Genomic DNA, 230,686 nt, shown 5'->3' with positions numbered 1-230,686 from the left:
TGTGCGGCCTGCCGTGGCTCGAACTCTCCCCGCATCCGCTCTACCTCCCGTCGAAGGGGTTGCCGCCGGTGGGCTCGGGTCTCGCGCCCGGCATCGGGCTGCGCGGCCGGTTGCGGGACGCCGCGATGCGCGCGGCGACCGCCACCTCCATCCGCAAGGGGGAGCGGCAGCGTGCCCTCGCCCGCACGACCGTCGGGCTGCCCGCCGACGACCCGGGCCCCGACGCGCGGCTCGTCGCCACGCTGCCCGGTCTCGAGGTGCCGCGGCCGGACTGGCCCGCCGACGCCCACCTCGTCGGCCCGCTGATCTGGGAACCCACCGACGACCGCTTCACCGAGCCACCCGGTGACGACCCGCTCGTCGTGCTCGCCCCCTCGACCGCCCGGACCGGGGCCTCGGACATGGTCGCCGTGGCCCTCGAGGCGCTGTCGGAACCCGTGCTCGGGCGGCGCGTCCGGGTCGTCGTGTCGGGTCTCCATCGCCCGTCCGACGAGGACCTGGCGCGGTTCGGCGCCGACGACCGGATCGTTGCGGGCCTCGGTCGCCAGGACGGGATCCTGGCCGGTGCCGACGTGCTGGTCTGCGGTTCGGGGCACGGCATCCTCGCCAAGGCGATGGTCGCCGGGGTACCCGTGGTCGCCGTCCCCGGCGGCGGCGACCAGTGGGAACTCGCCAACCGTGTCCGACGCGCCGGAGCGGGGTGCTGTGTGCGTCCGCTCACCGTCTCCGAGGTCGCCGGCGCGGTACTCGCGGTGCTCGACGACCCGGCTATCGGACGGCGCGCGCGGGAGATCGGCGACAGTGTCGTCGACACCGTCGACCCGGTCGCGGTCACGCGGAGGGTGCGGGCCGAACGGGTTAGGGTGGGGCAATGCGCCTGACCGAGTTCAACGAACTGATGACCACCGAATTCGGTGTGGCCAAGGCGGATTCGATCCTCGTCGACCACGTTCTGATGGAGTTCGGCGGCCGCACCGGGGCCCAGGCGATCGAGGACGGCGTCGACCCCCGCGACGTCTGGGTGGCGATCTGCCGCGACTTCGACGTGCCGCGCAGCCGCTGGTGACACGCCGCGCGTGTCATGCTTGCGATCGAACACGTGTTCGTTCATGCTGAAGGCCAGACGGAACCGCGCGGTCGCCCGCTGCGTCTGAAGTATCGGCGGCGCGTCTGGGAGAAGTCGGTGGGGTCCACCAGATTGTCGGACCCCCTCGATACCTTTCAGGCATGAACGCCCGGACCACACCGACCACCCGCCGGAAAACCGGCTCACAACCGAGGAGAACTCCCATGGCAGCTGCGCCCCAGGACCGTGAGAAGGCCCTCGATCTGGCCCTCGCCCAGATCGACAAGAACTTCGGCAAGGGGTCGGTGATGCGGCTCGGCGAGGAGACCCGCCAGCCGATCGAGGTCATCCCGACCGGGTCCATCGCCCTCGACGTCGCCCTCGGTATCGGCGGCCTGCCCCGCGGCCGCGTGGTGGAGATCTACGGTCCGGAGTCCTCGGGTAAGACCACCGTCGCGCTGCACGCCGTCGCGAACGCGCAGGCGCAGGGCGGCATCGCGGCGTTCATCGACGCCGAGCACGCACTCGATCCCGACTACGCCGCGAAGCTCGGTGTGGACACCGACGCCCTCCTCGTGTCGCAGCCCGACACCGGTGAGCAGGCTCTCGAGATCGCCGACATGCTGATCCGTTCGGGCGCACTGGACATCCTGGTCGTCGACTCGGTCGCCGCGCTCGTGCCCAAGGCCGAGATCGAGGGCGAGATGGGCGACAGCCACGTGGGTCTGCAGGCCCGCTTGATGAGCCAGGCGCTGCGTAAGATGACCTCGGCCCTCAACCAGTCGAAGACCACCGCGATCTTCATCAACCAGCTGCGCGAGAAGATCGGCGTGATGTTCGGCTCGCCCGAGACCACCACGGGCGGCAAGGCCCTGAAGTTCTATTCGTCGGTGCGTCTGGATGTCCGCCGCATCGAGACCCTCAAGGACGGCACCGAGGCGGTCGGCAACCGCACCCGCGTCAAGGTCGTCAAGAACAAGGTCGCCCCGCCGTTCAAGCAGGCCGAGTTCGACATCCTCTACGGTCACGGCATCTCCAAGGAGGGCTCGCTGATCGACATGGGCGTCGCCGAGGGCTTCATCCGCAAGTCGGGTTCGTGGTTCACCTACGAGGGCGATCAGCTGGGCCAGGGCAAGGAGAACGCCCGCAAGTTCCTGATCGAGAACACCGACATCCGCGACGAGATCGAGAAGAAGATCAAGGAGAAGCTGGGCATCGGCCCGACCGTCGACGCCGACGACATCGCACCGGCGCCGGTCGAGTTCTAGCCAGAAGTTCTCCAGGACGGACAGTGAACGAAGCACCGGACCCCGGGCAGACGAAGCGACGGCGGGATGCAGATCCCGACCGCAAGGGACCCAGCGCATGGGACTCCGCGCTCCGCCTGCTCGGGGTCCGCGCGCGTTCCCGGCAGGAGATGCGGGAACGGTTGACGCGCAAGGGATTCGATGCCGACACCGTCGACGAGGTGATGGCTCGGCTCGACCGGCACCAGCTGCTCGACGACGCCGACTTCGCCGCCGAGTGGGTGCGGTCACGCCATCAGAACTCCGGCAAGGGGCGGGTGGCGCTCAAGCACGAGCTGCGCAACAAGGGCATCGCCGAGTCGATCATCACCGACGCCCTGAGCGACATCGACCCCGACGACGAACGTGAGATCGCCGCGCAGCTCGTCGCGCGCAAGCTCACCCCGACGGTCGTCGAACGGATAGCCGGCGACCGCGCCGAACGGGACAAGACGATGCGACGTCTCGTCGGGTTCCTCGTCCGGCGCGGTTACCCGCAGTCGATGGCGTTCGACGTCGTGGGGGAGGCGCTTATGGGTTTCCAGGGCAGCTGAACGCCTCGCCGGTTGAGTCGTTCCAGTCCGAACGCCTACAGAACTCCCGATACGGTAGTTGTCCGTGCCAGGCCCGTAGAGTCCTGCGACCTGGGAGACCGTCAGCGAGTGGGGTGGCTGTCACGGCTGAGTCATAGCGCCTTGGGGAGCCTGATGATGTCGTAGCTCTCACCGTTGCCGCGAGAGTCACCATCAGTGAGGGCGACATACTCGATCTGAGCAGCCTTGGGGACCTCGTAGAGGAACCACACCTCGTCGGAGAAGCCCGGCTGCAGTTCGTCGTTCCGCTCTTCGCGGTCGAAGTTCTGCTGGATTGCGTAGTTTTCGTGGATGGTGTTAAAGAGACGATCCTGCTGATCGCTGAGAACAACTGCGGCGATGTACAGCCTGTTCTCGGGAGTTCTTCCGATGTTCTCCACATTCGCATGGAGAAGGATGAACTTGGCGTTTGGCTTGGGCGACACGGAGACGTAACCGCTCGATCCATCGCTGGCATCGTACTTGGTGATGGTGGCGGGGCTCTCGGCGCTGATCAGAGTGAACTTCACGTCTCCGTTGGTGATGGGCTGGTTGAGCCCGTACACAGCCGACGCCGACGTTGTCGTGGTGGTCGTGGTGTTGTTTCCGTACACCGCTTCGGAGTTGGTGGCATCTGCGACATTGCTGGATGACCTGGACGACGTGTCTTCCTTTACCACGGCTGCGGTGACCAGAGAGGCCACCAGACCGGTGATTGCGACCAGCGCGAAGGTGAAGAGCGCCAGAACTGGCAACGACATGGTCACCTTCGTCTTCTGACCAGCCTGCTGTGGAGGATTCTGATGTGGGTTCGGGGGGAAGGAGCCTCCGGGAGGAAACTGACCCTCAGGATTGGGGGTGTTGATGGTCATCTCTTCATCGTAATTCGGACAAATCGTTACCTTGGCTGGGCGTCAGAGAAGGTTCTCCGATGCGGCCAGCTCGGCCTTCTCCGGATCGGCAGGCGCGGCCGACGACCGGCTGCCCTGACGCAGGCGCCGCTCGACGTAGGTCGCCAGCTTCGACAACCCGAAGTTGATGCAGATCATGATCGCCGCGACCACGATGAGCGCCGGGATGTAGTTGCCGTACCGCGACGCCGACAGCAGGCCGCTGCGCACGACCTCCGCGTAGCCGATGATGTAGCCGAGCGCGGAGTCCTTGAGCGCCACCACCATCTGCGAGATCAGTGCCGGCATCATCGCCGTGATCGCCTGCGGCAGCAACACGATGCGCATCATCTGTGACTTCCGCAGACCCAGTGACAACGACGCCTCGGTCTGGCCCTTCGGCAGCGAGTTGATCCCCGACCGCAGGATCTCGGCCATGACGGAACCGTTGTAGAGCGTCAGGCCGGTGACGACGGCGGCGAACGCCAGCATCGACGACGGGAAGATGCCGTACACGGCGAACAGGAACCAGGTGAACACCATCAGGATGAGCACCGGGATCGCGCGGAACACCTCGACGAAGAAGCCGGAGACCGCTCGCAGCCATAGGTGCTCGGACAACCGGCCGATGCCGAGGAGCGCGCCGAGCACCAGCGACAGCACGATCGAGACCGCGGCCGCCGCGAGCGTGCGCCACAGGCCCGGCAGGATGTAGCCCGTCCAGGTCGACCAGGTGACGAACGGACTCCACTTCTCGGCGGTGAACTGCTCGTTGGAGGCGAGCACCGCGATCACATAGACCAGGGCCGCCACCAGCAGTCCGATGAAGACGACCGCCGTGACCCGGTTGCGGGCCCGCGCCCGGGGGCCGGGGGCGTCGTAGAGAACGGTTGATTCGGCGCTCATCGCTTCACCGCCAGTCGCTTGGCGAGGTAGCCGAACACGGCTCCCTCGGCGAGGGTGATGATCATGAAGCCCACGGCGATCACGCCGAAGATCACGAACAGTTGGTCGGAGAACGTCTCGATCTCGGTCTTCATCAGGGCCGCCGCCTCGGCGACACCGATGACCGACGCGATCGTGGTGTTCTTCGTCAGCGCGATCAGCACACTGCCCAGCGGCCCGATCACCGAGCGGATGGCCTGCGGCAGCACGATGATCCCGAACACCTGGGTGAAGGACATGCCCAGCGACCGCGCCGCCTCGGCCTGACCCAGCGGGACGGTGTTGAAACCGGACCGCAGTGTCTCGCACACGAAGGTGGACGTGTAGAGCACGAACGCGAGGACCGCGAGCCAGAAGTTGTTCGACTTGATCGTGGGCGCGAAGGTCAGGCCCAGGTTCTGGTAGAGGCCGATCGCGCAGAACAGCACGACGAGGGTCAGCGGGGTGTTTCGCACGACGTTCACGTAGACGTTCGCGAAACCGCGCATGATCGGGACGGGGGAGACCCGCATCGCCGCGAGGACGGTGCCCCAGACCAGTGAGCCGATCGCGGAGTAGAAGGTCAGCTGGATGGTCACCCAGAAGGCAGGCCACAGCTGCGGCCCCATGCTGTCCCACAGAGAGGCGTCATTCATCGATCTCTCCTCTCACTTGAGCCCGGCCGGGCACGGCTTCGACGGTGAATCGAGGAAGTCGAGGTCGCCGGGAACGGGTAGGTACGGGAATTTCGAGTCGGGTTCGTCGGCGCGCGCGATGATCTCGTCGACGTAGGCGTTGCCGAGGTTGTCTCGCAGGGCCTTGTTCCAGGCGGACTCGCCGCCGCCGACGGGGGTCAGCATCTCGTCGAGCGCCTTGTTGATCGCCTCGACGGCCTGCTGGTCGCCGAGTGCCACACCGACGCCGTAGCGCTCGGTGGAGAACGGGCTGCCCGCGGTCTTCAGTGCGTCCTTGACGCACGCGTCCTTCAGATAGGTCATCGTGACGAGCTTGAACTCGCCCTTCCAGAAGTTGGAGTACCCGGCGAGGATCGCCTCGTCGGTGGTCAGGGCGTCGACCTTGCCGCGGCGCAGCGCCTCCACACACGCCGAGTACGAGTCGTACTCCTGCAGTTGGACGGTGGGCAGCTGGGCCTTGACGTTCTGCGCCGACGTCGATCCGGTGACCGAGCAGAGCTTCTTGCCGTTGTCGAGATCCTCGAGCCTGGTGATCGAGTTGTCGTCCGCGCGGACCATCAGGCCCTGGTACGTCTGCAGGTAGGGGCCTCCGAAGGAGACCTTCTTCGCGCGGGCGGAGGTGATGGAGTAGGTGGCGGCGATCAGGTCGACCTCGCCGTTGTCGATCATCGCCTCACGACGCGCCGACGGGGTCTCGCGCCAGGTGACCTCCGGGTGGTCGACGCCGAGCTCGTCGGCGATGTGGTTGACCACGTAGCGGGCGACCGTGGCGTCGAAGCCGGTGACGTTGCCGTCGGGCTCGTACAGGCCGAGGCCCGGCTGGTCGAACTTGACGCCGAGGATCACCTTGCCGTCGCGGATCGAGTCGAGCAGGTTGCGCGGTTCGGTGCTGCCGCAGCCCGACAGCAGGCCGGCCAGCAGCGCGCCGACGGCGACGACCACGGCCGCGGTGTATGTCGTTCTCGTCTGTCCTCGTCCGCGCATCAGTGCCCCAGGATCTTGCCGAGGAAGTCACGTGCCCGCTCCGACTTCGGGGCGGTGAAGAAGGTGTCGGGGTCGGAGTCCTCGACGATCGCGCCGTCGGCCATGAAGATCACCCGGTCGGCGGCCTTGCGGGCGAAGCCCATCTCGTGGGTGACCACGAGCATGGTCATGCCCTCCTTCGCGAGGGCCACCATGACGTCGAGGACCTCGTTGACCATCTCCGGGTCGAGGGCCGAGGTCGGCTCGTCGAACAGCATGATCTTCGGGTCCATCGCCAGCGAGCGGGCGATGGCGACGCGCTGCTGCTGACCGCCGGACAGCTGAGCCGGGTACTTGTCCTTCTGGCTGGCGATGCCGACGCGCTCGAGGAGTTCGAGCGCTCGCGCTGTGGCCTCGGCCTTGGACTTCTTGCGCACCTTGATCGGTGCGAGGGTCACGTTCTCCAGGATCGTCTTGTGGGAGAACAGGTTGAAGGACTGGAACACCATGCCCACGTCGGCGCGAAGGCGCGCGAGATCCTTGCCCTCCGAGGGGAGCAGCTCACCCTGGATGCGGATCTCACCCTCGTCGATGGGTTCGAGGCGGTTGATCGTGCGGCACAGTGTGGACTTGCCCGACCCGGACGGGCCCAGGACGACCACGACCTGTCCGGCCGGGACCTCGAAGTCGATGTCCTTGAGAACGTGCAGCGAGCCGAAGTGCTTCTGCACCCCGCGCATCGAGATCATCGGTCCGGACCGGGGGTCCGCGGACTTGCTCGGTGAAACGGTCATTCTGGCACCCTAGCGAAATTTCGTGCCGCTTCGTGGTGTGGGTCACCTCGGTGCGTCGCGGGAGGTCGGAGCGGTCGGAGGCCGTGTGCGGACGGCGGTGGTGGGGGACGGCTCGCCCGTCACGGCGATTTGCATCGGCCCCGTACCCTGGGAGGAGTGAGTATCGAGTTGTCGGATCGGCCTGACGAGGCCGCATCGACCCTGCAACCCCGCAGCTATCAGGTCCGGACCTACGGCTGCCAGATGAACGTCCACGACTCCGAGCGCATCGCCGGATTGCTCGAGGACGCGGGTTACGTGCGGGCCGACGACGACGCGGACGCCGATCTCGTGGTGTTCAACACCTGCGCCATCCGTGAGAACGCCGACAACAAGCTCTACGGCAACCTCTCGCATCTCGCGCCGGTCAAGTCGCGCCGGCCCGGCATGCAGATCGCCGTCGGGGGCTGCCTCGCGCAGAAGGACAAGGACGCCGTCATCTCGAAGGCCCCCTGGGTCGACGTCGTGTTCGGCACCCACAACATCGGGTCGCTGCCGGCGCTGCTCGAGCGCGCCCGGCACAACTCCGAGGCCCAGGTCGAGATCCTCGACTCGCTGGAGCGCTTCCCGTCGACGCTGCCCGCCAAGCGCGAGTCGGCCTACTCCGGCTGGGTGTCGGTGTCGGTCGGCTGCAACAACACCTGCACGTTCTGCATCGTCCCCTCGCTGCGCGGCAAAGAGGTCGACCGCCGCCCCGGTGACGTGCTCGCCGAGGTGCAGGCCCTCGTCGACCAGGGTGTCCTCGAGGTGACCCTGCTGGGGCAGAACGTCAACGCCTACGGCATGTCGTTCGCCGATCCCGACCAGCCGCGCAACCGCGGCGCGTTCGCCGAGCTCCTGCGCGCCTGCGGCGACATCGACGGTCTCGAACGCGTCCGGTTCACCTCGCCGCATCCGGCGGAGTTCACCGACGACGTGATCGAGGCGATGGCACAGACGCCGAACGTGTGCCCGCAACTGCACATGCCGCTGCAGTCCGGTTCGGACCGCATCCTGCGCGCGATGCGTCGCAGCTACCGGCAGACCAAGTTCCTCGGCATCCTCGACAAGGTCCGGGCGGCCATGCCGCACGCGGCGATCACCACCGACATCATCGTCGGTTTCCCGGGGGAGACCGAGGAGGACTTCCAGGCCACCCTCGAGGTCGTCGAGCGCGCCCGGTTCTCGTCGGCGTTCACCTTTCAGTACTCGCCGCGTCCCGGCACGCCGGCCGCAACGATGCCCGACCAGGTGCCACCGGACGTCGTCGGTGAGCGCTACCAGCGGCTCATCGCGTTGCAGGAGAAGATCTGCCTCGCGGAGAACCAGAAACTGATCGGCAACGAGGTGGAGCTGCTCGTCGTCGCCGACGAGGGGCGCAAGTCCGCCAAGACCCAGCGCATGACGGGCCGCGCCCGCGACGGTCGCCTCGTGCACTTCACGCCCGGCGATGCCGCGGGGTCGATCCGTCCGGGCGACGTCGTGCACACCGTGCTCACCGACGCCGCACCGCACCACCTGATCGCCGACGCCGGAGTGCGGTCGCATCGCCGCACCCGCGCCGGTGACGCCTTCGAGCAGAGCCGCACCCCGACGACCCCGCCGGTCGGCGTGGGCCTCGGTCTGCCGAAGATCGGTGCGCCGGCACCCGCGCCGGCCGAGTCCGGCTGTGGCTCGTGCGGCTAGCGCACGCCGAAAACCCTGGTCTCACACGATGAATCGAGGCGATGACATGTCCGAGAACCCGGACCCCACCACTCCCGGCGCCGCCGACGTGGACGCGTTCCAGGCCTACGAACGCGATCTGCGGAAGGCCGAGCGCAAGGTCGCCGGCGAGATCGACCCGGGCGCCCGCGCACTGGTCGTCGCCGTCGCCGTCCTGGTGGCGATGGTGTCGCTGGTGCTGCCGCACACGGGCTCGGCGACCGGGCTCGACGTGCTCGCCTACACCACGGAGGCGCAGGCCGAGCGCGTCACCATCGTCTCCCGCATCTTCGTGTACCTGGTGACCTTCTTCGGCATCGTCGCGTCGATGCTGGCGCTATTGACCCGACGCTGGGTGCTCGCGTGGGTCGCCCTGTGCGGCTGCGCGATCGCCTGCGTCGCCGGGATGCTCGCCTGGTGGTCCCGCAACACCCCGGGCGTGGGCGGCGTCGAGCCGCCGTCGGGCGTCGGGGTCGGCCTGGTCCTGGGCTGGATCGCGGTGTTCGTGCTGACGTTCCACTGGTCGCGCGTGGTGTGGGCGCGGTCGTCCTACCAACTCGCGATGGAGGCCGAACGGCGTCGCCAGGCCGCCGAGCAGGAGGCCTATGCCACCGCGCTCTACAAGAAGAACCCCGACGCCCAGGCCTGATCTCGGGCACTGAGCGCCGGGGTCTCGGCGGTCTCTTCTCTCAGCGGTCGGAGATGGCGCTCTGCGCCGCCTCCGCCCACTCGCGCCACTGCGCAGCCTGCTCACGCAGCTTCGCCGCGTCGCGGTCCTTGCCCCGCTCGGCGGCCTTGCGCGCCTGCTCCTCGAGCTGTTCGGCCCGCTCGACGAACTGGGCGGCACGCGCCTGCGCCTCCGGGTCGGTTCGCTGCCACTGCGCCTCCTCGGCGTCGCGAATACGCTTCTCGAGGGCCCGGGCCCGCGACTCGAGCGAGTGCATCTGATCGCGCGGCACCTTCCCGATCTCGTCCCACCGGTCGCGGAACGCCCGGAACTCGCGGCGCGCACCCTCGAGATCGGCGTCGGGATCGATCGCCTTCTCGGCCGCCTCGAGGAGTTCGAGCTTCGCCTTCGCGTTCGCCTGGTACTCGGCGTCACGCTCCGACGTGGCGGCGTTGCGGGCACTGAAGAACACGTCCTGGGCGGCCTTGAACCGCTGCCACAGCGCCTCGTCGGTGTCGCGGGGAGCACGGCCGGCGGCCTTCCACTCCTGTAGCAACTCCCGGAATCGTGCGGAGGTGGGACCCCAGTCGGTCGAGGAGGACAGCTCCTCGGCCTGCTTGATCAGCGCCTCCTTGCGCTCCTTCGCACCGGCCCGTTCACGATCGAGTTCGGCGAAGTGCGCCCCACGACGCCGGTTGAAGGCGTCCCGGGCCTTGGCATAGCGCTTCCACAGGGCGTCGTCGGTCTTGCGGTCGACACCCTTGATCGTCTTCCACTCCTCGAGGATCTCGCGGAGACGATCGCCGGCGTGCTTCCAGTTGGTCGCCTCGGCGCCGATCTTCTCGGCCTCCGCGGCCAGCTCCTCCTTGCGGGCGATCGCCGCGGTACGGGCCTTCTCGCGCTCGGCCTTGATGGACTCGGCGACCTCGTCGGCGCTGCCGACGATGGCCTCCAGCCGGCGCTGCAGGGCGGCGACGTCGCCGATGACGTGCGCGTTGGGGAGTTCCTCGAGCAGGTGTCTGGCCGCGGCCTGCGCCTTGCGGGGATCGCCGGACCGCGCGGTCAGGCGCTCCTCGAGGACCTCGACCTCGGTCGCGAGATCGTCGAAGCGCCGCGCGAAGTGGGCGAGGCCCTCCTCGATGGTGCCGGCCTGCCAGGAACCGATCTCGCGTTCACCCTCGGCGGTCTTCAGCCACACGACACCCGACTCGTCGATGCGTCCCCACCGGTGTGGGTCGCCCGCGCTGATGTGGGGGACGACGGGTTCGTGCGCGCCCGGCCGCGGGCCGGGCTTCGGGCGGGGCCCGGGCTTCGGGCGGGGCTTGCTGGTGCCGACCGGCTCGGTGCCCTGGGTAGCCGGTGACGGGTCGATCGGGTTGGTCATGTGCGTGTCCTGCCGCTCATTGGTGCCGCGCGTCACGGCTGCCGGTCGCTTGGTCGAGTCTCGCGGGGGCATCGTATCGTCCCGCGATCGCCGACAGTACGGATCCATTCAAGCAGTTCAGGCGTGTGCGTGTGGCGTGCGCGCCGAGTCGGCGGGTCGGCGTCGCGGGCGGTCGACTAGCGTCGTGGTGTGCTTGCGGTCGTCGTCTTCGTGCCGAGTGCTCCGTTGCTGGTACCCGAGTTGGCCGGTCCGGGCGCGTTCGACACCGAGCCCGTGCGGACGGCGGTCGACGACGCGGCCGGTGACGGACGCGCCGCCGGGGTCGACCGTTGGGTTCTCGTGGGGGCGTCGGACGAGCCGGTGGCGGGGGTCGTCCGGGAGTCCGGTTCGGGCGGGTTCGGTCGCTTCGGGGTGGACGTGCGTGTGCATCTGAGTGACGACGCCGGTCCGCGCATGAGCCTGGCCGCGCTCATCGGCGCCTGGGTGCGCGAACGGGCGGGCCTGGGGCCGGCGGAGCCGTTCACCGTCGGTCGCGAGACGGCCCCCGCGGAGTGTGCCGCGCTCGGGGCCGAACTCGGGCGGCGGCTGCGCGACTCCCACGACCGGGCGGGTCTGCTCGTCGTGGGCGACGGCTCGTTCGCGCTGACCCCGAAGTCGCCCGGCGGTGCGCGCCGCGACTCCGCAGTCGCTCTCAACGATTCGATCGTCGCCGCGATCGACGACGCGGACACCCGGGCACTCGCCGCCCTCGACCCGGCGGCGTGTGCGGCCGAAGGAGTCGGCGGACGGGTGGCGTGGCAGGTCGCCGCCGCGGCCGTCGACCAACAGGACAGCACCGTGGTCGCCAAGACCCGCTACGCCGACGCGCCGTTCGGCGTGGGGTATGTCGTGGCCACCTGGACCCTCGACGACCGGTCATGAGCGGTGCCCGACCCCGCCCGATCGCTGTCGTCGGACCGACGGCCAGCGGCAAGTCCGAGCTGGCCCTCGACCTCGCGGAGCGTCTCGGCGGCGAGATCGTCAACATCGACGCGATGCAGCAGTACCGCGGCATGGACATCGGCACCGCGAAGCTGCCGGTGGCAGAACGCCGCGGTATCCCGCACCACCAGATCGACGTCCTCGACGTCACCGAGATCGCAACCGTCGCCCGCTATCAGCGGGCCGCGACCGCCGATGTCGAACGGCTGCTCGACGCCGGGCGCGTGCCCGTCATCGTCGGCGGCTCGATGATGTACATACAGGGCCTGCTGGACAACTGGCGGTTCCCGGCCACCGACCCGCAGGTCCGCGCCCGCTACGAGGCGATGCTGGCGAAGCGGGGAGTGGCGGCGATGCACGAGCTGCTCGCGGGTGTCGACCCGGCCGCCGCGTCGACGATCCTGCCCACCGACGGCCGCCGCATCGTGCGCGCGCTCGAGGTGGTCGAACTCACCGGACAACCGTTCGCGGCGTCGCAGCCGAAGATCGGCGAACCCCGGTGGGGCACGGTCATCCTCGCGCTCGACCGGGACACCGCCGAACTCGACGAGCGGATCCGGCTGCGGACCCGCCTGATGTTCTCCACCGGTCTCGTCGACGAGGTGAAAGCACTGTGCGACAAAGGATTGCGCGAGGGGCGCACCGCGTCGCAGGCGATCGGCTACAAGCAGGTGCTCGCCGCGCTCGACGGCGAGTACGACCTCGCGCAGGCCGAGGAACTCACCTTCATCGGCACCCGCCGCTACGTGCGCCGGCAGCGGTCGTGGTTCCGGCGCGACCACCGTGCGATCTGGCTCGATGCCGCCGCCGAGGACCTGGCCGACCGTGCACTCGAAGCGGTGCGGGTCGCAAAGTAGTCTGGACGGTGTGACTTCGGATTCGGCAGGCCTGCGGTTCGTCAAGGGACACGGCACCCAGAACGATTTCGTCGTGCTCTCGGACCCGGCCGCGGAGCTGGATCTCGAGGCGACCTTCGTCGCCGCGCTCTGCGATCGGCAGCGCGGCATCGGCGCCGACGGGCTGCTGCGCGTGGCCCGTTCCGGCGCTCTCGTCGAGAGCGGCGTCCTCGACGCCCTGCCCGAGGGCGTGACCCCCGACGACTGGTTCATGGACTACCGCAACGCCGACGGCTCGATCGCCGAGATGTGCGGCAACGGCGTCCGCGTCTTCGCGCACTACGTCCGTTCCCGGGGACTCGTCGACGCCGACACGTTCACCGTGGGCTCCCGCGCCGGGGCGCGCCCGGTGACCATCCACTCCTTCGACGACACGAGCGCCGAGGTGACCGTCGAGATGGGCGTCGCGCGTCTGGAGGGAGGTTCGGTGGTGCGCATCGGCGGCGACGCGTACAAGGGAGCCAAGGTCGACGTCGGCAACCCGCATCTGGCATGTGTGGTCGACGGCCTCACCCCCGAGGGCCTCGCCGCGGTCGATTTCTCTGCGGGCGTAATCATCGATCACGGGGACTTCCCGCAGGGTGCCAACGTCGAGCTGCTCACGCCGCCGGCGGAGGACACCGACGGCGGCCTGTACGCCCGGATGCGGGTGTTCGAACGAGGCGTGGGGGAGACCCGCAGCTGCGGAACGGGCCTGGTCGCGGCCACGCGCGCAGCCCTGGAAGCCCGCGGGCAGGCCACCGGCGAGCTGCGCATCGGGATTCCCGGCGGCGAGGTCACCGTGGCCATCCGCGAGGACGGATCGACGCTGCGCGGGCCGTCGAAGCTCGTCGCCGACGGGGTCCTGCGGGCCGGCTGGGACCGCTGAGCTCGATATTCAGGTGCTCACCGCACACCGGGCGTGAGACCATGGATTCCGTATGACCGAATCATCAGCACAGATCCTCTCCGACTCCGACCTCGACGACCGTCCCGGTGACATCCACCGCGATGACGACCCGACCGTCGGTGAACTCCAACTCTCCGAGCGCGCCTCACTGCAGCGCGTCGCCGGACTCTCCACCGAACTCACCGACGTCACCGAGGTCGAGTACCGGCAGCTCCGCCTCGAGAAGGTGGTCCTGGTCGGGGTCTGGACCGAGGGCACCGCGGCGTCGGCGAAGGCGAACATGGCCGAGCTCGCGGCCCTCGCCGAGACCGCCGGCTCCCAGGTCCTCGACGCGGTGATCCAGCGCCGGTCGAAACCCGATCCCGCGACCTACATCGGATCCGGCAAGGCCGACGAGCTGCGTGAGATCGTGCTCTCCAGCGGCGCCGACACCGTCATCTGCGACGGTGAGCTCACGCCTGCGCAGCTGACCGCGCTGGAGAAGGTCGTCAAGGTCAAGGTGATCGACCGGACCGCGCTGATCCTCGACATCTTCGCCCAGCACGCCTCGTCCCGGGAGGGCAAGGCGCAGGTCTCGCTCGCGCAGATGGAGTACATGCTCCCGCGCCTGCGCGGCTGGGGCGAATCGATGTCCCGGCAGGCCGGCGGCCGCGCCGGCAGCAACGGCGGTGTGGGCCTTCGCGGACCCGGCGAGACGAAGATCGAGACCGACCGCCGCCGCATCCGCGAACGGATGGCCAAGCTGCGCCGCGAGATCCGCGACATGAAGAAGGCCCGCACCACCAAGCGGGCAGCGCGCAACCGGTCGACGATCCCGTCGATCACGGTCGCCGGCTACACCAACGCGGGCAAGTCGAGCCTGGTGAACGCGATGACCGGCGCCGGTGTGCTCGTCCAGGACGCGCTGTTCGCGACCCTGGATCCCACCACGCGCCGCGCGACCCTCGACGACGGCCGCGCGGTGGTCTTCACCGACACCGTCGGGTTCGTGCGGCACCTGCCGACCCAGCTGGTCGAGGCGTTCCGCTCGACCCTCGAGGAGGTCGTCGACGCCGACCTGCTGCTGCACGTGGTCGACGGTTCCGACCCGTTCCCGATGGACCAGATCTCCGCGGTCCGTCAGGTCGTCAACGAGATCGTCGCCGAGGAGGGCGTCGAGCCGCCGCCGGAACTGCTGGTGATCAACAAGATCGACGCGATCGACGGCAACCGGCTCACCGAGGTGCGCGGCGCGGTCGGCGCCGACGCGGTGTTCGTCTCGGCCCGTACCGGCGAGGGCCTGCCCGAGCTGTTCGACCGCATCCGCGAATTCGTCGGACGCAGCGACGTGGAACTAACGATCTGCGTGCCGTTCTCGCGCGGGGACCTCGTCTCCCGCGTGCACTCCGAGGGTGAGGTGCTGGACTCCGAGCACACCGAGACCGGAACCACGATGACGGTCCGGGTCCCCGCGTCGCTGGCGGGTGAGCTGGCCCCGTTGCGGGTCTAGCCTCCGTCCTCAGTCCGCGTCGAGATCGGTCTCGATGAGCTCGACGACCTTGTCGAGCGCGGCCTGATCGTCGGCGGTCACCACGACCCTGGTGCCCTTCTCGGCGCCGAGGGTCATGATCATCAGCGCAGAGCCCGCATCGACCGGCTCGGAGCCCTCGAGGGCGAGGGTCACGGTGCTACCGGTGCCGGTGACGGCCTCGGCGATGATCGTGGCCGGACGCGCGTGCAGACCGATCGCGGACGCGACGGTGGCGATGGTGCTGGGCATGGTGCCTCCTGTATGGGGTCGTTCTGTGCGGGGTCTTTGTGTGGGTCGTTGTACGGTCGTGTCGTCGGGGTTCTGTGGGGGCTGTTCGTGGCGGATCGTTCGGTGCGGATCGTTCGGTGCGGATCGTCCGGCGCGGATCGTCCGGCGCGGACCGGGCGCGCGGGTCGACCTTCAGACTGCCAGGGCCTGCACGTCGGCCCGGGTGAGCTCACGGGTCCGGCCGAACTGCTTCGCCGCGATCACCACGATCGCGCTGAGCAGGGTTCCGGCGGCCAGGGCGACGAGGAACAGCACCCAGTTGTTCATGGCGAAGAAGACGAAGATGCCGCCGTGCGGGGCGCGCAACTCCACACCGAAGGCCATGATGAGCGCACCGGAGAGCGCGCCACCGGCCATCATCGACGGGATGACCCGGAACGGGTCGACCGCGGCGAACGGGATGGCGCCCTCGGAGATGAACGACGCGCCGAGGAGCCAGGCGGCCTTGCCGTTCTCGCGCTCGGGCTCGGTGAACAGGCCCGGTCGCAGCACCGTGGCCAGTGCCAGTGCGAGCGGCGGGACCATACCGGCGCACATGACCGCGGCCATGATCTGGAACTGCGCGGGACCTGCGGTCGCGGCGTCGGCGATACCGGCGGTGGCGAACAGGTAGGCGGTCTTGTTGACCGGCCCGCCCAGGTCGAAGCACATCATCAGGCCGAGCACGATGCCCAACACGATCGCCGACCCACCGGACATCGACTCCAGCCCGGAGTTCATCTGCTCGGTCAGCCACGCAAGAGGCTTGCCGAGCACCATGTAGAGCAGACCGCCGACGACGATGCTGCCGAACAGCGGGATCACCACAACCGGCATCAGCCCTCGCGACCATTGCGGTACCGGCAATCGCGAGATCCACAGGCACACCGCGCCGGCGATGAGACCGCCGATCAGCGCGCCGATGAAGCTCGCGCCGACCGCCAGGGACACGATGCCCGCGACGAAACCCGGAGCGATACCGGGCCGGTCGGCGATGGCGAACGAGATGTACCCGGCGAGGACCGGGACCGCCAGACCCATCACCCCCGAGCCGATCGCGAAGCTCACCGCGCCGAGGTACTGCAGGAGACCGCCGGACGGCAGATCCCAGAGGCTGTTGTTGAGCGCGATGTAGGCCGCGTCGTCGAGTGAACCACCGGCGTCGAGCGTGGTGTTGGCGATCTCGTAGCCGGCCAGCAGGAAGCCGAGGGCGATCAGCAGACCTCCGGCCGCGACGAACGGGATCATGTAGCTGACACCGGTCATCAGCGCCTGCCGGGTTCGGGCCGCGAGACCCGTGCCGCCGGCCGTGGCGGGCGCATCCACCCCCGACACTTCACCGCCCCCCTCGACGACGCGTGCCGCGTTCGGATTCCTTGCCGCTGCAACGGCTTCCGCGATCATGGCGTCGGGCTCGTTGATCGCCCGCTTCACGCCGGAGGAGATGACCGGCTTGCCGTGGAAGCGGCCGCGATCCTTCACCCCGATGTCGGTGGCGAAGATGATCGCGTCCGCGGCGTCGATCTGCGCCGGGTCGAACGGCGTGGTCGCCGACGATCCCTGCGTCTCGACAGCGAGTTCGACGCCCGCGCGCTCGGCCGCGTACTTGAGCGCGTCGGCCGCCATGTAGGTGTGCGCGATCCCGGTGGGACATGCGGTGATCGCGAGGAGGCGCGGCCTGGTGGCCTCCTCGGGCGCCGCGGCGGACACCGTCGGCGTGGGAGACTCCTCCGGAGCCCTCGCGGGGGTCTTCTCCGGGGTCTTCTGCAGGGCCTCGTCGGGCGCCTTGTCCGGGGTGGTCTTCTTCGACGCGCCGGGATCGGTCGCCTCGGTCACCAGCTCGATGACCCGTTCGGCCGTCTCCGCCTCCCGCAGTGCTGCGACGAACTCCGGCCGCACCAGCGCACGGGCCAGCGAACTCAGCAGCTTCATGTGCTCGGCGGCGCCGCCCTCGGGTGCCGCGATGAGGAAGACGAGATCGGCGGGGCCGTCGGGGGCGCCGAAGTCGACCTTCCGGGACAGCCTCGCCATCGCGAGACCCGCCGCTGTCACCGACGCGGTGCGCGCATGCGGGATCGCGATGCCGCCGGGAAGCCCGGTGGCGGACTTGGCCTCCCGCTCGAGCGCCGCGCGGGCCAGGTCGGCAGGGTCGGTCGTCCGCCCGGCCGCGCCGAGCGCATCGCTGAGGGCGGTGATGACGGCGGCGGGATCGGCGCCGGCGTCGACGTCGAGACTCACCGTCTGCGCGGTGATGATTCGCTCGGTCATGACATGTCCTTCGCGGGGGATGGGGTGGGGCTGCAGAACTCGGTCACGGTGACCCCGGCCGGGTTCAGCTGGTCGGGCGTCGGGGATGCGGTGCCGGCGAGTGCGGCGGCCGCCGACCCGTAGGCGACGGCGTGACGCAGGCAGTCGGGCGCCGGCGCTCCGGATGATTGTGCGATGAGGTATCCGGCGAGCGAGGAGTCCCCGGCACCGACCGTGCTGCGCGGCGTGACCGGCGGCGGGGTGGCGATCCAGGTGCCGGCCCGGGTGACCAGTACGGCGCCACGGGCGCCGAGGGTGGCCAGGACGTTCCCGCCGATCTGCTCGACCAGTGTCGACGCGGCATCCACCACGGGCCCGAGATCATTGCGCGACAACGCCGCTCGGAACACGGCCGGATCGGTGCCGGTGAGCTCGGCGAGTTCGTCCTCGTTCGGCTTGATCAGGTCGAGTCGGCCGGCGGCCGCGGCGCGCAACGGTTCGCCGGAGGTGTCGACGGCGACGCGGCACCCTGCGGTCATCAGCGCGTCGGCGATGCGGCGATACCAGTCGTGCGGCACGCCCGGTGGCAGTGAACCGCAGAGGGTGACCCAGGCCGCGCCCTCGGCGTGGGTTCGGATCAGCGTGGTGAGCTCGTCGAGCTGTTCCGGCGTGAGCGGTACACCGGGGGCGTTCACCTTGGTGGTCGTGCCGTCGGACTCGGCGATGGTGACGTTCGAACGCACCTCGTCGTCGACGGAAACCGCGTCGTATGGGAGCCCGAGGTCGTCGAGGGCGGCGAGCAGCGGGTCGCCGGGACGCGCGGGGAGTAGCGCACGGGTCGCCAGCCCCGCCGTCGCGACGGTGCGGGACACATTGACTCCCTTGCCGCCCGGCTGCGCCCGGACGACTCCCGCGCGCTGGACCTCGCCGCGACGCAGGGGCCCGCCGAGCTCGAGAGTGCGGTCGAGGCTCGGATTGGCGGTGACGGTCAGGATCACGCGATCACGACCTCGACGCCGCGTGCGGACAGCGCGGCCGAGAACTGCGGGTCGATCCCGGAATCTGTGACGAGGACGTCGATGTCGTCGACGGTCGCGAACCCGGAGAGCTCCTCGCGGCCCATCTTCGAGCTGTCGGCGAGCACGATGACCCGCTGTGCCGCGGCGACCATCGCGGACTTCACCGCCGCCTCGTCGGGGTCCGGAGTGGATAGTCCGTGCGCTTCGGTGAGGCCGTTGGTGCCGACGAACGCGGTGGTGATCCGCATCCGGGACAGTGCGGCCACGGTCTGCGCGCCCACGGTCGCCTGGGTCAGGCCGCGCACGCGGCCCCCGAGTGCGTGCAGGCCGTCGACGTGGCGGGCGGCGAGCAGGCCGGCGATGGGCAGGCTGTTGGTGATGAGGGTCAGTGTGCGATCGCGGGGCAGTGCCTCGGCCGCGCGATAGGTCGTGGTGCCGGCGTCGAACAGGACCGATCCGCCGTCGGGTGGGAGAAAGGACATCGCGGCACGACCGATCGCGGCCTTCTCCTCGGTCTGGGCGGTCTCCCGCTCGGCGACGCCGAGTTCTGCGACGACACGCATCACCTCGGGGCGGACGGCCCCGCCGTGCACGCGCTGCACGTGTCCCGCCTTCTCGAGAACCGCGAGGTCGCGACGAACGGTCTCGCTGGTCACATCGAACTTCGCGGCGAGCTCGGCCACCGATGCCCGGCCCGCGACGCGAACCTCGTCGGCGATGGCCTGTTGTCTCTCCTCGGCGTACACGCTGCTCCGATCTGATGTGGGATCGTGTTGGTTTCGGTGTTGATGTGATTCTGTTTACGCTTGTTTGTGTTGACAAGTCAAGGCGTTTTTGTAAGCGTGGTCACATGACGCAGACGCTGACAGGCACCCCGGTCGTCGGTGGCGTGGCCTACGGCCCCGCGCTCTGGCCGGGGGTGCGGCCCGATCACTCCGCCGAGGCGCTCGGTTCGACCAGCGAGGTGCCGGAGGATCGTCGAGCGGACGAGGTCAAACGGTTCGCCCGCGCCGCAGCTGTCGTGGCCGCACGCCTGCGTGACCGGGCGTCACAGAACACCGGCGCGGCCGCCGAGGTGCTCGCCGCGACGGCAGCGCTCGCAGAGGACCGCGGCTGGGTCGGTGCGGCGACGAAGCTCGTCGAGAAGGGGGTGAGCGCACCGGCGGCGGCCGCGGCCGCAACCGAACAGTTCGCCGCGGTGTTCAGCAGGATGGGCGGCCTGATGGCCGAACGCGTCACCGACCTCAACGACGTCCGCGACCGCGTCGTCGCCGAACTTCTCGGCCTGCCGGAGCCCGGCGTCCCGACGCCGGACGTCCCGTCGGTGCTGCTCGCCGATGATCTCGCGCCCGCCGACACCGCGGGTCTCGACCCCGCCACGACCATCGCGCTGGTGACCCGTCTCGGCGGCCCCACCAGTCACACCGCGATCATCGCGCGCCAGCTCGGGATCCCGTGTGTCGTCGCCGTGCCCGGACTCGGCGCGATCGACGTGGGCACACCGGTTCTCGTCGACGGGACCGCGGGAGAGGTCGTCGTCGCCCCCGACGCCGCGGAGGCGCAGGAGAGGGTCACGGCACATCGACGTCGCGCCGCGCGGATCGCGGGCTGGACCGGACCCGGCCGCACCGCCGACGGCGTCGAGGTCGCCGTCCTGGCCAACGTCGCAGACGGCGCGTCGGCCCGCGCCGCGACGGCGCATCCCGTCGAAGGGGTGGGCCTGTTCCGCACCGAACTAGCCTTTCTCGGACGCGCCGACGAGCCGTCGGTCGACGACCAGGCCGCCATCTACCGCGAGGTCTTCGACGCGTTCGCCGGCCGGAAGGTGGTCGTGCGCACCCTCGACGCAGGCTCGGACAAGCCGCTGCGGTTCGTCGACCACCCGGACGAGGCCAACCCGGCCCTCGGTGTGCGCGGTGATCGGATCGCGTTGGCGCACCCGGAGATCCGTGAACGCCAGCTCGACGCGATAGCACAGGCGGCGCGGGAGACCGGGAGCCGGCCGTGGGTGATGGCGCCGATGATCGCCTCGCCGGCCGAGGCCGCGGCCTTCGCGGCGCGGGTACGCGCGCGCGACCTCGTCGCCGGGGTCATGGTCGAGGTGCCCGCCGCGGCGATCCTCGCGCCCGCGATCCTCGCCGAGGTCGACTTCGTGTCGATCGGCACCAATGACCTCACGCAGTACACGATGGCCGCCGACCGGATGTCGGCCGACCTCTCCGCCCTCACCGACCCGTGGCAACCCGCGGTACTGCACCTCGTCGCGGCGGTCGCGAAAGCCGGTCGCGCCCTGGGTAAACCGGTGGGCGTCTGCGGCGAGGCGGCGGCCGACCCGGCTCTGGCGTGCGTCCTGGTGGGTCTCGGCGTCACCTCGCTGTCGAGTGCCCCGGCCGCGTCCGCGGCCGTCGGCGCCGCACTCGGCGAGGTCACTCTCACCGCATGTGAGAACGCGGCGGCCGCTGCGCTGGCCACCACCGATCCGGCTGCGGCCCGCGCGGCGGCCGCCGCGGTGCTCGGAAGTGAACCCGAGGGTGTCAGATCCGCCGGATGACGGTGACGACCTTGCCCAGGATGACGGCGTCGTCACCGGGGATCGGGTCGAACAACTCGTTGTGCGGCATCAGCCACACATGACCCTTCTGGCGCTTGAACGTCTTGACCGTGGCCTCGCCGTCGATCATCGCGGCCACGATGTCGCCGTTGTCGGCCACGTTCTGCTGACGGACCACGACCCAGTCGCCATCGCAGATCGCCGCGTCGATCATCGACTCGCCGACGACCTTCAGCAGGAACAGCGAGCCCTCGCCGACGAGCTCACGGGGGAGTGGGAACACGTCCTCGACGGCCTCCTCGGCGAGGATCGGGCCGCCGGCGGCGATCCGGCCGAGGACCGGCACGAAGGTGGGCTCGGGGAGCGGCTCGCCGGTCGGCGACGTCGGCGTCGGCGGCTCGTTCGGGGCGATGTTCACCGCGCGCGGGCGGTTGGCGTCGCGCTTGAGGAGCCCCTTGCGCTCGAGGGTGCGCAGCTGATGCGCCACCGACGAGGTGGACGTGAGGCCGACCGCGTCGCCGATCTCCCGGATGCTCGGTGGGTAGCCACGCTCGCGCACCGACTTGCGGATCACCTCGAGCACACCCCGCTGCCGCGGCGTGAGGGAGGCCTCTGCCGCCGCGATGTCCTCGGGGCGGACGGGGTCGTCGGCGCCCCGCGGTGGAGTGCGCTTTCCGCCGTCGTCGCTCATGGTCGGGTTCCTCTCGATTCCGAACGTGCTGGTAGATGGCTTGACCGAGGTCGAGCGTAGCCCACGAAACCGACAGCATCAAACATTTGTTCGACGTGTCGCGAGACATTGTCGGGGGCGCGTGGTAGAAATCGAACATCAGTTCATCGAACAGATGATCGATGTTCGAACACCGGCGTTCGGGCTCGAACATCGCGTTCGACCGACCAACCGGAGGGCACCATGCGCACCGCGACTCTCATCGACCCGAGGCGTGTCGACCCGAGGCGTGTCGACCCCGTGCGGATCGCTCCTGATCGTCAGTCCGTCCCGCCCCGGCGGGCGAATCCCCATCGCCGTCCGGGCGACAACCGGCCCGTCGACAACCGTCCGCTGCCTGAGTCGGCGGCGTACGGCCCGCGGATCTCCTCGACCCGCTGCGCGTCGCCGGTCGGCACCCGCGGTCGGGGGCCCCTCGCCGCGCCCCGCGTCGAGGTCGCCCCGGCATCCACGATCCGGCGTCGCCGCCGCACCGCGGCGGCGATCCTCGCCGGCGTGGGCCTTGCCCTTTCGGTGTGGGTCCTGTCGGTCGTCGGCCAGAACTACGCCGCCTCGGTCACCCCGCCGACGGTGGGCACCGAGGTCGTCCACGTCCGCTCGGGTGACTCGCTGAACACCATCGCCGCCCGCGTCGCGCCCGACCTGCCCCGCGAGGCCGTCGTCGAGGACATCGTCCGACTGAACGACCTGCCGTCGACTGGTCTGCGGGTCGGTCAGCCACTCCTGGCCCCCAGGTACTCATAGGCCCGGCGGTATCCTCGATGTCACTGGGATCGGCCGAGACACGGCCCGGCGCGGCGACCGTCCGTGCGGAGAGATCCCGCGACCCGCGTGAGGATACGATGCGCTGCCCCTTCTGCAAGAACGACGACACCAAGGTCATCGACTCACGTGTCGCTGACGAGGGACAGGCCATTCGCCGGCGTCGCTCCTGCGTCGCATGCGGTCGCCGCTTCTCGACCGTGGAGAGCGCGGTGCTCGCCGTCGTCAAGCGCAACGGCGTCACCGAGCCGTTCAGCCGCGAGAAGGTCATGCGCGGAGTGCGGCGCGCCTGCCAGGGACGCGACGTCGCCGAGGACGCACTGGCACAACTCGCGCAGCAGGTCGAGGACACGGTCCGTGCCAGCGGTTCGGCCGAGATCCCCAGCAACGAGGTCGGCCTCGCGATCCTCGGTCCCCTCCGCGATCTCGACGAGGTCGCCTACCTTCGCTTCGCCTCGGTGTACCGGTCCTTCGACTCGATCGAGGACTTCCAGCGCGAGATCGACGAGCTGCGCGCGGCCAAGGCGGTCGGCGAGGCCGCCAGGGAATCAGCCGAGTCGGTCCAGAGTTCGTAGGACCCGCTTCTCCGACACCGGGTAGGCGGTGCCGAGTCGCTCGGCGAACAATCCCACCCGGAGCTCCTCCACGAGCCACTGGGCCTCCTCGTTGACGAGGTCCCGACGATGCTCGGGGACCTGCGCGAGCCGCTGCGCCCAGCGTTCGGTGACGCGGTCCACCACGGCCACACCCGCCTGATCACGCGCCGCGGCCGCCGGCAGCGCCTCGAGACGCGCCTGCGCCGCCGCCAGATAGCGCGGCACGTGCTGCAGATGCCTGCGCGGGGTGGCGACCACAAACCCGTCGAACACCAGATTGTCGAGTTGTTCGGCGACGTCGTCGGCCGCGACCGAACCGGCATGCCGGTCGATCGCCGCCCGCACTGGCGCGACATGACGCAGGATCTCCACCGCCAGATCGAAATATGCGGGCGCCGCCTCGGCGATGCGGGGTCGGACACGCTCGGCGAGCGCCCGGAATGCCTCCGGTGAACGGACTCCGGTGATCGTGGCGGCATCGAGCTCCTCGACGGTGTCCCGGATCGAGCGTCGCGTGCAATCGGCGAGCAGCGCGTCGAGGTCGGGATACGGGCTCTGGCTGAGCGCGAGCCGGTCGGTGGCCGCCAGCGACCCGGCGATACGGCGCTGCAACGGCGGGACGGCGAGGTCGAGCAGCGCGACGATTCCCCTGCGCAGCAACCGCTCCCGCGTCTGCTCGGATGCGGCATCCACCACGACGACACCGCGGGAACGGCCGGTGTCGTCGGTGACGGCGTCGATGGCCGGGTACCGGGTGAGTTTCTGCCCGGCGACGTCGACGGTCCGCGCCACCGGCAACGTGCCGATGCCGTCGGCGGTCCATTCGCGGTAGAGCGTCTTCTTCACCGTCTTGGGGGCGGCGGACCTGGTCGAGCGTTGCAGTTCGGCGAGCGAATCGGACCGGGCGACGATGGTCCCGCGGGCGTCGACGACGGCGAAATGCATGCGCAGATGGGTCGGGATGCGGTCGGTGTCGAAATCGGCCGGGGTGACCGCCATCCCGGTGATCGCCGACAGCTCGCGCGCCAGCCCGACGACGAGTGGTTCGCTGCGCGGCGTGAGGCGGCCGAGCGCGAGGTCGGCGAACTGCTGCGCCGGCGACATCGACTTGCGCAGCCGCTTGGGCAGCGATTTCACCAGTGCCGTCGCCAGCTCCGACCGCATGCCGGGCACCGACCAGTCGAATCCGGCAGGCCGGATGTGGGGGAGCAGGGCCTGCGGGATGACGACGGTGACGCCGTCGTCGGGCGCGCCCGGCTCGAAGCGGTAGCGCAGCTCGAGGCGCGTGTCACCCTGTTGCCATGCGCCCGGGTAGTCGGTGGGTGCGACCGCGGTGGTCGACGCCACGTCCTCCGGGGTGAGGTCGAGTAGCGCGGGGTTCTTACGACGGGCCTTCTTCCACCAGGTGTCGAAGTGGCGGGTGGAGGTGACCTCGGGGCCGATGCGCTTGTCGTAGAACTCGAAGAGCTGGTCCTCGGTGATGACGAGGCCGCGGGTGCGGGTGCGGTTCTCGATGTCCGACGCGGCTTCGAGGAGGGCGCGGTTGCGTTGGAAGAACGGATGATTCGTCTTCCAGTCGCCCTCGACGAGCGCGTGCCGGATGAACAGCTCGCGCGCGACCACCGGGTCGACCGGGCCGTAGTCGACGCGCCGGCGCGCGACGAGCGTCACCCCGTAGAGTGTGACGCGTTCGTACGCCATCGCGGCGCCGCGCTTGGAAGACCAGTGGGGTTCGCTGTAGGTGCGTTTGACCAGGTCGCCGGCGAGCTTCTCGGCCCACAGCGGATCGATCCCGGCCACGGTGTGCGCGAACAGCCGTGACGTCTCGAGGATCTCGGCGGCCATGATGAACGCCGGCGGCTTCTTCGACAGCGGCGAGGCCGGGAAGATCATCAGCGTCGTGTTGCGCGGGCCGGTGTACTCGCGACCCTCGGTGTTGCGGGCCGCGATGTTCGACAGCAGGCCCGACAAGATGGCGCGATGCACGGCGTCGGGATCGACCTCTCCGAGTTCGTCGCCGGGCCGGCCGACCTGCCAGTCGAGATCCCTGACGATGTCGGTCAGCTGGCGGTGCAGGTCCTGCCACTCCCGGAGGCGCAGGTAGTGCAGGAACTCGCGCTCGCAGAGCTTGCGGAACTGGTTGTTGGACAGTTCTCTCCGCTTCTCGCCGAGGTAGCGCCACAATTCGATGTAGCTCAGGAAGTCCGACGCCGGGACGTCGAAGCGGCGGTGCAGGGCGTCGGCGGCCTCGCGATGATCGGCGGGACGCTCGCGCGGGTCGGGCAGGCTCATCGCCGACGCGATGACGAGAAGATGGTCGAGACAACCGTTCTCGCGTCCCTCGATGAGCATGCGGGCGATGCGCGGATCGACCGGGATGCGCGACATCGTGCGGCCGATCGCGGTGAGGCGTGGGGGAGCGCCATCGCGGCCCGGGGTGATGGCACCGAGTTCGGTCAGCACCGCCATGCCGTCGCGGATGGCGCGTTCGTCGGGCGCCTGCACGAACGGGAAGTCCGCGATCTCACCGAGCCTCAGCGCGGTCATCTGCAGGATGACGGCGGCGAGGTTGGTGCGCAGGATCTCCGGGTCGGTGAAGGCCGGGCGCGACTCGAAATCGGCCTCGCTGTAGAGCCGGATGCACACACCGGGCGCCACGCGGCCGCATCGGCCGGCTCGCTGGCGGGCGCTGGCCTGCGAGATCGGTTCGATGGGAAGGCGGTTGACCTTGGTGCGCATCGAATACCGGCTGATGCGCGCGGTCCCGGTGTCGATGACGTAGCGGATGCCGGGCACGGTGACCGACGTCTCGGCGACGTTGGTGGCCAGCACGATCCGCCGTCCGTCCGACGGTGCGAACACCTTCTGCTGGTCGGCGATCGACAGGCGCGCATACAGCGGCACGATCTCGGCGCCGCCCCGGCGACCGCCCATCGTGCGGCGCTTGAGGGCGTCGGCGGTCTCGCGGATGTCGCGTTCGGTGGGCAGGAACACCAGGATGTCGCCGCGCTCGTGCGCCCACAGCTCGTCGATGGCGGCGTCGATGCCCTGGATCTGGTCGAGGTCGGCGTGCTCGCCGCCGCCGTCGTCGTCGCCCGCGTCGGGGCGTTCGGACAGGCTGAGCGGCCGGTAGCGGATCTCCACCGGGTAGGTGCGCCCGGACACCTCGATGACCGGCACCGAACTCTCCGGCGTGCTGAAATGCCGTGCGAACCGGGCGGGTTCGATGGTCGCCGAGGTGATGATCACCTTGAGGTCCGGGCGCTGCGGCAGCAGGCGGCGCAGGTAGCCGAGGATGAAGTCGATGTTCAGGCTGCGCTCGTGCGCCTCGTCGATGATGAGGGTGTCGTAACGGCGCAGCATCGGGTCGGTGGCGATCTCGCGCAGCAGGATGCCGTCGGTCATGACGCGCACGAGTGTGTCGGCGCCGGACCGGTCGGTGAACCGCACCGAATAGCCGACCGCGTCACCGAGTTCGGTCCCGGTCTCGTCGGCGATGCGCTTGGCCACCGAGCTGGCCGCGATGCGGCGGGGCTGGGTGTGGCCGATGGTGCCGAGGATGCCGCGGCCGAGTTCGAGGCAGATCTTGGGCAGCTGGGTGGTCTTGCCGGAACCGGTCTCGCCGGCCACGACCACGACCTGGTGGTCGCGGATGGCCTCGGCGATCTCCTCACGGGCCGCCGAGACCGGCAGCTCGTCGGGGAAGCGCAGCTCGGGCACCGTCGCCCGCCGCCGCGCCACGCGCTGCTGCGCCTTGAACACGTCGTCGACGAGCCGCGCCCACTTCTCCTGTTCGGGGTCGCGGCCGAGCTGGTCGACACGGCGCCGCAGGCGGTGCGCGTCGGCGATCCCCACCTCGCGCAGCGACCGCAGCACCTCCGAACGGGACGGCGAGAGATCTGGGGAATGAACCGGCATGATGTTCCCAGGATATGGGGCGCTCCGCGCACCTCCCACCTCGCCCGGCATCATGATGGGCATGTCTGACACTGTGGGTGCACTCTGGCACGGCTTCGCCGACATGGGGGCGGTGACCGCCAACGGCCGCTTCGTCGTGACCAGGGGCGAGGGAACCCGGATCTACGACGGCGACGGCAACGAATACCTCGACGCGACCGCCGGCCTGTGGTTCACCAACGTCGGTCACGGACGCACCGAGATCGCCGAGGCGGTGGCGCGTCAGCTGTCGTCGATCGCGCACTACTCGAACTTCGGGGACATCGCCTCCGACGTGACGGTGCAGCTCGCCGGCGAGCTCGCCGAGATCGCACCCGTGCCCGGCTCGAAGATCTTCTTCACCTCCGGCGGCAGCGACTCGATCGACACCGCGGTCAAGCTGGCGCGGCGGTTCTGGATGGAGCAGGGCAAGCCGGGCAAGCGGATCGTCGTCAGCCGGACCAAGGCCTACCACGGCATGCACGCGGCGGGTACGTCGCTGGCGGGCATCCCGCTCAACCACGACGGTTACGGCGAACTGATGCACGACGTGCAGAACGTCGACTGGGACGACGCCAAGAGCCTGCTGGGACTCGTCGAGCGGGTCGGCGCCGACAACATCGCCGCGTTCTTCTGCGAGCCGATCATCGGCGCCGGTGGCATCTACCTGCCGCCGGAGGGTTACCTCGCCGAGGTCCGTGCGATCTGCCGCGACCACGACATCCTGTTCGTCGCCGACGAGGTGGTCACCGGATTCGGCCGCATCGGCGGCCAGGCGTGGTTCGCCTCGTCGCGCTTCGACCTGCAGCCGGACATGATCACCACCGCCAAGGGCCTCACGTCCGGCTATGTGCCGATGGGCGCGGTGTTCGTCGCGCCGCGAGTCGCCGAGCCGTTCTTCGACGGCGGAGTGTGGTTCCGCCACGGCTACACCTACGGCGGTCACGCCGGCGCCGCGGCCGCGGCCCTCGCCAACCTGGAGATCATCCGCCGAGAGGGGTTGCTCGCGGAGGCGACGCGCCTCGAGGCCGACCTGGCGACCGCGCTCGCGCCGCTGGCCGAGCTGGACTCGGTCGCCGAGGTGCGCACCGGTCTCGGCGCGGTGACCGCGGTGCAGCTCGCCGACCCGGCGACCGCCCCCGCGATGGTGCTGCGGCTGCGCGAGCACGGGGTGAGCACCCGAGCCGCCGGCCAGGGCGCACTGCAGGTCTCGCCGGCGTTCGTCATGACCACCGAGGAGACGCGCGAGCTCGCCGACCGGATGCGTGCGGCCCTGAGTTGAACCGGCCCTGAGTTGAACCGGCCCTGAGCTGAACCGGATCCGGGCCGAACCCGGGAACGGCTGAATTCATCGACAACGAAGCCCGGCTCCTGCGGGGAGCCGGGCTTCGTCGTCTGTGATGCGCTGTGCCGCGACGCGCCGATCAGGCGTTCGCGAGCACCTCGGTGGTGGCGACGGCCTGGGCGACGCCGGCCACGATCGAGGCGACCTTGAGGGCCTCGAGGATGGCCTCACGCTCGACGCCGGCCTCACGCAGGGTGTTTTCGTGAGCAGCGACGCAGTGGCCGCAGCCGTTGATCGACGACACGGCGAACGACCACAGCTCGAAGAGAGCCTTGTCCACGCCCGGGTTGCCGATGATGTTCATCCGCAGGCCCGGACGCAGGTCGTCGTACTTGCCGTCGAGGAAGCCGCGACCACGGTAGAACACGTTGTTCATGCCCATGATCGACGCAGCGCCGAGTGCGGCGTTGTAGGCCTCGGCCGACAGGGTGTCGGCGGCTTCGTCGGCGATCTCGCTGAGCACCTTGGCGTTCTTGGTGGCGGCAGCGGTCGACAGCAGGGTGCCCCACAGCTGCTCCTCGTTCAGCGCGGTGGTGCGGCTGATCGAGCCGAGGTTGAGCTTGAGGTCCTTCGCGTACTCGGGAAGGGCTTCCTTCAGGTTGTCGATGCTCATCGGGTCTCCTCTCAGACGCCGGCCGACATGAGCTCGCCGGCGTTGATGGTCGGGTCGCCCTTCTTCCAGTTGCAGGCGCAGAGCTCGTCGGACTGCAGGGCGTCGAGGACGCGCAGGACCTCGTCGACGTTGCGGCCCACCGAGCCGGCGGTGACCGACACGAACTGGATCTCGTTGTTCGGGTCGACGATGAAGGTGGCGCGATCGGCGACACCGTCGGCGTTCAGGACGCCGCAGGCGGTGGCGAGCTCACGCTTGATGTCGCTCAGCATCGGGAAGGGGAGGGTCTTGAGGTCCTCGTGCTGTGCACGCCACTGGAAGTGGACGAACTCGTTGTCCACCGATGCGCCGAGGACGACGGCGTCGCGGTCCTCGAACTCGTCGTTCAGCTTGCCGAAAGTGGCGATCTCGGTCGGGCACACGAAGGTGAAGTCCTTCGGCCAGAAGAAGACGATGCGCCACTTGCCCGGGTGATCGTCCGAGGTGACGGTGGTGAAGTAGTCGTCGGGCTGCTGGGCGTTGACCTTGCTGAGGTCGCCGCCGATGACGGCGGTGAGGTTGTATGCGGGGAACTGGTCACCGATGGTGAGCAGGGCCATGTATCGCTCCTTCAGCTGTGTTGTGTACCTGGGTTGCACGCGAAATGGTTTCGCGGCGTACCCGTACCATCGTGCCGGATTCGGGCCGAAAACGAAACGTGATGATTAGCACTACACTGATAACCATGCCCGATAAAACCTATCAGCCCACCCTCGCCGGTCTGCGCGCCTTCGTGGCCCTCGCGCAACGGCGACACTTCGGGGCTGCGGCGGCCGACCTCGGCGTCAGCCAACCCTCTCTGTCACAGGCCATCTCCGCGCTGGAGAACGGGCTGGGCGTCGCGCTGGTGGAACGTACGACCCGCCGGGTCCACCTGACCCCCGACGGCGCCGAACTCCTGCCCCGGGCGATCGCCGCGGTCGAGGCGGTCGACGAGTTCACCGCGGCCGCGGCCGGGACCGGGGACCCGCTGCACGGGTCGATCCGGTTGGGCGTCATCCCGACGGTCGCGCCCTACGTGCTGCCGACCGTGCTGCGCGGACTCTCGGAGAAGCTGCCGGACCTGCGGCCGCGCGTCGTCGAGGAACAGACCGCGCGGCTCGTCGAGCAGTTGCGCGGCGGCACCCTCGACGTCGCGCTGCTTGCGCTCCCGCTCGACGAGCCCGGCATCGTCGAGGTCCCGCTCTACCGTGAGGATTTCGTGCTCGCGCTCCCGGCGGGGCATCAGCTGGCCGGCCGGAAGCGGCTCGACCCCAGCGCGCTCGCCGACCTGCCGCTGCTGCTGCTCGACGAGGGCCACTGCCTGCGCGACCAAGCGCTCGAGGTGTGTGCGCTGGCCGGGGTCCGCCCCGACCTCGGGCAGACCCGGGCGGCGTCGCTGACCACCGCGGTGCACTGCGTCGTCGGCGGGCTCGGGGTGACCCTCATCCCGCAGACGGCGGTCGCCTCGGAGACCGCGTCGGGCGACCTGGCGATCGCGACGTTCGCCTCGCCGCGACCGGGACGCCGGATCGGGCTGGTGTTCCGCGGTTCCGCACGGCACGAGTCGGCCTACCGGGAACTCGCGGGGCTCATCGGCGAGCTGGTGGCAGCGACCGGGGCGGTGCAGCCGATCTAGGTCGGCAGGGGTCTACCCGGTCGCCTCGGCCTGCGTCAGGGCCTCCCACTCGTCGACGAGGCTCGAGTCGACCTCGCGCACCATGGTGCCGAGATCGGTGACGATCCGCTCGATCTCCGGCGTCACGGCGCTCGTCGGAACACCCTGGCGCAGAACGCGGTAGCAGTCGGACAGGTACCGCAGTACCACTCCCTCGCTGCGGGCCAGGCCGTAGGCGGAGATCAGTTCGGTGAAGGTCATCGCCTTCTCGAGCATCTCGCGCAGCACCGACTTGGGGGACGGCGGGAACGACGACACCCACGGGTGGCCGCGCCGGTAGATGTCGAAGGCGGCGAAGATCTCGTCGCGCAGCGGTTGCGGCCAGGTGATCTCCTCCAGCCGAGCCATCCGCTCCTCGTACTCGATGCCGTCGGCCTTCATCTCGGCGATCGCCGCGTCGCGCGCGGCCTTGCGCTGCGCGATCAGCAGCGGCCGCGGATCCTCGAGCGTCGATTCCAGGATCGACACGACATCCAGCGCGTACGTGGGGGATTCGGGGTCGAGGATCTCGAACGCGGCCAGCGCGAACGCCGACAGCGGGTTGGTGAGCGCGAAGTTCTCCGGCATGTCGACGCTGAGCGCGATGTGCCGGCCGGTCTCGTCGGGGGTGTCGAGCTGGACCACGATCCCGGCATCGCGCAGACCGCGGTACAGCTCGATGGTGTGCTTGATGTGCCGCAGCTGCCGATCCCGCGGCTCGTGGTTGTCCTCGAGCAGATGTCGCACCGCGGCGAAGCAGTCCCCGGGGCGGGACAGGACCTCGAGCAGCATCGCGGTGGTCATCTGGAAGTGGGAGCGCAACGGTTCGTCCGGTGCGTCGACGAGCTGGGTGAACGTCTTCTCACCCCACGAGACGAATCCCTCGGGAGGCTTGCGCCGCACGATCTTCCGGAGCTTCTTCGGGTCGTCGCCGGCCTTGGCGACGGCGCGAGCGTTCTCCACGTCGTGCTCGGGGGCCTGGGCGACCACGTAACCGACGGTGTCGAAGCCGGCGCGTCCGGCGCGCCCGGCGATCTGGTGGAACTCGCGGGCCCGCAGGCGGCGCACCCGCCGGCCGTCGTACTTGCTCAGCGCTGCGAACAGCACAGTCCGGATCGGCACGTTGATGCCCACCCCGAGGGTGTCGGTGCCGGCGATCACCTTCAGCAGGCCCTGCTGCGCGAGGCGTTCGACGAGACGGCGGTAGCGGGGGAGCATCCCGGCGTGGTGGACACCGATGCCCGAGCGCAGCAGCTTGCTCAGGGTGTTGCCGAATCCGGTGGAGAACCGGAAGTCGCCGATGGCCTCGGCGATCGCCGCCTTCTCCTCCTTGGAGCAGATCTTCACGCTCAGGAGCGCCTGGGCGCGTTCGACGGCCGCGGCCTGGGTGAAGTGCACGACGTACACCGGCGCGCGACCGCGTTCCACGAGGTCGGCGATCGTCTCGTGGATCGGCGTCATCGCGTAGTCGTACTCGAGCGGCACCGGGCGCTGGGCGCCGGTGATCTCCACCGTCTGCCGGCCGGTCCGGCGGGTGAGGTCGTCGACGAAGAACGACACGTCGCCGAGCGTCGCCGACATCAGCAGGAACTGGGTTCTCGGCAGCTCGATGAGCGGGACCTGCCACGCCCATCCGCGGTCGGGGTCGCCGTAGTAGTGGAACTCGTCGGCGACGAGGGTTCCGATGTCGCTGTCCGGGCCGTCGGCGAGTGCCAGGTTGGCCACGATCTCGGCGGTCGCGCAGACGATCGGGGCATCGGGGTTCACCGAGGCGTCGCCGGTCAGCAGGCCGACCTGGTCGGCGCCGAACATGCCGCACAGCTCGAAGAACTTCTCGCTCACGAGCGCCTTGATCGGGGCCGTGTAGAAGGCCCGCTCACCGCGGCAGCGGGCGAAGTACAGCGCGCCGGCGGCCACGAGCGACTTCCCCGAGCCGGTCGGGGTGGCCAGGATCACGTGGCTGCCGGCGAGCAGCTCGAGCAGCGATTCCTCCTGGTGCTCGTAGAGTTCGATGCCGCGCCGCGTCCACCAGCCGGTGTACCGCTCGAGTGCCAGGTCCTCGTCGTCGACGGGAACGAGCCCGGTCGAGGTCGTGGTGGTCAGATCGGCGATTGGGGTCCCTCGTCTCCGGGTTCGGGGCCGTTGCGGTCGTCGGCGGGGCGGTCATCAGGCCGGTTCCCGGGATCGAAACCGCCCAGGCCGTTCTCGCCGCCACCGGCGGTGTGTTCGGCCAGGAAGCGTTCGAGCTCGGCGCCGAGCTCCTCGCCGCTCGGCAGCGACTCCTCGGCGGCGAGCAGCGAGGCACGTTCCTCGGCCGCCTGGGTGTAGGCGTCGTACTGGTTCTCCAGGGCGACGACGACCTGCTCGACCTCCGCGTTCCCCTTGACCTCGAGGTCGACCTGCGCGCGGACCTTCTCCGCCGCGGCCTCCAGCGCGGCGAGTGGCAGCTCGAGCCCGGTGAGCTCGGAGACCGCGCCGAGCAGCCGCGCCGACGCGGCCGGGTAGTTGGTCTGCGCCAGGTAGTGGGGGACGTGGACCGACAGGCCCGACGCCCGATAACCGGCCTGACCCATCCGCAGTTCCAGCAGCATCGATGCGCTGGCCGGCAGCTTCATCGCCGATCCCCAGCGCGGCAGGTCGCCGAGCGAGTCGGGATCGGTGCCGTGCGCGGTGATCGACGGCGGACGCGTGTGCGGCACCGCCATCGGGATCGCGTTGAGTCCGATCACATCGGTGACGCCGAAGCGATCCGACAACTTGCGCACCGCGTCGACGAACTGCTCCCAGCGCAGATCGGGCTCGGCGCCGGCGAGCAGCAGGAATCCGCGCCCCGCGGTGTCGCGGATCGCGTGCAGGGTCAGCGACGGCATGTCGACGTCGGTGAAGGTCTCGCCGCTGAAGGTGATGGTCGGGCGGCGCGACCGGTAGTCCATCAGCTCATCGGACGAGAAGGTCGCCACCAGTTCGGACTCGAGGCTCTGGCGCAGGTGGGCGGCCGAGAGCGCGACCGCGTGGCCGGCGTCGGCGAAGCCCTCCAGGGCATGGATCAACACCGGGCCGGTGCCATCGGTGCGGCTCACCTGCGGAGCGGGAAAGGCGAGCTCGTACAGCGCGCCGTCGCGCGCCGGATTCTCGTCCACGTCGTCCCTCCTCATACGTTTCATGCACATCGACGTCGGTTGCCGGACGTCGCCGATCACATCGTCTGTCCCATTGTCTCGCACCGTCGGCGCGGTCGAGCACGGGTGGGTGTTCGTGTCGGTTCAACGAGCGCGGGCGCCAGGTGATTCCCCGGCCCGGACGGCGCGATTTCGTCGCAGACCGATTCGGTGTGGTGTGTCAACGGCGTGGTCGTCCGATCGCGATGGCACAGTAGTGCGTTGTGACCCCGGCAACCGCTCACCGCCCCGCATCCGCCGCGCGCCGCGCGCCCGTGCTCCTGCTGGCCGCCGCCTGCGCCGTCCTCGCCGGCGGGGTGCTGTCGGCGTGCTCGGTCATCGGCGACGCGCAGCCGGCCGACGCCGACCTGTCGTCGCGGTCGGTGCAGGCATCGGACTTCCCGTCCGGGTCCGGCAGCCGAATCCCGCCGCAGGCGGTCGAGAACGCGCTCGCCGACATCACCGGCGCCGCGGTGGCCGCGCAGGCGGACGACACGGGCTTCGACCCGGCCGACTGTGCCCCCGCATCGGTGCCGGCCGACGGGGCGGTGGCGTTCCTGGGCCATGGCAGCGTGGATCGCTCCACGCTGACGACGGTCGTCGCCCACGTCGACACCCCGCTGTCGGAGGTGGTCGATCAGGCGCGGCGCTGCGCCGACTTCACGCGCACCACGTTCGGGGCCTCGTCGACCGTCACCACCGAGGTCCTGCCCGCGCCCCCGGCGCCCGACGGGGTCGAGACCGCGACAATCGAGCGCACCATCGTCACCGGCGGCGGCGCCCCCGTCACGACCAGCACCCTCACCCTGATCGGGGAACGCGACGGAATCCGCGTCTACGCCGAATACCGTTGGCCCGGAGACGCTCCCGTATCGCCGGAGGACTCGGCAGCGCTCGACGAGCTCTTCACCAAGGCACTCGCCGCCGCCTTCGGCTGAGCCTGGCCGGCCGGCGCGGCATCTGCTGGATGTCGCGTGCATCTGTGGATCACTCGGATCGATTGTCCACAGCACTCGCCGCGCACCGTCGAGGGGACGCGGACGCGCCGATGCTTCTCGGCATGTCCGCACATCCCGTTTCCCCGTCCCCGATGCGCCGTCCGCTGGATCCGACGACGCTGCTCACCGCCGTACCCGCGCTGATCGGTTTCCTGCCGGAGCGATCCATCGTCGTGGTCGCCTTCCACGCCGACCGCAGCCCCTCCGCGACGATGCGTCACGACCTGCTGCTCGACGAGCGCGGTGCGCCGAGTCCCGAGTTGTCCGGCCTCTTCGCCGACCTCGCCGCCATCACCGTCTCGTACGGCGTCGAGGAGGTCGTCGTGGCCATCGCCGACGACCGGCACCCGCTGGACGGCCTCGTCTACCGGCAGGTGCTGTCCATCGCCGACCGGGAGTTCTCCGCGATCGGAGGTGTCGCCGCGGGGTTCGCGGTCGCCGACTTCCACGAGGGCGCCGAGTGGACCACGATCTGGTGCCCGGACGACCAGGCGTGGGCGGTGGACATGTCCGGCCCGCGCAGCGGGGCACTGGAGGACCCGCTCACGTCGCCGAGCGCGGTCGAGGCGGCCGTCCGGTCCGGCCGGCACATCCTCGCGCGACGGTCGCAGATCCGCGCCATGCTCGAGCCGCGGCCCGGTGAGTGCAGTGCGCAGCGACCGGACCTGTGGTGCGGCGGCTGCGCGGCAGGCGACGGGACCGGGATAGGGGTCGGTCCCGCGTCGCAGACCCAGATGCTCGAGCTCGTCCTCGAGGCGGTGGTCGCCGCCGGTCCGCCGGTGGAATGCCGTCGGCTCGCCGACCTCGACCGCGCGCTCGGTGACCCCGATGTCCGCGACGCGCTGCTCGGGCTGGCGGTCACCGACCTGCGGGACCGTGCCGAAGTGCTCTGGCGAGAGCTTGCCCGGCGCCTCGCCGGGCGCGGACGGGCCGCTGCCGCGACACTGCTGGCGCACCTGCACTACGTGGGTGGGGAGGGCGCCTACGCCGGCACCGCCCTCGACGTCGCCCTCGACTCCGACCCCGGCTACACCGTGGCCCTCGCCCTCGACCAGTGCCTGCGTTCGGGCATGCGGCCCGCGAAACTGTCGGAGCTCACCGGCGTCGCATACGACACCGCCGCTCGCCTGGGTGTCCGGCTTCCGCCGGTCACCCGGCAAGCGGCGGGGTGATCGTCCAGTGGGGTCGGGCCTTACGGTGCCAGACGTTTTTCGGTGTCAGACCTTCTCGACGACCTTCTCGACGAACACCGAGTGCGCCATGTCGGGCGACAGCTCGAGGCCCTCATGGCCCGGGGTGTTGATCGTGATCGTGCCGGCCTGGTTGGTGACGGACACACGGGCGTTCGGCACCACGCCGGCCTCGCGCAGCTGCGCGATCAGCGAGGGGTCGGACTGCACGTGCTCCGACAGTCGGCGCACGATGACCGCGACGGTGTCGCCGGGCGGCAGCTCGGCCACGCGCAGCGCGCCGTCCTCGGCCTGGGGAATCTCGACGCCGAGCAGGTCCAGGCCCGGGATCGGATTGCCGTACGGCGAGGTGGTCGGGTAGTCGAGGACCGCAAGGAGGCGCCGCTCGACGTTCTCGCTCATCACGTGCTCCCAGCGGCAGGCCTCCTCGTGGACCTGATCCCAGGGCATGCCGATGACGTCGACGAGCAGGCGCTCGGCCAGCCGGTGCTTGCGCATCACCGCGATCGCCAGCGAGCGGCCGCGTTCGGTGAGTTCGAGATGGCGGTCGCCCGCCACGCGGAGGAGTCCGTCGCGCTCCATGCGGGCGACGGTCTGGGACACGGTGGGACCGCTCTGGTCCAGGCGCTCGGCGATGCGAGCGCGCAGCGGCACGATTCCTTCCTCTTCGAGGTCGTAGATCGTCCGCAGGTACATCTCGGTGGTGTCAACCAGATCGTTCACTGTGCCCAATCCCTTTCGTCTCCGCCCAGATTACCCTGCGCACCCCGGGTGACCTCGATGTCCGAACGCCCGTGCCGCGTCCCTCATTCCCCCGACGGTACCGATGTGTGCCGGAAGCGACACGAATGACCCCGCTGCGAGCTGAACCACTAGCCTGAAGAGGTGAGCGACACATCAACGGCCGTCATCTGGAGTGAGGACTTCCTCTCGTACCGATGGGCCCACACGCACCCGATGAACCCGGTGCGACTCGCGTTGACGATGACCCTCGCCCAGAGTCTCGGCGTCCTCGACGGTGTCGAGACGATCCCGCCGAAGGCCATCGACGACGACGCCCTGACGGTCGTGCACACCCGCGACTACATCGACGCGGTGCGTGCCGTCGGCTCCGGCACCGCGTCGCTGTCCGGTCCACTGCTCGCGCGACTGTTCGGTCTCGGCGACGCCGACAACCCGGTCTTCGCCGGCATGCACGAGGCTGCGCGCCTGCTCGTCGGAGGCACGCTCACCGCGGCGCAGACCGTCGCGACCGGGGCCGCGACCCGCGCGGTCAACATCGGCGGCGGCATGCACCACGCGATGAAGGCCCGCGCGGCGGGATTCTGCATCTACAACGACTGCGCCATCGCGATCAAGTACCTCCTGGACAGCGGGTTCGACCGCATCGCCTACATCGACGTCGACGCCCATCACGGCGACGGCGTCCAGGTCGAGTTCGCGGCCGACCCGCGGGTGATGACCATCTCGCTGCACCAGCACCCGGCGACCCTGTGGCCGGGCACCGGCTGGCCGACCGAGATCGGCGACGGCGACGCGCAGGGCACCGCGGTGAACCTGGCGCTGATGCCCAACACCGAGGATCGGCTGTGGCTGAGGGCTTTCCATGCGGTCGTGCCGTCGCTCATCGCGGACTTCAAACCGCAGATCATCATCAGCCAGTGCGGCGCCGACAGCCACCGCGCCGACCCGCTCACCGATCTCGCGCTCACCGTCGAGGGGCAGCGCGCGGCGATGATCGCGATGCGTGATCTTGCCGACACGTTCTGCGAGGGACGCTGGATCGCGGTCGGTGGCGGCGGCTACGGCGTCGTCAACGTCGTGCCGCGCAGCTGGACGCACCTGCTCGGCGTCGCGCTCGGCCGGGAGATCGACGTGACCACCGAGATCGACGAATCCTGGTGTGCCACAGCCGAACAGATCGCCGCCCAGGTGCACACCGATTACGCGCGACCGCCGGAGCGGGTGATGGGCGACGGCGGCGACATCGACTTCCAGCCCTGGGACGGGGACGCCGGGCAGGAGCCGCCGGAGGGCGTCAGCGCGAGTTCGCAGCGCCAGACCGATCGTGCGATCCTGGCGACGCGCCGTGCGGTGTACCCTCTGCACGGTCTCGACCCGGAGGATCCACGTGACTGATCAGGACGCCCCGTCTACGTCAGAAGTCAAGGCCGACAAGCCCGAACCGCGCGAGGCCTGGGACTACCCGCGGCACTGGATCGCGGACGTGCTGGCGGCCGACGGGGGAGTGGTCCACCTGCGTCCGATCGTCCCCGACGACGCCGAGCGGCTCGTCGAATTCCACTCCAAGCTCTCCGAACGCACCCGCTACATGCGGTATTTCGGTCCGACGCCCACGCTGCCGCCACGCGAGGTGGCACGCATGACGACCGTCGACCACAAGACTCGGGTCGCGATCGTCGCGGTGCTCGGCGGCGAGATCATCGGGATGGGCATCTACGAGGGCCTCGCCTCCGAGGGCAAGCCGGAGTCCGCCGAGGTCGCGTTCGTCATCGCCGACGAACACCAGGGGCGCGGCCTCGGCCCGATCCTGCTCGAACACCTCGCCGGCGCCGCCGCCGAGAACGGTTTCACCCGCTTCGAGGCCGAGGTCCTCAGCGAGAACCCCAACATGGTCGCGGTGTTCCGCGACGCCGGCTACCAGCTGTCCCGCAGCTTCGACGGCTCGACGGTCCACGTCGAGTTCACCATCGACCCCACCGAGGCGCTGCTGAGCGTGCGAAACGCCCGCGAGCGGGCGTCGGAGGCCCGCAGCGTCGCCAACCTCCTGCGGCCGACGTCGGTCGCGGTGATCGGCGCGTCCACCGACCCGAAGAAGGTCGGCAATGCGTTGCTGGCCAACATCATCGCGGGCGGCTTCACCGGGCCGGTGTTCCCGGTCAACGGTCCCGCCCGGGTCGAGGAGGACGACAAACAGCAGTCGCGACGCGTCGGCGCGTCCTCCGTAGCGGTGTCCCCGCGCCAGCGCCGGGTGCGGCCGCGCCCGCCGTCGGTGCGCGGCATCCGCGCCTACGAGACCGTGCGCGACATCCCCGATCCGGTCGACCTCGCGGTCGTCGCCGTGCCGGCCTCACGGGTCGACGACGTCCTCGACGACTGCCTGGTCAAGGGCGTGCGCACCCTGGTGGTGGTCTCGTCGGGCTTCGGCGACTCCGGTGAGCAGGAGGGTCTGGAGAACGAGCGGCGGCTCGTCGCCCAGGTGCGCGAACACGGCATGCGCCTGGTCGGACCGAACGCGCTCGGCGTGGCCAACAACGATCCGGAGATCGCGCTCAACGCCACTCTCGCCCCGCACATCCCGGCGGCCGGGCGCGTCGGCTTCTTCTGCCAGTCCGGCGCCCTCGGCATCGCGATCCTCGACACCGCCGCACGGCGCCAGATCGGTCTGTCGACCTTCGTCTCGGCCGGCAACCGCGCCGACGTCTCCGGCAATGACGTCCTGCAGTACTGGGACAGCGACGCGTCCACCGACGTGATCCTGCTCTACCTGGAGAGCTTCGGTAACCCGCGCAAGTTCTCCCGCATCTCGCGGCGCGTCTCCCGGTCCAAGCCGATCATCGCGGTGAAGTCGGGCAAGGGTGCGATGAGCCCGGTCCGCAAGGCGCGCTCGGCCGCCAACTTCGACGACGAGATCGCGCGCATGATGCTCGAGCAATCCGGCGTCATCCAGGTCGAGACGATCCCCGAACTCTTCGACTGCGCGGCGCTGTTCGCCTACCAGCCGTTGCCGCGCGGCCCGCGGGTACGCATCATCGGCAACTCGTCGGTGCTCGGCAGCCTCGCCGCCGACACCGCGCGCAGCGGCGGACTCGAGGTGGTCGACACCATCGACCTCGGCGCGGGTGCGACCGAGGAACAGTTCGAGGACGCGGTGTCGGCGGCCATGTGCGATCCCGGCGTCGACTCGATCGTCGTCGTCTTCGTCCCGCCGGTGGCCGTCGACGCCGACTGGCATGCGCGAGCCCTCATGGCCGCGGCCAACACCCCCGATGCCGACGGGGCCAAGCCGATCGTCACGACCTTCCTGGCCGTCGACGGCATCCCGCCGGGCCTGACGAAGCCGGGGCCGAACGGAATGCCCGAGCGCGGGTCGATCCCGTCGTATGCGAGCCCCGAACGCGCCGCGACCTCGCTCGCGCGGGCCTGGCAGTACGCGAAGTGGCGGATGCGCCCCGAATCCGAGATCCACCGGCCCGAGGGCACCGACCCGGAGGCCGCGCGCATGTTCGTCCGGGAGGCGATGGCCGCCCCGGACGACCAGGTCGCGGGCGTCGTGTCGAACGAAGCGCCGACCCCGGAGCGGCAACTGTCCGCGGTCGACTCGGCGAAACTGTTGCGCTGGTACGGGATCGAGGTGGTGCCGTTCCGCGAGGTCACCACGATGCACGAGGCGTCGGCCGCGGCCCGCGATCTCGGTTTCCCGGTCGCGGTGAAGGCCACCTCGTCGAAGTGGCGGGGACGTCTCGACCGGGAGGGTGCGCGCCTCGACCTGCCCGACGCGACCGCCGTGGTCAACGCGTTCGCCGAACTGCGCGAGCTCACCGGCGACGAGGTGCTGCATGTGCAGCGGATGGCGCCCAAGGGCGTCGGCACGGTCATCCGGGTCCGAGACGACCAGTCATTCGGTTCGGTGATCTCGTTCGGGCTGTCGGGTCGGACCTTCGAGCTGCTCGGCGACCACGGCTACCGCGCCATCCCGCTCGCCGAACTCGACGCCCGCGAACTCATCGACGAACCGCGGTCGTCACCATTGCTGACGGGGTACCGCGGTGAGGCGCCGGCCGACAAGGAGGCCCTCGTCGACCTGCTGCTGCGGATCTCGACGCTCGTCGACGACATCCCCGAGGTGCGCGAGGTGGTGTGCGACCCGATCCTGGCCTCCGTCGACGGGGCGTCGGTGCTCAACGCGCAGATACGCGTCGGCCCGGTGCCCGACAGACGGGACACCGGGCCGAGACGGCTCGCCTAGAGGCCGGCGGCGATCAGCTCGCGTAGGCGCGGAGGCGCTCGGCGCGGTCGCCGTTGCGCAGTTTGCCCATGACCTCGCGCTCGATCTGGCGGACACGCTCGCGCGACAGGCCGAACATGCGGCCGATCTGGTCGAGGGTGCGCGGCTGGCCGTCGTCGAGGCCGTAGCGCATCCGGATGACCTGCTGCTCGCGCTCGTCGAGGGTCGCGAGCACAGCGCGGATGTCGGAGTGCAGGAGACCGGCGATGACGGCGTTCTCCGCGGAGGTGGCCTCGGCGTCCTCGATGAAGTCGCCGAGCGGGGCCTCCTCGTCGTTGCCGACCGGCATGTCGAGGCTCACCGGGTCACGGCTGTGGTCGAGCAGATCGGCGATCTTCTCGGCCGGGATGCCCGACTCGTTGGCCAGTTCCTCGTCGGTCGCCTCACGACCGAGCTGCTGGTGCAGTTCACGCTTGATACGGGCCAACTTGTTGACCTGCTCGACGAGGTGGACGGGGAGGCGGATGGTGCGGCTCTGGTCGGCCATGCCACGGGTGATCGCCTGGCGGATCCACCAGGTCGCGTAGGTCGAGAACTTGAAGCCCTTGGCGTAGTCGAACTTCTCCATCGCGCGGATCAGACCCAGGTTGCCCTCCTGGATGAGGTCCAGGAGCGGCATGCCGCGACCGGTGTAGCGCTTGGCCAGCGAGACCACGAGACGCAGGTTCGCCTCGAGCAGGTGGGCACGAGCCGCCTCACCCTCGCGGACGATGATCTGCAGGTCGCGCTTCTTGGCGGCGGAGAGACGCTTCTTGGTCTCGAGGAGGTGCTTGGCATAGAGACCGGCCTCGATCTGCTTCGCGAGCTCCACCTCCTGCTCGGCGTTGAGGAGTGCGGTGCGGCCGATCCCGTTCAGGTAGACGCGGACGAGATCCGCGGCAGGAGACTGGGCATCGAGGTCCTGCTCCGTCATCGCCGGGCGGGTGCCGGTCTCGGACGGCTCGGCGAAGGTGGTGGTGGTCGGGGTCGAACGTGCAACTGTCGAGCGTGACATGCGGCCTCCTGACTTGAGTGCGTTCACTGGGTCCAACGTCCACGTACGGGCGATAGTTCCCGGAAGTGATACGTCGCAAACCCGACGGAGGCTGGGTGTGACGCGGATGACCTGCGCAGACACTGCGGACCGAGCCCGCGGTTACTGAGAAGTTGCTGAGATGTTGTCCGGGCGGGAACGCGGGGGACGTCCGGAACCCACCGGGTCGGGGCGGCGGCGCCGAAGGTCAGTGGTCGTCGGCGCGGGGGTCGACGACGTGGCCGTCGATGATGCGGCTCGCGGCCGGGCCGTGGGAGTCGGTGTCGGCGTCGGCCGAGTCGGTGGTTCCGGTGTCGGGGCTCGGATCGTCGTCCGCCCGGATCAGCTGCCCGTCGGTGCGGGACAGGCCGAGCGGACCGAGGACGTCGTGGTCGGCGCCGTACAGGTAGTTGGGGTGCTCGCCGCGCTTGCGGGGTGGGCGGTCGTTGGCGATGAGGACCGCCATCCACGGCAGCGGGATGGAGATCGCGACGATCGCGAGGGCGAGCATCCCGGAACCGGTCGCGCTGTAGACGATCCCGGCGATGAGCAGCGCCGGCACGCGGAACGCCATCATGATCAGGTATTTGCGGACGCGGGCGCGATGCTGCGCCTCCAGCGAGTCCCTGGCGTCGGTGATCAGGAAGGTCTCGGGGGAGAGATCGTCCTGGTCCGCGCGGCCCCAGCGACCCCGGTGATCGTCGGTGTCGTGCGGTTGACGGCCGTTCGCGTCCATGGAATCCCCTTGTTCGAACACCGTCTCCACTGTCCCACTTTCGTTCGGCGAATGCACTCCCGGTTCCCCGGTGACGCACAATAGAGCAATGGCAACTGAAACCATCGAACGCCCCGATCTCGACGAGCTGACCGACACCGAGACCGACGAACGGCCCGACGCCGACGCGACCGATCGGGATGACGACGACCGTCCCAAGTTCTTCCACTACGTGAAGAAGGACAAGATCGCCGAGAGCGCGGTGATGGGCACCCATGTGGTGGCGCTCTGCGGGGAGACCTTCCCGGTCACTCGGGCGGCCAAGCCCGGCTCCCCGGTGTGCCCGAAGTGCAAGAAGATCTACAGCAAGCTGCGCAAGTAGTCGTCGCGTTGCCCGGCGTCGGGGACCGATCAGTCGCCGCCCCGCCCGCGCCCGCGTTCGCGGGGCGAGCGGCGGATCGGTCCCGACGACAGGCGATCCGGGATCGTGCGCAGCTGGTCGGTGAACTCGGAGGTCTGCGAGTTCACCCAGTGCCGGACCTGGACGGTCGGGGACAGCTTCGCGGGCCAGAACTGCTGCACCGCGGCGTTGAACTCGGCGCCTGCGACGATCCCGAACCCGAGTGAGTAGGTGAACAGCAGGAACGCGATCGGCGTCGCCAACGCGCCGTAGGACACGCCCGCCTCGGTGACCTTCGTCAAGTAGAAGCGCAGCACGTAGCTGGCGGCCCAGAAGAAGACGCCCGCGACGATCGCACCGCCGATCAGCCGGTGCCACGGGAGCGGATTGGGCAGCGCCATGTGATACAGCGTGGTCAGCACGAGTATCAGCAGCACCGACACGAACGGGAAGTAGCCGTAGTTGATCAGGGTCGTGACGAACGATCCCCACGACTCCGGCACGATGCGCCGCAGATAGTTCGGTCCCAGCGCCACCAGCGGCAGCAGGAACACGCTCACGCTCAGGAACGCGATGTACAGGAACAGCGCGAAGAACCGCTGCCACACCGGGTGCCGGACCTCGTGCTGGTCGTGGGCCTTGACGATCGAGGCGATGAAACACGACATCGCCGATGACCCGGCCCACAGCGACAGGACGAAGCCCACCGACATCAGGCCGATCCGGCCGCGTCCCAGCACGCTGTCCACGGTCGGGGTGATGAGGTCGTCGACGACCGTCTCGGTGAAGGTGCGTTCGGCGAACCCGATGATCCGGTCGTAGACGACGTCGACGGTGTCCGGACCGAACCAGCCCGACACGTAGCCCACCGACCCCAGCAGACCCAGCAGCAGCGGCGGCAGCGACAACGCCTGCCAGAACGCCGCCTGGGCGGCCCAGCCGACGATGCCGTCGTCGAAGGACTTGACGATGGTCCGCCAGATCACGCGATGGATGTTCGGGAGGATCGGCGGCCCCGGTTCGACGGCCGGTTCATCCCCGGTCGGTTCGGTCCCGGGCCCGTCGCCGGTCTGTTCGGTCCGGGTCTGCCCGTGTTCGTCCGGGACCGGATCGTCGATGCCCTCGTGGGTGTCGGCCGGCGGGCGCGACGTCCTCTCGAGGGGAGCCCGCTCGGGAGCCGGGGTGTCGGCGGTCCCGGTGAGATCGAGGTCCGCGGACAACGGCGCAGGCCGGCGTGGGCGGGCCGGGCGGGGGCGTGCTGAGATCGGTTCTGTCACCGCACTCGACGGGCGCACCCCGGCAGGTGACGGCGGACGCGCTCCAGCCACCGACGACCCCTCGTCGTCGGCCAGTGGGACCGGATTCCTCTTGCGCGTTGTGATGAGTTCAATATCCCCGATGGCGCGCCCACGCGGGTAGCCGGGTCACCAGGTGTGTCGTTCGGTCCACGCACACGGCGTCGCGACGGGATGCCATCCGGGCGGGTGTCGTGATGAGGGTCCGGGCGGGCTCCGGCGGTAAGATCGCCACGTCCCCTTCCGGCTGCGGGTACCGCACGCGAGGGGACGTTTCATGCCCGGCAGGGAACCGAACGCCGTCAGGAGCAGCACACACGTGACGTCAGCCGAACCCTCGACCAGCACCGGCCCCGCCAAGCCCAACCTCCAGTCCCTCCGCGCCTGGCAGCGGCGCGCCCTGACCAAGTACCTGACGCGCAAGCCGAAGGACTTCCTCGCGGTCGCGACCCCCGGCGCCGGCAAGACGACCTTCGGTCTGCGGGTGGCCCGGGAACTCCTCGACGACCGCACCGTCGACGCGATCACCGTCGTCGCACCGACCGAACACCTCAAGCACCAGTGGGCGGAGGCCGCGGCCCGCGTCGGCATCGCCCTCGACAGCAACTTCTCCAACTCGACCGGCGCGACCAGCTCGGACTTCCAGGGCGTGTGCCTCACCTACGCGCAGGTGGCCGCGCACCCGTCCAAGCACCGCGTCCGGACCGAGAACCGGCGCACATTGGTCATCCTCGACGAGATCCACCACGGCGGTGACGCCAAGAGCTGGGGCGACGCGATTCGCGAGGCGTTCAGCGACGCCGAACGCCGCCTGCTGCTGACCGGTACGCCGTTCCGCTCCGACGACTCGCCGATCCCGTTCGTCACCTACGAACCCGAACCCGGCGGGCACATGCGGTCCAAGGCCGACCACACCTACGGCTACGCCGACGCGCTCAAGGACGGCGTCGTGCGGCCGGTGGTCTTCCTCGCCTATTCGGGTGAGGCGAGTTGGCGGACCAGCGCCGGCGAGGAGTTCACCGCGCGCCTCGGCGAGCCGATGTCGGCCGAGCAGACCGCCCGCGCCTGGCGCACCGCGCTCGACCCGCACGGCGACTGGATCCCTGCGGTCCTCACCGCCGCGCACACCCGCCTCGGCCAGTTGCGTGCCAGCGGCATGCCAGACGCCGGCGGCCTCGTCATCGCCACCGACCAGTCCACCGCGCGCGACTACGCGGAGTTGCTCGAGGCGATCACCGGCAAGAAGCCGACGCTCGTGCTCTCCGACGACCCCAAGTCGTCGTCGCGCATCGCCGAGTTCTCCGAGTCCACCGACGAGTGGATGATCGCGGTCCGCATGGTGTCCGAGGGCGTCGACGTCCCGCGCCTGGCGGTCGGGGTGTATGCCACCAGCTCGTCGACCCCGCTGTTCTTCGCGCAGGCGATCGGTCGCTTCGTGCGATCACGGCGTCCCGGTGAGACCGCGAGTGTCTTCCTGCCGTCGGTGCCGGTGCTGCTCGACCTCGCCAGCCAGATGGAGGCGCAACGCGACCACGTCCTCGGCAAGCCGCACCGCGAGAGCAACGGCCTCGACGACCAGCTGCTCATCGACGCGAACAAGCAGAAGGACGAGCCGGGGGAGGACGAGCCCGCATTCCAGTCGCTGCACGCGGACGCCGAGCTCGACCAGGTCATCTTCGACGGCGCGTCGTTCGGCACCTCCACCTTCACCGGCAGCGACGAGGAGTCCGACTACCTGGGCCTGCCCGGCCTGCTCGACGCCGACCAGGTCCGCGCGCTGCTGCAGAAGCGCCAGGCCGAGCAGGTGGCGGCCCGCTCGGCGAAGGCGGCGGCCGCCCGGGAACCGGAGGAGCAGCGGCCGGCCGCCCGCAAGCCGGAGTCCACCGGCGAGAACCTGCACGCGCTGCGCAAGGAGCTCAACACCCTCGTCGCCATGCATCATCACCGCACGGGCAAGCCGCACGGACTCGTGCACAACGAGCTGCGCAGCCGCTGCGGCGGGCCGCCGACCGCGATGGCCACCGCCGAACAGCTCAAGGAGCGCATCGCCGCCCTGCGTGAGTGGCGCTGAACGCGCTGCGTGGGTGCGCGGACCCGAGACCCCGTCGAACACAGCGAAACCCGGCCGGAGCGATCCGGCCGGGTTTCGCTGCGTTACGTCGTCTGGGCTCGCCCGTCAGGCCATGACGAGGTTGTCAGACCAGTTCACCTTCGGACTCGATGACGGTGGCGCTGAGCTCCACCAACCGAGCCTCGTGCTCGTTGAAGTGATGGCGGCAGAAGAGGAGCTCGCCGCCCTTGGGCATAACGGCACGCACCTTGGCGGCCGCGCCGCAGCGGTCACACCGATCGGCAGCGGTCAGCGGCATGTAGATCGGGGCTGTGGTGGTGGCGATGTCAGTCATTGTTCCTCCGTCCCGGTCGGGCGCCGAAACCGGTCGCCGTCCCTTCGAGCCGACACATCCGGGCGATGCGTCAACCTCACTCTGTCAGACGATTCGGGTGTTCGTATTGTTCCAGCAGGTGCCTCCGGTGTGTCGTCACTCACCGTTTACAACCCGCAACACACCGAAAACGTCTGTGATGAAAGCGAGCGGCCCAGCTCACAGCTCCGGGCCGCTGAACTCGTGTACCCCGGAGCACTCACCGCCAAACCGCGTGGGTGGCCGGCCACGGATCGGTGTTCGTGCAGCCCTTGACAGCACGTCCAGAACACGGCTCAATCGGCGGATGACGACCGACCGCGCCGTCCTGGCGCATCTCATCACCGCCGACGACTGGGCCGCGAACCGTGAGCAGACCCACCTGCGGCCACCGTCCCTCGACGAGTGCGGATTCGTCCATCTCTCCACACCGGAGCAGGTGCACCTGCCGGCGAACCGCCTGTTCGCCGGCAGGTGCGACCTCCTGCTGCTGATCTGCGACCCGGATCGGCTCGGCGCCGAGATCCGCTGGGAGCCCGGCGTTCCGACCGACCCCGCGTCCATGCTGTTCCCGCATCTGTACGGGCCGCTGCCGGTCGACGCCGTCATCGAGGTCCGTGAATACCCGCCCGGGCCCGACAACGCATTCGCCCCCGTCACCAGGTGACGGGGGCGGCCGGCGGAAATCCTAGTCCAGGTAGTCCCGGAGCACCTGCGACCGCGACGGGTGACGCAGCTTCGACATGGTCTTCGACTCGATCTGACGGATGCGCTCACGCGTCACGCCGTAGACCTGACCGATTTCGTCGAGAGTGCGCGGCTGGCCGTCGGTGAGGCCGAAGCGCAGTCGCACGACACCGGCCTCGCGCTCGGACAGCGTCTCGAGCACCGACTGCAACTGGTCCTGCAGCAGGGTGAAGCTCACCGCGTCGACCGCGACGACGGCCTCGGAGTCCTCGATGAAATCGCCGAGCTGGCTGTCGCCCTCGTCGCCGATGGTCTGATCGAGCGAGATCGGCTCCCGGGCGTACTGCTGGATCTCCAGCACCTTCTCCGGGGTGATGTCCATCTCCTTGGCGAGCTCTTCCGGAGTCGGCTCGCGGCCGAGGTCCTGGAGGAGTTCACGCTGGATGCGGCCGAGCTTGTTGATGACCTCGACCATGTGGACCGGGATGCGGATCGTGCGGGCCTGGTCGGCCATCGCGCGGGTGATCGCCTGGCGGATCCACCACGTCGCGTAGGTCGAGAACTTGTAACCCTTTGTGTAGTCGAACTTCTCGACGGCGCGGATCAGACCGAGGTTGCCCTCCTGGATCAGGTCCAGGAACGCCATGCCGCGACCGGTGTAGCGCTTGGCCAGCGAGACCACGAGACGGAGGTTCGCCTCCAGCAGGTGGTTCTTGGCGCGGTTGCCGTCACGGGAGATCCAGTTGAGGTCGCGCTTCTGCGCGGTGCTGATCTTCTCTCCCGACTCCATGATGCGGCGCAGCCGCTCGGTGGCATACAGGCCGGCCTCGATGCGCTTGGCGAGCTCGACCTCCTCCTCGGCGTTGAGCAGCGCGACCTTGCCGATCTGCTTGAGGTAGGCGCGCACGCTGTCGGCCGACGCGGTGAGCTCGGCGTCCTTGCGGGCCTGACGCAGGGCCTCGGATTCCTCCTCGTCCCACACGAAGTCGCCCGACTTGGTGTCGGCCTTCTCGCTCTTGCCCTTGCCCGCGCCCTCGGCGTCGTCGGACTCCTCGTCCTCGTCCTCGGAGTCCGCCGCGTCGGTGTCGTCCTCGTCGTCGACGTCGATGTCGTCGATCTCCACGTCCTCGAGATCGGTGTCGGGGACGTCGATGTCGTCGATCGAGTCGACGTCGTCGGCCTCGAGGTTCGGGTCCTCGGCGCCGGCGGGGGAGGTCGCCTTCTTGGCCGCCTTCTTCGCAGGAGCCTTCTTGGCGGCCTTCTTGGCCGCCTTCTTGGCGGGCGCCTTACGGGCAGCGGTCTTCTTCGCGGCCTTCTTGGCGGTCCGCTTGACCGGGGTTTCGGTAGAGGCGGCGGTCGACTCCGTCGATTCGGCCTCGGCGTCCCCCTGGTGGGTCTTGGTGGCTGCCACGTACAACCTTTCGAAACTTCTCTGCGGTGGTGTCTTCTGTCAGTGTCGCGGCGTCGGCATCTCCTCCGGCGTCGTGCGCCGGTCGGCGTCGTCGCTGTGACACGTGACACGGCAGCACGGGCTGCCGTGGACAAGGGCTTGGTTTCGGCTCAGCTGACCGGTGACGACCATTGTAACGACATCGGGCCGGCAGGTGTGACAAAGCCCTGGTCAATCGGCGGGGTGGCCCTGGAACCGGGGACAGGGCACGGACCGGCGGCGGGCCCTAAGGGCTTCAGGACCGGCGGCGGGCCCTAAGGGCTTCAGGACCGGCGGCGGGCCCCAGGGCTTCAGGGCCGGCGGCGGGCCTCAGGCCTTCAGCCCCTGCGCGACGGCCATCGCGGCCCCGACGATGCCCGCGGTGTTGCGCAGCGCGGCGGGCACGACCGGGGTTTCGTTGGTGAGCAGCGGAATCCACTTGTCGGCCTTGCGGCTGATGCCGCCGCCGGCGATGAACAGTTTCGGCCAGAACAGCGCCTCATACGCCCGGAGCACGTCGGAGACCTTCTCGGCCCACTTCTCGTAGGACCAGCCCTTCTCCTCCTTGACGCGCGACGACGCCTGGTGCTCGGCCTCCTTCTTGCCCACCTGCATGTGCCCGAGCTCGGTGTTGGGCACGAGGTTGCCGTTGATCATGATCGCCGAGCCGATGCCGGTGCCGAACGTCAGCAGCATCACCACGCCGTCGACGCCCTTGCCCGCGCCGTAGGCGTCCTCGGCCATGCCGGCGGCGTCGGCGTCGTTGAGCACCGCCACCTTGCGGCCGCCGAGGTGGCTGCTGAACAGCTCGTAGACGTCGGTGCCGATCCAGGCCTTGTCGATGTTCGCGGCGGTCCGCATGATGCCGTCGGTGACCACGCCGGGCAGGGTGACGCCCACCGGCCCCTCCCAGCCGAAGTGCGCGACGACCTCGGCGACGCCTCCGGCCACGGACTCCGGGGTCGCCGGTTGCGGGGTGAGCACCTTGAACCGCTCGCCGACCAGCTCGCCGGTGTCGAGATCGACGATGCCGCCCTTGATCCCGGAGCCGCCGACGTCGACGCCGAAGCCCAGGTTGGTGGGAACGGGCGAGCCTGCGCTGGTGGGAGTGTCGGTCATGTCGTGAATTCCCCTTCCGGGACGGTGGTGATCGTCCATCAGGCTATCGGCGCGCCGGGGCGAGCGCGCACCTTCTCCGGTGTCCCGGCCCGGAACCGCGCGTGCGAGCGAGATGCGCGCGACATCACCGGTGACACGGCCGCGGCGCGCGTGTGCTGACATTGAGGACGTGGAGCAGACGATTCCGGTGGACGAACTGGCCGCCCTCGCGGTGGACGTGGCACAGGAGGCGGCCGCCCACGTGCGACGCCGCCGACCCGAATTGTTCGGCACGACACCGGCGGTGGACCCGGTCTCGACCAAGTCGACGGAGACCGATCCGGTCACCCTCGCCGACACCGAGACCGAACGCCTCATCCGGCAACGGCTGCGCGAGGCCCGGCCCGACGACGACATCCTCGGCGAGGAGGACGGCGGCTCGCGGGCCGTCCCGTCCGGGGTGCGGTGGGTGGTCGACCCGATCGACGGGACGGTCAACTTCATGTACGGCGTGCCCGCCTACGCGGTCTCCGTCGCCGCCCAGGTCGACGGGGAGTCGGTTGCGGGCGCCGTCGTGGACGTCGCCCGCGGGATCATCTACGGCGCGACCCGCGGTGGTGGGGCCTGGATGTCCGGCGCCGACGGCGCGCGCACGCCACTGCGCTGCAACCCCGTCGAGCGCACCGAACTCGCGCTCGTCGCAACGGGGTTCGGCTACGCCGCAGGTCGTCGCCGGGCGCAGGGACGGATCGTCGCAGACCTGCTGCCGAGGGTGCGCGACATCCGCCGGATCGGCGCGGCGGCGCTGGACCTGTGCATGGTCGCCGCGGGCGCGGTGGACGCGCACTACGAGCACGGACTGAGTCCCTGGGACTGGGCGGCCGGTGGTCTCATCGCCGCCGAGGCGGGCGCCGTGGTCATCACCCCGCCGCCGGACTCACGTGCCGACGAGGGGCACGTCACGGTCGCCGTGGCGCCGGGGATCGCCGAGGGGTTCCTGGCGCTGCTGGACGAGTTGGGTGCGCGCGAACCCCTGACCGGGGACTGATCCGCGGGGTCAGCAGGGGGCGTCGTGGACGGCCTTCACCAGCACCGGATCGGCGCCGGTCTCCGGGTTGGTCGGGTCGGCCGACCGCAGTGCCTCGAGCGCGGCCTGCGCGTCCTGTGAGAGCTCGCCGGCGGAGTGGTGGACTCCGAGGGCGATGTCGACCTGGGTGCCGCGACGGCCGTCGTCGATCAGCTCGGCGCAGGGGAGCGCCAGCCATGCCGCGGCGGCGGCGGCGCGCCCGGCCGGACCGAACCGGATCTGGCCGACGCAGTCGAGGTCCTGATCGGGGTAGACGGTGTCGTCGGCGAACGGGGTGTCCGGAGCCGGCGTGAAGCCGTGGGCGGCGAGATCCTCCGACACCGACCGGGCCGCGCCGCGCTCGCCGGATGCATTGAGGACCCGGACCTGGAACGACGACAGCGGGGCGGGCGCGACGTCGAGCATCTCGTCGCGCGGCACGCGGGTGAGCGCCGGGGCGGGGGGCGGCGGAGCGGCGCCGTCGGCGACGGTCTCGGTCGCCGACGGCGGGGTCGGCTGGTTGCACGAGACGGGCACCGAATCCTCGCCGTCGGAGGTCAGCACGATCGACCACACGATCACGCCGAGCACCGCCAGGACCGCGACGGTCGCCAGCACCGGGGCGTACCGGCGGCGCTTGTAGGGGCGGCCCTCCTCGTCGGTCGGGTAGCCGGTCGTGATTTTCGAGACCACCTGGACTGACTCCTCACGCGATGGGAACCGGGCATTCGGACGTGCCGACGCGGTGTGTCCGCGGTCGATCCGCCGATCACTCTAGATGGTCGGCCGGCGGGGACGGGCGAGCCTCGCCGGGTGGCGGGAGCCGGGACGGACGATCGGCCCCGGACCGGCGCAAAACGGCAGAATACGGACGGATTCGCGGTGGTGCATTGACGATTGAGGGGGTGTGGTCTATTCTTCGGGCGCCCGCGCTTCCAGCCTCGGGGTGAAGCCGATATCGAACCGTGACCGAAGTCACACAATACGCCGGTTTACCGGGAACGAATCCCGCCTAATTCGACGTTGTCAGTGACCCACCGGCAAGACAATCCCGGCGGAGTCGTGCGCAACCCTGGGTCACGGCCACAAGCCGCGGCCGAGAGCGCCCCCTCACACCGCAAACAAGAAGGCACACAATGGCTACTGATTACGACGCGCCACGACGTACGGAAACCGAGGACCTCAGCGAGGACTCTCTCGAGGAGTTGAAGGCCCGCCGCAGTGAGGCGCAGTCCGCGGCGGTCGACGTCGACGAATCCGACACCGCCGAGTCGTTCGAGCTCCCGGGCGCGGACCTCTCCGGCGAGGAACTGTCGGTGCGGGTCATCCCCAAGCAGGACGACGAATTCACCTGCAGCAGCTGTTTTCTCGTCTACCACCGCAGCCGGCTGGCCGAGGAGAACGGCAACCAGATGATCTGCGTCGACTGCGCCTGATCCGCAGACGATACATCCTCAGCGACAAAAGGGGCCGCGCCGACCGGGCGCGGCCCTTTCGTCTTCTGGGGGAGACCCGGCCGGAGCTGCGGGTCCCGGGCGAGCGTGACCGGCCGCGCCGCCTGTACCTTCGGCGACTGTCTACGCCTTCGGGTCGGGCCGGTCGGCGGCGGCATCGGGGACCCCGAGGGCGGCGAGGACCTTGTCGGGATGGCGCGTCGACACCAGCCAGTAGGGCGTCGGGTCGTCGGGGTCGTCGAGGACCAGCAGCACCATCGTCTTCACCCAGAACCGGTGCACGAGGTAGGCGGCCGGGTCGAGTTGTCGGCCGAGTGCGGCCGATTTCGCGGTCGCCGGGATCGTGGCGCCGCGGGCGATGACCGAGCGGGGGAGTCGGGCGCGGTGCGCTTGCAGCTCGCCGTCGGCGGTCACCCGCACGCGGGTGCGGCTCATCGAGGAGAGCAGCAGGACGCAGATGATCGCGGTCGCGACATAGCCGATGATGCTCCACTTGCTGCCGTGTGCCGACAGCTGGATCTCGTAGCCGACGACGCCGGTGACGATCACGGCGACCGGCCACCACCACCACGGGACGTGGAGTCGCTCGTCGTACAGGTCGGCGCCGCCGGTGCTGTCTGAATGAGGTCCGCTCACTCGCGTCAGCGTAGTCTGCGTGCGTGACCACAGATCTTCCCCCTCTGCCGCCCATCGCGGTGCGTCGTCTCGACCCCGATCTGCCGTTGCCCACCCGCGCCCATCCCGGTGACGCGGGTGTCGATCTGTGCTCGGCGATCGACCTCGAACTCCCCGCGGGTCGCCGCCAGCTCGTCGGCACCGGCATCGCGATCGCCCTGCCGTACGGCACCGTCGGCCTCATCCATCCGCGCTCCGGACTCGCCGCCCGCGCGGGCCTGTCGATCGTCAACACCCCGGGAACCATCGACGCCGGATACCGCGGCGAGATCAAGGTGTGCCTGATCAATCTCGACCCCGAGCAGTCGATCACCATCTCGCGCGGGGACCGGATCGCGCAGCTGATCATCCAGCGCGTCGAGCTCCCGGAATTCGTGGAGGTCGACGAGCTCGACGAGACGAGCCGCGGCGAAGGCGGCTACGGGTCGAGCGGCGGACACGCCATCCTGGGTTGAGCTCGCCAAGCGGATCTCGCCGCACCACCGTGGATTAATGTGCATGTCGTGAAGCCGGCGACGAGGAGTAGGCGATGACGAAGAACACGTCCGACGAACTGCGGGTCGGCCAGGCCCTGGGTCCCTACGACATCGACGCCCTCGCGACCCATCCGCGTGAGCTGGAGAACTCCCACCTCGACCTGGGCTCGGTGCTCGTGCCGGTCGTCGAGGGCGGTCAGGTGACCGTCGAGATGTCCGAGGACCACCAGCCGCAGAACGTCTATCTCGTCACCCCGATCGGCCGGATCTCGGTGAGCGCCTTCGCCGCGCCCAAGACGCCGGGCCTGTGGCGCGAGGTGGTGCGCGAACTCGCGGAGTCGCTGCGCGACAGCGGCGCCGCCACCAGCGTCGAGGACGGTCACTGGGGCCGCGAGGTGGTCGCCGAGGCCGACGGCGCGACCCATCGTTTCATCGGCGTCGACGGTCCGCGCTGGCTGGTGCGCTGCGTCGGCAGCGGCCCCAGCGAGAGTGCCGACGACCTCGCGCGGCTGAGCCGCGCCGTGCTCGCCGAGACCGTGGTGCGCCGCGGTTCCGAGCCGTACCCGCCCCGCGATCCGCTGCCCATCGTGCTGCCGCCGGTGCTCGCCGATCAGGTCGCCGCCGCCCAGCAGCAGATGTTCGACGACGCGGAGGCGCGGGCCGCCGCGCAGCAGCAGGTCCAGCCCGTCCCCGAATCCGCCCGGGCGCCGCAGTCGGAGCCGGTCGCGGGCGGCGCCCTCGACCAGGTCGCCCATGCCCGTGTGTACGGCGAGAACTCCTACACCGACGGGTCCGGCTCCGCCGGACACACCGATCCGTCCCTCGCCGCCGATCCCGACCCGGAGGAGGAGCCGCCGCTGCCTCCCTCGGAGGGATCGGCCATGCAGCGGTTCTTCCGGCGCCGCTGAGGCTCCGGGCCGGCCGGGTCTTCGGCTGAGTCGGTCGGATGGGGAGCCGTCAGGTCGCGGTAGACCGCCAGACAACTGTCGCCGAGGAGCGCGGGGTTGCGTCCCCACGCCTCGAGGGTGACCTCGACGAGCCCCGCCCGCGGCGCCGCGTCCCGCCAGGCGCGGGCGACGTCGATCGGGTGGATCGGGTCGTCGGCGGCTGCGACGAGCGCGAGCGGGACGTCGAGCGCCGCGATCCGTGCGGGGGTCGGCGCCTCGTACGATGCCGCGTCGCGCAGCTGGGCGACCAGCGCGGGGTACAGGCGGCGCCACGACCGCGACAACTCCTCGGCCAGCCAGTCCGGGCTGGTGGCCGCCATCGTCGCGACCGTCGCGTCCAGGCCGTCGGTGTCCAGGGCGTCGGCGGTGAACCGCGCACTCGCGGCGGCCGGCGCCGAGGCCGCGTCGCCGCTCCATGCGGGCAGCGCCGCGAACACCCCGGCACAGCGTCGTCCGCCCGCGTCGAGGGCCCAGTCCAGTGCGATCGCCGCGCCGATCGACACCCCGCCGACGAGGATGCGTCCGTGCTGTTCCGCGGCGCGTTCCAGACCCGCCCGGTGCCCGGCGATCAGTGCCGGGGTGGGTTCCAGCGCGACCAGCTCGGTGCCCAGCGCGACCGCGGCGGGACCGAATGCGCGCGTGACGTGATCGGCATCGGATCCGGTGCCCGGGATGACGACGAGAGCGGCGGCGACGGGCGGGCGTTTCCTCCTTGGCGGAGCGTCGATGGTCGGCACCCGAAGATCATGCCTTAGGGTGGCTCCCCGGACTGCGGCCAGAGCCCAGTCGTCACGTTGTCACCGGACGACGCCGGGTCTACGCTGGCGGACAGCCACCGATCATATGTTCGGTGGCATCGGCACCGCCCGCGCTGCGCACGGTGCCGGACGAAACACATTGGGAGGTTGGGATGCCCACAGCCGGCTATCTCAAGCGACTGACCCGTCGGCTGACCGAGGACCTCGGGGACGTCGACGCCGAGCGCATCGCCGAGGAGTCCAAGGCGACGGGCGCTCAGCGCGCATCGGACTGCACGCGAGGTGACGAGGTCACCATGCACGGCGAGTTGCGCGCGGTCGAGACCTGTTCGCGCACCGCCAAGGCCGGCGTGAAGGCGGAGTTCTTCGACGGCACCGACATCGTGCTGTTGAAGTGGCTCGGTCGCAACCGCATCGCCGGGCTCGAACCCGGCCGCAGGCTGACCGTCCGGGGGCGCGTCGCCGTCCAGGACGGCCACAAGGTGATCTACAACCCCTACTACGAACTGCAGGGCACCGACGAGTGACCCCTGATCCCGCGCCCGAGACCGGATCATCCCGGACCGGAGCGTCCGAGACCGGAGCGTCCGAGACCGGATCGCAGGCGCCCGCGCCGACGGTGCTCGAGCAGATGGGCGGCGTCTCCGGGCTGATCTACTCAACCGTCCCGGTGGTGGTGTTCGTGCCCGTCAACTCCTTCTTCGGACTGCGGGCCGCCATCATCGCCGCCCTCGCCGTGGCGGCGGGCATCTTCGCGATCCGGCTGTGGCGCCGTGAACCGCTCACACCGGCGCTGTCCGGCCTGATCGGAGTCGGCATCTGCGTTTTCATCGCCCATCGGGTCGGTGACGCCAAGGGCTACTTCCTCTTCGGGATCTGGACCACCCTCGCCTACGCGATCGTGTTCCTCGCGTCGATCCTGGTGCGCTGGCCCCTGATCGGCGTCGCATGGCACCTCGTCAACGGCGAGGGCACCGCGTGGCGACGGCACAAGCCGACGCTGCGCGCCTACGACATCGCCACCGCCCTGTGGGCGTTGGTGTTCGCGGCCCGCTACCTCACCCAGTCCGAGCTCTACGACGCCGGCGCGACCGGCTGGCTGGCCGTGACCCGCATCGCGATGGGGTGGCCGCTGACCGCGCTTGTGGTGCTCGCGACGATCCTGCTGGTGCGCCGCGCGGTCCGCGAGGAGCACTCGGACCAGCGGCACGGGAATCCGGACCACACATCCCCCGAGCGCGCATCCCCCGAGCATGCGTCCCCGCAGCAACACGAGGACCCCGGCGACGGCACGGCGTGATCAGCGGGCGATCCGCATCGCCTCGTAGAGCGCGCCCTCGGCCTCCTCGGGGGCGATGAAGATCAGTTCGTCGTCGCCCTCGATCGGATCGTCGGACTGCGGCACGATGACGCGGCCGCCACGCAGAATGGTGACGAGAGCGACGTCCCGCGGCAGCTCCAGCTTGCGTACCGGCTTGCCGGCGAGCGGCGTGTTCGGCGGCAGCGTCAGCTCCACGAGGTTGGCCTGACCCTGGCGGAATGTCATGAGACGGACCAGGTCACCCACCGACACCGCCTCTTCGACGAGGGAGGCGAGCAGCCGGGGTGTGGACACCGCGACGTCGACACCCCAGTCCTCGCCGAACAGCCACTCGTTGCGGGGGTCGTTGACGCGGGCCACCACGCGGTTGACGGCGAACTCGGTCTTGGCCAGCAGGCTCACGACGAGGTTGGCCTTGTCGTCGCCGGTCGCGGCGATCATCACGTCGAAGGTCTGCAGCTGCGCGTCCTCCAGGCGCGACAGCTCGCAGGCGTCGGCGAGGACCCACATGGCACCGGGCACGGCGTCGGGCTCGATGTGGTCGGCCTTGCGTTCGAACAGGGTGACCTCGTGGTCGTTGGCGAGCAGCTCGCGGGCGATGGACCGTCCGACGGCTCCGGCTCCGGCGATGGCGACCTTCACTTCGGCTCCCTCTTCTTCAGGACTCGGCCTGCTGGAACGGCTGCGCGGCGACCTCGCGCGCGTACTTCAGGTTGTCGAGCAGGACCGCGCCGTACACGACGTCATCTTGCTGCAGAACGGTTTTCGGATCCGGCAGGACGGGGCGCCCGACGCGGGTGAGGAATGCCACGCGGGCGCCGGTGAGCTCCTGGAACTTGGTCACCGTGGTCCCGATCCACGATTCGTCGACGTCGATCTGTGCGATCGCCAGACCGCCGGACGGGTCACGCCATTCGGTGGTCGCGGTCTCGCCGAGCGCGGTGACGAACCGCTCGGTCGTCCACGGGACGGTGGCGACGGTCGGGATGCCGAGACGCTCGTACACCTCGGCGCGCTTGGCGTCGTAGATGCGGGCGACGACACGTTCGACGTCGAAGGTCTCGCGGGCGACCCGCGCCGAGATGATGTTGGAATTGTCACCGGAGCTCACCGCGGCGAAGGCGTCGGCGTGCTCGATGCCGGCCTTGACGAGGATGTCCCGGTCGAAGCCGACACCGGTGATGGTCCGGCCGACGAAGTCGGAGCTGAGCCGGGCGAAGGCGGAGGGGTCGCGGTCGATGATCGCGACGTCGTGTCCGCGCTTCTGCATCGCCATCGCGAGCGACGACCCGACGCGCCCGCAACCCATGATGACTACCTGCACGACATTCCCTTCGTGACGCGGCGTGTGTGCCGCGAGTCGAACCTACCCGCCGCGCGGCGGAGGCTCTAGGGTTGCCTGGTGTCCACCCTCACCAAGGTGTCCGTTGCGACGAAGCGACTGCTGCTCGGCAGGCCGTTCCGCAGCGACAAGCTGGGCCACACGCTTCTCCCCAAACGGATCGCCCTACCCGTCTTCGCATCCGATGCGATCAGTTCGGTCGCCTACGCGCCGCAGGAGATCTTCCTCGTGCTGTCGGTGGCGGGCCTGTCCGCGCTGGCGTTCACCCCCTGGGTGGCCGTCGCGGTCGCGGTGGTGCTCGCGGTCGTGGTCGCCGCCTATCGCCAGAACGTACACGCCTATCCCTCGGGTGGCGGCGACTACGAGGTCGTCACGCTGAACCTGGGGCCCAACGCGGGGCTGGCGGTCGGCAGCGCGCTGCTCGTCGACTACGTGCTCACCGTGGCCGTCTCGGTCACCGCCGCGGCCGAGAACATCGGCTCGGCGATCGGTTTCGTCGACGACCACAAGGTGTGGTTCTGCGTCGGTGCGATCGTGCTGCTCGCGGCGATCAACCTGCGCGGGATCAACGAGTCCGGCGCGCTGCTCGCACTGCCGACGTACGCATTCATCATCGGCGTGTTCGCCATGCTCATCTGGGGTTTCACCGAGATCTTCGTCATGGGCTCGGAAATCCGTTCGGAGACCGCGGACTTCGGTATCCGAGCCGACAACGACGACCTGACGGGGCTGGCGCTGGTGTTCCTCGTCGCCCGGTCGTTCTCCTCCGGCTGCGTGGCGCTGACCGGTGTGGAGACCATCAGCAACGGCGTCCCGGCATTCCGGAAACCGAAGTCGCGCAACGCGGCGACGACGCTGGTGATGGTCGGCGCGCTGTCGATCACGCTGCTGCTGGGCATCGTGGTCCTCGCGCAGGAGATCGGCGCGAAATACGTCATGGACCCGGCTGCCGATCTCATCGGCGCCCCGGACGGCTATCAGCAGAAGTCGATGATCGCCCAGATCGCCCGCGCGGTGTTCGACTCGTTCCCGGCCGGCTTCTATCTCGTCGTGGTGGTCACCGCCCTGATCCTGATGCTGGCGGCGAACACGGCGTTCAACGGTTTCCCGGTCCTCGGATCGGTTCTCGCCCAGGACCGCTACCTCCCGCGGCAGTTGCACACGCGCGGTGATCGGCTCGCGTTCAGCAACGGCATCCTCTTCCTGTCTGTCGTCGCGATCGTCTTCGTGGTGGCCTTCGACGCGCAGGTGACCACGCTGATCCAGCTGTACATCGTCGGGGTGTTCGTGTCGTTCACCCTCGGCCAGTTGGGCATGGTGCGGCACTGGAGCAGGTTGCTGCGCACCGAATCCGACCCGAGTGCACGCCGCCGGATGATGCAGTCCAGGATCGTGAACGCGGTGGCCTTCGTGCTGACCGCGGCCGTGCTGGTGGTCGTGTTGGTCACCAAGTTCACCTCCGGCGCCTGGATCGCGGTCCTGACGATGGTGGCGCTCTTCGCGCTGATGAAGCTGATCCACCGGCACTATGCGGCCGTCCAGCACGAGCTGGAACTGGCCGAGGCGGAGGACGAGGGCGTGCTGCCGAGCCGTACACACTCCATCGTCCTCGTCTCGAGCCTGCACATGGCCTCCAAGCGGGCCCTGCGCTACGCGCGGGCGACCAGACCCGATGTGCTGGAGGCGATCACGGTCAACGTGGACGACCGCGACACCCGCAAGCTGGTCAGCGAATGGGAGGCCAGCGACATCACGGTGCCGCTCAAGGTGATCGCCTCGCCCTACCGGGAGATCACCCGCCCCGTCATCGACTACGTCCGTCGCGTCCGGCGCGAACACCCGCGCGACGTGGTGACGGTGTTCATCCCCGAGTACGTGGTCGGTCACTGGTGGGAGCAGATCCTGCACAATCAGTCGGCGCTGCGTCTCAAGGGGCGGCTGCTGTTCGAGCCCGGGGTGATGGTCACGTCGGTGCCGTGGCAGCTCAGCTCCTCCGACCGGCGCAAGGACGTCAAGCGGTACATGGCGCCGGGTGTGACGCGTCGTGCGCTGGGAGAGACGGAACGGCAGGGCATGGATCGGCAGCAAACGGATCGACAGCAAACGGATCGGCAGCAAACGGATCGGCAGGGAACGGGGCGGGACCGGTGACCGAGAAGGAGACCGCGCGGCGGATCGAGGTCGCCGTCGACCGACCCGCGAACGGCGGCGAGGCCGTCGGCCGGGCGGACGGACGGGTGCTGTTCGTGCGCGGCGCGATCCCCGGCGAACGCGTCGTCGCCGAGATCACCGACGACCGTCATGACTCGTACTGGCGTGCCGACGCCGTCGAGATACTCGACCCGTCGCCGCACCGGGTCCCCACGCCGTGCCCGGCCGCGGCCGCCGGCGCCGGGTGCTGCGACCTCGGGCACATCGATCCCGACCACGGCCGCCGGCTCAAGCGGGACGTGCTGCTCGACGTCCTCGCCCGCGTCGGCCACCTCGATGACGCGGCGATCGCACACACCGAAGTCGCCGGCCGCGGCGTCGTCCGGCTGCCGGGACCGGACACCGGATGGCGCATCCGCACCCGGCTCGCCGTCGACGGGCGGGGAAGGGCCGGGCAGCACGCGTTCCGCGGGTCGAAGGTCGTGGGCGAGGTCTGCGTGCAGCCGGCACCCGGGATGATCGACGACTTCGACGACCGGCGGTTCACCCCGCACGCCGAGCTCGCCGTCGTGCTCGACGCCGACGGCGGCCGTCACATCACCGAGCTCGCGCCCGTCACCGAGGTGCGCCGGGGCGACCCCCGGCGCCGCGCACAGAAGAACCGGCAGCGGCGTGCCGCGCGACGCGCGCACACCGTGGTGGAGGGGGAGTCGACGGCCGTCCAGCGGGTCGGTGCACGAGAGTGGCACATCCCGGTCGGCGGGTTCTGGCAGGCACACCGTGCGGCGCCGGCGGCGTACGCGCACACCGTCGTCGAGTTCGCCCGCGCGCAGTTGCCGTCGTCGCCGCGGGTCGCATGGGACCTGTACGGCGGGGCGGGGGTCTTCGCCGCGGCCCTGCTCGACGCGGAGGGCTTCGACGGGCTGCAGCAGGTGCACGTCGTCGACTCTGACGCCGGGGCCCTGCAGGCCGCCGACCGTACCTTCGCCGACGACGGAGATCGCGTGACCACCCACCGGGGCGAGGTCGCCGCACGCCTCGCCGACCTCGGCGAGCGGCCCGATGTCGTCGTCCTGGACCCGCCGCGCACCGGTGCCGGCGAGCGGGTCGTCACCGCGATCGCCGCGGCCGAGCCGGCGGTCGTGGTCCACGTCGGGTGTGACGCCGCGCGTTTCGCGCGTGATCTCGGTCTCTTCGTCCGCGCCGGCTATCGCATCGTCGACATCCGCGGGGTCGACGCGTTCCCGCTGACACACCACGTCGAAGCGGTTGCCTGCCTGGTCCGGGCCTGAGAACGATCGGACGCGGGGCGCCGGCGGACCCGGCCGCCGCCATCCGCGAGGCGGGGGCGGTCCGAATGCTTCCGTAGACTGACGGGTTATGAACCGGGGGATGCCCCCGAGGTTGTGAACAGGCGTTCCCGGGGGAGCGTCACACGATGGAGGAAACGATGGGTGTGCTCGACCGGATCAGCTCGCCGGCCGATCTGCGGTCCCTCTCGGAGACGGAGATGAAGACCCTCGCCGCCGAGATCCGGGCCTTCCTGATCGAGAAGGTCGCGGCGACCGGCGGGCATCTCGGCCCCAACCTGGGCGTCGTCGAACTCACCCTCGGTATCCATCGCGTGTTCGACTCGCCGCACGACCCGATCATCTTCGACACCGGGCATCAGTGCTACGTCCACAAGATCGTCACCGGACGCAAGGACGGTTTCGATCACTTGCGCCAGCGGGGCGGTCTCACGGGCTACCAGGAGCGCGCGGAGTCCGAACACGACTGGGTCGAGTCCTCCCACGCCTCGGCGGCGCTGTCGTACGCCGACGGCCTCTCGAAGTCCTTCGAGCTGACCGGCCAGCCCGACCGCACCGTCGTCGCGGTCGTCGGTGACGGCGCACTCACCGGCGGCATGTGCTGGGAGGCGATGAACAACATCGCCGCCGCCAACCGCCGCATCGTGATAGTCGTCAACGACAACGGCCGCTCCTACGCGCCGACCATCGGCGGTCTCGCCCGCCATCTCTCCGGCCTGCGCCTTCAGCCCGGCTACGAGAAGTTCCTCGACGAGAGCCGTCGCGTCGTCAAGCAGGTGCCCGTCGTAGGCGAACCCGCCTACGCGGTCCTGCATGGGATGAAGAGCGGCCTCAAGGACCTGCTGAGCCCGCAGGCCATGTTCACCGACCTCGGCCTGAAATACGTCGGCCCGGTCGACGGCCACGACATCGGAGCCGTCGAGTCGGCGCTGCGCAACGCCCACGACTACGGCGGCCCGGTCATCGTGCACACCGTCACCCGCAAGGGCATGGGCTATGCGCACGCCGAGAACCACGAGGCCGACCAGATGCATGCCACCGGCATCATCGACCCGGTCACCGGGCGCCCCACCAGCGTGGCGCCGCAGGACTGGACCTCGGTGTTCTCCGCGGCCCTGCTCGAGGCGGGCGCGAACCGGCCCGACGTCGTAGCCATCACCGCCGCCATGCCCGGCCCGACCGGCCTCACGCCGTTCTGCGAGCGCTACCCGGACCGCTTCTTCGACGTCGGCATCGCCGAACAGCACGCGATGACGTCCGCCGCCGGTCTCGCACTCGGTGGGCTGCACCCGGTCGTCGCGATCTACTCGACGTTCCTCAACCGCGCGTTCGACCAGCTGCTGATGGACGTGGCGCTTCTCGAGCAGCCGGTCACCCTCGTGCTCGACCGGTCCGGGATCACCGGACCCGACGGCCCCAGCCATCACGGCATGTGGGACCTGTCGCTGATGGCGATGGTGCCCGGACTCAAGGTCGCCGCACCCCGCGATGCGCTGCGTCTGCGAGAGGAGTTCGACGAGGCGCTCGCCGTCGACGACGGCCCCACCGCCCTGCGCTTCTCGAAAGGCGCCGTGCCCGAGGACATCCGGGCCGTCGAGCGACTCGACGACGGAGTCGACGTGCTGCACCGTGCCGACCGGCAGGCCGGTCCGGCCGGTGGCGACGTGCTCATCGTCGCGGTCGGCGCGTTCTGCGCGCTCGCCGTCGACACCGCGGAACGCCTGGCGCAGCAGGGGATCGACGCGACCGTCGTCGACCCACGCTGGGTGCTGCCGGTCCCGGCGTCGGTGGTGGAGGTGGCCCGCAACCACCGTCTCGTGGTCACCCTCGAGGACGGCTGCGTCAACGGCGGCGTGGGTTCCGCGGTGGCCGGCGCGCTGTCGGCCGCCGAGGTGACCGTCCCGGTCCAGATCAGGGGCATCCCGCAGGAGTTCATCGCGCATGCCTCACGCGGCGAGATCCTCTCCGACCTGGGTCTCACCGCCCAGGACCTCGCGCGCTCGATCACCGCGACGGTCGCGGGCATGCACGCCACCCCCGGCATCGAGTCCGCCGAGGCCCCGGTCGATCCGACGGCCGAGACCCAGGTCGAGACGACCGCGGAGGCCCCGGCGGAAGCCCCCGGTCAGGACTGACCTCGAGGCCCTCCGGGCCGGCGGTGTGGGCCGGCCGGCGCCGGAGTTGGCTCAGCGCAGCGCGGCCAGGTTGGAGATCGACTGGCGCACATCGGATTCCAGAACCCTGGCGACGAGCCGCCCGACCGGTCCGTTGAGCAGTCCGCCGGAGATCTGCGCGGACAGGTCGAACCGTGAGCCGTCGGCGATCTCGTCGACCTTCATCGCCAACTCGATGTGCACCCCGCCGCGGCCCGATCCCGACAGCGCGATCAGGCGCGGCTCGTCGTATTCGGTGATGGTCCAGTGGATCACGTTCCGGAAACCCTTGACCTTGATCAGCGACGAGATGTCGGTGCCCTCGCCGATCGTGTCGGGGACCGGCGACTTCCACCCGCCGAAGATCGTCATCCACTCGTCGAAGCGTTCCAGGTCGCTGGCGAGGGCCCATGCCCGCGCGGGCTCGAGGTCGGAGTCGATGCCGACGGAGACTGTGGCCACGTGTTGCTCCCGTTCTGTGGGGTTCTCGGTGTCTACGCGAGGAGGGGTCCTCGGTGTCTACGCGAGGAGGGGTCCTCGGTGTCCATGCGAGGAGGGGTCCTCGGTGTCCATGCGAGGAGAGGTCCTCGGTGTCTACGCGAGGACGCGTACCCAGAACCCCGCCCGGTTACTCGGGGAGCGTCTACCCGGTGGCGCCGTCCGTCTTATCCGCCTCCACCAGGGCCTCGGCGAGCGCCTCGACCGTGAGCGACCGCTGCCACTGCCGCGCACCCGCGCCGGCGAGGTAGGCGTCGACCGCCTCGGCGGTGACCTCCCCGGACAGGCCGTCCCAGGCCAACTGCCGGACGACGTCGGGGGCGAGGAGGTTCTCCACCGGGAGCGTGTTGGCCTCGGCGATGCCCTTGAGTGCCGGGCGGATTCGTGCCATCCGGGCCGCCGCCTCCGGGTTCCGCTGCTCCCACCGGTTCACCGGTGGCAGGCCGGTTCCGGCAGTCTTGCGGGCCGGCAGCTCGCTTTCGGGGAGTTCCCGCGCCCGCTTGAGCGCGTTCAGCCAGATCCCGGCCTGACGCCGCTGCCGCGGGCCGCCGAAGACCGGCAGGCGGGTCAGTTCGGCGCTCGTCTTCGGGTCGACGGTTGCGGCGTTGACGATCGCGGTGTCGGGCAGTACGCGGCCCGGCGCGACGTCGCGCCGCTCGGCCAATTGCTCCCGCGCCGTCCACAGTTCGCGCACCGCGGCGAGTGCACGCGCGGATTTCACGGTGTGGATGTTCGACGTCTTGCGCCACCGGTCGGTCCGCGGCGGAGCCGGGGGACGCGACAGGATGTGGGCGAACTCCTCACGCGCCCAGCGGTCCTTGCCGGCCTCGACGAGCGCGGCGTCCATCGCATCCCGTAGTTCGACGAGCACCTCGACGTCGAGTGCGGCGTAATTGAGCCACTCGTCGGGCAGCGGCCGGCGGGACCAGTCCGCGGCGCCGTGCCCCTTCACCAGACCGAGGCCGAGGAACTGGGCGACCATGGCCGCCAGGTTCACCTTGCTCAGCCCGAGGAGGCGTCCGGCCAGCTCGGTGTCGTACAGCTCGACGCAGACGAAACCGAGTTCGCGCAGGCAGGGGAGGTCCTGGTCGGCGGCGTGCAGCACCCATTCCGGGCCGCGTAGCGCCTCGATCACCGGGGCCAGCGCATCCGGGTCGGCGATCGGGTCGAGCAGGAAGCTGCCCGCGCCGCGCCGCTTGATCTGGATCAGGTAGGCGCGCTGGGAGTACCGGTAACCGGAGGCGCGTTCGGTGTCGACCGCGATGGGTCCCTCACCGGCGGCCAGGGCCTCGGCGGCGTCGGCGAACTCCTCGGCCGTGGACAGCACCGGCGGCACGCCGTCGGCCGGGGTGAGCAGCGGTTCGACCTCGGGTTCGGCGGGCGTCGGATCCTCGGGTGGGCCGGCCACGGTGCTCACGTCGGACCCAACTGGGTCACTCCCGCCGGGGGCAGACCGGCGGCGGACGCCAGGACGTCGCAGAATGCCTCCAGATGGGCGTCGAGGCCTTCGGAGGACAGTGCGGTCCACGAGGCCCGCACCTCGAGCTGATGGGCACGTGGCGGCCCGGCGATGTCGCCGTAGCGCACCGACGTCGTGGAGGTGACGGTGCCGCCGAGCGCGGTCACCACCACCCGGTGCGCCGAGCCCTCGGGCGTCGCGCTCTCACCGACGGGGACACCCAGGGCGTCCGACAGCCAGCTCCAGGCCACCTCGGGCAGCAGCGGATCCATGGCGAGGGCGGCCTCGACCTCGGCCTGGAGGTAGGCGACGAGGCGGATGGTGCCGTTCCAGGCGTCCTGACCGGCCGGGTCGTAGAGCAGGATGAGCCGGCCGAAGGCGCTGCCCTGCGAGTCGGTGGGCACGACGTCGAGGTCGTCGGGTGGGCGCACCTCGGCGCCGACGGCGTAGCTGTACGGGGCGAGGCGTTGCGGCGGGCGGATGGGTCCGACCTCGATCTCACGCCGGACCCGGGCAGCATGCAGCGACTCCACCGCGGCGCGGAAATCAGCAGGCTCGTCCGGAGCTCCCGAAGAAGTCACCGTTCGACCGTAGGTGTGAAACGCCTGGCTGCGGCGGAGGCGCGCCGAATCTCGTCCCCAGAGATGGGGACCCGGAGGTCGAGCCGGTCGATCCGGGACGCGGATGGGCGGGCCGGGGCAGGTCACAACCCCGAACATGGCAGAGTAAGCGGTGATGTCGAACGCAACTGGTACCCGGGTCCATCGGTCGCACCTGCCGCTCGTCGCCGCGGCCACGGGTGGGACCCCGTCACGCCGACCGGTGTGGTTCATGCGGCAGGCCGGTCGGTCACTGCCCGAGTACCGCGCCATCCGCGCAGACCACGGGATGCTCGAATCCTGCTTCGACCCGGAGCTGGTCTGCGAGATCACCATGCAGCCGGTCCGGCGCCACGACGTCGACGCCGCGATCCTGTTCTCCGACATCGTCGTCCCGCTCAAGGCCGCCGGCATCGATCTCGACATCGTCGCCGGCACCGGCCCGGTCATCGCCGAGCCCGTCCGCACGGCCGCCGATGTCGATCGCATCCCGCGCCTGGAACCGGCCGCGGTCGGCGCCATCGCGCACGGTGTGCGGCTGCTGCTCGAACAGCTCGACGACGCGGCGCTGATCGGTTTCGCGGGAGCGCCGTTCACCCTCGCGTCCTACCTCATCGAGGGCGGCCCGAGCCGGAACTACGAGCGCACCAAGGCGATGATGCACGGCGACCCGCAGACGTGGTCGAAGCTCATGGGCCGCCTCGCCGACATCACCATCGCGTTCCTACAGGTCCAGCTCGACGCCGGTGTCGACGCCATCCAGCTCTTCGACTCCTGGGCGGGCATGCTGTCGGCCGCCGACTACCAGACCTTCGTCGCCCCGCACAGCACCCGCGTGCTGGCCGAGATCGCGCACTACGGCGTGCCCCGGATCCACTTCGGCGTCGGAACCGGTGAGTTGCTCGCGCCGATGGCCCACGCCGGCGCCGACGTCATCGGCGTCGACTGGCGGGTGCCGCTCGACGAGGCCGCCCGCCGCGTCGGACCCGGCAAGGCCGTCCAGGGCAACCTCGACCCGACGCTGCTGTTCGCCGGGCCCGAGGTGGTCGACCGCGAGGTCCGCCGGGTCATCGCCGACGGGGAACGCGCCATCGCAGCCGGCGCCGTCGGCCACATCTTCAACCTCGGACACGGAGTGCTGCCGGACACTGATCCGGACGTTCTGACCCGTGTCGTCGAACTGGTGCACAGCGTCTGATGTCCGGCGGAGTGCGGGTCGCGGTCGTCGGCGCGGGGATCTCCGGCCTCACGGCCGCTTACCGTCTGCGCCGTGAGCTGGGCGCCGAGGCGCGGATCGACGTCCTGGAGGCGTCGGAGCGGATCGGCGGCATCCTGCACACCGCCACGGTCGGCGGCCTGGCCGTCGACGTCGGTGCCGAGGCGTTCATCGTCCGGCGTCCCGAGGCGCTCGGTCTGGTCCGGGAACTGGGCCTGGGGGACCGGGTCGTGTCGCCGACCGGACGCCGCCCCGCGGTGTGGTCCGGCGAGACGCTGCACCCGCTGCCCGCGCCCGCGCTGATGGGCATCCCCGCCACCGCGGATGCGGTCGGGGGTCTCGTCGACCCGGCCGACCTCGATCGCATCCGCACCGAGACTCAGCGGCCGTTGACCTGGGATTCCGCCGCCGACCCGACGGTGGGCGAGCTCGTCGCCGATCGCTTCGGGGAATCCGTCGTGTCCCGCAGTGTCGACCCCATGCTCGGCGGTGTGTACTCCAGTCTCGCCGGTGACATCGGCCTGCGCGAGGCGCTGCCCACGCTCGCCGCGAGGCTCGACGCCGGCGCGGCGAGCCTCACCGAGGCCGTCAACGCGCTCATCACCGCCTCCACCGGTTCCGGACCCGTCTTCGGCACCCTCGTGGGCGGCTACCGTGTGCTGCTCGACGCGCTTGTCGAGGCCGCGGGGGTGGAACCCGAGACCGGTCGACCGGTCACCGGACTCGAGCCCACCGCGACCGGGTGGCGGCTCGCCACCGGCGACGGGGACGACCGCGACTACGACGGGGTGGTGCTCGCGATCCCCGCCTGGGATGCGGCGCCGCTCGTGGACCCGGCCGGCCCGGATCTGGCCGCCCGGCTGCGAGGGGTACGCGGCGCCTCGTCGGTGGTCGTGTCGATCGCGCTCGAACCGGGCACCACGTTGCCCGATCATTCGGGTGTCCTCGTGGCGACGGGGGAGAGCCTGCGCGCCAAGGCGTTCACGCTCAGCTCGCAGAAGTGGGCGCACGTGTCGGACAACGGCGGGCCCGTCTCGGTGCGGGCGTCGTTCGGCCGGTTCGGTGCCCCGGTTCCGCGGGTCGAGGAGGAGCCGGACGTCGAGGAACGGCTGCGCATCGAGGCCCTGGAGGACCTCGATGTGGTGTGCCGCGCCGCAGGGGTCGAGCCGGTGTCGTCACGGGTCGTCGACATCTACGTCCAGCGATGGACCAATGGCCTTCCCGTGTATGGATCGGGACATCTGGTCGCGATGCAGCAGGCGATGGGTGCGCGGCCGCAGCGGCTCGCGCTCGCCGGGTCGTCGTATGCGGGAGTCGGTGTGCCCGCGTGCATCGCCCAGGCCGAACGCGCAGTGTCTGCGCTGCTCGCCGACCTGGCCTGACGCGCCTCGTCCGGCGGTGTCGGCCGGTGGACCTGGCTGCGTCCGCCCACGGCGGCGGTGGCACGATGTCAGGTATGGCCCGCTTGGATTACGCAGAACTCAACTCCACGATCCGATACGTGATGTTCTCGGTGTTCGCCGTGCGCCCCGGGGAACTCGGCGACGACCGTGACCAGGTGAAATCGGATGCCACCGACTTCTTCAAGTCGCTCGAGGACGCCGGTGTCGTGGTGCGCGGCGTCTACGACGTGTCCGGGCTGCGTGCCGACGCCGACTTCATGATCTGGTGGCACGCGGCGGAGGTCGAGGCGATCCAGGCCGCCTACCAGCGGTTCCGCCGCGAGACCCTGCTCGGTCGCGCCAGCGACGCGGTGTGGAGTAACGTCGCCCTGCACCGGCCCGCCGAGTTCAACAAGAGTCACATCCCGGCCTTCCTGGCCGGCGAGGAGCCGGGGAAGTACGTCTGCGTGTACCCATTCGTGCGCTCCTACGACTGGTACCTGCTGCCCGACGACGAGCGTCGCAAGATGCTGGCCGACCACGGCATGGCGGCCCGCGAGTACAAGGACGTGCGCGCCAACACCGTGGCGTCGTTCGCGCTCGGCGACTACGAGTGGCTGTTGGCCTTCGAGGCACCCGAGCTGCACCGCATCGTCGACCTCATGCGTGATCTGCGTGCCACCGAGGCCCGCCGCCACGTCCGCGAGGAAACCCCGTTCTTCACCGGCCCCCGCGTCGAGGTCTCGACGCTCATCGACGCGCTGCCCTGACATCCCGCACCCGGCAGAGAGATGGTGCGCACCACTGCGCCACGACTTTCTGCCGGGTGCATCTCGGGCATCAATCCTCTTGTGGCACAAATGTCTTGGACATTCGTCCAATGTCACTCGGATGGATGAAAATCGGACAAAACGTCGTACGGCACCACTGGTTGTAGTGAATGTGGGCTGTGTCTCATTCGAGATACAGCCCAAGAATTCCCTCGACAGAATTCCCTCGACGTGGAGGAGTCCGATGACCGACACCACCCGAACCGCCCGGACGATCGCGGCGCTGATGTTCTCGGCCGCCGTCGCCGGAGGCGCCGTGAGCGCGCTCGCCGGGGGCGCCACGGCGGATGCCAAGCCCTGCCTGATCTACATCGGAGACGGCGAGTGGGCTCCGTGCCCGCCGCCCATCGTCTCGACGGAGCCCGGCGAGTACGGCGATGCCACCACGGATCCCGTCGGCGGCTACGCGCCGCTCGAGCACACGCCGGTGGAGATCTCCGTCGGGTCGGCCCCCGACGGCGGGGACGGCGGGGACGGCGGGTCCGGCTCCGAGGACCCGGAGGAGGGTGATCCCGGCGAGCACGAACACAGCGAGGATCAGCCCGAGGTCAAGGAGGACCCGGAGCAGAAGGAGGACCCGGAGCAGAAGGAGGACCCGGAGCAGAAGGACGACCCGGAGCAGAAGGACGACACGGAACGGGGTTGATCCGCCGGGCGCCGTGCGTCCGCCGAGTTACTCCGTCGGCTCGAGACGCAGGCTGATCGAGTTGATGCAGTAGCGCAGGTCGGTGGGGGTACCGTAGCCCTCACCGGCGAACACGTGGCCGAGGTGGCTCCTGCAGTTCGCGCACAGCACCTCGACGCGCTTCATGCCCAGCGAGTTGTCCTCGCGTTCGATGACGCGGTCACCGGCGAGCGGCGAGAAGAACGACGGCCAGCCGCAATGCGAGTCGAACTTGGTTTCGCTCCGGAACAATTCGGCGTCGCATGCCCGGCAGCGGTAGACGCCGACGGTCTTGGTGTCGGTGTACTCGCCGGTGAACGGCGCCTCGGTGCCCGCCTGGCGCAGCACCCGGTACTCCGCGGGGGTGAGGCGCTTGCGCCACTCCTCGTCGGAGAGATTTGCGAGGTTCTCGGGGGTGTCGGTCTGAGGCTTGCTGTCGGTCATACCGACCACGTTAGCGCGCGAATCGGCCGGTCCTACTTGGACAACGACAGCGAGGCGTCGTCGGTGTCGTCGGACTTCTTCGGCGACGGGGCCGGGGGAGCATCACCGGCCGGGGCCGGACGCAGTTCCCCGCCGGCGACACCGTCGGCGCGCATGTCGAGCCAGCGGAACAGCAGCGAGCAGAACACCGCGATCATCAGCAGGGACCAGCCCCAGGTCACCTTGTTGTACTCGACCATCCACCCGAACGCGGTCCAGCGCTCGGAGTAGAAGCTGTCGAACGTCATGCAGCCGTAGACGCCCAGCCAGGCGGGCCAGTTGCGCATCGCCGATCCGGGTAGCACCACCGTCATGAGCAGCGGGAACAGCAGCATCGAGTAGTAGCCCTGGCCGAGCGCGCCGATGAGGAACTCGGTGCCCAGCAGCACGCCGGACGACGTCGCCAGCCACAGCAGCTCGTTGGTCTTGCGGTAGTAGCGGTACAGGAACCACAGCGAGAACGCGGCCATCGCGACGAACGCCACGCGCAGCAGCAGGATCAGCCACGGTGCGACGCCGAAGTAGGCGCCGTTGCCTGCGATCGAGCTGTTGTAGTAGTCGCGGGCCTCGCCGAGGTAGGGCACGGTGACGCTGATGAAGGCGTCGGCGTCGACCGACAGCGGCCAGGCGACGGCCGTGAGCACCAGCGGGACCAGGATGGCGAACGCGAACACGCGCCACTGCCGGTTGAGCAGCGGCAGCAGCATCAACGGCGCGAGAACGGGTTTGACGGCCAGCGTGAGACCCATCGGCACACCCGCCCACCAGTCGTGCCGCGAGCGCATCAGCATCAGGAATGCGAGCATTCCCAGCAGCACGAACGAGTTGAAGTTCGTGAAGATCAGTGTGTGCGAGACGGTCTCGGTGAAGAAGAACGCGAACAGGACCGTCGGCATCACCCACGAGTTCAACGTGTATCCGAACATCCGGGTGAGCAGGTAGGCGCAGATCAACAGGGCCACGACGCTGACCGCGATGAACGCCCAGCGGGCCCGTTCGTAATCGATGACCGCCACCGGCGACATCAACAGGGTGCCCGACGGCGGATACAGGTAGTGCGGGTCGACGGTGGCGTAGTTCTCTCCGTAGACCGGCAGCTTGTTGAGGAAGTTGTAGGCCGCGGCGTACACCGGTTTGAAGTCGTCGGTGCGGTCGCCGTTCACCCCCAGGAATACCGAACGGTGCACGACCATCAGCAGGCTGATCGGCCAGAGAATCATCGGCACGATCCGCTGCGCACTCATCTGGGGATAGAGGTACCTGTCGAGATTGGCCACCCGCGCACCGTACTACGAGCGCGGTCGCCGCTTCGGCAGAACCCCGCCGAGCCCGCGTCCTGCCCGTGGGTGTCCGGCCGTTCGGGGCGTCAGGGCAGGTGGGGGTTGTCCGGGAGGGCCAGCACCAGCTTCCCTCGTGTGTGTCTCGTCTCGATACGGCGGTGTGCCTCGACGATGCCGTCGAGAGCCATCGTCTCGACCGGTAGCGTCAGCGACCCGTCGGCGAGGGCGGCCAACAGCGTCGTCAGCGATTCGAGCGGGGCCTCGGACCAGGGCATTGATCCCGTGTGCCCGGGCCGGCCCCGGCACCAGGGTCACGGCGCGTCCGCCGGATGCCGCGACGGCGGCTCCGACCTCCCCGGACTCGGCGGTGCCTGCGAGATCGATCGATGCGGTCACCGGCTCCCTCGTGGCGGCATCGATCCGGCGGGCCAGACCGGGGCCGTAGACGACCGGAACCGCGCCGAGAGCGGCGAGGTGATCCCGGTTGCGGTCACCGGCCGTCCCGATCACCGTCGACCCGCGGGCGACGAGGAGTTGGACCAGGACCGTCCCGACGCCGCCGGATGCGCCGTGCACGACGACGACATCGTCGGCCCCCGGCTCCACGGCGAGGAGCAGGCGATTCGCGGTCTGCCCGACCACTGCGATCCCACCGGCGACGTCCCAGTCCACCGCGGCGGGTTTCGGGACCAGGCTCGCGGCGGGCACCAGGGCCAGTTCGGCGTGGCTCGACTCCGTCGGGAATCCGACGACGGCATCGCCGGTGGCGACCGAGGACACGCCGTCGCCGGTGGCGACCGAGGACACGCCGTCGCCGACGGCCAGGACGGTGCCGGCGAGCTCACGGCCGGGGACGTAGGGCACGTCGGTGTCGAAGGCGCCGCTACGGATGATCGCATCGACCGGGTTGACGCCGGACGAGCGAACGGCGACGAGGGCGGTGTCGGCGGGGATCGACGACGGGGCCGGCAGGTCGACCACCTCGATGACCTCGGGCGGGCCGAAACGGCGCACCAGGGTCGATTGGTACGTTCTCGGGCGCTCGGGGTGAGACGTCACGTGCACGTCAACTCCCGGCCCCGTGACCGGTATTCCGGCACTCAGGCCGGGCAGCCGCGCTGCGTCGGGCCGCCCAGCGGGGCCTTCGCGACGTACTCGGCAACGACGTCGGCCGCGCACTCGCTGCGGGCGAGGACCGAGTAGCCGAGGCCGTCCCAGCTGACGGTGACCGGTTCGGCCGATGCGTTCATGAAGACCGGCACCAGGGCGTTCGCGCCCAGGCCGCCGTTGATCGGGTCGCGCGTGCCGTTGAGGACCAGCGGGTCGGCCGGCAGCGACGACGGCGCCCGGACCGGTGCGCCGGATGCCCAGCCGTTGCAACGCACCAGCGACAGCGCGGCATCGGTCCCGGTCAGCGAACTCTGTCTGGACCAGGTCTCGGCGAGGCCGGGCACCTCGTTCTGGCCGACCGGACCGGAGACGTCATTGCAGCGCGAGACGATCGAGCCGTCGGTGAGCCGCAGCGCATTGGCGCGTTCCGCCAGCCGCACCAGCGCTCCGGTGTCCCCGCGGTCGGCGGCGGTGACGGCGCGGGCGAGGTCGACGATCGCGTCGGGACTCTCTGGTGCGAGCGCCAGGGTGGTGGTGACCGCGTTGAGCGCGGAGGTGTCCGACAGGCCGTCGAGGTCGCCGTTGCGGGCCTTGGTCAGCACGCTGTTGATCACCCCGACGCCGTTGGTGCCGAGCGGGCAGCCGTCGATCGCCGAGCAGCGCTGTGCGAAGCCCTGCAGCGCGGTCTGCACGCCCTGTGACCTCAGGTGGGCGCGGTCGCGGGCGTTCGCGCCGAACGGGGTCGGGGTATCGAGGATGATGCGCCCGGCGCGCCCGCCATAGAGCGACGCATAGGCCAGCACGACGTCGGACCCCTCGCCGACGCCGATCAGGCCGAGATGCTCGACGCCCCACCGGATGCGCAGCGTCTCCAGGTCCGAGGCGGCGAACTGCGCCGAGAAATTCAGTTGGTACGGCGTCAGGGTCTCGGTGCAACCGTCCGACGCCGACGACGCGGCCGAGGCGAGCCGCGCGATGCGGGCCTGCGTGCCGGTCCCGCGCGGGGTGAGTCCGTTGTCGGCGAACGTGGCGCGTTCGGCCCGCGTCATGCAGTCGACATCGCCGGACAGCGGGATGCCGCGGTGGTCGACTGCCACGATCGGGTGCGAGTCGAGGATCGTGCGGCCGCGTCCAGACGTCAGCACCATCAGCGTCCGCGACGACGGGAGATCGGAGCCGGAGGTGAGGACGAGCGGCGCCGCGTCGGCGGGGGTCTTCGCCGTCCGGGCGCGGGTGACCGCGATCGTGATCGCCTCGCCGTCGGGTTTGTTCCGGTCGATCGGGGAGCGGAACTCGGCACACTCGACCGTCACGCCCGCGGGGCGTGCGACGCCGTAGCGGCCGGCCGTCTCGCCGGCGCATTCGGACCAGTCCAGGTCGGATTCGGGTACGGCCAGTGCGGGCGGGGGTGGCGCCTCCGACGACGACGGCACAGACCCGGCACCCTTGCCGCCACCGGGGATCAGGTCCGGGCCGGTTTCGGGGCCGACCGCGCACGACGACACGACCATCGCGACGATCGCACCCATCAGTGCCCCGGGCAATGCCGTCTTGGCGGCGCGCGCTCTACGCATGACCGCGAGGGTATCTGCTCAGTGGATCGACGAGCGGCCGTGGCGCACCCATCGTGTGAACACGTAGCCGTCGTCGTCGGTCATGATCATCGCCGGCGACATCCCCCTCAGCGCCTGCTCGGCGCCGTCGGGGAGCGGGGAGGCCGTGATGCGCCCGGCGGTGCCGCCGGCCAGGAACGGGCTGGTCGTCAGGCACAGTTCGTCGAGCAGGTCGGCTGCGATGACCGATCCCAGCAGGTGGGGTCCGCCCTCACACAGCACCCGCGCCCATTCCCGCCGCCCGCACGCCGCGATGATCTCCCCGGTCTCCACGGTGTCATCGCCGCAGTCGACGAGGGTCGCACCCGCGTCGACGAGTGCCGCGCGCCGGTCCGCGGGTGCCGAGGCGCACGTGAGGACGACGGTGTCGGGGTGGGACAGCGGGGGATAGTCGGGCGGGATCGACAGCGACCTCGATACCAGCGCGAGCGCGGGGGCGGGGGGCTGGCCGTTGTCGTCGCGCAGCCCGGCGAACACCTCGTCGGCCGCGGGCTGCCGATAGCCCTCGGTGGTCGCGGTGCCGGCGCCGACCAGGATCACGTCGGCGAGTCCACGCAGCAGTCGGAACACCGCCTTGTCGCCGGGCCCGCCGAGTCCGCCCGAGCGGCCCGCGAAGGTCGCCGCCCCGTCGATGGAGGCCACCATGTTGGCCCGCACGAACGGGGCCTGCGCACCCGGTCCCTCCGCCGGTCGCGGCGGGTAGAGGTACTGCCGGGCGAGCAGCAGCAGGGTCTCGGACCCCGTCTCCTCCCGCCCGATGTCGATCCCGGTCGGGGCCACCGTGGCGTCGTCGCCGGATGTGACCTGGGTCGCTTTGTGCAGGTGGAACATGCATCCATCATTCCCCGGATCGTTAGGCTCCACTCATGGCGGCTCGACTTTGCGATCGCAACCCTGCGACCTCGGCGGATGCACTCATCGATGAGATGGTTCCCCCGTCCACCTTCGACGACGTGAGCTTCGACTCCTACATCCCCGATCCGAACGAGCCGACCCAGGCCGCCGCGGTGGCCAAGGCACGCGACTTCGTCGCCCGGGCGTCGAAGGCCCGGTCGGGCAAGAAGAAGGGGTTCTTCGGTCGCAAGACGCCCGCCCAGGGCATCGGCCTCTACCTCGACGGCGGCTTCGGCGTGGGCAAGACCCACCTGCTCGCCTCGATCTACCACTCGATGCCCGAACCCAAGTCGTTCGCGACCTTCGTCGAGGTCACCCACGTGGTCGGCGCCCTCGGGTTCGCCAATGCCGTCGAGCGCCTGTCGAACCACACCGTGCTGTGCATCGACGAGTTCGAGCTCGACGACCCGGGCGACACCATGCTGGTGTCGCGTCTGTTGACAGAGCTGACCGCCGCCGGGGTGAACGTGGTCGCCACCTCGAACACCCTGCCCGGGCAGCTGGGCGAGGGCCGTTTCGCCGCCCAGGACTTCCTCCGCGAGATCCGCAAGCTGGCCGCGGTATTCGAGACCATCCGCGTCGACGGCCCCGACTACCGTCACCGCGACCTGCCGCCGGCGCCGGATCCGCGTACCGACGCCGAGCTGGTCGAGATCGCCGAGTCCACCGAGGGCGCCACCCTCGACGATTTCGACGAGCTGTGCAATCACCTCAGCAAGCTGCACCCGTCGAAGTACAAAGATCTCGTCGACGGGATCTCGCTGGTGTGCATCACCGGTGTCCATCCCGCCGAGGACCAGTCGGTGGCGCTGCGCCTCGTGGTGCTCGCCGACCGTCTCTACGACGCGAACATCCCGGTGACCGTGTCGGGGGCCAAGCTCGACGAGATCTTCACCGACGAGATGCTCGCGGGCGGGTACCGCAAGAAGTACCTGCGTGCCACCTCACGTCTGCTCGCGCTGTCGCGATTCGCCGAATCTGCGGTCTGACGAGCTGATTCGCACAGGTCACAGGGTCTGCGTGTAGACGTAGTCCTGTTCGACGCTGTCGCCGAGGCGGAACGTCTTGACGCCTGCGCGGGTGAAACCCGTCTTGACGTAGAAGCGCTGGGCGCGGACGTTGACCTGGTTCACGCCCAGCCACGCCAGCACGCTGCCGCGCTCGCGTGCGCGGGCGAGTGCGGCGCGCATCAGCGCGTGCGACGGCGGGTCGCCGGGCCGCGAATGATGTTCGGGCAGAACGTACATCTTCGAGATCTCGCTCACCGGCCGCTGCGTGACCACCGCCTGTACGTCGGGGTGGGTCGGCTCGCCGTGCAACACCAGCGCATACCCGATGAACGGGCCGTCGGCGCCGTCGCGCGCGACCAACACCGCCGCGTCGGGATCGGTGATGTATCCGCGAAAGTTCTTCTCGCCCAAGTTGGTTGCGATGAACTCGGCGATGTCGGCGGGATTCGAATGGGGTGGGCAGGCGAGCGGGAAGGTCGCGCCGGCCACCTCGGCGACCGGCGCGGCCAGATCCGGGTCGGTGACGACTTCCACCGACACCGACGGGTGTGTCGCGGTCATCCCCGTGCGTCCCCGGACGACAACGGGCGGGCCGGGTCGGAGGTCCAGGCGTTCATCGAGCCGTCGTAGACCGCGACGTCGTCGCGTCCGAGGGCGCGCAGCGCGAAAGCCGCTGCGGTGGCCGCGATCCCACCGCCACAATAGGTGACCGGACGGACCGACCCGTCGAGCGCGCCGACCCCGGCGAAGAGCTCGCGGAGCTCGTCGAGCGAGCGCAGTTGTCCGTTCTCGTCGACGAGTTCGGGGAACGGGACGTTGACACTGCCCGGGATGTGCCCGGCGGTGAAGGAGTCGCGGTCGAGCGCGTTGACCAGCAGTACCGAGTCGTCCTGCGTGGCGGCGAGCACCTGAGCGGTCGACACGACGCGCTCCGGACGCCGGTGGGGGATGAAGGTCGTTGCGGGACAGGTGGACTCGCCGGTCTCCGTGGGCAGTCCGGCGCGGGTCCAGGCCGCGTACCCGCCGTCGAGCACGAGGACGTCGTCGAAGCCCTCGAGGCCGAACTGCCACCACAGGCGCGTCGCCCAGATCCCGTTGACGGTGTCGTAGACGACGACCGTCGAGTCATTGCCGATACCGGCCGTGCCGACGGTCTCGGCGAACTTCTCCGACGCGGCGGCAGCGAACGGCGCCTCGCCCTCCGGATCGGTGAGCCCGGTGATCTGGTCGATGAACACCGCACCCGGGATGTGGCCCTGGCGGTAGGTCTCGCGGCCGGACTCGACGTGGGCGCCGTCGGCATCGAAACTCAGGTGGACCGTCGCGTCGACGATCCTGAGATTCGGCTCGTCGAGACGACCGGCGAGGTCGGAGGCGAAGATCAGCGGGATGGAGGTCATGCCTCCACGGTAGCCAGCGGTTCGGTGTGGAAGTCGGCGAGGTCGACGCGGCGGGTACGCGCCCAGCAGTCGACGATCCGCCAGGGAAGCACTGCGACCACCCGGCCGTCGGGATTGCGGTACCAGTTGGTCATCGCCGGGTGCGTCCAGACCATCCGCGCGTGCTGACGTCGACCGCCTCGTTGTAGGCGTCGGTGACGTCGCGGCGCACCTCGAGCGCGCCGAGCCGGTTCGCGATCATCTGCGCGATCGCGTCGCAGACGTAGCGGACCTGGTACTCCAGGATGCTGATGAAGCTGCCGCCGTGACCGAGTGCGGTGTTCGGGCCGGTGAGGAGGAACAGGTTGGGGAAGTCCGGGGCGGTGATCCCGAGGTAGGCGTAGGCGTCGTGGCCGCCCCAGGCCTCGACCGTCGTCTTCCCGCTGCGTCCCACGATGTCCATCGGGTAGAGGTGGCGGTCGCTGTGGAACCCGGTCTGCGTCCGCCGGCGACAGCCCTCGAAGCGGCACATCCGTGACGAGGAATACGGTGTGCCGGGTGCCGTCGGGGTCGACTCGGGTCAATGGCGAGATGCCTTCGGCGACACTGGTATCGAAGGATGGTTCCGTCTTCGAATCCGTAAATGATGCCACCGTTGGGCGTGGGCGACCCAGTCGTTGTAGCCGAGTTGTCGGCCGGGTCCACGAGTACGTTCCTCGTCGATGCAGCGCTGGGATTCGGCTTCCTCCAACGGATCCAGACCGGAGGTCGGTTCGTCGAGAAGGAGCAGTTCGGCGTCGGAGGCCAGTGCGGCGATCAGTGCGACCTTCTGCGGTTGCCCTTCGAGTACGTGGTCTTCCCGGCGCCGTTGGGGCCGAGGAAGCCGTGCACCTCGCCGTCGGCGACGGTGAGGTCGAACTCGTCGAGTGCCCGGATCCGGCCGAAGGTCTTGACCAGCCCCGAGATCATGATGGCCGTCACCATCCCGGCCTACGACCGACGGCACCCGGGCCGCGGGCGGAAACGTCCGCCGCGACCCGGGTGCCGCCGGGTTCGCGGGTTCGGGCCCGGTCCTAGCTCGAACCGAAGAGGCTGGTGCCGAAGAGGCCGTCGAGCGAACCTCCGCCGCCACCGCCGCCACCGCCTGCGCAGCCGGTGACCGTCACGTGGTGCCATTGGCGGTCGCCGATCCACTCGGGGCCACCGTCACCGAGGTTCCCGGGCGGGCCGAGGACCATGCGGTAGGAGATCTTGTGCGTCGCGGCCTCCGGATTCGGGAGCGGCGGGTTGTAGTCGTCGGTGATGTTCTTCAAATCCTTGACGTAGCTCACCGTCTTGCCCGGGACCCGGTCCCGCACCATCCAGATGTTGTCCGGTGTGTTCTCACCCATCGTCGGGATGTCATCCGGCCACGCCGGCGAATCCGCGATGGTGTGCCCGCCGATCCGTCCGTAGGGGAAGGGTGCGGCGGAAGTGGTGCGCAGCTCGCTCTCGGTGTCGTCGATGATGTAGTCGATCGTGTAGGAGGTGATGTTCGTTTCGTTGTACAGCGTGAACTTCACCTTGCAGTCGCCCAGGTCCTCGGCCCAGAACTGGACCGGACCTGTTCGTTGCCCCTCATCGGCGTGGGCGACGCCCGGCATCACCGACAGTCCCATACCTGCGGCCGCGAGTGTTGCCAGGCCGGCAATGATCGATCTTTTCTTCATAAATCACCCCGTTTGGTTGATCCCGACCTGCCCGAGGACGCTAGCGATGGGACATTTGACCAAAATGTGATCTGTCTGACATGTCACAGATATGTTCCTCACGGTCACAGATGTTCCGTCAGGCGGAATCGCAGGGTGACAGAAAAAGCCCCGGCCGGAGGCCGGGGCTCGTTCGTCTTCAATTGTGGTGCGCGATACAAGGATTGAACTTGTGACCTCTTCCGTGTCAGGGAAGCGCTCTCCCACTGAGCTAATCGCGCGGGGTCTGGCGTCGCGGTGGTCGTCAGAGAAGCGATGCGATGGTGAATCGACACGCGCCGAGCGGATGACGGGATTCGAACCCGCGACCCTCACCTTGGCAAGGTGATGCGCTACCAGCTGCGCTACATCCGCATGTCCGCGAGCGATCTTGTGGACCGAGCTGCTCGCGGTGCGAAGAGAAACATACGCGATGGTTTCCGGTTTTCACAATTCGCCTGCTTGCGAGGGGTGACGGCAAATCCGCGCGCACCGCGCACACCTGATCGGGCCGACGTTGTGGACCGAAGGCGGGATCGGGAGACGCTGGGGGCATCGCCATGCGCGCGGATTCGGGAGGAATCGCGAACGCTGCGAAGATCCGCCCATGCGGCGAGGGGAGGGCCCGCGCCGGATGTAGACGTGGCGGATGCAGACGTGCCGAATGTGGATGGGCTGGATGCAGACCGGCCGGATACAGAAAAGCCCCGGCCGAGGACCGGGGCTGACTGCTGCAGAAGTGGTGCGCGATACTGGGATTGAACCAGTGACCTCTTCCGTGTCAGGGAAGCGCTCTCCCACTGAGCTAATCGCGCGAGACCTTGATGAAATTATGTGTGGAGGTGGCGACGGGAATCGAACCCGTGTACACGGCTTTGCAGGCCGTTGCCTCACCACTCGGCCACACCACCAGATGCGAGTCGACTCGCGCCGAGCGGATGACGGGATTCGAACCCGCGACCCTCACCTTGGCAAGGTGATGCGCTACCAGCTGCGCTACATCCGCATGCCCACGAGCGATCTTGTGGATCTCGCTGCTCGCGGTGCGAGAAGAAACTTACGCGATGGGTTCCGAACTTTACAAATCGGCTGGTCAACGCTCTGTCGGTCGGTGAATCCCCAGCGTGTGATCAGTCGGCGGCCCCGGAATGCATTCCTGTGACGTGGGGCACGCGGGCGATTTTGGAACTCGGGGCATCGCGTGTAATCTTCTGGCTCGTGCACGACGCCCCGTCGCGAGGCGGAGAGTCGGAACACGGTCCCGTGGCTCAGTGGAAGAGCGTCCCGTTCACACCGGGGAGGTCGCTGGTTCGATCCCAGCCGGGACCACCGCGCAACATGTGATGAGACAGGGCTCGCCGAAACGGCGGGCCCTGTTTCGTTGTCTTGGGCTCGGCGGAGTTCGTCGAGGAGAGGCACGGTGGTGTGCCCGCCTCGTCGACCGAGCAGGTGACTCGGGTTACAGCGGGTTACAATTCGCGCGGATCGGGGCTTGAGACATGTTGGGAGAGATTCAGTGGCGATGACGGTTCGGCGAACCCTGGTGGGTGCCGCCCTGGCGATGGTGGTGACCGGTGGACTTGCGGCCTGCGGGTCCGACGACAACACGACCGACACACCTTCGTCTTCGGTGTCCTCATCGGTGTCGTCGAGCGTCACGCGTCCGTGACCTCACCGACGCCCGCGACGTCCTCGAGCGTCGTCCCGCCGCCGGTGACCGAGGAGCCGACCCGGGAACCGGCCCCGGCGCCCGCCGAGCAGCCGGCCGAGCCGCCCCAGCAGCAGGCCCCGCAGCAGACACAGGAACCGGCGCCGCAGCAGACCCAGCAGGCCCCGCCGCAACTGCCGCCCGCCGGCGGCGGCCGTCCCGGGTACTGATCGGCTTTGACGTCGAGGACCGACAGTCCGGACCTGACGGGTTCCGGACCGGTTGCGGGTGGTCCGAGACCGCGGTCAGGGACCGGTGAGGGCAAAGAGACAGTCGTCGACATGGCGGCGGCACGTGGTGTCCGGCTGCCGTCGCTGACCGGGATGCGCTGGTGGGCGGCGCTGGCGGTGTTCGTGCTGCACACCCTCGTGTTCCTGCCCGTCTACCCGTTCTACGGGAGCGAGCGGTACTGGAACATCGCCGAGGCCGTCCCGATGCAGGTCGGCGCCGCCGGCGTCGCGTTCTTCTTCGTGCTGTCCGGCTTCATCATGTACTGGACGCGCCGCGACGACGACACGGCGCGGGGCTTCATCTGGCGGCGGGTCAAGAAGATCTATCCCACCAGCATCGTCGCGGTGATCCTGCTGCTGCTCGTGGTGCCCGTGCCGCTCGGTCGGACGGACACCTGGGTGCCGTGCCTGTTCCTGATCCAGACGTGGTGGCCGAACTGGACCTCGCTGGGCGGACTCAACGTGCCGGCATGGTCGCTGGCGTCCGAGATGCTGTTCTACGCGACCTTCCCGTTCCTCGTGCCGCTGATGGACCGGATCCGGGAGAGATACGTTCCGCTCGCCATCGCCGCCGTGTTCGCCGCGATCGTCGCGCTGCACACGATGTACCTGTTGTTCGCAGACGGCTACAAGGGCACCGAGAACTTCTACGGTGCCCGCATGCCCGCCGAGCTGCCGGCGACCACCCAGGAATACGGCTACAACGCGACCCCGGAGTTCTTCGCCCAGGACTACATCGGGTATTCCGAGCAGGCGTACTGGCTCAGTTACTACTTCCCGCTGACCCGGCTGCCGGAGTTCTTCCTCGGGGTCCTCGTGGCGCGTCTGGTCATCTCCGGGAAGTGGCGCAACACCAACCTGTGGTGGCCGTTGCTGGCCCTGGCCGCGTCGTTCGGCGCGACGTGGTTCGTGCCCGTCAATTACAAGATGAGCGTGTTGATCCTGCTGCCCACCGCGGCGGTGATCGCAACCGCCTGCGTGCGGGACGTGACATCGCGGAAGGGGCTCAACGCGACCCGTCCGATGGTGTGGCTCGGGGACGTGTCCTACGGCTTCTACCTGCTGCAGTATCCGGTGATGGTCATCCTCACCAAGTACCTGCTCGCCGGGAGATCGCTCGGCTTCTGGGGCTGGCTGGGGGCGTGTGTGCTGGCCTTTCTCGGCTCGCTGGCCGCCGCCGCGGTCGTCTATCACTTCATAGACAAGCCGATCACCCGGCGTCGTAAACGCAAACCAGTCGTGTCGCAACCGAATCCGGTCGGCGACCCCATGACCTCGAAAACCCCATGAACTCGAAGACCCGACGATCTCGAAAACCCCATGAACTCGGAAGCCCCATGACCTTGAAAGAAGCCCCATGACCTTGAAAGAGGTGTCCCCATGACTTCGCCCACCCCGCGGGTCCGTCTGGCCCGCGTCGTGTCGGCGGCCGCCGCTGTCCTGCTGGCCGCCCTCGCTGTCACCACACCCGCGGCGAACGCCGCGGAGAAGGGGACGATCGTGGTGCTCGGCGACTCGTTCTCCACCAACACGGTCAACCAGGGCTGCGAGAAGAGCCCGACCTCCTGGCCGCGGCAACTCGCCGAGCGTACCGGCCGGCCGCTGATCAACGAGGCGTGCACGGGTGCGGCCATCGCCGAGACCGACTTCACGATCGGGGACGAGGCCCGCAAGGTCGTCGAGCGAGGCGGGTTCGACGAGAACACCTCGGCGGTGCTGATCCAGCTCGGCCTCAACGACCGGTGGGAGGGCCACAAGGGCGGCTGGAAACTGCTCACCCGGTGCGTCGAACGCGGTTGCGACGAGTCGGATCCCGTGCTCGACAAGATCACGCCGGAGGCCTATGCGGCCCGCATCAAGCCGATGATCGACTACGTCCGCTACTACGCGCCGAACGCGAAGATCGCCATCGTCGGTTACCCTGAACTGCTACCGGCCAATGCGCCCGACGCGTGCATCAACACGCTCGGAGTGCCGGTCTCGCTGCCCAACACGCGTGGTCTGGTCGAGTTTCTCGACGCCATCCAGAAGGCCCAGGCGGGCGCCGCTAAGATCACCGACGTCGAATTCGTCGACGCGCAGGCCCTCACCAAGGGGCGGGGGTTGTGTAGCAACGCGCCGCTGATGGCCGGAATCCTGAACCCGGCCGCCGATCTGTTCAGCGTTCCGTTCCACCCGACCCCGCTGGGCAACACGGTGCTGGCCAAGGGGATCGAGTCCCAGCTGGGCCTCTGAGGAGGACAACGTCGGGACATCTCGACGACCTGTCGGCGTTTCTGGTGACCTGACTCACAGGGTGGGCGTAGTCTCGCCGCGTGAGCAGGCGGGATGTCGTCGAGGTGGCGATGTCGCGCGCGATCCCGGCGGACTCACCACGCGTGTTCCCGTGGCCGGTCGTCGCGCTCATGGCGGCCATCGCGGTGATGGTGATCGTCTGGCATATCGCCGCCTTCCCGATCACCAACCCGTTCTACGGGCTCTTCGAGAACGCCACCGACGTCCGTGTCTACCGGGCCGGCGCCGGCACGGTGCTCGACGCCCGGGCTCTCTACGACGAGCCGGTCCTGTGGCGGCTGCACTTCACCTATCCGCCGTTCGCGGCGATCATGTTCGTCCCGCTCGCCCTCGTCGGCCTTACGGTCGCCGAGATCGCGTGGTGGGCACTCGGTTTCGCGGTTCTTCTGGCGGTCGTCGTCCTCGGTCTGCGCAGCCTCGGATACCGCCTCGATCCGAGATGCGCGACCTTCGCCGTGCTGCTGGCGGTCGCGGTCACCGCCCTGGAACCGGTGCGCACCACGATCTGGCTCGGGCAGGTCAACCTCGTCGTGATGGCGCTGCTCCTCATCGACCTGGTGTTCCTCCGGTCGGGTTCACGGTGGCGGGGGTTCGCCATCGGGATCGCCGCGGGACTCAAGCTCACACCCCTGTTCGCGGTGCTCTACCTTCTCGGCACACGCCAGTGGCGGGCCGCGGCGACCGCGTCGGCGACCTTCGGCGCGACGGTGCTCGTCGGGTTCCTCGTCATCGGCTCCGACGCCCACGCCTACTGGACCCGCCACCTGTTCGACACCGACCGCGTCGGCCGGGCCGACTCGCCGGCCAACCAGTCGGTGCGGGGCTTCGGTTCACAGCTGCTCGCGCATCTCGACATCGGCCGGTTCGCGCACCCGGGACCCGGCGGGTCGGTATTCGAGGCGCCGGCGTGGCTGTGGCTGCCGGCGGTCGTTGTCGTCGGCGCGCTCGGGCTGTGGGCGGCACTCGTGGCGCACCGGGCGGCGCAGGACCTGCTCGCCGCGAGCGTCGTGGGGATGACCATGTGCATGGTCTCGCCGTTCTCCTGGGGCCATCACTGGGTGTGGTGCGTCCCGCTGCTGCTCGTCGCGCTCGACCTCGCCCTGCGCGCGGGCACGACCCGCGGGACGTGGTGGTACTGGCTCGCGCCCGCCGGCATCGTCACGCTGACGTTCACCTGGTGGCACCACCACTGGGACAGCGGACCCTATCTGACCTCCGACCACGCGATCGCGCTCGGACTCTTCATGCAGCCGCGCGCCCCCGATCCCGCACCCGTCGACGCCGCGCTGATCGTGCTCTACGCCGGGTGCTATCCGCTGCTCTGGGCGATCACGGTCGCCGCGGTCCTCATCGCGTCGCGCATGCGGCCGGGGCCGTCGACCGGGGGCGGTCCGCTGACCACGGACGAGGTCGAGGCCGTCGCGTAGCCTGATCCTCGACCGACTCCACGGGGATGCTCAGGCGGGGGAACATTGGGGACATCTCGGGTGAAGAACACCTCACACGCGGACAGCGGCTCGCAGCCACGTTCACGGTGGCATCGCGTCCGCGTACGCGCGCGGCATCGAAGGTACGTCGTGCGCAACAACCCGCGCTGGTACCGCATCTACCGCATCGCGGTCGCCGTCGTCGGCACGGTCGTCCTCGCCTGCGGCATCGTCGCCATCCCGTACCCCGGGCCCGGCTGGCTGATCGTCTTCCTCGGGCTCGGCATCCTGGCCTCCGAATTCGCCTGGGCACATCGCCTGCTGACCTTCGTCCGGCGCCGGTACGACCGCTGGATGGACTGGATCTCGCGTCAACACTGGTCGGTGCAGTCGATCTTCTGGATCGGGACGTGCGCGATCGTCCTCCTGACGCTGTGGCTGCTCAACGCGATCTACACCGTGGCGGGCTGGGTGAGTCTGGGCCATCTGGAGTGGCTCGCGAGCCCGCTCTTCTCCTGAGCCGCTCGCGCCATTCCACGCGTTCCGACGAGCCGATCCGGAGGGGTTCGGTCCGGCGCGACGCCGCGCGGATACCATCGGAGGCGCAAACGTCCGATCCGGACGCGCTCTCGCGTGTCCGAACCCCATCTCAAGGAGCGCCCCCGTGCCCGACGACGTCCAGGTGACCAGCCCAGCCACGATCCGTGTGCCGGCTGGGACTACCGCGGGCACCGCATTGCGAGAGCACGACCTGCCCAACAAGGGACCCGAGGCGATCGTCGTCGTGCGCGACCCCGAGGGCAACCTGCGCGATCTCTCGTGGGCCCCCACCGAGGACACCGAGGTCGAGCCGGTCGCGGCGAACACCGAGGACGGCCGGAGCGTCATCCGGCACTCGTGCGCCCACGTCCTCGCGCAAGCGGTGCAGGATCTGTTCCCGGAGGCCAAGCTCGGCATCGGCCCGCCCATCAAGGACGGCTTCTACTACGACTTCCAGGTCGCCGAACCCTTCACGCCCGAGGACCTCAAGGCCCTCGAGAAGAAGATGAAGCAGATCATCAAGTCGGGGCAGCGCTTCTCCCGGCGGGTCTACGAGTCCAAGGACGAGGCGCGCGCCGAGCTGGCGGGCGAGCCGTTCAAGTTGGAGCTGATCGACGACAAGGGAGCCGCCGACGACGCGGAGGTCATGGAGGTCGGCGGCGCGGAGCTGTCGGTCTACGACAACCTCAATCCGCGTACCGGCGAACGCATCTGGTGCGACCTGTGCCGTGGTCCGCATGTTCCGACGACGAAGTACATCGCGGCGTTCAAGCTGACCCGGTCGTCGGCCGCCTACTGGCGCGGCGATCAGGACAACGCCGATCTGCAGCGCGTCTACGGCACCGCGTGGGAGTCCTCGGAGGCGCTCGACGCCCATCTCGAGATGCTCGCGGAGGCGGAGAAGCGCGACCATCGCAAGCTGGGGTCCGAGCTCGACCTGTTCAGCTTCCCGGACGAGCTCGGTTCGGGCCTGCCGGTGTTCCATCCCAAGGGCGGGATCATCCGCAAGGAGATGGAGGACTACTCGCGGGCTCGCCACGTGGCCGCGGGTTATGAGTTCGTCAACACCCCGCACATCACAAAGGGGCATCTCTACGAGGTCTCCGGTCATCTCGACTGGTACCGCGATGGCATGTTCCCGCCCATGCACGTCGACGCCGAGTACGACGAGAACGGAGAGCTGCGCAAGCCCGGCCAGGACTACTACCTGAAGCCGATGAACTGCCCGATGCACAACTTGATCTTCCGCTCGCGCGGCCGGTCGTATCGGGAGCTGCCCCTGCGCATGTTCGAGTTCGGATCGGTCTACCGGTACGAGAAGTCCGGCGTCGTGCACGGCCTGACCCGGGTGCGCGGCATGACCCAGGACGACGCGCACATCTACTGCACCCGGGAGCAGATGCGCGACGAGCTGACGTCGATCCTGAACTTCGTGCTCGGACTGCTCAAGGACTACGGCCTCGACGACTTCTACCTCGAGCTGTCCACCAAGGATCCGAAGAAGTTCGTCGGCTCCGACGAGGTGTGGGAGGAGGCGACCGACACCCTCGCCGAGGTCGCACAGGCGTCCGGGCTCGACCTGGTGCCCGATCCGGGTGGCGCCGCGTTCTACGGACCCAAGATCTCGGTGCAGGCCAAGGATGCTCTCGGCCGCACCTGGCAGATGTCGACGATCCAGCTCGACTTCAACCTGCCGGAACGCTTCGAGCTCGAGTACACCGCCCCTGACGGGACCAAGCAGCGCCCGGTGATGATCCACCGCGCACTGTTCGGCTCGATCGAGCGGTTCTTCGGCGTGCTCACCGAGCACTACGCCGGCGCGTTCCCGGCCTGGCTGTCGCCCGTCCAGGTGGTGGGCATCCCGGTCGCCGAGGCATTCGCCGACCACCTGCAGAGCGTCGTCGACGGGCTGCGGGCCGCCGGCATCCGCGCCGAGGTCGACTACTCCGACGACCGTATGCAGAAAAAGATCCGCAACCACACCACCGGCAAGGTGCCGTTCATGCTCCTCGCCGGTGAGCGCGACGTCGACGCGCACGCGGTGAGCTTCCGTTTCCGCGACGGCACCCAGGTCAACGGGGTGCCCGTCGGGACGGCGATCTCGGTGATCACCGATTGGGTGCACAGCCGCCGCAACGAGTCGCCGACCGCCGAGCTGATCGAGGCCAAGACGGCCGCCGCGGAGGTCGTCGATGGTTGATTCACCCGGCGAGATCCGCGATCAGGGTGTGGGTGTCTCCGACCGGCTGGAACGGCTGTGGAGTCCCCACCGGATGACCTACATCGCCGACGCCAAGCCCGCGGACTCGAGCGGCCACCCGTTCCTGGACATCCCGCGGATGTCCGACGAGGACGGGCTGATCGTCGCGCGTGGCGAGTGGGTGTACGCGGTGCTCAACCTCTACCCGTACAACCCGGGCCACACGATGATCGTGCCGTACCGTCAGGTCGCCGACCTCGAGGATCTGACCCCCGAGGAGTCCGCCGAGCTGATGGCGTTCACGCAGAAGATGATCCGCACCATCAAGAAGGTGTCGAACCCGAACGCCTTCAACGTGGGTCTCAACCTGGGCTACGCCGCAGGCGGTTCGCTGTCGGAGCACCTGCACCAGCACATCGTGCCGCGGTGGATGGGCGACGCGAACTTCATCACGATCGTCGGCGAGACCAAGGTGATGCCGCAGTTGCTGCGCGACACCCGTGCGCTGCTCGCCGAGGCGTGGCAGCGGCTCGACGACGACTGATGGCGCATTCGAGCGAGGCGGGCTTACCGGTGGGCACTGTGCGGGGAGATGGGGAAGGAGCTCACGGATGCTGAGCATTCTGGGACGGGCGTCGGTCTCCAAGGTGACGTTGCCGATGGGTCGTGCCCTGATCCGGACCGGGCTCACCCCCGACATCATGACCGTGGTCGGGACCATCGCGAGCGTGGCCGCCGCGCTGACGCTGTTCCCGATGGGCCACCTGTTCTGGGGGACCCTGGTCATCTGGCTGTTCGTCATGTTCGACATGCTCGACGGCGCGATGGCCCGGGCCCGTGGGGGCGGGACACGATTCGGCGCTGTGCTCGACGCGACGTGTGACCGCATCGCCGACGGCGCGATCTTCGCCGGCCTGGTGTGGTGGTGCACCGTCACCGAGCCGCACCACATCCTGTTGGTGGCGACACTGATCTGTCTGGTGACCTCGCAGGTCATCTCCTACGCGAAGGCGCGCGCCGAGGCCAGCGGCCTCTACGGCGACGGCGGGCTCATCGAACGCCCCGACCGGTTGATCATCGTGCTCGTCGGCACCGGCATCACCGGTCTCGGCGTCTGGTGGGCGATCCACGTCGCGATGTGGCTGCTCGCGGTGGGCAGCGTCATCACCGTCGGGCAGCGCATGTGGTCGATCTCGCGTTCGCCGGGCGCCCGCGACCTGATCCCGCTCACCACCGCGGCCGCGGCCGTCGGCGCGGATGCCGCATCCGACAACGCTGCGTCCGACACCGCCGCGTCCGACACCGACTCCACATCCGACGCCTGATGAGCGATCTGTCCGCATACGCCGCCGATCTGGGTTACCGGGCCGGATGGGCCGCGGTGCGTTGGGCGCCCGAACGCGTTGCGCGGACCGTCTTCGACCGTGCCGGCGGGGTCGCCGGGCGGCGCAACGGCGGCCCGGAACAGCTGCGCCGGAACCTGTCCCGGGTCCTGGGCGTCGACCCGGCGGAGGTGCCCGACGAACTGGTCGTCGATGCCGTGCGGTCCTATGCACGCTACTGGTGCGAGGCGTTCCGCCTTCCCACGCAGGATCGCGCGACCGCGTCGTCGACGGTGTACGTCCCCGACGAGGACCGCGCGCGGCTCGACGCCGGCCTGGCCAAGGGGCGGGGCGTGATCCTGGCGCTGCCGCACACCGGCAACTGGGACATGGCCGGGGTGTGGCTGGTGCACCACTACGACAGATTCGCGACAGTCGCCGAACGGCTGAGGCCGGAGTCGCTGTTCAACCAGTTCGTCGCCTACCGCGAGTCGTTGGGCTTCGAGGTCTTCCCGCTGAGCGGTGGGGAGCAGCCGCCGTTCGCGGTGCTCGCCGAACGCCTGCGGGCGGGTGGGATCGTGTGCCTGCTCGGCGAACGCGACATCAACCGGCACGGCGTCCCGGTCAGCTTCTTCGGGGAACGGACCCGCATGCCGGCCGGTTCGGCTCGACTCGCGATCGAGACCGGGGCAGCATTGTTCGCGGTCCACCACTGGTTCGAGGAGGCTCCGTACTCGGCGATGTGCTGCGGTGAGGAGATCGACACCTCCGGCGGTGTCGAGGCGACCACACAGAAACTCGCGGACGCGTTCGCGGCGAACATCGCCGCACACCCCACGGACTGGCACATGCTGCAGCCGCTGTGGGAGGCGGACTGGACCGACCGGCAGAGGGCACGGATGAGCGACACCGGGGGAGCTGTATGAGGATCGGCATGATCTGTCCGTACTCGTTCGACGTGCCGGGCGGCGTGCAGGCTCATGTCACCGAACTCGCCCATGTCTTCATCGACCGCGGGCACGAGGTCAGCGTCCTGGCCCCCGCGTCGCGCAGCACCGCGCTGCCCGAGTACGTCGTGCGTGCCGGGCCCGCGCTGGCGATCCCGTACAACGGCTCGGTGTCGCGAGTGAACTTCAGCCCGAAAGGCTATCTGCGGATGCGTCGCTGGATCGCCGAGAACGCCTTCGACGTGCTGCACGTCCACGAGCCGAACTCGCCGTCGATCTCGATGCTGTCGCTGATGGTGGCCAGTGGGCCGATCGTCACCACCTTCCACACATCGACGTCGAAGTCGTTGTGGCTCAGTGCTTTCCAGGGGATTCTGCGGCCATACCACGAGCGGATCTCGGGCAAGATCGCGGTGAGTGAGCTGGCCCGGCGCTGGCAGATGGAGTCGCTGGGCTCCGACGCGGTGGAGATCCCCAACGGCATCAACGTCGCGAGCTTCGCCAACGCGCAACCCCTCGACGGCTATCCGCATCCGGGCCGGACCGTGCTGTTCCTCGGCCGGTTCGACGAACCGCGCAAGGGCATCGACATCCTCATGCGCGCGCTGCCCGCGGTCGTCGAGGAGTTCCCCGACCTGCGGGTGCTGGTGGTCGGTGGCGGCAACCAGGCGGCGCTACGCCGCCGCGCCGGGACGCTGGCCGACCACCTGGTGTTCCTCGGGCAGGTCGACGACGCGACCAAGGCCCGCGCGCTCGCCTCGGCGGACGTCTACTGCGCGCCCAACCTGGGCGGCGAGAGCTTCGGCATCGTGCTGGTCGAGGCGATGGCAGCCGGCGCCGCGGTCATCGCCAGCTCGCTCAACGCCTTCCGGCGCGTCCTCGACGACGGCCGGGCGGGCAAGCTGGTGGAGACCGGTTCGCCCGACCAGCTCGCCGCCGGGATCATCGGCCTGCTCTCCGACGACGAGGCGCGCGAGGCGCTCGTCGCCCGGGGTCGCATCCGCGCCGACAAATACGACTGGTCCCGCGTGGCCGACCAGATCCTGCGCGTCTACGACACCGTCACCGTCGGCGCGGGCCCCGTGGTGGTGTCCGACTGATGGCAACCGGGATCGTCCTGGCGGTCGTCGCCGTCCTTGCGCTCGCCGGATGGGCATATCACACCGCGAACCGCCTCGACCGGCTCAACGTCCGTGTCGACCTAGCCCGCCAGTCCCTGCTGGCCAGCCTGGATCGTCGATCGGTGGTGGTGCGCGCCATCGCCGCCGACATCGCGCGGTCGGCGACCACCGCGGACGAGAAGGCCGCCGCCCGGGATCTCGCCGCGCTCGCCGACCGCGCCGAGCGAGCCACCGCCGACGCCCGCGAGGACGCCGAGAACGCGCTGTCGGTCGGGTTGGCCCGCGCAGGCGCCCACGGGCGGTCGACGGCCCTGGCGGTCGAGCTCGCCGACGCCGAGACCCGCGTCATGATGGCGCGCCGCTTCTACAACGACGCGGTGCGCGACACCCGTGCGCTGGCCGAACGCCGTCTGGTGCGCTGGCTGCGGCTCGGCGGCCGGGCACCGATGCCGACCTACTTCGAGATCATCGAACGCGTCACACCCGGCGACGAGAAGTGACGTGTGGGGGCGGTCACACCGCGGGTGAGCCTGCCACCAGCGCGAATCCGCCACTCGCCTAGACTGAGCACAACTGTCGTGAGGGTGCAAGCCGCGCCCTCGGCAGGTGATGCGTGACACCCGAGATCCGACAGCGATCCGACACCACATCCCGGACATGAGGAGAAATCAGTGAGTCAAGACGGCACGACCGTTCCCGAGGTCGGCCAGGGCACCGCCCGCGTCAAGCGGGGGATGGCCGAGATGCTCAAGGGCGGCGTGATCATGGACGTGGTCACCCCCGAGCAGGCGAAGATCGCCGAGGACGCCGGCGCGGTGGCCGTGATGGCTCTCGAGCGCGTTCCCGCCGACATCCGCGCCCAGGGAGGCGTGTCGCGGATGAGCGATCCGGACATGATCGACGGCATCATCAACGCCGTCTCCATCCCGGTGATGGCGAAGGCCCGCATCGGTCACTTCGTCGAGGCGCAGATCCTGCAGAGCCTCGGGGTGGATTACATCGACGAGTCGGAGGTGCTGACCCCGGCCGACTACGCAAACCACATCGACAAGTGGGCGTTCACCGTGCCGTTCGTGTGCGGTGCCACCAACCTGGGTGAGGCCCTGCGTCGGATCACCGAGGGTGCGGCGATGATCCGCTCGAAGGGCGAGGCCGGCACCGGTGACGTGTCCAACGCCACCACCCACATGCGCAAGATCCGTGACGAGATCCGTCGGCTGACGTCGCTGCCGAAGGACGAGTTGTACGTGGCCGCAAAGGAACTGCAGGCACCGTACGAGCTCGTGGCCGAGGTGGCCGAGGCGGGCAAGTTGCCGGTGACGCTGTTCACCGCGGGCGGCATCGCCACGCCCGCGGATGCGGCGATGATGATGCAGCTCGGCGCGGAGGGCGTGTTCGTCGGTTCGGGCATCTTCAAGTCCGGCAACCCGGCCCAGCGCGCGGCCGCGATCGTGCAGGCCACGACCTTCTACGACGACCCGGACGTGCTGGCCAAGGTGTCGCGCGGCCTGGGCGAGGCGATGGTCGGCATCAACGTCGACGAGATCCCGCAGCCCCACCGTCTGGCCGAGCGCGGCTGGTGACATCTCCCGCCGGAGCGCCCCGATTCCGCACACGTCTGACCGAACACTCGACGTGCGTGGCGATCGCGGGGCCCTCCGGCGGTAGTATCTGCTGATCATGGATGCGGCGACCATCGTTCGAGATGCCTCGGTCTCAGGCACACACATCGTGGGTGAGCTGCGGCTGGAATGGGCCGCGGCCTGCAATGTCGGAAGGGTCCGCGAGACCAATGAGGACGCTGCGCTGGCCCTGCCCGGCATGTACCTCATCGCGGACGGCATGGGCGGCCACGACAGCGGCGAACTCGCCAGCGAGGCAGCGCTGCTGACCCTGTCGGAGGCCACCAGTGCCGGGGAGCTGAACGCGACCAAGCTGCAGCTCGACGACCTGCTGGTCGCCGCGCAGCGGCGCATCGGCGAGATTGACACCGAGACCGACCGGCGCGCGGGGACCACCGCCACCGGCGTCATCCTCGTCACGCACGAGCAGAGCCCGCATTGGCTGGTGCTCAACATCGGCGACTCGCGCACCTACCGCTTCCAGAACGACTCCCTGCAGCAACTCACCACGGACCACTCGCAGGTCCAGGAGTTCATCGACGCCGGGTTCCTGACGCCGGAGCAGGCACGCACCGACCCGCGCCGCAACGTAATCACCCGGGCGCTCGGCGCCGGGATGATCGACCCGGTGCCCGACTTCTTCAACACCCCGGCGTACCCGGGGGACGTGTTGCTGCTGTGCACCGACGGGCTCACCGGCGAGCTGCCCGACGAGGAGATCGGCGACATCCTCGCCCACGCCTCGTCGTCGGAGGAGGCCGCACAGCGCCTCGTCGACGCCGCGCTCGCGCTCGGGGCCCACGACAACGTCACGGTCATCGTGGTGACCGTGCACGAATCGGTGCCGACCCTGACGATGCCCGCCCTCGACGGCGCCGAGGAAGGTGCTGCGGACGGCGAGGTGCGCTCGGCCGGTGGCGCCGCGGACGACGGCGACGCAGCGGCGGACACCCACTGATCGGACGGACCCGATGAACCCAGGTCAGGACCGCCCGGTGGCCCCGCCAGCCGGGCCGACCCCCGCCGGAACCGCTGCTCCCGGCATGGACGAGTCGGCCACGTATGTCGAGTACTGCGGCGAACGCATCGAACTCGACCCCGCCCGCCGCTTCTTCATCGGCCGCGAGGCCGACCTGTCCATCGACGACAACCCGTACCTGCACCGCCGGTTCCTGGTGGTGCACAACGAGAACGGGCTGTGGTGGCTGACCAACCTCGGCACCCACCTGTCGGCGAGCGTGTCGGCCGGCGACGTCGGCTTCTCGGCCACCCTCGGACCGGGCGCGCGGATGCCGCTGGTGTTCGGCGAGACGACCATCGTGTTCACCGCCGGTCCCACCACCTACGAGCTGAGCGTGTTCGCCCGTGCGCCGCAGGTGAGGTCGGTGACCCGGCCGGAGTTCTCCGGCGGCCACACCACGCAGGGCGTGCCCACGCTCACCGAGAGCCAGAAGCTGCTCATCGTCGTGCTCGCCGAGGAGATCCTGCGGCGCGAGGGGACCGGCGCCAGCGCCATCCCGTCGTCGGCGCAGGCCGCCAAGCGGCTCGGGTGGCCGCTGACCAAGTTCAACCGCAAGCTCGACAACGTCTGTGACAAGCTCGACCAGCTCGGCGTGAGCGGGATGCGCGGTGGGGGAGGCAAACTCGCCTCCAACCGGCGCACCAAGCTCGTCGAGTACGCCATCGCGTCACGCATCGTCACCCGCGAGGACCTGCCGATGATCGACGCCGAGGCCGCGCGCAACGCCGCCGCCAACTGATCCGGGGCAACCGGCCCCGGGGCCAACCGATTCCGGGGCAACCGACTCCGAGGCAACCGACTCCGGGGCAACCGACTCCGGGGCAACCGACTCCGGGGCAACCGACTCCGGGGCAACCGACTCCGGGGCAACCGACCTCGGGATGGAAGGGTGCGGACCCCTGGACCCGTCGCAGATGGGTAGTGGTGGTCACCTAGGGGATGACCCGGATCACATTCGCCATCCGCAAGCCTCTGACCTGCGGAAACACCATGGGTAGTTCTCCCCATGGGGTGGGGAGTTCTCCCCATCGACGCCGGGCTGTGAGGCCCATAATCTTCAACTCATCGCCGGAACGCCCCGGCAGGAAACCACCCCGGTTCGACTGAGTGAAGAGGAAGCATCATGACTGCGATCGCCCACCCGGCCCCCCAGCACCTGCGCCGTGACGCTCGCCGCGACGCCGAGGCCATCAAGCGCCGCCAGGAGGCCCTCGCCCGCCTCGCAGCCCGCCGGATGCCGCTGCCCGGCCAGCAGATCCCGCGGCAGGCCGCCCAGCCCGGGCTCGGCCACCGGGTCGGTCACCCGCACCTGCACCGCATGCCGGTGACCCCGTCCCCGGTCGCCTCCGCGACCCCAGCCGCGGCGTCGTCGAACGGTCGCCGCAAGCCCAACCTGACCGCCCGCGAGGTCGAGGTGCTGCGCACCTGGATGCTCGTCGACTCCAAGCCGGCCGTCGCCCAGGAGCTCTACATCTCGCTCGGCACGGTGAACACCCACCTCACCCGCATCCGCGCCAAGTACGCCGAGATCGGTCGTCCGGCGCCGACCAAGGCGTCGCTGGTGGCCCGTGCGATCCAGGACGGGATCATGTCGCTCGACGAGCTCTGACACCGGAGCCTGACCTCGGTGACCCCCGTCGCGTGGGCGATACTGTCATCGTGGCAGCCATCGAGGACATACTCCGGGTCGAGCAGATCGAGACCGACATCTATCGGGGTGGTGCGTTCCCGAGCCATCTGCAGCGCACCTTCGGCGGCCAGGTCGCCGGCCAGGCGCTGATGTCGGCGACGCGGACCGTCGACCCCGAGTTCCACGTCCACTCCCTGCACGGCTACTTCCTCCGGCCCGGTGACCCGGACATCCCGGCGGTGTTCCTCGTGGACCGGATCCGCGACGGACGCTCGTTCGTGACCCGCCGGGTCACCGGAATCCAGCGGGGCGAGGCGATCTTCACGATGTCGGCCTCGTTCCACGTCCGCACCGATTCCGGACTCGAACACCAGGACCGCATGCCGCCGGTGCCCGAACCCACCGAACTCACCGACCGTCTCGACGAGATGGGCGACGAGGAACGGGCGGTGTTCAAGGAATGGCGCAACTTCGACCTGCGCGTCGTGCCGCGCGACAAGATGGTGACCTCACCGTATTTCGCGGCACAGCAACGGGTGTGGTTCCGGTATCGGCACCGGCTCCCGGACGACACGGTGTTCCACGTCGGCACCCTCGCCTACATGAGCGACATGACGCTGCTCGGGTCGTCGCGGGTCCCGCACCCCGGCGCCAACCCGCAGGTCGCCTCCCTCGACCACGCGATGTGGTTCATGCGCCCGTTCCGTGCCGACGACTGGCTGCTCTACGACCAGACCTCCCCGTCCGCCGCCGGCGGACGTGCCCTCACCCAGGGGCGGATCTTCGACCGCTCCGGCCGCATGGTGGCCGCGGTGACGCAGGAGGGGCTCGCCCGCACCGGACGCGAGATGCCCGCCGACCAGCACGCGCGGACCGACCGGTGAGCGGGCAGTCGCGACCGCGGATCGGTGTCCTCGCCCTGCAGGGCGACGTCCGCGAACACGTCCACGCCCTGCAGGCCTGCGGCGCCGAGCCGGTGCCCGTCCGCCGCAGGAGTGAACTCGACGAGGTCGAGGCCATCGTCATCCCCGGCGGCGAGTCGACGACGATGAGCAAGCTGCTCGGCATCTTCGACCTGTACGACCCGCTCGTCGCGCGCCTGCGCGCCGGGATGCCGGCCTACGGGTCGTGCGCCGGGATGATCATGCTGGCGTCGACGATCCTCGACACCCGGCCCGACGCCCGGCACCTCGACGCTCTCGACATCACGGTGCGCCGCAACGCATTCGGGCGTCAGGTGGAGAGCTTCGAGACCGACCTGGAGTTCGCCGGCGTCACCGACCGGCCGGGGGCGGAGCCCATGCGGGCGGTGTTCATCCGCGCGCCGTGGGTGGAATCGGTCTCGCCGGATGTCGAGGTCCTCGCGCGCGTGCCCGAGGGGCCCGCGGAGGGGCGGATCGTCGCCGTACGGCAGGGAAAGGTGCTCGCGACGTCGTTCCATCCGGAGGTGACGGGCGACCGACGAGTACACGAATACTTCGTGGAAATGGTGCGTCGGTAGGATCGTGCCGAAGCACGCGACACAGCACATGCCCGCGGCACCAGTTGCGAACGGGCACCGGGAAAGGATGCGACGCACATGAGCGGCCACTCCAAATGGGCCACCACCAAGCACAAGAAGGCGGTCATCGACGCCAAGCGCGGCAAGATGTTCGCCAAGCTCATCAAGAACATCGAGGTGGCGGCACGTACCGGCGGCGGCGACCCGGCCGGCAACCCGACCCTCTTCGACGCCATCCAGAAGGCGAAGAAGTCCTCGGTGCCCAACGACAACATCGAGCGTGCGCGCAAGCGCGGCGCCGGTGAAGAGGCCGGCGGCGCCGACTGGCAGACCATCATGTACGAGGGCTACGGCCCCAACGGCGTGGCGATCCTCATCGAGTGCCTCACCGACAACCGCAACCGCGCGGCCGGCGAGGTCCGCACCGCGATGAGCCGCAACGGCGGCAGCATGGCCGACCCGGGCTCGGTGTCGTACCTGTTCGCCCGCAAGGGAGTCGTCACCCTCGAGAAGAACGGCCAGACCGAGGACGACATCCTCATGGCCGTCCTCGACGCGGGCGCCGAGGAGGTCACCGACCTCGGTGAGTCGTTCGAGATCGTCAGCGAGCCCGGCGATCTCGTCGCCGTCCGCACGGCGCTGCAGGAGGCGGGCATCGACTACGACTCCGCGGAGGCCAGCTTCCGGCCGTCGGTCGAGGTCGCGGTCGACGCCGACGGCGCGCGCAAGGTGTTCAAGCTGATCGACGCCCTCGAGGACTGCGACGACGTGCAGAACGTCTACAGCAATGTCGACGTCAGCGACGAGGTCCTCGCCGAGCTCGAGAACGACTGATCGTCTCCCGGTGTGTTGATCACCGGATGTGTCGGACCCTCCCGATAGAATCTCGAACAACTGTTCGTAACGAGGTTCGCTCGGGAGGGTTCTGTGCGCGTCATGGGCGTCGATCCGGGGCTCACCCGGTGCGGTATCGCGCTGGTCGAGTCCGGTCGCGGCAGGTCGGTGACCGCGCTCGACGTCGACGTGGTGCGCACGCCGAGCGACATGGAGCTCGCCGAGCGGCTGATGCGCGTGTACACGGCCGCCTGTCACTGGCTCGACGTGCACCAGCCCGACGCCGTCGCCATCGAACGGGTCTTCGCCCAGAACCAGGTCTCGACGGCGATGGGCACCGCGCAGGCCGGCGGCGTGATCGCGCTGGCCGCGGGTCAGCGCGACGTCCCGGTCCGGTTCCACACGCCGTCGGAGGTCAAGGCCGCCGTCACCGGATCCGGCCGCGCCGACAAGGCCCAGGTCACCACCATGGTGACCCGCATCCTGGGCATGCAGACCAAACCGAAACCCGCCGACGCCGCCGACGCGCTCGCGATCGCCATCTGTCACTGCTGGCGCGGGCCGATGATGGAGCGGATGGCGGAGGCGCAGAAGAAGGCCGAGGCGGCCGCCGCCCGACACCGGCAGCGGATCGCAGCGGCCCGAGAGGGGAGTCGCGCATGATCGCGTCAGTCCGTGGTCCGGTCGTCGACATCGCACTCGACCACGCCGTGATCGACTGTGCCGGAGTCGGATACCGAGTCCTGGCGACGCCGGCGACGCTGTCACGCCTGCGTCGCGGCGAGGAGGCGACGCTGCTCACCTCGATGATCGTCCGCGAGGACTCGATGACCCTGTACGGGTTCACCGAACCCGACGCCCGTGCGCTGTTCGCGCTGCTGCAGACGGTGACGGGGGTGGGGCCGCGCCTCGCGATGGCGACGCTCGCCGTGCTCGAGCCCGACGCGCTGCGCCGCGCCCTCGCCGAGTCCGACACCAAGGCGCTGACCTCGGTGCCCGGCATCGGCAAGCGCGTCGCCGAACGGCTCTGCGTCGAACTGCGCGACAAGGTCGACCGCCCCGCCGGTGAGCCCGTGTCGGGCGGTGCCGTCGCAGGCGGGGGAGTCCGCGACCAGGTCGCCGAGGCGCTGGTCGGCCTCGGGTTCACCGCCGCGCACGCCGAGAAGGCGGTCGCGGCCGTCCTGGCCGACACCCCCGACGCCGACGCGTCGACCGCGCTGCGCCGCTCGCTCACCCTGCTCGGTAAGGCGTCGTGATGACCGACGATCCGGACTTCGCGACGGATTTCGCCGAGCGGGAGGTGTCGGCGACGCCCGTGCGCTCCGACGGCGACCTCGACGCCGGGCTGCGCCCGCGGTCGCTGGCCGACTTCATCGGCCAGCCGCGGGTCTGTGAACAGCTCGAACTCGTGCTGCACGGTGCCCGCAAGCGTGGCGGCACCCCCGACCACATCCTGCTGTCCGGTCCGCCCGGACTCGGCAAGACCTCGCTCGCCATGATCATCGCCTCGGAGATGGGCGCGGCGATCCGCGTGACCTCGGGTCCGGCCCTCGAACGTGCCGGCGACCTGGCCGCGATGCTGTCCAATCTCGTCGAGGGCGACGTGCTGTTCATCGACGAGATCCACCGCATCGCCCGTCCCGCCGAGGAGATGCTGTACCTGGCGATGGAGGACTTCCGCGTCGACGTCGTGGTCGGCAAGGGTCCCGGCGCGACCTCCATCCCGCTCGATGTCGCGCCGTTCACCCTGGTCGGCGCCACCACCCGATCCGGCTCGCTGACGGGGCCGTTGCGGGACCGGTTCGGCTTCACCGCCCACATGGAGTTCTACGAGCCCGGCGAGCTGGTGCGGGTGCTGACCCGTTCGGCGGGCATCCTCGGGATCGCCCTGCGCGACGATGCCGCGCAGGAGATCGCCCGGCGGTCGCGGGGGACGCCGCGCATCGCCAACCGGCTGCTGCGCCGCGTCCGCGACTACGCCGAGGTGCGCGGGGACGGGACGGTGACCGTCGACATCGCCCGCGCCGCGCTCAAGGTCTACGACGTCGACGAACTCGGGTTCGACAGGCTCGACCGCGCCGTTCTCGACGCGCTCATCCGCGGCTTCGGCGGTGGTCCCGTCGGTGTGTCGACGCTCGCCGTGGCGGTCGGCGAGGAGCCCGCGACGGTGGAGGAGGTCTGTGAACCGTTCCTCGTGCGCGCCGGCATGATCGCGCGCACACCGCGCGGACGCGTCGCGACCGCCGCCGCCTGGTACCACCTCGGGCTGACCCCGCCCGCCGGCGCGATGAACGCGAGCTTCGGGGCCCGCCCGCGGGAGATCCCCACCGACTCGCTGTTCGACGACCTGTAGACCCCGGCGGTGACGCAGCACACCACCTGCACGGATGTCGCCACGGCCGGACATGGCACACTGTGTGGAGCACGGCTGAGCCGTTTCCCGATGCCTCACGTCCTCCAGACGCCGAGGCGATGGCTCGCCCGGTACACCCACGAAATGCAAAAGGACTGACTCTCACCCATGGACGCTCTGCTCTTCCCCCTCTTGCTGGCGCTGCTCGCCGGCTTCATGTTCTTGTCGATGCGGAAGCAGAAGAAGCGTGTCGCCGAGATGCACGAGATGCAGAACTCGGTCACCACGGGTACGCGCGTCCAGCTGAGCTCCGGCCTGTTCGGCACCGTCATCGACGCCTCGTCGTCGGACTACGTCGACGTGGAGATCGCCACTGGCATCGTCACCCGCTGGAATCGCCTGGCCATCATGCGCGTCGTGCCGACCGACGAGGCCGCGGGCACCTACCCGGGTCACACCGCCCCCGAGGACGACTTCGAGAGCTACGAGGACTACTCCGACGATTCGGTGAGCCTGGACAAGCCCTCCTCGGACGAGGGCCGCGACACCGACAAGTGATCACCGGGCACCACGCCACACGGCGTGGTGCCCGACACCACCTCCAGCGCATCGCCTGATCTGTTGTGGCCCGTGTGTGCTCGCGCACGTACGGGCCTCCCGCGTCGGTTGGGGGTTCTGCGGCCGGAGTCCACTCGGCCGGTTGACGTTCCCAGAAGGAGACCAGAACAGCTGTGACAACTCCTCGCTCGACCGCGAAGGCGGCTCGTCCCGCCGGGAAACGGTCGCGACCGAGTCGTGAGATCCCGCCGTGGCGCCCGCTGGTGGTGTTCCTCGCGTTGCTCGCCGTCGTCTACGGACTCATCTTCTTCACGGGCCCCGGCACGGCCGAACCCAAGCTGGGCATCGACCTGCAGGGCGGCACCAGGGTCACCCTGACCGCCCGCACCGAGGACGGCAAGGAACCCACCCGCGCCCAGCTCGACCAGGCCAAGCAGATCATCGAGCAGCGCGTCAACGGTCTCGGCGTCGCCGGGTCCGAGGTCGTCGTCACCGGTGACAACCTGGTCATCACGGTTCCCGGTCAGGACGGCGCGCAGGCCAAGTCGCTCGGCCAGACCGCCCGCCTGTACGTGCGGCCGGTGATCGGCGCGACCGCCGCAACCCCGCAGCCGGAGAAGCCCGAGGAGTCCGATGAGAACTCCGACGCGATGCCGACCGAGGCGGCCGCCGCCGCGATCGCCGAGCAGCGCAAGCTGCGTCAGGCCCCGGCGGACGCCTCCCAGCAGCAGCTCGAGGCGTTGCAGCAGTACATGTCGAAGATCGATTGCTCGCCCACCGCGAACGATCCGCTGCTCGGCAACGACAAGCCCGACGAGTACCTGGTGGCCTGTTCCACCGATGGCAAGGAGGTCTACCTCCTCGGCCCGCAGATCATCGACGGCCGCGACATCAAGGACGCCGCCGCCGGCACCGACCCGCAGACCGGCGAGTGGGTCGTCACCCTCGAGTTCAAGGGCAAGGCCGCCGATTTCTGGCCGAAGTACACCGCGCAGGAGGCACCGAACCGCACGCAGACCGCGTTCACGCTCGACTCGCGCGTCGTCTCCGCGCCCGCCATCAACGAGCCGATCCCGGGCGGCCAGACCCGCATCAGCGGCAGCAGCGCCGACCCGTTCACCGAGTCGTCGTCGAACGAGCTGGCCAACGTCCTCAAATACGGTTCGCTGCCGCTGTCGTTCAACGCCTCCGACGCCGAGACCGTGTCGGCGACCCTCGGCCTGTCGTCGCTGCGCGCGGGCCTGATCGCGGGCGCGATCGGCCTGATCGCGGTGTTTCTCTACGCCCTGGCCTACTACCGGATGCTGGGCATCCTGACGATCGGTTCGCTGGTGTTGGCCGGCGCGATGGTCTACGGCATCATCGTGCTGCTCGGACGCTGGATCGGGTTCACCCTCGACCTCGCCGGCATCGCCGGCCTGATCATCGGTATCGGCATGACCGCCGACTCGTTCGTCGTCTACTTCGAACGCATCAAGGACGAGATGCGCGAGGGGCGTAGTTTCCGGTCCGCCGTGCCGCGCGGCTGGGCGAGCGCCCGTCGCACCATCTGGTCCGGCAACGCCGTCAGCTTCATCGCCGCCGCGGTGATCTACATCCTCGCCATCGGCGAGGTCCGCGGTTTCGCGTTCACACTCGGCCTGACCACGATCCTCGACGTCATGGTCGTGTTCCTGGTGACCCATCCGCTCGTGGTGCTCGCCAGCCGGTCGTCGTTCCTGTCGAAACCGAGCGTCAACGGCCTCGGCGCGGTCGCCGAGGTGGCGCGGGAGCGCAAGGTGGCCGCGCGCCGCCAGGCCGCCGCGTCGGCCGCCGCCACGTCGTCGATCCTCGACAAGGACACCAGCGAGAAGGGCTCTGTGCGATGACCCGACCGGACAATCAGAACCCCGCCAACGGTGACACCCTCCTCGAGGACGTCACGCCGTCGCAGGGCACCGACGCCGACTTCGTCGCCGACACCAAGCGGTCGTTCTTCTCCCGGCTCTACACGGGTACCGGCGCATTCGAGATCGTCGGCAAGCGGAAGATGTGGTATCTCGTCACCGGGGTGATCCTGCTGATCTGCGTCGCGTCGATCGCCATCCGCGGTTTCACCTTCGGCATCGACTTCGAAGGCGGCACCCAGATGTCGGTGCCGGTGGTCTCCTCGGAGATCACCGCCGATTCCGTCGAGACCGTCGTCTCCGAGGCCCTCGGCCGGGAGCCGGAGTCGGTCCAGACCGCGGGCACCGGCAGCAGCGCGACCGTCCAGGTGCGCACCGAGACCCTCGACGTGCAGCAGGCGGAGAAGGTCACGAGCGCGCTCGCCGCCGAGTTCGGTCCCGAACTCACCCCAGCGGAGGTCTCCATCTCCGACGTGAGCTCCACGTGGGGCCGCGAGATCACCGAGAAGATGGTCATCGCGCTCATCGTCTTCCTGGTCATCGTCTTCGTGTACATCGCGGTGCGATTCGACCGGGAGATGTCGGTCGCGGCGCTTGTGTCGCTGTTCTTCGACATCGTCGCCACCGCGGGCGTCTACTCGCTGGTCGGCTGGGAGGTCACCCCGGCGACGGTCATCGGTCTGCTCACCATCCTCGGCTTCTCGATCTACGACACGGTCGTCGTGTTCGACAAGGTCGCCGAGAACACCCGCTCGGTGCTGCAGACAACCCGCCGCACCTACGGCGAGCAGGCCAACCTCGCGATCAACCAGACGCTGATGCGCTCGATCAACACCACGGTCATCTCGGTGCTGCCGATCATCGCGCTGATGGTCGTCGCGGTGTGGCTGCTCGGCGTCGGCACGCTCAAGGACCTCGGTCTGATCCAGCTCGTCGGCGTCGTCGTCGGTACCTACTCGTCGGTGTTCCTCGCGGCGCCGCTGTTGGTGACGCTCAAGGAGCGCCGCGAGGACGTCAAGCGGCACACCGCGCGTGTGCTCAGCCGGCGTGCGGGTGTCGAGACCTCGGACGAGCAGCGCCCGGTGCGGAATCGCCGCGCGGCTCGCGCCGCGATCGCCGACACGGACGGAACGGACGCGAAGGTCCCGACCGGCAAACGACGCCGCAACCGCTAGTCTCACCCACGTGATCGTCAGGCAGCGGGGAGTCAGAAGGGTCCTGAGCCTGTTCGTCGGGCTCGTCGCGGGTGCGGGCGTCGTCACCGCATGCGGTGACGGCGGGCCGCCGACCATCGACTACGTGGTCGACGCGCGGATCTCGGGGTACAACGCGAACACCGTGGAGGGCAACGCCGACGGCGTCCTGATGGCCACCAGCCGCCTGCTGCCGGGATTCAGTCTGCTCGGGCCGCAGGGACAGGTGATCCCGGACCGCGACGTCGGCACCGTCACCGAGGTGCCGGACCGCGTCCCGACGCTGCGCTACGAATTCGCCCCCGAGGCCAAGTTCAGCGACGGCGTGGCACTCGACTGCGACGACCTGATGCTGGCGTGGGCGGCGATGAGCGGCCGGTTCCCGGGGTTCACCCCGGCCACCACCGCCGGCTACCGCGACATCGAGGCCGTCGAGTGCGCGCCGGGCGACAAGACCGTCACCGTGCGGTTCGCGTCCGGGCGCAAGTACCAGGACTGGCTGTCGCTGTTCGGCGCCGGGACGATGCTGCCCGCGCACATCGTCGCCCGCGACGCCGGACTCGGCGATGTCGTCGACGCGATCAAGGGCAGGGACCGTGCCGCGATCGCCCGCATCGCCACCGCGTGGAACACGGGGTTCGCGTTGACCTTCGGGCCGGTCGACCACGATCGGTTCCCGGCGTCGGGGCCCTACCGCATCGACCGCTACTCGAGATCGGGCGGCCTGGTGCTCGTGCCGAACGACGAGTGGTGGGGTGACCCGCCCGCTACCTCGCGGATCGTGATCTGGGGCCGGGGCACCGACGCGACCCGCCGGCTGCCCGACGGCAGATTCGACGTCGTCGACGTGACGGCCGGGATCGTCGGCTCGGAGATCGCCGGGTCGCCGGGAGCCGACGGTCCGCCGTCGCCGTCACGCGCGGTGAGCGTCGAGCAGATCGTGCTGGCCGCCCGCGGGGTGTTCGGCGACGCCCGGATGCGGCAGGCATTCGCGTCGTGCATCCCGCGTCAGGACCTCGCGAAGGACTTCTCCAACGGCGCACAGGTGTGGAACCTGCGGGTACTGGTCCCTGCCGACAACCTGGCCGGGACGATGAACGGCGAACTAGGGCAGAACTACGGCAAACCCGACCCCGAACGCGCGCGGACGCTACTGCGCGAGGCCACCGGACAGGGGTCCCAGGGCGCGGTCCGGCCGCGGACGGTACGGCTCGGCTACCTCGCGCCCACCGAGCGCTGGTCGAATATGGCCGCCGCGATCGCCGCGTCGTGCAAGGACGCCGGATTCGTCGTCGAGGACGTGTCCAGCCCGGAGATGCAGGTGGACGCGCTCGGCAAGGACGTCGACGCGATGATCGTGGCCGCGGGCTCGTCGTTCGCGGCGGCCGGCGCGGCCGATCCCGCCCGGGACGCATACGCGCTGCGCGGCGGCGACCCGCTGGATCTCTCCGGCATCCGGGATCCGCAGATCAGCCGCGGCGTGGACCAGTACGCGGTCACCTTCGCCGAGCCCGAACGGCTCCGGCTGGCCCGGTCGATCGAGAACGCGGCGTGGTCGGTGATGCCGTCGGTACCCCTGTTCGCATCGCCCCGGGTGCGGCAGTGGAAGGATCGGATCGGCGGCGTCGTGCCGGGTCTGGCCCGCAACGGCACCGGGTGGAACATGGATCGTTGGACGATCGATCGATGACCGGTCGTTGGACGATCGATCGATGACCGGTCGTTGGACGGTCAGACAGTGACCGATCGCCTGCGCGATCGCTGAGTGACGGGTCGTGGGTGACCCGGGAGTGAGGGAGTTGTCCGATGGGTGAGGTGGCAGGCCAGCGGACCGCGGATGCGGTCGCACGGGCGCGGGAGGCGATCGCCCGGCGCACCCGGCTCGTCGACGATTTCCCCAGTCCCGGAATCGCTTTCAAGGACCTGACCCCGGTCCTCGCCGATGCGGAGGGGCTGTCGTCGATCGTCACGGCGCTGACCCACGGCTGCCGGGACATCGACCTGGTGGCCGGCATCGACGCGCGCGGCTTCCTGCTCGGCGGTGCGGTCGCCCGTGAGCTCGAGGTGGGGGTCCTCGCGGTCCGCAAGGGCGGCAAGCTGCCGCCGCCGGTGCACACCATCACCTACGACCTCGAATACGGCACCGCAACGCTGGAGATCCCCGCCTCCGGGTTGGACCTGGCGGGACTGCGCGTGTTGCTGGTCGACGACGTGCTGGCCACCGGCGGTACGGTCGTCGCGGCGTCGGAACTGCTGAACCGGACCGGTGCGAGCGTCGTCGGGGTGGCGGTGATCATGGAGCTCGCCGGCCTCGGCGGGCGCGACACCATCGCCCGTGGTCTCGGCGCGCACGTCCCCGTGCACTCGGTCGCGCTCGACGCCTGACCCAGCCAACCGATCCGGGTGTGACGGGTGAGGATCTAGACTCGAATCGACCCACCCGGTGGGCCCGGCACACCGCACTTCCGTCCACTGTCGAGAGGGGGACCGGTCATGGCCGATGAATCCGGCACGGCCCAGGGCGCGTCGACTCCTGCCACCGACTCGGCGGTGACACCGGCCCGCGGCGTGCACGGCTCGGACGGCTCGTCGCCGGTCACCGCGTCGACCTCGGCGTCACGTCGCGTGCGCGCCCGCCTCGCGCGGCGCATGACCGCGACCCGCAGCCAGGTGCGGCCGGTGCTCGAGCCGCTGGTCACCCTGCACCGGGAGATCTACCCGAAGGCCGACGTCGCGACCCTGCAGCGTGCCTACGACGTCGCCGAGCAGCGTCACGCCGGGCAGAAGCGCAAGTCCGGGGACCCGTACATCACGCATCCGTTGGCGGTCGCGACGATCCTCGCCGACCTCGGCATGGACACCACGACCCTCGTCGCGGCGCTCCTGCACGACACGGTCGAGGACACCGGCTACTCGCTGGAGGAGCTCGAGAAGGACTTCGGTCCGGAGGTGGCGCACCTCGTCGACGGCGTGACCAAGCTGGACAAGGTCGCCCTGGGCAGCGCGGCCGAGGCCGAGACCATCCGCAAGATGATCATCGCGATGGCGCGCGACCCGCGGGTGCTCGTCATCAAGGTCGCCGACCGGCTGCACAACATGCGCACCATGCGGTTCCTGCCGCCGGAAAAGCAGGCCCGCAAGGCCCGCGAGACGCTGGAGGTCATCGCGCCGCTTGCGCACCGCCTCGGTATGGCGACGGTCAAGTGGGAGCTCGAGGACCTGTCGTTCGCGATCCTGCACCCCAAGCGGTACGAGGAGATCGTGCGCCTGGTCGCCAACCGGGCGCCGTCGCGCGACACCTACCTGGCTCGAGTGCGGGCCGACATCAACAACGCGCTGTCGGCCGCGCGGATCAACGCGACCGTCGAGGGCCGGCCCAAGCACTACTGGTCGATCTACCAGAAGATGATCGTCAAGGGCCGCGACTTCGACGACATCCACGACCTCGTCGGCGTGCGCATCCTGTGCGAGGAGGAGCGCGACTGTTACGCCGCGGTCGGCGTCGTCCACTCGCTGTGGCAGCCGATGGCCGGACGGTTCAAGGACTACATCGCCCAGCCCCGCTACGGCGTGTACCAGTCGCTGCACACCACCGTCATCGGCCCCGAGGGCAAGCCCCTCGAGGTGCAGATCCGCACCCACGAGATGCACCGCACCGCCGAGTTCGGGATCGCCGCGCACTGGCGGTACAAGGAGAGCGGCTACCGCAACAAGTCGGGCAAGAAGACCGACACCGCCGAGATCGACGACATGGCGTGGATGCGGCAGCTGCTCGACTGGCAGCGTGAGGCCGCCGACCCCGGCGAGTTCCTGGAGTCGCTGCGCTACGACCTCGCCGTCCGAGAGATCTTCGTGTTCACCCCGAAGGGCGACGTCATCACGCTGCCCGCCGGGTCGACGCCGGTCGACTTCGCCTACGCGGTCCACACCGAGGTCGGGCACCGCTGCATCGGCGCCCGCGTCAACGGACGCCTCGTCGCGCTCGAGCGCAAGCTCGAGAACGGCGAGGTGGTGGAGGTGTTCACCTCCAAGGCGCCGACCGCCGGGCCCAGCAAGGACTGGCAGAACTTCGTCGTCTCACCGCGTGCCAAGGCGAAGATCCGGCAATGGTTCGCGAAGGAGCGTCGCGAGGAGGCCCTCGAGGCGGGCAAGGAGGCGATCGCCAAGGAGGTCCGCCGCGGCGGCCTCCCGCTGCAGCGACTGCTGTCGGCGGAATCGATGGCGGCCATCGCCAAGGAACTGCGCTACAACGACGTCACCGCGCTCTACACGGCGGTGGGGGAGAACCACGTCTCCGCTCGGCACGTCGTCAACCGACTCGTCGCATCGCTGGGTGGCATCGAGGACGCCGAGGAGGCGCTCGCGGAGCGGTCCACACCGTCGACGATGCCGAGCCGCCCGCGGCAGGGCGGCGACGCCGGGGTGGTCGTCGAGGGCGCCGACAACGTGGTCATCAAGCTGGCCAAGTGCTGCACCCCGGTCCCCGGCGACGACATCATGGGCTTCGTAACCCGTGGCGGCGGGATCAGCGTCCACCGCACGGACTGCACCAACGCGAAGTCGCTGCGGGAGCAGTCCGAGCGCATCGTGCCGGTGTCCTGGGCGCCGTCCCCGGAGTCGGTGTTCCTCGTCGCCATCCAGGTGGAGGCGCTCGACCGTCACCGGCTGCTGTCCGACGTCACCAAGGTGCTCGCCGACGAGAAGGTGAACATCCTGTCCGCGTCGGTCACCACCAGCCGAGACCGAGTGGCCATCAGCAAGTTCACCTTCGAGATGGGCGACCCCAAGCACCTCGGCCACGTGCTCAACGTGGTCCGCAACGTCGAGGGTGTGTACGACGTCTATCGGGTGACGTCGGCGGCCTGACGCCACCTGTCAGCCGTCGCTGAACGGTTGGCGGGCGAACCGGGAAACGACGAAGAATCCCGTTGCGTTCAGTCCCGGAAAGCGGGACGACACGCAACGGGAGCCGATTCCCTCGAATGATTGAAATCTTGCGACGACTGTTGCTGATCGGCTGAACGACAAGCGATCTTGTCGGAGTCAGTTCCTACCGTGGCGTACGAAATCCTTCAGTTGGGATTTCGAAGCCGTGATATCAGGAGTGAAAAATGACTCAGCCGCCGCCCCCGCCGACACCGCCTGGGTGGCATCCCGATCCCGACGACCCGACGCTGCTCCGGTGGTGGGATGGTCGCCAGTGGACCGACAATTGGGAGCTCGCACATACGCAGAAGAAGAGTTCGGGAATCACCAAGCCCTTGCTGATCGTCGGTGGCGCAGTCGTCTTCGCCCTCGCCGTCATCGTGGCGGTCGCGTTCGTCTTGGCTCCCACTACACATACGGACAGCGAAGACTCCGCCGCTGCTTCTGTTTCTGAGGAAACCATAACTGCCGACAGGTCGGCACTCATGGAATCCTCCCGACGAGCAGAAGCGGAGCGAGTCCGACTCGCCGACAAGGCTTCGTACAAAGCCGTGACATCTCGCGAGTGGCAACTCGTCGCCAAGAATCCTGATGCTCATGTCGGGGAGCTGTACGTGATCTACGGACGTGTGGCCCAGGCCGACAGTGCGACTGGGACGACCCAGATGCGGGTGTACACCGACGGCCAGCAGGTCGAGAGCTACAACTTCGACATCAACACCATCGTGAGGGCAGGCCAAGCGTCATTTGCCGAGGTGGTGGAGGGCGACCTCGTGGCCATGTGGGTTGAAGTCGAGGGTTCGGAGACGTATGAGACCACCATGGGCGGCGAGATCACCGCGCCTGCGGTAGAGGCCAACATCGTCGAGGTCTACGGCGGCAGCGATTAGCCCCACAGGCCATCGGTGTGAGAACAGGAGATCCCGTTGCGTTCGGTCCCGGAAAGCGGGACGACACGCAACGGGATCTCTTGTCTGACAGTGGGTTGCGGCTCAGTCGACGGTCGCCGTCTCGATCGTCACGTCGAGCTTCGGCTTGCCGTCGCCCGGCTGGCTGCCGGCCGGGCCGGGGTTGATGCCGCCGTCGTAGATCTTGTCCAGCACCGGCAGGCCCGCCTCGTCGACGTGGCCGACGATCGAGTAATCGGGACCGAGCTCGCTGTCCTGGATGACGATGAACAGCTGGCTCGACCCGGTGTTCGGGTTCTGGCCGCCCTGGCTGCTGTTGGCGATGGCCACCGTGCCGCGCGGGTAGACGACCGGCTGCGTCCCGGTCATCGGGTCGGGCTGGCCGACCTTCTTCAGATCGGTCGGCGGCTCGTCGGGGCTGGTCCAGCCCGGGCCGCTCATGCCGGTGCCGGTCGGGTCGCCGCACTGCAGGATCTTCAACTTGTCCGCGGTGGTCATGCGGTGGCAGGTGGTGCCGTCGTAGAACTTGTTCTCGATCAGCGAGCTGACCGCGGCGACGTTGCACGGCGCGGAGTCGCGCTCCAGGGTGACCGGCAGGACGCCCTGGGTCGTCGTGAAGGTGGCCTGCTCGGTGCCCTCCTTGAGGACCTTCTCCTTCGGCTTCGGCGACGTGCGCTCGTTCTTCGCCGCGGCCTTCAGTTCGTCGAGTTCCTTCTGGTACTGCGGACGCTGGTCGGCCGGGACGGTGTCGGGAACCTTGTCGGGGAGCTGGTCGAACCGGCTCGGGGAGTCCTCGAACGCGCAGGTCGTCCAGCGCGCGGCCTCACGATCGTCGGCGATCTTCTTCCACACGATCGCGGTCACGCCCGCGACCACGGCGACCACGACGGCGGTCGACACGGAGGCGATGACGATCTTGCGCTTCCGCCGCGCGAGGCGCTCGGCCTCGAGGCGTTCTTCGAGCTTCCGCTTGGCCGCCTCGCGGCGCTCCTCATTGGTGGTCACGCGGGTGGATCCTCCTGAATCTCGGCACCGTTGTGCCGACATCTGCGCGGATGACACTTACTCGTACTCGAGAGGCAAGTGTGCCAGTTGTACCTGAGACGACGCTTCAGCGGGTCGCGGGCGGGACGTGAGGTCCGCCGAGTGGCCGACCGGCCCACACGGCCGCCGATGCACACCGCCTGTCGGCGGCCGTCCGTCACTAGGACACAATGGTAGGGACCCGCGACCCACAGGAGAGCCATGCTGATCACCGGATTCCCCGCCGGCATGTTCCAGACGAACTGCTACGTGGTGGCCGCCGAGCCCGGTTCCGAAGCGGTGATCATCGACCCCGGCCAGGACGCCGCGCCCCGGGTGCGCGACCTGCTCGCCCACCACGAGCTCACGCCGGTCGCCGTGCTGCTGACCCACGGCCACCTCGACCACACCTGGAATGCCACGCAGTTGTGTGACGAGTACTCCATCCCGGCCTACATCCACGCCGCCGACCGGCCCATGCTGGCAGATCCGACCGTCGGCATCGGCCGCGCGCTGGGCGCGATGATCGGCGACGAGAGGTTCCGGGAGCCGGAGAAGGTCATCGAGTTCGAAGACGGCGAGCCCGTCGAGTTGGCCGGGCTGCGTTTCTCGGTCGACCTCGCGCCGGGCCACACCCAGGGCTCGGTGCTGCTCGGTATCGAGGTCACCGTGCCCGCCGAGGACGGTGGCGATCCGCAGACCGTGCCCGTGTGCTTCTCCGGCGACGTGCTGTTCGCCGGGTCCATCGGCCGGACCGACCTGCCCGGCGGCAGCCACCAGCAGCTGCTCGACTCCATCGCCGCCAAGCTGCTGCCGCTGCCCGGCGACACGCTCGTGCTGCCCGGGCACGGGCCGCAGACCACGATCGCGCAGGAACGCGCGACCAACCCGTTCCTGGTCGGCCTGGCCGCCCCGGGGACCGGCACCGAGAACGACGACGCGCAAGACAGCGGCACTGACAACATCGGCACTGACAACATCGGCACTGACAACAGCGGCACTGATCGACCGAAGGGACGACACGGACTGTGAGCGGAGCATTTCAGGCACCCCGGGGCATCCCGGATTACTTCCCGCCGAACTCGGCGGATTTCCGGAAGGTGCGGGACACGCTCACCGACGCCGCCCGTCGTGCCGGCTACGGACACATCGAGCTGCCGGTCTTCGAGGACACCGCGCTGTTCGCGCGCGGCGTGGGCGAGTCGACCGATGTCGTCAGCAAGGAGATGTACACCTTCGCCGACCGTGGTGACCGATCGGTGACGCTCCGCCCGGAGGGCACCGCCGGGGTCGTCCGCGCCGTCATCCAGCACGGTCTCGACCGCGGTCAGCTGCCGGTCAAGGTCTGCTACGCCGGCCCCTTCTTCCGCTACGAGAAGCCGCAAACCGGCCGGTACCGCCAGCTGCAGCAGGTCGGTGTCGAGGCCATCGGCGTCGACGACCCCGCGCTCGACGCCGAGGTCGTGGCCGTCGCCGACGAGGGCTACAAGCGCCTCGGGCTGTCCGGCTACCGTCTGGAGATCACCTCTCTCGGAGATGACAAGAGCCGTCCTCGGTACCGGGAGGTGTTGCAGGAGTTCCTGTTCAAGCTCGACCTCGACGAGCCGACCCGCAAGCGCGCGGAGATCAACCCGCTGCGCGTCCTCGACGACAAGCGACCCGAGATCCGGGAGGCCACCGCCGACGCGCCGCTGCTCATCGACTACCTGTCCGACGAGGCGAAGGCCCACTTCGACCAGGTGCTCGCGCACCTCGACCGGCTCGGTGTCGCCTACGAGATCAACCCGCGGCTCGTGCGCGGCCTGGACTACTACACCAAGACCACCTTCGAATTCGTCCACGACGGTCTCGGTGCCCAGTCGGGCATCGGTGGCGGCGGCCGCTACGACGGACTGATGCGCCAGCTCGGCGCCAAGCAGGACCTGTCCGGCATCGGTTTCGGTATCGGCGTGGACCGCACCATGCTGGCGCTGGAGGCCGAGGGCGTCGCCGGCACCCAGGCCGCCCGCGTGCAGGTCTTCGGTGTGCCGCTCGGCGCCGACGCCAAGGCCGAACTCGTCTCCGTCGCCGGCGCCCTGCGCGCTGCCGGGATCAGCGTCGACCTCGCGTACGGCGACCGCGGGCTCAAGGGCGCGATGAAGGCCGCCGACCGGTCCGGCGCGCGGCTGGCGCTGGTGCTCGGCGAGAACGAGCTCGCGCAGCGTCAGGTCGAGGTCAAGGACCTCGGCAACGGCGAGCAGCACACGGTCGCCCTGGACGACGTCGTGGCCGAGGTCGCGCGACTGCTGAACTGAGCCGCCGACCCGATCGACTGCTGTATCGACGACCGAAAGCGCCCCTGGAAGACGCCCTCCATCGGCCCGCCGGCGACACATCGTCGTCCGCGGGCCGGCGGTGGGTTCTTCGCATGGGGTTCTTCTCAGGGGACTTCTCTCAGGGGCGCTCGTCAGGTGGTCATCTCGGCGGCGAGCACATCCAGCGTGACCCCGCCCAATGCCAGTGCGCGCGTGTGGAAGTCCTTCAGCGTCCACTCCGGGTGGGCGTTGAGCGCGGCGTGACGCGTGTCCTCCCACACCCGCTGCCCGAGCGCATACGACGGCGCCTGACCCGGCCAGCCGAGGTAGCGGTCGAGTTCGAACCGCAGTACCGCGTGGTCCATCGCGACCGACGAGGTGAGGAACTCCCAGGCCTTGTCGGCGTCCCAGATGCCGCCGCCGAGGGATTCGGGCGCGGGCAGTCGGCAGTGCACGCCGATGTCGACGACCACGCGCGCCGCGCGCAGTCGCTGGGAGTCGAGCATGCCCATCCGGTCGCCCGGATCGGACAGCCGGCCGAGCTCGTCCATGAGGCGTTCGGCGTAGAGCGCCCAGCCCTCGCCGTGCCCGGAGGTGAACGACGCCAGCTTGCGCCAGGCGTTGAGGTCGGGATCGATGATGGCCGAACCGAGTTGGAGGTGATGGCCGGGGACGCCCTCGTGATAGACGGTCGTCTTCTCCTGCCAGGTGTGGAAGACGGTCTGGTCGTCGGGCACCGCCCACCACATGCGGCCCGGCCGCGACAGGTCGGCGCTCGGCTGCGTGTAGTAGATGATCCCCGTCGACGACGGCGCGAGCCGGCATTCCAGGCGGGACAGGCGCTCCGGAATGTCGAAGTGGGTGCCGGACAGCCCCTCGATCGCGGCGTCGGACGTCTCCTGCATCCACGCGACGAACTCGTGCCGGTCGTGGATCTGGTACTGCGGCTGGCGATCCAGCCACTTGAGGGTCTCCCCGACGCCGCGTCCGGGCAACAGTTGTTCGGCTATCTCGTGCTGTTCGGCGACGATCTGCTCGAGCCGCGTCATCGCCCAGGCGTAGGCGTCCTCGGGATCGGCGTCGGCGCCGAGGTGGGCGGGCAGGTGCAACAGGTAGCGGTCGCGGCCGATCGCGTCGTCGTCGACCGCGGCCGGCAGCACCTCGGTCTGCAGGTAATTGGCGAAGGTCCCGAAGGCGGTGTGGATCGCGTCCAGCGCGGTCCCCAGCGTGCCCGCGAGGGCGGGGTCCGCGGCGATCGGCGCCGTGTTCGCGGCGATGGCGTCGGCGGCCGCCTCCGCCTGCCGCGCGACGGCGATCACCTGGCGGCGGGCCGGTGGGGGACCGTGCCGCAACCGGTGGGCGAGCCCGTCGACGGCGCGGGTCAGTGCGCCGGGGATCGCGGTGACCCGCGCCAGGAACACCTCGCGCTGCTCCCGGGTGTCGGTGGGCATGAGGTCGAACACGTCGCGGATCGCCTGCAGCGGTGAGGCGATGACGTTGCACACACCGATGTGCTCGCCGGCGTCGGCGAGCGCGAGCTCCCGGCGCAGCGACGACGACATCGTCGCGACCGTCACCCGGTCGATGTCGTCGACGACCGGTGCGTCGGCCAGCGCCGCGAGGGTTTCGGCGGCCACCGCGGCCCGCTCCGCACAGGCCTGGGCGGAGTAGTCGGTGAGCGCCTCGTCATGGTCGCCGCGGCCGATCTCGGTGGCGAACACCGGATCGAGTTGGCACAGCCGGTCGAGGTGCGCCTCGGCGATCTCGTCGACGGCGGTCGGCGTGCGGGTGCCAGCAGAGGTGCGTGCAGAAATGGGGGTCATGGGGTCACGTAGCCGTCAGGGGGTCGGGGTGCCTGTGTCGATCACAGGTCGTTGGTGGCGAAGGTGTCGCACTTGCTCGGGTCGCCGGACCGGTAGCCGATGGAGAACCACTTGGCGCGCTGCGTCGCCGACCCATGGGTCCAGCTCTCGGGATTCGAGCGCGACCCCTGGATGGTGTCGTCGCCGATGGCCTGGGCGGTCTGGATGACCGTCGAGATCTGTTGCTGCGTGATCGGGGCGAGCAGCGCGTCGGGGCCGTCGTCGGCCTTGTTGGCCCACACCCCGGCGAGGCAGTCGGCCTGCAGCTCGACGCGCACCGAGCCCGAGCTCGGGCCCTGCGATCCCAGCCGCTGGCCCTTGGCCAGCGCGCCGGTCAGGTTCTGTACGGCGTGGCCGTACTCGTGCGCGACGACGTATTCCTGGGCGAGTGGTCCGTCACTGCCGCCCATGCGGCGCAGCTGGGTGAAGAAGGACGGATCGAAGTACGCGGTGTGGTCGGCGGGGCAGTAGAACGGCCCGGTCGCCGAGCTCGCCGCGCCGCACGCGGTGTTCACCGCGTCGGCGAAGATCACCGTCTTCGGCGGCTCGTAACCGGGCAGCAGCTCCGACCACACCTTGTCGAGGCTGACCGTGGTCGCCTTGATCCGGCAGATGGTGTTCTCGTTCGCCATCTCCCAGGTGCAGGAATCGAGCTGCTCCTGGATCTCCGATGCCGCCGACGATGTGCCCTGCTGTGCGGGTTGCGAACCGAGGATGTCACCGGGGTTCACACCGAAGAGCAGGGCGACGATGGTGATGAGCAGACCGGCGCCACCGCCGAGGGCGATCCGCCCGCCACCACCTCCGCCGCCACCGCCGGAGACGTTGCCGGTGTCGATCGATCCGCTGCCTTGGAATGTCACGCGGTCATTCTGGCACGCCACGGGCCCGGGACAGGCTCATCTACGGGTGGCCGGGTGACGGCCGGGTGCGCCGATACGGCACGATGGGTATCTGGCCTGCGTTTCCGCCGGCCCGAGAACAAGCCATTCGTTGGGAAGGACTCTCAGTGCTCCGCACGCATTCCGCAGGTTCGCTGCGTCGCGCCGACGCGTCGCAGACCGTCACCGTCGCCGGTTGGGTCGCGCGTCGCCGCGATCACGGCGGTGTGGTGTTCATCGACCTGCGTGACTCCACCGGTCTGGTCCAGGTGGTCTTCCGCGACGAGTCGGTCGCCGCGGCCGCGCACCGCCTGCGCGCCGAGTACTGCGTCGCGGTCACCGGTGTCGTCGAGGTGCGTCCGGAGGGCAGCGAGAACCCGAATCTGGCCTCCGGTGAGATCGAGATCAACGCGGTCGAGCTCGAGGTGCTCAACGAGTCGGCGCCGCTGCCGTTCCAGCTCGACGAGTCGCCGGGCGAGGAGGCGCGTCTGCGCCACCGCTACCTCGACCTGCGCCGTGAGCGTCCGGCCGCGGCCCTGCGCCTGCGGTCGAAGGCCAACGCCGCAGCCCGCGGTGTGCTCGCCGCTCACGACTTCGTGGAGATCGAGACCCCGACGCTGACCCGCTCGACCCCGGAGGGCGCCCGTGACTTCCTGGTGCCGGCACGCCTGCAGCCGGGCACCTTCTACGCGCTGCCGCAGAGTCCGCAGCTGTTCAAGCAGTTGCTCATGGTCGCGGGCATGGAGCGGTACTACCAGATCGCGCGTTGCTACCGCGACGAGGACTTCCGCGCCGACCGGCAACCGGAGTTCACCCAGCTCGACATCGAGATGAGCTTCGTCGACCAGGACGACGTCATCGCGCTGGCCGAGGAGATCCTGGTCGCGCTGTGGAGGCTGATCGGCGTCGAGATCTCCACGCCGATCCCGCGCATGACCTACGCCGACGCGATGCGGCTCTACGGCACCGACAAGCCGGACCTGCGCTTCGGTCTCGAGCTCGTCGAGTGCACCGAGTACTTCGCGAACACGCCGTTCCGCGTCTTCCAGGCCCCGTACGTCGGCGCGGTCGTCATGCCCGGCGGCGCCTCGCAGCCGCGTCGTCAGCTCGACGCCTGGCAGGAGTGGGCCAAGCAGCGCGGCGCCCGCGGCCTGGCCTACGTGCTCGTCGCCGAGGACGGCACCCTGTCCGGTCCCGTCGCCAAGAACCTGTCCGAGGAGGAGCGCGCCGGTCTCGCCGCGCACGTCGGCGCCAACCCCGGTGACTGCGTGTTCTTCGCCGCCGGCGAGGTCAAGGCATCCCGCGCCCTGCTCGGCGCCGCCCGCGGCGAGATCGCCTCGCGCCTCGGCCTCATCCCCGGCGCCGGGAGCGAAGCGAGCGGGCCGTCCACCTCTGCGGACGACTGGGCGTTCGTGTGGGTCGTGGACGCACCGATGTTCGAGCCGGCCGCCGAGGCGACCGCCTCCGGCGACGTCGCACTGGGCCACTCGGCCTGGACCGCGGTGCACCACGCGTTCACCTCACCCAAGCCGGAGTGCCTCGACACCCTCGAGTCCGATCCGGGATCGGCGCTGGCCTACGCCTACGACATCGTGTGCAACGGCAACGAGATCGGCGGCGGTTCGATCCGTATCCATCGGCGCGACGTGCAGGAGCGCGTGTTCGAGATCATGGGCATCACCCATGAGGAGGCGCAGGAGAAGTTCGGCTTCCTCCTCGACGCATTCGCCTACGGCGCCCCGCCGCACGGCGGTATCGCCTTCGGCTGGGACCGCATCACGGCGTTGCTCGCCGGTGAGTCCTCCATCCGCGAGGTCATCGCGTTCCCGAAGTCCGGCGGTGGCGTCGATCCGCTGACCGACGCGCCCGCGCCGATCACCCCGGAGCAGCGCAAGGAGTCGGGCATCGACGCCAAGCCGGTTCCGCGCGGCGGCGACAAGACCGACACCGACAAGACCGACGCCGACAAGGGTGGCGCCGAGCAACGCGAGAAGGCGGGCGAGTAGCCCGTCGGACGACGAAATGCGGTGGCCGAGCGTGAGTTCGGCCACCGCAGTCGTCTGGGTGCGGTTATCTCGCGCGGTCCGCGTCCACCTGTGAGAGATTTGCTCCATGGTGGCGGCAAACGGAACCCGTGAGGTGGGGCGATGACGATCAAGGTGGCCCTCGAACACCGGACGAGTTATTCCTTCGACCGCCCGACGAAGATCCACCCGCACGTCGTCCGCCTGCGGCCCGCGCCGCATTCGCGCACGCCGATCGAGGCGTACTCCCTGCACGTCGAGCCCGGTGAGCACTTCCTCAACTGGCAGCAGGACGCGTTCAGCAACCACATGGCGCGCCTGGTGTTCCCGGAGCCGTCGACGTCACTGACCATCACCGTGAGCCTCATCGCCGACCTGACGGCGATCAACCCGTTCGACTTCTTCGTCGAGGACTGGGCGGAGTACTACGGGTTCACCTACCCGGAGGAGCTGCGCCGCGACCTCGAGGTCTACCTGCGGCCGGTCGGTGTCACCGAAGGCGAATTCGCCGGTGCGCCGGTGCATCCGGAGGTCGCGGCGTTCGCGGCCGAGTACCGGCCCGTGACGAAGACGCGCGTCATCGACTTCCTGGTGGAGATCAACCGCGCGGTGTGCGAGGCAGTCGGCTACACCGTCCGCCTCGAACCCGGTGTGCAGACGCCGGAGTACACGCTCGAGTCGGCGATGGGATCGTGCCGTGACTCCGCGTGGCTGCTGGTCGCGCTCCTGCGCGAGCTCGGCCTGGCCGCGCGGTTCGTCTCCGGTTACCTGGTGCAGCTGACCTCCGACGTCAAACCGCTCGACGGCCCGGCCGGTCCCGACGCCGACTTCACCGACCTGCACGCATGGGCAGAGGTGTACCTGCCCGGCGCCGGCTGGGTCGGTCTCGACCCGACGTCGGGCCTGTTCGCGGGCGAGGGTCACATCCCGCTCGCCGCGACCCCGCACCCGAACGGCGCCGCGCCGATCACCGGCGCGACCGGCCCGTGCCACGCGACCCTCGACTTCTCCAACACCGTCACGCGGTTCCACGAGGACCCGCGCGTCACGCTTCCGTACACCCCGGAACAGTGGGCACGCGTCACCGCGCTCGGTGTGATGGTCGACGAGCGGATGAAGCGCAACGACGTCCGGCTCACCATGGGCGGCGAACCGACCTTCGTCTCCGTCGACGACCAGACCGCTCCGGAATGGACCACGGCGGCCGACGGCCCCCACAAGCGGCTGCTCGCCTCGAAGCTGGCCGGGCGACTCAAGGAAGACTACGCCCCGCAGGGCCTCGTCCAGCGCGGCCAGGGCAAGTGGTATCCGGGAGAACCGTTGCCGCGCTGGCAGATCCAGATCGTGTGGCGCAACGACGGCCAACCCGTCTGGCGCGACCCGACGCTGCTCGCCGATCCGTGGTCGACGAAGGAGCAGGCCACCTCGGCGATCGAGACCGAGACCCACGGCTCCGACCCGGCCACCCTCGACGCCGAGCCCGCGCGGCGCCTGCTGTCGGCGTTCGCGGCGACGCTCGGGCTGCCCGCCGAACAGGTGATGCCGGCCTACGAGGACCCGCTGGTCAGGATGCGCGAGCTCGCCGCGATGCCACCGGGTGACCCCGGCGACGACCCGACGCTGCCCACCGCTCGCGCCCTCGCACGTGCCGAGCTGGCCGTCGAGCTCGAGGAGGACGCGGAGGAGGAGCTCGCCCCCGACACCGACTCGGTGGACCGGCGCCGCAAGCTGCTCGCCCGATTCGACGCCGCGGTCACCGACCCGTGCGCGTACGTGCTGCCGATCAACCGGTCGGAGGACGGCACCGCATGGCAGTCCGCGGTGTGGAGGCTCCGGCGCGGACGAATCGTCCTGACCCCCGGCACCTCGCCGGCCGGCCTGCGGCTGCCGCTGAACTCGCTGTCGTGGGGTCCGGCGCCCACCCGGTACGAGGCCGACCCGTCGGCCCAGCACGACGCCCTGCCCGCCGACCCGGCCGCGGCGCTCGGCCACACGGTCAATGCCGTCGACCCCGCACAGTTCCTGCCGCGCACCGCGCTCGTCGCCGAGGTCCGCAACGGCGTCACCCACGTGTTCCTGCCCCCGACGTCGACCGGCGAGGAGTTCCTCGCGCTCGTCGAGCTCGTGGAGAGGGCCGCGGCCGCGTCGTCGACGCCGGTGGTCGTGGAGGGCTACGGGCCGCCGCCGGACCCGCGGCTGACATCGTTGACGGTGACGCCCGATCCGGGTGTCATCGAGGTCAACGTCCAGCCCACCGCGAGCTTCGCCGAACAGTCCGAGCTGCTCGAGTCGCTCTACGAACACGCACGCCACGTGCGGCTCGGCACCGAGACCTTCGACCTCGACGGCAGCCACGGCGGCACCGGCGGCGGCAACCACATCACGCTCGGCGGCACGACGCCCGCGGACTCGCCGCTGCTGCGGCGGCCCGACCTGCTGGTCTCGATGCTGACCTACTGGCAGCGGCACCCGTCGTTGTCGTACCTGTTCTCCGGCAAGTTCGTCGGCACCACCTCGCAGGCGCCGCGCGTCGACGAGGGTCGCGAATCGGCGCTCTACGAGCTCGAGATCGCCTTCGCCGAGATAGACCGGCTCGCGGCGAAAGGGGAGATCACCCGCGCCCCGGACGGGACGATGACCGGCGCCCCGCCGAACCCGTGGGTCACCGACCGTGCCCTGCGGCACCTGCTGACCGACATCACCGGAAACACCCACCGCGCGGAATTCTGCATCGACAAGCTCTACAGTCCGGACTCGGTGCGCGGTCGCCTCGGCCTGCTCGAACTGCGCGCCTTCGAGATGCCTCCGCACCACCGGATGGCGATGGTGCAGTCGCTGCTCGTGCGCTGCCTGGTCTCGTGGTTCTGGGAGAAGCCCTACCGTGCGCGGCTCATCCGGCACGGTGCCGACCTGCACGGCAAACATCTGTTGCCGCACTACGTGATCGAGGACATCGGCCTGGTCGCCGAGGAGTTGCGCGCGGCGGGCTACCCGTTCGAGACGGCGTGGCTCGACCCGTTCACCGAATTCCGATTCCCGCGCCTGGGCACCGTGCAGATCCGCGACCAGGAGATCGAGCTGCGCGGGGCGATCGAACCGTGGAACACGCTGGGGGAGGAGTCGACCGCGACCGGCACCGCCCGCTACGTCGACTCGTCCATCGAGCGGGTCCAGGTGCGCGTCGTCGGCGGCGAGGACGACCGGTACATGCTGACCTGCAACGGATTCCCGATCCCGCTGCGCTCCACCGGACGACCGGGCGAGCGGGTGGCCGGCATCAGGTTCCGGGCATGGCAGCCGCCGAGCGCGCTGCACCCGAGCATCACCATCGACACCCCGCTGACGTTCGACCTCGTCGACACCGTCAACGGCCGCTCGGTGGGGGGCGCGACCTACCACGTCGTGCACCCCGGCGGGCGCGCCTACGACCGTCCGCCGGTGAATGCCGTCGAGGCCGAATCGAGGCGCAACGGCCGCTTCGAGGCGTCCGGTCACACCACCGGCACCGTCGACGTCGGCCTGCTGCGGGAACGGCAGGCGCGACAGGCGATCGACTTCGGGGTCCCCGGGATCCTCGACCTGCGGCGGGCACGTACAGTTCTCCGGTGACCTCTTCGCCGGGCAGCGCGTCCGCGGTGTTCGAAGCATCCGCGGTGTTCGACCGTTACCGTGACGAGGGCTACGCCCTGTTCGACCTCGCCGAATTCGACGGCGCGGACCTCGACGGCGCCGACCGTGAGGGCAACCCCCACTTCGACGAGATGCTCGACGAGTCCGGGATGGTGCGGCCCGCGTGGGAGGACCTGGTCCGGATCTACCAGCGGCGCGGCGAGGCCCGGCTGCGCGAGTCCGCCGGCCTGCTGGCCGCCGCGGTCCGTGACGACGGGGTCGTCTACAACGAGTTCGACGGTCAGACCACCCGCACCCTCGACTGGGCGGTCGACGCCGTGCCGCTCATCGTCGACGGGGTCGAGTGGGCCGAACTGGAGAAGGCCGTCACGCAGCGCTCGATGCTGCTCGACCTGCTGTTGCGCGACCTCTACCGGGACCAGAAGACGATCACCTCCGGGCTCGTGCCGCCAGAGATGGTGTTCGGGCATCCCGGCTACATCCGGAAGGCCGCGCGTCTCGAGGTCGCCGGACCGCACGCACTGTTCCTGCACGCGGTGGACATGTCGCGTACCTCCGACGGCAGATTCGTGGTGTACCGCGATCGCACCCAGGCGCCCTCGGGCATCGGCTATTCGATCGTCGGCCGGCGCCTGATGTCGAAGACCTTCCCGCAGCTGTTCCAGGCGTGCGCCCCGCGCCCGATGACCGGCTTCGCCGGGACCATGAGGCTCGCACTCGCCGAGTACGCCCCGCGCGGCGTCGACGACCCGACGGTGGCCGTGTTCAGCCCGGGCAGCATGTCCGAGACCGCCTTCGACCAGGCCTATCTCGCGTCCGTGCTCGGTTTCCCGCTCGTCGAGGGCGCCGACCTCACGGTTCGCGACGGTGCCGTGTACATGCGTTCGCTGGGCCGCTACAAGCGGGTCGACGTCCTGCTGCGCCGTGTCGACGCGGCCTTCAGCGACCCGCTCGACCTGCGCACCGACTCCCAGCTCGGTGTCGCCGGCCTGGTGGAGGCGATCTCCCGCGGCAACGTCACCGTCGTCAACACCCTGGGGTCGGGCGTGCTGGAGAACCCGGCGCTGCACACCGTGCTCGAGCGGCTCGCCCCGGTGCTGCTCGACGAGGAACTCGCACTCGGCTCGGTGACCACCTACTGGGCCGGCGACGACAAGCAACGCGGGCTGATCCGCAGCCGTCTGGGATCGCTGGTCCTCACCAACACCCGGACCGAGGAGGAGTTCATCGGTCCGCTGCTCGGTGCCCGCGAGCGGGACGAGCTGGCGGCCCGCGTCGAGGCCCAGACGTGGCAGTGGGTGGCCCGCGAGCTCGAGTCGTTCTCGGTGGCCCCGACCACCACTCCCGGGCTCCGGACCACGCCCGACGTCGGTGCGCTGCGCGCCGCGCCCGTCTCGATCCGAGCGTTCAGCGTCGCCCAGGGACCCACCTACGCGGTGATGCCCGGCGGTCTCGGCGCGGTCCTCGCCGACGGGGTGGAGGGCGCGGCCCACCATGTGGTCGCCGCGAAGGATGTCTGGGTCACCACCGGCGTCCTGGGCGGGCACGTGTCACGTCGCTCGGAGACCCGCACCGAACCCGCCGCGGAGGTCGTGCCGGTCGGTGCCGGACGTCCCGCGCCGCTCGACTACTCCGAGGTCGCCGCAGCCGCGAGTCCCCGCGTCCTCGCCGACCTGTTCTGGTTGGGCCGCTACGCCGAGCGCACCGAGCAGGTCACCCGGATGGCCAAGGTCGCGCGGCAGCGCTACCAGGACTTCCAGTACCGGCCGTGGATGTCGGGGACCGCGGCCGTTCCGCTGCTGCTGCACGCCGTCGCGACCATCACCGGCACCGACGGCTACCTGGAGACCGCGGACCTGCTCGTCTCCGACACCGGTCCGCAGCCGTCGCCGGAACAGGTCAACGAGGCGATCGGCAAGATCGCCGACCTGACCGTCGCCCGCAACGTCCCCGGCACCGTGGCGTACGCGGTGAACCGGCTCGTCGGCTCGGCCCGTGCGGTGCGCGACCTGATGTCGACGAGCACCTGGATGGTCCTCGCCCCGGTCGAACGGGTCGTCGCCCACACCGCGCGGCTCGTGGCGCGGTCGCGGGCCGAGTCCGAGAACGGCGAGATCGGTGATGCCGCTCTGGATCTCGGGCCCGACCTCGCCCGCGCCCACGAGGAGGTCCTGCACGGCGTGCTCGCCTTGACCGGCCTCCAGGAGGAGTCGATGGTCCACGACGCCGGCTGGATGCTCATGGACCTCGGCCGCCGTGTGGAGCGCACGATCACCCTCGCGGATCTCACCAACGCGATGTTCGGCGAGGCCCACGACACCGACGTCGAACAGGCACTGCTCGAGTCATACCTCTCGGCCAACGAGTCGTCGGTCATCTACCGGCGCCGCAACCGCGGCCTGTACCGCCTCGAGAACGTCGCCGAACTGCTCATGTTCGACCCCACCAACCCCCGTTCGATGATCTTCCAGCTGGAGAAGATGAACCACGACCTCACCTCGGTGCCCGAGCCGCTGCGGTCGGCCGGTGCCGAACGCGCCGTGCAGGAGATGATCGGCGACCTGCGGCGCAGCTCGCCCGCCGAGCTCGTGGCCGTCGACGCCAGGGACCGCCGCGCCGAGCTCGCGGAGCTGATGTCCGGGTTGCGCACCGGCACGCAGCGGCTGTCGGATCTGCTGATGCGCACCCGTTTCGCCGTGCCTCGGCAGGCCCAGCCGATCTGGGGAGGGGGACAGTCGTGAGCTCGCGGGTCTACCGGGTCATGCACCGCACCCGTTACACCTACAACGACGACGTCTCCTCGTCCTACGGGCGCTGCTACCTGACACCGCGTGAACTGCCCGGGCAGCGGGTGCACTCGACGGTCGTCGAGATCGACCCCGAACCCGATGACCGGTCCACCGGCGTCGACGTCTACGGCAACCACGACAGCTACTTCCACGTGCGCACCGCGCACCGCGAGCTGACCGTGACCGCGCACTCGGTGGTCGAGGTCGATCCCGTCGACCGGGGGTTGCTCTACGGTGCGGCCGCGCGGGCGCCGTGGGAGTCGGCGCGCCCGGCCGTCGCCGACACCCGGGAGGCGCGGCTGGCCGCCGAGTTCGTCCTCGATCTCGACCCGCCGGAGATCACGCCCGCGGTCCGCGAATACGCCGCGCAGGTGTTCACCCCGGGGCGCCCGCTGATCGAGGCCGTCACCGACCTGACCACCCGGATCTTCACCGACTTCACCTACCGATCGGGCGCGACGGCCATCTCGACCCGCGTCGACACGGTGATGCGGCGCCGGGAGGGCGTCTGTCAGGATTTCGCCCGCGTCGCCATCGCCTGCCTGCGGTCGGTGGGGCTGGCCGCGCGGTACGAGTCGGGGTATCTCGCCACCGATCCGCCGCCCGGCCAGGAGAAGGTCTACGGCGCCGACGCCAGCCATGCGTGGGCCGCGGTGTGGTTGCCGGACGACCGGTGGCTGCCGTTCGACCCGACCAACGACAAACTCGTCGACGAACGTCACGTCACGCTGGCCTGGGGACGCGACTACGAGGACGTCCCGCCGTTGCGCGGGGTGATCTACACCGACTCGACGAAGAGCCACATCGACGTCTCGGTCGACGTCAGCCCGCTGGACGATCCCACCGCCGACCCGGTGGGCGGCCCGCCGAGCGGGGCCCGGTCGCCCGAACCCGGCACCGCAGGTTGAGGCCGGACGGGTTGCGCGCGGCCCGCACGCAACCCGGCACGAATTGGCAGACGGTCCCGAAATGCCTGGGACGCAGCGGTTTCGACAGGTCGTCGCGGTGGTACACGATCCGCAACGTCGTACAGAAGGATGAACAATGGTGTTGCGGCCACGTTGCAACGGGTACATTGGGATGCGACATGACGGTCATTACTGAAAGCCGCATCACCAGCGTGGTGCGGGCGGCAGAGTCCCTGCTGTCACAACGAGCCGGTTCATCGGTTGTCCTCGACGATCCCGAGGATCTCGGTGGAAGCGGACGTACGACGGTGGTGCGGGTCAGGGTCGCACAGAACCCACTGAGCCTGGACCGCTCCCTGGTGATCAAGGCGCTTCCCGAACACGAGGACCCCAAGGCATTCCACCGGGAGATCGCGTCCTACAAGTACGCGACCGCGCTGCCCAACGAGTCGCGGCCCGGTCCACAGCTCATCGCCTCCGATCCCGAACTGCGCATCATGGTCCTGTCCGACCTCGGTCACGGCCGGTCGATGCTGGAGTTCCTCGACGGCGTGGACCCGGTCGAGACGTCCCGCGCGGTGAGCGCGTGGGGCCAGGCCCTGGGGCGCATGCACGCGGCGACCGTCGGTGGCGAGGTCGACTTCCTGGCGCTGGTCCGACGCGGACCGTCGGGTACCGAGGGGCGCGACATCCTGCGCGACGAGGCCCGGCGCTCGGTGGACGCGCTCCCCGGGCACGCGGCCGCGCTCGGGGTCGAGGTGCCGCCGCGCGTCCTCGAGGAGCTCGAGACCGCTGCCTCCCTGTTCGACGAGGGTGAGCACCGGGCGTTCAGTCCGTCGGACGTCGGTCCGGAGAACATCATGCTCAACGACGACGGCGTCCAGTTCATGGACTACGAGTGGGGCGGCTTCCGCGACGCCACCCTCGACATCGCCTACGCCGTGGTCACCATGAGCGCCCAGTTGCCGCCGCGGCTGGCTTCGCGTGCCACCGACCTCGAGGTGTCGATGGTCGACGCGTGGCGGTCGGAGGTCAATCCGATCTGGCCGACCCTCGCCCACGAACGCGAGATGCAGCGCAAGGTGCTCGTCGCGCGCCTGCTGTGGGTGTGGCTGTCGACCGCGTGGATGCTGCCCGGGGACGCCGAGCTCATCGACCCGGATTCGGCCGACGCGGACGCGAGCGTCGAGATCACGCCGTTCGACCCGGGCCTGGAGAACTCGGCGGGTGCGCCCGAGCCCGGCACCACCGGATTCACCCACGACTGGGCACTGCACACCAACGATCCGCGGGTGCTGGTCTCCCGCTGGAACGACCTGGCCGCGGCCGCGAGCCGTGCCGGCGAGGACGAGATCTCCGCGTTCGCCACCGCGACCGGTGCCGCCCTACAGCGCATCTGGCTGGCCTGACACGCCCGTGGAAGGACTGTTCGACACGCCGGAGGCGTCCCGGCAGACGACCGCCGGCGCCGACGGACTGATCTCGCCGCCGCCGACCGCGCCGCTCGCGGTTCGCATGCGTCCGCGGACGCTCGACGAGATCGTCGGCCAGCAGCACCTGCTGGGCGAGGGCTCCCCGCTGCGCCGTCTGATCAACGGGCAGGGCGCCGCGTCGGTGCTGCTCTACGGCCCGCCCGGCACCGGAAAGACGACGATGGCCTCGCTCATCGCCCGCGCCACCGGCGGGCGGTTCGAGGCGCTGTCGGCGCTGTCGGCAGGCGTCAAGGAGGTCCGCGCGGTCATCGACGTCGCGCGCCGGCGCCTCATCGGCGACGGGAAGAACGGCGGCCAGCAGACCGTGCTGTTCATCGACGAGGTCCACCGCTTCTCCAAGACCCAGCAGGATGCGCTGCTCGACGCGGTGGAGAACCGGATCGTGCTGCTCGTGGCCGCGACCACCGAGAATCCGTCGTTCTCCGTCGTCGCGCCGCTGCTCTCGCGGTCGCTGGTGCTGCAGCTGCGGTCGCTCACCGACGACGATATCCGCGAGGTGCTCGAGCGCGCGGTGGCCGACCCGCGCGGGCTCGACGGCCGGGTCGAGGTGACCGAGGAGGCCTACGACCACCTGGTGGCCGTCGCCGGCGGTGACGCGCGCCGCGCCCTGACCGCGCTGGAGGCCAGCGCCGACTCGACCGACCGGGTCGACCTCGCCGACGTGGAGACCGCGATCGACCGCGCCGCGGTGCGCTACGACCGCGACGGCGACCAGCACTACGACGTCACCAGCGCATTCATCAAGTCGATCCGCGGCAGCGACGTCGACGCCGCGGTGCACTACCTGGCGCGGATGATCGCGGCGGGGGAGGACCCACGCTTCATCGCCCGGCGGCTGATGATCCACGCCAGCGAGGACATCGGCATGGCAGACCCGACCGCGCTGCAGACCGCGGTCGCCGCCGCCCACGTGGTGAACATGGTCGGCATGCCGGAGGCCAGGCTCGCGCTGACCCAGGCGACCATCCATCTCGCCACCGCGCCGAAGTCGGCGGGCGTGGTCAAGGCGATCGGGGACGCGCTCGCCGACGTGCACGCGGGCAAGGGCCGGGCGGTGCCGCCGCACCTGCGTGACGGCCACTACGCGGGGGCCAAGAAGCTCGGCAACGGCATCGCCTACCGGTATCCGCACGACGATCCCGACGGGGTCCTCGCCCAGCAGTACCCGCCGGACGACCTGGTCGGCGTCGACTACTACCAGCCCACCGACCACGGGCTCGAGCGCGAGATCGGGCCGCGGGTCGCGCGGCTGCGGTCGATCGTGCGCGGGGCCGTCAAGCGTCGGCGGAGTCGCTGACCGCTCCCGGATTGCCTCGTGGATCACGCCGAGGGCGTCCCGGGACGGTTTCGGTGAGGCGCCGACGGTACTCTGGGTTGTCGCGTACAACCAACGGCGAGGACGAAACCAACAGTGCAAACGCATGAAATCCGGAAGCGTTTTCTGGACCACTTCATCAAGGCCGGCCACACCGAGGTCCCCAGTGCCTCGTTGCTGCTCGACGATCCAAATCTGCTCTTCGTCAACGCCGGCATGGTGCCGTTCAAGCCGTACTTCCTGGGCGAGCAGACGCCGCCGTACTCGCGGGCGACCAGCGTCCAGAAGTGTGTCCGCACCCTCGACATCGACGAGGTCGGCATCACCACCCGCCACAACACCTTCTTCCAGATGGCGGGCAACTTCTCCTTCGGCGACTACTTCAAGCGCGAGGCCATCAACTTCGCCTGGACGCTGCTGACGAGCAGCCTGGAGGACGGCGGCTACGGCATCGACCCGGAGAAGCTGTGGCCCACCGTCTATCTCGACGACGACGAGGCCGAGGGCATCTGGCGTGACGAGATCGGCGTGCCCGCCGAGCGCATCCAGCGTCGCGGCATGAAGGACAACTACTGGTCGATGGGCGTGCCCGGCCCGTGCGGCCCGTGTTCGGAGATCTTCTACGACCGCGGCCCCGAATACGGCGTCGAGGGCGGCCCCGAGGCCGACGAGGACCGCTACATCGAGATCTGGAATCTCGTGTTCATGCAGAACGTCCGCGGCCCGGGCGGCACCAAGGAGGGCTACGAGATCCTCGGCCCGCTGCCGAAGAAGAACATCGACACCGGTATGGGCATCGAGCGTGTCGCCTGCATCCTGCAGGGCGTCGACAACGTCTACGAGACCGATCTGCTCAAGCCGATCATCGACCTGGCCGCCGAGCTGACCGGCCGTCGCTACGGCGCCGGCTCGCACGCCGACGATGTCCGCTTCCGCGTCATCGCCGACCACGCCCGCACCTCCGCGATGCTCATCGGCGACGGCGTGCTGCCCGGCAACGACGGCCGTGGATACGTGCTGCGGCGACTGCTGCGCCGGGTCGTGCGGTCCATGCGACTACTCGGCGCCGGGAGCGAAGCGAGCGGGCCGGATCGAATCGACGCCGGGAGCGAAGCGAGCGGGCGGGATCGAATCGGCGTCGGCGACAACCAGCCGACCATGGGCGCGATCATCGGCAAGGTCATCGACCTGATGGCGCCCTCCTACCCCGAGCTCGACGCCAACCGCGCACACATCGTCGACGTCGCGGTGGGCGAGGAGAGCTCCTTCGCCAAGACCCTCGCGGCCGGCTCCAAGCTGTTCGCCGACGCCGCCGCGGCCACCAAGAAGTCGTCGAGCAAGACCATCTCCGGCTCCGACGCCTTCACGCTCCACGACACCTACGGCTTCCCCATCGACCTCACCCTGGAGATGGCCGCCGAGGCCGGTCTCGAGGTCGACCAGGAGGGCTTCAGCGCCCTGATGGCCGAGCAGAAGCAGCGCGCCAAGGCCGACGCCACCGCTCGCAAGACCGGCCACGCCGACCTCAGCGTCTACCGCGATTTCCTGGACCGCGGCCCCACCGAGTTCACCGGCTTCGACGAGCTGGTGTCGGAGGCCAAGGTGCTCGGACTCGTGGCCGACGGCAACCGCGTGCCCGCCGCCGCGGCCGGCCAGGAACTCACGGTGGTCCTCGACCGCACCCCGCTGTATGCCGAGTCCGGTGGCCAGATGGCCGACGTCGGCACCATCACCACCAGCTCGGGTGTGCGGCTGGCCGTGACCGACGTGCAGAAGGTCGGCAAGTCCGTCTGGCTGCACAAGGTGCGCGTCGAGGAGGGCGAGATCGAGGAGGGCGACGAGGTCCTCGCCGCCGTCGACACCGCCTGGCGTCACGGCGCCACACAGGGCCACTCGGGCACCCACATGGTGCACGCGGCCCTGCGCGAGGTGCTCGGTCCCGGTGCGACACAGGCGGGTTCGCTCAACCGGCCCGGCTACCTGCGCTTCGACTTCCATGCGAACGGCCCGCTGACCGAGTCGCAGCGTCGTGAGATCGAGGAGATCTCCAACGCCGCGGTCGAGGCCAACTACCAGGTCAACACCTTCGAGACCGGCCTGGCCGAGGCGAAGGCGATGGGTGCGCTGGCGCTCTTCGGCGAGAACTACGGCGACATCGTGCGCGTCGTCGAGATCGGCGGCCCGTTCTCGATGGAGCTGTGCGGCGGCACGCACGTCGCGTCGTCGGCGCAGATCGGTCCGATCACGGTCATCGGCGAGTCGTCGGTGGGTTCGGGCGTCCGGCGCGTCGAGGCGTACGTCGGCATGGACTCGTTCCGTTTCCTGTCCAAGGAGCGTGCGCTTCTCGCAGCACTGTCGTCGTCGTTGAAGGTGCCCTCCGAGGAGGTGCCCGGCCGGGTCGAGCAGATCGTCACCAAGCTCCGCGAGGCGGAGAAGGAACTGGCCCGCGTCCGCGCCGAGCAGGCCCAGGCCGCGGTGTCAGGGCTCCTCGACAACGCGACGACGGTCGGGTCGACGCTCGTCGTCGAGGGCCGGGTGCCGGGACTCGACGCCAACGGGCTGCGGTCGATCGCCACCGACCTGCGCGGCAAGGTCTCCGACCGCCAGGCCGTCATCGCGCTGTTCTCGCAGAGTGGTGAGGGTGCAGATGCCAAGGTGCCCTTCGTGATCGCCACGACCCCGGCCGCGCGGGACGCCGGCATCAAGGCCGGCGACCTCGTCAAGGAGGTCGCGCCGATCGTCGGTGGACGTGGCGGCGGCAAGCCGGACCTCGCACAGGGCGCGGGCACCGATCCGAGCGGGATCGACGCCGCGCTGCGACGCATCCGCGAGTTCGTCGGCTGATGCCGACCGACCGCCCGGAGCGCGGACGCAGGCTCGGCATCGACGTCGGCAGTGTCCGGATCGGCGTCGCCGTGTGCGACCCCGACGGGATCCTCGCCACCCCGGTCGAGACCGTGCGCCGAACCCCCACGGGGACGGCAGATCTCGACCGGCTCGTGGAACTGGTCGCCGAGTATGAGGCGATCGGCGTCGTCATCGGGTTGCCCAAGACGCTGAAGAACACCGCCGGGGTCGCTGCCGAGACCGCCCGCGAGTTCGGCGAGCGACTCGCCGAACGCATCGCACCGGTCGAGGTGCACTGGCAGGACGAGCGTTTCACCACCGTGACCGCGCAACGGGCGCTGCACGCCAGCGGCCGGTCGGTCAAGTCCTCGCGAGGGGTCATCGACCAGGCCGCCGCGGTCGCTATCCTTCAGGGATGGCTGGATGCGCGACGGTGAGTCCGACGATCCCTCGACAGAGCCGGGAGGAGAGCCTGCGGTGACCGAAGAACGGCGTCGCACGCGACACCGTGACCAGGGACGCCGTGCCGAGGGCATGGACCCCGAGCGTCTGCGGTACTTCACTCAGCCGACCGACGGGGCGCCGCACACGCGGCACCGCCGTCGCCGTTCCGGACCGGCGCCGGGTACCGGCCCGTTCCCGGGCGCCGTGCCACCCGGCACCGCTGCGGGGCGGTCCGGCACCCCGCAACGGGCGACCCCGGTCCGGATTCCCCCGGGCGGGGCGATCCCGCAGCCACCGCAGCGCCCGCAGGTTTCGCAGCCTCCGCAGGCGCCGGAACCGCCGCGGTCGCAGGAGTCCCCGCGGTCGCAGGAACCCCTGCCGGCGCAGGAACCGCGCCAGGCGCCGCCCGCACGGCCGCGCCGGCCGGTGCCGCCACCGCCGCAGGAGCCCGTGCACGAGGCCGATCTGTACGAGACCGATGTGCACCCGGTGGTCGCGGACGCCCCCGCGGACACCGACCCCGACTTCCGCGAACCGGCTCCGCAGCAGACGCACGAGTCCGCGCCCGTCGTCGACGGAACCGCCTCGGCGGCAGCCGGTCACGCGCCGCGCACGCTCCACGACCCGCGCGGCGACTCCCACGAGGAGGACTGGTGGCCGGGCGTCGACGACGTCGAGGACCCGGCGACCCCGCGCCGCCCCCGCCGCCGCAGCCGGGACGGGCAGAAGAAGCGCCGCGTGGTCGTCGCGCTCGCGGTCGTGGTCATGCTCGCGCTCGTCGGCGGCATCGGCTATTGGGGTCTCGACCGGTTCGGCGTGTTCGAGTCCCGCAAGGACTACAGCAACACCGCCGGGACCGCCGACGTGATCGTCGACATCCCGGAGAACTCCACGCTCGCCGACTTCGGCCGCATCCTGGTCGACGCGGACGTCGTGGGCAGTACGCGCGCGTTCCTCGACGCCGCGAACGGGCAGCCGATGTCCGGCGGCATCTACAAGCTGCGCACGCAGATCCCCGCGTCGACCGCGGTGGAGATGCTCACCGATCCCGACGCCCGATACCGGGTCGGCCGGGTGGTGGTCCCGCCGGGCCTGCAGCTCGACTCCAAGACCGGCATCGACGGCAAGGTGACGCTGGGCATCTTCCAGCGCATCTCCGACGCCACGGAGGTCGAGGTCAACGGCCGGGACGAGGGCGTCACGGTCGCACAGCTCGAGGAGGCCGCCGCCAACGCGACGCCGGAGGAACTCGGGGTGCCCGACTGGGCGAAGGAGGCCGTCGCGTCGATGACCGGCGACCACCGTCGGATCGAGGGCCTCATCGCGCCCACCACCTGGGAGCGCGTCGAACCCGGTGACACGCCCGTGCAGATCCTACGCGCCATGATCTCCAAGAGCGGCGTCATGTTCGAGAGCTGGGGACTGCTGGACAAGAACAAGTCGGGTCTCGACGCCTATCAGACACTGGTCGCGGCGTCCATCGTCGAGCGCGAGGTCCGGCACGAGGAGGATGCGCCGAAGGTCGCGCGCGTGATCCGCAACCGCCTCGATCGCGACCAGCGCCTCGAGATGGATTCCACGCAGAACTACACCGCCGACATCACGAACATCGACGTGCACGGCGAGGCCTACAAGGCCGACAACGAGTGGAACACCTACCGCTACAAGGGGCTTCCGCCGACCCCGATCGCGTCGGTCGGGATGCCCGCCCTCGAGGCGATGCTCAACCCCGCACCGGGGCGCTGGCTGTACTTCGTGACCGTCGACACCGAGGGCACGACGCTGTTCGCGAACACCTTCGAGGAGCACAAGCGCAACCGCGAGGAGGCCTGCAACAACAAGCTCGTGTCGACGGGGTGCCAGTGAGCGTCTCGCCCCATGGTGACCGCCGCCGGGCGGCGGTGCTCGGTTCGCCCATCGCGCATTCGAAGTCGCCGGCCGTGCACATGGCGGCCTACCGTGCCCTCGGACTCGACGACTGGACCTACGACCGCATCGAGTGCACCGCGGAACAGCTTCCCGCAGTGGTCTCCGGTGCCGATCCGGCGTTCGTCGGGTTCTCGGTCACGATGCCGAACAAGCTGGCCGCCCTCGAGTTCGCGACCGAGCGCACCGAGCGTGCCGAACTCGTCGGGTCCGCGAACACGCTCGTGCGCAGTCCGAACGGCTGGCACGCCGACTGCACCGACATCGACGGGATGTCCGGCGCCCTCTCCGAACTCGGCGTCGACGCCGAGATCGCCGGGGGAGCGGCGCCCGAGGCAGTCGTGGTCGGCGCCGGTGGCACCGCGCGGCCGACCGTCATGGCGCTCGCGGGGATCGGCGTGCAGAAGATCGCGGTCGTCGCCCGCGACGAGGGCCGCGCGGCGAACGTGCTCGACCTGTGCGACCGGTTGGACGTCGAACGGGAGTTCGTGCCGTTCGAGCCGACTCCGGATCTGGAGCGTCGCAGCCGGGAGGCCGCGGTCGTCGTCTCGACCGTGCCCGCGCCCGCGGCCGCGGTCGTCGCACCCGCGCTGGCACACGGCGGCCGGGTGATCGACGTCATCTACGACCCCTGGCCGACACCGCTCGCGCAGGCCGTGTCCGACGCCGGTGGCGAGGTCGTCGGGGGACTGGTCATGCTCCTGCACCAGGCCTTCCGGCAGGTCGAGTTGTTCACCGGGCTCCCGGCGCCGCGCGAGGCGATGCGCAAGGTCCTCATCCCCGAGGGTTAGGCCCGGCGGCGCCGAGTCAGATCGGCTCGCGATCTGTGGATGTCCTCGGCGGCTGTGGACCGCGACGGCCCGGCCCGCGGGAGGCCGCGGATCCTGGCGTCCATGACCGAGCTCGCGATCCTCCTGTGGCTGGCCGGTATCGCCGTCACCGACCTGCGAACCCGGCGTATCCCGAACCCGATGGTGTGGCCCGGAGTCGTCGCGGTGGCGTCGACCGGTGTCGCCGAACCCGGGGTCGTGCTCGCGGGGCTCGTGGCCGCGGCGCCGTACCTGGTCGCGTTCTACACCCGCGGGTGCGGCGGCGGCGACGTCAAGCTCGCGTTCGTGTGCGGGGGACTGGCGCTGTGCTGGGACGCCGCGCTGACGATGGTCGCGCTGGCAGCGCTGATCGCGCTCGCCACCGCGGTGGTGACCCGCCGGTCGGGGCGGGGCGATCCGCACGCACCCGCGCTCGTGGTGGCGCTGTGCTGGGTCTCCGACCTGCTGTTCTGATGCGCTTTCGGTCGGTGATGGGGCGCATGGAACAATTGAGAACCGTGCTGCGCTGGATAACTGCCGGAGAATCCCACGGACCCGCCTTGGTCGCCATCGTCGAGGGCATGGTCGCCGGTGTGGAGGTCACCTCGTCGGACATCGCCGAACAACTCGCCCGCCGTCGCCTGGGATATGGCCGCGGTGCGCGGATGAAGTTCGAGGCCGACAAGGTGACCGTGCTCGGCGGTATCCGCCACGGACGCACCATGGGTGGTCCGGTCGCCATCGAGATCGGCAACACCGAGTGGCCCAAGTGGGAGACCGTGATGGCGGCCGACCCCGTCGATCCCGCCGAACTCGAGGGCAGCGCCCGCAACGCCCCGCTGACGCGTCCGCGCCCGGGACACGCCGACTACTCCGGCATGCTCAAGTACGGCTTCGACGACGCCCGGCCGGTGCTCGAACGCGCCAGCGCACGTGAGACAGCGGCCCGTGTCGCCGCCGGCACCGTCGCCCGCAACTTCCTGCGCCAGGTCCTCGGCATCGAGGTCCTCTCGCATGTCATCTCCATCGGCGCGAGCGAACCCTACGCCGGGCCCGTGCCGCGGTACAGCGACCTCGAGGCGATCGACGCCAGCCCGGTCCGTGCATTCGACGCCGAGGCCGAGAAGTCGATGATCGCCGAGATCGAGGCGGCCAAGAAGGACGGCGACACCCTCGGCGGCGTGGTCGAGATCGTCGCCACCGGTGTGCCGGTAGGCCTCGGCTCACATGTCAGCGGCGAGACCCGCCTCGACGCGCGCCTCGCCGGTGCGCTCATGGGCATCCAGGCCATCAAGGGCGTCGAGGTCGGCGACGGCTTCACCACCGCCCGCCGCCGCGGCAGCGAGGCCCATGACGAGATGGTCCCCGGGCCCGACGGCGTGCTGCGCTCCACCAATCGCGCCGGCGGTCTCGAGGGCGGCATGACCAACGGCGAGGACCTGCGCGTACGCATCGCGATGAAGCCCATCTCGACCGTGCCGCGCGCACTCTCGACCATCGACATGACCACCGGTGAGACGGCGAGCGCCATCCATCAGCGATCCGACGTGTGCGCCGTTCCGGCGGCCGGTGTGGTCGCCGAGGCGATGGTCGCGCTCGTCGTCGCCCAGGCCGCGCTGGAGAAGTTCGGCGGCGACTCGGTCGCCGAGACCTCCGCGAACCTCGCCGCCTACCGGACGGCCATCAGCGCGCGTCCGCCACGCCCGTGACCGGCACGCCGACACCGACGCGGCCGACCGGCGGGAAACGGCCGGCCGCCGTCCTGATCGGCTTCATGGGCGCCGGCAAGTCGACCGTCGGGCGTCTGCTCGCCGAACGACTCGGGGTCGACTTCGTGGACACCGACGTCGAACTCGTCCGCCGCACCGGGCGGTCCATCCCGGAGATCTTCTCCTCCGACGGGGTGGAGGGCTTCCGCCAGATCGAGGAGAACGTCGTCAGCGACGTCCTCGACCACCACGCGGGGGTCGTCTCGCTCGGCGGCGGAGCGGTGACCACCGCGGGTGTACGCGATGCCCTGGCCGGGCACCGCGTCGTGTACCTGCGCGTCAGTCCCGACCGCGGCTTCGAACGGGTGTCGGGCACCGACCGGCCCCTGCTGGCGACCGAGGATCCCGCCGCCCGGTACGCCGAACTGCTCGCCGAGCGCACCGGCATCTACTCGTCCGTGTGCACGCTGGAGGTCGACGCCGACGCCGATCCGGAGGCGGTGGCCGACGCGATCGTCGCCGAACTCGCCCGCGAACTCGACGTGCTGACCCCCACCGAGAAGACTTCCGACGACGTGAGGACCACACCATGACCGAGACCGAACCCGTCGCGATCCGCGTCAATGCGGGAGCGCCGTACGACGTGACGATCGGCCGCGGGCTGCTCGGCGAGCTCGCCGAGGCCGCCACCGGCGCCGACCGTATCGCGATCCTGTACCAGCCGCCGCTGGTCAAGACCGCCGAGCAGGTCCGGGAGTTCTTGGCGGACAAGGGATTCGACGCCCATCGCATCGAGATCCCGGATGCCGAGGCCGGTAAGGACCTCTCCGTCGCCGCCTTCTGCTGGGAGGTCTTCGGTCGGATCGGCCTCAAGCGCAACGACAAGGTCGTCAGCCTCGGCGGCGGCGCCGCCACCGACCTCGCCGGGTTCGTCGCCGCGACCTGGATGCGCGGCATCGGCGTCATCCACGTCCCGACGACCCTGCTCGCGATGGTCGACGCCGCGGTCGGCGGCAAGACCGGTATCAACACCGAGGCCGGCAAGAACCTGGTGGGCTCCTTCCACGAACCCGACGCGGTCCTCATCGACATCGGCACCCTGGAGTCGGTGCCGCGCAACGAGATCGTCGCCGGCCTCGCCGAGGTCATCAAGACCGGGTTCATCGCCGACCCGACGATCCTCGACATCATCGAGGCCGACCCGCAGGCCGCGCTCGACCCGACCAGCCCGGTGCTGCCGGACCTGGTCCGCCGCTCGGTGCAGGTGAAGGCCGACGTCGTGTCCGCGGACCTCAAGGAGTCCTCGCTGCGCGAGATCCTCAACTACGGCCACACCCTCGGCCATGCGATCGAGCGGCGCGAGCGTTACCGGTGGCGTCACGGCGCCGCGGTGTCGGTGGGTCTGGTGTTCGCGGCCGAACTGGCCCGGCTCGCCGGCCGCCTCGACGATGAGACCGCCGACCGCCACCGGTCGATCCTGGAGCTCGTGGGTCTGCCCACCACCTACGATCCCGACGCCTTCCCCGATCTCCTCGAGGGCATGGCGGGGGACAAGAAGAACCGGTCGGGCGTGCTGCGGTTCGTCGTCCTCGACGGTCTGGCCAAGCCGGGCCGGCTCGAGGGCCCGGACCCCGGTCTCATGGCCGCCGCGTACTCCGCGGTCGCCGGCGAGGCCCCCAAGAGCGGCTCGGTCCTGCTGTAGGAGCGCACAGACGAACGAGCCCCCATCGCCGTCGCCGGCGATGGGGGCTCGTTCGTGAGTGGGCGTGTGGGTTGCGCGTTATGCGTCCGCGGCGTGCCGGTCCGGATGCACCGACCAGTCGTCCTCGGGCGCGTTCTTGTTCTGCTCGCGGCGGATGAGCCAGCGGCCGATCGCCGCGCCAACGAACGCCGGCACGAACACCAGGAGGGCGGTGAACGACGCGCCCGCGATCAACTCGACGAAGAAGCTCGCCTGACCGATGCCGGCCAGCACGGTCGTGCCGAGGATCCAGCTGATCAGCCCGGCGGCGACGCCGGCGAGCAGGCCGGCCTTCAGCCAGCGGACGGTCAGGTCCTCGTAGTCGTCGGGATCCGGATTGGCCCGCGCGTCCCTGATCCCGTCGAAGCCACCCCAGATCAGCGCGGCCAGCACGACCGCGGCGATCGCGATGGTGCGCCACACCGTCGAGTTCAGCGGGGCCTCGACCACCGCCACACCGAGCAGGACGCGGGCCAGGACGTGAACAGCGGTGAATGTGACACCGCGCACCAACCACGAAGACATGCGCGTCATATTACTGATGCGTCAAACCGTCGTGGAGGGAATGCCGATTCGGCGTGCGCGTCGTCCGCGCCGTAGCGTTGACGACGTGCCGATCATCCACGACACGGCCGGTCGACGCGACCGGCTGCGAACCCAGTTGCGCGAGCAGTCCGACGCCGGGGCCCCGGTGTCGGCGTTCATCGTCTCCGACCTGGTCAACGTCCGCTACCTGACCGGTTTCACCGGCTCCAACGCCGCGGTCCTCATCGACGCGGAGGACCCGGCCGGCGACCGGATCGCCACCGACGGGCGCTACCTCACGCAGGTCGCCGCCCAGGTCCCCGACCTCGAGGCGGTCATCGAACGGGCCTGCGTGCCCGCGCTGCTGGAGCGGGCGCGGAAGGCCGGGGCCACCCGCGTGGGCTTCGAAGCCGATGCCGAGACCGTCGCGTCGTATCGGTCCCTGGAGGCCTCGCTCGACGGCTCCGGCGTCGAACTCGTCGGGCTGACCGGCGTCGTGCAGAGGCTCCGTGAGGTCAAGGACGCCGGCGAGGTCGCGCTGATCCGCGCCGCCTGCGCGATCGGCGACGCCGCGCTCGCCCGGATCATCGCCGACGGCGTGCTGCGCGCGGGCACCACCGAGCGGGAGGCGGCGCGCGCACTCGAGTTCGCCATGTACCGACTCGGTGCCGACGGCATCGCCTTCGAGACGATCGTCGCCGCCGGTGCGCACTCGGCCATCCCGCATCACCGGCCCACCGACGCCACGCTCGCCGACGGCGACCTGGTCAAGATCGACTTCGGATGCGTGGTCGGCGGCTACCACTCGGACATGACCCGCACCTTCGTGCTGCGGCGTGCGGCGGACTGGCAGCGAGACATCTACGATCTCGTCGCGCGGGCCCAGGCGGCCGGACGTGCGGCGCTCGCACCCGGCGCGGACCTGCGCGAGGTCGACGCCGCCGCCCGCGACGTCATCGACGCGGCGGGGCACGGCGAGCACTACGTCCACGGTCTCGGACACGGCGTCGGACTGCAGATCCACGAAGCGCCCGGAATCGGGAAACTCGCGGCGGGTACACTGCCATGCGGTGCTGCGGTCACCGTGGAGCCCGGTGTCTACCTACCCGGATGGGGTGGGGTCAGAATCGAGGACACCCTGGTCGTCACCGACGGCGACCCCGAACTGTTGACCACCACCGACAAGACATTCACCGTCCTCTGAACTGCAAGGGAAGAAACACCACATGGCGACCACCGCCGATTTCAAGAACGGCCTCGTGCTGCGCCTGGACGACCAGCTCTGGCAGATCCAGGAATTCCAGCACGTCAAGCCCGGCAAGGGTCCTGCGTTCGTCCGCACGAAGATCAAGAACGTCATGAGCGGCAAGATCGTGGACAAGACCTTCAACGCCGGCGTCAAGGTCGAGACCGCGACCGTCGACCGTCGTGACATGACCTACCTGTACAACGACGGCACCGACTACGTCTTCATGGACGCCCAGGACTACGAGCAGTTCGCACTGCCGCCCGCGGTCGTCGGCGACGGCGCGCGCTTCCTGCTCGAGAACATGACCGTCCAGGTCTCGCTCAACGACGGCAACCCGCTGTTCGTCGAGCTCCCGGTCACCGTCGAGCTGACCGTCGCCCACACCGACCCGGGCCTGCAGGGCGACCGTTCGACGGGTGGTACCAAGCCCGCCACCCTCGAGACCGGCGCCGAGATCCAGGTTCCCCTGTTCATCAACACCGGCGACAAGGTCAAGGTCGACTCCCGCGATGGCAGTTACCTCGGCCGCGTCAACAACTGACCTGTGAAACAACCCGGTACCCGACACAAGGCGCGGCGGCGCGCGGTCGACCTGCTCTTCGAGGCGGAGGCCAAGAAGGTCAGCCCCGCGCAGCTCGTCGCCGAGCGTCGTGAATACGTCCGCACCGACGAGAGCGTCGGCACGATCCACGACTACACCGCCAAGGTGATCGAGGGTCTCGCCGGCGATCAGGACCAGATCGATGCGGTCATCGCCTCCCACCTGCGGGAGTGGACCCTCGAGCGTCTGCCCGCGGTCGACCGCGCCATCATGCGGCTGGCCACGTGGGAGCTGTTCAACTCGTTCGACGTCGACCCCATCGTCGTCGTCGACGAGGCGGTGGAACTAGCCAAGGAGTTGTCCACCGACGACTCGCCGGCCTTCGTCAACGGGGTGCTGGCCAAGATCGCCGAACTGGCCCCGCAGGTGCGTGCCGCCGCCGCGGCGGAACCGCGGCAGGCGCCCGGTGAATCCGCCGAGTAGTCACGCCGAATCCGAACAGACACGGATGCTCTGGTGACATCGGTCCCGGTCGTACACGCGACCGGGACCGATTCGTTCTCGCCCGGGAATCCGGGACCGATTTGTTCTCGCCCCGGGACACGTCCGGGGCGGTGTTGTTCAGGCGCCGGGACACGTCCGGGGCGGTGTTGTTCAGGCCCCGGGCCGAGCCCGGGGACGCGACGCGTCGAGAGTGTGGCGCAGGTCGCGGGAATTCGTCTGCCTCGCAACGCGGTGTAGAGTGACGCGAGACAGACATCCTTTAACGATCCGTCCAGTGAGGCGGAGAAGGAGGTCGGCTTTGGCCAGCCCCGCTCCCAGGGTGCTGCTCGATGCCGCCGACGTGTCGCGCACGATCGCGCGCGTCGCGCACCAGGTCATCGAGAAGACAGCTCTGGACTCACCCGACGCCCCGCGCGTCGTCCTCATCGGAATCCCCACTCGCGGAACATCTCTCGCGACACGTCTGGGTTCCAAGATCAGCGAGTTCTCGGGCGTCGAGGTGCCGGTTGGCTACCTCGACATCACCCTCTACCGCGACGATCTCCGCGCGAAGCCGCATCGCCCACTGGAACGGACCATGGTCCCGGCCGGGGGAGTCGACGGTGCGATCGTGATCCTCGTCGACGACGTCCTCTACTCGGGACGCACCGTGCGCGCCGCGCTCGACGCCCTCCGCGATCTGGGCCGCCCCGCCGCGGTGCAGCTGGCGGTCCTCGTCGACCGCGGACACCGCGAACTGCCGCTGCGTGCGGACTACGTCGGCAAGAACATCCCCACCGCCCGCGACGAACAGGTGTCGGTGCACCTGGTCGAGCATGACGGAGTGGACGAGGTCGTGCTCTACTCGGCTCCCAAAGCTGTTGCGGCCGAGGGTGATTCGTGATGCGTCATCTCCTCTCGACCCAGGATCTGAGCTTCGACGACGCGACGGCCCTGCTCGACGACGCGGAACGCTTCGAGCAGGCCCTCACCGGACGTGAGGTCCGCAAGCTCCCCACGTTGCGCGGTCGCACCGTCATGACGGTGTTCTACGAGAACTCCACCCGCACGCGTGTCTCCTTCGAGGTGGCCGGCAAGTGGATGAGCGCCGACGTCATCAACGTCAGCGCCTCGAGTTCCTCGGTGAACAAGGGCGAGTCGTTGCGCGACACCGTCAAGACGCTGCACGCGGCCGGTGCGGACGCGCTGATCGTGCGCCACCCCGCGTCGGGCGCGCCCGCCCAGATCGCCGACTGGACCACCGACGCCGACGGCAACGGCCCCGCCGTGATCAACGCCGGCGACGGCACCCACGAACACCCGACCCAGGCGCTGCTCGACGCGCTGACCCTGCGTCAGCGGCTCGGCTCGCTCGACGGCCGGCGCATCGCGATCGTCGGCGACGTCGTCCACTCACGCGTCGCCCGTTCCAACGCGCACCTGCTGTCGACGCTCGGCGCCGAGGTCGTCCTCGTCGCGCCGCCGACCCTGCTGCCGGCCGGGGTGGAGCAGTGGCCGGTGACCGTCTCGGGGAACCTCGACGCCGAACTGCCCGCGGTCGACGCGGTGATGATGCTGCGGGTGCAGGCCGAGCGCATGAACGGCGGTTTCTTCCCGAGCGCCCGCGAGTACTCGGTCCGGTTCGGTCTCAACGACCGTCGCCTCGCGATGCTGGCCGACCACGCGGTCGTCCTGCACCCGGGTCCGATGCTGCGCGGCATGGAGATCGGCTACTCGGTGGCCGACTCGCCCAAGGCGTCGGTCCTCGGACAGGTCCGCAACGGCGTCCATGTCCGCATGGCCGTCCTCTTCCGCCTGCTCGTCGGCTCCGACTCGGCGGGAGCACAGCTGTGACCACCTTCTCTACGTCAGGAGTTCTCCAGTGACCGCCGCGGCAACCGGCTCCGTCCTGATCAGTGATGTCCGCCCGTACGGCGAGGGCGACCCGGTCGACGTGCTCGTCGTCGACGGCGCCATCACCGAGATCGGTGCCGGACTCGACGCGCCCGAGGGTGCCGAGCGCATCGACGGCAAGGGTGGCGTGCTGCTGCCCGGGTTCGTCGACCTGCACACACACCTGCGCGAACCCGGCCGCGAGGACACCGAGACCATCCGCTCCGGGTCGGAGGCGGCCGCGCTCGGCGGGTACACCGCCGTGTTCGCGATGGCCAACACCAACCCGGTCGCCGACAACTCCACCGTCACCGACAACGTATGGCGCACCGGCCGCGAGATCGGCCTGGTCGACGTCCACCCGGTCGGCGCGGTGACCGTCGGTCTCGAGGGCAGGCAACTCGCCGAGATGGGCATGATGGCCGCCGGTGCCGCCGGGGTGCGCATGTTCAGCGACGACGGCAAGTGCGTCCACGACCCGCTGCTGATGCGCCGCGCCCTCGAGTACGCGAAGGGTCTGGGCGTGCTCATCGCCCAGCACGCGGAGGAGCCGCGGCTGACCGTCGGCGCCGTCGCCAACGAGGGGCCGACCGCGTCACGGCTCGGACTCGCCGGCTGGCCACGCGCCGCCGAGGAGTCGATCGTCATCCGCGACGCGCTGCTCGCCCGCGACGCCGGTGCGCGCGTCCACATCTGTCACGCCTCCACCGAGGGCACCGTCGAGTTGCTGCGCTGGGCCAAGGAGCAGGGCATCGCGATCACCGCCGAGGTGACCCCGCACCACCTGCTGCTCGACGACTCGAGGCTGGAGACCTATGACCCGGTCAACAAGGTCAACCCGCCGCTGCGCGAGGTCCGTGACAAGGAAGCCCTGCGGCAGGCGCTCGCGGATGGGATCGTCGACTGCGTGGCGACCGACCATGCCCCGCACGCCGCGCAGGAGAAGTGCTGCGAGTTCGCCCAGGCCAAGCCGGGCATGCTCGGCCTGCAGACCGCGCTGCCCATCGTCGTCGAGACACTGGTCAAGCCGGGCCTGCTGGACTGGCGCGGGGTCGCGCGGGTGATGAGTGAACGGCCCGCGCAGATCGTCGAACTGACGGATCAGGGCCGGCCGATCGCGGTCGGCGAGCCGGGCAACCTGACCGTCGTCGATCCGGACACCTCCTGGGTGGTGCACGGCGACGAGTTGGCCAGCCTCTCGCGGAACACCCCGTACGAGGAGATGACGATGCCGGCCGCGATCACGGCGACGGTGTTGCGCGGGGTGGTCACCACACGCGAGGGCCGGGTGACCAGATGAGCGTCGAGTCCCGGCGCGGGATGGTCCCGGGCATTCTCATCCTGCTCGTGGCCGCGTCGCTCTTCACCACCTGGCTCGGCTACGGCAAGGTGGTGTTCAACGCATGGTTCATCGGCGTGTTCGCGCTCATCTTCGCCGGCTTGCTGGCGATGTTCTACCTGCTCATCCGGGGCCCGAAGACGAAGGCGGCGGCTCAGGCCGACCTCATCGGCGAGCTGCCGCGGGTGCCGGCCGACCTCGGCGCGGAACTCCGCGGACCCGACACCGGCCTCTACGTGGGCTCCACGGTCGCGCCGAGCTGGCAGAACCGCGTGGTGGTCGGGGACATCTCCGACCGCGCCGCCGCGACCATCACCGAGTTCGCGGCGGGCATCCTGATCGCGCGCCAGGGGGCCAGTGACATCTGGATCCCGAGGGAGTCGATCATCCAGGTGCGCACCGACCGCGGACTTGCAGGCAAGGTCATGGGCGCCGACGGGCTGCTGGTGATCCGGTGGGTCCTGCCGACCGGCACCGCGATCGACAGCGGACTGCGCGCCGATGACAAAACGATCTATCCCGGCTGGGTGGACGCCTTTGCCGGGCAGCATGACAGTGGACAGGGGACACAGGAATGAACACAGCGGTCTTGGTGCTGGAGAACGGCCAGGTGTGCACCGGCCGGAGCTTCGGCGCGACAGGCGAGACCCTCGGTGAAGCGGTGTTCTGCACCGCGATGACCGGCTACCAGGAGACCCTGACCGACCCGAGTTACCACCGGCAGATCGTCGTGGCCACCGCGCCGCAGATCGGCAACACCGGCTGGAACACCGAGGACGGCGAGAGCACCGGCAGTGCGGGCAGCACCGGGGTCGACGGCGACTCCGGCAAGATCTGGGTGGCCGGCTATGCCGTGCGCAACCCCACCCGACGCGTCTCCAACTGGCGAGCCACCACCTCGCTCGAGGACGAACTCGTCCGGCAGGGCGTGGTCGGCATCGCCGGTGTCGACACCCGCACCATCGTGCGCATCCTGCGCGACCACGGCTCGATGAAGGCCGGCATCTTCTCCGGCGACGCGCTCGCCGACACCGACGAGTTGCTGGCGCGGGTGCGCAACCAGCCCGACATGAAGGGCGCGCGCCTGGCCACCGAGGTCACCACCGACAACGGCTACGTCGTCGGCCCGGTCGGCGAGCACCGGTTCACCATCGCGGCCATCGACCTCGGCATCAAGACGAACACCCCGCGCATGTTCGCCCAGCGCGGCGTGCGCACCCACGTGCTGCCCGCCACCGTCGCCCTCGATGCCATCACCGACATCAGGCCCGACGGTGTGTTCCTCTCGAACGGCCCCGGCGACCCGGCGACCGCCGACGACATCGTCGAGCTCACCCGTGCGGTTCTCGGCGAGAACCTGCCGCTGTTCGGCATCTGCTTCGGCAACCAGATCCTGGGACGCGCCCTCGGTCGCGGCACTTACAAGATGAAGTTCGGGCACCGGGGCATCAACATCCCGGTCGTCGACCATGCCACCGGCAAGGTCTCGATCACCGCGCAGAACCACGGCTTCGCACTCGAGGGCGAGGCGGGGGAGGAGTTCGACTCCGACTTCGGCCGCGCGCGGGTCAGTCATGTCTGCGCCAACGACGGCACCGTGGAGGGCGTCGAGCTGCTCTCCGGGCGCGCGTTCTCCGTGCAGTACCACCCGGAGGCGGCGGCCGGACCCCACGACGCCGCATACCTGTTCGACAAATTCGTCACCCTGCTCGAGGGTGACCGTGCGCAAGGAGCCAAGGCCTGATGCCGCGCCGCCAAGACATCAATCACGTACTGGTCATCGGTTCCGGACCGATCGTCATCGGCCAGGCCTGCGAGTTCGACTACTCGGGCACCCAGGCCTGCCGCGTCCTCAAGTCCGAGGGTCTGCGCGTCAGCCTCGTGAACTCCAACCCGGCCACGATCATGACCGACCCGGAGTTCGCCGACGCCACCTACATCGAGCCGATCACACCGGAGTTCATCGAGAAGGTCATCGAGGCCGAGCGTGACGCGGGGCATCCGATCGACGCGGTGCTCGCGACCCTCGGCGGCCAGACCGCGCTGAACGCCGCGGTCGCGCTGCACGATCGCGGCTCGCTGGAGAAATACGGCATCGAGCTGATCGGCGCCGACTTCGATGCCATCCAGCGCGGCGAGGACCGCCAGATGTTCAAGGACATCGTCGAGAAGGTCGGCGGCGAGAGCGCCCGCTCCCGCGTGTGCCACACCATGGACGAGGTCCGCGAGACCGTCGCCGAGCTCGGTTTCCCGGTGGTCGTGCGCCCGTCGTTCACCATGGGCGGCCTCGGCTCCGGCATGGCCTACGACGAGGCCGACCTCGAGCGCATCGCCGGCGGCGGCCTGGCCGCGTCGCCGACCGCGAACGTCCTCATCGAGGAGTCGATCCTCGGCTGGAAGGAATACGAGCTCGAGCTCATGCGCGACAACCGTGACAACGTCGTGGTGGTCTGCTCGATCGAGAACGTCGACCCGGTCGGCGTGCACACCGGTGACTCGGTGACCGTCGCCCCGGCGATGACCCTCACCGACCGCGAGTACCAGATCATGCGCGATCTCTCGATCGCCATCCTGCGCGAGGTCGGCGTCGACACCGGCGGCTGCAACATCCAGTTCGCGCAGAATCCGCAGGACGGTCGCCTCGTCGTCATCGAGATGAACCCGCGTGTGTCGCGGTCGTCGGCGCTGGCGTCGAAGGCCACCGGCTTCCCGATCGCGAAGATCGCGGCGAAGCTGGCCATCGGCTACAGCCTCGACGAGATCGTCAACGACATCACCAAGGAGACACCGGCCTGCTTCGAGCCCACGCTCGACTACGTCGTGGTCAAGGCGCCGCGGTTCGCGTTCGAGAAGTTCCCGGGCGCCGACGACACCCTGACCACCACGATGAAGTCGGTCGGCGAGGCGATGAGCCTGGGCCGCAGCTTCGCCGAGGCGCTCGGTAAGGTCATGCGGTCGCTGGAGACCAAGGCCGCCGGGTTCTGGACCGAGCCCAACCGGCCGGACCCGAAGACCCTCGACCTCGCGGCGCTGCTGGAGGACGTCAAGACGCCCAAGGACGGGCGACTGTACAAGATCATGCTGGCCTTCGAGGCCGGCGCGACCGTCGAGCAGCTCTACGACGCGACCGCGATCGATCCGTGGTTCCTCGCCGAGATCGCCGGCATCGCCGAGCTCGGCGCGCAGATCCGCGACGCCGAGACACTCGACGAGGCGCTCCTGCGCGAGGCGAAGTCGACCGGCTTCTCCGATCGCCAGATCGCCGCGCTGCGCGCCGACTTCCCCGACGAGGCGGCGGTGCGCGCACATCGCCTGTCACTCGGTGTGCGCCCGGTGTACAAGACCGTCGACACCTGTGCGGCCGAGTTCGAGGCGAAGACCCCGTACCACTACTCGACCTACGAACTCGATCCGGCGGCGACCAGCGAGATCGCGCCGCAGCCCGATCGTCCGAAGGTGCTGATCCTGGGTTCGGGTCCCAACCGCATCGGCCAGGGCATCGAGTTCGACTACTCGTGCGTCCACGCCGCCCTCACCCTCAGTGAGGCCGGTTACGAGACGGTGATGGTCAACTGCAACCCGGAGACGGTCTCCACCGACTACGACACCGCCGACCGCCTGTACTTCGAGCCGCTGACCTTCGAGGACGTGCTCGAGGTCTACTACGCCGAATCGCAGTCGGGTACCGTCGCCGGCGTCATCGTGCAGCTCGGCGGCCAGACCCCGCTCGGCCTGGCGCGCCGCCTCGAGGAGGCCGGGGTGCCGATCGTAGGCACCAGCCCGGCGGCCATCGACCTGGCCGAGGACCGCGGCGAGTTCGGCAAGGTGCTCACCGCCGCGGGCCTGCCCGCGCCCGCGTTCGGCACCGCGACCAGCTTCGCCGAGGCCCGTGACACCGCAGCCCGCATCGGCTACCCGGTGCTGGTGCGCCCGTCGTACGTCCTCGGCGGCCGCGGCATGGAGATCGTCTACGACGAGAAGTCTCTCGAGGACTACATCTCCCGCGCCACCGAGCTGACCCCCGACCACCCGGTGCTGGTGGACCGCTTCCTGGAGGATGCGGTGGAGATCGACGTCGACGCGCTGTGCGACGGGGACGAGGTCTTCATCGGCGGTGTCATGGAGCACATCGAGGAGGCCGGCATCCACTCCGGCGACTCGGCGTGCGCGCTGCCGCCGGTCACCCTGGGTCGCGCCGACCTGGAGATGGTCCGGCGGTCCACCGAGGCGCTCGCCAAGGGCATCGGGGTGAAGGGCCTGCTCAACGTCCAGTACGCGCTGAAGGACGACGTGCTCTACGTCCTCGAGGCCAACCCGCGCGCGAGTCGCACCGTGCCGTTCGTCTCCAAGGCGACCGCGGTGCCGCTGGCCAAGGCGTGTGCCCGCGTGATGCTCGGGTCGTCGATCGCCGACCTGCGCGCGCAGGGCATCCTGCCGAAGACCGGCGACGGCGGCGAGGCGCCGACGTCCGCGCCGATCTCGGTCAAGGAGGCGGTCCTGCCGTTCAACCGGTTCCGTCGCCACGACGGCAGCGGGGTCGACAACCTGCTCAGCCCGGAGATGAAGTCGACCGGTGAGGTCATGGGCATCGACGCCGACTTCGGCCGCGCCTTCGCCAAGTCGCAGACCGCGGCGTACGGCTCGCTCCCGACCAGCGGATCGATCTTCGTGTCGGTGGCCAACAAGGACAAGCGCGCGCTGATCTTCCCGGTCAAGCACCTCGCCGACCTGGGCTTCACCATCCTGGCCACCGAGGGCACTGCGGATGTCTTGCGCCGCAACGGCATCCAGTGCGAGACGGTGCTCAAGCACTTCGAGGCCGCCGAGGGGCAGCGCACGATCGTCGACATCATCCGCGCGGGTGGGGTCGCGATGGTGATCAACACCCCGTACGGCAACTCGGGACCGCGCGTCGACGGATACGAGATCCGCTCGGCCGCGGTGAGCGTGAACATCCCGTGCATCACCACCGTCCAGGGGGCGAGCGCCGCAGTGCAGGGCATCGAGGCAGCGATCAGCGGCGATGTCCGGGTGAGGTCGATCCAGGGACGTCACGCGGACCTGGCCGGCCTGTCGTGAGCCCGGAGGCCGGTTTCGGCGCCCGCTACCGGAGGGTGACGGCCGAGCGCGGGCGCCTGTGCGCGGGCATCGACCCGCACACCAGCCTGCTGTCCGACTGGGGTCTGCCCACGACCGCCGAGGGTCTGGCGCGCTTCGCGGACATCTGCGTCGAGGCGCTGGCCCCGGTCGCCGCGGTGATCAAGCCGCAGGTGGCGTTCTTCGAGTCGTACGGCGCCGCGGGGTTCGCGGTGCTGGAACGGGTCATCGCGGGCTGCCGGGAGGCCGGTGCGGTGGTCATCGCCGACGCCAAGCGCGGCGACATCGGCTCGACGATGGCCGCCTACGCGCAGGCATGGCTGTCGGACACCTCGCCGCTGTGTGCCGATTCGGTGACCGCGTCGCCGTACCTCGGCTACCAGTCGCTGCGTCCCGCGCTCGACCTCGCCCGAGAGGGCGAACGCGGGGTGTTCGTGCTCGCCCGCACGTCCAACCCGGAGGGCGGCGACGTCCAGCAGGCCCGGGCGGGGGAGCGGTCGGTGGCCCAGTCCATCGTCGACGCCGCCGCAGCAGAGAACGCCGACGGTCGCGCGACCGTCGGTCTCGTGGTCGGCGCCACCCGCGAGCACGGGCTCGATCTGTCCGCGCTCGACGGCCCCATCCTGGCGCCCGGCCTCGGCGCGCAGGGCGCCACCGCCGACGATCTGCCGACGGTTTTCGCCGGCGCCGATCCGGCCTGGGTGTTGCCCGCGAGCTCACGCGGTGTGCTGCGCGCCGGGCCCGACGTGGCCGCGCTGCGCGCGGCGTTCACGCGTACCCGCGACGAGGTCGAGGTCGCGCTGGGTTAGACGGCATCGCCGGTCCGTGCCGCCTCGATCCGTCATCCGCCCAGGAGCGGTGTCGGTCGAGGGACGCCCGCGGTCAGGCCGATGGACACGACGCACGGTTGGTCGGGCGACGGCAGCTCACGCTCGCAGTCCGAGATGCGTTGCGGTTCGCGGGAATTCACACGACGCACGGTTGGTCGGGCGACGGCAGCTCACGGGCCGGCGGGTGTGGTCCGGAGTACTGGCCTCTTCACGGTCGTGTCGGATACCAGTGGCTGGTCGCGGTCGACGACCGGACTCGCATCGGTGACGATCACGGGGCGGGAACCGGTGGGTGCGCTCTGTCGAGGTGTCGGACCATCGAAGAACACGTAGTAGCCGTCGAATCCGGAATCGTAGTCACCGCTGCCGAGTCCGTGGAAACAGATCCCGGTGGTCCCGGCCAACTCGTTCACGTCCGCGCTGGTGCTGCTCCCGCCGATCATGACCACACGGTCCCACCGTCCGTCGGGCCAGCGAGCGCTTCGGGCTATCTCGTCGAGGCTCGTGGTGGTGCCGGCGGCCACCGCCATCTCTTCGGCCACACGGAGGAAGTCGGCCGTCGAGCCGAGGGGTTGCTCATTGCTCCGAAGCGCGAACTCGCTGCTGCAGGACGCCTGGTGCGGTCCGCCGCCGGTATCGGGGCGTGGGATGCACGCGCTCGAGAACACCGCCAGGCAACCGAGGACGATTCCCACGCCGAAGCGGCGGCAGCCGCGCACGTGGCCGGACTCGCGCGTGGTCACCGAGCCGGGGACCGGAGCGGGATGTCGGTCTTCAACGCGAACCCTGTCGTGTGCTCCTCGAGCTTGTTGCTCCACTGGATCTCTCCGTTTTCGTCGAGCACGAGCGTGCGACCCTCGTCGACCGCCTTGTCCACCAGCACCGCGAGCTCGTCCGGGGACGCATCCGGGTTCGCGGTGGCGATCCGGCGTCCCACTTCGTTGTTGTACAAGTCCATCGCCTCCCGATGAGCCGGGTTTCCGCCCAGGCCTTCGTGGGCGTTGGTGAACCTCTCGGTCCACTCCTCGCCGAAGCGCTCCGTCATCAGTGCATTCCAGTAGGCATGCCGGAACGCATCCCCGTGACCGTCGGCGAGTGAATTGTTCTGCCCCTGTTTGTCGGGGTGGCGCTCGCGGGCAACCGAATCGGCCTTCTTCTCGATCTGGAAGAAGTCGTAGACGGCCTTCCAACCGGTCCCCGGAACGACCGCCATCTCGGCCAGCATCGTGACCTCCTCGGGCGTCATCAACGTGGGCTCGAACGTCGGATCGAACCTGCGAATCGTGTCGAGCAGGTCTCCCGACGGCCATAGACGCGCACCACCTTCGGAGGGGTCCACCTGGTACTTGCGCAGGATCTCGGCCAGCCGGGGGTCGTCGTGGTGCCCCGCGACGCCGTTCTTGACCGGGTCCGGAAGGCTTTCGAGGAGCCGGCGCATCGCTTCGGAGCCGACCTTGTCGATCTCTTCGATGCGCCTCAGCGACCGGCGGATCTCCTTGGTGAGGTAGTTCTCCAGGGACTCCTTCTGAGCGAGTTTGACCTGGAACGCGAGTTTCCAGGTCTTCAGCCACTCGTAGTTCGACTTCGTCGAGTAGACCTCCCCGTCGCTGTCGACCGCGAGTTCGAACTCGGAGTCGAGTGCCTCGGCCCTCTTCGATCGCACGTTTTCGATCTCGCCCTGCATCTGGGAGAGGAGGGAGTCGAACTCTCCTGCCACGGCGTCGATCACCGCAGAGCTCTTGGTGGCCGCCTCCGCGTGGGAGTTCGAGGCCCCGCGTGCTTGGTCGCCGGCGGCGTCGCGCCAGTACTCCAGTGAGTTGTCGAACGTGACGGCGGCACGGCCTGCCAGCTCACGGAGATCCGAGGACTTGGTGGTCAGCGCGTCGCTGACCGAGCTCGCGGCCTCGAAGTCCCATCGCAACACCGTCTCGACGGTGTACCCGTTGTCGTTCGCCATCGTCAGCCTCCCGGCTCGGACGGGGCGGTGCCGGGCGCGCCGGCGGCCGACGGGACACCGCGTTCGAAGCCGGCGGCGGCCTCGGCATCTGCGTTCTCGTAGGCCTCCGCGGCGCGCGCGCAGAGATCGGCGTAGGTGCCGTATTCACCCGCGTGGTAGGTGATGACCTTGTTCAGTGCGGTCGCGGCATCCTTCAGGTTGGCGGCGAGCGCACAACCGGCGGCCCCGGCTTCTGCGTCGATCCCGCGATCGAGCGGTGCGAGCAGCGCGACCGCGTCGCCGGTGGTCCGCATCTGTCCGCCGAGCTCCCCGATCCTCACCGGATCGACTTCCATCTGCCCCCCAAACAGCTGTCGTGGTCAAAAGCCCCGTAAGAGTAGCGGGGGACCACGACCGTGCGTTTTCGGTGTCCACAACGGCCTGACCCGGCGCGACACGCGCAAGACGGCATGAGAATCCCAACAAATCTGGGCGATCACTTGAGTCACACCCGTCTCAGCGTGTGAAACCACTCGCGAATCGATTGTTCGCATCGCTAGCGATCAGGTCGCGCCGTCACGCTTCTGTGACCTGCATGTTCGCCGTAAAAGGGGTAGTCAGGAGGGTGTGGACGATTCGGCCGAAGGCATCGGAGGTCGCCGGGCGTCGCGCCCCACTACAACATGAGAAAACACCGCGAAACCGGGGGGTCGCGCTCGCAAATGCCTGCTCACGTGGGTACGGTCGCATTCGCCGCCAACAATCGGCGGTGCCGGGCGGGTACCCCACCCGACCGCATCGTTGCGAAGACGACGCAGCATCGCCAGCGTGGCAAACAGCCGTCGGCCGCCCGTGGGCGGACGATGACAGTCCCAATCAAGAACGAAAGACGGAGGAACCCGTGGCCCTTCCCCAGTTGACTGACGAGCAGCGCGCCGCTGCGTTGGAGAAGGCAGCTGCCGCTCGTCGCGTCCGCGCGGAGCTCAAGGAGCGCCTGAAGCGCGGTGGCACCGATCTCCAGCAGGTGCTCAAGGACGCCGAGAACGACGAGATCCTGGGCAAGATGAAGGTCTCGGCCCTGCTCGAGGCCCTGCCCAAGGTCGGCAAGGTCAAGGCTCAGGAGATCATGACCGAGCTGGAGATCGCTCCGACCCGCCGCCTGCGTGGTCTCGGCGACCGTCAGCGCAAGGCCCTGCTCGAGAAGTTCAGCAACTGAACGTGAGCACTGCACGCACGAGGGGCCGACTGATCGTTTTGGTCGGCCCCTCGGCCGTCGGCAAGTCCACCGTCGTCGCCAAGGTGCGCGACGCGATCCCGGACCTGTTCTTCAGCGTCTCTGCGACCACCCGTGACCCGCGCCCCGGCGAGGTGGACGGACGTGATTATCACTTCGTCTCCGCCGAGGACTTCGACAAGATGATCGAAGGCGACGAACTGCTCGAGTGGGCGGAGATCCACGGCGGACTGCAACGGTCCGGGACCCCGCTGTCGCCGGTCCTCGCCGCGCTGGAGGCCGGCAAGCCGGTGTTGCTGGAGGTCGACCTGGTCGGCGCGCGTAACGTCGTGAAGCGCCTGCCCGAGGCGACCACCGTCTTCCTCGCGCCGCCGAGCTGGGACGAGCTCGTCGCCCGTCTGACCAACCGCGGCACCGAGACCCCCGAGGCGATCGAGCGCCGCCTGGCGACCGCGAAGGTCGAGATGGCAGCGCAGGACGAGTTCGACCACGTCATCGTGAACAACGAAGTCGACCGGGCCGCCTCCGAGTTGGTATCCTTGCTGGTCGGACCTGAGCAGCCCACCGCGCCCGCGACCTGACCGGCCCCTCACGGCATCGGACGATGCCGACGACATCCCAGACCTCTACGCAGGAGTTCGTGTGACCGCACCGACCAACTTCGACTACACCGAGATCGCCGACGCGCCGGCCTACGACACGCCGCTGGGCATCACCAACCCGCCGATCGACGAGCTGCTCGAGCGCGCGTCGTCGAAGTACGCGCTGGTCATCTTCGCCGCCAAGCGCGCACGCCAGATCAACGACTACTACAACCAGCTCGGCGACGGCATCCTCGAGTACGTCGGTCCGCTGGTCGAGCCGGGCCTGCACGAGAAGCCGCTCTCGATCGCGCTGCGCGAGATCCACGCCGACCTCCTCGAGCACACCGAGGGCGAATAGTCTCGGCGTCGGGATGACGAAGCCGACCAAGACACGACGCCGGATCCTCATCGGCGTCGGCGGAGGCATCGCGGCATACAAGGTGTGCTCGGTGATCCGCCACTTCACCGAGGCCGGACACGAGGTCCGGGTGGTCCCCACCCCGACCGCCCTCGAATTCGTCGGCAAGGCGACCTTCGAGGCGCTGTCCGGCAATCCGGTCACCACCTCCGTCTTCGACGACGTCGACGAGGTCGCCCATGTGCGGCTGGGTCAGGGGGCCGATCTCGTGGTGATCGCGCCGGCCACGGCCGATCTGATGGCGCGCGCAGCTCAGGGCCGCGCCGACGATCTGCTGACCGCATCGCTGCTCACGGTGCGGTGTCCGGTGCTGTTCGTGCCGGCCATGCACACCGAGATGTGGGAGCATCCGGCCACCCAGGCCAACGTCGCCACGCTGCGCGCGCATGGCGCCACGGTGATGACGCCGGCGTCCGGCCGTCTCACCGGCACCGACTCCGGTCGAGGGCGTCTCCCGGATCCGCAGGAGATCGCCCTGATCGGCGAGTTGCTCCTCGACCGGCCCGACGCCCTGCCCTACGACCTGGCCGGTGTGCGCGTGCTGATCAGCGCGGGCGGTACCCGGGAGCCGCTCGATCCGGTCCGCTACCTGGGCAATCACTCCTCGGGTAAGCAGGGCTTCGCGCTCGCCCGCGCAGCCGCCCAGCGGGGTGCCAGCGTCACCGTCGTCGCGGGTTCCACCGCCGACCCCGGGGACCCGGCCGGTGTGGAGATCGTCCGCATCGCCACCGCTCAGGAGCTCGCCGAGGAGATGACCAAGCGCGCCGCGGACGCCGACGTGGTGATCATGGCCGCCGCGGTCGCCGACTTCCGGCCGATCAACGTGGCCGACGCCAAGATCAAGAAGGGCGACACCGGACCCGCCCCGATCGAGCTGACCACCAACCCCGACATCCTCCGCGGCCTCGTCGAGGCCCGCGAGGAGGGCCGTATCCCCACCGAGACCGTCATCGTCGGGTTCGCCGCCGAGACCGGCGACGAGACCGGCGGAGTGCTCGACCACGGCCGCGCGAAGCTCAAGCGCAAGGGCTGCGACCTGCTGGTCGTCAACGCGGTCGGCGACGGCAAGGCATTCGGCACCGAGGACAACACCGGGTGGCTGCTGTCGGCCGAGGGCGCGGAGACCGCATTGCCCTTCGGGTCGAAAACACTCATGTCGAGTCGGATACTTGACGAAGTCCGTCGACTGGTGCCTGATAGTCGGGGAGCCTGAGCGGCACGGGGGACAGACGCACCCGCGTGTAGTTTGATGTGAACTCCATCGGCCGACGACGGCCCATACCTGCCAAACGGCGCCGGAGACCCTCCGCGCGCGAGATCTCGAGAGGATCTGATGACCACCTCGTCACGCCTGTTCACGAGCGAATCCGTCACCGAGGGACATCCCGACAAGATCTGTGACGCGATCAGCGACTCGATCCTCGATGCCATCCTCGCCGACGACCCGAAGGCTCGTGTCGCGGTGGAGACCCTGGTGACGACGGGTCAGGTCCACGTCGCCGGTGAGGTCACCACCTCGGCCTACGTCGACATCCCCGGCATCGTGCGCAACAAGATCCTCGAGATCGGCTACGACTCCTCGACCAAGGGTTTCGACGGCGCCTCGTGCGGCGTCAACGTGGCCATCGGCGCGCAGTCCCCGGACATCTACGACGGCGTCTTCCAGTCCCATGAGAGCCGCAGCGGCATCTCCGAGGACGAGATCGACCAGCAGGGTGCCGGCGACCAGGGGCTGATGTTCGGGTACGCCACCAACGAGACCCCCGAGCTAATGCCGGTGCCGATCGCGATCGCGCACCGCCTCTCGCGCAAGCTGACCGAGGTCCGCAAGGACGGCACGCTGCCGTACCTGCGTCCCGACGGCAAGACCCAGGTAACCATCGAGTACGACGGCGACAAGGCGGTCCGGCTCGACACCGTGGTGCTGTCCACCCAGCACGCGGCCGACATCGACCTCGACAACCTGCTCGCGCCCGACATCAAGAAGCAGGTCGTCGACGCGGTGCTCGCCGAGATCGACCTGCCGGGCCTCGACACCTCCGACTACCGCCTGCTGGTCAACCCGACCGGCAAGTTCGTCCTCGGCGGCCCGATGGGCGACGCCGGCCTGACCGGCCGCAAGATCATCGTCGACACCTACGGCGGCATGGCCCGTCACGGCGGCGGTGCGTTCTCGGGCAAGGACCCGTCGAAGGTCGACCGCAGCGCCGCCTACGCGATGCGCTGGGTCGCCAAGAACGCCGTCGCCGCCGGTCTGGCCGATCGCATCGAGGTCCAGGTCGCCTACGCGATCGGCAAGGCCGCCCCGGTGGGCCTGTTCGTCGAGACCTTCGGCACCGAGAAGGTCTCGACCGACGTCATCGAGCGCGTCATCGGCGAGCACTTCGACCTGCGGCCGCTCGCGATCATCCGCGACCTGGATCTGCAGCGCCCGATCTACGCCCCGACCGCGGCGTACGGCCACTTCGGCCGCACCGACGTCGATCTGCCCTGGGAGCGGACCGACCGCGCGGAGAAGCTGCGCGCGGCCGCCGGTCTCTGAGACACCGAAGGGCGGTAGGCCCTGCCACCGAAGGGCGCACGGGTACCGGCTGATTCGCTGCCGGTGGCCCGTGTGCTGCCCATTCTCGGACTCGCACACCTGGACCGACCGTTCGACTACCTGATCGACTCCGATCAGGACGCGAACGCGGTGCCGGGTGTGCGGGTCCGTGTTCGGTTCTCGGGACGCCTCGTCGACGGGTTCATCCTCGAACGCATCGAGAAGAGCGACCATCCGGGCAGGCTCGGCTGGCTTGACCGCGTCATCTCCCCGGAACCGGTCCTCACCCCCGAGCTCGCGACGTTGTGCCGCGCGGTCGCCGACCGGTACGCCGGCACCATGGGCGACGTCGTGCGTCTGGCGATCCCGCCGCGACACGCGCGCACCGAGAAAGAGGAAACACCGGTACCGACGACCGTCGTCGAACCCCCGGACCTCACCGAGTGGCGTCGCTATCCGCTGGCCGAGTCGTTCGTCGAGGCCCTCGACGGCGGGCATCCGCGTGCTGCGTGGCAGGCCGTGCCGGGGGAGGACTGGCCCCAGCGGCTGGCCGAGCTCGCGGCGGCGACCGTGTCGTCGGGACGCGGATGCATCATCGTCGTGCCCGACCAGCGCGACCTCGACCGTGTGTGGGGGGCCTGTGAACCGCTGATCGGGGATCGTGGCGTCGCGTTGGCCGCGGGACTCGGGCCCACCGCCCGATACCGTCGTTGGCTCGCGGCACGACGTGGCGCGGCGAAGCTCGTGATCGGCACGCGCAGTGCGGTTTTCGCGCCCGTCCAGGATCTCGGCCTGATCGTCGTGTGGGACGACGGCGACGACAGCATGCCCGACCCGCGGGCGCCGTACCCGCATCCGCGCGAGGTTGCGGTGGTGCGTGCGCACCAGGAGCAGTGCGGCCTCATCCTCGGCGGGTTCGCGCGGACCGCCGAGGCCCAGGCGCTCGTCGCGTCGGGCTGGGCGCACGATCTGCTCGCCGACCGTGCCACGGTCCGCGAACGCAGCCCGCGGGTGCAGGCGATCTCCGACGACGACCGGCAGATCGCGCGCGACCCGATGGCCCGGTCGGCCCGTATCCCCGAGATCGCCTTCGACGCCGCACGCAAGGCGTTCGCCGCCGACCAGGCGGTGGTGTTCAGCGTGCCGCGTCGCGGATACGTGCCGTCGCTCGCGTGTACGCGCTGCCGCGAACACGCCCGCTGCCGTGCCTGTCACGGTCCGCTGCAGATGGACGGCGCGCAGCGGCTGTCGTGCCGGTGGTGCGGCCGGCCGGAGCGGTCCTTCCGCTGCCCGGAGTGTGGCAACACGAAGGTGCGTGCCACGGTGACCGGCGCGCGGCGTACCGCCGAGGAACTCGGCCGCGCGTTCGCCGGGGTGCCGGTGGTGACCAGTGGTGGCGACACGATCCTGGACTCGATCGAACCCGGTGCGCGTCTCGTCGTGGCCACGCCCGGCGCCGAACCGGTCGCGCCCGGCGGCTATGGAGCCGCGATCGTCCTGGACACCTGGGCACAGCTCGACCGCGCCGACCTGCGCGCCGAGGAACACGCCGTCCGACGCTGGATGGCGCTGGCGGGTATGGTCCGCCCGCACGGCGACGGCGGCCGCGTGGTGATCGTAGCCGACTCCGCACTCGCGCCCGTCCAGGCGCTGATTCGGTGGGACCCCGTCGGTTTCGCGTCCATGCAGCTCGACGAGCGCGTCGAGCTCGGGTTCCCACCCGCGGTCACGATGGCGTCGATCGACGGTCCGACCCAGGTGATCACCGACTTCGTCGAACACCTCGAACTGCCCGAGGGGACCGACATTCTCGGCCCGGTTCCGCTGCCGCCCGGGGTACGTCCGCCGGCCGGCAGCGCCGAGTGGGAGGCCGCCGCCGACGACGAGATGGACCGCATCCTGGTGCGGCTGCCGCGAAAGCACGGACGGCTGCTCGCCAAGGCGCTCGCGGCGGGACAGGCGCGACGCAACACGCATCGTCAGACCGGGCCGATCCGGGTCCAGGTGGACCCGCCTACGATCGGATGAATGCGCATCGTTTTCGCCGGTACACCCGAGGTCGCCGTGCCGTCGTTGCAGGCCCTGCTCGACTCGCCGTCACATGAGGTCGTCGGCGTCATCACCCGCCCCGACACGGTCGCCGGACGGGGGCGCAAGGTGGTGCGCTCGCCGATCGGAGTGCTCGCCGACGAGCACGGCCTCGAGGTGATCACCCCGCGCCGGCTGTCCGAACCCGAGGTCGCCGAGACCCTGCGCCGCTGGGCGCCCGACGCCGCGGCCGTCGTCGCCTACGGCGGTCTCGTCCCCGAGGACCTGCTCGACCTGCCCACCCATGGGTGGATCAATCTGCACCTCTCCGTGCTTCCCGCATGGCGCGGTGCGGCGCCTGTGCAGGCGGCGATCGCGGCCGGTGACGAGGTCACCGGCGCCAGCACCTTCCGGATCGAGAAGGGGCTCGACACCGGCCCCGTGTACGGCGTGCTCACCGAGACGATCCGGCCCACCGACACCGCCGGCGACCTCCTCGCACGGCTGGCCGAGGCGGGCTCGGGGCTGCTGGTGAACACGCTCGACGGCATCGAGTCCGGCCGACTGATCCCGGAGCCCCAGCCGAATGTCGGGGTCAGCCACGCGCCCAAGGTGGAGGTGGAAGACGCGCGGGTCCGCTGGGATCTGCCCGCGCACATCATCGACCGCGTCGTCCGCGCCTACACTCCGGCTCCCGGCGCGTGGACCGTGCTGGAGGAGGCACGGATCAAGGTCGGGCCGGTGCGGCCGGTGGCTGCCGACGACGCGTCGCTGCCCGACTCCGCCCGCGAGGGCCTGGCGGCCGGCGTGCTCGCGGTGACGAAGAAGGCGGTCTTCGTCGGAACCGGTTCGACGCCGGTGAGACTCGGCACGGTGCAGCCGCCGGGCAAGAAGGCGATGCCCGCTGCCGACTGGGCGCGCGGCGCACGCCTCGAAGACGGCACGGTGCTGGGATGAGCGCCGACCGGCGTCCGGGCAGCGGCGGATCACGGGGCGGCGGATCGCGGGGCGGCGGCTCACAGAACCGCGCCGGCGACAAGCCGCAGAACACCGCGAAGTTCCGCCAGAAGGAGATCGACCCGGCGCGCGTCGCCGCGCGCGACGTGTTGCGCGCGGTGCGGGAGCGCGACGCCTACGCCAACCTCGTGCTCCCGAAGATGTTGCGGGAGCGCAAGATCAGCGGTCGCGACGCGGCGTTCGCCACCGAGCTCGCCTACGGCGCCGCCCGTGCGCAGGGCCTGCTCGATGCGGTGATCTCGTCGGCGGCCGGGCGACCGGTCGAGGAGATCGACGGCACGCTGCTCGACGTCCTGCGCCTGGGTACCTACCAGTTGCTGCGCACCCGGGTGAGCCCGCACGCGGCGGTGTCGACGTCGGTGGACCTGGTGCGTTCCGAGAACGGCATGGGCCCGGCGGGTTTCGTGAATGCGGTGCTGCGCAAGGTGTCGCAGAAGGACGAGGACATGTGGGTCGAGGAGCTCGCGCCCTCGCCGGCCGAGGACCTCGTCGGGTTTCTCGCCTTTCAATACGCGCACCCGCGCTGGATCGCCGAGGTGTTTCGTGAGGCGCTGGGCGGTTCGGCCGGCCAGTTGCAGGCACTGCTGGCCGCCGACGACGAGCGGCCGCCGGTGCACCTCGTCGCCCGTCCCGGTCTCATGACCGCCGAGGAGCTCGCGCTGATGAGCGGGGGAGAGGTCGGCTGGTTCTCGCCGTACTGCGTCTACCTGCCGAGTGGTGATCCGTCCGACGTCGACGCGATCCGCGAGGGATACGCCGGTGTGCAGGACGAGGGCAGCCAGCTGGTCGCGCGGGCGGTCACGGTCGCCGAGGTCGACGAGGACTCCGGGCGCTGGCTCGACATGTGCGCCGGCCCCGGCGGCAAGGCCGCGCTGATCGGCTCGCTCGCCGACATCGACGGCGCGCACCTCGATGCCATCGAGGTGTCGACTCATCGCGCCGAACTGATCCGCAAGTCCGTCCGGGATCTGCCGGTGACCATCCACGTCGCCGATGCGCGGTCGAGCGGCCTGGAGCCGGGCTTCGACCGCATCCTGCTCGACGCCCCGTGCTCGGGGCTCGGGTCGCTGCGTCGCCGACCCGAATCCCGTTGGCGCCGAAGTCCGCGCGACGTCGACGAGCTGGTGGTCCTGCAGAAGGAACTGCTGTCCGAGGCCTTGCGTCTGGTGAAACCCGGTGGCGTCGTCGTGTATTCGACGTGCTCGCCGCATCCTGCCGAGACCACCGCGGTCGTCGCCGACGTCCTCGCGGAGGTCGAGGGTGCGCGTCAGCTCGATGCGCGGCCGCTGGTCACGGTGGGGGAGCTCGAGGGTGAGCTGCTCGGCGACGGCCCGCACGTGCAGTTGTGGCCGCACATCCACGGCACCGACGCGATGTTCCTGGCGGCGTTGACGCGGGACTGACCTCGCCCGCACTTCCTGTCCACGAGTGAGTCGTCGGACGTCCTGTGTTCCAGACCTCGGTCCGGACAGGCGACCTCGATCGAGGTCGCATCACCGAAGTGAGGTCTGCCAGAGGGCGGATGATCGGGGTCCGGTGAGCCTTCCGGGTAACGTCCGACCGGTGACGACCACCGTGATCCGCCCCGCCACGCCGGCCGACGTCGACGGTGCGGCGACGACCCTCGGCCTCGCCTTCGCCGACTATCCGTTCACCCGGCACACCGTCGACGCGCGGGACCATCTCGATCGGGTCCGGTCCCTGCAACGCCTCTACCTCTCCGAGGTCGGACTGCCATGCGGAAAGGTCTGGGTGTCAGGCGATCTCACGGCGGTCGCGGTGTGGATCGCCCCGTCGTCGTCGGGTCTCGAGGAGGCCTTCGGCGCCATCGCCGATCGCGTCGTCGACCTGTACGGCGACCGCGCCGAGATCGCGGCGCGTGCCGACGAGGCGGCCGCACCGCTGCGTCCGGCCCAATCCGTCTGGCATCTGGCCACGGTCGGCGTCGCGCCGTCCGCGCAGGGCCGCGGACTCGGGCGGGCGGTGCTCGAACCGGGCCTGCGGGCCGCGGAGGCGGAGGGGATGCCGGCGTACCTGGAGACGTCGTCGCACTCGAACGTCGCGTTCTACGAACGACTCGGCTTCGAGGTCATCGGAGAGGTCGCGCTGCCCGACGACGGGCCGACGGTCTGGGGGATGCTGCGCACGAAGGCGTAGAGCGAATCGGCCTATGGCGCGCATTTCTTCTACAAATCGCGGTCGCCCTAGACTTGTCGACCATGTGCACCGCCGGTAACGCGCCCATGATCGCCCCGTCCATCCTGTCCGCGGACTTCGCGAATCTCGCCGATGAGGCGGCGGCGGTCGCGAGGCCCGGTGCCACCCGCGCGGACTGGTTGCACGTCGACGTCATGGACAACCACTTCGTGCCGAACCTGACGCTCGGCCTGCCGATCGTCGAGAGCCTGCTGAAGGCCACCGACATCCCGCTCGACTGCCACCTCATGATCGAGAACCCCGACCGCTGGGCGCCGCCGTACGCCGAGGCCGGCGCGCACAACGTCACCTTCCACGCGGAGGCCACCGAGAACCCGGTCGGCGTCGCCCGCGACATCCGCGCCGCCGGCGCCAAGGCGGGCCTGTCGATCAAGCCGGGCACCCCGCTCGAGCCGTACCTGGAGATCCTCCGCGACTTCGACACCCTGCTCGTCATGAGCGTCGAACCAGGTTTCGGCGGACAGAAGTTCATCCCCGACGTCCTGTCCAAGGTCCGCGCGATCCGCAGGTACATCGCCGCCGAGGACCTGAAGCTGCTCGTCGAGATCGACGGCGGTATCAACGCCGACACCATCGAGCAGGCCGCGGAGGCCGGCGTCGACTGCTTCGTCGCGGGCTCGGCCGTCTACGGCGCCGACGACCCGGGCCAGGCGGTGGCCGCCCTGCGCCGCCAGGCCGTCGAGGCCCGCGCCAAGGCCGGCATCTGATCGGCCGCATGGAGATCGCCGCCGCCATGGACCGCGCCGTCGAGGCGTCGCGGTCGTCGATGGGTGTCAGCTCCCCGAACCCGCCCGTCGGCGCGGTGATCCTGGCCGCCGACGGCAGCGTCGCCGGGGTCGGCGCGACCCGGCCGCCGGGCGGGCCGCACGCCGAGGTCGTGGCGCTGAGCGAGGCGGGGGAGGCCGCGCGCGGCGGCACCGCGGTCGTCACCCTGGAGCCCTGCAACCACACCGGACGCACCGGGCCGTGCGCGCAGGCGCTCATCGAGGCCGGGATCGCCGAGGTGCACTACGCGGTGAGCGACCCGAACCCGGTCGCCGCGGGCGGCGCCGAGACCTTGCGCGCCGCCGGCATCCGGGTCACCGGGGGAGTCTCGGTCGAGACGGTGGAGAACGGCCCGCTGCGCCCGTGGCTCACCCGGCAACGCCTCGGCCGCCCCTGGATCACCGCGAAGATCGCCGCCGGCGTCGACGGCCGCATCGCCGCGCCCGACGGAACCAGCCAGTGGATCACCGGTCCCGCCGCACGCGAACACGCGCACCTGCAGCGCTCGCGGCTCGACGCCATCGTCATCGGCACCGGCACCGCCCTCGCCGACAACCCGAGCCTGACCGCCCGCACCCCCGACGGCGGCCTGTACCCGCACCAGCCGGCGCGCGTGGTCCTCGGCCACCGGGACCTGCCGGCCGACGCCAACCTCCGCGACGACACGGGCGGGCCGCTCGTCCGGGTCGACTCGCGCGACCCCGCCGACGTCCTCTCCGCGCTGCCCGACGCACTGTGGGTGCTCGTCGAGGGCGGACCGCACGTCCTCGGGGCGTTCTTCGCCGCCGACCTCGTCGACGAGGTGCACGCCTACGTCGCGCCGATGGTGCTCGGCGCCGGCCAGAGCTCCGTCGAGATCCCCGGCGTCACGACCCTGGCCGACGCTCGCCGCTTCGTGACGTCCTCGGTCACCACCGTCGGCGATGACGTGTTGATCACACTCCGCCGGAATCCGACGCCATAGACCCGGGTTGAACTGGGCAACCGTGTGGACACGCCGGTCAGGGAGGGTTTCGCTCAGTGGAATCACAATGCGACACCCTTGATCGGTCGTGCTAGCGTCGATATCACCAGTTCTCGGGGCGGGGTGAAATTCCCCACCGGCGGTGATGAGGATGCGGTGGATCCGCAGTCTCCAGCCCGCGAGCGCCTGCACCAGCAGGGTCAGCAGATTCGGTGAGATTCCGGAGCCGACGGTCATAGTCCGGATGAGAGAGAACAGGCGACACAGTGCCGCCCTGTCTGCTCCGAGCGAGCAGGAGGAGTGCGTGTTCACCGGAATCGTGGAGGAGCTCGGCGAGATCGCCGCCCGCGAGGATCTCTCTGACGCCGCCCGCTTCACCGTGCGCGGCCCCATCGTCACCACCGATGCGCACCACGGCGACTCCATCGCTGTCAACGGCGTGTGTCTGACCGTCGTCGACCTCCGGCCCGGTGAGTTCACCGTGGACGTGATGGCGGAGACCCTCAACCGCAGCTCGCTCTCGGACCTCGCTCCCGGCAGCAAGGTCAACCTCGAACGCGCCATGCCCGCCAACGGCCGCTTCGGCGGCCACATCGTGCAGGGTCACGTCGACGGCACCGGCCGCGTCCTGTCCGTGAGCCCCTCGGAGAACTGGACGGTCGTGCGGATCGGCGTGCCCGCGAAGCTCACCCGCTACCTCGTCGAGAAGGGGTCGATCACCGTCGACGGTGTCTCCCTGACGGTCTCCGCCGTCGGCGGGGAGGGGGACGACTCGTGGTTCGAGATCTCGCTGATCCCCACGACCCTCGCCGAGACCAACCTCGGTGCCACCCGCCCGGGCACCGTGGTCAACCTCGAGGTCGACGTCATCGCGAAGTACGTTGAACGCCTGCACCTCGGACAGTCAGCAGATGTTGCGGGGGCGAAATGAGCACAACGAGTGAGGTTCTGATGAACGAGTCGCCGCGTGACGGTGAAGAAACCACCGAGGGCGTCAAGTTCGACACCATCGAGCGGGCCATCGCCGACATCGCCGCCGGCAAGGCGGTCGTGGTCGTCGACGACGAGGACCGCGAGAACGAGGGCGATCTGATCTTCGCGGCCGAGAAGGCCACCCCGGAGCTGGTCGCGTTCATGGTCCGGTATACCTCGGGTTACCTGTGCGTGCCGCTCGACGGCGACGCCTGTGACCGTCTCGGCCTGCCGCCGATGTACTCGATGAACCAGGACAAGCACGGCACCGCGTACACGGTCACCGTCGACGCCCGCGAGGGCATCGGCACCGGCATCAGCGCCGCCGACCGGGCGACCACGATGCGACTGCTCGCCGACCCCAACGCGACGGCGGGCGACTTCACCCGTCCCGGGCACGTCGTGCCGCTGCGTGCCAAGGAGGGCGGCGTCCTGCGTCGTCCCGGCCATACCGAGGCCGCCGTCGACCTCGCCCGTCTCGCCGACCTGCAACCGGCCGGCGTCATCTGCGAGATCGTCAGCCAGAAGGACGTGGGCTCGATGGCCCGCACCGACGAGCTGCGCGTCTTCGCCGACGAGCACGACCTCGCGCTGATCTCGATCGCCGACCTCATCGCCTGGCGCCGTCGCCACGAGAAGCACGTCGTCCGCGTCGCCGATGCCCGCATCCCCACCCGTCACGGCGCCTTCCGCGCGGTCGGGTACTCGAGCATCTACGACGACGTCGAGCACGTCGCCCTGGTCCTCGGCGACATCTCGGAGAACGACGGCCACGACGTCCTCGTGCGCGTGCACTCCGAGTGCCTCACCGGTGACGTCTTCGGCTCGCTGCGCTGCGACTGCGGCCCGCAGCTCGACGCCGCCATGGAGATGGTGGCCGAAGAGGGGCGCGGCATCGTCCTCTACATGCGCGGGCACGAGGGGCGCGGCATCGGCCTGCTGCACAAGCTGCAGGCCTACCAGCTGCAGGACGCCGGCGCCGACACCGTCGACGCCAATCTCGAGCTCGGGCTGCCCGCCGACTCCCGCGACTACGGCCTCGGCGCGCAGATCCTCGTCGATCTCGGCGTGAAGTCGATGCGTCTGCTCACCAACAACCCGGCCAAGCGGGTGGGCCTCGACGGATACGGGCTCCAGATCGTCGATCGCGTGCCGATGCCCGTGCGCGCCAACGCCGAGAACCTCCGATACCTTCGGACGAAGCGTGATCGCATGGGCCACGACCTCGTGGGCCTCGACGATCACCTCGACAGCGACGACGCATCTGAAGGAGCCCCGGCATGAGCGGCCACGGAGAACCGACCCTCGAACTCGCCGACGCATCGAGACTGCGCCTGGCGATCGTCTCCTCCCAGTGGCACGAGAAGATCTGCGGAGCACTGCTCGACGGCGCGCTGCGCGCGGCGGAGGAGAACGGGGTGAGCGAGCCGACCGTCGTGCGGGTGGCGGGCGCCATCGAGCTGCCGGTGATCGTGCAGGCGCTGGCCCGCACACATGACGCGGTCGTCGCGCTCGGTGTCGTGATCAAGGGTGAGACACCGCATTTCGAGTACGTCTGCGACGCCGTGACGGCCGGCCTGACCCGCGTCTCGCTCGACGAGTCGACCCCGGTGGGCAACGGCGTGCTGACGGTCCTCACCGAGGAGCAGGCCATCGATCGCGCGGGCCTGCCGGGCTCCAAGGAGGACAAGGGCGCCCAGGCGTGTGTCGCGGCGCTCGCGTCCGCGCTGACCCTGCGTGCACTGCAACGTGGCGAGGCGCTCCCGGCCGTGGTCGGAGGGGCTTCGGAGTGAGTTCCTCCCCCGAGTGGGACATGGTCTACCGGCCACGGAAACTGCCGCGGTACGCGATCGCGGCAGCCGTGGTCGTCATGGCGATCCACATCGTCTTCGGGTTGCTGCTGACGATCGAGGACGTCGGCGTCCGCAACCTCGGCGCATCCGACCAGGCCGCCATCATCTGCATCGGCGTGCTGATCTCCGGATGCATCCTCCTGCTGACCCGACCGCGCCTGCGCGTCGGGCCGCGGGGCGTCGAGGTGCGCAACCTGGTGCCGAGCCGGCTCTTCCCATGGGAGCAGGTGCTCGGCCTGACGTACCCGGAGAAGGGTTTCGGCGCGTGGCTGCTGTTCCCGTCCGACGAACACATCACCGTGCTGGCGGTGCAGGCCGGCGACGGCCCGCGAGCCGTCGAGGCGATGGCCCGGTTCCGCGAGCTCGAGGAGCGCTACCGCGGGTCCGTCCGACCCGCCAACTAGCCTGGAAGCCGTGGCCGACCCGACTACCTACCGTCCCGCGCCCGGAACCATCCCCACCGATCCCGGGGTGTACAAGTTCCGCGACGAGCACGGCCGAGTCATCTACGTGGGCAAGGCCAAGAACCTCCGCTCGCGTCTGACCTCGTACTTCGCCGATCTCTCCTCGCTGCATCCGCGGACCCGCCAGATGGTGACGACGGCGGCGTCTGTGGAGTGGACCGTCGTCGGCACCGAGGTCGAGGCGCTCCAGCTCGAGTACAACTGGATCAAGGAGTTCGATCCGCGGTTCAACGTCCGCTACCGCGACGACAAGACCTATCCGATGCTCGCGGTCACCCTCAACGAGGAGTACCCGCGTCTGTTCGTCTACCGCGGCCCGCGCCGCAAGGGCGTCCGCTACTTCGGTCCGTACTCGCACGCCTGGGCGATCCGCGAGACGGTCGACCTGCTCACCCGCGTGTTCCCCGCCCGCACCTGCTCGGCCGGGGTGTTCAAACGGCACCGCCAGATCGACCGCCCGTGCCTGCTCGGCTACATCGACAAGTGCGCCGCACCCTGCATCGGACGGGTGAGCGCCGCCGAACACCGTGAGATCGTCGAGGATTTCTGCGACTTCCTGGCCGGTCGCACCGACCAGATGATCCGGCGGATGGAACGCGACATGACCGCGGCCGCCGAGGAACTCGACTTCGAGCGGGCGGCCCGGCTGCGCGACGACATCGGCGCGATGCGCCGCGCCATGGAGAAGCAGGCCGTCGTGCTCGGCGACGGCACGACCGCCGACGTCGTCGCCCTCGCCGGGGACGAGCTCGAGGTGTCGGTGCAGGTCTTCCACGTCCGCGACGGACGCGTGCGCGGCCAGCGCGGCTGGGTCGTCGAACGCAGCGACCACGGCACCGACGCCGACGTCGTCGGTGACTTCGTCACCCAGTTCTACGGCGCCCAGGTCGACTTCGACGCCACGGTCGAGGTGGGGGAGGACCGCGCGCACGGCGAGTCGGTACCGCGCGAGGTGCTGGTCCCCGAATTGCCCGAGAACGCAGCCGAACTCGAGGAATTCCTCACCCGCCTGCGGGGCAGCCGCGTCCGCCTGCGGGTGCCGCGGCGCGGCGACAAGAAGGCGCTGTTCGACACCGTTGCGCGCAACGCCGCCGAGGCCCTCACACAGCACAAGATGAAGCGCGCGGGCGACCTCACCACGCGGTCGGCGGCGCTGACCGAACTGCAGGAGGCGCTCATGCTCGACCAGGCGCCGCTCCGCATCGAGTGCGTCGACATCTCACACGTGCAGGGCACCGACGTGGTCGCCTCGCTGGTCGTCTTCGAAGACGGGCTGCCCCGCAAGTCCGACTACCGGCACTACTCGATCCGGCACGCCGCCGGCGACGGCCACTCCGACGACGTGGCGTCGATCGCCGAGGTCACCCGACGTCGCTTCCTGCGCCACAAGGCCGACCGCGACGCCCCGCCGCCGGTCTCCGGGGAGGTCGATGCCGATCTCGAGTTGCCCACACAGCCAAGGAAGTTCGCGTACCCGCCGAATCTGTTCGTGGTCGACGGCGGCGCCCCGCAGGTGCATGCGGCCGCGGCCGTCCTCGACGAGCTCGGTGTCACCGACGTCGCGGTGATCGGCCTGGCCAAGCGCCTCGAGGAGGTGTGGGTGCCCGGCGAGGACGACCCGATGATCCTGCCGCGCAGCAGCCAGGCGCTGTTCCTGTTGCAACGGGTGCGCGACGAGGCGCACCGGTTCGCCATCACCTTCCACCGCAGCAAGCGCAGCAAGCGGATGACCGAGTCGGTGCTCGACGGCATCCCGGGTCTCGGCAAGACGCGCCGGACGGCGCTGGTGGGTCACTTCGGGTCGGTCGCGCGCCTGCGTGAGGCATCCTTGGAGGAGATCGCCCAGGTCCCCGGAATCGGATTGACCACCGCGCGTGCGGTGCAGACCGCACTCAACGGTTCGGGGGAGTCGGAGAAGACGGAGGTGTCGGTGGTGACCGGTGACGCGGGACGAGGCGAGGAATGACCGACCAGCGCGAGACGACCGAACAGTCCGGAGGCCCCGCACGGTCCGAGGCCGGTGAGTTCACCGTCCTCTTCGTGGCCGGCATGTCCGGGGCCGGCCGCTCCACCGCGGCCAACGTGCTCGAGGACGACGGCTGGTACGTCGCCGACAACGTCCCGCCGTCGCTGATCAAGACGATGGTGCGGATGGTGCGCTCGAGCGACCCGTCCATCACCCGGCTGGCGATGGTACTGCGGGCCTCGGATCCCAATCTCGCCCAGGAGGTCGAGGAGTTGCGCGACGCCCTCGAGGCGTCCGGCATCCGCACCAAGTTGCTCTATCTCGACGCGAGCGAGGAGGTGCTGGTCCGCCGCTTCGAGCAGGTCCGCCGCCGACACCCGTTGCAGGGCAAGGAGACCCTGGTCGAGGGCATCGCCCGCGAACGCGCCATCCTGGCCCCGCTCAAGAACGTCGCCGACCTCGTCGTGGAGACCTCGGCGCTGACCGCCGCCAAGCTGCGTTCGGTGGTCGAGGGCGTCTCGCCCGGGGACACCGAACCACGGCTGAGCATCGCGGTGCAGTCCTTCGGATTCAAGTACGGGCTGCCCATCGACTCCGACCTCGTCGCCGACGTGCGGTTCCTGCCGAACCCGCACTGGATCGACGAGCTGCGCGACCACAACGGCCGGGAGGCTCCGGTCCGCGACTACGTCCTCGGCCAGCCCGACGCCGGGGAGTTCATCGACCTCTACACCGACCTGGTGTCGATCGTCGGTCGCGGCTATCTGCGAGAAGGGAAGCGGTACATGACGATCAGCGTCGGCTGTACCGGCGGCAAGCACCGCAGCGTGGCGATCTCCGAGGAACTCGCGCGCCGCCTGCGCAAGGCGGTCGACGACGCGGGTGTGGCCTCCTACGACGTGCGCGTCATGCACCGTGATCTGGGGCGCGAATGACCGGGAAGACAGACGCCCCCAAGATCGTCGCACTCGGAGGCGGCCACGGCCTGTACGCGACCCTGACCGCGATGCGCTACCTCAGCTCCGACATCACCGCGGTGGTGACCGTCGCCGACGACGGCGGCTCGTCGGGACGCCTGCGCGCCGAACTCGGCCTCATCCCGCCCGGCGACCTGCGAATGGCACTGGCCGCGTTGATGTGTGCCCCGAAGGCGCTCGAGGACTTTCAGACCGCGGGCGACCCGGATACGCGCCGCCGGCACGAGCTGTGGGCCGAGGTGCTCCAGCACCGCTTCGGCGGCCGCGGCGCCCTCGCCGGCCATCCCATCGGCAACCTCCTGCTCGCCGGGCTCACCGAGGTCCTCGGCGACACGGTGTCGGCGCTGGCCGAACTGCGGTCGGTGTTCGGCATCGAAGGGCAGGTGCTGCCGATGTCGACGGTGCCGCTCGACATCGAGGCCGACGTGTCCGGGCTCGAGGCCGACCCGCGCATCAGCCGGGAAATCCGCGGACAGGTCGCGGTCGCCACCACACCCGGCAAGGTGCGTCGTGTGCGGCTCCTCCCCGAGGACCCGCCGGCGTGCGAGAGTGCCGTGGCGGCAATCGAATCCGCAGATCTGGTGATGCTCGGACCGGGCTCCTGGTTCTCCAGCGTGATCCCGCACGTGTTGGTCCCCGAACAGCTCAAGGCGCTGCATCGCACCAGCGCGCGCAAGATTCTGGTGGTCAACCTCGCGCCGGAGCCGGGGGAGACCCCCGGCTTCTCCGTCGAGCGGCACCTGCACGTCCTGCACGCGCACGCCGACACCTTCCGCGTCGACCACGTGCTCGTCGACGAGGCGTCGGTGCCGGCCGGGCGTGAGCGCGATCACCTCGAGCGCGCGGCCAGACTGTTTGGTGCAGAACTCGTCGTCGGAGACGTGGCGGTGCCCGGCCGTCAGGTTCACGACCCGGCAAAAGTCGCCGCCGTCGTGAACGAACTGTGCGAAGGTGAACCGAACCGTTACGCTGACCGGGCGGACGCCTGAAACAGGCGATGTGTGAGGCACTTTTCTGCAGGGGACGTGTGGTCTGGTGACAGGAGGACAGGGACCGGTGGCGATGACCGCGGCGGTGAAGGACGAGCTGAGTCGCCTGTCGGTGACCCAGGTGAGTTGCCGTAAGGCCGAGGTGTCGGCGCTCCTCCGGTTCGCGGGCGGTCTCCACATCGTCGGCGGACGAGTCGTCGTCGAGGCCGAGGTCGACATGGGCAACGTCGCACGACGCCTCCGCCGCGAGATCCACGACCTGTTCGGCTACGCCTCCGACGTCCACGTGCTGCGCGGCGGCGGACTGCGGAAGTCGGCCCGCTACATCGTGCGCATCACCAAGGACGGCGAGGGACTGGCCCGGCAGACCGGTCTGCTCGACCTGCGCGGCCGCCCGGTGCGCGGACTGCCCGCCCAGGTGGTCGGCGGCAGCGTCGCCGACGCCGAAGCGGCCTGGCGCGGCGCATTTCTCGCGCACGGCTCGCTGACCGAACCCGGCCGGTCGTCGGCGCTGGAGGTCAGCTGCCCGGGCCCGGAGGCCGCGCTCGCGCTCGTCGGCGCCGCCCGCCGGCTCGGCGTCACCGCGAAGGCCCGCGAGGTGCGCGGCGCCGATCGTGTCGTCATCCGTGACGGTGAGGCCATCGGCGCGCTGCTGACCCGGATGGGCGCCCACGACACCCGCCTGGTGTGGGAGGAACGGCGCATGCGCCGCGAGGTGCGCGCCACCGCCAACCGGCTCGCCAACTTCGACGACGCGAACCTGCGGCGCTCCGCCCGCGCGGCGGTCGCGGCCGCGGCCCGCGTCGAACGCGCCCTGGAGATCCTCGGCGACGACGTACCCGAGCACCTCGTCGCCGCCGGCCAGCTGCGCATCACGCACCGCCAGGCGTCGCTGGAGGAACTCGGACAGCTCGCCGACCCGCCCATGACCAAGGACGCCGTCGCCGGCCGCATCCGCCGACTGCTGTCCATGGCGGACAAGAAGGCACGGGCCGAGGGCATCCCGGACACCGAGTCGGCCGTCACCTCGGAGCTGCTCGACGAGGCATGAGCACCGGCGCGGGGCCGCAACAGTGGACCTGCGATGTGCCCTGCCCACCCCCGCCTACTAGGCTGAACTCGACGTGTGCGGACCGGTGCCACTCATGTGCGCGACGGTGACCGCTCACGGCGCGGCCAGACAGGGCTTGACCCACAGGCCTGACCATGAATACCGCTAAGGAGCACAACTGTGACTGTTCGGGTAGGCGTCAACGGATTCGGCCGTATCGGCCGCAACTTCTTCCGTGCCGTCGAAGCGCAAAAGGCTTTGGGCACCACTGACATCGAGATCGTCGCGGTCAACGACCTCACCGACAACGCGACCCTCGCGCACCTGCTGAAGTTCGACTCGATCCTCGGCCGGCTGCCCCAGGACGTGTCCCTCGAGGGCGACGACACCATCGTGGTCGGCGACAAGAAGATCAAGGCGCTGGAGGTCAAGGAGGGTCCGGCCGCGATCCCGTGGGGCGACCTGGGCGTCGACGTCGTCGTCGAGTCGACCGGCATCTTCACCGCGCGTGCGAAGGCCCAGGGTCACCTGGACGCCGGCGCCAAGAAGGTCATCATCTCGGCTCCGGCCACCGATGAGGACATCACCATCGTCATGGGCGTCAACGACGACAAGTACGACGGCAGCCAGAACATCATCTCGAACGCCTCGTGCACCACGAACTGCCTCGGCCCGCTGGCCAAGGTCCTCAACGACGAGTTCGGCATCGTCAAGGGCCTCATGACCACGGTCCACGCCTACACCCAGGACCAGAACCTGCAGGACGGCCCGCACAAGGACCTGCGTCGCGCCCGCGCCGCCGCGACCAACATCGTCCCGACCTCGACCGGTGCCGCCAAGGCCATCGGCCTGGTCCTTCCGGAGCTGAAGGGCAAGCTCGACGGCTACGCCCTGCGTGTGCCGATCCCCACCGGCTCGGTCACCGACCTCACCGCGCAGCTGGCCAAGACCGCCACCGCCGAGGAGATCAACGCAGCGCTCAAGGCCGCCGCCGAGGGTCCGCTGAAGGGCATCCTGAAGTACTACGACGCCCCGATCGTCTCCTCCGACATCGTCACCGACCCGCACAGCTCGCTGTTCGACGCCGGCCTGACCAAGGTCATCGACGATCAGGCGAAGGTCGTGTCCTGGTACGACAACGAGTGGGGCTACTCCAACCGTCTCGTCGACCTCATCGGTCTCGTCGGCAAGTCGCTCTGACCTCGTCGTCAACGGAAAGAGGAGTCAACGCCTCATGGGTGTACCCACTCTGAAGAACCTTCTGGAAGAAGGGGTTTCGGGTCGGGGAGTGCTGGTCCGGTCGGATTTCAACGTCCCGCTCGACGGGTCGACGATCACCGACCCGGGCCGTATCCTCGCGTCCCTGCCCACGCTGAACGCGCTCATCGACGCCGGCGCCAAGGTGATCATCACCGCCCATCTCGGTCGGCCGAAGGGCGAGCCCGATCCGAAGTTCTCGCTCGCGCCGGTCGCCGCGCGCCTGAGCGAGGCGCTCGGCCGCAACGTGCAGCTCGCCGGTGACGTCGTCGGCACCGACGCGCTCGCCCGTGCGGAGGGCCTCACCGAGGGTGACGTCCTGCTCCTGGAGAACATCCGCTTCGATCCGCGGGAGACCTCCAAGGACGACGCCGAGCGCGAGAAGCTCGCCAAGACGCTCGTCGAACTCGTCGGCGAGGACGGTGCCTTCGTGTCCGACGGCTTCGGAGTGGTGCACCGCAAGCAGGCCTCGGTCTACGACGTCGCCAAGCTGCTCCCGCATTACGCGGGTGAGCTGGTGGCGGCCGAGGTCGAGGTCCTGTCGAAGCTCACCGAGGAGCCGGCCCGCCCCTACGCGGTCGTCCTCGGCGGTTCGAAGGTCTCCGACAAGCTCGGTGTCATCGAGGCGTTGGCTCCCAAGGTCGACACGCTGGTCATCGGCGGCGGCATGGCGTTCACCTTCCTGGCCGCACAGGGCCACTCGGTGGGCTCCTCGCTGTTGCAGGAGGACCAGATCGAGGTCTGCAAGGGCCTGTTGGAGCGCTTCGGCGACGTGATCCACCTGCCCGTCGACGTGGTCGCCGCGGACAAGTTCGCCGCCGACGCCGAGTCGCAGACCGTGGCCGCCGACGCGATCCCGGACGGCTGGATGGGTCTCGACATCGGACCGGAGTCGGTCAAGCGGTTCGCCGCGGTGCTCTCGGGCGCCAAGACCATCTTCTGGAACGGTCCGTCGGGCGTGTTCGAGTTCGAGAGGTTCTCGGCCGGCACCCGCGGTGTCGCGGAGGCCATCGCCGCCGCGACCGGCACCGGTGCATTCACCGTCGTCGGCGGCGGTGACTCGGCCGCCGCGGTCCGCACCCTGGGTCTGCCGGACTCCGACTTCTCGCACATCTCCACCGGTGGTGGCGCCTCCCTCGAGTACCTCGAGGGCAAGGAACTCCCCGGCCTCAAGGTCCTGGAGAGCTGAACCATGGCAACTCGTAAGCCGCTCATCGCGGGCAACTGGAAGATGAACCTCAACCACCTCGAGGCCATCGCCCTGGTTCAGAAGATCGCGTTCGCCCTGCCGGCGAAGTACTTCGACAAGGTCGACGTGACGGTCATCCCGCCGTTCACCGACATCCGCAGTGTGCAGACCGTCGTCGACGGTGACAAGCTCCTGCTCACCTACGGTGCGCAGGACCTCTCGCAGCACGACTCGGGCGCCTACACCGGCGAGATCAGCGGTGCCTTCCTCGCGAAACTCGGCTGCACCTTCGTCATCGTGGGCCACTCGGAGCGTCGCACGATGCACCACGAGACCGATGAGATCGTGCTGGCCAAGACCAAGGCCGCGCTTCGTCACGAGCTCACCCCTATCGTCTGCATCGGCGAGGGACTCGAGGTCCGTGAGGCGGGCGAGCACGTCGCGTACAACACCGCGCAGCTCAAGGGCTCGCTCGCGGGTCTGTCGGCGGCGGAGATCGCCAAGACCGTCATCGCCTACGAGCCGGTGTGGGCCATCGGTACCGGCCGCGTGGCGAGCGCGGCCGACGCCCAGGAGGTGTGCAAGGCCATCCGCGAGACGCTCGCGGAGATCGCCGACGCGGAGACCGCGTCGAGCGTGCGCATCCTCTACGGCGGCTCGGTGAACTCGAAGAACGTCGGCGAGCTGGTCGCCCAGCCCGACGTCGACGGCGCACTCGTCGGCGGCGCCTCGCTGAAGTCCGACGAGTTCGCGACGTTGTCGGCGATCGCCGCGGGTGGCCCCTTGCCCTGACGGGTCACGCCCACGCGTACACTGTGGCAGGTTGGTGTCTGTTCCGAGCCCCTCGGAGCGGAGCCACCTGCCACAGCTGTATCCCGGGGCTTTGAGGAAAGGCGTTATCTGTGCAGACCGCACTCGACATCGGACTGGTCGTCACGAGCGTTCTGGTCATCGTGCTCGTCCTGCTGCACCGCGGTAAGGGTGGCGGTCTGTCGTCGCTGTTCGGTGGCGGCGTCCAGTCGAGCCTGTCGGGTTCGAGCGTCGTCGAGCGCAACCTCGACCGCCTGACCATCTTCGTCGGCCTGATCTGGGTGATCTTCATCATCGGCATCGGCATCGACATCAAGCTCTCCTGATCTCGTAGAACACGCAGATCCTCGTCCGGGGCGGCACGTGACACGTGCCGCCCTGTTGTCGTCCCGGGATGCCGATGTCCCGGAACATGGCAATACTGGTCGACATGAGTGAAACCGCCCCTTCCCGGGGAGCCCCGGACTGGCGTCCGTCCATCTCCATCGTCGACCACATCGTGGTCGACGACGAGGGCCGAGCACTCACCGAACCGTTGCGCGAGGACATCCGCCTGCTCGGCGGCATCCTCGGCGAGGTCGTACGCGAACACTCCGGCGAGGATGTGTTCGATCTCGTGGAATCGGCGCGCAAGGCGGCGTTCGCCGTGCGCCGCAACGAGATCGACCGGGACGAGCTCGCCGGGAAGTTCGTCGACCTCGACGTCGACGTGGCGATCCCGATCATCCGGGCGTTCAGCCACTTCGCGCTGCTGGCCAACCTGGCCGAGGACATCCACCGCGAGCGGCGTCGTGCCATCCACGTGCGTGCCGGCGACCCGCCGCAGCGGTCGAGTCTCGCGGCGACCTACCGGCAGCTCGCGGAGGCCGGTCTCGACGACGCGGAGGTCGGCAAGGCGCTCGCCGACGCCGCCGTCGTCCCGGTCATCACCGCCCATCCCACCGAGACCCGCCGCCGCACCGTCTTCGAGGCGCAGAACCGGATCACCGAGCTGATGCGCTTCCGTGCCCGCACCGACCTGACCCCGGACGAGGACGCGAAGGTCACCGAGGCGATCCGGCGCCAGATCACCACCCTGTGGCAGACCGCGCTGATCCGTCTCGAACGCCTCACCATCCAGGACGAGATCCGTTCCGGCCTGCGTTATTACGATGCCTCCTTCTTCCAGGTGGTGCCGGAGATCAACACCTCGGTGCGCCGGGCGCTGCGGTCTGCCTACCCGAAGGCGGGGCTCGCCGAGGAGCCGATGCTCCGGATGGGGTCGTGGATCGGCGGCGACCGCGACGGCAACCCGTATGTGACGCCCGAGGTGGTGACCCTCGCGACGACGCTGGCCGCACAGACCGCGGTCCGCCACCATCTCGACGAACTGGAGAAGCTCGCCCAGGAACTGAGCATGTCGGCGAGGCTGATCAGCACGGTCGAACCGCTGCTCGCCCTCGCCGGCGCGCAGCCCGACGACCCGGGGGCAGACGAGCCGTTCCGGCTCGCGTTGCGTCACATCCGCTCCCGGCTCGTCGCGACGGCGAACGTGATGTTCGACGAGGACTTCTTGTCGTCCCACGACCTGTTCCTGATCGACGGGGTGAAGCCGTATGCCGACGCCGGCGAGTTGCTCGCCGACCTCGACGTCGTCGACGCCGCGCTGCGTGCCAACAACGACGACATCATCGCCGACGACCGTCTGCTCTCCCTCCGGGAAGCGGTGCGCACCTTCGGGTTCCATCTGTCGGGACTGGACATGCGGCAGAACTCCGACATGCACGAGGAGGTCGTGGCCGAGCTGCTCGCATGGGCGGGCGTCCATCTCGATTACGCCTCGCTCGACGAGCAGACCCGCGTCGAGATCCTCAGCGCCGAACTGCAGGCACGTCGCCCGTTGACCCGCCCCGACGCAGATCTCAGCGACCTGGCCACCAAGGAACTCGGGATCGTGCGGGCCGCGGCGAAGGCGGTCGCGACCTTCGGCCCTGAGGCGGTGCCGAACTACATCATCTCGATGTGCACCTCGGTCAGCGACATGCTCGAGGCGCTGATCCTGCTCAAGGAGGCAGGTCTCTACGATCCGGGGCCGGCGGGAGCGAACACGCCGCGTTGCACGGTCCGGGTGGTGCCGCTGTTCGAGACGATCGAGGACCTGCAGCAGGGGGCGGCGACGATGAGCGCCGTGCTCGACGTACCGTTCTACCGCGCGCTGGTGGAGTCGCAGAACGGCATGCAGGAGATCATGCTCGGCTACTCCGACTCCAACAAGGACGGCGGCTACATGGCCGCCAACTGGGCGCTCTACCGTGCCGAACTCGACCTCGTCGAGATGGCGTCGAAGGCGGGAATCCGGTTGCGGCTCTTCCACGGTCGCGGTGGCACGGTCGGTCGTGGCGGCGGTCCCAGTTACGACGCGATCCTGGCGCAGCCGCCGGGCGCGGTGCAGGGGTCGCTGCGGATCACCGAGCAGGGCGAGATCATCGCGGCCAAGTACGCCGAGCCGGTGAGTGCCCGCCGCAACCTCGAGACGCTGCTCGCGGCGACCATCGAGTCGTCCCTGCTCGACGTCGAAGGGCTCGGCGACGAGTCGGAGTCGGCCTACGAGATCATGGACGACATCGCCGCGAGGGCGCGCGCCGCCTACAGCCGGCTCGTCCACGAGACCCCGGGCTTCGTCGAGTACTTCACCACCTCGACGCCGCTCTCGGAGATCGGCGCGCTCAACATCGGGTCGCGGCCCGCCTCGCGCAAGCAGACCGAGAAGATCTCCGATCTCCGCGCGATCCCGTGGGTGTTGTCGTGGACCCAGTCCCGTGTGATGCTGCCCGGCTGGTACGGCACCGGCTCGGCGTTCGAGGACTGGGTGGGCGACGACGAATCCCGCCTGCAGACGCTGCGGCGCTACTACGAGAAGTGGCCGTTCTTCCGCACCGTCATGTCGAACATGGCGCAGGTGCTCGCGAAGTCCGACATGAGCCTCGCGCACCGGTACGCGCAGCTCGTCCCCGATGAGCAGTTGCGGGACAAGGTGTTCGGGATGATCGTCGACGAACACGAACGCACCATCGCCATGTACACCAAGATCACCGGCACCGACGACCTGCTGCACGACAACGCGGCGCTGAAACGCTCGGTCTACAACCGCTTCCCGTACCTGGAGCCGCTGAACCTTCTCCAGGTGGAGCTCCTACGCCGGTTCCGCGCCGGGGAGGACACCCCGCTGGTGCGCCGCGGCATCCAGTTGACCATGAACGGTCTGGCGACGGCGCTGCGGAACTCGGGATAGCCGGTCCGGTCCGCGGATCAGCCGTAGTGGCAGACGTAGCTGACCGGCTCGGTGACCTCGATGTCGAACGAGGAGTCACCGGGCACCGAGAACGACTCGCCGGCGCCGTAGGAGACCCACTCCTCGCTGCCCGCGAGGCGAACCCTGCAGGCGCCGGTGTGCAGCTCCATGAGCTCGGGGGCGCCCGTGCCGAAGTTCAGCGTCGCGGGCAGGATCACGCCGGCCGATTTGCGGGTCCCGTCGGCGAGGTGGAACGTGTGGCTCACGCACTTGCCGTCGAAGTAGACGTTGGCGCGCGGGTCGAGGGTCACGTTCGCATAGGTGGGGTTCTCGGTCACGAGCAGAGAGCCTAGTCCCGGGCGCAGACGCGATGCGCGGCGGTGCCCTCGATGCCGGGCGAGACATGGTCGTGGAGCGCGATCGAGTGATCGTAGAAGTCGTCGGTCATCGGCAGGTACTCGATCGGGTCCTCGTCCGCGATGCGTGCGAGCCGGTCCACGAGCGTGCGGTCGAGGTCGGCGGTGTCGACGGTGTCGACGGTGTCGGCATCGGTGACCAGATGCGGCCGGAGCGGCAGCATGCCCGTGTACCAGAAGGTCCGTGCAGGAGCGGCCAGAGTACGTCGTCGATGCTGCCGCTGATCCCGCGGGGAGTGAGGCTCCCGGCCCGGTCGCCGGCGGTGACGACCGCGAGCGCCCGGCGGCCTTCGAGCCCGCCGCGGCCGTACTTGAGCATCCGGCCGGTCGCCGGGTCCGGCACGTGATAGGCGAACCCGCTCTCGAAGACGCGGTCGACCCAGCCCTTGAGGATCGCCGGCATCCCATCCCACCACAGCGGGAACTGCAGCACCACCAGGTCGGCGTCGCGGAGCTTCCGCTGTTCGGCACGCACCTGGGCGGCGCGCTCGCCGTCCGTGTCGCCGGTGAACAGGAGCGGATCCCATCTCATCCGGTACATGTCGGATTCGACGACCTCCCAGCCGTTGTCGCGCAGCGCCGAGACGCCGACATCGCGGAGGTGGCCGCTCAGTGAGGCGGCATCGGGGTGGGCGAGTACCCAGAGTGCGTTGTCTCGCATGTCGCGGGCAACGCTCGGGGAGCCCGACTCAATCCGGCGATGTCGTGCCGCGGGCCGGCCGATCGTCAGCCGAGCCTGCTCGCCGCGTCCTCGTCGAGGAACCAGAGTGTTTCCTCGGTGCCGTGCGCACCCGCGCACGGCCAGTCCGCCGGATCCGCGCCGCCGTGTGCCGCTGCGACGGCCTCCGCCTTGTCGGCGCCCGAGACGAGGAACCACACCGACCGCGACCGGTTGACCACCGGAAGCGTCAGGGTGATACGCCGCGGCGGCGGCTTGGGTGAATCGGTGACGGCGACAACCGATCTCTCGGTCTCCAGGGTCGCCGGGCTGTGGGGGAACAGGGAGTTGATGTGGCCCTCGCCACCCATGCCGAGCAGGTGCAGGTCGAAGTGCGGCGCCACGCCGTCGGACGAACGACCTGCCAGCACGGCTGCGTAATCGGCTGCGGCAGCGTCGATGTCGTCACCGAACGGGCCATCGGAGGGAGCCATCGGGAAGACCCGGGTCGGATCTACCGGCACCTTGTCGAGCAGTGCCTCCCGGGCCTGACCGGAGTTTCGTTCCGGATCGTCGGCCGGAACGAAACGGTCGTCGCCCCAGTAGATGTCGACGCGCGACCAGTCGATCGAGCCGCTGTCGGCGGCGAGCGTCGACAGGATGCCGATGCCGTTGCTGCCGCCGGTCAGGACGATGCTCGCGACACCACGTTCGGCCTGGGCCCTGGTCACCAGGTCCACGAACCGTGCGGCCGCGGTGGACAAGAGCTCCTGTTTGGAATCGAAGACCAGCGTCTCGGTGGCCACGTCAATCACTCCTTGTCGGCAGGGGCCGGTTCTTCTCGGCGCGCAGCGTTCTCCATGGCTGCACGAAGGTCGGCGCGGAGGGTCGCCTCCTGCTCCGGGGAGATCCGCTCCACCTCGGCGACGCCCGCCAGCGCCTTCGCGTAGACCTCGTCGACGTCGAGACGGCGCAACTCCTCGGCGATGCACACCGGCAGCGAGCGCGGGGTCATCGCGATCCGGCCGTCCGGTTTGCCGGGTGCCGTCAGGACCGCGTTGTTCGCCTCGTCGACGGCCAGGACGGTGTCGCCGTCGGTGCGGACCAGCCGGACCTCGAAGCTGCCGGTGAACCTGCGGGTCGGCACCCCGAGTGCCGACCGGAGCCACCCGGCGAGCAGGTCGATGGCCGGGCTGCGATCGGGTCCGGTCACGTCGACGGAGAGGACCGGTGTGAACGGCGGGCGATCGAGCGCCGAGGCCAGGATCGCCCGCCACGGCGTGAGCTGCGTCCACGCGATGTCGGTGTCGCCGGGGGAGTAGCCGGCGAGCCGACGCTTGAGCACGGTGTTGAGGGCGGGATCGCGGTTGGCATCCAGGATGCGACGCCGTCCCAGCGTGCCGAGCGGGTCGGCCGCCGGACGCGCGGGACCGATGCTCGGCCACCACGTGACCACCGGCGTGTCCGGCAGCAGGAACGGGATCACCACCGAATGGGCGTGGTCGGCCATCTCGCCGGCTAGCGCCAGCACGATGATCTCCGAGGCGCCCGCGTCGCCCCCGACGCGGATCTCGGCGTCCATGCGTGAACGTGCATGCCGCACGCCGCGGGAGACGACGATGACGCGGCTGGGATGCTCACGGCTGGCGGCGATCGCGGCCTCGATGGCCCCTTCGGTGGGCTCGTCGTGTTCGGCGACGACGACCAGCGTCAGCACCCGACCGCTGCTGACCGAGCCCTCGCTCTCGCGGAGCTGCACGAGCCGCTTGGCGACCTCCCGGCTCGTCGTGTTCGGCAGGCTGACGATCATGGACGCCTCCACTGTCGACCGTGACGCGCGAGCATCTCATCGGCGGACGCCGGACCCCAGGTACCCGCCTCGTAGGGATCGGGCTTTCCGTTCTTCGCCCAGTAGTCCAGGACGGGATCCAGGATCTGCCAGGACAATTCGACTTCTTCGTTGACGGGGAAGAGGGACGGCTCGCCGAGCAGCACGTCGAGGATCAGCCGTTCGTAGGCCTCCGGCGACGCCTCGGTGAACGCGGTGCCGTAGCTGAAGTCCATGTTCACGTCGCGGACCTCCATGCTCGACGCGGGAACCTTGGACCCGAATCGGAGCGTGATGCCCTCGTCGGGCTGCACCCGGATCACCAGCACGTTCTGGCTGAGCTCCTCGGTCATGGTCTGGTCGAAGGGCAGATGCGGCGCGCGTTTGAAGACCAGCGCGATCTCCGTCACGCGGCGACCCAGACGCTTGCCGGTGCGCAGGTAGAACGGGACACCGGCCCAGCGCCGGGAGTCGACCTCGAGGGCGATCGCGGCGAAGGTCTCGGTCGTGGAGTCCTTGGCGAACCCGTCCTCGTCCTTGAGGCCCGGGACCTTCTCGCTGCCCTGCCACCCGGCCGTGTACTGGCCGCGGGCCGTGTTCTCCGACAACGGCTCGATGTTGCGGGTCGCCGACAGCACCTTGATCTTCTCGGCCTGGAGCTGCTTGGGCTCGAACGAGATCGGCTCCTCCATGGCGACCAGCGCCATCAGTTGCAGCAGGTGGTTCTGGATCACGTCACGCGCGGCGCCGATGCCGTCGTAGTAGCCGGCACGCCCACCGAGGCCGATGTCCTCGGCCATGGTGATCTGTACGTGGTCGACGTAGTGCGAGCTCCACAGCGGGTCGAACAACTGGTTGGCGAAGCGCAGCGCCAGGATGTTCTGGACTGTCTCCTTGCCCAGGTAATGGTCGATGCGGAACACCGACGACTCGGGGAAGACGCTGTTGACGATCGCGTTGAGCTCACGCGCCGACTCCAGGTCGTGGCCGAACGGCTTCTCGATGACGACCCGGCGCCAGCTGTCCCCGCTGGGAGCGGCCAGCCCGCTCCGCTCGAGCTGTTCGCACACCGTCGGAAACGCCTTGGGCGGGATCGACAGGTAGAAGGCGTGATTACCGTCCGTCCCGCGCTCGGTGTCGAGCGATCTCAGCGTCGCCTTGAGGCGATCGAAGGCCGCGTCGTCGTGGAATTCGCCCTGCACGAAGCGGAATCCCTCGGCGAGACGCTCCCAGACCTCCTCCCGGAACCCCGTGCGGGAGTGTTCCCGCACGGCGTCGTGCACGATCGCGCCGAAATCCTCGTCGCTCCAGTCGCGGCGCGCGAATCCGACCAGTGCGAACGACGGCGGGAGGAGGCCGCGGTTGGCGAGGTCGTAGACCGCCGGCATCAGCTTCTTACGGGCCAGGTCGCCGGTGACGCCGAAGATCACCAGGCTGCATGGTCCCGCGATACGCGGCAGGCGTTTGTCCTGCGGGTGACGGAGCGGATTGATCCAGGAATCGGGTCCCAGTGCATCCTCGCCGGCCACTGTGGTTCTCAGCCCTCGTTCGCCGCGGACAACTGCTCGGCGGTCGCATCGAGCAGCTCGTTCCACGCATCCTCGAACTTCGCCACGCCCTCGTCCTCGAGGACCTTGAAGACGTCGTCCAGGTCGATGCCCACGGCCGAGATCTTGTCGAAGATCTCGCGCGACTCGGCGGCCTTGCCGATGATCGAGCCGGTGTTCACCCAGCCGTGGTCGGCGAAGGCGTCCATCGTCTTGCCCGGCATCGTGTTGACCGTGTTCGGGGCGACGAGCTCGCTGACGTACAGGGTGTCGGGGTACTCGGGGTTCTTCACGCCGGTCGACGCCCACAGCGGACGCTGGACACGGGCCCCCTGGTCCTGCAGGTCGGGGAAGCGGGTCTCGATCTCGAAGACCTCCTGGTAGGCCGCGTACGCCAGACGGGCGTTCGCGAGCGCCGCCTTGCCCCGCAGCTCCAGGGCCTGCGGCGTGCCGATCGCCTCGAGACGCTTGTCGATCTCGGTGTCGACGCGCGAGACGAAGAACGACGCGACCGAGTGGATCGTCGACAGGTCGTGACCGGCCGCCGCGGCGGCGTCGAGGCCGTCGAGGTAGGCGTCCATGACCTCCTTGTACCGCTCGACCGAGAAGATCAGCGTCACGTTCACGCTGATGCCCTCGGCGATCACCTTGGTGATCGCGGGGAGGCCGGCCTTGGTGGCCGGGATCTTGATGAGCAGGTTCGGACGGTCGACGATCTTCCACAGTTCGATCGCCTGGGCGACCGTGCCGTCGGTGTCGTGGGCGAGTCGGGGATCGACCTCGATCGACACCCGCCCGTCGACGCCGTCGGACTCCTCGTAGACGCCGGCGAACACGTCGCAGGCGTTGCGGACGTCGTCGGTGGTCACCGTGCGGATGGTGGCGTCCACGTCGGCCCCGCGGGCGGCCAGCTCGTTGACCTGCGCGTCGTATGCGGTGCCCTTGGACAACGCCGCCTGGAAGATGGCCGGGTTGGTGGTCACGCCGACCACCGACTTGGTCTTGATCAGTTCGGCGAGGTCACCGGAGGTTATGAGGTCGCGCGACAAATCGTCCAGCCACACCGAGACCCCGGCGGCGGACAGTTCGGCGAGCTTCTCGTTCTGGGTCACGATTCTCTCCCTGGATTGTTGGGTCGCGATCAGCCGGTGTCGTATGTGGCCGGTCAGCCGGTGACGACACGTTCGGCGGCCGCGGTGACGGCCTCTGCGGTGATCCCGAACTTCGTGTACAGCACCTTGTAATCGGCGGACGCACCGAAGTGTTCGATGCTGACGATCTCGCCGCCGGCGCCGACGATGCGGTACCACGGCATCGCGATGCCCGCCTCGACGGCGACACGCGGAACCGACGGCGGCAGCACGTGGTCGCGGTAGCCCTGCGGCTGCTCGTCGAACCACTCGACGCACGGCATGGACACGACGCGCGCACGGATTCCCTTGGCGGCCAGCGCCTTCTGGGCCTCGACCGCGAGGTGGACCTCGGAGCCGGTGCCGATGAGGACCACCTGCGGGTCACCCTCGGAATCGCTGAGGACGTAGCCGCCGTTGGCGACGCCCTCCGCCGCGGTCCCCTCGAGGATGGGCACGTTCTGGCGGGTCAGTGCGAGACCGACCGGATGGTTCCGGCGGGTCAGCAGGTGCGCCCAGGCGTAGGCGGTCTCGTTGGCGTCGGCGGGACGCACGACGTCGAGGTGGGGGATCGCGCGCAGCGCGGCGAGATGCTCGATCGGCTGGTGGGTCGGGCCGTCCTCGCCGAGACCGATCGAGTCGTGGGTCCAGACGTAGATCGGGTCGATCTCCATCAGCGCTGCGAGGCGGACCGCCGGGCGCATGTAGTCGGAGAACTGCAGGAAGGTGCCGCCGTAGGCGCGGGTCGGGCCGTGCAGCGCGATACCCGACAGGATCGAGCCCATCGCGTGCTCGCGGACACCGAAGTGCAGGGTGCGGCCGTACGGGTTGGCCGACCACTTCTTGGTACTGATCGAGGTCGGGCCGAACGACGGCTCACCGTCCATGGTGGTGTTGTTCGATCCGGCGAGGTCGGCCGAACCGCCCCACAGCTCCGGCAGCACCGGCGCGAGCGCCGTGAGCACCTTGCCCGACGCCGAGCGGGTCGCGACGTCCTTGTCACCGGGTTCCCACGTGGGCAGGACGTCGGTCCAGCCCTCGGGCAGCTCGTGGGCCTGCAGGCGGTCGAAGAGCTTCTTGTTCTCCGGGTTCTTCTCGGCCCACGCCTCGAACGACGCGTTCCACGCCTTGCGCAGCTCCGCGCCGCGGTCGACGAGCTTGCGGGTGTGGGCGATGACCTCGTCGGCGACCTCGAAGGTCTTGTCCGGGTCGAAGCCGAGGATCTTCTTGGTCGCGGCGACCTCTTCCTCGCCGAGCGCGGCGCCGTGGATGCCGCCGGTGTTCATCTTGTTCGGCGCCGGGTAGCCGATGATCGTGCGCAGGCAGATGATCGACGGACGGTCGACGACCTCCTGGGCGGCCTTGATCGCGGCCTCGATGGCGACGACGTCCTCGCCGCCCTCGACGGTCTGCACGTGCCAGCCGTATGCCTCGTACCGCTTGGCGACGTCCTCGCTGAGCGCGATGTCGGTGTCGTCCTCGATCGAGATCTGGTTCTGGTCGTAGAAGACGATCAGATTGCCCAGCTGCTGGGTCCCGGCGAGCGAGCTGGCCTCGGAGGTGACGCCCTCCTCGATGTCGCCGTCCGAGGCGACCACGTAGATGTAGTGGTCGAAGGGGCTCTCACCGAGCGGGGCGTCGGGGTCGAACAGGCCGCGCTCGCGGCGTGCGGCCATCGCCATGCCCACTGCGGAGGCCAGGCCCTGGCCGAGCGGGCCGGTCGTGATCTCGACGCCCTTGGTGTGGCGGTACTCGGGGTGGCCCGGGGTCAGCGAGTCCCAGGTGCGCAGCGCCTCGATGTCGCTGAGCTCGAGGCCGAAGCCGCCCAGGTAGAGCTGGATGTAGAGGGTGAGGCTGGAATGCCCGCACGACAGGACGAAGCGGTCGCGTCCCACCCAGTGCGTGTCGGTCGGGTCATGCCGCATCACGCGCTGGAAGAGCGTGTAGGCCAGCGGCGCGAGGCTCATCGCGGTGCCCGGGTGGCCGCTGCCGCACTTCTGCACCGCATCCGCGGCCAGCACGCGTGCCGTGTCGACGGCCCGGGTGTCGAGGTCGGTCCAGTCGTCCGGGTGGCGGGCGGTGGTCAGTGCGCGGATCTCGTCTGTGTCGGCCACGATGGTGATTGTCTCCTGTGCCTACTGGTTGGGACTGCCTACTGGTCGGGACTGCCTGCTGATGGGACATCGGCTCGCGCCCGTCAACCGGCGAGGTTGCAGGCACGTCTCGATCCAGAGTAATCGGCCGAGAAGCCCGGTCGCGCGCCGACCGAAAGTTACCGGCGAGTCGCGCGATCCACGCCGTTCAACGACCTCGTCAAGGCTCGATTCACGGTTCGCAAAGGCGAACGTCTACCATGCTTTGTAGTAGCCCGCGGAGATTCTGGGCGGGCGGACGAGGAGTGTTCGTGAGGATAGGGGAGCGTGTGAGCGGAGACAGTCCCGCCGCATCCCACTCGACCGACACCGCATCGCAGCAGGCTTCGACCGGGCCGGTCCCGCCGGCCGACCTGTCCTGGGCAGGACGTGTGCGCGCGACGGTGCTCGCATACGTGGCGCTGACCAAGCCGCGGGTCATCGAGCTGTTGCTGGTCGCGACCATCCCGGTGATGTTGCAGGCCGATCGGGGTCACGTCGACATCGCCGTCATCGCCTTCACACTGATCGGCGGATGGCTGGGTGCGGGGAGTGCGAACACCCTGAACATGGTGGTGGACGCCGACATCGACAAGAAGATGAAGCGCACCGCGCGGCGCCCGCTGGCCCGACGGGCCGTCGCCACCCGCAGCGCGCTGATCTTCGGCCTGGTGCTGTGGGCCGCGTCGTTCGCGATCCTGTTCTTCGCGGCGAACCTGCTCTCGGCGCTGCTCGTGTCGGCCACGATCGTCTTCTACGTCGGCGTCTACACGATGATCCTCAAGCGCCGCACCTGGCAGAACGTGGTGTGGGGCGGAGCCGCCGGCTGCATGCCCACCCTCGTCGGCTGGGCCGCGGTGACCGGGTCGCTGAGTTGGCAGCCGATCGTGCTGTTCCTGGTCATCTTCTTCTGGACGCCTCCGCACACCTGGGCGCTCGCCATGCGCTACAAGGAGGACTACGCCGCGGCCGGTGTGCCGATGCTCCCGGTCATCGCGACCGAGGAACGCGTCACCCGCCAGATGCTCGTCTACACCTGGCTGACCGTGCTGTGCACGCTGGTCCTGATCCCGGCGACGAGTTGGATCTACACCGTCATCGCCCTGGTGGCCGGCATCTGGTTCATCGAGCGGGTCACCAAGCTGTACCGCGACACCCGTCGTGGCGTCGAGGTCAAGCCGCTCAAGGTGTTCCTGCAGTCCAACGAGTACCTGGCGATCGTCTTCTGCGGTCTCGCGATCGACGCGGTCGTCGGTATGTCGACGATCTCGTCGTACTTCTGATCGTCCCAGACCCGAGTACTTCCACGATCGCGGGTTGACCCGCAGAATCGCGAGCGCGAGCGTGGGAGTTCGCGGTTCCACCCGCGATTTTGCCGGTGTTCGGGTTCCTCAGGGGATGAGCACCGTCGCGCCGGTGGTCTTGCGCGCCTCGAGGTCGGCGTGTGCCCGGGCGGCGTCGGCCAGCCGGTAGCGCTGCCCCACACGCACGTCCACGTCGCCGTCGAGGATCGCCTGGAAGTACTCGCCGGCACGCCAGTTCAGCTCCTCCGGCGTCGCCGTGAAGTGCGCCAGCGTCGGCCGCGTCACCGACAGCGATCCGGCGGGGTTGAGGCGCTGCAGGTCGAAGGGCGGCACCGGGCCGCTCGACGCCCCGTACAGCACGATTATCCCGCGCACGGCCGTCGACGCCAGGGACTGCTCGAAGGTGTCCGCGCCGACGCCGTCGTAGACCACCGGGACGCCCTTTCCGTCGGTGAGTTCACGCACCCGGGCGGCCAGGTCGTCGCCGTAGCGCAGCACGTGATCGGCGCCCGCCTGCCGCGAGAGTTCGTCCTTCTCGTCGGAGGACACCGTGGTGATGACGCGCAACCCCTTGCGCTTGGCCAGCTGCGTGAGGATCAGGCCGACGCCGCCCGCGCCGGCGTGGATCAGCACCGTGTCGCCGGCCTGCGGATGGGCGCTCCCGTCGAGCAGATAGTGGGCGGTCAGGCCGCGCAGCAACGACGACCCGGCGACCGCGTCGTCCACGTCGTCGGGCACCACGACCGCCTTCGACGCGGGCACGGCGACGAGCTCGGCGTAGGAGGCGGGAGCGGCGACCCATGCCACGCGTCGGCCCACCTCGAGGTCGGTCACGTCCGAACCGAGGGAGACGATCTGACCCGCACCCTCGGTGCCGGGGATGTAGGGCGGCGTCGACGGATACAGACCACGCCGCAGGTACGTGTCGATGAAGTTCACACCCACCGCGGTCGTGCGGACGATCACCTCGTCCGCCGCCGGGATCGGGTCGTCGACGGTGCCGAACGTGAGGACGTCGGGGCCGCCGTGTCGGGTCACCTGTATCGCGTGCACGACAACCGTTGTACACGGCGGCGAGGACGACGATGATCACACCGCGGCGGCCCTCCCGGTGACGGGATCGGACCTGACCCGACGGTATGCTTTCGGTCATGACTGACAGTGCCGCCACCGACACCACAGCCACGCAGACGGTCAAGGCCCCTGCCGACGTCGTCGCGTCGGTGAAGAAGTTCGTCGCCCGCGAGGGCGGCAGCGCGAAGGTCGTGCTGCAGGCGATCGGTGCGGCCGGCGTCCGCATCACGCTCGTGGGCGCGTCGGGCGGCATCCTCGGCGACCGGGTGGTCCCCGATCTGGCCACCGCGCAGGCGGTCGTGGACGCCGTCGACGGCCTCGAGATCGCCGAATGGGACCGCGACCTCACCTCGCAGGCCGACGTCCGACCGTCGCACTACCGCAAGATGGCCGGCTGGGTGGCCCGCCAGAAGCGCTTCCCGAAGCCGCGCAACCGCGCGATCCTCTGATCGCGCCGACGACCACGAACGACGACCCCGGCTCATTCCGAGCCGGGGTCGTCGCGTTTTCGGTTCTCGGGACGGTGTGCGGTGTCAGGCCTGGAGCGCGCGCCGGCGATCGGTGTAGCGGGCGACGAGCACCTGCCAGGTCGCGCCGATGAGCAGCAGCGCGCTGCCGAACATGTGCGCGATGACCAGGGCGATGGGCAGGTCGTTGAAGTACTGGATGAAGCCGATGACGCCCTGCAGGGCCAGCAGACCCACGAAGACCAGCGCCGATCGTTGTTGCGGTCGCGAGAACACGCGGGCGTAGACGAGCGCCGCTACGCCTAGGCCGACCAGGACGAACACGGCGTCGGCGTGCAACTGGGTGGCGTTGTCGGGATCGAGGCCGTTGCGCGGGGCCTCGGCGTCACCCGCGTGCGGTCCCGAGCCGGTGACGACGGTGCCCAGGTAGATCGTCACCCAGGTGACCAGGTAGATGAGCCACGCGAGATAGACGCCGAGACGCCCGATCGCGGCCGCGGGGGCGTCGGTCTCGGTGGCCGACAGCGCCGGCGGGGTCGGGTAGGGGCGCGTGCGGTAGACGAGCACGGTGGCGCCGGAAACCAGACCCATCGACAGCAGGAAGTGCAGGGCGACGACCCACGGGTTCAGGTCGGTGAGCACGGTGAATCCGCCGATCACGCCCTGGAAGGGGATCCCGAGCGCAATGAGGGTGACCAGCCACTTGTCGAAGCGGGTCGACGAGGCAGACCGGAGCACCGCGACGAAGGCTGCGATGGCGATGGCGATCAGCACCCAGGTCAGCAGCCGGTTGCCGAATTCGATCGCACCGTGGATGCCGAGCGCTCCGTGCGCCACGAACGAGTCCTCGGTGCAGCGAGGCCAGGTCGGGCAACCGAGACCGGATCCGGTCACGCGCACGGCGCCGCCGGTGGCGACGATGCCGACGTTCGAGACCAGCAGGGCGATCGCCCAGCGGTGCACGAAACGCGCGGTCGGACGCCCGAAGCCGGGGATGAACCGCCAGATGCCCGTCGGCTCACCCGCTTCGGGATGCTCGCCGGGAGCCGTGGGGCCCGGTCGGGCCGAGGTCTGCGACGTCGTCATCGGAATCGGAACCACCTCACCGCCAAGGTGCCGGCCACCGCGGCCCACACCAACAACACGCCCACCCCGAAGGCGTCGAACGAACCACGTGCGGCCATCTCGAGGGCCTCACTGAGCGCACCCGAGGGGATGCACCGTGCGAAGGTGTGCACGGCGCCGGGCACGTCGGAATCGATCACGACCAGGCTCCCGATCCCGATGAACGCGAACCAGAGCAGGTTCGCGAGGGCCAGGACCACCTCCGCCTTGAGCGTGCCGCCGAGCAGCAGGCCCAGCGTCGCGAAGCAGGCGGTCCCGACGATGATCACGACCACCCCGATCAGCAGGCCGAGCGCGTCGGGCCGCCAGCCGAAGGCGGCGCCGATGCCGCCGATGATCAGCGTCTGCAGCGCCACGACGATGAGTACCGCCACCGACTTGCCGGCGATGACGCCCCAGCGTGGGATCGGCGTCGCACCGAGGCGTTTGAGTGCCCCGTAGCGGCGGTCGAAGCCGACGGCGATGGCCTGGCCGGTGAAGGCCGTGGACATCACCGCGATGGTCAGGATGGCCGGGACGAACAACGTAGCCCGCTCCGCCGGGCCGTCGCCGAAGCTGGTGTTGATCGGCAGCAGGCACAACCCGACCAGCAGCGTGATCGGGATGAACATCGTCAGCAGGAGCTGCTCGCCGTTGCGGAGCAGCAGCTTGAGTTCGAGGAGCGACTGCGCGGTGAGCATCGCGGCCAGCGACGACGGCCGCGGTGCCGGCCGGAACAGGCCGTCGGGGAAGACCCCGCTGCCGCGACCTGGGGACACTGCGTCGGTGGCGGCGGGTTCCGGCGAGTTCGTCGATACGGGTGAGTTCACTGTCGTAGGGCCCGTCCGGTCAGTTCGAGGAAGACGTCTTCGAGACTGCGCGTCTCGACGCGCAGATCGGTGGCGAGGACGTTGATCCGCGCGCACCACGCGGTCACCGTCGCGAGGACCTGCGGGGTCATCGGACCGATGACGAGGTAGTTGCCTGGAGTCGACTCGGTGCAGTGGTAGCCCTCCGGCAGCGCCAGGGTCAGCGTGGCCAGGTCCAGCCCGCGCGGCGCGCTGAACCGCAGCTCGTTCTCGGCGCCGGTGCTGGTCAGGTCGGCGGGGGTGCCGGAGGCGACCACGCGACCGTGGTCGATGATCACGACCTGGTCGGCGAGTTCCTCGGCCTCGTCCATCAGATGTGTGGTGAGCAGGACCGTGACCCCGTCGGCGCGCAGGCGGTCGATGAGCTCCCACACCACGAGCCGTGCGTGGGCGTCCAGGCCGGCGGTGGGCTCGTCGAGGAATACGAGTTCGGGGCGGCCGGCGACGGCGCAGGCCAGCGCCAGGCGCTGCTGCTGCCCGCCGGACAGGCGCCGGTACGGCGTGCGCCGCACGTCGACGAGGCCGAGTGCCTCGAGCAGGAAGTCGGGGTCGATCGGGTCCGCGGAGTACGCGGCGACCAGGCGCAGCATCTCCTCGGCACGTGCGCCCGGGTAGGCGCCGCCGCCCTGCAGCATCACGCCGATGCGCCGGCGGAGCGCGTCGTTGTCGGCGACCGGGTCGAGCCCGAGGACCCGGACGGTGCCGGAGTCGGGCGCGGTGAATCCCTCGCAGATCTCGACCGTGGTCGTCTTGCCTGCGCCGTTGGGCCCGAGCAGCGCGAGGATCTCGCCGTTTCCGATGGTGAGGTCGAGATGGTCGACGGCGGTGCGGTCGCCGAAGGTCTTGACCAGGCCGCGCACCTCGAGTGCGGGGACGCTCGGCCGACGATCGTTCATCCGATCGTCATCGCTGATCTGCCGGGAGGACGTGCCGTGCACACAGGTCAGACTATGCGCTCGGACCCCGCGGACGGAAAACGCCGTCCGCGCGCGGGTGGGATGCGGGTCACGGCGTCGACGTCGTCTCCGCCGGCTCGGCCTTCGTCTCGTCGTCGCTGGTCCCGGGCCCGTCGGCCCCGGTCCTGCGTCGACGCCACAGTCGGGGGGACCGTTCCTCGAAGAACAGCGCGGTCAGCGCTGCGACCATGATCACACCGGCCAGTACGCCCTGTGCCAGGACGATGCCGCTGGTGTTGGAGCTCGTCGGCATGACGACGATGGCGATGATCGCCGAGGCGGCGATGGTGGAGATGCGGAACCAGGCGCCGGTGGCCCACGCGGCGAGGGGGATGACCGCCCACAGCAGGTACCAGGCCTGTACGAACGGGAACAGCAGCACGACCGTGGCCATCGAGACACCCAGTGCGCCGAGCGGGTGCAGACGCCCGCCGAGCGTGGCCAGCATCCAGCGGACGATGAACAGGCCTGCGATCACCTGGCCCAGCGGCCGGATCACGTCGAGGATCGCCTGGGTGTGCTCGCCGAGTCCGAGCGCGACGCCGATGCGGCCGGTGGTCACACCGAGCAGCGTCGGGATCGACATCCAGGACCGCACGATCGCGCCGGTCGACAGGGTGCCGGTCCAGCCGAAGCCGAGTCCGGTGGCCATGGAGATCCCGATCATCACGACGGCGAGGATCACGACGTAGAACCCGCCGGAGAGGGTGAGCGCGTAGAGCGACGCCTTCGACCGCGCCCACCATTGCCGTATCGGCGCGTGCCGCAGGGCGGGCAGCGTCGCACCCCAGCGCATGGCGAGGGCGATCCCGACGAAGCCGAGCGCGAGCATCGAGGTGACCTTCACCATCGCCGACGCGGAGATGACCGCGGCGCCCGCTACGAGCAGCCAGCCGGCCCGGGTCGGTATCAGCGTTCCGGGTCTGCGCAGCAGATCGGGTCCGTAGATCGCGCGGAAGCTCAGTTCGAGGCCGACGAGCATCATGCCGAGCATCAGGGCCTCGTTGTGGATGCCGCCCGCGAGGTGCAGGATGACCAGCGGATTCATGGCGCCGAGCCACAGTGCCGCCACCGAGGACACCCCGCACCGGCGGGCCAGGCGCGGCAGCGCCCAGACGATCAGCGCGATGCCCACGAGCGCGAGACAACGGTGCAGGAAGATCGCGGCGGTGATGTTGGCGCCCGTGATCTTGGTGATGCCCTCGCCGATCCACAGGAACAGCGGGCCGTAGGGTGCGGGGGTGTCGCGCCAGAGGTTCGGCACCGACCGCGTGAGGATGTGGTCGACGCCCAGCCCACGCACCGGGCTCACCGAGTACGGGTCCATGCCGCGGTAGGCGATGGCGCTCTGCGCGAGATACGAGTAGACGTCCTTGCTGAGCAGCGGCGGGGCCAGGATGATCGGCGTGATCCAGAGCATCAGCGTCCGGTCGGCCTGGCGACGGCTCATCCGCCGTTCGGGGCTGCGTCCGTGCAGGACCTCGACACTGAACCGGCCGACGGCGAACCGGCCGATCAGCAGCCAGGCGACGACGAGGGTGATCGAACCGCCGATCGACAGCGCCAGTGCGGTGCCGAACATCCGCGAGGGCAGCGACAGCACCCGCATCCCGGCGACCGGGTTCTGCAGCACCGGCACCGCGCCGGTGCCGAGGGCGCCGATGAGGATGAGCACCGAACCCGTCGCGCCGAACAGCTTGATCCGCCGCAGGCGGCGGTTCTCGGTCTCGTCGAGCGGGCCGACCTCGCGTTCGTCGTCGTGGAGGCGGGCCATGGTCTTGCCGTAGGCCCCGCGTTGCTCGGGGTCGGCGCGGGAGTCCGCCGGGCGCTGCTTGCGCAGGCCGAGGTAGTCGAGCACGGCGAGCAGGTGATTCACGACGAGTCCGAAGAGGTCCGGCAGGCGTCGGCCGGCTGTGGTTTCGGGCACACGACGACTGTAATCGCCTCCGGGGGATACCTCGCGACCACCCTTTATCCGGTTTCGGGCGATTTCCTCGGGCACATCGCACGGTTCTGCTAAGGGCACCCTTGCTGGAAGCCGGGAATCAATTACGTCACACTCGTGTTGTGAAAACCATGCGGAACGATGTTGAGCTGCCCTCCGGCAGCGGCAACGCCGTGCCTTCCGCTGGTACGGCGACCCCACGGACGACCCTCGCCGGTGCCGACGCGCACCACGACGGCCAGACCCGTGAGGCCGTGCTGAACCTGCTCGTCGAGGCCGGCCCGCTCACCGCGGGGGACATCGGCGAGCGCCTCGGCATCTCCGCGGCCGGCGTGCGCCGTCACCTCGACGCGCTCACCGCGGCAGGGGACATCGAGGTCGCGCCCACCGGTTTCGGTCACCGCGGCCGCGGACGTCCCGCCAAGTGGTTTCGGCTCACCCCGTCCGGACGCGGCAAGATGCGCCACGCCTACGATGACCTCGCCGGTGCGGCGATGCGAAAGCTGCGCGAGGTCGGGGGAAGCGACGCCGTCACCGAGTTCGCCCGCGAACGGATCGAGCGTGTCGTCGCCGACGTCGAGCCGGCCACCGATCCGGCGCACGTCACCGACACCGTCGAGAAGATCGCCGACGCCCTGACCGGCGCGGGCTACGCGACCAACACCCGTCAGGTCGGCAACGGCGTCCAGATCTGTCAGCACCACTGCCCGGTGGCACACGTCGCCACCGAGTTCCCGGAACTGTGTGAGGCCGAGACCGCGGTCTTCACGGAACTGCTCGGCACGCACGTGCAGCGCCTGGCGACCATCGCCAACGGCGACTGCGCCTGCACCACCCATGTGCCGATCCATCCGCCACCGGCCGCCGCGCCGGGCGAGAAGAAACCGAGCGTGAAGAGCGTGAAGAGACCGAAGCGACAGCCCCGCATCCCGCAGTCCCAGACCCCGACAACCCGAAAGGCCACGCGATGACCGTCACCGATCCGGCCGCCACCAAGCCGGCCGCTGCCGCTCCGCTCACGCAGGAGGAGACGATTGCCTCGCTGGGCAACTACGGATACGGCTGGGCCGACCGCGACGTCGCGGGTGCCGCCGCGCAGCGAGGCCTGTCCGAGGCCGTCGTCGCCGACATCTCGGCGAAGAAGAACGAGCCCGAGTGGATGCTCGAGCAGCGCCTGAAGGCCCTCAAGATCTTCGACAAGAAGCCGATGCCGCACTGGGGCGCCGCGCTCGACGACATCGACTTCGACAACATCAAGTATTTCGTGCGGTCCACGGAGAAGCAGGCCACGTCGTGGGACGAGCTGCCCGAGGACATCAAGAACACGTACGACAAGCTGGGCATCCCGGAGGCGGAGAAGCAGCGTCTGGTCGCCGGTGTCGCCGCGCAGTACGAGTCCGAGGTCGTCTATCACCAGATCCGTGAGGATCTCGAGCAGCAGGGCGTGATCTTCCTCGACACCGACACCGGTCTCAAGGAGCACCCGGAGATCTTCCAGGAGTACTTCGGTTCGGTCATCCCGGCCGGCGACAACAAGTTCTCCGCGCTCAACACCGCGGTGTGGTCGGGCGGCTCGTTCATCTACGTGCCACCGGGCGTTCACGTCGACATCCCGCTGCAGGCCTACTTCCGCATCAACACCGAGAACATGGGCCAGTTCGAGCGGACCCTGATCATCGTCGACGAGGGCGCCTACGTGCACTACGTCGAGGGTTGCACCGCGCCGATCTACAAGACCGACTCGCTGCACTCGGCGGTCGTCGAGATCATCGTGAAGAAGGGCGGCCGTTGCCGCTACACGACCATCCAGAACTGGTCGAACAACGTCTACAACCTGGTGACCAAGCGCGCCAAGGCCGAGGCGGGCGCCACCATGGAGTGGGTCGACGGCAACATCGGCTCCAAGGTCACCATGAAGTACCCGGCGGTCTGGCTGACCGGTGAGCACGCCAAGGGCGAGGTCCTCTCCGTCGCGTTCGCCGGCCCCGGACAACACCAGGACACCGGATCCAAGATGGTCCACCTGGCCCCCAACACCTCGAGCAACATCGTCTCCAAGTCGGTGGCCCGCGGCGGCGGCCGCGCGTCCTACCGCGGCCTGGTCAAGGTCAACAACGGCGCACACGGCAGCCGCTCGACGGTGAAGTGCGACGCGTTGCTGGTCGACACGATCTCCCGCAGCGACACCTATCCCTACGTCGACATCCGCGAGGACGACGTGACGATGGGGCACGAGGCGACCGTCTCGAAGGTCAGCGACGACCAGCTCTTCTACCTGATGAGCCGCGGACTGACCGAGGACGAGGCGATGGCCATGGTGGTCCGCGGGTTCGTCGAGCCCATCGCCAAGGAACTCCCGATGGAATACGCGCTCGAGCTCAACCGCCTGATCGAGCTGCAGATGGAAGGAGCCGTCGGCTGATGGCCGATCCGACACTCCCGGTCACCACGCCGGGTTCGCAGACCCCTGCCGTCAACAAGGGTGAGTTGTTCACCTCGTTCGACGTCAACGCCTTCGAGGTGCCCAGCCCGCGCGAGGAGGCCTGGCGGTTCACCCCGTTCCGCCGCCTGCGCGGCCTGCACGACGGCTCCGCCCAGCGGACCGGCGAGGCGACCGTCGAGGTGACCGTCGCCGGGAACGCAGTGAGCGGGACGAATGACACCGTCGCCGGGAACGCAGTGAGCGGGACGAATGACACCGTCGCCGGGAACGCAGTGAGCGGGACGAATGACACCGTCGCCGGGAACGCAGTGAGCGGGACAGGTGTAGACGGCGTCACCGTCGACACCGTCGGCCGCGACGACGAGCGTCTCGGCCAGGGCGGCGTCCCCTTCGACCGCATCGCGGCGCAGGCCTATTCGTCCTTCACCCGGGCCACGGTCGTGACCGTGGGCCGCGAGGTCGAACTCGCCGACCCGGTCACCGTCACGGTCACCGGCCCCGGCGAGGGCGAGACCGCGTTCGGCCACATCCAGATCCGGCTCGAGCCGTTCGCCCGCGCCGTCGTGGTCCTCGACCAGAAGGGCGGCGGGACCTACGCGGAGAACGTCGAGTTCGTCGTCGGCGACAGCGCCGCGCTGACCGTCGTCAACGTCCACGACTGGGACGACGACGCCGTGCATGTCGCCGCGCATCACGTCCGCGTCGGCCGTGACTCGTCGGTCCGCCACTTCGCGATCAGCCTCGGCGGCAACCTCGTCCGCCTGTCGCCGATCGTCCACTACGACGCCCCGGGCGGCGACGTGGAGATGTGGGGCCTGTACTTCGCCGACGCCGGCCAGCATCTCGAGCAGCGCCTGCTCGTCGACCACAGCAAGCCCAACTGCCGCTCCAACGTGGTGTACAAGGGTGCACTGCAGGGCGATCCGAGTGGAGACCGCACCCGCGAGGCCCACACCGTGTGGATCGGCGACGTGCTCATCCGCGCCGAGGCCGAGGGCACCGACACCTTCGAGCTCAACCGCAACCTGGTGCTCACCGACAACGCGCGCGCCGACTCGGTGCCGAACCTGGAGATCGAGACCGGCGAGATCGTCGGCGCCGGACACGCCAGTGCCACCGGACGTTTCGACGACGAGCAGCTGTTCTACCTGCAGGCCCGTGGCATCCCGGAGGACCAGGCGCGCCGCCTGGTGATCCGCGGCTTCTTCGGCGAGGTGATCGCCAAGATCACGGTGCCGGAACTGCGCGAGCGCCTGTCCGCCGCGATCGAGCGCGAACTCGAGATCGCCGGCGCCTGAACGGCCGTCGCGCCCACCACGAACTCCCACAGCCTGTCGAGAAAGAACACATCAATGACCACTCTGGAAATCCGTGACCTGCACGTCGACGTCGCGCAGACCGACTCCGACGCCGAGCCCATCCACATCCTCAAGGGCGTGAACCTGACCGTGAAGTCCGGTGAGACGCACGCGATCATGGGACCCAACGGCTCCGGCAAGTCGACCCTGTCCTACGCCATCGCGGGCCACCCCAAGTATCAGGTGACCTCCGGCTCGATCACCCTCGACGGCGAGGACGTGCTCGAGATGAGCGTCGACGAGCGCGCCCGCGCCGGCCTGTTCCTCGCGATGCAGTACCCGGTCGAGGTGCCCGGCGTCTCGATGTCGAACTTCCTGCGCAGCGCCGCCACCGCGGTCCGCGGCGAGGCCCCGAAGCTCCGCCACTGGGTCAAGGAGGTCAAGGAGGCCATGACCGAGCTCGAGATCGACCCGTCGTTCTCCGAGCGCAGCGTCAACGAGGGCTTCTCCGGCGGCGAGAAGAAGCGGCACGAGATCCTGCAGCTCGACCTGCTCAAGCCGAAGATCGCCATCCTCGACGAGACCGACTCCGGCCTCGACGTCGACGCCCTGCGCGTCGTGAGCGAGGGCGTGAACCGCTACAAGGAGCGCGAGAACGGCGGCATCCTGCTGATCACGCACTACACGCGCATCCTGCGCTACATCAAGCCCGACCACGTCCATGTCTTCGTCAACGGCCAGGTCGTCCAGTCCGGCGGACCCGAGCTCGCCGACGAACTCGAGGAGAACGGCTACGAGCGTTTCCTCACGGCGAAGGCCGGCTGACACACGACACCAGGAGGGGCACGTACGTGACACTCTCGACCGAGCCGACGACCGCGGGGACCCGCGGCGCGGCGCTCGACGTCGCCGCGGTGCGCGCGGATTTCCCGATCTTGCAGCGCACTGTCCGTGACGAGAAGCCGCTGGTCTACCTGGATTCCGGCGCCACCTCGCAGCGTCCGGTCCAGGTCCTCGACGCCGAGCGGTACTTCCTGACGCACCACAACGCCGCGGTGCACCGGGGAGCCCACCAGCTCGCCGAAGAGGCCACCGACGCCTACGAGGACGCCCGCGAGGTCATCGCGGGCTTCGTCGGGGCGACCCCGGACCAGCTCGTCTTCACCAAGAACGCGACCGAGTCGCTGAACGTGGTCACCTACACCCTCGGCGACCCGCGTTCGGCGTCGGTCCTCGGCGGCTCGGCGCTCGGCCCGGGGGACACCGTCGTCGTCACCGAACTCGAGCACCACGCGAATCTCGTTCCGTGGCAGGAGCTCTGCCGCCGGACCGGGGCGACGCTCAAGTGGTACGGGGTCACCGACGACGGCCGCATCGACCTCGACTCGCTGACCCTTGACGAGTCGGTCAAGGTCGTCTCGTTCACCCATCAGTCCAACGTCACCGGCGCGGTCGCCGACGTCGACGAACTCGTCCGCCGCGCCCGTGCGGTCGGCGCGCTCGTCGTGCTCGACGCCTGCCAGTCGGTGCCCCACATGCCGGTCGACTTCGGCGCCCTGGACGTGGATTTCGCCGCGTTCTCCGGGCACAAGATGTTCGGCCCCAGCGGCGTGGGTGCGCTGTACGGCAAGTCAGGGCTCCTCGACGCGCTGCCGCCGTTCATCACCGGCGGGTCGATGATCGAGACGGTGACCATGGAGGTCTCCACCTACGCTCCGCCGCCACAGCGCTTCGAGGCCGGCGTGCCGATGACCTCCCAGGTCGTCGGGCTCGGCGCCGCGGTGCGCTACCTGCAGACCCTCGGGATGGATGCGGTTGCCGCACACGAGCACTCGCTCGTCGAACGGGCGCTGGAACGCCTCGGTGCGATCGACGGCCTGCGCATCGTCGGCCCGACGACCACCGAGAACCGCGGGGGAGCGGTGTCGTTCGTCGTGGACGGCATCCACGCACACGACCTGGGCCAGATCCTCGACGACGAGGGTGTCGCCATCCGCGTCGGCCACCACTGCGCGTGGCCGCTGCACCGTCGCTTCGGGGTCGCCGCGACCGCGCGTGCGTCCTTCGCCGCCTACAACACCCTCGACGAGGTCGACGCCCTCGCCGCGGCGATCGTGAAGGCGCAGAACTTCTTCGGGGTGAACTGAGCATGCGGATGGAGCAGATGTACCAGGAGGTCATCCTGGACCACTACAAGCATCCGCACGGCCGGGGCCTCCGCGAGCCGTACGGCGCCGAGGTGCACCACGTGAACCCGACGTGCGGTGACGAGGTCACCCTGCGCGTCGCGGTGTCGGCGGACGGTTCGACGATCGACGACGTGTCCTACGACGGGCAGGGGTGTTCCATCTCGCAGGCGTCGACGTCGGTGCTGCACGACCTGATCGTCGGCAAGCCCGTCGAGGAATCGCTGGCCATCGTCGAGTCGTTCAACGCGATGATGACCTCGCGCGGCAAGGATCCCGGCGACGAGGACGTCATCGGCGACGGCATCGCGTTCAGCGGTGTCAGCAAGTACCCGGCACGGGTCAAATGCGCGCTCCTCGGCTGGATGGCGTTCAAGGACGCGCTCTCGCAGACCGTCGGCACCCTGACCAACCAGACAGAAGCGGAGACAGCATGAGTGACGAGACCACCACGGCGACACCGTCAGAACCGCAGACCTCGCTGCCGACCGTCGAGGACGTCGAGGAGGCGATGCGCGACGTCGTCGACCCGGAACTCGGCATCAACGTCGTCGACCTCGGCCTAGTCTACGGTATCGAGGTGACCGACGATGCGGTCGCCAAGATCGACATGACCCTCACCTCAGCGGCCTGCCCGCTGACCGACGTCATCGAGGATCAGTCCCGGGGCGCCCTGGTCAACAGCGGCCTGTGCACCGACCTGGAGATCAACTGGGTCTGGCTGCCGCCGTGGGGCCCGGACAAGATCACCGACGACGGCCGCGAGCAGCTTCGCGCGCTCGGTTTCACCGTCTAGTCCGTACTCCGGCACGTCACCGGCATGACGTCATGGTTCGAATCGCGGGTCGAGCGGATGATCCGCGAGGCCACCGAGCGCGGGGAGTTCGACGGCCTGCCGGGCCTCGGCAAGCCGATCGACCTGTCCGACGCCGACGACCCGGACTGGTGGGTCAAGCGCAAGATCCGCGACGAGAACCTCGATTCCGCAGCGCTGCTCCCGGCGCCGCTGCGCCTGCGCCGGGAGGCCCAGGAGTTCCCGGAGTCGCTTCGGGACGTCTCCGACGAGGCATCGGTGCGCGAGATCCTCACCGACTTCAATCGTCGTGTGCGCGAAGCACTCCTGGCGTCACGGCAGATGGCCACGCCCCACGGCGTCGTCGCCCACACCGTCGACGTGGAGGAGATGGTGCGGCGCTGGCGCGAGCTGCGTGACGCGCACTAGAGATGCAGTGGCGGGGTGCCGCTGACGTCCCCGGCCCACTCCGGCGTGGACATCGCGCCGCGGGCCACGGTCACGCGTGTCCGCATGTCCACGGCGCGGATGACGCGGGTCATCGCCGCCATCACCCCGGTCAGGTCGTCGCGCCGGCTGAGGTAGCTGCGCTGGGCCTCGACCGGCATCGCGAAGAACGCCTCGAAGAAGGCGATCGTCTGCGTCGGACTCAACCGCAGCAGCGCGCTGAGGCCGCGCAGGCGCAGGTTGTGGACCGCGCGGACCCCGGCCGGCCACATCTCGGCGATGGGGTCCCGTCCGGCCGCGAGCGCCCCGACCACCCGGTCGACGCACATCAGCGAGTTGGCGACGCTGTAGCCGGTCGTCGGATTCTTGAAACCGCCCGCGGCACCGAACCGGAACGTCGTATCCCGCCAGGGCTGCGGTGCGGAGCCGGTCAGCGGGAAGTCCACGTGTTCGACGCGTCGGATGTTCGACGGCATCCCGCCCAGCCGCACCTCGAGGCGCCGCTTCAGCTCGTCGAGATCGAGGGCGGGGAGCCCGGCGAGACAGGTCTCCTCGAGCAGGTAGTCGTTCCCGCCGAGCGGCACGACGTACAGGAACGACGGCAGTTGCCGCCGGTCGACCACGCCGCCGCGCCAGTCCATCAGCATCGCGCCATGGCCTTCGAGAACGGGTGCGGCCGTGGCCGCGTCGACGACGACGCCGTACGCGGTCTGCCTCGGGGCCGGGTGGGGGAGCGCGCCACGGCAGTCCACGACGACGTCGCCGTCGAGCGTGCGGCCGGAGTCGAGATGTACTCGTGCCCCGTCGATCTCGGTGACCCGCCCGGTCACGACCGTCACCCCGTCCAGCGTCAGGCTGCGTTGCAGGCCGGGGGTGTCGAGGACCGTGTACCCCCGGTCGATCTCCTCGAGGCCGGTGCCGGCGACCCCGATCCGGTCGAGCCGCGCGGCGAACGCCGAGTCGTCGAGCCATCCCGGCAGCTCGTCGGACCAGCAGGCGAAGGTGGACCTCCAGATCCGGTCGGGATGGAGATCGACCAGTGTCACCGGGACGGCGGCCGCCGACAGCCGATGTGCGAGCGCGCGACCCGCAGGGCCCGCACCGAGAACGATCACGCCGCCGGTCATGGGTTCGATACTGTCACGAACCCCCGGTGGCGAGATCGCCCCGGTCAGGAGCGGCCGGTCGCGAGCATGCCGCCATCGACGGCGAGCGTCTCGCCGGTGATCCACGACGACTCGTCGCTCGCGAGGAAGGCGACCGCACGGGCGACGTCCTCGGGTTCGCCGATCCGCTTCATCGGATACGACGCGGCGGCGAGGGCCTCGTTCTCTCCCTCGATGAGACCGGAGGCGAACTTGGTGCGCACGATCGCCGGGGCGACCGCGTTGACGCGGATCCTCGGGCCGAGCTCCCACGCGAGCTCGGCGGTGAGCCGGATCAGGGCCGCCTTCGAGGTCCCGTATGCGGCGATGATCCCGGTCGACCGGATGCCGGCGACCGAGGAGATGTTGATGACCGAGCCGCCGGAGTCCTTCATGCCCGCCCGGTATGCCTCCTGGACGAAGCCGAGCGCCGCGACGACGTTGGTGTCGAAGGTCTTGAGATACGCGCCCAGATCGGCGTTCATCAGAGGGCCGGCGATCGGGGCGATGCCGGTGTTGTTGACGAGAACGTGGATGCCGCCACCCTGTTCGACCGCCGCCGCGACGGCCTGCGTCCGGTGTTTGGCGTCGCCGGTGTTCCCGGCCACCGGGGTCACGGTCGCACCCGGAGCGGCCGCACGGATGCGGTCGGCCGCCTCGGCCAGCGGGTCGGGCTTGCGGCTGGTGATCACGACCGAGGCGCCGCGACGGGCGAGCTCGGTGGCGATGGCCTCGCCGATGCCCCGGCTGGCGCCGGTGACCAGTGCCGAACGTCCGGTCAGGTCGGACGTCTGAGGGAACGTGGACTGCGAAAACGATGTGGATTGCGTCACGTTGCTCACCGTATCGGTCCACCGTGTCGCCGTGGGGCAACTCCGCGGGCGCCCTGCACGGGGTTTCACGGGAAAAACCGGTCGATGCGCACCGGTAGACTGGCATGTCGTGATCACCGCGACCGACCTTGAGGTTCGAGCGGGCGCTCGGACCCTGTTGTCGGCGCCCGGCGACGCCCTCCGCATCCAGCCCGGCGACCGTATCGGCCTCGTGGGGCGCAACGGCGCCGGCAAGACGACGACGCTGCGCATCCTCGCCGGCGAGACCGAGCCCTACGCGGGCACCGTCCGCCGCTCCGGCGCCATCGGCTACCTGCCACAGGACCCCAAGGAGGGCGACCTCGACGTCCTCGCCAAGGACCGCGTGCTGTCGGCGCGCGGGCTCGACGAGATCCTGCGCGAGATGGAGAAGCAGCAGGCGCTGATGGCCGAGACGGCCGACGAGAAGAAACGTGACCGCGCCGTCGCGAAGTACGGGCGGCTCGAGGAGCGGTTCTCCGCCCTCGGCGGCTACCTCGCCGAGTCGGAGGCCGCGCGCATCTGCAACAGCCTCGGCCTGCCGGACCGCGTCCTCAACCAGCCGCTGCGCACCCTGTCCGGAGGTCAGCGCCGCCGCATCGAGCTCGCCCGCATCCTGTTCTCCGCCTCCGACGGTTCGGGGAAGTCGGACACCACGCTGCTTCTCGACGAGCCGACCAACCACCTCGACGCCGACTCGATCACCTGGCTGCGGTCGTTCCTGCAGAACCACGAGGGCGGGCTCGTCGTGATCAGCCACGACGTCGACCTCCTCGCCGACGTCGTCAACCGGGTGTGGTTCCTCGACGCCGTGCGCGGTGAGGCCGACATCTACAACATGAACTGGAAGCGGTACCTCGACGCGCGCGCCACCGACGAACAACGCCGGCGCCGCGAGCGTGCCAATGCCGAGAAGAAGGCGTCAGCGCTACGTGCCCAGGCCGCCAAGCTGGGCGCCAAGGCCACCAAGGCGACCGCCGCGCAGCAGATGCTCAAGCGCGCCGAGCGGATGATCGAGTCCTTGGACGAGGAACGGGTGGCCGACCGCACGGCCCGCATCCGGTTCCCCGAGCCGGCGCCGTGCGGCAAGACCCCGCTCATGGCGTCGAACCTCTCGAAGAGCTACGGCTCGCTGGAGATCTTCACCGGCGTCGACCTCGCGATCGACAAGGGCAGCCGCGTCGTGGTGCTCGGCCTCAACGGCGCGGGCAAGACGACGCTGCTGAAAATGCTTGCGGGCGTGGAGAAACCGGACACCGGTCAGATCGAACCCGGGTACGGGCTCAAGATCGGGTACTTCGCGCAGGAGCACGACACCCTCGACGACGCCGCGACGGTGTGGGAGAACATCCGCCACGCCGCCCCCGACGCCGGAGAGCAGGAACTGCGAGGTCTGTTGGGCGCCTTCATGTTCAGCGGTCCGCAGCTCGAACAGCCCGCGGGCACGCTGTCCGGTGGCGAGAAGACCCGCCTGACGCTTGCCGGTCTGGTGTCGTCGGCGGCCAACGTGCTGCTGCTCGACGAGCCGACCAACAACCTCGACCCGGTGTCGCGCGAACAGGTGCTCGACGCGCTGCGCAGCTATACCGGCGCCGTCGTGCTGGTCACCCACGACCCAGGAGCCGCCGCGGCGCTCGACCCGCAGCGCGTCATCATGCTGCCCGACGGCACCGAGGACCACTGGAGCGACGAGTACCAGGAGCTCATCGAGCTGGCCTGACACCCGCCGCTCCGCTGGTCATCAGCTCGCCGCCGGCCAGTACTTCTTCCGCAGCTCGCCCTTGACCAGCTTGCCGGTGGGGGTGCGCGGCAGCTCGTCGACGAAGTCCACTGAGCGCGGCGACTTGTACGCGGCGATGTGCTCCTTGGTGTACGAGATCAGCTCGTCGGCGAGTTCGTCGGAGGGGCTGTATCCCTCGGCGAGCTGCACACACGCCTTGGCGACCTCGCCCAGATCTGCGTCGGGCACGCCGATCACCGCGACGTCGAAGACCGCGGGGTGGTTGATGAGGACGTTCTCGGCCTCCTGCGGATAGATGTTCACGCCGCCGGAGATGATCATGAACGCCTTGCGGTCGGTCAGGTACAGGTAGCCGTCGGCGTCGACGTAACCGACATCGCCCGTGGTGGACCAGTTCGCGTGCTCGGGATGCTGGGCCTTGCGGGTCTTCTCCGGGTCGTTGTGGTACTGGAACGCGATGTCCTCGCGCTCGAAGTACACCAGGCCGACCTCGCCGACCGGCAGTTCCTTGCCGTCCTCGTCGCAGATGTGGACCACGCCGAGCAGTGGACGTCCCACCGAGCCCGGGTGCTCGAGTGCCTCCTGCGGGCCGATGAACGTCGCGCCGGCGGCCTCGGTCGAGGCGTAGTACTCGTGGATGACCGGGCCCCACCAGTCGATCATCGCCTTCTTCACCTCGACGGGGCACGGCGCCGCGGCGTGGACGGCGATCTTCATGCTGCTGACGTCGTACTTGGCGCGCACGTCGTCGGGCAGCTTCAGCATGCGGATGAACATCGTCGGGACCCACTGGCTATGGGTGACCTTGTACTTCTCGATGGCCGCCAGGGCGTCCTCGGGCTCGAAGCGGTCCATCATGACCACGGTGCCGCCCACCGAGTTCGTCACGCCGCAATAGCGAAGCGGCGCAGCGTGATACAGCGGTGCGGGGGAGAGGTAGACCGAGTTCTCGTCGAAGCCGTACATCGGCCCGAAGATCGCGGTGTAGGTGTCCGGGACCTCGTCGACCTGACCCTCGGGCATCGGGGTCTTGATGCCCTTGGGCCGACCGGTGGTGCCGGACGAGTAGAGCATGTCCGTGCCGCGCGGCTGGTCGGTGCGGGGCGCGGCCGAGGCGTTGGCGAGCACCTTGTCGTAGGAGTCGAAGCCCTCGATGTCACCACCCCACGCGATGCGCCGGCCGCTGCCGGTGAGGGCGGGGATCTCGCCCGACGCCGCGACGGCGTCGGCGACGGAGGCGCCGGCGAAGAGCACCTGCGCGTTGCAGTCGCCGAGGATGTAGTTGGTCTCGCCCGCGGTCAGGTGGTGGTTGACCGCGGTGACGTAGAGGCCGCTGCGTAGCGCCGCCCAGTACACCTCGAAGACGTGCAGGTCGTTGGCGGAGACCACCGCGATGTTGTCGCCGCGCTTGACGCCCAGCGACTCCAGGTAGTTCGCGATGCGCGTCGAGTTCTCGTCGAGCTGGCGGTAGGTCAGCTGCTCACCGGTGGCGGCGCGGATGACGGCGGGCTTGTCCGGAGTGGACTTGGCGAAGACTCCAGGGAACAACGGTGCACTCCTTCGACGAAAGGGAACGTTCACCCCGATCGGTCGTTATCTAACGCTCGATCGGGGTGTTGTGCATCACAGTACCCCAGTGTGCGCGACGGGCCTCACGTTCTCGGCGAGCGAGGCACGCGATGGTGTCCGCCCGACGACCTACGCGGTCAGGACGACCTACGCGGTCAACGTGTCGCCAGGAACCGGTCCATCGTCCGCTCGGCCATCGCGGTGATCGTCAGCGCCGGGTTCACCAGACCGACTGCGCCGGGCAGGAACGACCCGTCGACGACGTAGAGACCGTCGTAACCGGAGACCGCGCCGTCCATCGACGCGCCCTGACCCATGACGACGCCGCCGAGTCCGTGATACGTACCCGCGGAACCGAACCCGACGGCCCGCAGGTGGATCGGAACGCCGTTGGCGGGTCGTCCGTGTCGGGCCTCGGTGCGCTCGTGGAACTTCGCGACGAATGCGGCGGCCTGCCGGTCGACGGCGTTGCGCCCCTCGGGATGCGGGTAGCGCAGGCGCGCGGTGCCGGTGGCGTGGTCGAAGTCGACCGACCCGCGCTCGTCGGTGTGCGCCTGGACGAGGTGAGTGGTCCCGGTCTTGCCCAACGGGAAGGGCAGCGGCGTCGCCTGGTAGACCATCGACATCGGGGTCTCGGTGAGTCGGTCCTCGTAGATGCGGGCGTAACCCGGTCCGCCCTGGACGACGCCGAAATCGTCCGACGGATTCGCGCGGATGGTGAGGAAGTCGCCGTTGGTGCCGAAACCCTCGCCGATGCGCGGCGACAGCCGTGGCAGGGTGCCCTTCGCGCGGGCCTCGACGAGCATCCGGGTGGTGTGGAACGACCCGGCCGCCATGAACAGGTGATCGGCCTCGGCGGTCACCGTCCGGACCGTGCGGCCCTGTTCGTCGCGCACCCTCGCGGTGACGACGAATCCCGGCCTGCGGGAGCGCGGCCGGATGTCGAAGACCTCGTGCATCGGCTTGATCGTGACGTTGCCCGTGCGTTCGGCGGCGGCGAGATACGAACGATCGGTGGACTTCTTGGCGCCGCTGTTCACGCCGTAGCTGAGTTCGCCGACGATCACCGACGGACGTTTCCGGCCGGCCATCTCGTCGCGGACGATGTCCCAGTCGATCGCGAAGTCGAAGAAGTGCGGGGTGGCGCCGTAGCGGGCGATCACCTTGAGCCAGGACCGGGGTCCCACGTAGTTCGGGTGCCGCAGGATGTCGGCGGGCATCGGGGCCACGCCCAGTGCCTTCTTCGCTCGCGGGTAGTAGGTGGACACCATCTCGGAGTAGTCGACCGAGGCGGGGAAGACGTGTTCGAAGTCGACGCGCCGGGGGATCGGGGTGAACGAGCCGAAGACGAGCGATCCGCCGCCCACGCCCGCGCCGTAGATGGCTTCGATGCCGTCGCCGACGACGTGGTCGAGCACGCCCGGGTACGGCTCGACCGGGATCGAGCTCGCGCTGTTGGCGCCGGCCCGGTTGCCGAACCATGCGGCGCGCTTGTCCGGGGCGGAGAAGGTCGCGAAGGTGTCGCCGTCCGGACGGATCGGCCAGCGGCGGCCGCGTTCGAAGACGGTGGTCGAGAAACCGGCCTCGCCGAGGCGCAGGGCTGCGACCGATCCGCCGAAGCCGGTGCCGATGACGATGGCGGTGCGGCCGGGTGCCGCGTGCGCCCGACCGGTGGACGCGGCGAATGCGGCGAGCGCTCCCGCTCCCGCCGCGGAACGCAGAACCGCGCGGCGGGAGACACCGAGAACTCTGACCATGTCGTGGTTCACCAGCGAACCTTAGCGTGGGCTGATCGGCGTGAGCCCTTGCCTACCCCCGCACGGCTGTGGGAAACATCATCGGACCGGCGTACGACGATGCCGCCGCGGGGGCCGGAGATGCGCGAAAGACCGCGAGGGGCCGGACGGAACACATCCGTCCGGCCCCTCGGGGGTCTCTGAGCGGACCGCCTGCTCAGTCCCTCGCCCGTACCGACTCCTCGACCAGGTCGAGGACGGCGTGCAGGTCGTCGGTCGGCTGCCCCGACGCGAGACGGGTGATCAACCCGTCGAGGACCAGGTCCAGATACTTCAGCAGGACCTCGGTGGGGACGTCGTCCCGGAGGCGACCGGCCTGCCGGCCCTGCTCGAGCCGGCTCAGTGTGGCCTTCTCCAGTTCGGCCGATCGCGCCTTCCACTCGGAGCGGAAGGTGGCGTCCGTCCGCAGTTTGCGGGCGATCTCCAACCGGGTGCCGAGCCAGTCGAAGTCCTCCGGCCGGGCGAGCATGTCGCGCATGACCTGGACGAGACCCTCTTCGGCGGCCACGTCGGCCATCCGTTCGGCGTCCTCGTGCGCGAGCGCGAGGAACAGGGCCTCCTTGTCCTTGTAGTGGTGGAAGATCGCACCTCGGGACAGGCCCGTGTACTCCTCGATCCGTTTGACCGTCGCCCCGTCGTAGCCGAACTCGGCGAAGCAATGCCGCGCGCCGTCGAGAATCTCCCGACGACGCGCGGCAAGGCGGTCATCGCTGACCTTGGGCACGTCACGTGCTCCTTGTCAGCTCTTGATCATGTTCCGCAGCACGTACTGCAGGATGCCTCCGTTGCGGTAGTAATCGGCCTCGCCGGGCGTGTCGATGCGGACCGTCGCATCGAACTCGACCTTCGAGCCGTCCTCCTTGGTGGCGGTCACGTGCACGGTCTTCGGGGTGCGGCCCTCGTTGAGCTCCTCGATGCCGACGATGTCGTACACCTCGGTGCCGTCGAGACCCAGCGACTTGTGCGACTCGCCCTCCGGGAACTGCAGCGGGATGACGCCCATGCCGATCAGGTTCGAGCGGTGGATGCGCTCGAAGCTCTCGGCGATGACGGCCTTCACGCCCAGCAGGCGGGTGCCCTTGGCGGCCCAGTCACGCGACGAGCCGGTGCCGTACTCCTTGCCACCCAGCACGACCAGCGGGATGTTCTGCGCGGCGTAGTTCTGCGCGGCGTCGTAGATGAACGACTGCGGGCCGCCCTCCTGGGTGAAGTCGCGGGTGTAGCCACCCGACACGCCGTCCAGCAGCTGGTTCTGCAGGCGGATGTTGCCGAAGGTCGACCGGACCATGACCTCGTGGTTGCCGCGGCGTGCGCCCAGCGAGTTGTAGTCCTTGCGTGCCACCCCGTTGGCGTCGAGGTACTGCGCGGCAGGCGTGCCGGGCTTGATGGTCGACGCGGGGGAGATGTGGTCGGTGGTCACCGAGTCGCCCAGCTTGGCGAGCACGCGCGCACCCTTGACGTCGGAGACGGGCTCCGGCTCCAGCGGCATGCCCTCGAAGTACGGAGGCTTCCGCACGTAGGTCGACTTCTCGTCCCACTCGAAGGTCTTGCCCGACGGGGTCGGCAGGTTCTGCCAGCGCTCGTCGCCCTTGAAGACGTCGGCGTAGTCGGCGGCGTACTGCTCCGGCGAGATCGACGCGGCGATGGTCGACTCGATCTCCTCGTTGGAAGGCCAGATGTCCTTCAGGAAGACGTCGTTGCCCTCGGAGTCCTTGCCCAGCGGATCGTTCTCGAAGTCGAAGTCCATCGTGCCGGCGATTGCGTAGGCGATGACCAGCGGCGGCGACGCCAGGTAGTTCATCTTGACGTCGGGGTTGATGCGACCCTCGAAGTTGCGGTTGCCCGACAGGACCGCGGTGGCGGTGATGTCGTTGTCGTTGATCGCCTTCGAGATCTCCTCGGGCAGCGGGCCCGAGTTGCCGATGCAGGTGGTGCAGCCGTAGCCGACCAGGTAGAAGCCGAGCTTCTCCAGGTACGGCCACAGGCCGGCCTTCTCGTAATAGCCGGTCACGACCTGCGAGCCCGGGGCCATCGAGGTCTTGACCCACGGCTTGGCGGTCAGGCCCTTCTCGACGGCCTTCTTGGCCAGCAGGCCGGCGCCGATCATGACCGACGGGTTCGAGGTGTTGGTGCAGCTGGTGATCGACGCGATGGTCACGATGCCGTGGTCGAGGATCATCGAGCCGCGCTCCTCGGAGTCCACGCGGACCGGGTTCGACGGGCGGCCCTCCGAGCCGTTGGCGGCCGACGGGACGACGGCATCGTCCTCGGCGAACGACAGCACGGCCGGATCGGAGGCCGGGAAGGTCTCCTCGACGGCTTCGTCGAGCGCGGTGTGCGGGGTCGCGTTGCCGGTCTCGACGTAGTTGTGGATGTCCTTGCGGAACGCGTTCTTGGCGTCCCACAGCTCGATGCGGTCCTGCGGACGCTTCGGGCCGGCGATCGACGGGACGACGTCGCCCAGGTCGAGCTCCAGGTACTCCGAGTAGGCGGGCTCCTCGGCGTCCTTCTCCAGCCACATGCCCTGTTCCTTGGCGTACGCCTCGACCAGGGCCAGGGTCTCCTCGCTGCGGCCGGTGAGGCGCAGGTAGTTGATGGTCTCGCCGTCGATCGGGAAGATCGCGCAGGTCGAACCGAACTCGGGGCTCATGTTGCCGATGGTGGCGCGGTTGGCCAGCGAGACCTCGGCGACGCCGTTGCCGTAGAACTCGACGAACTTGCCGACCACACCGTGCTTGCGCAGCATGTCGGTGATGGTGAGCACCACGTCGGTGGCGGTGACGCCCGGCTTGGTGGAACCGGTCAGCTTGAAGCCGACGACACGCGGGATGAGCATCGAGATCGGCTGGCCGAGCATCGCGGCCTCGGCCTCGATGCCGCCGACGCCCCAGCCCAGGACGCCGAGGCCGTTCTCCATGGTGGTGTGCGAGTCGGTGCCGACGCAGGTGTCGGGGTAGGCGACGCCGTCACGGACCATGATCGAGCGGGCGAGGTGCTCGATGTTGACCTGGTGGACGATGCCGGTGCCCGGCGGGACGACGCGGAAGTCGTTGAACGCGCCCTGGCCCCAACGGAGGAACTTGTAGCGCTCCTCGTTGCGCTGGTACTCGATCTCGACGTTGCGCTCGAATGCCTGCGCGTTGCCGAAGGCCTCGATGATGACCGAGTGGTCGATGACCATCTCGGCGGGAGCGAGCGGGTTCACCTTGTCGGGATCGCCGCCGAGCTCCCGGACGGCCTCGCGCATGGTCGCCAGGTCGACGACACAGGGGACGCCGGTGAAGTCCTGCATGATCACGCGGGCCGGGGTGAACTGGATCTCGACGCTCGGCTCGGCGCTCGGGTCCCAGTTGGCGAGGGCCTCGATGTGCTCCTTGGTGACGTTCGCGCCGTCCTCGGTGCGGAGGAGGTTCTCGGTCAGCACCTTGAGGGCGTACGGGAGCTTCTCGGCGCCCTTCACGGCACTCAGGCGGTAGATCTCGTAGCTCTTGTCGCCGACGTCCAGCGTTCCGCGGGCGCCGAAGGAATTGATACTCACGTCTTAATCCACTCTCCTCGTGTACCGACGGGCTGCGTCGGCGATGCTCGATGATCAACTGCCTTGACGGGACGGGGCGGTCGGCCGGAAAGCGCCTTTCGTGGTCGAGAGGATTCCGTACCACCCTGTACCTGCACCGGAGGGCTGCACCGGTGCCATCGGATGTTCGCGAGGCGACCCGCGACAACACGACCCAGTCTAACAGTACGTCCGTACTGTCCCAGGCCCGGGGCCATGCGGGACACGCCGTCGATGTGCTCGGCGACACGCGAATACCCGTACCCGTCCATTGTGTCGTACCGTGCAGGTCGAGGTTTGGCGTCTGAGCAGACAGGGGTGTGACCATGGGGCCGGAGTCGACGGTTGTGCTCGCCGCTCCCGCGGAGAACAAGGAGCTCGCCGGTCTCGTCGGGGTCGACATGGACCAGCTCGCCCGGGACATCGCCGACGACGGCGTGGCCGGCGCGTCGCCGGAGCAGGTCCCGGCGATGCTCGAGGTCGTCGAGTACGCCAAATCCAAGGGCCACGACTTCAGCTTCGTCGTCATCCAGCAACAGCAGCCCCGGTTCACGCTGTACCGCGACATCGCCAACCAGCTCCAGGAGCAGGTCGGGGGCACCGTGATCGTGCTCGGCCCGAACTCCGTCGGGTCGTCGTCGCCCGAGATCTCCCGCGTGATCCAGGAGCAGGCGACGCAGGACCTGAGCCTCACCGACCCGCCGGGCGCCGCGCGGCAGATGGTCGATGTCATGACCGATGACCACATCGACTGGACCGTCGTCGGCCTGGTCCTCATCCTCGTCGTCGTGCTCGGCGCCGTCGCCGCGCGGATTCGCACCCGCCGTGCCCGTGCCGCCGCCGCGAACGGCCCCCTCGGGCCGGTCGTCGATCGCGACGCACCCGACTCCTCGGACGCCACTCCGGTCGCGTCGGGCGAACGGACCGCGGACTCGTCCGCTTCCTGACGCCGCCGCCTGGCGTCCACTGACGACCACTCGGTCGGTTCCCAGGTCATTTGTTGCCAATTCGAGACCTGGGCCAAGCTGGTGAACTTTCTCCAGTTCACAGCATTTTCGCAGGTAATCACGTCTTTGTAATTCAAGCGGTTCGGTTTTCTCGTGTGGTTGATGTGACGTACGGTTCTGATGTCGCACGTGTGACTTCTGTCCGCTGCAGTGGCACGTGCGGCAGGTGTGCACTGTGTGGTCGGGGTGGTCGCAGTGACCAGCACGACCGAGCCCGGGACGTCCGGGCCGGCCCCGAGAAGTAACCGCGAGGAGTTGCAGGTGAGGCGAGGAAGAACAGGTGCGTCCTGGCCGGCGCGCGTCACGGCGGCCGTGGCCGCTGTTCTCGTCTGTGCGGTCGGCGCCGGACACGCGGTCGGCGCCCCTCAGAAGGCCCCCGAATCGCCGGTGTCGGGCCTGATCAACGAGATCGCCACGGTCAACCAGGAGCTCGCCGATCTCGACGAGGCGCTGGCGATCCGGCAGGAGAACGTGAACCGGGCGATCGTCGACTTCCAGAACTCCCTGGCCCAGCGCAAGCTGGCCGGTGTCGCCGCTCGTGGGGCGCGCGCCGAACTCGACCGCGCCGGTCAGGCCGTCGCCGACGCGCAGAAGGCGTTCGACGACTTCGCGCGGTTGGCCTATCAGCAGGGTGCCGAGCAGGTGTCGCTGTCGAATTACGCGACGGCCCCTGATCCGCAGGCCGTCCTGGACCGGATGAAGCTGCTCGACCAGGTCGGCAAGAAGCAGCAGGAGACGATCCGCAAACTGCAGGTCGCCCGCAACCAGAAGGCCAACCGCCTCGCCGCGGTCGAGGCCACGCGCCGGCAGGCGGACATGGCCGCCCGCAGCGCAGAACAGCGCAAGAAGGATGCGCTCGCCGCGGTCGCCGAGGCCCGCACGGCCATCGCCGACCAGCGTCAGCGCAAGGCCTCGCTCGTCGCCAAGCGCGACACCATCCAGAAGAAGCTCGACACCATCCGCGGCACCGTCCCGAAGAAGCAGGTCGAGGGACCGTCCACGCGCGAGCTGCTGACCAACCTGTTCCCGGCCGCGCCGCAGCTGCCGGATCTGCCGGCCACCGAGGTCTCCGACAATGAACTGCTGTCGATCGCGGCCCGCGCCGCCGCGCAGCTCGCCGTCGATCTCGGCTCGGCGGCCCTCGGCATGGGCCTGGACATGGGCTCGCAGATCCTGAAGGGGATCATCGGCGAGCAGCGCCTGCCGCAGTCCGAGCTGCTCGACGAGCTCGGCCTCGGCGGCGTCGACCTGACCGGCAGCAGCGGCAACGACAGCCTGAGCTCGCGCCTCGGCTCGGGCAGCCTCGGCTCGCTGTTCGGGTCGGGCGGCGGAGGCGGCTCCGGCGGCATGGTCCGCCCGGGCCTGCGCGGCCCTCAGGCGGTCGAGATCGTCGTCAACCGCGCGCTGTCGCAGCTCGGCGTCCCGTACGCCTGGGGCGGCGGTGACGTCAACGGCCCGACGCAGGGCATCCGCGACGGCGGCGTCGCCGACAGCTACGGCGACTACCGCAAGATCGGCTTCGACTGCTCCGGCCTGATGATCTACGCCTTCGCCGGCGTGGGCATCGAGTTGCCGCACTACACCGGCTACCAGTACACCTCGGGCCCGCACTTCCCGCTGTCGCAGATGAAGCGGGGCGACATGATCTTCTACGGCCCGAATGCGAGCCAGCACGTCGCGCTCTACCTCGGCGACAACAAGATGGTCGAGGCCCCGCAGTCCGGTGACGTGGTCAAGGTGTCGCCGCTGCGGACCGCCGGCGCGATGCCGAACGTCGTCCGACTGCTCTGAGCCCGGTGCTCTGCCCGGGGGCGTCCGAACGACACCCCCGGGCATCTTCTTGGCACCTTTTCAGCTCGCGCGACTAGGCTGGCACAAACACGCGGGGGCGTCTCGCGCACCCGAGCGGTGAGCAGCAGAGTTCGACGAACAGGAGCACGGGTTGACCGAATCGCACTCCCTCGACAAGGCGGCCGCCGATCCGGCCGCGGCAGGCGCCGACCCGTCGGTGCTCAGCGACTCCGACGTCGCCCTGCTCGAGCGGGCAATCTATGAGGTCAAGCGCGTCATCGTCGGTCAGGATCAGCTCGTCGAGCGCATCCTCGTGGGCCTCCTCGCGCGTGGCCACATCCTCCTAGAGGGCGTCCCGGGCGTCGCCAAGACCCTCGCCGTGGAGACCTTCGCGAAGGTCGTCGGCGGCACGTTCTCGCGCGTGCAGTTCACCCCGGACCTGGTGCCCACCGATCTCATCGGCACCCGCATCTACCGTCAGGGGCGCGAGGAGTTCGACACCGAGCTCGGTCCGGTCGTCGCCAACTTCCTGCTCGCCGACGAGATCAACCGCGCCCCGGCCAAGGTGCAGTCCGCCCTCCTCGAGGTGATGGCCGAGCGGCACGTCTCGATCGGCGGCAAGACCTACCCGATGCCCGATCCGTTCCTGGTCATGGCGACCCAGAACCCGATCGAGAACGAGGGCGTCTACCCGCTGCCCGAGGCGCAGCGCGACCGCTTCCTGTTCAAGGTGCTCGTCGACTACCCGTCGGTCGAGGAGGAGCGCGAGATCGTCTACCGGATGGGTAACGTCCCGCCGACCGCCTCGCAGGTCCTCGACCCGGCCGCGATGTTGCGCCTGCAGAAGACCGCGGCGAACGTCTTCGTGCACCACGCCCTCGTCGACTACGTCGTCCGGGTCATCAACGCCACCCGGCGTCCGGCCGAGCTCGGCCTCCACGACGTCGCGTCGTGGCTCTCCTACGGCGCGTCGCCGCGTGCGACCCTCGGCATCGTGGCGGCCGCCCGCGCCCTCGCGCTGGTCCGCGGGCGCGATTACGTGATCCCGCAGGACGTTGTCGAGATCATGCCGGACGTGCTGCGCCACCGCCTGGTGCTGTCCTACGACGCGCTTGCCGACGAGATCGACGCCGACACCGTCATCACCCGGGTCCTGCAGACCGTCGGGCTGCCGCAGGTCGGCGCCCAGCCGGTCGCGGCGCCCTACCCGTCCGGCCCGGCCCCGCACAACCAGGCCCCGCACAACCAGGCCCCGCACAACCAGGCAGCGGCCGCTCCGCCGGGCGCCAACGGTTATGCCGCGCAACAGGTTCCGCAGAACGCCGGCCCGGTGAGCCCGAATTCGCCACGGTATGGCGGCTAATCGGGACCTGCCGCGCCTCGGCGCGGGGTTGCTCGAGGAGCCCCAGCTCACCGCGGCTCTGAAGATGCTCGAGCTCACCGTGCGGCGCAAGCTCGACGGTGTGCTGCAGGGGGAGCACCTCGGCCTGATCCCCGGACCGGGCTCGGAGCCGGGGGAGGCGCGCGCCTATCAGCCCGGTGACGACGTGCGCCGTATGGAGTGGTCTGTGACCGCGCGCACCACGCAGCCGCACGTGCGCCAGATGATCGCCGACCGCGAGCTGGAGACGTGGATCGTGGTCGACGCGTCGGCAAGCCTCGATTTCGGCACGGCGGAGTGCACCAAACGCGACCTGGCGGTGGCCGCCGCGGCGGCGATCGTGCACCTGACCACCGGTGGCGGTAACCGGCACGGCGCGCTCGTCGTCACCGGCGACGATCTGGTCCGCGTCCCCGCCCGCGCCGGCCGCGCGCACGCGCAGAACCTGCTCAAGGCGATCGCCACCACCCGGCGCAGCGCGCCGGGCGTGCGCGGCGACCTGAAGGCCGGTATCGAGGCCCTGCGCCGCCCGCAGCGCCGCCGCGGCCTCGCCGTGGTCATCAGCGACTTCCTCGGGCCCATCGACTGGGAACGCTCCCTGCGCGCGATCGGCGCCCATCACGAACTGCTCGCGATCGAGGTGCTCGACCCGCGCGACCTCGAGCTGCCCGCGATCGGCGAGGTCACGCTCGCCGACGCGGAGTCGGGGGAGATCCGCGACGTCACCGTCACCGAGGATCTGCGGCGCGAGTTCGCGGCCGCGGCGCGGGCCCATCAGCAGGAGGTCCACCGGACCATCCGCGGCTGCGGCGGGCCGACGCTGACGCTGCGCACCGACCGCGAGTGGATCACCGACATGGTCAAGTTCATCGCTCAACGACGCCGCGGCCTGGCCGCCGGGGTGGGGTAGTCATGTTGTCCAGTCCCTGGTGGTTGCTGCTCCTGCTGGTCGTCGCGGCGCTGGTCGCGGCGTATGTGTACGTGCTGCGGCAGCGCAAGCAGCGCGCCCTGACGTTCGCCAATCTCGACCTGCTCAAGACGGTGGCGCCGCCGGACCGGAATCGGCTGCGGCACATCCCGATCGCGCTGCTGATCGTCTCGCTGATCCTGCTGACGGTGGCGTTGTCCGGTCCGCAGGCCGACCGCAAGGTCCCGCGCAACAAGGCGACGGTCATCCTCGTCATGGACGTCTCGCGCTCGATGAACGCCACCGACGTGGCGCCGTCGCGCATCAAGGCGGCGCAGGAGGCGGCGAAGAAGTTCGCCGACGAGTTGACCGATGGCATCAACCTCGGCCTGATCTCCTTCGCGGGCACCGCGGCCAGCCTGGTGTCGCCGACCCCGGACCACAACGCGACCAAGGTCGCCGTCGACAAGCTGCGTCTCGACGACAAGACCGCGACCGGCGAGGGAATCTTCGCCGCCCTGCAGCAGATCAGCACGCTCAATGCGGTCCTCGGCGGTGGGGACGCCGCACCGCCGGCGCGCATCGTGCTGCTCTCGGACGGCAAGGAGACCGTGCCCGACGACCCGGATGACCCCCGTGGTGCGTTCACCGCCGCCCGCAAGGCGAAGGAGGAGAAGATCCCGGTCTCCACCATCTCCTTCGGAACCCGCACCGGCACCGTCGAACTCGAGGGTGACCGGGTGCCCGTCCCCGTCGACGACGATTCGCTGCGCAAGATCGCGAACCTGTCCGGCGGCGACTTCTTCACCGCGGCGAGTCTCGACGAGCTCAACAAGGTGTACGAAAAGCTGCAGAACGAGATCGGCTACGAGACGCGGCGGGGGGACAATTCCAGGCCGTGGCTGATCGCCGGCACGTTGTTCGCGCTGGTGTCGGCGTTCGCCGCCCTCGCGATCAACCGACGGCTGCCCTGATCTGCCGACCACCGCGCCGTCGGCCCGAAGAGAACGGATAGGTTAGACACCCATGACGGCAGCTAGCAACGAAGCGCAGAATCCCTCCCGGTCGGTCCTGGTGACCGGCGGCAACCGCGGCATCGGCCTGGCGGTGGCCCAGCGGCTGGCCGCCGACGGCCACAAGGTCGCGGTCACCCACCGCGGCTCGGGGGTCCCCGAAGGACTGTTCGGGGTCAAGTGCGATGTCACCGACTCGGAGTCGGTCGACGCGGCCTTCGCCGAGGTGGAGGCCCACCAGGGTCCGGTCGAGGTCCTGGTGGCCAACGCCGGCATCACCGACAACATGCTGTTGATGCGTCTGTCGGAGGAGTCCTTCGAGAAGGTCATCGACGCCAACCTGACCGGCGCCTTCCGCTGCGCCAAGCGCGCAACCAAGGGCATGCAGCGTGCCAAGTGGGGACGCATGATCTTCCTCGGCTCGGTCGTGGCGATGTCGGGTGTGCCCGGCCAGGTCAACTACGCGGCGTCCAAGGCCGGCCTGATCGGCATGGCCCGCTCGATCGCCCGGGAGATCGGCTCGCGCAACATCACCGCCAACGTCGTGGCCCCCGGCTTCATCGACACCGACATGACCGCCGGGATGGAGGACCGCTACATCGAGATGGCCAAGCAGGCCATCCCGCTCGGCCGCACCGGCAAGCCCGAGGACGTGGCCGCGGTGATCAGCTTCCTCGCCTCCGACCAGGCCGAGTACATCACCGGCGCGGTCATCCCGGTCGACGGCGGCATGGGCATGGGTCACTGACCCACTGTCCCTGCGCACGTCGAACACCGACTCCCAAACCCATCAACGTCGATCAGGAGCACACTTTCGTGAGCGGAATCCTGGACGGGAAGACCGTCCTCATCACGGGCATCATCACCGATGCGTCGATCGCCTTCCATGCCGCCGCCCAGGCGCAGGAGCAGGGCGCCACGGTGATCATCACCGGCATCCCCGAGCGGCTGCGGCTGATCGACCGGATCGCCAAGCGCCTGCCCAAGGAGGTGCCGCCGGCGATCGGGCTCGACGTCACCAACGAGGAGGACCTCGCCGCACTCGCCGACAAGGTGCGGGAACTCGCGCCGCAGGGCATCGACGGCGTCCTGCACTCGATCGCGTTCGCGCCCCGCACCCTGATGGGGCCGGAGGCCAAGCCGTTCCTCGAGGGTCCCGGCCCCGACGCCGCGAAGGCCTTCGAGATCTCGGCGTGGAGCTACGCCTCGCTGGCCCGCGCCGTGCTGCCCGTCATGAACGAGGGTGGCTCGATCGTCGGCATGGACTTCGACCCACGCACCGCGATGCCGTACTACAACTGGATGGGCGTGGCCAAGGCGGCGCTGGAGTCGGTGAACCGCTATGTGGCCCGAGAGGTGGGTTACGCGAAGAAGATCCGCTCCAACCTCGTCGCCGCCGGTCCGATCAAGACCCTCGCGGCCAAGGCCATCGCCGGCACCGCCACCGACGACGCCAAGCAGCTGAACATGCTCAACGAGTACTGGGACGGCGCATCGCCGATCGGTTGGGACGTCGACGACCCGACCGTCGTCGCGAAGTCGGTGTGCGCCCTGCTCAGCGACTGGCTGCCCGGCACCACCGGCTCGATCGTCTACGTCGACGGCGGCGCCAGCCACAACACCTGGTTCCCGGAGGGCATGACCTCCGGGTCCTGATCCGATGAGCACCGCCTTCGACTCCGTCCTGTTCCTGTCTTTCGGCGGTCCCGACGGCCCGGATGACGTCATCCCCTTCCTGGAGAACGTCACCCGGGGCCGCGGGATCCCGCGGGAGCGACTCGCGGAGGTGGCCGAGCACTACTTCCACTTCGGTGGCGTCTCGCCCATCAACCGGCTGAACCTGGACATGATCGAGGGTCTGCGCGGCGATCTGGCCCGCCGCGGCCTCGACCTTCCGGTGTACTTCGGCAACCGCAACTGGCATCCGATGGCCGAGGACACGCTCGCCGAGATGTACCGGGCCGGGCATCGCCGCATCCTGGTGTTCCCGACATCGGCGTGGGGCGGCTACTCGGGATGCCGCCAGTACCACGAGGACATCGGCCGCTGTCTCGAGGCGCTGGCCGAACGGGAACCGGCGAGTACCACGCCGGAGGGTGCGGTGGTGCTGCGCAAGCTGCCGCAGTACTGGGCGCACCCGGCGTTCACCGCGGCCGGTGTCGATTCCGTCCGACGCGCTCGCGAGGCGCTCGGCGGGGCCGACGAGCCGGTGCGCCTGGTCTTCACCGCGCACTCGGTGCCGAGCGCCGCCGACGCGGCGGCGGGCCCGGCGGCCGAGGGCGGGGGACTGTATTCGCGGCAGGTCATGGCGGCGTCGAAGGCGGTCGCCGACGCGCTCGGCATCGACGACTTCGACCAGGTATGGCAGTCCAGGTCGGGACCGCCGCAGATCCCGTGGCTCGAACCCGACATCTGTGACCACTTGGAAGCGCTTGCCGCACAAGGCGTCCGGCGCGTCGTCGTGTACCCGGTCGGGTTCATCTCAGACCACCTGGAGGTGGTCTGGGACCTCGATAACGAGGCCGCCGAGGTCGCACAGCGCCTCGGGATGGACTATGTCCGTGCCGACACCGTCGGCACCGATCCGCGGTTCATCGAGATGATCGGCGAGCTCGTGGAGACCTATGCCACCGGTGGCGGGGACCTCGCCGCGATGGGCTGCGGCGACAACGGCCGCGTCTGCCGCGAGCAGTGTTGCGTCCCGGTCAAGCGTCCGTCGCGGCCCGGCCGGTAAGCGCCGCCGGGGATCCCAGCCCCCGCACAGTCGCGAGTTCGGGTCGGATTCGCAGGTTTCGACCTGCGATTCTTTCCCTGAACTCGCGATTTCCTGTGCGGTCGCAGCGCATTTCCACGGAATCGCTCCTGGACGTGTGACCCAGTTAGCGAAACCCTTCTCGGGGGCGCGGAAAACTCGTGCGCATATATAACGAATGTATAACAACATATGGAGATTTGGTTCACATCCGAGAACGAAATGTGATGCTCGTCTCGCACGGTCCTTACTGGGCTGGCAAGTAGCGAGAGAGGAATTCCCATGGCAGAAGGTCCAATCCGTCTGGAGATCGACATCCTCGGCCCGATTCTCGACACGCTCTTCTCCGGCTCGAGTGGCGGCAGTGACGACGGCGATCCGGTGTAGTCCCCTCTTCACACGCGATTTCCCGGGTGGGCCGTTTTCCCGATGCGGCCCACCCGGGAGCATGTGATGACAGAGGTCGAAATCCTGACCCGGGCCGACCTCCGCCCGGTCGTCGAACTCCTCTCGGCGAGTGTCGACGAGATCCCGATGTATTCCTGGGTGCTCGGTGAGCACCTTTCGGATCGCGACTTGCGTGCCTGGCTGGCAGAGATCCTGGTGCGGCCGTATCTGAATGCGGGTTACGTTCTGGGTGCCCGCGAGAACGGCCGCCTCGTCGGCGCACTGGTGTGGCAGCCGCACGACGCCGATCTCACACCCGACGGCACGCCGCTGCTGACGCCCGACGACTTCGTCCGCGTCGCACGCATTCCCGGCGTCCGGGAACGACTCGCCGCCTGGCTGACGAGTCCGCAACTGCCCGTTCCGGTGCCGGACGCCGTCAACCTCCGCATCGCCGTCGTCGCGCCCGAGGCGCGCGGCGGTGACACCCTCGTCGAACTGGTTCGCCGGGTGGAGCGCTTCTGCGCGGACACCTGCCGCCCGTACTACGCCTGGACGGGTTCTGCGCGGTTACGCGAATGGTTCTGCTCGGTATGGAACGCAACCGATTTCGCGACCGCCGACTTTCACGGGATCACCCTGTACGGCATCGAGTCCGAACGTCCGCCGAGACCGGCGCGGGTGGCACTCCGTCAGTCCCGCAGCAGCTCTCCGATCGTGTGATTCACCGCGGCGGCACGCGCCGCACGGGTGAGCGACTGCAGCCTGCGCAGCGCGGTGTCGCCCGAATCCCACTGTCCCGCGGTGTCTCCGACCTCGACGCCGCGTGCGGCGGCGAGATCGACGATGGCCTCGACCTGTGCCGAGGAGTCGATGAGCCGCGTCGACCGGGCGTCGAGGGCATGCGCCGGCATATCGACGCGATGTTGCGCGGTACGCGTCGCGAGGTCTTTGCGGAGGTCCGCCAGATCCACCGAGCGCCGGCTGCCCAGGCCGCCGATGATCGTCGCGGCCTCGGCAACGGCCTGTCGTAGTTCGTATTCCAGGTCCCCGGCAGACGGGCCCGCGGACGCGAGGTGTCCAAGATCGAGGCGGTCGTCGTACCGGAACACCGACCACCGGCACAGTACGTACGGGGGATCGGTGTCGAAGGTGTCGAGCTCGGGTACGAGTGCCAGGGTCCCCGCGGTGTCCGAGTCGTCGACCAGCAGCACCTCGCCGGCGAGGAGCGCCTTCGACGTGACGGCGTGCGGCGGGAGTCCCTGTGGATCGCCGGTCGAGGGAAGTCGCACGACGATGCGCCGAGCGGGGCGCAGCAGCGACAACAGGTCCAGCACACCATTGCCCGACCCCGTGGCGGCCTCGTCGGACAGCACCTCGTGACGATCGGCGCATTCGGCGAGCGCCGAGATCACGTCGTCGGGAGAGCAGCGTCCGGTGAGCCACGCCGCCGCCCACGCACCCAGTGCGCAGGTCGGCCACGCGACGGTGTGGGAGAGGGTTCTGCCGCGATTCATCAAGTGGAGGATACGCCGGGTCGCCGACGGCCTCCGGGCGTGGCAACCGGCTCTCGGCGGTGCGGACGAATACGGTGTTGGTCGACAACGCGTGGGACGCAAGTGACAGAAGTGAACGTCCCGCAGGAGTGAACGAGGTGGTAGTCGATGGATGACCGGTACGGACGCGACGTGCTCTCCCGGCCCCGGCGGGCAAAGCCGCGTCCCCCGGAGGTCGCCGCGGAGCGCGATCTCGTCGTCGAGGACGCCGCATCGGGCTTCTGCGGCGCCGTCGTCGGCCTGGAGAAGAGCTACGCCGGCGACCTGGTGCGCCTCGAGGACAGGCACGGCCGTACCCGTGTCTTCCTCATGCACCCCGGCGCGTTCCTCATCGACGGCCGACCGGTCACCCTCGTCCGTCCGCGGGTCCGCGGACCCCGGCAGCCGGCGATGACCGCGTCGGGCTCGCGCGCGGCGCCGAAGACGCGAGCGCGGACCGCGCGCGCCAGCCGCATCTTCGTCGAGGGCGTGCACGATGCGACGCTGCTCGAACGCGTGTGGGGCGACGACCTGCGCGCCGAGGGCGTGGTGGTCGTGAGCCTCGACGGCCTCGACAACCTGGCCGACGCGCTGGCCGAATTCCGGCCGGCGCCGCATCGTCGGGCCGGCGTCCTCGTCGACCACCTCGTGGCCGGGTCCAAGGAGGCCAACCTCACCGCGGAGGTCGGTGAGCACGTACTGGTCTGCGGCCACCCGTACATCGACGTCTGGGAGGCGGTGAAGCCGGCGTCGGTGAAGATCGACGCGTGGCCGAGAGTCCCGCGCGGCACCGACTGGAAGACCGGCGTGTGCCAGGCGCTCGGGTGGGGCGACCCGCGCGACGGATGGCGCCGGGTTCTCGGCGGTGTCAACAGTTTCCGTGACCTCGAGGTCCCGCTGTTGCGCTCGGTGGAGGAACTCATCGACTTCGTGACCGCCGCCGAGGAGCCGCAACGTCGAGGAGGCGAACGCTGACGCGCCGGGTTCACCCGACGGTCTCTGGCAGACTGGGGGCATGAGCGCCCTGCTGTGGCTGGCGGCCGCGATCGTCCTGGTGGTCGCGGAGATGTTCGGCGGCGAGCTCGTCCTGCTCATGCTGGCCGGCGGGGCCTTCGCCGCGGCGGGCACCGATTTCGTCTTCGAGCCCCCGATCTGGGTGGACGGTCTCGTCTTCGCCTCCGTGTCGGTGCTGTTGCTGGTCGCGGTGCGGCCGGTGGCGAGACGGCACATGCTCAACCGACCGCCCGTGTTGATGAACACAGAGGCCCTCGAGGGCCGGCCCGCCATCGTCACCGAGAGGGTCGACGAGCACGACGGCCGGGTCAAGATCGACGGCGACATCTGGTCGGCCAGGGCGATGGATCCGTCACAGGTCATCGAGCCGGGTACGCACGTGACCGTCGTGCAGATCGACGGCGCGACCGCGGTGGTCTGGCGCCCGTAGATCTTCCGACCCGAACGAAAGAGGTGGACGGATGGACGACCTGCAGATATTCGGCCTGGTCGTGGTGGTGCTCCTGGTCGTGGCGGTGGCGGTGATCCTCGCGAAGTCCATCGCGCTGATCCCGCAGGCCGAGGCCGCGGTCATCGAACGTCTCGGCCGCTACACGCGCACCGTGTCGGGCCAGCTGACGTTGCTGTTGCCGTTCATCGACCGCATCCGCGCCCGCGTCGACATCCGCGAGCGGGTGGTGTCCTTCCCGCCCCAGCCGGTCATCACCGAGGACAACCTGACCCTGTCCATCGACACCGTCGTCTACTTCCAGGTGACCAATCCGCGGGCCGCGGTCTACGAGATCGACGATTACGTCGAGGGCGTGGAGCAGCTGACCGTCACCTTTACGTTGGAGTACGTCCGGGGCGGTCGCCTCGGACGTTCGTCCGCGGTTCGGGGCGTGGCTCGACAATCACCTGTTGTCGCTGGTGGCTTGGCGTGGAAGGTCACCCCGGACCGTGACGGGTCGTTTCGGCCGCTGATTGAGATGTGTTCGCGAACTTGTCGCTGTGTAAAGGTGTGCCGGCGAAACCACCCTGACGAGCCAACCGCACACGGAAGGACAGTATGGACGAAAAGATCTGGGTAGGAATTGATGTCGGTCGGCATGCGCATCACGCCGCCGCGGTCGATGAGGCGGGAACGGTGCTGTGGTCTCGGCGGCTTCCCAACGATCAACCGGCGATCGAAGCGCTCATGGACCGGGTCGCCGACATGAAATTCGTGGTGTGGGCGATCGACATGACCGCACCGGAATCGGCGCTGCTGAGGGGTGTGCTGGCTGCGCGGCGCCAGCAGATCCGCTACGTGCCCGGCCGGGTCGTGCACAGCATGACCGGTGCGTTCGCGGGTGAGGGCAAGACCGATGCCCGCGATGCGGTCGTGATCGCCCAGACAGCCCGCCTACGTGGCGATCTCGCCACCGTCTCGGCGCCCGACGACGTCGCGATCGAACTCGACCTGCTGACCGGACATCGCAACGACCTCGTCGCTGAACGTACGCGAGGCATCAACCGCCTGCGCGGCCTGCTGACCCGCATCTTCCCTGCACTAGAACGGTGTTTCGACTACTCGACACTGACCGGTCTAACGTTCCTCACCCGCTTCGCCACGCCATCTGCGATCGCTGCGGTCTCTGACGACGAGATCTACGACCACCTGCGCAGTCACGGCGTCCGCCGACCGACCATTCCGAAGATGATCAACAAGGCGCGCGCCGCGGCGGCCGCGCAGACCGTCACCCTGCCTGGCGAGGCGACCACAGCACTGCTGGTGCAACACGCGGCTACCTCGTTGGTCATGCTGACCCGTCAGATCGCCGACCTGGATAAGCAGATCACCGAGGTGTTCCGCCGCCACCCTCACGCGCAGATTCTCGAATCCGTACCTGGCATCGGCACCCGAAGCGGCGCTGAGCTCGTCGCGATCACCGGCGGCGACCTCGCCTCGTTCGGCTCGCCCGCCAGACTCGCCGCCTACGCCGGTCTTGCTCCGGTACCGCACGACTCCGGAAATCGGCGTGGAAACGTGCGTAGACCCCAGCGCTACCATCGAGGTCTGCGCAAGGTGTTCTACATGGCCGCACTCAACAGCTCGCAACGCGACGGGCCCTCTCGCGAGTTCTACCAGCGCAAACGATGCGAGGGGCGCTCGCATGTCCATGCCCTCATCGCTCTCGCTAGACGTCTGGTTGACGTGGTCTGGGCACTGATCCGCGACGGTAGGGTGTGGTTGCTGCGCCCGACCGTCGAGCGGGTGTCAGTCGATGAGGTGGGCGCGATGGCTGGATGACTGGCGGGGCCGGTCAGATCTCGGCACGTGCGTGCGTACTAGCGGGACACTGGATGCGTGTCGGTTCGGGTACTCGGCCACCAGCTTGCTCTGCCGACAAGTGTGGCGATGGTCGGCACAACGATGGTGCGGACGATGAAGGTGTCGAGCAGCAGGCCGATGCCGATGATGAGTCCGACCTGGGTCATGATCGAGATGGTGCCGGCCATGAGTCCGAACATGCTGGCAGCGAAGATGAGGCCGGCCGAGGTGATGACTGATCCGGTGTTGGTGACGGTTCTCAGGACGCCGATGCGGATGTTGTTTTGGGATTCTTCGCGTAGGCGAGAGATAAGAAGCATGTTGTAGTCGGCGCCGACCGCGACGAGGACTATGAAGGCCAGTAGTGGTACGGGCCAGGCGATATCGGTTTTGAGGATGTGTTGAAAGATCAGGACTCCGATACCCAGTGCCGCGGTGTAGTTGAGTATGACGGTGCCCAGAAGGTATAGCGGCGCGATGAGTGCTCGGAGTAGGAGTATCAGGATCAGGCCGACGATGGTGAGGGTGGCCAACGCTAGGAGTCGGAAGTCTTCGGTGAGTAGACGTTGCAGATCGGCGTTGATGGCGGGGAACCCGGCTATCGCGATGTTGGAGTCCTGCAGGGTTGTGTTCGGTCTGGCGGCGAGTGCGACATCGGTGATTGTGTCGGCCAGTTGCATGGCCTCGGTGCTGTAGGGGTCGAAGCTGGTTTGTATTGCGTAGCGCACGGTATGGCCGTCGGGCGAGACGAACTGGCGAGCGACGTCGACGAAACGGCGGTCTGCGTTGGCCTGAGGTGGGAGGTAGAAGCCGGTTGCTGAGTTTGTTCCGGCGGTCTCGCGGGCGGAGGTTTGTAGTTGTGTGGCTAGCGCGGCCATCCCGGCGAGTTGTTGAAGGTTGCTGTCGATCAGCGCGGATACACCGGCGGCGAGTTGGCGTGATCCCGCCGCGAGTTGACTGATACCTGTTTGCAGTTGGGTGAGCTTGCCGGGAAGGTCTTGGCTGCTGATGCTTCCCAGCGTGGAGCCCAGTGAGTTGACGGTGGAAGTGAGTTGGTCGGTGACTGTTGAGATCGGTGTATCCAGCTGCGCGAGTTGTGTTGACAGCGTGGCGATCTGGTCGAGGGTCCCGTTGCTCAGTAGGGCGTCGAGATTGCGGGTCTGCGCGCGCAGAGCTGCGCACTGCGGGACTTGGGTGCACCAGGGCGCATTATCGAGGATGGGCAGGATCGAGGTCACTGTTGCCAGGGCTGCAGATGTTTGGCGGGTGAGCGCGGCCAGCTGTGGGGCATTCTGAGAAGCGCGATCGAGCGCTGGTGCAGATGCGGCGAGTTGGCGGAGTATCGGCTGGTACTGCTGAATTTGCTGCCCTGCTGTGCTTGCCTGATCGAGGATGCCGGCCAGGGGGGCCAAGTTGGTGCGTACCTGGGTGTCGAGCTGAGTAAGCCCGTCGGCGAGTTGGAATGCGCCGGTACGGAGCTGTTCGAGGTCACCTCGGCGGTTCTGGCCATCGTCGACCGCACCCGCCAGCCGGTCCCCGATCTGACCGTTCTGCCAGGACAGCTCGGCTTGCTCGAGCTTGTCCCCGGTGGGACGGGTAACACCGATGACTCGAGTCACTCCGGGGATCTGGGATACACGTGAGGCCATTTGCTCAAGATCGGCCAGCCCGCTGGCAGTACGGAGATCGATCGGTGCATCTACAACGAGGAACTCAGTGGTAGTGACGTCTTGAGGGAAATGACGGTCGAGCAACGCGTAGCCTTCGTTGCTGTCGGTTGTCGCGGGCTGCCCCTCACGATCGTCGAAGGTGATCTGGATGCCCATCGCGAAGCCGCTGAGCACGATTAGCCCGACCAGGGTTAGTGCCAGCAGAGGCACAGGACGCCGCACGACGAGCACGGCGACGCGATTCCAGTACTTTCGGGTCAGATCTCGTCTGGGTGCGCCCCAGCCGAATCGCGCCGCCCACAGCAACACCGGTGGTAGCAGGGTGACCGTGGCGAGGAATCCGATGAGGATGGCGATCGCGCATGCCGGACCCAAGGTGGAGAACACGCTCAGCTGACCAAACACCATCGCCAAAAAGGCCAGCGCCACCGTGGCAGCTGAAGCCAGGATGACCCGTCCGATAGTTGCTGTCGCGTCCACGAGCGCAACCTCAGTGGTAGCGTCCTGGCGTAGCCGTTCGTGATAGCGACTGATGAAAAAGACTGAGTAGTCGACCCCGGCTCCGAGCAGGATGACGGTCATGAACGCGACGGTGAACTGCGATACCGGCATACCGAGTTCGCCGAGTGCGGACAAGACCCCGCGGCCCACGCCGAGGCTGACACCGATCACCAACAACGGCACCAGCGCGGTGAACAGCGATCGGTAAACGATCAACAGAATGATCGCGATAAGCGCCACCGTCGCCACAGTGATCACGACTAAATCGCTTTCAGCTCTGACGATCTGGTCACTGAAAGTGGCCGTCGGCCCGGTGACATGGACAGTGGTGTCCGTACCGTCAAACACGCGCTGCGCGGTTTGGCGCACGGTCTCCACAGCATGCGTGGCCGTTGGCCCTCCCAAAGTTCCGGTGACCCCGACAGGCAAGTACCAGGCTTGCCCGTCCTCACTCAAGGCCTGGCCGGCCGTCGTCGGATCGGAGAGCAAATCCCGCACTGACTGCACATCGTCGAAATTTTCGCGCAACTGCAGAACGAGCATGTCGTAGCGTTCCCGCGCCACGTCGGTGAACCCGTTCGGGTTCTCCATGGTCACGAAAACAGTGGTCTTGGCGCCCTTCTCACCGAACGCACCACCCATCTGATCGAGTGCTTGAAACGATGGAATCCCAGCAGGGATCGGATCAACAGACTGCTGCCGCACCACCGTCTCCAGCTGGGGAAACAGTATCGCCAAGACGATACCCACAGCCACCCACGCCCCGATGACGAGGAATCTGTGCGCCAAGGTGAACCGTGCCAACCGCCCCAATGTCGTGCTGTACTCGCTGCGTTCCGCCAACCGGCGCGCCGCCAAGCGCCCACCACTTGGACGTTGGACCACCATACGCAGCACCTCACCCTCGACCCAGCCCGTCTACGAAACCGACGGTATCGTTACGGTACTAGCAGTACCGTAGATGGGGAAGGAGGTCAGGAGGTTTGGTGTCGCCGGTGGGCCATGAGGAAATCGTCGACAAGCTGTTCGAGATCGCCAACGGTCATCGACCGAATGCCCGTGAGCTTGGCAAAGACAAGGGGGCCCGCCAGTTGAGTGACTGCCATGGTCAAATCGAGGTCGCCGAGCTCCGCCGTGGCCACGTCACTCGTCAAAACTCGATCGAATGGTTCTCGATACTGCTCGACGACTCGACGACGCAGTGGCGCGAGCGCGTTCTGATCCCCGTCGGATTGCCCGGATTGCCGGGGCTGCTCGGGAAGCATTGCCAACCATGCCAGCGTCGTCAACTGCAGCGGTGCCTGCTCAATAAGCTCAGCCTGCCGCTGCATCAGCTTCAGCAGGTCATCACGGATCGACGTCGTCGTCGCGGGGGTCTCGGCCTGAGGCAACAATCGCTCGAAGGCAGCCGCCACCAGATCTGTGGAGCTCTCGAAGTGACGATACAAGGTGGTGCGAGCAACACGAGACAGTCGAGTGACCGCCTCCACGGTAACGGCTTCGACCCCGCCACTGTTCAGCAAGGTCACCGCAGCATCCAACAAACGCTGACGCGACCGAACCCGCCTCGGGTCAACATCGTCGGAATCGATGGTTTCCACCTGGCCACTCCCTATATAGCCAAAATCACGAACCCCTGACTGCACAACAATACCGTCGGTAACAGAGCGAAACTGCCAGTGGCGGTACCGATTGAAGGCTCAGAAAGGTCACTTATGAGGGGCGACAAACCACTACCAGCACACGCACCATGGTGCATGGGATGCGGCGAAGATAACCCCAATGGCCTGCACCTCGAGGTACACCTGCACGGCGACCACGTCTACGCCGACCTGCAATTCGACGAGCGCCACTCAGGAGCCCCGGGACTCGCCCACGGCGGAGCCATCTCAGCGGCATGCGATGACATCATGGGTTTCACCCTGTGGATCGCCGAAACACCCGCAGTCACCCGAACCCTCACCGTGGAGTATCGACGCCCGGTCCCACTGCACACCCCCGTGCACATCACCGCCTCCCTCGTCGACGAAACCGACCGCGCGCTCTTCATCGAAGCCAACGGTACCGTCGGCGACACAACCTATTTCGCCGCAGAAGCGGTCTTCGTAAAGGTCGACTTGAGTCATTTTCTTCGTCACGGAGACTCGGGCGCCACAGCAGACCTCATCACCCGATTCTTCCAGGCCGACTAGCGACCGCTAGGCACGCCAGCAAACAGAAGAGTCGCCCCAAAACCATCAGCTGTCTGATCCTTGCGCACCCGCATTGAGATCCCCGCCTGCCGGGTTGCGTCCGGTGTGGCCGAGTCTCGCTGGACAGTGACAGTTGATCCGGTGTGAGGTGCCGGCGGCCGCCGGCATCGACTGCCAGCTGGCGCTGTCATTCTCGGAGCGGGCTACGCCCGCGCTGCATTCAAGGGCCTGCTTTGCTGACCCCTTCCATTCTCTTACCTCTGGTCGGCACGGCGACAAGGGCCGCGAAAAACTAATCCGCCCTACGGGTTTCAGGCCTACGGCCCGGATGACTTTTTCGCTGTAAACACCCTTGCACCGACCTCCCGCCGGCAAAGAGATGGCAGGTGTCAAGCAAAG

General features: G+C 69.3%; 204 protein-coding genes, 6 tRNA genes, 4 pseudogenes and 1 riboswitch (1 of these 215 cut by a window edge). Of the genes and pseudogenes, 140 read left to right on the top strand and 74 right to left on the bottom strand.

What is annotated here, in order from left to right; genetic code table 11:
* From ABFT43_RS12345 to ABFT43_RS12330, 4 genes are all read left to right on the top strand, one after another.
* A protein-coding gene (locus ABFT43_RS12345) for a glycosyltransferase (RefSeq protein ID WP_347960629.1) crosses the window boundary here: on the top strand, nt 1–881 show its 3' portion. The gene continues 325 nt to the left of window position 1, outside the view; 881 of the gene's 1,206 nt are visible here — the last part of the coding sequence; its start codon lies beyond the left edge, outside the window; it ends in the stop codon at nt 879–881.
* The gene (locus ABFT43_RS12340; RefSeq protein WP_347960628.1) at nt 872–1,066 is read left to right on the top strand and encodes a DUF3046 domain-containing protein; all 195 of its coding nucleotides are present in this window, start codon (nt 872–874) and stop codon (nt 1,064–1,066) included. Before ABFT43_RS12345 ends, ABFT43_RS12340 begins: the two co-directional genes overlap by 10 nt.
* 224 nt (nt 1,067–1,290) lie before the next feature.
* Nucleotides 1,291–2,334 (top strand): recombinase RecA, encoded by a 1,044-nt coding sequence (recA, locus tag ABFT43_RS12335; protein WP_347960627.1) that lies wholly within the window; start codon nt 1,291–1,293, stop codon nt 2,332–2,334.
* 23 nt (nt 2,335–2,357) lie between these two features.
* On the top strand, nt 2,358–2,906 hold the full coding sequence (locus ABFT43_RS12330) for a regulatory protein RecX (protein WP_347960626.1): 549 nt from the start codon (nt 2,358–2,360) through the stop codon (nt 2,904–2,906).
* A gap of 131 nt (nt 2,907–3,037) precedes the next feature.
* Here ABFT43_RS12330 and ABFT43_RS12325 read toward each other — a convergent pair whose 3' ends face one another.
* From ABFT43_RS12325 to ABFT43_RS12305, 5 genes are read right to left on the bottom strand one after another with little or no spacing between them, the layout of a single operon-like run.
* Nucleotides 3,038–3,796, bottom strand: a complete 759-nt coding sequence (locus ABFT43_RS12325) for a hypothetical protein (protein ID WP_347960625.1) — start codon at nt 3,794–3,796, stop codon at nt 3,038–3,040.
* A 42-nt stretch (nt 3,797–3,838) separates the two neighbouring features.
* On the bottom strand, nt 3,839–4,720 hold the full coding sequence (locus ABFT43_RS12320) for an amino acid ABC transporter permease (protein WP_347960624.1): 882 nt from the start codon (nt 4,718–4,720) through the stop codon (nt 3,839–3,841).
* On the bottom strand, nt 4,717–5,394 hold the full coding sequence (locus ABFT43_RS12315) for an amino acid ABC transporter permease (RefSeq protein WP_347960623.1): 678 nt from the start codon (nt 5,392–5,394) through the stop codon (nt 4,717–4,719). Before ABFT43_RS12315 ends, ABFT43_RS12320 begins: the two co-directional genes overlap by 4 nt.
* Before the next feature lie 12 nt (nt 5,395–5,406).
* Entirely contained in the window at nt 5,407–6,417 is a 1,011-nt protein-coding gene (locus ABFT43_RS12310; protein ID WP_347960622.1) for a glutamate ABC transporter substrate-binding protein, read from the bottom strand.
* A complete protein-coding gene (locus ABFT43_RS12305; protein WP_347960730.1) occupies nt 6,417–7,145 on the bottom strand; it encodes an amino acid ABC transporter ATP-binding protein in 729 nt (242 codons plus the stop codon). The genes ABFT43_RS12310 and ABFT43_RS12305 overlap by 1 nt, the downstream gene beginning before the upstream one ends.
* A 213-nt stretch (nt 7,146–7,358) precedes the next feature.
* Here ABFT43_RS12305 and miaB point away from each other — a divergent pair, with 213 nt between their 5' ends.
* Nucleotides 7,359–8,894, top strand: a complete 1,536-nt coding sequence (gene miaB, locus ABFT43_RS12300; RefSeq protein WP_347960729.1) for a tRNA (N6-isopentenyl adenosine(37)-C2)-methylthiotransferase MiaB — start codon at nt 7,359–7,361, stop codon at nt 8,892–8,894.
* A 46-nt stretch (nt 8,895–8,940) separates the two neighbouring features.
* Nucleotides 8,941–9,561: an Rv2732c family membrane protein gene (locus ABFT43_RS12295; RefSeq protein WP_347960621.1), complete on the top strand. Its 621-nt coding sequence runs from the start codon at nt 8,941–8,943 to the stop codon at nt 9,559–9,561.
* Nucleotides 9,562–9,601: 40 nt separating this feature from the next.
* Here ABFT43_RS12295 and ABFT43_RS12290 read toward each other — a convergent pair whose 3' ends face one another.
* Nucleotides 9,602–10,963, bottom strand: a complete 1,362-nt coding sequence (locus tag ABFT43_RS12290) for a DUF349 domain-containing protein (RefSeq protein ID WP_347960620.1) — start codon at nt 10,961–10,963, stop codon at nt 9,602–9,604.
* Between the two features lie 189 nt (nt 10,964–11,152).
* Here ABFT43_RS12290 and ABFT43_RS12285 point away from each other — a divergent pair, with 189 nt between their 5' ends.
* From ABFT43_RS12285 to hflX, 4 genes are read left to right on the top strand one after another with little or no spacing between them, the layout of a single operon-like run.
* A complete protein-coding gene (locus ABFT43_RS12285) occupies nt 11,153–11,884 on the top strand; it encodes a class III extradiol ring-cleavage dioxygenase family protein (RefSeq protein WP_347960619.1) in 732 nt (243 codons plus the stop codon).
* Nucleotides 11,881–12,801, top strand: a complete 921-nt coding sequence (gene miaA / locus ABFT43_RS12280) for a tRNA (adenosine(37)-N6)-dimethylallyltransferase MiaA (protein ID WP_347960618.1) — start codon at nt 11,881–11,883, stop codon at nt 12,799–12,801. The genes ABFT43_RS12285 and miaA overlap by 4 nt, the downstream gene beginning before the upstream one ends.
* A 10-nt stretch (nt 12,802–12,811) precedes the next feature.
* Entirely contained in the window at nt 12,812–13,708 is an 897-nt protein-coding gene (gene dapF, locus ABFT43_RS12275; protein ID WP_347960617.1) for a diaminopimelate epimerase, read from the top strand.
* 52 nt (nt 13,709–13,760) lie between these two features.
* On the top strand, nt 13,761–15,218 hold the full coding sequence (gene hflX / locus ABFT43_RS12270; RefSeq protein ID WP_347960616.1) for a GTPase HflX: 1,458 nt from the start codon (nt 13,761–13,763) through the stop codon (nt 15,216–15,218).
* A gap of 9 nt (nt 15,219–15,227) precedes the next feature.
* Here the strand turns inward: hflX and ABFT43_RS12265 are convergent, their stop codons facing one another.
* The 4 genes from ABFT43_RS12265 to ABFT43_RS12250 form a co-directional block, all read right to left on the bottom strand.
* A complete protein-coding gene (locus ABFT43_RS12265; protein ID WP_109237786.1) occupies nt 15,228–15,488 on the bottom strand; it encodes an HPr family phosphocarrier protein in 261 nt (86 codons plus the stop codon).
* Nucleotides 15,489–15,659: 171 nt separating this feature from the next.
* Nucleotides 15,660–17,774 (bottom strand): PTS fructose transporter subunit IIABC, encoded by a 2,115-nt coding sequence (locus ABFT43_RS12260; protein ID WP_347960615.1) that lies wholly within the window; start codon nt 17,772–17,774, stop codon nt 15,660–15,662.
* Nucleotides 17,771–18,751: a 1-phosphofructokinase gene (gene pfkB, locus ABFT43_RS12255; protein WP_109237788.1), complete on the bottom strand. Its 981-nt coding sequence runs from the start codon at nt 18,749–18,751 to the stop codon at nt 17,771–17,773. The genes ABFT43_RS12260 and pfkB overlap by 4 nt, the downstream gene beginning before the upstream one ends.
* Nucleotides 18,748–19,518 (bottom strand): DeoR/GlpR family DNA-binding transcription regulator, encoded by a 771-nt coding sequence (locus tag ABFT43_RS12250; RefSeq protein ID WP_222112547.1) that lies wholly within the window; start codon nt 19,516–19,518, stop codon nt 18,748–18,750. Before ABFT43_RS12250 ends, pfkB begins: the two co-directional genes overlap by 4 nt.
* Before the next feature lie 104 nt (nt 19,519–19,622).
* Between ABFT43_RS12250 and ABFT43_RS12245 the strand changes: the two genes are divergently transcribed.
* Nucleotides 19,623–21,323 carry a putative PEP-binding protein gene (locus ABFT43_RS12245; RefSeq protein ID WP_347960614.1) on the top strand — a complete coding sequence of 567 codons (1,701 nt, stop codon included), beginning with the start codon at nt 19,623–19,625 and terminating at the stop codon, nt 21,321–21,323.
* Here ABFT43_RS12245 and lexA read toward each other — a convergent pair.
* Complete coding sequence (gene lexA, locus ABFT43_RS12240; RefSeq protein ID WP_347960613.1) at nt 21,307–22,014, bottom strand: transcriptional repressor LexA; 708 nt, start codon at nt 22,012–22,014, stop codon at nt 21,307–21,309. The two genes, ABFT43_RS12245 and lexA, sit on opposite strands and share 17 nt — an antisense overlap.
* Before the next feature lie 222 nt (nt 22,015–22,236).
* On the opposite strand from lexA, the gene ABFT43_RS12235 reads away from it, so the two are divergent.
* Together ABFT43_RS12235 and nrdR are read left to right on the top strand one after the other, a co-directional pair.
* The gene (locus ABFT43_RS12235; RefSeq protein WP_347960612.1) at nt 22,237–22,797 is read left to right on the top strand and encodes a LysM peptidoglycan-binding domain-containing protein; all 561 of its coding nucleotides are present in this window, start codon (nt 22,237–22,239) and stop codon (nt 22,795–22,797) included.
* Nucleotides 22,798–22,895: 98 nt separating this feature from the next.
* Nucleotides 22,896–23,390 (top strand): transcriptional regulator NrdR, encoded by a 495-nt coding sequence (nrdR, locus tag ABFT43_RS12230; RefSeq protein ID WP_347960611.1) that lies wholly within the window; start codon nt 22,896–22,898, stop codon nt 23,388–23,390.
* On the opposite strand, the gene hrpA is transcribed toward nrdR, so the two are convergent.
* Complete coding sequence (gene hrpA, locus ABFT43_RS12225) at nt 23,364–27,329, bottom strand: ATP-dependent RNA helicase HrpA (protein ID WP_347960610.1); 3,966 nt, start codon at nt 27,327–27,329, stop codon at nt 23,364–23,366. The genes nrdR and hrpA overlap by 27 nt on opposite strands.
* Nucleotides 27,330–27,390: 61 nt before the next feature.
* Between hrpA and ABFT43_RS12220 the strand changes: the two genes are divergently transcribed.
* Entirely contained in the window at nt 27,391–28,629 is a 1,239-nt protein-coding gene (locus tag ABFT43_RS12220) for an aminotransferase family protein (protein WP_347960609.1), read from the top strand.
* 142 nt (nt 28,630–28,771) lie between these two features.
* Here the strand turns inward: ABFT43_RS12220 and ABFT43_RS12215 are convergent, their stop codons facing one another.
* Together ABFT43_RS12215 and ABFT43_RS12210 are read right to left on the bottom strand one after the other, a co-directional pair.
* Nucleotides 28,772–29,305 (bottom strand): alkyl hydroperoxide reductase, encoded by a 534-nt coding sequence (locus tag ABFT43_RS12215; protein ID WP_347960608.1) that lies wholly within the window; start codon nt 29,303–29,305, stop codon nt 28,772–28,774.
* An 11-nt stretch (nt 29,306–29,316) separates the two neighbouring features.
* Entirely contained in the window at nt 29,317–29,904 is a 588-nt protein-coding gene (locus ABFT43_RS12210; RefSeq protein WP_347960607.1) for a peroxiredoxin, read from the bottom strand.
* 125 nt (nt 29,905–30,029) lie between these two features.
* Between ABFT43_RS12210 and ABFT43_RS12205 the strand changes: the two genes are divergently transcribed.
* Entirely contained in the window at nt 30,030–30,962 is a 933-nt protein-coding gene (locus ABFT43_RS12205) for a hydrogen peroxide-inducible genes activator (protein ID WP_347960606.1), read from the top strand.
* Between the two features lie 12 nt (nt 30,963–30,974).
* On the opposite strand, the gene ABFT43_RS12200 is transcribed toward ABFT43_RS12205, so the two are convergent.
* Together ABFT43_RS12200 and ABFT43_RS12195 are read right to left on the bottom strand one after the other, a co-directional pair.
* The gene (locus tag ABFT43_RS12200) at nt 30,975–33,083 is read right to left on the bottom strand and encodes a DEAD/DEAH box helicase (RefSeq protein WP_347960728.1); all 2,109 of its coding nucleotides are present in this window, start codon (nt 33,081–33,083) and stop codon (nt 30,975–30,977) included.
* Nucleotides 33,080–34,120, bottom strand: a complete 1,041-nt coding sequence (locus ABFT43_RS12195) for a PAC2 family protein (protein WP_347960605.1) — start codon at nt 34,118–34,120, stop codon at nt 33,080–33,082. The genes ABFT43_RS12200 and ABFT43_RS12195 overlap by 4 nt, the downstream gene beginning before the upstream one ends.
* Before the next feature lie 293 nt (nt 34,121–34,413).
* On the opposite strand from ABFT43_RS12195, the gene ABFT43_RS12190 reads away from it, so the two are divergent.
* Together ABFT43_RS12190 and ABFT43_RS12185 are read left to right on the top strand one after the other, a co-directional pair.
* Complete coding sequence (locus ABFT43_RS12190; protein ID WP_347960727.1) at nt 34,414–35,076, top strand: hypothetical protein; 663 nt, start codon at nt 34,414–34,416, stop codon at nt 35,074–35,076.
* Nucleotides 35,077–35,198: 122 nt separating this feature from the next.
* On the top strand, nt 35,199–36,308 hold the full coding sequence (locus tag ABFT43_RS12185) for a DUF4192 domain-containing protein (protein ID WP_347960604.1): 1,110 nt from the start codon (nt 35,199–35,201) through the stop codon (nt 36,306–36,308).
* 45 nt (nt 36,309–36,353) lie between these two features.
* Here ABFT43_RS12185 and ABFT43_RS12180 read toward each other — a convergent pair whose 3' ends face one another.
* Nucleotides 36,354–37,049, bottom strand: a complete 696-nt coding sequence (locus tag ABFT43_RS12180; protein WP_347960603.1) for a metal-dependent transcriptional regulator — start codon at nt 37,047–37,049, stop codon at nt 36,354–36,356.
* Between the two features lie 162 nt (nt 37,050–37,211).
* On the opposite strand from ABFT43_RS12180, the gene ABFT43_RS12175 reads away from it, so the two are divergent.
* The gene (locus ABFT43_RS12175; RefSeq protein WP_347960602.1) at nt 37,212–38,465 is read left to right on the top strand and encodes an acetoin utilization protein AcuC; all 1,254 of its coding nucleotides are present in this window, start codon (nt 37,212–37,214) and stop codon (nt 38,463–38,465) included.
* Nucleotides 38,458–41,316 carry a bifunctional acetate--CoA ligase family protein/GNAT family N-acetyltransferase gene (locus ABFT43_RS12170; RefSeq protein WP_347960601.1) on the top strand — a complete coding sequence of 953 codons (2,859 nt, stop codon included), beginning with the start codon at nt 38,458–38,460 and terminating at the stop codon, nt 41,314–41,316. The genes ABFT43_RS12175 and ABFT43_RS12170 overlap by 8 nt, the downstream gene beginning before the upstream one ends.
* Before the next feature lie 13 nt (nt 41,317–41,329).
* Here the strand turns inward: ABFT43_RS12170 and ABFT43_RS12165 are convergent, their stop codons facing one another.
* Together ABFT43_RS12165 and ABFT43_RS12160 are read right to left on the bottom strand one after the other, a co-directional pair.
* The gene (locus ABFT43_RS12165; RefSeq protein WP_347960600.1) at nt 41,330–42,349 is read right to left on the bottom strand and encodes a sigma-70 family RNA polymerase sigma factor; all 1,020 of its coding nucleotides are present in this window, start codon (nt 42,347–42,349) and stop codon (nt 41,330–41,332) included.
* A 226-nt stretch (nt 42,350–42,575) separates the two neighbouring features.
* A complete protein-coding gene (locus ABFT43_RS12160) occupies nt 42,576–43,103 on the bottom strand; it encodes a DUF3099 domain-containing protein (RefSeq protein ID WP_347960599.1) in 528 nt (175 codons plus the stop codon).
* Between the two features lie 88 nt (nt 43,104–43,191).
* Here ABFT43_RS12160 and ABFT43_RS12155 point away from each other — a divergent pair, with 88 nt between their 5' ends.
* Nucleotides 43,192–43,464 (top strand): DUF3039 domain-containing protein, encoded by a 273-nt coding sequence (locus ABFT43_RS12155; RefSeq protein WP_347960598.1) that lies wholly within the window; start codon nt 43,192–43,194, stop codon nt 43,462–43,464.
* A 29-nt stretch (nt 43,465–43,493) separates the two neighbouring features.
* Here ABFT43_RS12155 and ABFT43_RS12150 read toward each other — a convergent pair whose 3' ends face one another.
* Nucleotides 43,494–44,834: a YihY/virulence factor BrkB family protein gene (locus ABFT43_RS12150; RefSeq protein ID WP_457590146.1), complete on the bottom strand. Its 1,341-nt coding sequence runs from the start codon at nt 44,832–44,834 to the stop codon at nt 43,494–43,496.
* Nucleotides 44,835–45,096: 262 nt separating this feature from the next.
* On the opposite strand from ABFT43_RS12150, the gene ABFT43_RS12145 reads away from it, so the two are divergent.
* A complete protein-coding gene (locus ABFT43_RS12145; RefSeq protein ID WP_347960596.1) occupies nt 45,097–46,848 on the top strand; it encodes a DEAD/DEAH box helicase in 1,752 nt (583 codons plus the stop codon).
* Nucleotides 46,849–46,972: 124 nt separating this feature from the next.
* On the opposite strand, the gene ABFT43_RS12140 is transcribed toward ABFT43_RS12145, so the two are convergent.
* On the bottom strand, nt 46,973–47,182 hold the full coding sequence (locus ABFT43_RS12140; RefSeq protein WP_347960595.1) for a DUF7455 domain-containing protein: 210 nt from the start codon (nt 47,180–47,182) through the stop codon (nt 46,973–46,975).
* Nucleotides 47,183–47,507: 325 nt separating this feature from the next.
* Here ABFT43_RS12140 and ABFT43_RS12135 point away from each other — a divergent pair, with 325 nt between their 5' ends.
* Entirely contained in the window at nt 47,508–47,867 is a 360-nt protein-coding gene (locus ABFT43_RS12135; protein WP_347960594.1) for a DUF952 domain-containing protein, read from the top strand.
* Nucleotides 47,868–47,888: 21 nt separating this feature from the next.
* On the opposite strand, the gene ABFT43_RS12130 is transcribed toward ABFT43_RS12135, so the two are convergent.
* Together ABFT43_RS12130 and ppgK are read right to left on the bottom strand one after the other, a co-directional pair.
* The gene (locus ABFT43_RS12130) at nt 47,889–49,298 is read right to left on the bottom strand and encodes an RNA polymerase sigma factor (protein WP_347960593.1); all 1,410 of its coding nucleotides are present in this window, start codon (nt 49,296–49,298) and stop codon (nt 47,889–47,891) included.
* 348 nt (nt 49,299–49,646) lie between these two features.
* The gene (gene ppgK / locus ABFT43_RS12125) at nt 49,647–50,435 is read right to left on the bottom strand and encodes a polyphosphate--glucose phosphotransferase (RefSeq protein WP_347960592.1); all 789 of its coding nucleotides are present in this window, start codon (nt 50,433–50,435) and stop codon (nt 49,647–49,649) included.
* Between the two features lie 160 nt (nt 50,436–50,595).
* On the opposite strand from ppgK, the gene ABFT43_RS12120 reads away from it, so the two are divergent.
* Nucleotides 50,596–51,462, top strand: coding sequence for an inositol monophosphatase family protein (locus ABFT43_RS12120; protein WP_347960726.1), 867 nt, complete (start codon nt 50,596–50,598; stop codon nt 51,460–51,462).
* A 9-nt stretch (nt 51,463–51,471) separates the two neighbouring features.
* Here the strand turns inward: ABFT43_RS12120 and cei are convergent, their stop codons facing one another.
* On the bottom strand, nt 51,472–52,173 hold the full coding sequence (cei, locus tag ABFT43_RS12115) for an envelope integrity protein Cei (RefSeq protein WP_347960591.1): 702 nt from the start codon (nt 52,171–52,173) through the stop codon (nt 51,472–51,474).
* 443 nt (nt 52,174–52,616) lie between these two features.
* Here cei and ABFT43_RS12110 point away from each other — a divergent pair, with 443 nt between their 5' ends.
* Nucleotides 52,617–52,916 carry a DUF4193 domain-containing protein gene (locus ABFT43_RS12110; RefSeq protein ID WP_347960590.1) on the top strand — a complete coding sequence of 100 codons (300 nt, stop codon included), beginning with the start codon at nt 52,617–52,619 and terminating at the stop codon, nt 52,914–52,916.
* A gap of 141 nt (nt 52,917–53,057) precedes the next feature.
* Here the strand turns inward: ABFT43_RS12110 and ABFT43_RS12105 are convergent, their stop codons facing one another.
* Nucleotides 53,058–53,570, bottom strand: a complete 513-nt coding sequence (locus tag ABFT43_RS12105; protein ID WP_347960589.1) for a DUF3093 domain-containing protein — start codon at nt 53,568–53,570, stop codon at nt 53,058–53,060.
* Nucleotides 53,571–53,593: 23 nt separating this feature from the next.
* Between ABFT43_RS12105 and dut the strand changes: the two genes are divergently transcribed.
* Nucleotides 53,594–54,064 (top strand): dUTP diphosphatase, encoded by a 471-nt coding sequence (gene dut / locus ABFT43_RS12100; RefSeq protein ID WP_347960588.1) that lies wholly within the window; start codon nt 53,594–53,596, stop codon nt 54,062–54,064.
* 74 nt (nt 54,065–54,138) lie between these two features.
* The gene (locus ABFT43_RS12095; protein WP_347960587.1) at nt 54,139–54,993 is read left to right on the top strand and encodes a DUF3710 domain-containing protein; all 855 of its coding nucleotides are present in this window, start codon (nt 54,139–54,141) and stop codon (nt 54,991–54,993) included.
* Nucleotides 54,994–55,043: 50 nt separating this feature from the next.
* On the opposite strand, the pseudogene ABFT43_RS12090 reads toward ABFT43_RS12095, so the two are convergent.
* Nucleotides 55,044–55,769: pseudogene (locus ABFT43_RS12090) on the bottom strand (alpha/beta hydrolase); the annotation flags it as partial.
* A gap of 173 nt (nt 55,770–55,942) precedes the next feature.
* Between ABFT43_RS12090 and ABFT43_RS12085 the strand changes: the two are divergent.
* Both ABFT43_RS12085 and ABFT43_RS12080 read left to right on the top strand, forming a co-directional pair.
* Entirely contained in the window at nt 55,943–56,317 is a 375-nt protein-coding gene (locus ABFT43_RS12085) for an OB-fold nucleic acid binding domain-containing protein (RefSeq protein ID WP_347960586.1), read from the top strand.
* A 104-nt stretch (nt 56,318–56,421) separates the two neighbouring features.
* The gene (locus ABFT43_RS12080; protein WP_347960725.1) at nt 56,422–57,090 is read left to right on the top strand and encodes a DUF3159 domain-containing protein; all 669 of its coding nucleotides are present in this window, start codon (nt 56,422–56,424) and stop codon (nt 57,088–57,090) included.
* Here the strand turns inward: ABFT43_RS12080 and ABFT43_RS12075 are convergent, their stop codons facing one another.
* On the bottom strand, nt 57,091–57,753 hold the full coding sequence (locus ABFT43_RS12075; protein WP_347960585.1) for a potassium channel family protein: 663 nt from the start codon (nt 57,751–57,753) through the stop codon (nt 57,091–57,093).
* A gap of 16 nt (nt 57,754–57,769) precedes the next feature.
* The gene (locus ABFT43_RS12070; protein WP_347960584.1) at nt 57,770–58,435 is read right to left on the bottom strand and encodes a potassium channel family protein; all 666 of its coding nucleotides are present in this window, start codon (nt 58,433–58,435) and stop codon (nt 57,770–57,772) included.
* Between the two features lie 78 nt (nt 58,436–58,513).
* Here ABFT43_RS12070 and ABFT43_RS12065 point away from each other — a divergent pair, with 78 nt between their 5' ends.
* From ABFT43_RS12065 to dxs, 3 genes are all read left to right on the top strand, one after another.
* Nucleotides 58,514–60,604 carry an APC family permease gene (locus tag ABFT43_RS12065; protein WP_347960583.1) on the top strand — a complete coding sequence of 697 codons (2,091 nt, stop codon included), beginning with the start codon at nt 58,514–58,516 and terminating at the stop codon, nt 60,602–60,604.
* Nucleotides 60,601–61,896 carry a class I SAM-dependent RNA methyltransferase gene (locus ABFT43_RS12060; protein ID WP_347960582.1) on the top strand — a complete coding sequence of 432 codons (1,296 nt, stop codon included), beginning with the start codon at nt 60,601–60,603 and terminating at the stop codon, nt 61,894–61,896. The genes ABFT43_RS12065 and ABFT43_RS12060 overlap by 4 nt, the downstream gene beginning before the upstream one ends.
* Before the next feature lie 158 nt (nt 61,897–62,054).
* On the top strand, nt 62,055–64,049 hold the full coding sequence (gene dxs / locus ABFT43_RS12055) for a 1-deoxy-D-xylulose-5-phosphate synthase (protein ID WP_347960581.1): 1,995 nt from the start codon (nt 62,055–62,057) through the stop codon (nt 64,047–64,049).
* Between the two features lie 51 nt (nt 64,050–64,100).
* Here dxs and ABFT43_RS12050 read toward each other — a convergent pair whose 3' ends face one another.
* The 3 genes from ABFT43_RS12050 to ABFT43_RS12040 all read right to left on the bottom strand — a co-directional run bounded on the left by ABFT43_RS12050 (nt 64,101) and on the right by ABFT43_RS12040 (nt 66,605).
* Nucleotides 64,101–64,529: a type II toxin-antitoxin system Rv0910 family toxin gene (locus ABFT43_RS12050; RefSeq protein ID WP_347960580.1), complete on the bottom strand. Its 429-nt coding sequence runs from the start codon at nt 64,527–64,529 to the stop codon at nt 64,101–64,103.
* Between the two features lie 181 nt (nt 64,530–64,710).
* Complete coding sequence (locus ABFT43_RS12045) at nt 64,711–65,982, bottom strand: HRDC domain-containing protein (RefSeq protein ID WP_457590143.1); 1,272 nt, start codon at nt 65,980–65,982, stop codon at nt 64,711–64,713.
* Nucleotides 65,979–66,605, bottom strand: a complete 627-nt coding sequence (locus ABFT43_RS12040) for a DUF3000 domain-containing protein (RefSeq protein ID WP_347960579.1) — start codon at nt 66,603–66,605, stop codon at nt 65,979–65,981. The genes ABFT43_RS12045 and ABFT43_RS12040 overlap by 4 nt, the downstream gene beginning before the upstream one ends.
* A 154-nt stretch (nt 66,606–66,759) precedes the next feature.
* Between ABFT43_RS12040 and hemE the strand changes: the two genes are divergently transcribed.
* From hemE to ABFT43_RS12020, 4 genes are all read left to right on the top strand, one after another.
* Nucleotides 66,760–67,821 carry a uroporphyrinogen decarboxylase gene (gene hemE / locus ABFT43_RS12035; RefSeq protein ID WP_347960578.1) on the top strand — a complete coding sequence of 354 codons (1,062 nt, stop codon included), beginning with the start codon at nt 66,760–66,762 and terminating at the stop codon, nt 67,819–67,821.
* Complete coding sequence (gene hemG / locus ABFT43_RS12030) at nt 67,821–69,221, top strand: protoporphyrinogen oxidase (protein WP_347960577.1); 1,401 nt, start codon at nt 67,821–67,823, stop codon at nt 69,219–69,221. Before hemE ends, hemG begins: the two co-directional genes overlap by 1 nt.
* A gap of 74 nt (nt 69,222–69,295) precedes the next feature.
* A complete protein-coding gene (gene hemQ, locus ABFT43_RS12025) occupies nt 69,296–69,991 on the top strand; it encodes a hydrogen peroxide-dependent heme synthase (protein WP_347960576.1) in 696 nt (231 codons plus the stop codon).
* Nucleotides 69,992–70,235: 244 nt separating this feature from the next.
* Complete coding sequence (locus tag ABFT43_RS12020; protein WP_347960575.1) at nt 70,236–70,697, top strand: hypothetical protein; 462 nt, start codon at nt 70,236–70,238, stop codon at nt 70,695–70,697.
* Between the two features lie 27 nt (nt 70,698–70,724).
* Here the strand turns inward: ABFT43_RS12020 and msrB are convergent, their stop codons facing one another.
* Genes msrB through ABFT43_RS11995 form a run of 5 tightly spaced genes read right to left on the bottom strand, consistent with a single transcriptional unit; the run spans nt 70,725 to nt 76,032 of the window.
* A complete protein-coding gene (gene msrB, locus ABFT43_RS12015) occupies nt 70,725–71,159 on the bottom strand; it encodes a peptide-methionine (R)-S-oxide reductase MsrB (RefSeq protein WP_347960574.1) in 435 nt (144 codons plus the stop codon).
* A 32-nt stretch (nt 71,160–71,191) separates the two neighbouring features.
* Nucleotides 71,192–72,475 (bottom strand): glycosyltransferase family 87 protein, encoded by a 1,284-nt coding sequence (locus ABFT43_RS12010; protein WP_347960573.1) that lies wholly within the window; start codon nt 72,473–72,475, stop codon nt 71,192–71,194.
* A 12-nt stretch (nt 72,476–72,487) separates the two neighbouring features.
* The gene (locus tag ABFT43_RS12005; RefSeq protein WP_347960572.1) at nt 72,488–73,537 is read right to left on the bottom strand and encodes an alcohol dehydrogenase catalytic domain-containing protein; all 1,050 of its coding nucleotides are present in this window, start codon (nt 73,535–73,537) and stop codon (nt 72,488–72,490) included.
* A 41-nt stretch (nt 73,538–73,578) separates the two neighbouring features.
* A complete protein-coding gene (locus ABFT43_RS12000) occupies nt 73,579–75,162 on the bottom strand; it encodes an alpha/beta hydrolase (protein WP_347960571.1) in 1,584 nt (527 codons plus the stop codon).
* An 18-nt stretch (nt 75,163–75,180) separates the two neighbouring features.
* A complete protein-coding gene (locus ABFT43_RS11995) occupies nt 75,181–76,032 on the bottom strand; it encodes a pyrimidine reductase family protein (protein ID WP_347960570.1) in 852 nt (283 codons plus the stop codon).
* A gap of 35 nt (nt 76,033–76,067) precedes the next feature.
* On the opposite strand from ABFT43_RS11995, the gene zapE reads away from it, so the two are divergent.
* Nucleotides 76,068–77,084, top strand: coding sequence for a cell division protein ZapE (gene zapE / locus ABFT43_RS11990; protein WP_347960569.1), 1,017 nt, complete (start codon nt 76,068–76,070; stop codon nt 77,082–77,084).
* Nucleotides 77,085–77,102: 18 nt separating this feature from the next.
* Here the strand turns inward: zapE and ABFT43_RS11985 are convergent, their stop codons facing one another.
* From ABFT43_RS11985 to ABFT43_RS11940, 10 genes and pseudogenes are all read right to left on the bottom strand, one after another.
* Nucleotides 77,103–77,666: a GNAT family N-acetyltransferase gene (locus ABFT43_RS11985; RefSeq protein WP_347960568.1), complete on the bottom strand. Its 564-nt coding sequence runs from the start codon at nt 77,664–77,666 to the stop codon at nt 77,103–77,105.
* A complete protein-coding gene (locus ABFT43_RS11980) occupies nt 77,663–78,505 on the bottom strand; it encodes a sulfurtransferase (RefSeq protein ID WP_347960567.1) in 843 nt (280 codons plus the stop codon). Before ABFT43_RS11980 ends, ABFT43_RS11985 begins: the two co-directional genes overlap by 4 nt.
* Nucleotides 78,502–78,980: pseudogene (locus tag ABFT43_RS11975) on the bottom strand (monooxygenase); the annotation flags it as partial. The pseudogene ABFT43_RS11975 and the gene ABFT43_RS11980, both read right to left, overlap by 4 nt.
* A 204-nt stretch (nt 78,981–79,184) precedes the next feature.
* Nucleotides 79,185–79,468, bottom strand: a pseudogene (locus ABFT43_RS11970) (ATP-binding cassette domain-containing protein); the annotation flags it as partial.
* Nucleotides 79,469–79,557: 89 nt separating this feature from the next.
* Nucleotides 79,558–80,193 carry a hypothetical protein gene (locus ABFT43_RS11965; RefSeq protein WP_347960566.1) on the bottom strand — a complete coding sequence of 212 codons (636 nt, stop codon included), beginning with the start codon at nt 80,191–80,193 and terminating at the stop codon, nt 79,558–79,560.
* A 185-nt stretch (nt 80,194–80,378) separates the two neighbouring features.
* Nucleotides 80,379–80,453: transfer RNA gene (locus tag ABFT43_RS11960), tRNA-Val, on the bottom strand.
* 60 nt (nt 80,454–80,513) lie between these two features.
* Nucleotides 80,514–80,586: transfer RNA gene (locus ABFT43_RS11955), tRNA-Gly, on the bottom strand.
* A 365-nt stretch (nt 80,587–80,951) separates the two neighbouring features.
* Nucleotides 80,952–81,026 (bottom strand) — tRNA-Val (locus ABFT43_RS11950).
* A gap of 22 nt (nt 81,027–81,048) precedes the next feature.
* A tRNA-Cys gene (locus ABFT43_RS11945) sits at nt 81,049–81,122 on the bottom strand.
* A gap of 22 nt (nt 81,123–81,144) precedes the next feature.
* Nucleotides 81,145–81,217 (bottom strand) — tRNA-Gly (locus tag ABFT43_RS11940).
* A 251-nt stretch (nt 81,218–81,468) separates the two neighbouring features.
* On the opposite strand from ABFT43_RS11940, the gene ABFT43_RS11935 reads away from it, so the two are divergent.
* The 29 genes from ABFT43_RS11935 (at nt 81,469) to ABFT43_RS11795 (ending at nt 110,415) form a co-directional block, all read left to right on the top strand.
* Nucleotides 81,469–81,540 (top strand) — tRNA-Val (locus ABFT43_RS11935).
* Nucleotides 81,541–81,876: 336 nt separating this feature from the next.
* Nucleotides 81,877–82,089: a hypothetical protein gene (locus tag ABFT43_RS11930; RefSeq protein ID WP_347960565.1), complete on the top strand. Its 213-nt coding sequence runs from the start codon at nt 81,877–81,879 to the stop codon at nt 82,087–82,089.
* 111 nt (nt 82,090–82,200) lie between these two features.
* Nucleotides 82,201–83,439 (top strand): acyltransferase family protein, encoded by a 1,239-nt coding sequence (locus ABFT43_RS11925; RefSeq protein WP_347960564.1) that lies wholly within the window; start codon nt 82,201–82,203, stop codon nt 83,437–83,439.
* A 90-nt stretch (nt 83,440–83,529) separates the two neighbouring features.
* Nucleotides 83,530–84,384, top strand: coding sequence for an SGNH/GDSL hydrolase family protein (locus ABFT43_RS11920; RefSeq protein ID WP_347960563.1), 855 nt, complete (start codon nt 83,530–83,532; stop codon nt 84,382–84,384).
* A gap of 110 nt (nt 84,385–84,494) precedes the next feature.
* Nucleotides 84,495–85,871, top strand: a complete 1,377-nt coding sequence (locus ABFT43_RS11915) for a glycosyltransferase 87 family protein (protein ID WP_457590145.1) — start codon at nt 84,495–84,497, stop codon at nt 85,869–85,871.
* Nucleotides 85,872–85,931: 60 nt separating this feature from the next.
* Nucleotides 85,932–86,390, top strand: coding sequence for a TIGR02611 family protein (locus ABFT43_RS11910; RefSeq protein ID WP_347960561.1), 459 nt, complete (start codon nt 85,932–85,934; stop codon nt 86,388–86,390).
* Nucleotides 86,391–86,535: 145 nt separating this feature from the next.
* The gene (thrS, locus tag ABFT43_RS11905) at nt 86,536–88,611 is read left to right on the top strand and encodes a threonine--tRNA ligase (protein ID WP_347960560.1); all 2,076 of its coding nucleotides are present in this window, start codon (nt 86,536–86,538) and stop codon (nt 88,609–88,611) included.
* The gene (locus ABFT43_RS11900) at nt 88,604–89,155 is read left to right on the top strand and encodes an HIT family protein (RefSeq protein WP_347960559.1); all 552 of its coding nucleotides are present in this window, start codon (nt 88,604–88,606) and stop codon (nt 89,153–89,155) included. Before thrS ends, ABFT43_RS11900 begins: the two co-directional genes overlap by 8 nt.
* Before the next feature lie 67 nt (nt 89,156–89,222).
* Entirely contained in the window at nt 89,223–89,936 is a 714-nt protein-coding gene (pgsA, locus tag ABFT43_RS11895) for a phosphatidylinositol phosphate synthase (RefSeq protein WP_347960558.1), read from the top strand.
* On the top strand, nt 89,936–90,859 hold the full coding sequence (locus tag ABFT43_RS11890) for a phosphatidylinositol mannoside acyltransferase (protein ID WP_347960557.1): 924 nt from the start codon (nt 89,936–89,938) through the stop codon (nt 90,857–90,859). Before pgsA ends, ABFT43_RS11890 begins: the two co-directional genes overlap by 1 nt.
* Nucleotides 90,856–91,980, top strand: coding sequence for a glycosyltransferase family 4 protein (locus ABFT43_RS11885; RefSeq protein WP_347960556.1), 1,125 nt, complete (start codon nt 90,856–90,858; stop codon nt 91,978–91,980). The genes ABFT43_RS11890 and ABFT43_RS11885 overlap by 4 nt, the downstream gene beginning before the upstream one ends.
* Nucleotides 91,980–92,501, top strand: coding sequence for a LemA family protein (locus tag ABFT43_RS11880; RefSeq protein WP_347960555.1), 522 nt, complete (start codon nt 91,980–91,982; stop codon nt 92,499–92,501). The genes ABFT43_RS11885 and ABFT43_RS11880 overlap by 1 nt, the downstream gene beginning before the upstream one ends.
* Nucleotides 92,502–92,672: 171 nt before the next feature.
* Nucleotides 92,673–93,584 (top strand): pyridoxal 5'-phosphate synthase lyase subunit PdxS, encoded by a 912-nt coding sequence (pdxS, locus tag ABFT43_RS11875; RefSeq protein WP_347960554.1) that lies wholly within the window; start codon nt 92,673–92,675, stop codon nt 93,582–93,584.
* A gap of 97 nt (nt 93,585–93,681) precedes the next feature.
* Nucleotides 93,682–94,581 carry a PP2C family protein-serine/threonine phosphatase gene (locus tag ABFT43_RS11870; protein ID WP_347960553.1) on the top strand — a complete coding sequence of 300 codons (900 nt, stop codon included), beginning with the start codon at nt 93,682–93,684 and terminating at the stop codon, nt 94,579–94,581.
* Nucleotides 94,582–94,594: 13 nt separating this feature from the next.
* Nucleotides 94,595–95,383 (top strand): FHA domain-containing protein, encoded by a 789-nt coding sequence (locus tag ABFT43_RS11865; RefSeq protein ID WP_347960552.1) that lies wholly within the window; start codon nt 94,595–94,597, stop codon nt 95,381–95,383.
* Between the two features lie 384 nt (nt 95,384–95,767).
* The gene (locus ABFT43_RS11860) at nt 95,768–96,253 is read left to right on the top strand and encodes a helix-turn-helix transcriptional regulator (protein ID WP_347960551.1); all 486 of its coding nucleotides are present in this window, start codon (nt 95,768–95,770) and stop codon (nt 96,251–96,253) included.
* Nucleotides 96,254–96,303: 50 nt separating this feature from the next.
* Entirely contained in the window at nt 96,304–97,158 is an 855-nt protein-coding gene (locus ABFT43_RS11855) for an acyl-CoA thioesterase (protein ID WP_347960550.1), read from the top strand.
* Nucleotides 97,155–97,775: a pyridoxal 5'-phosphate synthase glutaminase subunit PdxT gene (gene pdxT, locus ABFT43_RS11850; RefSeq protein WP_347960549.1), complete on the top strand. Its 621-nt coding sequence runs from the start codon at nt 97,155–97,157 to the stop codon at nt 97,773–97,775. Before ABFT43_RS11855 ends, pdxT begins: the two co-directional genes overlap by 4 nt.
* A 78-nt stretch (nt 97,776–97,853) precedes the next feature.
* On the top strand, nt 97,854–98,609 hold the full coding sequence (locus ABFT43_RS11845; RefSeq protein WP_006899108.1) for a YebC/PmpR family DNA-binding transcriptional regulator: 756 nt from the start codon (nt 97,854–97,856) through the stop codon (nt 98,607–98,609).
* A 93-nt stretch (nt 98,610–98,702) separates the two neighbouring features.
* Nucleotides 98,703–99,272: a crossover junction endodeoxyribonuclease RuvC gene (ruvC, locus tag ABFT43_RS11840; RefSeq protein WP_347960548.1), complete on the top strand. Its 570-nt coding sequence runs from the start codon at nt 98,703–98,705 to the stop codon at nt 99,270–99,272.
* On the top strand, nt 99,269–99,865 hold the full coding sequence (gene ruvA, locus ABFT43_RS11835) for a Holliday junction branch migration protein RuvA (RefSeq protein WP_347960547.1): 597 nt from the start codon (nt 99,269–99,271) through the stop codon (nt 99,863–99,865). Before ruvC ends, ruvA begins: the two co-directional genes overlap by 4 nt.
* A complete protein-coding gene (gene ruvB, locus ABFT43_RS11830; RefSeq protein WP_347960546.1) occupies nt 99,865–100,962 on the top strand; it encodes a Holliday junction branch migration DNA helicase RuvB in 1,098 nt (365 codons plus the stop codon). Before ruvA ends, ruvB begins: the two co-directional genes overlap by 1 nt.
* Before the next feature lie 168 nt (nt 100,963–101,130).
* Complete coding sequence (yajC, locus tag ABFT43_RS11825; RefSeq protein ID WP_347960545.1) at nt 101,131–101,520, top strand: preprotein translocase subunit YajC; 390 nt, start codon at nt 101,131–101,133, stop codon at nt 101,518–101,520.
* A gap of 173 nt (nt 101,521–101,693) precedes the next feature.
* Complete coding sequence (secD, locus tag ABFT43_RS11820; protein ID WP_347960544.1) at nt 101,694–103,388, top strand: protein translocase subunit SecD; 1,695 nt, start codon at nt 101,694–101,696, stop codon at nt 103,386–103,388.
* Entirely contained in the window at nt 103,385–104,581 is a 1,197-nt protein-coding gene (gene secF / locus ABFT43_RS11815) for a protein translocase subunit SecF (RefSeq protein WP_347960543.1), read from the top strand. The genes secD and secF overlap by 4 nt, the downstream gene beginning before the upstream one ends.
* A gap of 10 nt (nt 104,582–104,591) precedes the next feature.
* Complete coding sequence (locus ABFT43_RS11810) at nt 104,592–106,289, top strand: ABC transporter substrate-binding protein (protein WP_347960542.1); 1,698 nt, start codon at nt 104,592–104,594, stop codon at nt 106,287–106,289.
* Between the two features lie 116 nt (nt 106,290–106,405).
* Nucleotides 106,406–106,984 carry an adenine phosphoribosyltransferase gene (locus ABFT43_RS11805; RefSeq protein WP_347960541.1) on the top strand — a complete coding sequence of 193 codons (579 nt, stop codon included), beginning with the start codon at nt 106,406–106,408 and terminating at the stop codon, nt 106,982–106,984.
* Between the two features lie 108 nt (nt 106,985–107,092).
* Entirely contained in the window at nt 107,093–109,465 is a 2,373-nt protein-coding gene (locus tag ABFT43_RS11800; RefSeq protein WP_347960540.1) for a RelA/SpoT family protein, read from the top strand.
* A gap of 245 nt (nt 109,466–109,710) precedes the next feature.
* Nucleotides 109,711–110,415, top strand: a complete 705-nt coding sequence (locus tag ABFT43_RS11795) for a DUF2510 domain-containing protein (protein ID WP_347960539.1) — start codon at nt 109,711–109,713, stop codon at nt 110,413–110,415.
* Nucleotides 110,416–110,517: 102 nt separating this feature from the next.
* Here the strand turns inward: ABFT43_RS11795 and ABFT43_RS11790 are convergent, their stop codons facing one another.
* On the bottom strand, nt 110,518–111,438 hold the full coding sequence (locus tag ABFT43_RS11790; RefSeq protein ID WP_347960538.1) for a peptidylprolyl isomerase: 921 nt from the start codon (nt 111,436–111,438) through the stop codon (nt 110,518–110,520).
* A gap of 240 nt (nt 111,439–111,678) precedes the next feature.
* Here ABFT43_RS11790 and ABFT43_RS11785 point away from each other — a divergent pair, with 240 nt between their 5' ends.
* Nucleotides 111,679–112,488, top strand: a complete 810-nt coding sequence (locus ABFT43_RS11785; protein ID WP_347960537.1) for an MBL fold metallo-hydrolase — start codon at nt 111,679–111,681, stop codon at nt 112,486–112,488.
* On the top strand, nt 112,485–113,750 hold the full coding sequence (gene hisS, locus ABFT43_RS11780; protein ID WP_347960536.1) for a histidine--tRNA ligase: 1,266 nt from the start codon (nt 112,485–112,487) through the stop codon (nt 113,748–113,750). The genes ABFT43_RS11785 and hisS overlap by 4 nt, the downstream gene beginning before the upstream one ends.
* A gap of 152 nt (nt 113,751–113,902) precedes the next feature.
* On the opposite strand, the gene ABFT43_RS11775 is transcribed toward hisS, so the two are convergent.
* Both ABFT43_RS11775 and ypfJ read right to left on the bottom strand, forming a co-directional pair.
* Nucleotides 113,903–115,573, bottom strand: a complete 1,671-nt coding sequence (locus ABFT43_RS11775) for a DUF885 domain-containing protein (RefSeq protein ID WP_347960535.1) — start codon at nt 115,571–115,573, stop codon at nt 113,903–113,905.
* Nucleotides 115,574–115,614: 41 nt separating this feature from the next.
* Nucleotides 115,615–116,475: a KPN_02809 family neutral zinc metallopeptidase gene (gene ypfJ, locus ABFT43_RS11770; protein ID WP_347960534.1), complete on the bottom strand. Its 861-nt coding sequence runs from the start codon at nt 116,473–116,475 to the stop codon at nt 115,615–115,617.
* Between the two features lie 146 nt (nt 116,476–116,621).
* Between ypfJ and aspS the strand changes: the two genes are divergently transcribed.
* The 14 genes from aspS to aroB all read left to right on the top strand — a co-directional run bounded on the left by aspS (nt 116,622) and on the right by aroB (nt 138,089).
* Nucleotides 116,622–118,499, top strand: a complete 1,878-nt coding sequence (gene aspS / locus ABFT43_RS11765; protein ID WP_347960533.1) for an aspartate--tRNA ligase — start codon at nt 116,622–116,624, stop codon at nt 118,497–118,499.
* A 141-nt stretch (nt 118,500–118,640) separates the two neighbouring features.
* Nucleotides 118,641–122,126 carry a transglutaminase family protein gene (locus ABFT43_RS11760; RefSeq protein WP_347960532.1) on the top strand — a complete coding sequence of 1,162 codons (3,486 nt, stop codon included), beginning with the start codon at nt 118,641–118,643 and terminating at the stop codon, nt 122,124–122,126.
* Nucleotides 122,123–124,888 (top strand): circularly permuted type 2 ATP-grasp protein, encoded by a 2,766-nt coding sequence (locus tag ABFT43_RS11755; protein ID WP_347960531.1) that lies wholly within the window; start codon nt 122,123–122,125, stop codon nt 124,886–124,888. The genes ABFT43_RS11760 and ABFT43_RS11755 overlap by 4 nt, the downstream gene beginning before the upstream one ends.
* The gene (locus ABFT43_RS11750; RefSeq protein ID WP_347960530.1) at nt 124,885–125,844 is read left to right on the top strand and encodes a transglutaminase family protein; all 960 of its coding nucleotides are present in this window, start codon (nt 124,885–124,887) and stop codon (nt 125,842–125,844) included. Before ABFT43_RS11755 ends, ABFT43_RS11750 begins: the two co-directional genes overlap by 4 nt.
* Nucleotides 125,845–126,023: 179 nt before the next feature.
* The gene (locus ABFT43_RS11745; RefSeq protein ID WP_347960529.1) at nt 126,024–127,253 is read left to right on the top strand and encodes a hypothetical protein; all 1,230 of its coding nucleotides are present in this window, start codon (nt 126,024–126,026) and stop codon (nt 127,251–127,253) included.
* Nucleotides 127,254–127,260: 7 nt separating this feature from the next.
* Nucleotides 127,261–128,634, top strand: coding sequence for a replication-associated recombination protein A (locus tag ABFT43_RS11740; RefSeq protein WP_347960528.1), 1,374 nt, complete (start codon nt 127,261–127,263; stop codon nt 128,632–128,634).
* A 114-nt stretch (nt 128,635–128,748) separates the two neighbouring features.
* Nucleotides 128,749–131,496 (top strand): alanine--tRNA ligase, encoded by a 2,748-nt coding sequence (gene alaS / locus ABFT43_RS11735; protein ID WP_347960527.1) that lies wholly within the window; start codon nt 128,749–128,751, stop codon nt 131,494–131,496.
* Nucleotides 131,496–131,936, top strand: a complete 441-nt coding sequence (gene ruvX, locus ABFT43_RS11730; RefSeq protein WP_347960526.1) for a Holliday junction resolvase RuvX — start codon at nt 131,496–131,498, stop codon at nt 131,934–131,936. The genes alaS and ruvX overlap by 1 nt, the downstream gene beginning before the upstream one ends.
* Nucleotides 131,923–133,809, top strand: coding sequence for an endolytic transglycosylase MltG (gene mltG / locus ABFT43_RS11725; RefSeq protein ID WP_347960525.1), 1,887 nt, complete (start codon nt 131,923–131,925; stop codon nt 133,807–133,809). The genes ruvX and mltG overlap by 14 nt, the downstream gene beginning before the upstream one ends.
* A complete protein-coding gene (locus ABFT43_RS11720; RefSeq protein ID WP_347960524.1) occupies nt 133,806–134,660 on the top strand; it encodes a shikimate dehydrogenase in 855 nt (284 codons plus the stop codon). Before mltG ends, ABFT43_RS11720 begins: the two co-directional genes overlap by 4 nt.
* A 102-nt stretch (nt 134,661–134,762) precedes the next feature.
* Entirely contained in the window at nt 134,763–135,152 is a 390-nt protein-coding gene (locus tag ABFT43_RS11715) for an A24 family peptidase (protein WP_347960523.1), read from the top strand.
* A 26-nt stretch (nt 135,153–135,178) separates the two neighbouring features.
* Nucleotides 135,179–136,387, top strand: coding sequence for a chorismate synthase (gene aroC, locus ABFT43_RS11710; protein WP_347960522.1), 1,209 nt, complete (start codon nt 135,179–135,181; stop codon nt 136,385–136,387).
* A complete protein-coding gene (locus tag ABFT43_RS11705) occupies nt 136,384–136,980 on the top strand; it encodes a shikimate kinase (protein WP_347960521.1) in 597 nt (198 codons plus the stop codon). The genes aroC and ABFT43_RS11705 overlap by 4 nt, the downstream gene beginning before the upstream one ends.
* Nucleotides 136,977–138,089 (top strand): 3-dehydroquinate synthase, encoded by a 1,113-nt coding sequence (gene aroB, locus ABFT43_RS11700; protein WP_347960520.1) that lies wholly within the window; start codon nt 136,977–136,979, stop codon nt 138,087–138,089. The genes ABFT43_RS11705 and aroB overlap by 4 nt, the downstream gene beginning before the upstream one ends.
* A 78-nt stretch (nt 138,090–138,167) precedes the next feature.
* Here aroB and ABFT43_RS11695 read toward each other — a convergent pair whose 3' ends face one another.
* Nucleotides 138,168–138,653 carry a B-4DMT family transporter gene (locus ABFT43_RS11695; protein ID WP_347960519.1) on the bottom strand — a complete coding sequence of 162 codons (486 nt, stop codon included), beginning with the start codon at nt 138,651–138,653 and terminating at the stop codon, nt 138,168–138,170.
* An 85-nt stretch (nt 138,654–138,738) separates the two neighbouring features.
* Here ABFT43_RS11695 and ABFT43_RS11690 point away from each other — a divergent pair, with 85 nt between their 5' ends.
* The 10 genes from ABFT43_RS11690 (at nt 138,739) to pyrF (ending at nt 150,064) form a co-directional block, all read left to right on the top strand.
* A complete protein-coding gene (locus tag ABFT43_RS11690; protein ID WP_347960518.1) occupies nt 138,739–139,857 on the top strand; it encodes a M24 family metallopeptidase in 1,119 nt (372 codons plus the stop codon).
* 22 nt (nt 139,858–139,879) lie between these two features.
* Entirely contained in the window at nt 139,880–140,443 is a 564-nt protein-coding gene (gene efp, locus ABFT43_RS11685) for an elongation factor P (RefSeq protein ID WP_347960517.1), read from the top strand.
* A 3-nt stretch (nt 140,444–140,446) separates the two neighbouring features.
* Nucleotides 140,447–140,926: a transcription antitermination factor NusB gene (gene nusB, locus ABFT43_RS11680; protein WP_347960516.1), complete on the top strand. Its 480-nt coding sequence runs from the start codon at nt 140,447–140,449 to the stop codon at nt 140,924–140,926.
* 319 nt (nt 140,927–141,245) lie between these two features.
* On the top strand, nt 141,246–141,830 hold the full coding sequence (gene pyrR / locus ABFT43_RS11675; RefSeq protein ID WP_347960515.1) for a bifunctional pyr operon transcriptional regulator/uracil phosphoribosyltransferase PyrR: 585 nt from the start codon (nt 141,246–141,248) through the stop codon (nt 141,828–141,830).
* A complete protein-coding gene (locus ABFT43_RS11670; RefSeq protein ID WP_347960514.1) occupies nt 141,830–142,780 on the top strand; it encodes an aspartate carbamoyltransferase catalytic subunit in 951 nt (316 codons plus the stop codon). Before pyrR ends, ABFT43_RS11670 begins: the two co-directional genes overlap by 1 nt.
* Before the next feature lie 28 nt (nt 142,781–142,808).
* Nucleotides 142,809–144,119, top strand: a complete 1,311-nt coding sequence (locus ABFT43_RS11665) for a dihydroorotase (protein ID WP_347960513.1) — start codon at nt 142,809–142,811, stop codon at nt 144,117–144,119.
* A complete protein-coding gene (locus ABFT43_RS11660; protein ID WP_347960512.1) occupies nt 144,116–144,736 on the top strand; it encodes a PH-like domain-containing protein in 621 nt (206 codons plus the stop codon). Before ABFT43_RS11665 ends, ABFT43_RS11660 begins: the two co-directional genes overlap by 4 nt.
* A complete protein-coding gene (gene carA / locus ABFT43_RS11655; protein ID WP_347960511.1) occupies nt 144,733–145,902 on the top strand; it encodes a glutamine-hydrolyzing carbamoyl-phosphate synthase small subunit in 1,170 nt (389 codons plus the stop codon). Before ABFT43_RS11660 ends, carA begins: the two co-directional genes overlap by 4 nt.
* Nucleotides 145,902–149,237 (top strand): carbamoyl-phosphate synthase large subunit, encoded by a 3,336-nt coding sequence (carB, locus tag ABFT43_RS11650; protein WP_347960510.1) that lies wholly within the window; start codon nt 145,902–145,904, stop codon nt 149,235–149,237. Before carA ends, carB begins: the two co-directional genes overlap by 1 nt.
* Nucleotides 149,234–150,064, top strand: a complete 831-nt coding sequence (gene pyrF, locus ABFT43_RS11645) for an orotidine-5'-phosphate decarboxylase (protein ID WP_347960509.1) — start codon at nt 149,234–149,236, stop codon at nt 150,062–150,064. The genes carB and pyrF overlap by 4 nt, the downstream gene beginning before the upstream one ends.
* A gap of 191 nt (nt 150,065–150,255) precedes the next feature.
* Here pyrF and ABFT43_RS11640 read toward each other — a convergent pair whose 3' ends face one another.
* The 3 genes from ABFT43_RS11640 to ABFT43_RS11630 are packed head-to-tail and all read right to left on the bottom strand — an operon-like array spanning nt 150,256 to nt 152,377.
* Nucleotides 150,256–150,828 (bottom strand): hypothetical protein, encoded by a 573-nt coding sequence (locus tag ABFT43_RS11640; RefSeq protein WP_347960508.1) that lies wholly within the window; start codon nt 150,826–150,828, stop codon nt 150,256–150,258.
* Entirely contained in the window at nt 150,825–152,042 is a 1,218-nt protein-coding gene (locus ABFT43_RS11635) for a DUF6973 domain-containing protein (protein ID WP_347960507.1), read from the bottom strand. Before ABFT43_RS11635 ends, ABFT43_RS11640 begins: the two co-directional genes overlap by 4 nt.
* Before the next feature lie 2 nt (nt 152,043–152,044).
* Nucleotides 152,045–152,377, bottom strand: coding sequence for a type VII secretion target (locus ABFT43_RS11630; protein WP_347960506.1), 333 nt, complete (start codon nt 152,375–152,377; stop codon nt 152,045–152,047).
* Nucleotides 152,378–152,922: 545 nt separating this feature from the next.
* Here ABFT43_RS11630 and mihF point away from each other — a divergent pair.
* From mihF to ppc, 24 genes are all read left to right on the top strand, one after another.
* Complete coding sequence (gene mihF, locus ABFT43_RS11625) at nt 152,923–153,237, top strand: integration host factor, actinobacterial type (protein ID WP_006902231.1); 315 nt, start codon at nt 152,923–152,925, stop codon at nt 153,235–153,237.
* A gap of 2 nt (nt 153,238–153,239) precedes the next feature.
* Nucleotides 153,240–153,836, top strand: coding sequence for a guanylate kinase (gmk, locus tag ABFT43_RS11620; RefSeq protein ID WP_347960505.1), 597 nt, complete (start codon nt 153,240–153,242; stop codon nt 153,834–153,836).
* Between the two features lie 61 nt (nt 153,837–153,897).
* On the top strand, nt 153,898–154,197 hold the full coding sequence (gene rpoZ / locus ABFT43_RS11615; RefSeq protein ID WP_006902234.1) for a DNA-directed RNA polymerase subunit omega: 300 nt from the start codon (nt 153,898–153,900) through the stop codon (nt 154,195–154,197).
* 13 nt (nt 154,198–154,210) lie between these two features.
* Nucleotides 154,211–155,470, top strand: coding sequence for a bifunctional phosphopantothenoylcysteine decarboxylase/phosphopantothenate--cysteine ligase CoaBC (gene coaBC / locus ABFT43_RS11610; protein WP_347960504.1), 1,260 nt, complete (start codon nt 154,211–154,213; stop codon nt 155,468–155,470).
* A gap of 120 nt (nt 155,471–155,590) precedes the next feature.
* The gene (gene metK, locus ABFT43_RS11605) at nt 155,591–156,799 is read left to right on the top strand and encodes a methionine adenosyltransferase (protein ID WP_457590142.1); all 1,209 of its coding nucleotides are present in this window, start codon (nt 155,591–155,593) and stop codon (nt 156,797–156,799) included.
* Between the two features lie 72 nt (nt 156,800–156,871).
* The gene (locus ABFT43_RS11600) at nt 156,872–158,827 is read left to right on the top strand and encodes a primosomal protein N' (protein ID WP_457590141.1); all 1,956 of its coding nucleotides are present in this window, start codon (nt 156,872–156,874) and stop codon (nt 158,825–158,827) included.
* Nucleotides 158,828–159,784, top strand: coding sequence for a methionyl-tRNA formyltransferase (gene fmt, locus ABFT43_RS11595; protein ID WP_347960502.1), 957 nt, complete (start codon nt 158,828–158,830; stop codon nt 159,782–159,784).
* The gene (locus ABFT43_RS11590; RefSeq protein ID WP_347960501.1) at nt 159,781–161,247 is read left to right on the top strand and encodes an RsmB/NOP family class I SAM-dependent RNA methyltransferase; all 1,467 of its coding nucleotides are present in this window, start codon (nt 159,781–159,783) and stop codon (nt 161,245–161,247) included. The genes fmt and ABFT43_RS11590 overlap by 4 nt, the downstream gene beginning before the upstream one ends.
* A gap of 160 nt (nt 161,248–161,407) precedes the next feature.
* Nucleotides 161,408–162,001 carry a GNAT family N-acetyltransferase gene (locus tag ABFT43_RS11585; RefSeq protein ID WP_347960500.1) on the top strand — a complete coding sequence of 198 codons (594 nt, stop codon included), beginning with the start codon at nt 161,408–161,410 and terminating at the stop codon, nt 161,999–162,001.
* A 62-nt stretch (nt 162,002–162,063) separates the two neighbouring features.
* Nucleotides 162,064–162,768, top strand: a complete 705-nt coding sequence (gene rpe, locus ABFT43_RS11580; protein WP_347960499.1) for a ribulose-phosphate 3-epimerase — start codon at nt 162,064–162,066, stop codon at nt 162,766–162,768.
* A gap of 8 nt (nt 162,769–162,776) precedes the next feature.
* On the top strand, nt 162,777–163,790 hold the full coding sequence (gene ribD / locus ABFT43_RS11575) for a bifunctional diaminohydroxyphosphoribosylaminopyrimidine deaminase/5-amino-6-(5-phosphoribosylamino)uracil reductase RibD (protein ID WP_347960498.1): 1,014 nt from the start codon (nt 162,777–162,779) through the stop codon (nt 163,788–163,790).
* Nucleotides 163,791–163,895: 105 nt separating this feature from the next.
* Nucleotides 163,896–164,050, top strand: a riboswitch (FMN riboswitch).
* A gap of 44 nt (nt 164,051–164,094) precedes the next feature.
* Complete coding sequence (locus ABFT43_RS11570; protein WP_347960497.1) at nt 164,095–164,721, top strand: riboflavin synthase; 627 nt, start codon at nt 164,095–164,097, stop codon at nt 164,719–164,721.
* 20 nt (nt 164,722–164,741) lie between these two features.
* Entirely contained in the window at nt 164,742–166,046 is a 1,305-nt protein-coding gene (locus ABFT43_RS11565) for a bifunctional 3,4-dihydroxy-2-butanone-4-phosphate synthase/GTP cyclohydrolase II (RefSeq protein WP_347960722.1), read from the top strand.
* Entirely contained in the window at nt 166,043–166,555 is a 513-nt protein-coding gene (ribH, locus tag ABFT43_RS11560; protein ID WP_347960496.1) for a 6,7-dimethyl-8-ribityllumazine synthase, read from the top strand. Before ABFT43_RS11565 ends, ribH begins: the two co-directional genes overlap by 4 nt.
* A 20-nt stretch (nt 166,556–166,575) precedes the next feature.
* Nucleotides 166,576–167,019, top strand: a complete 444-nt coding sequence (locus tag ABFT43_RS11555) for a PH domain-containing protein (protein WP_347960721.1) — start codon at nt 166,576–166,578, stop codon at nt 167,017–167,019.
* A 10-nt stretch (nt 167,020–167,029) separates the two neighbouring features.
* Entirely contained in the window at nt 167,030–169,045 is a 2,016-nt protein-coding gene (uvrC, locus tag ABFT43_RS11550; RefSeq protein ID WP_347960495.1) for an excinuclease ABC subunit UvrC, read from the top strand.
* A complete protein-coding gene (rapZ, locus tag ABFT43_RS11545) occupies nt 169,042–169,980 on the top strand; it encodes an RNase adapter RapZ (protein WP_347960494.1) in 939 nt (312 codons plus the stop codon). The genes uvrC and rapZ overlap by 4 nt, the downstream gene beginning before the upstream one ends.
* Nucleotides 169,977–171,011, top strand: a complete 1,035-nt coding sequence (locus tag ABFT43_RS11540; RefSeq protein ID WP_347960493.1) for a gluconeogenesis factor YvcK family protein — start codon at nt 169,977–169,979, stop codon at nt 171,009–171,011. The genes rapZ and ABFT43_RS11540 overlap by 4 nt, the downstream gene beginning before the upstream one ends.
* A gap of 73 nt (nt 171,012–171,084) precedes the next feature.
* Entirely contained in the window at nt 171,085–172,062 is a 978-nt protein-coding gene (whiA, locus tag ABFT43_RS11535; RefSeq protein ID WP_347960720.1) for a DNA-binding protein WhiA, read from the top strand.
* Between the two features lie 180 nt (nt 172,063–172,242).
* Nucleotides 172,243–173,262 (top strand): type I glyceraldehyde-3-phosphate dehydrogenase, encoded by a 1,020-nt coding sequence (gene gap / locus ABFT43_RS11530; protein ID WP_109238414.1) that lies wholly within the window; start codon nt 172,243–172,245, stop codon nt 173,260–173,262.
* Between the two features lie 34 nt (nt 173,263–173,296).
* Nucleotides 173,297–174,508 carry a phosphoglycerate kinase gene (locus ABFT43_RS11525; RefSeq protein WP_347960492.1) on the top strand — a complete coding sequence of 404 codons (1,212 nt, stop codon included), beginning with the start codon at nt 173,297–173,299 and terminating at the stop codon, nt 174,506–174,508.
* 3 nt (nt 174,509–174,511) lie between these two features.
* Nucleotides 174,512–175,300: a triose-phosphate isomerase gene (tpiA, locus tag ABFT43_RS11520; protein WP_347960491.1), complete on the top strand. Its 789-nt coding sequence runs from the start codon at nt 174,512–174,514 to the stop codon at nt 175,298–175,300.
* 110 nt (nt 175,301–175,410) lie between these two features.
* Nucleotides 175,411–175,644 (top strand): preprotein translocase subunit SecG, encoded by a 234-nt coding sequence (gene secG, locus ABFT43_RS11515; protein WP_347960490.1) that lies wholly within the window; start codon nt 175,411–175,413, stop codon nt 175,642–175,644.
* Between the two features lie 104 nt (nt 175,645–175,748).
* Complete coding sequence (gene ppc / locus ABFT43_RS11510; RefSeq protein ID WP_347960489.1) at nt 175,749–178,589, top strand: phosphoenolpyruvate carboxylase; 2,841 nt, start codon at nt 175,749–175,751, stop codon at nt 178,587–178,589.
* A 17-nt stretch (nt 178,590–178,606) separates the two neighbouring features.
* Here ppc and ppnP read toward each other — a convergent pair whose 3' ends face one another.
* The 7 genes from ppnP to tkt form a co-directional block, all read right to left on the bottom strand.
* Nucleotides 178,607–178,933 (bottom strand): pyrimidine/purine nucleoside phosphorylase, encoded by a 327-nt coding sequence (ppnP, locus tag ABFT43_RS11505; protein WP_347960719.1) that lies wholly within the window; start codon nt 178,931–178,933, stop codon nt 178,607–178,609.
* Between the two features lie 100 nt (nt 178,934–179,033).
* Entirely contained in the window at nt 179,034–179,666 is a 633-nt protein-coding gene (locus ABFT43_RS11500; protein WP_347960488.1) for an NAD(P)H-dependent oxidoreductase, read from the bottom strand.
* A 65-nt stretch (nt 179,667–179,731) separates the two neighbouring features.
* The gene (pgl, locus tag ABFT43_RS11495; RefSeq protein ID WP_347960487.1) at nt 179,732–180,469 is read right to left on the bottom strand and encodes a 6-phosphogluconolactonase; all 738 of its coding nucleotides are present in this window, start codon (nt 180,467–180,469) and stop codon (nt 179,732–179,734) included.
* A 5-nt stretch (nt 180,470–180,474) separates the two neighbouring features.
* Nucleotides 180,475–181,473, bottom strand: a complete 999-nt coding sequence (locus tag ABFT43_RS11490) for a glucose-6-phosphate dehydrogenase assembly protein OpcA (RefSeq protein ID WP_347960486.1) — start codon at nt 181,471–181,473, stop codon at nt 180,475–180,477.
* Nucleotides 181,470–183,020 carry a glucose-6-phosphate dehydrogenase gene (zwf, locus tag ABFT43_RS11485; RefSeq protein WP_347960485.1) on the bottom strand — a complete coding sequence of 517 codons (1,551 nt, stop codon included), beginning with the start codon at nt 183,018–183,020 and terminating at the stop codon, nt 181,470–181,472. The genes ABFT43_RS11490 and zwf overlap by 4 nt, the downstream gene beginning before the upstream one ends.
* An 8-nt stretch (nt 183,021–183,028) precedes the next feature.
* A complete protein-coding gene (tal, locus tag ABFT43_RS11480) occupies nt 183,029–184,150 on the bottom strand; it encodes a transaldolase (protein ID WP_347960484.1) in 1,122 nt (373 codons plus the stop codon).
* Between the two features lie 53 nt (nt 184,151–184,203).
* Entirely contained in the window at nt 184,204–186,282 is a 2,079-nt protein-coding gene (tkt, locus tag ABFT43_RS11475; RefSeq protein ID WP_347960483.1) for a transketolase, read from the bottom strand.
* A gap of 308 nt (nt 186,283–186,590) precedes the next feature.
* Between tkt and ABFT43_RS11470 the strand changes: the two genes are divergently transcribed.
* Nucleotides 186,591–187,583, top strand: a complete 993-nt coding sequence (locus tag ABFT43_RS11470) for a heme o synthase (protein ID WP_347960482.1) — start codon at nt 186,591–186,593, stop codon at nt 187,581–187,583.
* A 108-nt stretch (nt 187,584–187,691) separates the two neighbouring features.
* On the opposite strand, the gene ABFT43_RS11465 is transcribed toward ABFT43_RS11470, so the two are convergent.
* Nucleotides 187,692–188,657 carry a quinone oxidoreductase family protein gene (locus ABFT43_RS11465; protein WP_347960481.1) on the bottom strand — a complete coding sequence of 322 codons (966 nt, stop codon included), beginning with the start codon at nt 188,655–188,657 and terminating at the stop codon, nt 187,692–187,694.
* A gap of 86 nt (nt 188,658–188,743) precedes the next feature.
* Here ABFT43_RS11465 and ABFT43_RS11460 point away from each other — a divergent pair, with 86 nt between their 5' ends.
* Nucleotides 188,744–189,127: a hypothetical protein gene (locus ABFT43_RS11460; protein ID WP_457590140.1), complete on the top strand. Its 384-nt coding sequence runs from the start codon at nt 188,744–188,746 to the stop codon at nt 189,125–189,127.
* 84 nt (nt 189,128–189,211) lie between these two features.
* Here ABFT43_RS11460 and ABFT43_RS11455 read toward each other — a convergent pair whose 3' ends face one another.
* The 4 genes from ABFT43_RS11455 to mptB all read right to left on the bottom strand — a co-directional run bounded on the left by ABFT43_RS11455 (nt 189,212) and on the right by mptB (nt 193,974).
* Complete coding sequence (locus ABFT43_RS11455; protein WP_347960479.1) at nt 189,212–190,231, bottom strand: COX15/CtaA family protein; 1,020 nt, start codon at nt 190,229–190,231, stop codon at nt 189,212–189,214.
* Nucleotides 190,228–191,028 (bottom strand): ABC transporter permease, encoded by an 801-nt coding sequence (locus tag ABFT43_RS11450; protein ID WP_347960718.1) that lies wholly within the window; start codon nt 191,026–191,028, stop codon nt 190,228–190,230. Before ABFT43_RS11450 ends, ABFT43_RS11455 begins: the two co-directional genes overlap by 4 nt.
* A 47-nt stretch (nt 191,029–191,075) precedes the next feature.
* Nucleotides 191,076–192,014, bottom strand: a complete 939-nt coding sequence (locus tag ABFT43_RS11445) for an ABC transporter ATP-binding protein (RefSeq protein WP_347960478.1) — start codon at nt 192,012–192,014, stop codon at nt 191,076–191,078.
* Between the two features lie 109 nt (nt 192,015–192,123).
* Nucleotides 192,124–193,974 carry a polyprenol phosphomannose-dependent alpha 1,6 mannosyltransferase MptB gene (gene mptB, locus ABFT43_RS11440; protein WP_347960717.1) on the bottom strand — a complete coding sequence of 617 codons (1,851 nt, stop codon included), beginning with the start codon at nt 193,972–193,974 and terminating at the stop codon, nt 192,124–192,126.
* A 176-nt stretch (nt 193,975–194,150) separates the two neighbouring features.
* Here mptB and ABFT43_RS11435 point away from each other — a divergent pair, with 176 nt between their 5' ends.
* From ABFT43_RS11435 to ABFT43_RS11400, 8 genes are read left to right on the top strand one after another with little or no spacing between them, the layout of a single operon-like run.
* Nucleotides 194,151–194,990, top strand: coding sequence for a helix-turn-helix transcriptional regulator (locus tag ABFT43_RS11435; protein ID WP_347960477.1), 840 nt, complete (start codon nt 194,151–194,153; stop codon nt 194,988–194,990).
* Nucleotides 194,987–196,441, top strand: a complete 1,455-nt coding sequence (gene sufB / locus ABFT43_RS11430; RefSeq protein WP_347960476.1) for a Fe-S cluster assembly protein SufB — start codon at nt 194,987–194,989, stop codon at nt 196,439–196,441. The genes ABFT43_RS11435 and sufB overlap by 4 nt, the downstream gene beginning before the upstream one ends.
* Entirely contained in the window at nt 196,441–197,760 is a 1,320-nt protein-coding gene (sufD, locus tag ABFT43_RS11425) for a Fe-S cluster assembly protein SufD (RefSeq protein WP_347960475.1), read from the top strand. The genes sufB and sufD overlap by 1 nt, the downstream gene beginning before the upstream one ends.
* A gap of 54 nt (nt 197,761–197,814) precedes the next feature.
* Nucleotides 197,815–198,585, top strand: a complete 771-nt coding sequence (sufC, locus tag ABFT43_RS11420) for a Fe-S cluster assembly ATPase SufC (RefSeq protein WP_006899503.1) — start codon at nt 197,815–197,817, stop codon at nt 198,583–198,585.
* 26 nt (nt 198,586–198,611) lie between these two features.
* Nucleotides 198,612–199,907, top strand: a complete 1,296-nt coding sequence (locus ABFT43_RS11415; RefSeq protein ID WP_006899502.1) for a cysteine desulfurase — start codon at nt 198,612–198,614, stop codon at nt 199,905–199,907.
* 2 nt (nt 199,908–199,909) lie between these two features.
* On the top strand, nt 199,910–200,383 hold the full coding sequence (sufU, locus tag ABFT43_RS11410; protein WP_109236932.1) for a Fe-S cluster assembly sulfur transfer protein SufU: 474 nt from the start codon (nt 199,910–199,912) through the stop codon (nt 200,381–200,383).
* Entirely contained in the window at nt 200,380–200,742 is a 363-nt protein-coding gene (locus ABFT43_RS11405; protein WP_006899500.1) for a metal-sulfur cluster assembly factor, read from the top strand. Before sufU ends, ABFT43_RS11405 begins: the two co-directional genes overlap by 4 nt.
* 24 nt (nt 200,743–200,766) lie before the next feature.
* Nucleotides 200,767–201,168: a DnaJ family domain-containing protein gene (locus ABFT43_RS11400; protein ID WP_006899499.1), complete on the top strand. Its 402-nt coding sequence runs from the start codon at nt 200,767–200,769 to the stop codon at nt 201,166–201,168.
* Here the strand turns inward: ABFT43_RS11400 and ABFT43_RS11395 are convergent.
* Nucleotides 201,165–202,313 carry a lycopene cyclase family protein gene (locus ABFT43_RS11395; protein WP_347960474.1) on the bottom strand — a complete coding sequence of 383 codons (1,149 nt, stop codon included), beginning with the start codon at nt 202,311–202,313 and terminating at the stop codon, nt 201,165–201,167. The genes ABFT43_RS11400 and ABFT43_RS11395 overlap by 4 nt on opposite strands.
* Nucleotides 202,314–202,357: 44 nt before the next feature.
* Nucleotides 202,358–203,173, bottom strand: a complete 816-nt coding sequence (locus tag ABFT43_RS11390) for an SDR family oxidoreductase (protein ID WP_347960473.1) — start codon at nt 203,171–203,173, stop codon at nt 202,358–202,360.
* A gap of 100 nt (nt 203,174–203,273) precedes the next feature.
* Here ABFT43_RS11390 and ABFT43_RS11385 point away from each other — a divergent pair, with 100 nt between their 5' ends.
* Nucleotides 203,274–204,902 carry an ABC-F family ATP-binding cassette domain-containing protein gene (locus tag ABFT43_RS11385; RefSeq protein WP_347960472.1) on the top strand — a complete coding sequence of 543 codons (1,629 nt, stop codon included), beginning with the start codon at nt 203,274–203,276 and terminating at the stop codon, nt 204,900–204,902.
* 21 nt (nt 204,903–204,923) lie between these two features.
* Here ABFT43_RS11385 and ABFT43_RS11380 read toward each other — a convergent pair whose 3' ends face one another.
* The 4 genes from ABFT43_RS11380 to acnA form a co-directional block, all read right to left on the bottom strand.
* Nucleotides 204,924–206,471 (bottom strand): acyl-CoA synthetase, encoded by a 1,548-nt coding sequence (locus tag ABFT43_RS11380; protein WP_347960471.1) that lies wholly within the window; start codon nt 206,469–206,471, stop codon nt 204,924–204,926.
* A gap of 176 nt (nt 206,472–206,647) precedes the next feature.
* On the bottom strand, nt 206,648–208,249 hold the full coding sequence (locus ABFT43_RS11375; RefSeq protein WP_347960716.1) for a GMC oxidoreductase: 1,602 nt from the start codon (nt 208,247–208,249) through the stop codon (nt 206,648–206,650).
* Nucleotides 208,250–208,445: 196 nt separating this feature from the next.
* The gene (locus tag ABFT43_RS11370) at nt 208,446–209,012 is read right to left on the bottom strand and encodes a TetR/AcrR family transcriptional regulator (RefSeq protein WP_347960470.1); all 567 of its coding nucleotides are present in this window, start codon (nt 209,010–209,012) and stop codon (nt 208,446–208,448) included.
* A gap of 15 nt (nt 209,013–209,027) precedes the next feature.
* Nucleotides 209,028–211,820 (bottom strand): aconitate hydratase AcnA, encoded by a 2,793-nt coding sequence (acnA, locus tag ABFT43_RS11365; RefSeq protein WP_347960715.1) that lies wholly within the window; start codon nt 211,818–211,820, stop codon nt 209,028–209,030.
* A 350-nt stretch (nt 211,821–212,170) separates the two neighbouring features.
* Between acnA and ABFT43_RS11360 the strand changes: the two genes are divergently transcribed.
* From ABFT43_RS11360 to ABFT43_RS11320, 9 genes are all read left to right on the top strand, one after another.
* The gene (locus ABFT43_RS11360) at nt 212,171–212,791 is read left to right on the top strand and encodes an Rv1476 family membrane protein (RefSeq protein WP_347960714.1); all 621 of its coding nucleotides are present in this window, start codon (nt 212,171–212,173) and stop codon (nt 212,789–212,791) included.
* 321 nt (nt 212,792–213,112) lie between these two features.
* On the top strand, nt 213,113–214,642 hold the full coding sequence (locus tag ABFT43_RS11355; RefSeq protein WP_347960713.1) for an NlpC/P60 family protein: 1,530 nt from the start codon (nt 213,113–213,115) through the stop codon (nt 214,640–214,642).
* Nucleotides 214,643–214,793: 151 nt separating this feature from the next.
* Complete coding sequence (locus ABFT43_RS11350; RefSeq protein WP_347960469.1) at nt 214,794–216,005, top strand: AAA family ATPase; 1,212 nt, start codon at nt 214,794–214,796, stop codon at nt 216,003–216,005.
* The gene (locus ABFT43_RS11345) at nt 215,995–216,933 is read left to right on the top strand and encodes a DUF58 domain-containing protein (protein WP_347960468.1); all 939 of its coding nucleotides are present in this window, start codon (nt 215,995–215,997) and stop codon (nt 216,931–216,933) included. Before ABFT43_RS11350 ends, ABFT43_RS11345 begins: the two co-directional genes overlap by 11 nt.
* Before the next feature lie 2 nt (nt 216,934–216,935).
* Complete coding sequence (locus ABFT43_RS11340; RefSeq protein WP_347960467.1) at nt 216,936–217,904, top strand: VWA domain-containing protein; 969 nt, start codon at nt 216,936–216,938, stop codon at nt 217,902–217,904.
* Nucleotides 217,905–217,956: 52 nt separating this feature from the next.
* Nucleotides 217,957–218,691, top strand: coding sequence for a 3-oxoacyl-ACP reductase FabG1 (fabG1, locus tag ABFT43_RS11335; protein WP_347960466.1), 735 nt, complete (start codon nt 217,957–217,959; stop codon nt 218,689–218,691).
* 68 nt (nt 218,692–218,759) lie between these two features.
* A complete protein-coding gene (gene inhA, locus ABFT43_RS11330; protein ID WP_347960465.1) occupies nt 218,760–219,599 on the top strand; it encodes an NADH-dependent enoyl-ACP reductase InhA in 840 nt (279 codons plus the stop codon).
* Nucleotides 219,600–219,603: 4 nt separating this feature from the next.
* Nucleotides 219,604–220,677, top strand: coding sequence for a ferrochelatase (locus ABFT43_RS11325; RefSeq protein WP_347960464.1), 1,074 nt, complete (start codon nt 219,604–219,606; stop codon nt 220,675–220,677).
* Between the two features lie 471 nt (nt 220,678–221,148).
* Nucleotides 221,149–221,805 (top strand): hypothetical protein, encoded by a 657-nt coding sequence (locus ABFT43_RS11320; protein WP_347960463.1) that lies wholly within the window; start codon nt 221,149–221,151, stop codon nt 221,803–221,805.
* On the opposite strand, the gene ABFT43_RS11315 is transcribed toward ABFT43_RS11320, so the two are convergent.
* A complete protein-coding gene (locus ABFT43_RS11315) occupies nt 221,775–222,599 on the bottom strand; it encodes a serine/threonine protein kinase (RefSeq protein WP_347960462.1) in 825 nt (274 codons plus the stop codon). The genes ABFT43_RS11320 and ABFT43_RS11315 overlap by 31 nt on opposite strands.
* A gap of 147 nt (nt 222,600–222,746) precedes the next feature.
* Here ABFT43_RS11315 and ABFT43_RS11310 point away from each other — a divergent pair, with 147 nt between their 5' ends.
* The 4 genes and pseudogenes from ABFT43_RS11310 (at nt 222,747) to ABFT43_RS11295 (ending at nt 225,903) form a co-directional block, all read left to right on the top strand.
* A complete protein-coding gene (locus tag ABFT43_RS11310; RefSeq protein WP_347960461.1) occupies nt 222,747–223,592 on the top strand; it encodes a DUF3097 domain-containing protein in 846 nt (281 codons plus the stop codon).
* 40 nt (nt 223,593–223,632) lie between these two features.
* The gene (locus tag ABFT43_RS11305) at nt 223,633–224,061 is read left to right on the top strand and encodes an NfeD family protein (RefSeq protein ID WP_347960460.1); all 429 of its coding nucleotides are present in this window, start codon (nt 223,633–223,635) and stop codon (nt 224,059–224,061) included.
* Between the two features lie 31 nt (nt 224,062–224,092).
* Nucleotides 224,093–224,482: pseudogene (locus ABFT43_RS11300) on the top strand (SPFH domain-containing protein); the annotation flags it as partial.
* A gap of 197 nt (nt 224,483–224,679) precedes the next feature.
* The gene (locus ABFT43_RS11295) at nt 224,680–225,903 is read left to right on the top strand and encodes an IS110 family RNA-guided transposase (protein WP_347960459.1); all 1,224 of its coding nucleotides are present in this window, start codon (nt 224,680–224,682) and stop codon (nt 225,901–225,903) included.
* A 38-nt stretch (nt 225,904–225,941) separates the two neighbouring features.
* Here the strand turns inward: ABFT43_RS11295 and ABFT43_RS11290 are convergent, their stop codons facing one another.
* Nucleotides 225,942–228,983, bottom strand: coding sequence for an MMPL/RND family transporter (locus ABFT43_RS11290; RefSeq protein ID WP_347960458.1), 3,042 nt, complete (start codon nt 228,981–228,983; stop codon nt 225,942–225,944).
* Nucleotides 228,984–229,069: 86 nt separating this feature from the next.
* Nucleotides 229,070–229,696 carry a TetR/AcrR family transcriptional regulator gene (locus ABFT43_RS11285; protein WP_347960457.1) on the bottom strand — a complete coding sequence of 209 codons (627 nt, stop codon included), beginning with the start codon at nt 229,694–229,696 and terminating at the stop codon, nt 229,070–229,072.
* Between the two features lie 114 nt (nt 229,697–229,810).
* On the opposite strand from ABFT43_RS11285, the gene ABFT43_RS11280 reads away from it, so the two are divergent.
* Complete coding sequence (locus ABFT43_RS11280) at nt 229,811–230,287, top strand: PaaI family thioesterase (protein WP_347960456.1); 477 nt, start codon at nt 229,811–229,813, stop codon at nt 230,285–230,287.
* Nucleotides 230,288–230,686 lie beyond the last annotated feature (399 nt).

The organism is Gordonia aurantiaca (assembly GCF_039939235.1).
In the GTDB taxonomy this organism is placed as follows: Bacteria; Actinomycetota; Actinomycetes; order Mycobacteriales; family Mycobacteriaceae; genus Gordonia.
The sequence above is the reverse complement of the archived record's forward strand: the minus strand, read 5'-3'. Positions and strand labels throughout refer to the sequence as shown.

Bases quoted from the DNA above. Each gene is read 5' to 3' on its own strand.
- ABFT43_RS12340 (WP_347960628.1), top strand. From the start codon at position 872: ATGCGCCTGACCGAGTTCAACGAACTGATGACCACCGAATTCGGTGTG.
- recA (WP_347960627.1), top strand. From the start codon at position 1,291: ATGGCAGCTGCGCCCCAGGACCGTGAGAAGGCCCTCGATCTGGCCCTC.
- ABFT43_RS12325 (WP_347960625.1), bottom strand. From the start codon at position 3,796: ATGACCATCAACACCCCCAATCCTGAGGGTCAGTTTCCTCCCGGAGGC.
- ABFT43_RS12320 (WP_347960624.1), bottom strand. From the start codon at position 4,720: ATGAGCGCCGAATCAACCGTTCTCTACGACGCCCCCGGCCCCCGGGCG.
- ABFT43_RS12315 (WP_347960623.1), bottom strand. From the start codon at position 5,394: ATGAATGACGCCTCTCTGTGGGACAGCATGGGGCCGCAGCTGTGGCCT.
- ABFT43_RS12310 (WP_347960622.1), bottom strand. From the start codon at position 6,417: ATGCGCGGACGAGGACAGACGAGAACGACATACACCGCGGCCGTGGTC.
- ABFT43_RS12305 (WP_347960730.1), bottom strand. From the start codon at position 7,145: ATGATCTCGATGCGCGGGGTGCAGAAGCACTTCGGCTCGCTGCACGTT.
- ABFT43_RS12295 (WP_347960621.1), top strand. From the start codon at position 8,941: ATGTCCGAGAACCCGGACCCCACCACTCCCGGCGCCGCCGACGTGGAC.
- ABFT43_RS12290 (WP_347960620.1), bottom strand. From the start codon at position 10,963: ATGACCAACCCGATCGACCCGTCACCGGCTACCCAGGGCACCGAGCCG.
- miaA (WP_347960618.1), top strand. From the start codon at position 11,881: ATGAGCGGTGCCCGACCCCGCCCGATCGCTGTCGTCGGACCGACGGCC.
- hflX (WP_347960616.1), top strand. From the start codon at position 13,761: ATGACCGAATCATCAGCACAGATCCTCTCCGACTCCGACCTCGACGAC.
- ABFT43_RS12265 (WP_109237786.1), bottom strand. From the start codon at position 15,488: ATGCCCAGCACCATCGCCACCGTCGCGTCCGCGATCGGTCTGCACGCG.
- ABFT43_RS12260 (WP_347960615.1), bottom strand. From the start codon at position 17,774: ATGACCGAGCGAATCATCACCGCGCAGACGGTGAGTCTCGACGTCGAC.
- ABFT43_RS12245 (WP_347960614.1), top strand. From the start codon at position 19,623: ATGACGCAGACGCTGACAGGCACCCCGGTCGTCGGTGGCGTGGCCTAC.
- lexA (WP_347960613.1), bottom strand. From the start codon at position 22,014: ATGAGCGACGACGGCGGAAAGCGCACTCCACCGCGGGGCGCCGACGAC.
- ABFT43_RS12235 (WP_347960612.1), top strand. From the start codon at position 22,237: ATGCGCACCGCGACTCTCATCGACCCGAGGCGTGTCGACCCGAGGCGT.
- nrdR (WP_347960611.1), top strand. From the start codon at position 22,896: ATGCGCTGCCCCTTCTGCAAGAACGACGACACCAAGGTCATCGACTCA.
- hrpA (WP_347960610.1), bottom strand. From the start codon at position 27,329: ATGCCGGTTCATTCCCCAGATCTCTCGCCGTCCCGTTCGGAGGTGCTG.
- ABFT43_RS12220 (WP_347960609.1), top strand. From the start codon at position 27,391: ATGTCTGACACTGTGGGTGCACTCTGGCACGGCTTCGCCGACATGGGG.
- ABFT43_RS12215 (WP_347960608.1), bottom strand. From the start codon at position 29,305: ATGAGCATCGACAACCTGAAGGAAGCCCTTCCCGAGTACGCGAAGGAC.
- ABFT43_RS12210 (WP_347960607.1), bottom strand. From the start codon at position 29,904: ATGGCCCTGCTCACCATCGGTGACCAGTTCCCCGCATACAACCTCACC.
- ABFT43_RS12205 (WP_347960606.1), top strand. From the start codon at position 30,030: ATGCCCGATAAAACCTATCAGCCCACCCTCGCCGGTCTGCGCGCCTTC.
- ABFT43_RS12185 (WP_347960604.1), top strand. From the start codon at position 35,199: ATGTCCGCACATCCCGTTTCCCCGTCCCCGATGCGCCGTCCGCTGGAT.
- ABFT43_RS12165 (WP_347960600.1), bottom strand. From the start codon at position 42,349: ATGTCACGCTCGACAGTTGCACGTTCGACCCCGACCACCACCACCTTC.
- ABFT43_RS12160 (WP_347960599.1), bottom strand. From the start codon at position 43,103: ATGGACGCGAACGGCCGTCAACCGCACGACACCGACGATCACCGGGGT.
- ABFT43_RS12155 (WP_347960598.1), top strand. From the start codon at position 43,192: ATGGCAACTGAAACCATCGAACGCCCCGATCTCGACGAGCTGACCGAC.
- ABFT43_RS12140 (WP_347960595.1), bottom strand. From the start codon at position 47,182: ATGACTGACATCGCCACCACCACAGCCCCGATCTACATGCCGCTGACC.
- ABFT43_RS12135 (WP_347960594.1), top strand. From the start codon at position 47,508: ATGACGACCGACCGCGCCGTCCTGGCGCATCTCATCACCGCCGACGAC.
- ppgK (WP_347960592.1), bottom strand. From the start codon at position 50,435: ATGACCGACACTCCCACCAGCGCAGGCTCGCCCGTTCCCACCAACCTG.
- ABFT43_RS12110 (WP_347960590.1), top strand. From the start codon at position 52,617: ATGGCTACTGATTACGACGCGCCACGACGTACGGAAACCGAGGACCTC.
- ABFT43_RS12095 (WP_347960587.1), top strand. From the start codon at position 54,139: ATGACGAAGAACACGTCCGACGAACTGCGGGTCGGCCAGGCCCTGGGT.
- ABFT43_RS12085 (WP_347960586.1), top strand. From the start codon at position 55,943: ATGCCCACAGCCGGCTATCTCAAGCGACTGACCCGTCGGCTGACCGAG.
- ABFT43_RS12080 (WP_347960725.1), top strand. From the start codon at position 56,422: ATGGGCGGCGTCTCCGGGCTGATCTACTCAACCGTCCCGGTGGTGGTG.
- dxs (WP_347960581.1), top strand. From the start codon at position 62,055: ATGGGTGTGCTCGACCGGATCAGCTCGCCGGCCGATCTGCGGTCCCTC.
- hemE (WP_347960578.1), top strand. From the start codon at position 66,760: ATGTCGAACGCAACTGGTACCCGGGTCCATCGGTCGCACCTGCCGCTC.
- hemG (WP_347960577.1), top strand. From the start codon at position 67,821: ATGTCCGGCGGAGTGCGGGTCGCGGTCGTCGGCGCGGGGATCTCCGGC.
- hemQ (WP_347960576.1), top strand. From the start codon at position 69,296: ATGGCCCGCTTGGATTACGCAGAACTCAACTCCACGATCCGATACGTG.
- ABFT43_RS12020 (WP_347960575.1), top strand. From the start codon at position 70,236: ATGACCGACACCACCCGAACCGCCCGGACGATCGCGGCGCTGATGTTC.
- msrB (WP_347960574.1), bottom strand. From the start codon at position 71,159: ATGACCGACAGCAAGCCTCAGACCGACACCCCCGAGAACCTCGCAAAT.
- ABFT43_RS12000 (WP_347960571.1), bottom strand. From the start codon at position 75,162: ATGCGTAGAGCGCGCGCCGCCAAGACGGCATTGCCCGGGGCACTGATG.
- ABFT43_RS11995 (WP_347960570.1), bottom strand. From the start codon at position 76,032: ATGTTCCACCTGCACAAAGCGACCCAGGTCACATCCGGCGACGACGCC.
- zapE (WP_347960569.1), top strand. From the start codon at position 76,068: ATGGCGGCTCGACTTTGCGATCGCAACCCTGCGACCTCGGCGGATGCA.
- ABFT43_RS11985 (WP_347960568.1), bottom strand. From the start codon at position 77,666: ATGACCGCGACACACCCGTCGGTGTCGGTGGAAGTCGTCACCGACCCG.
- ABFT43_RS11980 (WP_347960567.1), bottom strand. From the start codon at position 78,505: ATGACCTCCATCCCGCTGATCTTCGCCTCCGACCTCGCCGGTCGTCTC.
- ABFT43_RS11965 (WP_347960566.1), bottom strand. From the start codon at position 80,193: ATGAAGAAAAGATCGATCATTGCCGGCCTGGCAACACTCGCGGCCGCA.
- ABFT43_RS11925 (WP_347960564.1), top strand. From the start codon at position 82,201: ATGGCGGCGGCACGTGGTGTCCGGCTGCCGTCGCTGACCGGGATGCGC.
- ABFT43_RS11920 (WP_347960563.1), top strand. From the start codon at position 83,530: ATGACTTCGCCCACCCCGCGGGTCCGTCTGGCCCGCGTCGTGTCGGCG.
- ABFT43_RS11915 (WP_457590145.1), top strand. From the start codon at position 84,495: ATGTCGCGCGCGATCCCGGCGGACTCACCACGCGTGTTCCCGTGGCCG.
- ABFT43_RS11900 (WP_347960559.1), top strand. From the start codon at position 88,604: ATGGTTGATTCACCCGGCGAGATCCGCGATCAGGGTGTGGGTGTCTCC.
- pgsA (WP_347960558.1), top strand. From the start codon at position 89,223: ATGCTGAGCATTCTGGGACGGGCGTCGGTCTCCAAGGTGACGTTGCCG.
- ABFT43_RS11890 (WP_347960557.1), top strand. From the start codon at position 89,936: ATGAGCGATCTGTCCGCATACGCCGCCGATCTGGGTTACCGGGCCGGA.
- ABFT43_RS11885 (WP_347960556.1), top strand. From the start codon at position 90,856: ATGAGGATCGGCATGATCTGTCCGTACTCGTTCGACGTGCCGGGCGGC.
- ABFT43_RS11880 (WP_347960555.1), top strand. From the start codon at position 91,980: ATGGCAACCGGGATCGTCCTGGCGGTCGTCGCCGTCCTTGCGCTCGCC.
- ABFT43_RS11870 (WP_347960553.1), top strand. From the start codon at position 93,682: ATGGATGCGGCGACCATCGTTCGAGATGCCTCGGTCTCAGGCACACAC.
- ABFT43_RS11865 (WP_347960552.1), top strand. From the start codon at position 94,595: ATGAACCCAGGTCAGGACCGCCCGGTGGCCCCGCCAGCCGGGCCGACC.
- ABFT43_RS11860 (WP_347960551.1), top strand. From the start codon at position 95,768: ATGACTGCGATCGCCCACCCGGCCCCCCAGCACCTGCGCCGTGACGCT.
- ABFT43_RS11845 (WP_006899108.1), top strand. From the start codon at position 97,854: ATGAGCGGCCACTCCAAATGGGCCACCACCAAGCACAAGAAGGCGGTC.
- ruvA (WP_347960547.1), top strand. From the start codon at position 99,269: ATGATCGCGTCAGTCCGTGGTCCGGTCGTCGACATCGCACTCGACCAC.
- ruvB (WP_347960546.1), top strand. From the start codon at position 99,865: ATGACCGACGATCCGGACTTCGCGACGGATTTCGCCGAGCGGGAGGTG.
- yajC (WP_347960545.1), top strand. From the start codon at position 101,131: ATGGACGCTCTGCTCTTCCCCCTCTTGCTGGCGCTGCTCGCCGGCTTC.
- secF (WP_347960543.1), top strand. From the start codon at position 103,385: ATGACCCGACCGGACAATCAGAACCCCGCCAACGGTGACACCCTCCTC.
- ABFT43_RS11805 (WP_347960541.1), top strand. From the start codon at position 106,406: ATGGGTGAGGTGGCAGGCCAGCGGACCGCGGATGCGGTCGCACGGGCG.
- ABFT43_RS11800 (WP_347960540.1), top strand. From the start codon at position 107,093: ATGGCCGATGAATCCGGCACGGCCCAGGGCGCGTCGACTCCTGCCACC.
- ABFT43_RS11795 (WP_347960539.1), top strand. From the start codon at position 109,711: ATGACTCAGCCGCCGCCCCCGCCGACACCGCCTGGGTGGCATCCCGAT.
- ABFT43_RS11785 (WP_347960537.1), top strand. From the start codon at position 111,679: ATGCTGATCACCGGATTCCCCGCCGGCATGTTCCAGACGAACTGCTAC.
- ABFT43_RS11775 (WP_347960535.1), bottom strand. From the start codon at position 115,573: ATGACCCCCATTTCTGCACGCACCTCTGCTGGCACCCGCACGCCGACC.
- ABFT43_RS11760 (WP_347960532.1), top strand. From the start codon at position 118,641: ATGACGATCAAGGTGGCCCTCGAACACCGGACGAGTTATTCCTTCGAC.
- ABFT43_RS11745 (WP_347960529.1), top strand. From the start codon at position 126,024: ATGACGGTCATTACTGAAAGCCGCATCACCAGCGTGGTGCGGGCGGCA.
- ruvX (WP_347960526.1), top strand. From the start codon at position 131,496: ATGCCGACCGACCGCCCGGAGCGCGGACGCAGGCTCGGCATCGACGTC.
- mltG (WP_347960525.1), top strand. From the start codon at position 131,923: ATGCGCGACGGTGAGTCCGACGATCCCTCGACAGAGCCGGGAGGAGAG.
- ABFT43_RS11715 (WP_347960523.1), top strand. From the start codon at position 134,763: ATGACCGAGCTCGCGATCCTCCTGTGGCTGGCCGGTATCGCCGTCACC.
- aroC (WP_347960522.1), top strand. From the start codon at position 135,179: ATGGAACAATTGAGAACCGTGCTGCGCTGGATAACTGCCGGAGAATCC.
- aroB (WP_347960520.1), top strand. From the start codon at position 136,977: ATGACCGAGACCGAACCCGTCGCGATCCGCGTCAATGCGGGAGCGCCG.
- ABFT43_RS11695 (WP_347960519.1), bottom strand. From the start codon at position 138,653: ATGTCTTCGTGGTTGGTGCGCGGTGTCACATTCACCGCTGTTCACGTC.
- efp (WP_347960517.1), top strand. From the start codon at position 139,880: ATGGCGACCACCGCCGATTTCAAGAACGGCCTCGTGCTGCGCCTGGAC.
- ABFT43_RS11670 (WP_347960514.1), top strand. From the start codon at position 141,830: ATGCGTCATCTCCTCTCGACCCAGGATCTGAGCTTCGACGACGCGACG.
- ABFT43_RS11660 (WP_347960512.1), top strand. From the start codon at position 144,116: ATGAGCGTCGAGTCCCGGCGCGGGATGGTCCCGGGCATTCTCATCCTG.
- carA (WP_347960511.1), top strand. From the start codon at position 144,733: ATGAACACAGCGGTCTTGGTGCTGGAGAACGGCCAGGTGTGCACCGGC.
- carB (WP_347960510.1), top strand. From the start codon at position 145,902: ATGCCGCGCCGCCAAGACATCAATCACGTACTGGTCATCGGTTCCGGA.
- ABFT43_RS11635 (WP_347960507.1), bottom strand. From the start codon at position 152,042: ATGGCGAACGACAACGGGTACACCGTCGAGACGGTGTTGCGATGGGAC.
- ABFT43_RS11630 (WP_347960506.1), bottom strand. From the start codon at position 152,377: ATGGAAGTCGATCCGGTGAGGATCGGGGAGCTCGGCGGACAGATGCGG.
- coaBC (WP_347960504.1), top strand. From the start codon at position 154,211: ATGACGAAGCCGACCAAGACACGACGCCGGATCCTCATCGGCGTCGGC.
- metK (WP_457590142.1), top strand. From the start codon at position 155,591: ATGACCACCTCGTCACGCCTGTTCACGAGCGAATCCGTCACCGAGGGA.
- fmt (WP_347960502.1), top strand. From the start codon at position 158,828: ATGCGCATCGTTTTCGCCGGTACACCCGAGGTCGCCGTGCCGTCGTTG.
- ABFT43_RS11590 (WP_347960501.1), top strand. From the start codon at position 159,781: ATGAGCGCCGACCGGCGTCCGGGCAGCGGCGGATCACGGGGCGGCGGA.
- rpe (WP_347960499.1), top strand. From the start codon at position 162,064: ATGTGCACCGCCGGTAACGCGCCCATGATCGCCCCGTCCATCCTGTCC.
- ribD (WP_347960498.1), top strand. From the start codon at position 162,777: ATGGAGATCGCCGCCGCCATGGACCGCGCCGTCGAGGCGTCGCGGTCG.
- ABFT43_RS11565 (WP_347960722.1), top strand. From the start codon at position 164,742: ATGAACGAGTCGCCGCGTGACGGTGAAGAAACCACCGAGGGCGTCAAG.
- ribH (WP_347960496.1), top strand. From the start codon at position 166,043: ATGAGCGGCCACGGAGAACCGACCCTCGAACTCGCCGACGCATCGAGA.
- ABFT43_RS11555 (WP_347960721.1), top strand. From the start codon at position 166,576: ATGGTCTACCGGCCACGGAAACTGCCGCGGTACGCGATCGCGGCAGCC.
- rapZ (WP_347960494.1), top strand. From the start codon at position 169,042: ATGACCGACCAGCGCGAGACGACCGAACAGTCCGGAGGCCCCGCACGG.
- ABFT43_RS11540 (WP_347960493.1), top strand. From the start codon at position 169,977: ATGACCGGGAAGACAGACGCCCCCAAGATCGTCGCACTCGGAGGCGGC.
- whiA (WP_347960720.1), top strand. From the start codon at position 171,085: ATGACCGCGGCGGTGAAGGACGAGCTGAGTCGCCTGTCGGTGACCCAG.
- ABFT43_RS11525 (WP_347960492.1), top strand. From the start codon at position 173,297: ATGGGTGTACCCACTCTGAAGAACCTTCTGGAAGAAGGGGTTTCGGGT.
- tpiA (WP_347960491.1), top strand. From the start codon at position 174,512: ATGGCAACTCGTAAGCCGCTCATCGCGGGCAACTGGAAGATGAACCTC.
- ppc (WP_347960489.1), top strand. From the start codon at position 175,749: ATGAGTGAAACCGCCCCTTCCCGGGGAGCCCCGGACTGGCGTCCGTCC.
- ABFT43_RS11500 (WP_347960488.1), bottom strand. From the start codon at position 179,666: ATGCGAGACAACGCACTCTGGGTACTCGCCCACCCCGATGCCGCCTCA.
- ABFT43_RS11490 (WP_347960486.1), bottom strand. From the start codon at position 181,473: ATGATCGTCAGCCTGCCGAACACGACGAGCCGGGAGGTCGCCAAGCGG.
- ABFT43_RS11460 (WP_457590140.1), top strand. From the start codon at position 188,744: ATGCTTTCGGTCATGACTGACAGTGCCGCCACCGACACCACAGCCACG.
- ABFT43_RS11455 (WP_347960479.1), bottom strand. From the start codon at position 190,231: ATGACGACGTCGCAGACCTCGGCCCGACCGGGCCCCACGGCTCCCGGC.
- ABFT43_RS11445 (WP_347960478.1), bottom strand. From the start codon at position 192,014: ATGAACGATCGTCGGCCGAGCGTCCCCGCACTCGAGGTGCGCGGCCTG.
- ABFT43_RS11435 (WP_347960477.1), top strand. From the start codon at position 194,151: ATGCGGAACGATGTTGAGCTGCCCTCCGGCAGCGGCAACGCCGTGCCT.
- sufB (WP_347960476.1), top strand. From the start codon at position 194,987: ATGACCGTCACCGATCCGGCCGCCACCAAGCCGGCCGCTGCCGCTCCG.
- sufD (WP_347960475.1), top strand. From the start codon at position 196,441: ATGGCCGATCCGACACTCCCGGTCACCACGCCGGGTTCGCAGACCCCT.
- sufC (WP_006899503.1), top strand. From the start codon at position 197,815: ATGACCACTCTGGAAATCCGTGACCTGCACGTCGACGTCGCGCAGACC.
- sufU (WP_109236932.1), top strand. From the start codon at position 199,910: ATGCGGATGGAGCAGATGTACCAGGAGGTCATCCTGGACCACTACAAG.
- ABFT43_RS11405 (WP_006899500.1), top strand. From the start codon at position 200,380: ATGAGTGACGAGACCACCACGGCGACACCGTCAGAACCGCAGACCTCG.
- ABFT43_RS11400 (WP_006899499.1), top strand. From the start codon at position 200,767: ATGACGTCATGGTTCGAATCGCGGGTCGAGCGGATGATCCGCGAGGCC.
- ABFT43_RS11395 (WP_347960474.1), bottom strand. From the start codon at position 202,313: ATGACCGGCGGCGTGATCGTTCTCGGTGCGGGCCCTGCGGGTCGCGCG.
- ABFT43_RS11375 (WP_347960716.1), bottom strand. From the start codon at position 208,249: ATGGTCAGAGTTCTCGGTGTCTCCCGCCGCGCGGTTCTGCGTTCCGCG.
- ABFT43_RS11360 (WP_347960714.1), top strand. From the start codon at position 212,171: ATGGGGCCGGAGTCGACGGTTGTGCTCGCCGCTCCCGCGGAGAACAAG.
- ABFT43_RS11345 (WP_347960468.1), top strand. From the start codon at position 215,995: ATGGCGGCTAATCGGGACCTGCCGCGCCTCGGCGCGGGGTTGCTCGAG.
- ABFT43_RS11340 (WP_347960467.1), top strand. From the start codon at position 216,936: ATGTTGTCCAGTCCCTGGTGGTTGCTGCTCCTGCTGGTCGTCGCGGCG.
- fabG1 (WP_347960466.1), top strand. From the start codon at position 217,957: ATGACGGCAGCTAGCAACGAAGCGCAGAATCCCTCCCGGTCGGTCCTG.
- ABFT43_RS11325 (WP_347960464.1), top strand. From the start codon at position 219,604: ATGAGCACCGCCTTCGACTCCGTCCTGTTCCTGTCTTTCGGCGGTCCC.
- ABFT43_RS11320 (WP_347960463.1), top strand. From the start codon at position 221,149: ATGACAGAGGTCGAAATCCTGACCCGGGCCGACCTCCGCCCGGTCGTC.
- ABFT43_RS11315 (WP_347960462.1), bottom strand. From the start codon at position 222,599: ATGAATCGCGGCAGAACCCTCTCCCACACCGTCGCGTGGCCGACCTGC.
- ABFT43_RS11310 (WP_347960461.1), top strand. From the start codon at position 222,747: ATGGATGACCGGTACGGACGCGACGTGCTCTCCCGGCCCCGGCGGGCA.
- ABFT43_RS11305 (WP_347960460.1), top strand. From the start codon at position 223,633: ATGAGCGCCCTGCTGTGGCTGGCGGCCGCGATCGTCCTGGTGGTCGCG.
- ABFT43_RS11295 (WP_347960459.1), top strand. From the start codon at position 224,680: ATGGACGAAAAGATCTGGGTAGGAATTGATGTCGGTCGGCATGCGCAT.
- ABFT43_RS11290 (WP_347960458.1), bottom strand. From the start codon at position 228,983: ATGGTGGTCCAACGTCCAAGTGGTGGGCGCTTGGCGGCGCGCCGGTTG.
- ABFT43_RS11280 (WP_347960456.1), top strand. From the start codon at position 229,811: ATGAGGGGCGACAAACCACTACCAGCACACGCACCATGGTGCATGGGA.